Here is a 215,960-nt window from a genome sequence, read left to right as displayed (position 1 = left end):
CGTTGCCCGCTGCTGGCCGCCGCGCTTTGCCCACTGACGCTGGCGTTGTGCGTTTGGTTCGGCGATTCCTGAAAGCGGCAGAATACCAATCAACCGCAGGTGTTTCGTGCGCAGCATTGCGGAAAGCTGGCCGATAGCCGTTTTATTCTCAGCGACAATCCGGGCATATCCCGCCATTGCCTGGATGCTGCAGCGCAGCGATATCCTGGCTTATGATCATAAAGGCGAGCTGAAATTTGGGCTGAGCTATCCGGATGCGCAGTCACGTTACGTCAGTGGCGAGGGTTTTCGGCAATGGTTAAGTGAACATCGCCATCAGGGCAATATTTCGCTGGTGCTGATGCTGGAACGTGGAGAAAAGATGCCAGCCAATTTGCCGGTTGCTGATGACGTGTATCGCAATGACCGTATGTTATTCCTGCAGTACCACGCGAAGCAATGAAAATAAGTCTGCTGCTGGTATTGCTGACCAGTTTGCTCACCTGCGCGGGGCAGCTCTGTCAGAAACAGGCGGCGCGCCAGCGGCAACGCTTATTGCTGACTGGCTGGTTAATTGGCAGCCTGGTACTGCTTGGTTGCGGCATGCTGGTGTGGCTGAACGTGCTGCAACGGCTGCCTGTCAGCGTGGCCTATCCGATGCTGAGTGTTAATTTTATCCTTGTTGCGCTGGCGGCTCGCTTTATCTGGCAGGAACGGATGACAAATATTCAGTGGGCAGGCACCGTGCTGATTGCGGCTGGCGTAGCCGTAATTGGGATCTTTGCATGACGGGATACCTCCTCGCCTTATGCAGTGTGATTCTGGTTACGGCTGCGCAATTAATGCTGCGCTGGTCGATGGTGCAAATACCTGACGTCCGGGCGTTAGAGCAATGGCGTAATATTCCTCTGCAGCCTTTGCTGGTACTGGCCGGAGGGTTAATCGCCTATGGACTTTCGATGGTTTTTTGGCTGCTGACTTTAAAACGCATGCCGTTAAACCGGGCTTACCCGCTACTTAGCCTTAGTTATGTGATGGTATGGCTGCTGGCTATTAGTTTGCCGGCGTTTGCGGAGCCTTTTCATATTGGCACGCTTGTCGGCGTAATATTAATTATGCTGGGATTGTTCTGTATATTTTATAAACCGGGTAAGGAAAAGAGCTGATGGGAAATTTACATGGGACAAAACTGCGCGCTGCCGATAAAACCTAACTTGCAGCAAAGATTTTGCTTTCCATGCAAAGAGGGCGGCGATTAGAGATTTATAAAGGGGGGATCTGGCCGCGCGCCTGAAATGCCAGGTCTGTGGTGATGGTTGTATTTTGCACTGTCTACCTCTGTGGTAGAGTGCGCAGATGTCAATCAGGATGACAGGAGCCATGAAATGGGTACTACCCCTACACCGCATGATGCGGTTTTTAAACAGTTTCTCACTCGGCCCGATACCGCGAAAGATTTTCTGCAAATCCATCTGCCACCGGCATTGCTGGAGGGCTGCAACTTGCAAACTCTTCAGCTTGAATCATGCAGTTTTGTTGAAGAGGATTTACGCGCCTTCTACTCAGACGTACTTTATTCATTGTATACCGACTGTGGCGAAGGCTATATCTACTGCCTGATTGAGCATCAGAGCACGCCCGATAAAAATATGACCTTCCGGCTGATGCGTTACGCTATTGCTGCGATGCAGCGTCATCTCGACGCCGGGCACGAGCGTCTGCCGCTGGTAATCCCGGTGTTGTTTTATCATGGCGCGACCAGTCCTTATCCGTATTCAATGAACTGGCTGAAAGCCTTCGATGCCCCTGAACGGGCCGCCCGGATTTATGGCAGTGATTTCCCGCTGGTGGATATCACGGTGATCCCCGACGAGCAAATCCTCACGCACCGCAGCGTGGCGCTGCTGGAATATCTGCATAAACACAGTCGTCAGCGTGATCTGATGCAGATGCTGGAGCCGCTGGCAACGATGATTAAAGGCAATTACACTACAAGGGATCAACTGATTGCGGCCATAAATTATATGCTTCAGGTGGGTGAAACAGCCGATCCGCAATCATTTATGCGCGCGCTGGCACAGCGCGCGAGCCAATATGAGGAACTGATGATGACAGCTGCAGAAAAGCTTAAGCAGGAAGGACTAGAGAAAGGGCTGGAGAAAGGTCGCAAGGAAGGTCGCATGGAAGGCCTTGAAAAGGGACGGCTTGAGGGAATTATGGAGGTTGCCCGTAAAATGCTTTCTGAAGGTCTGGAACCCGGCAATATTATGAAAATGACCGGGCTGACGGAAGATGAGCTGAGTCAAATCCGTCCTTAACCTGTGATGTCTGTATTGCCCGTTTGCAGCACAATGCCCTGTTTCATTATCTTCCTAGCGCAGGGCATACCACTCCTTATGCTTCAGCGGATTGGTGATGGCGCCCAGAATATCGGACAGGACGTTAACGGTGATCACCAGCGCGCCCACCACCATGACTCCGGCGGAAATCGCCGCGTAATCCTGCTGGCGGATGGCGTTAATTAACCAGCGGCCAAGGCCTGGCCAGCTGAACACCATTTCGGTAATCATCGCCAGCGTCATCATGGTGGCGAACTGCAAACCGAGACGCGGGATCACTGGTGGCAGCGCGTTATGCAGCACATGGCGGCGTATCACGGTAAAACGGGATAACCCACGGGTGGCGGCGGCCTTGATGTAGTTTTTGTCGATCACGTCACTGGTGCTGATGCGCAACAGACGAATCACTTCAGTGGTGGGCGCGACCGCCAGCGCGGTTACCGGCAGGATCATATGGGTGATGGCGCTGACCAGCATTTCATGACGCCACGGCGAGTCGCTAAGCCAGGCGTCGATCAGCGCAAAGCCGGTGACATTTTTCACTTCATACAGCAGATCAAAACGACCGGAGACCGGCAGCCAGCCGAGATTCAGCGAGAAGAACAGCGTCAGCAGCAGCGCCAGCCAGAACACCGGCATCGAGAAACCCAGCAGCGCCAGTGCGCTAATCACCTTGTCCTGCCATTTGTTGCGCATCACACCGGCAATAATGCCAAGTGGGATCCCCACCAGCAGCGCCAGGCTAAACGCCATCAGACAGAGCTCCATGGTGGCGGGAAACACTTCACGCAGTTGCAGATTAATCGACTGGCCGTTAATGCTGGAGACGCCAAAGTCGAGATGCAGAATGCCTTTAAACCAGAATAGCCAGGCATCCAGCAGCGATGCGCCTTGCAACGGCGCATTGGGCGTAAAGTAACTAAGGCTGAAGCCCACCAGCGTCAGCATAAACAGCGTGGTAATCAGTAGCACCAGACGGCGCAGCGTATAGATAATCATTGCTTCGGCTCCTCGCTGTTATCCCGATGCACGCCAGCAAAAGAGGCGTTGCCAAACGGACTTAACACCAGCCCCTGAATATCATGGCGATAGGCTTGCAGACGCAGCGACGAGGCCAGCGGCAGAACCGGCAGTTCCTGCGCCAGCATGCGCTGCGCTTCATCATAGTGATCGATACGTGACGCCAGCTGCTGCGACAGTAACGCTTTATGCAGCACTTCATCAAATGCCGGGTTGCACCAGTGGGCAAAGTTAGTCTGCGAGTTGATGGCGGCGCAGCTCAGCAACGGCCGGAAAAAACTGTCCGGATCGTTACTGTCGGTCGCCCAGCCAGTCAGCGTCAGATCGTGATTCATCTCCATCAGCCGCGCTTCCTGGAAACGGCCATCAACCTGCACAATGGTGATCTGGACGCCAATCTGCGCCATATCGGCCTGAATCAGCTCGGCGGTTTTTAGCGGGCTGGGGTTCCATGACTGTGAGGCCGATGGCACCCAGAGTTTCAGATGCAGATCCTCGACCCCAAGTTTTTTCAGCTCCGCCCGCGCTTTGTCAGGGTTATATTCCGTAACGCGCGCATCATTATCATAAGCCCAGGAGGCGCGCGGCAGAATAGAAGCGGCAGTTTCGGCGGTGCCGTAATAAATCGACTCCATCAGCCGTTCATTATTGATTGCCAGCGCCAGCGCCTGACGTACCGCCGGGCGGTCAAGTGGCGGCTTGCGGGTATTAAAGGCCATATAGGCGATATTCATCCCCGGGCGCAGGGTCAGACGTAAACGCGGATCGTCGCGAAGAATCGACAGCTGGCTGGCGGCCGGATAAGCCAGCACGTCGCACTCACCGGTTAACAGTTTCGACAGACGACCCATGCCGCCCGCGCCCATATCCACCACCACCTGCGGCATGCGCGGCACGCCTTTCCAGTAGTCCGGATTACGCGCCAGACGAATATACTGACCGGCTCGATATTCGTTCAGCATAAAGGGGCCGGTGCCCACCGGCTGGCGATCCATCAGCTCCTGGCGATTTATCTTATCGAGCTGCGCGGCATATTCCGCTGACAGCACCGGCGCATAGTGGGTGGCCAGATGCCAGAGAAACGAGGCGTCCGGACTGTTAAGACGGATTTCTACCGTGTCACTGTCCAGTTTCTTCACGCTTTGCACCGCATCGGAGAACTGCAGGCTGTCAAAGTAGGGATAGTTGCCGCCGCTGACATTATGCCAGGGGTGTTTACGATCAAACATACGCGCAAAGCTGAATACCACATCGTCAGCATTCATCGGGCGCGTCGGGCTGAACCAGCGGGTGGTCTGAAAAGGGACGTTATGGCGCAGATGAAAACGGTAGGTGGCGCCGTTATCCAGCACTTCCCAACTGGAGGCCAGCTCAGGGATTAAACGGTAAGTATAGGGATCGACATCCAGCAGCCGGTCATAAAGCTGTGCCGCCAGCGTGTCCACTGCCAGCCCGCTACTGGCCAGCTGCGGATTAAAGGTGTTCATCACGCCGCTGACGCAATAGACAAAGCCGCTCTGACGAATATCACCGGGCGTTGCCGACCAGGCAGAGGCGCTTAGCACGCTAAGTCCGAGTAGCAGGGTAGAGAGTAATTTTGGCATCGGGTATGTTGGGTTCACGGGCAATAAGGTGAGTGTATCGCACTATCCGCATTGTCCCAAAGTTTGCCTGGGTAACTGCCTCTTTTCCAGGCGAATTTATTACTATCTTGCACTGCTCACTTGCCGTCGGCGGTGAGCACCAGACCTGAGGTTATTATGGTGATGAGAAAAATTCTCAATAAAGTGCTTTACAGATGATATTGAGAATGATTATTATTCATCTGCGCTTCGACGGTGGCTCTACCGAAGAAGAGCACGACATTGCTCACATTGCTTCCAGTATTTTCAGCCCGCCTTGCGCGGGCTTTTTTTTGCTTCAGCGCCAGCTTATTGATCATCATCATCAGTCACCCGTACCCCATGCTTTTTCAGCATGGCGCGCAGCTGGTGATAAGTGACACTCAGCAGTTCCGCCGCACGGCGCTGATTAAAGCGTGCCTGTTGCAGGCTCTTCTCCAGCAGGGCTTTTTCCTGCTGATTCTGCCAGTGGCGCAGATCCAGCGGCAGATCGGGGAAGGGCGCGGCCGTCTCTTGCGGGATAACGACGGCGGCGGAACGGCTGAACGGGTTAATAATGATGGTATCCAGCGGTTCATCAATGGTGCTGTGACGGTATACAGAACGCTCCACCACATTTTTCAGTTCGCGCACATTACCTGGCCAGTGATATTCCAGCAGCACCTGCTGCGCCCGGCGCGAGAAGCCTGGAAATAGCGGTAATCCCAGTTCACGGCACATCTGAATGGCAAAATGTTCCGCCATCACCAGAATATCGCTGAGTCTTTCGCGTAACGGCGGCAGCTGCACCACATCAAATGCCAGGCGGTCCAGCAGGTCCGCACGGAATTTTCCTGCCAGCGCCAGCGCGGGCAGATCGTCGTTGGTGGCGCATACCAGGCGTACGCTGACCTGCAGTGGCTGGCTGCCGCCGACGCGTTCCAGCTGACCATACTCAATTACGCGCAGTAATTTCTCCTGCACCAGCATGGGCGCGGTAGCCAGTTCATCAAGGAACAGGGTGCCGCCATCGGCGCGTTCAAAACGGCCAAGGTGGCGTTTTTGCGCGCCGGTAAATGCGCCCGCTTCATGGCCGAACAGTTCCGAATCCAGCAGGTTCTCGTTTAGTGCCGCGCAGTTTAGCGAGATAAATGGCCCCTGCCAGCGCTCGGACAGATAGTGCAGGCGGCTGGCAATCAGCTCTTTACCGGTGCCGCGTTCACCGATAACCAGCACCGGTTTATTTAGCGGCGCCAGACGCGAAACCTGCTCCAGCACTTCGAGAAAGTTATTCGATTCGCCCAGCAGGTTCTCTGTTTGTTCACTCATGATGAATTTCACCAGATGTTAGTGTCTGAAACCACCTTACGCGCTGCCTGTGGCGATGTAAAGCAAGTGACTTATTAAAAATCAATAACATATAAACTGGCACGCATCTTGAATTAAGAAATTAGCGCCTGGCGCAACACAGACAATATTAATGAGGGTTTTAATTATGGGTATTTTTTCTCGTTTTGCCGACATCGTGAACGCCAACATCAATTCATTGCTGGAAAAAGCGGAAGATCCACAGAAGCTGGTGCGCCTGATGATTCAGGAGATGGAAGATACGCTGGTGGAAGTCCGCTCCAACTCTGCCCGTGCGCTGGCGGAAAAGAAACATCTGATTCGCCGTATCGATCAGGCTGAGACGCAGCAGAATGAGTGGCAGGAAAAAGCCGAACTGGCGCTGCGTAAGGATAAAGATGATCTGGCGCGCGCTGCGCTGATTGAAAAACAGAAACTGACCGATCTGATCGCCAGCCTGAAGCAGGAAGTGAGCCAGGTAGAAGAGACGCTGGAGCGTATGAAAGGTGAAATCGGTGAGCTGGAGAAAAAACTCACCGAAACCCGCGCCCGTCAGCAGGCGCTGACGCTGCGCCATCAGGCCGCCTCTTCATCACGTGATGTGCGCCGTCAGCTGGACAGCGGTAAAATTGATGATGCAATGGCGCGCTTCGAATCCTTTGAGCGGCGTATCGATCATATGGAAGCCGAAGCGGAAAGCGTCAGCTTTGGTAAAAAGAAAACGCTCGATCAGGAATTTGCCGAACTGAAAGCCAGTGATGAGATCAGTGAGCAGCTGAACGCGTTAAAAGCCAAAATGAATAATCGTAGCGAATAAGTTCGCCCCCGGGCATTGACCGCGATGCCCGCTGAATCATCACCGTCCCGTTTTACGGGCAGACAAGGTCAAGGAGAGTGAATGAGCGCGTTATTTCTTGCCATACCGCTGACAATTTTTGTGCTGTTTGTGGCACCGATCTGGTTATGGCTGCACTACAGCAATCGTCAGAACAGCGGCGCTGAATTATCGCAAAACGATATGCAGCGTCTGCAGCAGTTAACCCAGGATGCGCGCCGCATGCGTGAGCGTATTCAGGCGCTGGAAGAGATTCTCGATGCAGAACATCCTCACTGGAGGCAGCCATGACAGGATTATCAATTAAAGGAAAAAAGTTATGGCGTATTCCACAGCAGGGTAAGTTCAAAGGCGTCTGCGCCGGTATCGCCCAGTATCTGGATATTCCGGTACGTCTGGTACGCATTATCGTGGTGCTGTCGCTGTTTTTCGGCCTGTTTATGTTCACCATCGTCGCCTACTTTATTCTGAGCTGGGTGCTCGATCCGATGCCGTACGGCGCCGACGACGAGCAGCCGTCGCCAACTGCACACCAGTTGCTGAACGAACTCAGCAATGAGTTACAGGCTGGCGAGGGACGCTTACGCGAGGTGGAACGCTATGTCACCTCCGAAACCTTCAGCGTGCGTAGCCGCTTCAGTCAGCTCTGATTTCATTCTGCGCGGGCCAGTTGCCTGGCCCTCTGTTAACCTTTCGGGAGAACCTGTCATGCGCGACTGGCAAAACACTTTGCGCCGTAACGCTGCGCCCGCGTTGAAATCGGCTGGTAAATTTATCATTATCAATGCAGTCACATATGGACCGGGCGGTATCGCCGGTTGGGCAGTAAAATCTGTCGCTCGCCGCCCGTTGCGCATTCTGCTGACGCTGGCGCTGGAACCGATTCTGGCGCGCGTGATGCGCAAAGTATCGGCGCGCTTCGTCAAGGAGACCAATGAAACGACTGCAAAATGAATTGATGTCGCTGGTAAATCGCGGCGTGGATCGCCATCTGCGTCTTGCTGTCACCGGCCTGAGCCGCAGCGGCAAGACGGCATTTATTACCTCAATGGTTAACCAGTTGCTGAACGTCCACGCCGGTGCACGCCTGCCGATGTTTTCGGCGGCGCGGGAAGATCGGCTGCTGGGGGTAAAACGCGTACCGCAGCGTGATATGGGTATTCAGCGTTTCACCTATGACGAAGGGTTGTCGCAACTGTATGCCACGCCGCCAAACTGGCCAACGCCGACGCGCGGGGTCAGTGAAATGCGCCTGGCGCTGCGCTACCGTTCGCGTGACTCGTTGCTGCGCCATTTTAAAGAGACCTCAACGCTGTATCTGGAGATTGTTGACTATCCGGGCGAGTGGCTGCTCGATCTGCCTATGCTGGCGCAGGATTATCTCAGCTGGTCACGGCAGATGACCGGCCTGCTGCAGGGCGATCGCGCCGAATGGGCGCAGCCCTGGCGCGACCTCTGCGCCGGGCTGGATCCGCTGGCGCCCGCTGACGAAAATCGTCTGGCGGAGATTGCGCAGGCGTGGACCGACTATCTGCTGCGCTGTAAGCGGGAAGGGCTGCACTTTATTCAGCCGGGACGTTTTGTGCTGCCGGGCGAGATGGCTGGCGCACCGGCGCTGCAATTTTTCCCGTGGCCGGATGTGGATGCCGACGGCGAGTCGAAGCTGGCGCAGGCGGATAAGCACAGCAATCTTGGCACCCTGCGCGCGCGCTTTAACTACTACTGCCAGCATGTGGTAAAAGATTTCTATAAGAACTACTTCCTGAAATTTGACCGGCAGATTGTGCTGGTGGACTGCCTGCAACCGCTGAACAGCGGGCCACAGGCGTTTAATGATATGCGGCTGGCGTTAACTCAGCTGATGCAGAGTTTTCACTATGGCCAGCGCACGCTGTTTCGCCGCCTGTTCTCGCCAGTGATCGATAAACTGCTGTTTGCCGCCACCAAGTCGGATCACGTTACCGCCGATCAGCACGCTAACCTGGTATCACTGTTGCAGCAGCTGGTTCAGGATGCCTGGCAGAATGCCGCCTTTGAAGGCATTACCATGGATTGTGTTGGGCTGGCGTCAGTGCAGGCGACACAGAGCGGGCTGGTCGATCATCAGGGCGAAAAAATCCCGGCGCTGCGCGGTCATCGTTTACAGGATAATGAGCCATTAACCTTTTATCCTGGCGAAGTGCCGCCACGCCTGCCGGGCAATGCGTTCTGGCAGCAGCAGGGCTTTCACTTTGAACAGTTCCGGCCACAAAATATTGATGTCGATCGGCCGTTGCCACATATTCGTATGGATGCGGCGCTGGAATTTTTACTGGGAGATAAACTGCGATGAATGACAATAAGCCGCTGAAGGCCCGTATCGATTTTGCCAAACCGCTGGAAGCTGAGCAGCCGCCGCTGATCAAGCCCGCGGTCGCTTTTACCCGGCAGGATTCACAATTTATTGTCCAGCAGGCGGAAGAGGCGGAGCCGCTGGAAGAGGGCGCGGGTGAGCGTGCGGTAGAAGCCGCATTGCGCCCTGAACGCAGCCTGTGGCGTAAACTGGTCACCGCCGGTCTGGCGCTGTCTGGCGTCAGTGTGGTGGCACAGGGCGTGCAATGGATGCATAACGCCTGGCTGACCCAGGACTGGGCAGCGCTGACGGGCGGCGTGGCGGGAGGTCTGATAGTGCTGGCGGGTGTCGGTTCGCTGGCCTCTGAATGGCGTCGCCTGTACAAATTGCGTGAGCGTGCGGAAGAGCGTGATATTGGCCGCGAGCTGTTGCACAGCCATGGTATGGGCAAAGGCCGTGAGTTTTGCGAGAAGCTGGCGCGTCAGGCCGGTCTGGATCAGGGGCATCCGGCGCTACAACGCTGGCAGGCGTCGCTGCATGAAACCCATAATGACCGCGAAGTTGTCGCGCTCTATGCCCAGCTGGTACAGCCGGTGCAGGATCGTCAGGCGCGGCGTGAAATCAGTCGCTCGGCGGCGGAATCGACGCTGATGATCGCCGTCAGCCCGCTGGCGCTGGTGGATATGGCGTTTATCGCCTGGCGTAATCTGCGGCTGGTCAATCGCATCGCGGCGATTTACGGCATTGAACTGGGCTACTTTAGCCGGCTTCGTCTGTTCCGTCTGGTGCTGCTGAATATCGCTTTCGCTGGCGCTTCAGAGCTGGTGCGCGAAGTGGGGATGGACTGGATCTCACAGGACATCGCCGCGCGTCTTTCTGCCCGTGCCGCACAGGGTATCGGTGTTGGGCTGCTTACCGCGCGTCTCGGCATTAAAGCGATGGAGTTATGCCGACCGTTGCCGTGGCTGGAAGATGATAAACCGCGACTGGGTGATTTCCGCCGCGAGTTAATTGGTCAACTAAAAGATACAGTTCAGGGCAACAGCAAAACCCAGCAGTGACGGCATTCCGCATCACACCTGTCAACTTTTCATGACAGATCGCTTCAGACCTGGCGGATGTTGGCGTATTATCTTCAGTAATCGTTTTTTCCATTATTGAACAAGGCCAACCCAATGCGTTTGGAAGTCTTTTGCCAGGACCGACTTGGTCTGACGCGCGAACTGCTGGATTTGCTGGTTGAACGCAGTATTGATCTGCGCGGTATTGAAATCGCCACTATTGGTCGCATCTATCTTAACTTTTCCTCCATCGCTTTTGAGCAGTTCAGTAATCTGATGGCTGAAATCCGCCGCATTCCTGGCGTGACCGATGTGCGTACCGTCTCTTTTATGCCTTCAGAGCGCGAACATCGCGCCCTGAGCGCTCTGCTGGTGGCGCTGCCGGAGCCGGTGTTTTCCATTGATCTGAGAAGTAAAGTGGAACTGGCGAATCCGGCGGCGCAAACCCTGTTTGATCTCGATGAACAGAAAATTCGTAACTACACCGTCAGCTCATTGATCAGCGGTTTTAATTTCACCCGCTGGCTGGAGAGTGAACGCGTAGAACCCCAGACACAGCATGTGGTGATTCAGGGGCGCGATTTCTTGATGGAGGCGCGGCCCATTCTGACCGTCGCCGATAATGAGATGCAGAGCAGTCTGGTGGGCGCAGTCGTTATGCTGAAATCCACGGCGCGGATGGGACAACAGCTGCAGAATCTGGCGGTAAATGATGAAACGGAATTCGATCATCTGGTCGCGGTTAACCCGAAAATGCGTCAGGTGGTGGAGCAGGCACGCAAGCTGGCGATGCTTGATGCGCCATTGCTGATTGTTGGTGATACCGGCACTGGTAAAGATATGCTGGCGCGTGCCTGTCATCTGCGCAGTACACGTGGCAAAAAACCGTTCCTCGCGCTTAACTGCGCCTCACTGCCGGATGATGTGGCGGAAAGTGAACTGTTCGGCCATGCGGCCGGAGCCTATCCTAATGCGCTGGAAGGTAAAAAAGGCTTCTTTGAACAGGCGAATGGCGGTTCGGTATTGCTGGATGAGATTGGCGAAATGTCGCCACGGATGCAGACCAAACTGCTGCGTTTTCTTAATGATGGCACGTTCCGCCGGGTCGGCGAAGAGCACGAGGTGCATGTCGATGTGCGGGTGATTTGCGCCACGCAGAAAAACCTGACCGAAATGGTGCATCGCGGCGAGTTCCGCGAGGATCTGTTTTATCGCCTGAATGTATTAACCATCAATCTGCCGCCGCTGCGCGATCGTCCGCAGGATATCCTGCCGCTGACCGAGATGTTTGTTGCCCGCTTTGCCGATGAGCAGGGAGTGGCGCGCCCGCGTCTGTCGCCGCAGCTGAACGCATTTTTAACCCGCTATAACTGGCCAGGCAATGTGCGTCAGCTCAAGAATGCGCTCTACCGCGCCTTAACCCAGCTGGAAGGTTATGAATTGCGTCCGCAGGATATCATTCTGCCGGAGTTTTCAATGGAAGTGTCGCTGGGCGATGATGCGATTGAAGGATCACTGGATGAAATCACCAGCCGCTTTGAACGCTCGGTGCTGATGCGTCTGTATCTGTCGTATCCCAGCACGCGTAAGCTGGCGAAACGTCTCGGCGTGTCGCATACCGCTATCGCCAATAAACTGCGCGAATACGGGCTGAGTCAGAAAAAAGAGAGTTAAAACTGCAGGGCGAGGGGTTATTCCTCGCCCGGTTTGTTACTTCAGCGCTGCCAGCGCCGCATCGTAATCCGGCTCGGTGGTGATTTCCGGCACCAGCTGGCTGTACAGCACCTGGTCTTTATCATCCAGCACCACGACCGCACGGGCAGTCAGACCCTGTAGTGGGCCATCAACAATCGCCACACCATAATCTTCTTTAAACTCAGCGCCGCGCAAAGTAGACAGCGTTACGACGTTGGTTAAGCCATCTGAACCGCAAAAACGCGACTGGGCAAAAGGGAGGTCGGCAGAGATACATAACACCACCGTATTATCCAGCTCGCTCGCCAGCTGATTAAACTTACGCACTGATGCAGCGCAGACGCCGGTATCAATACTGGGGAAAATATTCAGGACTTTACGCTTGCCTGCGTAGTCAGAGAGTGAAACATCAGAAAGATTCTTGGCTACGAGGCTGAATGGCTTTGCTGCCTGGCCTGGCACCGGAATCTGACCCGCAACCGTTACCGGGTTACCCTGAAAATGGACTGTCTGAGACATAGTGGTTCCTTTTACATGTGTTTGACACGTCGGCCAGCCCAGGTGAACTGGCCCGATAAAGAGAGCAAAATTATATGACATGTTCGTGACATGCGCTTAACCATTAAGCGTGGCACAGGGTGAATATTTTGCCTGGCCTGATAGCGCAGCGGCGGCTGATGGGCTAAAACTAAGCAAAAGAAATCAAAAGGAAACGTGGATGAGAGCGGTAAAAGTATATCCGGAAGCCTGGCCGTTACATACTCCGTTTGTGATTGCGCGCGGCGCGCGTACTGAAGCGGGCGTGGTGGTGGTGGAACTGGAAGATAATGGGGTGAAAGGTGTGGGCGAATGTACCCCTTATCCACGCTATGGCGAAACCGAAGCCTCAGTGCTGGCGCAGATTGCGGCGATATTGCCGCAACTTGAACGCGGCGTTACGCGCGATGAGCTGCAAACTCTGTTGCCCGCTGGTGCCGCGCGTAATGCAGTTGACAGCGCACTATGGGATTTACAGGCGCAGCAGAGCGGCAGCAGCTTATGGCAACTGACTGCCACCACCCGGCCCGGGCATATCAGTATGGCGCAGACCGTCAGTATTGATGCGCCTGAGGCGATGGCCAGCAGCGCACTGGCGTTATGGCAAAACGGTGCGCGCCTGCTGAAGATTAAAATGGATGATCATCTGATCACTGAACGACTGATGGCGATCCGCGCGGCGGTGCCGGAGGCGATGCTGATAGTCGATGCTAATGAATCCTGGAAAAGTGAAGGGCTGGCGTCACGCTGCCAGTTGCTGGCCGATCTCGGTGTGCTGATGCTGGAACAGCCACTACCGGCGCAGGATGATGCGGCACTGGAGAACTTTATCCATCCGCTGCCGGTTTGTGCTGATGAGAGCTGCCATACGCGCGACAGCCTGAGTGCGCTGGCAAAACGCTATGAGATGATCAATATCAAACTGGATAAAACCGGTGGGCTGACCGAAGCGCTGGCGCTGGCGCAGCAGGCAAAGGCGGCGGGCTTCACTATTATGCTCGGATGTATGCTCTGCACCTCAAGGGCAATCAGCGCCGCGTTGCCGCTGGCCCCCGGCGCGCGTTTTGTCGACCTGGACGGGCCTACCTGGCTGGCGGTAGACGTTGAGCCAGGCTTGCACTTCTCCAGCGGCAGTATCGATCTTACGGCTGCCAGCTAAGCAGATCGACCATGGCGTGCAGGTATTTTTCCGTTGCTTCATCGGCGGCAATCGGCGGCAGCTCCGCGGTGATACAGGGCAGGCCGAGATCGGCGCACCAGCTGCCGAAAGAGCCGGGCGTGGCGTAGCCGACACTGGTGACCAGCGGCAGCGCCATTTTTTTTGCCAGCCAGTGTCCCAGCAGGCTGCTGTGGGGATCTTCAATGCAGGCTAAAGGTTCGTGGAAAGTGACCACCCACGGCGGCTGCAAATGATGGATCAGGTCGCACAGCGCCTGGGTTTCGCTTTCTGAAGCGGGATAGTCGCCGGTAGAGAGCAGCACATCGCGCTCATCGGCCGCGCTGTTCCAGCGATAGACGGTATCGCCAGATTGCCAGTTAGCCGCCGGAAAATTACGGTTCAGATCGACGCCGCGCGAGTTAGCGCGCAAACCGAGCTGACAACCATCCGGATTGACCGCCAGCACCACATGATGGCGTCGGTGCGGCTCCTGCAGGGTGCGCATCGCACAGGAGAGGGTGACGACCGCCGCGGTTTCATCGCCATGCGTGCCCGCCAGAATCAGCCCGCTCTCCTCATCGGCATTCGGTGCCGGAAACCACAGCAGCGGCGCGCCCAGTTGTGAAGTGCCATAGTTTTTCATGGTGGCATCCAGCATGCCGCGCTGCGGACGCGGGTGTAATAAAGACATGATGTCGCTCCTGTGAAGATGTTCGCAATAAAGCTAACGTAAAATGGCGTTTTAGAAAATAGCTATTTATCGATCAACTATTTGCGCTACAGTGCCAGATATCGCCCCCGACCCGGCGCATCATTTTTTGTATATTAATGTCGACAGCTGAAGGACAGGTTATGACCAAAACATTTCGCTTAACTCTGAGCGCGCTGCTGATTGCCAGCGCCTGTTTTACGGCGACAGCCGCCACCGTTCCTGCCGGTACTGAGCTGGCCGCAAAGCAGGAGATTGTGCGTCATATTAAAGATGAACCGGCCTCACTTGATCCGGTAAAAGCTGTCGGGCTGCCGGAAATCCAGGTGATCCGCGATCTTTTCGAAGGACTGACTAATCAGGATGCGCAGGGCAAAATTGTACCGGGCGTGGCGCTGAGCTGGCAAACGAATGACAATAAAACCTGGACCTTTACGCTGCGCAAAGATGCGCGCTGGTCAAATGGCGAGCCGGTTACCGCCCATGATTTTGTCTGGAGCTGGCGTCGGCTGGTTGATCCGAAAAACACCTCCTCATTTGCCTGGTTTGCCGATCTGGCCGGGATTGAAAACGCCAGAGCGATTACCAAAGGTGAAATGCCCGCGGACAAACTTGGCGTAACGGCGCTGGATGATTATCGTCTGAAGGTGACGCTGGATAAACCAGTGCCTTACTTTGTCAGTCTGACCGCCAATTTTGCTTTCTATCCGACACCGCAAAAGGTGGTTGAGAAGCTGGGTAATGACTGGACAAAGCCGGGAAATCTGGTGGGTAACGGCGCTTATACATTGCAGGATCGGGTGGTGAATGAAAAGCTGGTGCTGGTGCGTAATCAACACTACTGGGATAACCCGCATACGGTACTGAATAAAGTGACCTTTGTGCCGATTAACGAAGAATCCAGCGCCACCAAGCGCTATCGCGCAGGCGATATCGATATTACCGAGTCATTCCCGAAAAACCTCTATCAGCTGCTGAAAAAGCAGATCCCGCATGAGGTCTATACGCCGGATCAGCTCGGCACCTACTATTACGCATTTAATACGCAGAAAGGGCCGACCGCTGATGTGCGCGTTCGTAAGGCGCTCTCCTGGAGTATTGATCGCCAGATTATTGCCGAAAAGGTACTGGGCACCGGTGAAAAACCGGCATGGCACTTTACGCCGGATGTGACTGCTGGCTTTAAGCCGAAAGCCAGCATCCTGCAACAGCATGCGCAGGAAGAGCTGAACGCACAGGCGAAAGCGCTGCTGGCCGCTGCGGGTTATGGTCCGTCGAAACCCCTTAATCTGACACTGCTGTATAATATCTCGGAAAATAACCAGAAGATTGCAATTGCCGTCGCCTCTATGTGGAAGAAGAACCTCGGGGTTAACGTCAGGTTGCAAAACCAGGAGTGGAAAACCTATATCGACAGCCGCAACACCGGTAATTTCGATGTTATCCGCGCTTCCTGGGTTGGCGACTACAATGAGCCTTCAACCTTCCTCAGCCTGCTGACTTCCAGCCATAGCGGCAATATCGCGCGCTTTAAAGATGCGAATTACGATAGCGTGCTGGAAAAAGCCAGTAGTGAAGGCAATGCGGAGGCGCGCAATGATGATTACAACCAGGCCGAGCAGCTGATTGCCGAACAGGCGCCAATTGCGCCGATTTATCAGTACACCAATGGCCGTCTGATTAAGCCATGGGTGAAAGGCTATCCGATTACCAACCCGGAAGATGTTGCTTATAGCCGCGAGATGTATATTTTGCAGCACTAAGACGATAGCGAATCACAGCCCCGGAATACCGGGGTTGATCACTTAGCCGTTAATGCTACTGATGTTATTAAATTTTCAGTAGCGAAGAGGGTATCCGGCACCAGCACATCCGCTATAATCGGCGACAATTCGCGAGCCATATCACACTTCCACCCTGTGGCGCTTGAGACCAGCATATAATTGATTAAGGTGATGGCATTGGATTGTTACTGCTATACAGCAGGCAAAACCTGATCAGCCGGAAGTCTCCCTTTCTGGCGGTCAGGTTTTTTTGTTTTCAGGCCGGGAAATGAAAATAGCAAAAATATTAAATAATAATGTTGTGCTGGTACATGACGAACAGGGCCATGAACAGGTGGTGATGGGGCGCGGAATCGCCTTTAAAAAATGTTCTGGCGATGAGCTGGATGGGGCGCTGATTGAAAAGGTGTTTTCCCTGAAAAGCCATGATCTTACTGGCCGTTTAACCGAGCTGTTATCAGAGATCCCGCTGGAAGTGGTGATCGCCAGCGAATGCATTATCACGCTGGCAAAACAGCGCCTGAACACCGATCTGCACGAAAGTCTGGCGATTGCGCTGACCGATCATATCAACTTTGCGCTGGAGCGGCAGCGGCAGAATTTACCGATGCGTAATGTGCTGCAATGGGAGATTCGCAGCCTCTATCCGCGCGAGTACGCGCTGGGGCTGGAGGCGCTGGCGATTATTACTCAACGGCTACAGGTCAGCCTGCCGGAGGATGAGGCCGGTTTTATCGCCCTGCACCTGGTCAATGCGCAGCTAAACAGTGAAATGCCGGAGGTGATGCATATCACCCGTTTTATGCAGGAGATCCTGCATATTGTTAAATATCAGCTGAGCCTTGATTATCAGACCGATTCGCTGAGCTATAACCGTTTTGTCACCCATCTTAAATTCTTCTCGCAGCGGATGCTGGGGAAACGCGGCGTCTACAGTGACGATGAATCACTGCATGATGTGGTGCGCGACCGCTATCCGCAGGCCTATCTCTGTGTGCAGAAAATCGATCGCCATGTAATGACGAAGTATGCCTATGCGCTGGGCAGTGAAGAGCGGATGTTTCTGACCATTCATATCGAACGGGTACGCAAAGAGACGCTGGCGCTTCAGGAAGGTGACGACGAAGCCTGAGGGCGTGATTTCGGGCCAGCATGGCTGGCCCGCGAGGATTATTTCAGTGATGCGCCGTGGCTGTTAATCACTTCCTGATACCACCAGAAGCTTTTCTTGCGCGTGCGGGTAAGGGTGCCGCTGCCGCTGTCATCGCGATCAACATGGATAAAACCGTAGCGTTTTGAGAACTCCGCTTTTGAGGCGCTGACCAGGTCAATCGGTCCCCAGCAGGTGTAACCCCAGACTTCAACGCCATCTTCGATTGCCTCACGTACCTGTACCAGGTGATCGTTAAGGTAGGCAATACGATAGTCATCGTTAATCGATCCGTCGGCTTCCACTTTGTCGCGTGCGCCAAGTCCATTTTCAACAATAAACAGCGGTTTCTGATAACGGTCATACAGCTCATTCATCAGGTAGCGCAGACCTTCCGGATCGATCTGCCAGCCCCACTCAGAACTCGCCAGATGCGGGTTAGGCACCATATTCAGGATATTGGCGCGTGCTTTCTGATTCTGTTCTTCGTCGGTGGTCACACAGCCGGTCATATAGTAGCTGAAAGAGATAAAGTCGACGGTGCTTTGCAGATCGCGCTTATCCTGCTCTTCAATCACCAGGCTAATGCCCTGATCCTTAAAGAAGCGCGTCATATATGCCGGGTAGTAGCCGCGCACCTGCACATCACCAAAGAACAGCCAGTCGCGGTTCTGTTGCAGGGTTTCCATTACATCTGCCGGACGGCAGGTTAGCGGATAGAGCATGCCGCCCAGCAACATATTGCCGATTTTGCCATCCGGCACAATCTCATGGCAGGCTTTCACTGCGCGTGCGCTGCCAACCAGCTGGTGGTGGATTGCCTGATAGATCGCCTGTTTATCGCTATCCTCCGGCAGACCAACACCGGTAAATGGCGCATGCAGCGACATATTGATCTCATTAAAAGTCAGCCAGTGTTTCACTTTGTCTTTATATCGGCTAAACACGCAGCGCGCATAATTAACAAAGAAGTCGATGGTCTGACGATTGCCCCAGCCACCATAGTTTTTTATCAGACCATACGGCATCTCATAATGGGAGAGGGTGACCAGCGGAGTGATATTGTATTTCGCCATTTCATCAAACAGACGGTCATAGAACGTCAGGCCGGCTTCATTGGGCTGCGCTTCATCACCATTGGGGAAAATACGTGTCCAGGCGATGGAGATGCGTAATACGGTAAAGCCCATCTCAGCGAATAACTTAATGTCTTCGGGATAGCGGTGATAGAAATCGATCGCCTCGTCTTTAATGCCAAAGTCGCCGGGCTGGCGTTCAATGCGTTCGCCAAAGATACCCTGCGGCTGGAGATCGGACGTCGATAATCCCTTGCCGTCTTTCTGCCAGGCGCCTTCAACCTGGTTCGCGGCGACAGCGCCACCCCAGAGGAAATGTTGCGGGAAACGTGCAGTCATCAGTATTTCTCCTTGTTTATTTAATCAGGGTCAGCAGCGCGGCGTTTTCTTCCACCTGGCTTTGCTGGCTGGCGGCTAAAACGTCGATATAGTCATCACTGTTACTGATAATCACCGGGGTGGTGAGGTCATAACCTGCCGCGGTAATCGCGGGGATATCGAATTCAAGCAGCAGGTCGCCGACTTTTATACGGTCATCCTGCTGCACATGGGCTGTGAAGTGCTGGCCATCAAGTTTTACCGTATCGATACCGACATGGATCAGCACTTCTGCGCCGCTCTCATCTTCCAGACCAATCGCGTGTTTAGTGCGGAACAGCGAGGAGACCGTGCCGTTAACCGGTGAAACCACCCGCCCCACAGCAGGCCTGATGGCGATGCCTTTACCCAGTAAGCCACTGGCGAAGGTTTCATCATTTACCTGTTCCAGCGGCAGCAATTCACCCTTAATCGGGCTGCTGAGGGTGATTTTGCTGAGTAAATCCGGATTAACCGAAGTGACCGGCGCCGCAGCGGGCGGCGTTGCGATTTCCGGCTCATTCATCGGCGCAAACAAGCGGGTGGCAATCGCCGCGAACGCAAAGGCGACAATCGCACCGACAAAGGCGGCGGTAACTGAAGCGTCATAACCGGTTTTGGGTATCACCTGCGCAAAAGTAAAAATGCCGGGGAAGCCAAATGAGAACGCGGTGGTATGGAAGAAACCAAGGATGGCTGCACCCATGGCGCCGCCAGCACAACCAAAGATAAATGGACGACGTTTGGGCAGAGTAACGCCGTATACCGCAGGTTCAGTAATGCCAAACAGGCTGGCGCTGAATGCGGATGCGGCAATGCCTTTCATTTTCGCGTCGCGGGTTTTCAGCAAGACGCCAAGGGTGGCGCCAGCCTGACCAAAAATGGCCGGCATCAGCAGCGGTAACAGCGTATCCTGGCCGAGCATGCTGAGGTTGTTGATCATAATCGGCACCAGTCCCCAGTGCAGGCCGAAAATCACACATACCTGCCAGAAGGCGCCAGCCAGCGCCCCGGCAACTGCGGAGTTAAGGCTGTAGACAAACAGGTAGCCATCAGCCAGCAGCTGACTTAACCAGGTGGCGACAGGGCCAATCAGCAGGAAGGTCAGGGGAACCACTACCGCCAGGCAGATCAGCGGGGTAGTGAAGTTGCGAATTGCCCCGGGCAGACGTGTGTGGATATTGCGCTCAATCAGGCAGGAGAGCCAGCTGGCAAAGATAATCGGGATAACCGATGAGCTGTAATTGATCAGCAACAGCGGAATACCAAAGAAGTCGAGCGGCTGGTTACCGCTTTGCTCCGCCTGAAATGCCTGTAGCATTACCGGATGTACCAGCGCCGCGCCGATGGTCATGCAGATATACGGACTGCCGCCGAACTTCTTACCGGCGCTGTAGCCGAGGGCGATGGGCAGAAAGTAAAACAACGCATCACTGGCGGCGGTCAGCGCTTTGTAACCGCCGCTGCTGTCACTTAACACGCCGGTGGCCAGCGCAACCGCCAGCAGACCTTTCATAATCCCGGAGGCGGCCATCACCCCGATATACGGCAGGAAAATCCCGGAAACAATATCGATAAAACGGGCCAGCAGTGGCTCTTTACTGTTGTCCGTCGTCTCTTCAGCCTGTTCACCCAGACCGGTCTGGCTGACCACTGCCTGATAAACTTCAGAAACATGGTTGCCGATCACCACCTGAAACTGGCCTCCGCTTTCCACCACCATAATCACGCCAGGATTATTTTTCAGCCCTTCGCTGTCGGCTTTGCCGTGATCTTTCAGTTTAAAGCGCAGGCGTGTCGCACAGTGCATGACCGATTTGATATTTTCCCTGCCGCCCACGCCTTGCAGAATGGATGCTGATAAATCTCCGTATTTCATGCTGTTAGCTCCCGAACAAACCAGAGGTTATGATATTTATCGTTGCGTTACTGAGTTCAGGCCAAAAAAAAAACCTAAACCAGTTGTCTCTGCGCCAGAAGAGGGCGGAAACAAGTGGTTTAGGTTTTGCCTGATAGTCAGTAACAATCCTGTTTAACTGGCCTGAGTTTTCATCACTGCTTCTTTACAGGCAAGTGATTTAGCGGGTGAACAGTTAAATTCGTGACCGGGATCTGATTTTTTCGCCAAAAATGACACGCTTTGTCACCGTTATCCCCGGCGGGATGATTGCATCTGCCAGGCGGCACGCTAGACTGTATCGTATTGATTATATTCACACTGAGGCAAGACGTGAACGTTATTGAAGGCAAAGCGCTCCAGGTTTCCGATGCCATTATCTCCTGTCAGCTGGATGGCAAAGGCGGGCTGATACCGATCGACGATAGCGACGTGATTAACTGCGAACGCCCTTGCTGGCTGCATCTGAATTATACGCATCGTGACAGTGCCGAATGGCTGGCATCAACGCCGCTGATCCCGGATGCGGTTCGCGCTGCACTCTCCGGCGACAGTATGCGTCCGCGGGTCAGTCGTCTGGGCGACGGCTTTATGATTACTTTGCGCAGCGTCAATCTGAACAGCGAATCGCGTCCCGATCAGCTGGTGGCGATACGGGTGTTTATCAACGATAAAATTATTGTCTCGACGCGCCGTCGCAAAGTGTATGCCATCGATGAAGTGCTGACCGATCTGCAAAATGGTAATGGTCCGGTGGATGGCGGCAGCTGGCTGGTGGATGTGTGTGATGCCTTAACCGATCACACCAGTGAATTTATTGAAGAGCTGCATGACAAGATTATTGAGCTGGAGGATGCACTGCTCGAACAGCGCATCCCGGCACGCGGCGAGCTGGCGCTGATCCGCAAGCAAATAATTGTTATGCGTCGCTATATGGCGCCGCAACGTGATGTCTATGCGCGGCTGGCCAGTGAGCGCCTCGGCTGGATGGATGACAATGAACGCCGCCGTATGCAGGAGATCTCTGACCGGCTGGGGCGTGGACTGGATGATTTAGATGCCAGCGTCGCGCGTACCGCTGTGCTGGCCGATGAAATCACCACGGTGATGGCTGATGCGATGAACCGCCGGACTTATACCATGTCGCTGCTGGCAATGGTGTTTCTGCCGACCACATTCCTTACCGGTCTGTTTGGCGTCAATCTCGGCGGTATTCCTGGCGGCAGCTATCGCTTTGGTTTCAGCATCTTTTGTCTGATGTTAGTGGTGCTGGTTCTGGGTGTTGCCTGGTGGTTAAAACGACGTAAATGGTTGTGAAGTTATGAGAAAAGGCAGGCAAAAGCGTGAATAAAGCTGATCGATATCAATAAATCATTGACGCTATCGCGGCAAACTCTGTTCCGCAGGTGAATGCAACGTCAAGCGATGGGCGTTGCGCTCCATATTGTCTTACTTCCTTTTTTGAATTACTGCATAGCACAATTTGATTCGTACGACGCCGGCTACTCGCCGGCTTTTTTTTGCCCGTTTGCCAGCGCGCCTTATCCCACCTAAGCTTAACTTTCATGTCTGACAAAGGAGGAAAGCATGTTCGCAACTGATTATGCAGAACAACCTTACGCTTCCGATCCGGTGCCTGTCGATCCGGTACCGATCCCCGAACCGATTCCGCGACCCCAACCGATGCCCGATCCGCCACCTGATGAGCCGGACCCGCACCCGATTATTGACCCGCCGCCACATGTATAAAAAAGGGGCGCCGTTGCGCCCCTGATCTTTATCTGATTTCTACTATATCCAGTCGCTGTAGCGGCTGCTCATCATCTTCGTCGGGTTGCCAGCCAGCCGGCTGTGCCGGCAGCGATTCACGATCGAATGCCAGATCGCCGCCGTCCACCACTTCTGCGCCGTGCTGAATCCCTTTAAAGTCAAACAGCGTGTTATCGGCCATATGCGAAGGGACGATGTCCTGCATGGCGCTGAACATGGTTTCAAGCCGTCCCGGATAGCGCTTATCCCAGTCGCGCAGCATATCGCCAATCACCTGACGTTGCAGATTAGGCTGCGAACCGCACAGGTTACACGGAATAATCGGGTACTGGCGCGCAATGGCAAAGCGTTCAATATCTTTCTCACGGCAGTAGGCCAGCGGGCGGATCACAATCTGTTTGCCATCGTCACTCATCAGCTTCGGTGGCATCCCTTTCATTTTGCCGCCGTAGAACATATTGAGGAACAGGGTTTGCAGAATGTCGTCGCGATGATGGCCAAGGGCAATTTTGGTCGCCCCCAGTTCCGTGGCGGTACGATACAGAATGCCGCGCCGCAGACGAGAGCAGAGTGAGCAGGTGGTTTTCCCTTCCGGGATCTTATCTTTAACGATGGAATAGGTATCTTCGTTAACGATTTTATACTCCACGCCCAGCGCTTCGAGATACTGCGGCAGAATATGTGCAGGGAAGCCCGGCTGCTTCTGATCAAGGTTAACCGCGATCAGCGAAAAAGAGACCGGCGCGCTTTTCTGCAAATTGCTTAACAGCTCCAGCATGGTATAGCTGTCTTTGCCGCCAGAAAGGCAGACCATAATCCGGTCGCCATCTTCAATCATATTGAAATCGGCGATCGCAGCGCCCACGTTGCGGCGCAGGCGTTTCTGCAGTTTATTGATGTTATACTGCTCTTTCTTGGTAATCTCTTGATTTTCTGACATTTAAATGACGCTCAAACGAAATTAAGGGTACCTGTGGGGCATGCATGCATCAGGAACAAATAGTGGTTTCTGAGTTTACAGGTTCGCCACTGACATCGGCTATGGATGGATATGCCGTGTATGGTACGGATTGCGGCGAATACCAGCAAGTTTTAAAGTGTTCGCTGGTGGCGCTGAGTTCGATAGCTGCTATTGGGCGTGGGGCAGTGCATCCAACATCAATGTCAGAAATTGGAAAACTGAACGATTTTTTAGGTAAATGGACGACCAGAGTGGGGATCTCGCAATATAGAGGAAAGCGCCCAACACCCACCTGAGGCAATTAATCATCCCCGCAGGATTTCACCCCCCAGGCGGGAATAATGCAGGAAAAGGCGACTTTTCTGCTAGACTACGCGCCATTAAACCCGTCCGATTTTTGCAGAGAGTTTTCCGTGACCGCTTTTTCAACCCTGACGCAACTACCCGCCAGCCAGATCGCTAACCTTGAAGAGATGGGTTATCTGGCGATGACGCCAATTCAGGCCGCCGCGCTGCCTGCCATTCTTGAAGGCCGCGATGTGCGCGCGCAAGCGAAAACCGGCAGTGGTAAAACTGCCGCGTTTGGTCTTGGTGTGTTGCAGCGTATCGATGCGACGCAGTACAGCACCCAGTCGCTGGTGCTCTGTCCGACGCGCGAACTGGCGGATCAGGTCACCAAAGAGCTGCGTCGCCTGGCGCGCTTCACGCAGAATATTAAAATTCTGACGCTTTGCGGCGGACAGCCGCTGGCGGCGCAGCGCGACTCATTGCTGCATGCGCCACATATCGTGGTCGGGACGCCAGGGCGTATTATGGATCACCTGAAACGCGAAACCCTGAAGCTGGATAATCTGAATACGCTGGTGCTGGATGAAGCTGACCGCATGCTGGAGATGGGCTTCCGCGAAGATATCGATACCATTATCAGCTATACCACCACAGAACGTCAGACGCTGCTGTTTTCCGCCACCTGGCCACAGGGCATTGCGCAGATTAGCGGTCGTATTCAGCGCGATCCATTAACGGTCGAAACCGGTGATGTGTCTGAACTGCCGTCAATTGAGCAGTACTTCTATGAAGCCGGTAACCGCGAAAAACTGACCATGCTGATTGGCCTGCTTAGTCAGCAGCAGCCGAAATCCTGCGTGGTGTTTTGCAATACTAAACGCGAGTGTGATGATATTGCTCAGGCGCTGGACAGCAGCCAGATCAGCGCCATGGCGCTGCACGGTGATTTAGAGCAGCGTGATCGTGATCAGGTATTAATCCGCTTTGCCAACGGCAGCTGTCGTGTGCTGGTGGCGACGGATGTTGCCGCGCGTGGCCTCGATATTAAAGAGCTGTCGATGGTGGTGAACTATCAGCTGTCGTTTGATCCGGAAGTGCATGTCCACCGTATCGGCCGTACCGCGCGCGCCGGACAGCAGGGTAAAGCGGTCAGTTTTGTTGCGCCAGATGAGATGGTTCGCGCCCATGCGCTGGAAGATTATCTGCAGATGAAACTGAACTGGCAGCAGGGCGCGCCGTTGAAGTCTGTTGATGTGCGACCGCTGGATGCCGAAATGGCCACGCTGTGCATTGATGGCGGACGCAAAGCGAAAATCCGTCCGGGCGATATTCTGGGCGCATTAACCGGTGATGCGGGACTCTCCGGGGAACTGGTGGGCAAAATCGATATCACCGCTACGCATGCCTATGTGGCAATCCGTCATGACGCCGCGCGTCAGGCGATGAAACAGCTGCAACAGGGCAAAATTAAGGGCAAAACCTGCCGTGCGCGTCTGCTGAAATAAAGGAACGGCCGCCAAAGCACGCGTGAAGCGGCTCTGGCGGTAACTGCCTTTAGTGGGTAATCACTTCTGGCGCCTGTTTGATTAAGCCTTCGCTACCGGCAAGCAGCTTTTTAAAATGAGGCTGCTCATTGTGCAATGCAATTGCTGCTTCATCCTGCCAGGTTTCATGAAACAGGAATACATTGCCATCTTCAACACTGCGGTAGAGATCGTAGTGAATGCATCCCGCTTCCGCGCGGCTTGGGGCAACACAAGCGTTAAGCACTTTTTTAAGTTCGTCGGCTTTACCCGGCTGGGCGACAAATTTAGCGACGATCATCAGGCTTTTACTACTCATTGATTCTCTCCTGTTTTCTTTGTTATCGCAGCGACATGCATGTCGCCCACTCTGTAGTGACTCTGTTCTTTCCTCTTAACCGGCCATCCGTGCCAGCACTACTGACATCATGCCACAGCTGGCGGGCAACTTCAGGTTGTTGCGTAAAAAGAGCAGAAAACCCGTGCGGCGTGCGGAGCTGTCAGTAATATTCTCTTTCAGAACCCCGGCTATTGTAATTCTGAATTTTTTTTAAGTAAGAAATCGTAACAAGTATCGACCTATAGTTAAACGTAGCTTATGCTGGCAAAGCTTTTCCCCTGACACCGTTCCGGAGCCTGACTTATGAAAGCAGTGACATTTCTGCTTGTCGGCGCTGCGCTGCTGTTATCAGCATGCAGCAGCAATAGCGACAATGAACCGCCGCAACAGGCAACCGCCGCTCACGTTCCTGCCAGAGTGACAATGTCTGAGCTGGCCGCCTCAAATTGCGCCAATGCCGGGGGCACGCTGGCGTTATCGCGTCAGCTTGATGGTTCGTCAGTGGGAATGTGTCAGCTGGCCAATGGCCGCCGTTGTGGTGAAAATGCATTGATGAGCGGCAGCTGCGCCCGTTTCTGAGGTAACTGAAACAGGGTCACCGGCGGTGACCCCGCGGCAGGATTATGTTGTCAGTTCATTCGCACAGGCTTCGCCTTTCTCCAGCTGACGCAAATTCTCCAGCGTAGTTTGCGAGATACTGGTCAGCGCTTCAGCGGTTAAAAACGCCTGATGGCCGGTAAACAGTACATTGTGGCAGGCGGAAAGACGGCGGAAGACATCATCCTGTATTACATCATTGGATTTATCTTCAAAGAACAGATCGCGCTCATTCTCATAGACATCCATTCCCAGCGAACCAATTTTCTGCTGTTTTAGCGCGTCAATCGCTGCCTGCGAATCAATCAGACCGCCACGGCTGGTGTTAATAATCATCACGCCATCTTTCATCTGCGCAAAGGCGCTGGCATTCAGCAGATGGTGATTCTCCGGCGTCAGCGGGCAGTGCAGGCTGATCACATCCGACTCCCGGAACAGGGTTTTGATATCAACATATTCTGCGCCCAGCTCCAGCGCCTGCGGGCCTGGATAAGGGTCAAACGCCAGCAGGCGCATGCCAAAGCCTTTCAGAATGCGCATGGCGGCAATACCAATCTTTCCGGTGCCAATCACCCCCGCAGTGCGGCCATGCATATTGAAACCAATTAAACCTTCCAGCGAGAAATTAGCATCACGCGTACGTTGATAAGCACGATGGATACGACGGTTTAAAGTCATCATCATGCCAATGGTATGTTCGGCTACCGCTTCAGGTGAGTAGGCCGGCACGCGAACCACACGGATCCCCAGCTCTTTTGCCGCCTCAAGGTCAACGTTGTTAAACCCGGCACAACGCAGGGCAATAAATTTCACTCCCAGTTCCGCCAGCTCTTCCAGCACCACCCGGCTGGCGTCATCATTAACGAAGATACACACACCTTCGCAGCCAATAGCGGTTTTCGCCGTCCGTTCATTTAACAGGAAGTCATAAAACTCCAGTTCATAGCCGAAATTTTCGTTGACGTTTTCCAGGTATTTCCGGTCATATTGCTTTGTGCTGTACACCGCAAGTTTCATCGTTACACTCCTGTTATTAAGCTTTTGGGCTGATTCTGAGTTCCGCAGATAAGTCATATTAGTCATTATTCTTAATACGAAGTAAACCACAGGGCGATACGGGTGGATAAACTGCCGGGTATATGTTGATTTATAGATAAAAACTTCACCGCACCGCGGTTACGTGCCATCATTTATTCTATATGCAATACGGACACAACGGATATTCAGTGCCATGAGTCGGGGCTTTTACATTTTCTGTGCTGCGCTACTGGCGTTAATCCTGCTATTTCTCGGGCTGATGCTCACCGTTACTCAGTGGTTGCCTCGTCTGGCGGGCATCTGGCTGCCGGCAGATACCGCTATCGCACTGGAGGGCAATCCACGCTGGCATAACGGCGGGCTGTTGCTGCCTGGCGTACGCTACCACACGGGCGATTGTGAACTGGCGTCAGTCAGCAACGTTACCCTCAGCCGACATAACCAGCGCTGGCAGCTTGGCGCTGATAACCTCGTCGTGAATCCTCCCTGTCTGAGCAAACTGCCCGCGGGGGAAAGCAGCGCTGCGCCGCGTTCGCTGGCCGCATGGCAGCAAATGCTGCCGCACGCCGATGTGACCATTAATCAGCTGGTGATAACCCCTTATCAGCAGTATGCCGGTAAGTTGCAGCTGTCGCTGGATCAAAAGCAGCAACAACTGCACTATCAGGGCGACAGTCTGCGCTTCAGCGCGCAGCTTCACGGGCAACAGCTGGATATTCAGCAACTCAGTATTAATCATCCGGCGCTGGCGCAGCCGGTGACGCTGGCAGGGCAGTTAACCCTGCCGGTGATTCCCGACGGCGTACCGCAGGCCGGCGAGTTGCATGGCGATCTGGCATTACAGGGCCTGCCGCAGCCGCTACAGCTGCAACTTAACTGGCAACAGCAGCATGGCAAGTTGCTGGTCAGGCAGCCGGGTGACGTCACGCCATTACTCAGCCTGCCCTGGAGCATCACGCCGCAGCAGATTGAGGTTCAGCAGGGTGAATGGCGCTGGCCTTATGCGCTGCAGCCGGTCTCTGGCGGCATCGCGCTGACGCTGAGTCAGTGGCAGCAGGGGCTGGCCGCTACCGAAATCCGCGCGCGTATTAATGTGCTGACCTCCGGGCGTGGCGGTAAAGGCAATGTGGTGCTGAGCGTCGGCCCTGGTCATCTGGATATGCTTAACAGCCAGCTGCCTTTCCGGCTTACCGGCGCCAGTAAACTTCAGGCGTTGCAGTTCTACACCACCATACCGGGCTTGATTCAGGGTTCGTTGCTGGATCCGCGCGTTACTCTGCAGCCGGGAGCGCTGTTGCGGATGCGTGGCCGTCTGTTGTCGACGCTGGAAGTGGATGAAGCGCGCTGGCCGCTGGCTGGCGTAAAAGTCTCTTCCGCCGGAATAGATGGACGCTTACAGGCGATTCTCAATGCCCACGATCCGAGTATGGGGCGCTTTACCCTGCACCTTGATGGCCGCGCGACGAATTTCTGGCCGGACAAAGGGCGCTGGAACTGGCGCTACTGGGGCAAGGGTTATATGGCGCCGCTAACGGCGAAGTGGGATGTGGCAGGCACCGGCAGCTGGCTGGACAGCACCATTGAACTGAATACCTTGTCGACCGGTTTTGACCGTCTGAGTTACGGCATGGTAAATGTAAAATCGCCGCGCTTAACGCTCAACGCGCCGCTGCGCTGGCAGCGTTCAGCGGAACATCCCGCTTTTAACGGCGAATTCCAGATGACCGCGCGTGAAACCACGCTGGCCTCCGGCGGTTATTTACCTTCATCGACGCTGAATTTCCAGGTAAAAGGGCGTGACCCGGCAGATTTCCTGTTTAATGGCGCGTTGCAGGCCGAAGCCATCGGCCCGCTGCGGGTAAATGGCCGCTGGGATGGCGCACGTCTGCGCGGGCAGGCATGGTGGCCGCAACAGTCGCTGACGGTATTTCAGCCGCTGTTAAGTAACGATCTGAAGATGAAAATCCAGTCTGGTACTCTGCGCGCGCAGGTGGCCTTTTCCGCCGCTGCCGATCAGGGGTTGCAAGCGGGTGGCCACTGGTCGGTGAATAACGGCAGCGTCTGGATGCCGGATAACGAAATTAACGGCGTCGATTTTTCGCTACCGTTCCGGCTGAAAGCCCATCAGTGGTATTTTGGCGCGCGTGGTCCGGTTTCATTGCGGATCAAAGAAGTCAAAAATCAGTTTGCACTGGGCAATATCCGCGCCGATCTGCAGGGCAGCTATCCGTACAGTGAAAAACAGCCGCTACGACTCAGCAATGTCAGTGTTGACCTGCTGGGTGGCAAGCTGACGCTGGAAGAGCTGGCGCTGCCACAGCACCAGGCGGCGACGGTGAGGTTGCGCGAAATCAGCCTCAGTGAACTGGTCACCGCCATTAAACCGAAGCAGATTGCCATGTCCGGGCGAATTAACGGCGCTTTACCACTATGGCTGAATCACCCGCAGTGGCTGATTAAAGAGGGCTGGGTTGCCAATAGCGGCAGCCTGACGCTGCGGCTTGATCAACAGATGGCCGATGCGATTTCCAGCAATAATATGGCTGCCGGTGCCGCGCTTGACTGGCTGCGTTATATGGAAATTTCACGCTCATGGGCGACGATTAATCTCGATAATCTCGGCGAACTGACCATGAAAGCGCAGGTGGATGGCAACAGCCGCTTCAGGGATAAGCATCAGCGTGTGGCGCTAAACTACACGCATCGCGAAAATCTTTTTCAGCTCTGGCGCAGTTTGCGCTTTGGCGATAACTTGCAATCCTGGGTGGAACAAAATGCCACCTTGCCGTCGCAGAAGGAAAAAAACAGTCATGACACTGACAACTAAAGCGCTGGTGCTATTACCGGTGTGGGGGCTGCTGGCGGGATGTGTACCGCGTATCGAACTGGCCGCGCCGAAAGAGCCCATTACCATTAATATGAATGTGAAGATCGAGCATGAAATTCATATCAAGGTGGATAAGGATGTGGAAACTTTGCTCAAAAATCAAAGCGATCTGTTCTGACGGGAGCTGGAAATGAAGAAATTATTCTGGCTGGCGCTGCTGCTGTTATCGTCGCCAGTGTGGGCGTTATCGCTGGATGAGGCACGGCAACAAGGGCGGGTAGGTGAAACCCTGAGTGGCTATATTGCGCCGGTTAAGCAGGACAGTGATACCCAGGCGCTGGTGGCGCGCATTAATCAGGGGCGTGCCGAACATTATCAACAACTGGCCAGCCGTAACAATCTGTCGACAGCGGAAGTGGCGCGGATCGCCGGTGAAAAGCTGGTGCAGCGTGCGGCTGCCGGAGAGTATGTACGCGGTATTAACGGGCAGTGGCTGAAGAAAAACTGATAACAGGGCGACGTGACCGCCGCCCTGAAAGCGATTATGCGGCAACGATCTGTTTGATAGCATCCTGCGCATCGGTCGTCGCTTTGGACGCTACTTCCGGACCGTAAGCAATACCTTCAGCAAACACAAAGTTCACATCGCTGATGCCGATAAAGCCGAGGAACAGCTTCACATACGGAGTCAGCAGGTCGGTTGGGGTATCTTTGTGAATACCGCCACGGCTGGACAGAATCACCGCACGTTTACCTTTCACCAGACCTTCCGGGCCTGCTTCGGTATAACGGAAAGTCACACCCGCACGGGCAATCAGGTCGAAGTAGTTTTTCAACTGCGTTGGGATATTGAAGTTGTACATTGGCGCGGCGATAACCACGGTGTCATGAGCCTGCAGTTCAGCAATCAGCTCGTCAGACAGCGCCAGCGCTTCCTGCTGGCGTGGCGTCAGTGGCGCATCAGAAGGACGCAGTGCGCCTACCAGCTCACCATCCAGCACCGGAATCGGGTTAGCAGCCAGATCACGTACGGTAACTTCGTTACCGGCGCTGGCAGCTTTAACCTGCTCTACATAAAAGTCAGCCAGCTGGCTTGATTGTGAATAACCGGCGAGAATACTGGACTTAAGAACTAATACTTTGCTCATGATCTTTTCCTGTCTGTTAACGCGGAAGTCTGTCCGCTCAATGATTTACACTTTAGGGCCATTTATCTGTAAGTGATAGCGCAATATTTCGAGAGCTATGTTCGAAAATATTGAACAAGCATACCAAGAGATCGCCCTCACACTTATTGCGCTGTGCTAAACTGCGCGCCAGTAATGAAAAATTTTTACGGCCAGCGACGCTGGCGCGAAGCGGCAGCACTTACTCTGATAACTCACCGCTGCTGCGTTAAACGGGTACTGAACCAACATGTCTGAAAATACACATACTTCGCCGCTGGCGGCGCTCTATCCGCGTCTGGATGCCCTGATGCTGCGCGACCGCCAACGCTTACAACGTCGTTTACAGGGCGCCGCTAAGACGAAAAATCCCGCCGCGCAGCAGGGCATTGCCGAGCAGCTGAGCAAAGAGATTGCAGATGCTGAGCTGCGTATCACTCAGCGCCAGGCGGCGACGCCGAAAATCACCTTTCCGCAAAATTTGCCTGTTAGCCAGAAAAAACAGGATATTGCTGCGGCCATTCGCGACCACCAGGTGGTGATTGTCGCTGGTGAAACCGGCTCGGGTAAAACCACCCAGTTGCCGAAAATCTGTATGGAGCTGGGACGCGGGATCAAAGGGCTGATTGGCCATACTCAGCCGCGTCGTCTGGCGGCGCGCACCGTAGCCAATCGTATTGCGGAAGAGCTGGAAACCAGCCTTGGCGGCTGTGTTGGTTATAAAGTGCGCTTTAATGACCAGGTGGGCGAGACCACCCAGGTTAAACTGATGACTGATGGTATTCTGCTGGCGGAGATCCAGCAGGATCGTCTGCTGATGCAGTACGACACCATCATTATTGATGAAGCCCATGAACGCAGTCTGAATATCGATTTTCTGCTGGGCTACCTGCGCGAGCTGCTGCCGCGTCGCCCGGATCTGAAAGTTATTATCACTTCGGCGACCATCGACCCCGAGCGCTTTTCCCGTCATTTTAACCATGCGCCAATTATCGAAGTCTCTGGTCGTACTTATCCGGTGGAGCTGCGCTATCGTCCGGTTTCTGAAGATATTGATGACAGCGAACGCGACCAGTTGCAGGCAATTTTTGATGCGGTAGATGAACTGGGTCACGAAAGTCGCGGCGATATTCTGATCTTTATGAGCGGTGAACGCGAGATCCGTGATACTGCAGACGCGCTGATAAAGCGCGATTTGCCGCATACCGAAGTGCTGCCGCTGTATGCACGCCTCTCCAATGCCGAGCAGAACCGGGTGTTCCAGTCGCATGTCGGTCGCCGCATTGTGCTGGCGACCAACGTGGCGGAAACCTCGCTGACGGTGCCCGGCATTAAATATGTAATTGACCCCGGCACCGCGCGTATCAGTCGTTACAGCTTCCGTACCAAAGTGCAGCGCCTGCCGATTGAACCGATTTCCCAGGCGTCGGCAAATCAGCGCAAAGGGCGTTGCGGGCGCGTATCGGAAGGTATCTGTATCCGCTTGTATGCGGAAGAGGACTTTAATAACCGGCCGGAATTTACCGATCCGGAGATTCTGCGCACCAACCTCGCGTCGGTGATCCTGCAGATGACCGCGCTGGGCCTCGGCGATATCGCGGCTTTCCCATTTGTGGAAGCGCCGGATAAACGCAATATTCAGGATGGCGTGCGTCTGCTGGAAGAACTGGGCGCGATCACTCAGGAAGAGGGGCAACGCTATAAACTTACCTCCGCGGGGCGTCAGCTGGCTCAGCTACCGGTTGATCCGCGTCTGGCGCGCATGGTGCTGGCGGCGCAGCAATATGGCTGCGTGCGTGAGGTGATGATTATCACCGCGGCGCTGTCGATTCAGGATCCGCGCGAACGCCCGGCAGAGAAACAGCAGGCATCTGACGAGAAGCATCGCCGCTTTGCTGATAAAGATTCCGATTTCCTCGCATTTGTGAATCTGTGGAATTACCTGCAGGAGCAGCAGAAAGCGCTGTCATCCAGCCATTTTCGTCGTCTGTGTAAAAGCGATTTTCTCAATTATCTGCGCGTGCGTGAGTGGCAGGACATCTACACTCAGCTGCGCCAGGTGGTGCGTGAACTGGGACTGCCGGTAAATAGTGAACCGGCTGAATTCCGCGAAGTTCATGTCGCGTTACTCAGTGGTTTACTGTCGCATATTGGTCAGAAAGATGCCGATAAGCAGGAATTCACCGGCGCACGCAATGCACGCTTTATGATCTTCCCCGGTTCCGGGTTATTTAAGAAACCACCGAAATGGACCATGGTGGCGGAGCTGGTGGAAACCAGTCGTTTGTGGGGGCGCATTGCCGCGCGTATCGAACCGGAATGGATTGAGCCGATTGCCGGGCATCTGTTGAAACACAGCTACAGCGAACCGCACTGGGAGAAAGGTCAGGGCGCGGTGATGGCGACGGAAAAGGTGACGCTGTATGGTCTGCCGATAGTTGCGGCGCGCAAGGTGAATTACGGCCAGATTGATGCGGCGCTGTCACGCGAGCTGTTTATCCGCCATGCGCTGGTGGAAGGCGACTGGCAGACACGCCATGCATTCTTTAAAGCCAACCTTAAGTTGCGTAGCGAAATTGAGGAGCTGGAGCATAAATCACGCCGCCGCGACATTCTGGTGGATGACGAGACGCTGTTCAGCTTCTATGACCAGCGTATCGGTCATGAAGTGGTTTCCGCACGTCATTTTGACAGCTGGTGGAAAAACGCCGCTAAAGCGACGCCGGAGCTGCTGAATTTCGCGAAAGAGATGCTGATTAAAGAGGGGGCCGGTAATGTCAGCAAACTGGATTACCCGAACTTCTGGCATCAGGGCAATCTTAAGTTACGTCTCAGCTATCAGTTTGAACCAGGCACTGACGCCGACGGGGTGACAGTGCATATTCCGTTGCCGCTGCTGAATCAGGTCGAAGAAGCAGGCTTTGAGTGGCAGATCCCCGGCGTGCGTCGCGAGCTGATTATCGCACTGATCAAATCACTGCCAAAGCCGTTACGCCGTAACTTTGTTCCGGCCCCCAACTATGCTGAAGCCTTCCTCGGCCGCGCTACACCACTGGAGACGCCACTGGCTGATGCGCTGGAACGCGAGTTCCGCCGCATGTCCGGCGTGACCATTGAACGTGATGCCTGGCAATGGGATCAGGTACCCGATCATCTGAAAATGACCTTCCGCATTGTTGATGAGAACAATCGCCAGCTGCAGGAAGGCAAAGATTTAGCCGCGCTGCGTGCCGGGCTGAAAGGTAAAGTGCAGGAGACTCTGTCGCAGGTAGCGGATGACGGGCTGGAGCAGCGCGGGCTGCATCTGTGGAGCTTTGGCGATCTGCCAGACCATTTTGAGCAGAAACGCGGCAACTACAGCGTCAAAGCCTGGCCTGCACTGGTCGATGAAAAGGACAGCGTGGCGATCCGCCTGTTTGACAGTCAGCATGAGCAGCAAAAGATGATGTGGCGCGGCCAGCGACGCTTGCTGCTGCTGAATATTCCTTCGCCGACCCGTTATCTGCATGAAAAGCTGCCGAATAAAGCTAAGCTGGGACTCTACTTTAATCCATACGGCAAAGTGCTCGATCTGATTGATGACTGTATTGCCTGTGGCGTCGATAAGCTGATTGCCGAATTTGGTGGCCCGAGCTGGCTGGAGGCGGACTTCACCCGGCTGCATGACAAAGTGCGTGCCGAGCTGAATGAAACCGTGGTGGAGATTGCAAAACTGGTCGAGCAGATTCTGACCTCGGTGTTTAATATCAACAAGCGGCTAAAGGGCCGGGTGGATATGGCGCTGGCGCTGGCGCTGTCCGATATTAAAGCGCAGATGAGTGGGCTGGTCTATCCTGGCTTTGTGACACAAAACGGCTGGAAGCACCTGCCGGATACGCTACGCTATTTGCAGGCGATTGAACGTCGTCTGGAGAAGCTGCCGGTGGACCCACACAGCGATCGTGCGCGCATGCTGAAAGTGGAACAGGTGCAGAAAGCGTGGCAAAGCTGGTTGCATAAACTGTCGCCGACGCGTCGTGATGATGAAGATGTGCAGGATATTCGCTGGATGATTGAGGAGCTGCGTGTCAGCTATTTTGCCCAACAGCTGGGGACGCCATACCCTGTCTCTGATAAACGCATTCTGCAGGCGATAGAGCAAATTGCGGTGTAAACTGATGTCAGGCTCAGGCAGAGGCTAACCGAAAGGTTAGCCTCTGAACGGATTCAGGCATGCTGAATAATCGGTTTAATCTCCGGACGCGGTTTCTGCGATGCCTGCCAGATATCATATTGTCCCTGCATAACCATCCACATTTCGGCGCTGGTGCCAATTGCGGTTTCAAGACGTAAAGCCATATCTGCGCTAATGCCAGCTGAACCATTAAGGATACGGGAAAGTGCCGCCCGTGTAATACCCAGTGCTTCCGCCGCGTGGGTAATGGTGACATCGCCCAGATACTCACGCAGAACAATTCCCGGGTGTGCCGGGTTATGCATTCTGGTCATATTCACTCCTTAGTGATAATCCTGATAGTCGACAAGTATTGCGTCTTCGCCCTCGAATCGGAATGTTATCCGCCAGTTACCATTAACTGAAATCGCCCAATGGCCTTTTAGTTCTACACCTTTAAGTGGGTGCAGCTGCCATCCAGGTGCACCCATATCGTCAGGCCGTTTGGCCGCGTTAAGCGCGGTAAGCTGAATCTGTATTTTTACCGAATGCTTTGGCTGAATGCCTGCAGTAGAGCCAGTTTTGAAGAAGCGCTCAAGTCCTTTATGTTTAAAGCTCTTAATCATCATCCGTTCCTCGGCTGTATAGCGACAGTATACGGCTGGAGCGAAAGGAATCAATACAGGACTGGCAAATTACAGCGCTAACTTTTCCAGCTGATCGCGGAATGCAGTGACGGAAATTGCCCGGTTGTCGGCGCGGTAGCGGTCTTTCGCCGCTGGTGCTGAACTTTGCACCGCAATTAACTGCCAGCCATCGTCGGTCTTTAACAGCAGCGGCGAACCGCTATCGCCCGGCAGCGTATCGCACTGATGCGATAACACCGAACGCTGGGCCCAGCCGGTCACCAGACAATCACTGTGTGAGTAAAGGGTGTCGAGATGATCTTCCGGATAACCGGCCTGCGTGACGCGTCGATCGACGGCTTTTAACGCCGCCGTCAGGTCAGAACGTGAACCAGCAAACAGTGGCACTGGCGTAATCCCCGATGGCGGATTGCGCAGCACAATCAGGCCGTAATCGTAGGGCGCCGCCGCAGCGGGCACGATCCAGCCGTCGCCGTCAGCCTGCAACTTGTTGCCTAACGCCGGATCAACCCGCGCTTCAATATCGTGGATCTCATAGCGCCAGTCACCGTTGCTGGCGATAAAACGCAATGCCACCGGCTTGTCCAGCTTACCGGGCGGCGCCAGTAAACAATGACCCGCCGTCAGCGCCAGATGCGCAGAAATTAAAGTGGCGCTGCACAGGTTGCCGCTTGCGGTCTCCAGCTGACCAATCGCCTCCCACGGTACACTGGCCGTCGCAGCCACTGGCTGACGATCGTCATGGCCAAAAAACAGAGTCTGAGCATCATCTTCGCTCAGCGAATCATCATCAGCATGGGAATAAAATGCCAGTGACAGCAATCCCATCAACAACACAGCCGTTATGCGCATATCACTCTCAGGAAGGGCGAAAACTATGTAAATAGCGGTTATTACGCGTTAAGCGTTAACTATAGACGGTGAGCAGCAAAAAAGGGAGTTTAATACGGAATATCAGTAGACTACAGCATTTAAAGCCAGAAGCTGGCGGTAATGATACCGCAGATAATCATCGCAATAAGGATGATTTCGAACAGATAGCGACGCACCATTTCCGCTACTCCGGGAAAGAAACACCCGGAGAGTCCGGGTGTTTGTCATAGTCAGGTCATGCCATGCGTGCTAATGCGCGCGGTGATTATGCGGCTGGAGTGGCAGCAGCTTTTTTGGCGACTTTCTTGTGGTGCACTTTTTTCGCTGCCTGCGCTTTCTGCGCTACAGGTTTCTTAGCGGTTTTCTTGTGCAGTTTTTTTGCTGCCTGCGCTTTCTGGGCAACTGGCTTAGTGGCTTTTTTGTGGTGCACTTTTTTCGCTGCCTGAGCTTTCTGCGCTACAGGTTTTTTAGCGGCTTTCTTATGCACTTTTTTTGCTGCCTGTGCTTTCTGCACAGCGGCTTTTTTGTGTTTTTTGTGATGCACAGTTTTGTGTGCAGCAACTTTAGCTGGCGCTGCGGTGGTTGCTGCAGGCGCAGCAGCCGGAGCTGGTGTGGTCTCAGCAGCAAAAGCAACTGAAGACAGACCCATAGCAGCGGCAACAACCAGAGAAACTAATTTTTTCATTGTAAAACCCTCGAATGTATTTTCATCTATTAGCCCACTGCGGGGCCGGTGAAAGTACTATATGTAAACCGGACGAGAGTTTCCGTGAGTGTTTGGTATCGGCGTGTAACCGAATGTACGAAAGGTAAGGTATTGAATTTAAACCGCAGAAAAGGGTACGGACGGCGTGAACGCCGTCCGTTTTCAGAGGGATTAGTTAGTTATGCAGATAACGGTTTTCCAGGTGCTGACGGAAATATGCCGGATTCAGATCTTCGCCCGTGGCATGGGTAATCAGCTGTTGGGTGCTGAAACGGCTGCCATGCTGCCAGATATTTTGCTGTAACCAGTCAAAGATCGGCTGTAAATCACCACTGCGAATCTGGCTCTCAAGCTGCGGCAGCGCGCGTTTTACGGCCTGGAAAAGCTGGGCGGCATACATCGCGCCAAGCGTGTAAGTCGGGAAGTAGCCAAAGGCGCCATCGGTCCAGTGAATATCCTGCATACAGCCGTCACGATAATTGCCGCGGGTATCAATCCCCAGATACGCCTGCATCTTCTCCTGCCAGACAGCCGGAATATCGTCGACCTCAATTTCACCGCCAATCAGCGCGCGCTCAATCTCATAACGCAGGATCACATGCGCCGGATAACTGACCTCATCAGCATCAACGCGAATAAAACCAGGTTTTACACGCTGATTAAGACGCACAAAATTGCCGGGGTTTAATGCCGGTTGCGCCCCCATCTGCGCCACCACCTGCGGCAGAATCAGCTGCAGAAAATCAGCACTGCGCGCCAGCTGCATCTCAAAAAACAGACTCTGCGATTCGTGGATCGCGGTGGAACGGGCATGCGCCACCGGCTGGCCGAGCCACTGCTTCGGCAGATTTTGCTCGTAGCGGGCATGGCCGGTTTCATGAATCACGCCCATCATGGCGCTGAGAAACTCATCCTGTTTATAGCGGGTGGTGATGCGCACATCTTCCGGCACGCCGCCGCAGAACGGGTGGGCGCTGACGTCGAGGCGGCCGGCATTAAAATCAAAGCCCAGCTGCTGCATAATGCTCAGACCAAGCTGGCGCTGCGCTTCGATAGCAAAGGGGCCGGTCGGACGCTCAACCGGTTCCTGCGCCTGTTTTGCCACAATGCGCTGCAACAATTCAGGTAACCACAGTTTTAAATCACCAAAAGTTTTATCCAGTTTCGCACTGGTCATCCCCGGTTCAAACACGTCCAGCAGGGCGTCATAGCGCGAGCAACCGTTGGCCTGCGCGCGGATTTCCGCTTCTTCCCGGCTAAGTTTCACCACCTCTTTCAGATTGGCGGAGAAACCCTGCCAGTCATTGGCCGGACGCTGCTGACGCCAGGCGTGTTCGCAACGTGAACCGGCAATCGATTTGGCTTCTACCAGCGCTGCTGGCAACAGGGCAGCCTGCTGCCACGCACGGCGCATTTCCGACAGGTTAGCCGACTCAACATCATTCAGCGATTCCTGTTCCGCCTGATCCAGCCAGCTGCCGACCTGTTTTGCCGTCAGAATTTCATGCTGCAGCACGCTCAGTTCCGCCAGCGCTTCACCGCGCGCCTGGCTGCCGCCTGCGGGCATCATGGTTTGCATATCCCAGCCCGCAATGGCTGACAGATGGCCAAAGCGCGACAGGCGCTGGAAGGTTTTGCTCAGATGCTGATAAGCAGATGTCACGTTAACTCTCCTTGAGATAAATTATGCCGGCTCTGTGTTCCGCAAGGGTAAATCAACCGGCCAGCAAAAGCGAACGCTGGCGCCGCCGAGCGCGCTACTGTCAATAATCACAAAACCGCCCAACGCCTGGGCAATGGAATGGACAATCGCCAGACCTAAACCGCACCCGCCAGTGGCGCGATCGCGGCTGGGATCGAGACGTACAAAAGGCTCAAATACCCGCTGACGTTCGGCCAGCGGAATACCCGGACCATCATCTTCAACCTGTAAACAGGCGGTATTACCGTCAAACCACAGTCCGACGCGCAGCTGTTTATCGGCATAGCGCAGCGCGTTATTCACCAGATTATCCAGCACCCGTTCCATCAGACGCGCATCGGCGATGCCGACATTTTCGCGTTGTGGCGTATCAAGGGTGATCTGATGCCCGGGATGCAGCGGGCGAATATCGTCGAGACGTTCCTGCAACCATTCGGCCAGATCGAACTGGCGCAGCGTCAGGTCGACTTTAGGGCGGTCGAGACGGGCGTAAGTCAGCAGCTCTTCAATCAGGGCTTCCAGCTGGCCAATATCGCGATTAAGGGCGGCGGACTCGGCTGGCGTCAGATTATCACTCATCTCCAGCCGGTAGCGCAGGCGCACCAGCGGCGTGCGCAGTTCATGGGCGATGCCGTCAATCAGCTGCTTCTTACTGGCCACCAGCGTGTTGATATTGTCGGCCATCTGGTTAAAGGCCACGCCAAGGCGGATCAGACTGGATGCGCTGTCAAAATGGATGCGTTCGTTCAGATGCCCCTGACCAAAGCGCTGCGCGGCGGACTCCAGTTTCAGCATATCTTTCCAGTGCGGGCGCATCCAGATAAATACCGGCAGCGCCAGCGACAGGCCGATAAACGCCAGCAGCACGATATCGAGAATACGCATCTGGTGCAGGAAGAACAGATAGGGGATTGGCCCGACCACCAGTACATAGTGGCTGCGAGGAATATGCTGCATAAAGGTATATTCATCGTCGAGCGCGACGATCTCACCGGCACGCAGACGATGCATCGCCGGCGCATCCAGCTTAATTTTACTGAGTGGTTCAATATGCAGTTTAAATGAGAGATTCAGGTCGAGCTTATTGATGGTTTTATTCCAGTCACGCAGCGGGATCTCGCGTAACTCACTGCGCATCAGATAGAGCGAACTTTTCATCAGGTCGTCCATCGACTGACGTCCGGCGCGTTCGGCGGTATATTTGTAAACCAGTCCGACCAGCATCGCCATCACCAGAAAACAGACGAACAGCAGCAGGTAAAACTGTATAAATAACTTTCTCATGCGCTGTGGCTTTCCCAGGCGTGTGGTGCAAACAGATAACCTTTATTACGGATGGTTTTGATCCGGTAAGGCTCAGTGGCGCTGTCGTGCAGCTTTTTACGCAGACGTGAGATAGCGACGTCAATACTGCGATCCATACCGTCATAGCTGACGCCACGTAAGGTTTTCAGCAGCGCGTCACGGTTAAGAGTCTGTCCGGCATGGGTCGCCAGCTCCCAGAGCAGGTCGAAGTCGGCGGTGGAGAGGGTGATATTCTCCTCAAAGAGGGCGACCTGACGGTTAACCGGATCGATAAACAGCGAACCAAAGCGCAGTGCTTTATGGCCTGACTGCATCGGGGCTATCTCTTCCCGGCCGCTGTTGCTGCCCGCCTGGCGCAAATGCAGGCGCAGGCGTGCCAGCAGCACCGCTGGCGGCGTGGTTTTCAGGATATAGTCATTGGCGCCCATCTCCAGTGCCAGAATATGGTTCATATCACTGTCGAGAGAGGTCAGCAGCACAATAGGGCCGGACCAGCTGGCGCGCAGGTCGCGACACAGCGTCATGCCATCTTTACCGGGTAACATAATATCCAGCATCACCAGATCCGGCGTGGCTTCGGCAATCACCTGTTCAGCCCGGTCGCCACGACCTTCAACAATAACATCAATTCCATGACGCCCGAGATAAGCGGCAATCAGCTCGCCAACATCGTGGTCATCTTCAACGAATACAATTTTGCTCATAATGCTGTGCGTCTGTCTGCGATGACAGCAGCATATCCTTTGTGATGTGGAACAACTATCACGGGATTATTATCCCGCGCTAAATAACTCAAGATGTATAGTACAGACACCGCAAAATATGCCATTATATTCGCATGGTTGTTCCATGCGTAAACCATTTATTTTTCCATTGGAGGAGATTGAGGGTGTCTGAAAAAGAGCTGACGTCAGCCGGATACAGTGACCGCATCTGCTTCAACTATATGGATTTTCTCTCCGCTTCCTGTAAAAAACGCTGGAGCTTTGTTGATGCCATCTACGGTGTCCTGCCAATTTTTGGCATGGTGACGCGTAAGCCAGGCAATGCACAACATGCCTCCGCAGATCATCTGAAAGAATTAGCGTTGCAAATCATTTCAACACAGGTCAGTGACGAGATTAATATTGCGCGTCTGATCACGCTTGCCGAACAGCAGCAGATCGATCAGCTGGATATTTTACTCCCTTATCACCTGTCGGCGCAGCAGCTTGATACCATCCAGCAAGAGTATCGTAAGCCGCTGAACCTTAGTCAGCATGACGACCGCCTCAGTATCCATTTTCTGACGGCCGCCCACTAAACCCTATCTGATTAATACCCACATCGCCGGACAGGCTGCCAGCATCAGCAGCACAATTGAACCACACTCGACACGGCTCAGGTTTTGCTGCGCGCGTCCTCCGCGGCGGGCAAACAGAAACAGCAGCAGACCCGGCGCATACAGCACCACCGACAGCAGCAAATGCAGCGGACCAGAGGCATACAGCAACCATAAACCGTATGCGCAGGCTCCCAGCGCAACCAGCGTTACTGACGGTTTCTTGAGTTTGCGCGCCAGCTGCAACAGATAAGCACCGACCAGCAAATAAGGCAGCAGAATCATCTCTGATGCAATGGTCAGCAGGGTGTTGTAATCAGCATGGGTCAGCCAGATCAGAATCAGGCAGATCTGAACACTGCCGTTAGTCAGCCACAGTGAGGCTGCCGGGGCGCCGCGGCGATTCTGCCGGCTTAACGAGCGTGGAAAAGCGCCTTGCTGTGCCGCGATCAACGGCACTTCTGCCGCCATAATGGTCCAGCTAAGATAGGCGCCACAGACTGATACAATCAGTCCGGCAGCAATTACCACGTCGCCCCAGGAGCCGATCAAACGCGTCATCAGCCCCGCCATTGATGGATTACGCATCTCCGCCAGCTCGGCTCGCGGCACAATTCCCAGCGATAACAGCGTCACCAGCAGATAAACAATCAGCGCGGCAACTACCGCCAGCAGCGTGGCGCGGCCAACATCCCGCTTATTGCGCGCACGCGCGGAAACTACCACCGCGCCTTCCACACCGATAAATACCCACAGGGTGATCAGCATGGTCTGTTTAACCTGCTCCCACACCGGCTTGCCCAGCGCCACGCCGCTAAAGTCAAAGCTAAAGCGATCAAGGTTAAAGGCCGCGATCGCCAGCAGCACAAACAGCCCCAGCGGCAACAGCTTACCCAGCGTCGCCACCAGATTAATGCTCGCTGCGGTCTGTACGCCGCGCAGTACCAGCCAGTGCACCATCCATAGCAGCACCGAAGCACCAAGCACCGCCTGCCAGGTATTGCCGTCGCCAAATACCACCCGTCCCGGCGAGTCTGTGAAAAAGCTCAGCGCCGAAAATACAATCACCAGGTAGGAGACATTAGCAATGACGGCACACAACCAGTAGCCCCAGGCGGAGCAGAAGCCCACCAGATCGCCAAACCCGGCGCGCGCATAGGTAAAGATGCCGCCATCAAGCTCAGGTTTCAGGCGCGTCAGCAGCAGCATCGCCAGTGATAACAGCAAAATGCCAACGCCGGTAATCAGCCAGCCAATCAGCAGCGCTGCAGGGCTGGCAACCGCCGCCATATTCTGTGGCAGGCTAAACACCCCGGCGCCCAGCATTGAGCTGAGCACCAGCGCGGTGAGGGCGGTAAGACCTAATTTTTTATCCAAGAAAACGTCCTGACTACAGCATAAATAACTAATTAACAGGATAACGAACGAATTTTACCCAATGGATGAAGGGTTTTGTCGAGCGAAACCGCTAAAACTGGCGGCCGATTTTACGGAGAGGACAGGCGGAGTGCAATGACTGAGTATGCAAAAAGAGATACGGATTATTCAGAAAGGAGCAGGGCAGCATCATGCTGCCCTGATTTAAGCTTATTTAAACAGGTCAGCGGTCACGGTAAGGTTACCGCCACTCTGGTTCTGCCACTGACGGGTTACATGGTAGAACTTCGCGCCTTTATCAGCAGCACGACGTGCTACTTCGTGTGAAATTTCAGTCGGGGTGCTGAAATGACCGGTAAAGGTCACCGAGTCAAATGGCTGCATCTGTGCGGCAGTGATATTGTTCACTTCCTGAATCTCGGTGCCATTCGGTAGTTTGACGGTATAACGCTGGCCAGTGGTGGTCTGGGTTTCGAAGAAACGTCCCACCTTGCTGCTTGGCGTATCAGAGGAGGCCACACCCGGGATCTCAACGTTTTTCGCTGCCGCGCCACCCGCGGCCAGCGCGGCTTTACCAGCTTCAGAGTCCGCCGGGATCAGGTTTGGACTCTGCACCTTGCGTTTCGCCGCATCGGCTTTATACACATAAGCGGTAATATACTGATTACCGCCGCTGTTAGCGTCAACCTGACGGACGATAAAGAAGGAGGCTGCGCCTTTCTCTTTCGCCGCTTTCGAAATCGCGTCATTGACATCGGGCTGACTGCGATAGAAACCGCTGACAGAGACCGTATCAAAAGGCTCCAGCTCATAAGCTTCAGGTTTCGGCAGCTCTTTCACGCCATTAAATACGCGATACTGGGGGCTGTTATCTGCCGCAGGAGCATCAGCTTTATACAGATCGGCGGTGACGCGCCAGTTGCCGCCATTGCCGTTAGTATCGTTGATCGCCTGAATATAGTAAGCGGCGGCGCCCATGGCGTCAGCGCGTTTTGACACGGCTTCGCTGGCATCGCCAATGGCGTTAAAACGGCCAGAGACATTGATACGTTCAAATGGCTTTAACGAGGCCGCTTTTTCCGGAGACAACTCCTGTGCCGCGTGCGCGGTTAATGTTGTAAGAGACAACAGGGCGGTCGCCAGAATGGTGTTCTTCAGCTTCATAAAAATAATCCTTCGCCTTACGCAAAAAATGAGTACGAAAACGTGCTGGACTCTTGATGTGTAACAGATTAGCCGTCGATTATTGCATGTAATAATGGCTGCTGTCTCAGGCAATTTATGCCATTTCACTGCGCCAGACCAGGTCACCTGCAGGATAACGGTGAATAAAGCAAAAACAGAACGAATTGCGCGCGGCTTACCACTTATGACGATGATTGATATTAGTTATTTAGTTAATGCATTGTTAAATAATGATTTTTATTGGTAGTAAATAGGTAATGAAGCGATTCTGCATAGCAGATTATGCGCAATTTGTTGTTAAATTCAGTGCCAATATAGTGCTTTTGCCTCTTGCCTCTGAATTTTTGTGTGAAACTGGCGGCAATTACGCGCTGCGTCTGGATCGAGAGACATATTTTCAGTAGGTTATAAACAGTTTGTAACACCCATGCTGCGTTTATCAGAAATGCGGCAAGTTAAATCAAACCATCCATTTCGAATCCGAGGTCAGTGCTGGCGAGATTGCTGACCGAGGGGATAACCGATGAAAGGGAATACTATGTTAATTGGAGTACCGAAAGAGCGGTTGCCCAATGAAGCGCGAGTCGCTGCGACGCCAAAAACCGTCGAGCAGCTGTTAAAACTTGGCTTCAGTGTGGCGGTCGAAAGCGGCGCAGGTAAGCTGGCCAGTTTTGATGACGCGGCTTTCGTTGCGGCAGGCGCCAGCATTACGGATGCGGTCAACGTCTGGCAGGCTGATATTGTAATGAAGGTCAATGCACCTGACGATAAAGAGATTGAACTGACCCGTGCAGGCAGCACCTTAATCAGCTTTATCTGGCCTGCGCAGAATCCGGCGCTGCTGGAGAAACTGGCGGCGCGTCAGATCACGGTGATGTCGATGGATGCAGTGCCGCGTATTTCGCGCGCGCAATCCCTTGATGCGCTCAGTTCGATGGCCAATATCGCCGGTTATCGCGCGATTGTTGAAGCCGCACACCAGTTTGGCCGCTTCTTTACCGGCCAGATTACCGCTGCAGGTAAAGTGCCGCCGGCAAAAGTGATGGTGATCGGCGCGGGTGTCGCCGGTCTGGCGGCGATTGGCGCTGCTGGCAGCTTAGGCGCCATCGTCCGTGCATTCGATACCCGTCCTGAGGTCAAAGAGCAGGTGCAGAGTATGGGCGCCGAATTCCTTGAGCTGGATTTTGAAGAGGAAGCGGGTAGCGGCGACGGTTATGCCAAAGTGATGTCGGACGCCTTTATTAAGGCGGAGATGGCGCTGTTCGCTGCTCAGGCGAAAGAAGTGGATATTATTGTCACCACCGCGCTGATCCCGGGTCGTCCGGCGCCGAAGCTGATTACCAGCGACATGGTCGCTGCGATGAAGCCCGGTAGCGTGGTGGTTGATCTCGCCGCGCAGACCGGCGGCAACTGCGAACTGACAGTGGCGGATAGCGTCATCACCACCGCCAACGGCGTGAAGATTATCGGTTATACCGATCTGCCAAGCCGCCTGCCGACGCAGTCTTCACAGCTGTACGGCACCAATCTGGTGAATCTGCTGAAACTGCTGTGCAAAGAGAAAAACGGCGAAATCGTTATCGATTTCGATGATGTGGTGGTGCGCGGGGTGACTGTGATCCGTGAAGGTGAAGTCACCTGGCCGGCGCCACCGATTCAGGTTTCTGCGGCGCCGAAAGCGGCGCAGGCGGAGGTTAAACCGCTGGCGTCCGAGCCGGAAAAACCCGCCTCGCCAGTACGCAAATACGTGCTGATCGCGCTGGCGATCGTGCTGTTTGCCTGCCTTGCCAATGTCGCGCCAGCCGAGTTCCTGTCGCACTTTACCGTCTTTGCGCTCTCCTGCGTGGTCGGTTATTACGTGGTATGGAATGTCAGCCATGCGCTGCACACTCCGCTGATGTCAGTCACTAACGCCATTTCCGGGATTATCGTGATTGGCGCGGTACTGCAGATTGGTCACGGCGGCTGGGTAACCTTCCTGTCATTTGTGGCGGTGCTGATTGCCAGCATCAATATTTTCGGTGGATTCACCGTCACTCAGCGCATGCTGAAAATGTTCCGTAAGAACTAAGGGTTAACAATATGTCTGGCGGATTAGTGACTGCAGCATACATTGTTGCCGCAATTCTGTTTATTTGTAGTCTTGCCGGTCTCTCAAAACATGAGACTTCAAAGCGAGGCAATCTTTTTGGCATGAGTGGCATGGCGATTGCGCTGATTGCCACCATCTTCGGACCGGATACCGGCAATGTCGCCTGGATTCTGCTGGCGATGGTAATTGGCGGCGCGATTGGTATCCGGCTGGCGAAAAAGGTCGAAATGACCGAGATGCCAGAGCTGGTGGCGGTACTGCACAGCTTTGTCGGTCTGGCGGCGGTGCTGGTTGGTTTTAACAGCTACCTCGATCACGCTCCAGGGCTGCTGCCGGTGATGGAAAATATCCATCTGACCGAAGTGTTCCTCGGCATCTTTATCGGTGCGGTGACCTTTACCGGTTCGATCGTGGCGTTCGGTAAACTGCGTGGCAAAATCTCTTCGCGCCCGCTGATGTTGCCACATCGCCATAAACTGAATCTGCTGGCGCTGGTGGTTTCGTTCGCGCTGTTGCTGATTTTTGTGCGTTCTGACAGCGTTGGCGCGCAGACTTTTGCGCTGCTGGTGATGACGGTGATTGCGCTGGCGTTCGGCTGGCACCTGGTGGCCTCCATCGGCGGCGCGGATATGCCGGTAGTGGTATCGATGCTGAACTCCTATTCCGGTTGGGCGGCAGCGGCAGCGGGCTTTATGCTGAGCAACGATTTGCTGATCGTAACCGGTGCGCTGGTCGGTTCTTCCGGCGCCATCCTTTCTTATATTATGTGTAAAGCGATGAACCGCTCGTTTATCAGCGTGATTGCCGGTGGCTTTGGTACCGACAGCAGTTCAACCGGTGAAAGCGACGAAGTGGGTGAACATCGTGAAGTGAGCGCAGAAGAGACGGCAGAAATGCTGAAGACTTCGTCATCGGTGATAATCACCCCGGGATATGGCATGGCGGTGGCGCAGGCGCAGTATCCGGTGGCGGAAATCACTGAGAAGCTGCGTGCGCGTGGCGTCAAAGTGCGCTTTGGTATCCATCCGGTCGCCGGACGTCTGCCGGGCCATATGAATGTATTGCTGGCCGAAGCGCGCGTGCCGTATGACGTGGTGCTGGAGATGGACGAGATCAACGACGATTTCGCCGATACCGATACCGTGCTGGTGATTGGCGCTAACGATACCGTTAACCCGGCGGCGCTGGAAGATCCCCGCAGCCCCATCGCCGGCATGCCGGTGCTGGAAGTGTGGAAAGCGCAGAACGTGGTGGTATTTAAGCGCTCGATGAATACCGGCTATGCTGGCGTACAGAACCCGCTGTTCTTTAAAGAGAATACGCAGATGCTGTTTGGCGATGCAAAAGCCAGTGTGGAAGCGATTCTGAAAGCGTTGTAATGGCGAGGGCGGCGAGAACGCTGCCCCTGCAAATCATTTAACTGTAGGGGCGGCGTTCTCGCCGCCCTTTATTACTCAGTCATCCTCATCATCATCCAGCTCGACCTGAGTGGTAAAACCGTCCGGTTTAATCACCAGCAAATCACAGCGCAGATGGTCGATCACCTGTTCCGCAGTATTGCCGAGGAAAGCTGCTGAAATCCCGGTGCGCCCGATGGTGCCGAGCACCACGATACCGGCATCCAGATGTTCCGCCAGCTCAGGGATAACTTCCTCCGGTAAGCCTTTTTCGACATGAGTAAACTTCTCATCCATCGAGAATTTCTGCCGCAGCGCTTTCATCGCTACCAGGTGCTGGCCGCGAATCGCATCGTTGTAGATGCTGGGGTCAAAGTCAGGCAGTTCAATGGCGATATTAATCGGTGTAATCGGATATGCACCGATCAGATGGACTTCGGTGTGATTGACCATATCGGCCAGTTCCACCGTCTCTTTGATCAGTTTCTGATTGAGTAAATCATGATGCGGCTCTTCACTGGCGAGATTAACCGCCACCAGCGCCTTACCCCCTTCCGGCCACGGCTGATCTTTCACCATCCACACCGGGCACGGGCATTTACGTAACAGATGCCAGTCAGTAGGGGTGAAAATCACCGCTTCCAGACGATCGTGCTGGTGCGCCATTTTCAATACCAGATCGTGTTTACCGCTCAGAACTTCCTGGATAATCGCCTCAAACGGGCGGTTATGCCATACCACTTTAATCTCTATTTCAACGCCAGCTTCTAAATAAGCATGGGCCTGTTCGCGGATCCACTCAGTACGCTGGCTGATCACACCTTTACGCATATTGGTGCGTTCATCAGGCGACAGCAGGGTGGTCATTTCGTAGGAGAAATCATAAATAGGCAGGAAGGCTTTGATTTTGCCGCCGATGCGCTGATTAAGGTACACCGCCCGACGTAGCGCAGGCTGGTCATCCTGTTGAGGATCGATCGCCACAAGAATGTTTTGATACTTAACCATACTGGGTTCTCCATACACGACGAGGTGTCTGTTTAAAGATAGCCCAATAGCGCTCAGGTAAAAAGCGAAAAAGTTGTTGCCGGATCAATAAAATAACAAATGCTGACCCGGCAGACAGAATCGATAATCAGTGACTGTGGCCTGCCAGATCGGCGAGGATTTCATGATTTTCGATAGTAATGTATTTACCTTTCACCGCCAGCATTCCGCTTTTCTGGAAACGACCCAGCAGACGGCTGATGGTTTCCACGGTCAGACCGAGATAATTACCAATATCACCGCGCGTCATCGTCAGACGGAATTCACGTTGTGAAAAACCGCGCTGGCCAAAACGGCGTGAAAGATTCCAGATAAAAGCAGCCAGACGTTCTTCGGCATTTTTCTTCGACAGCAGCAGGATCATATCCTGGTCGCCTTTGATTTCGCCGCTCATTAAACGCATCATCTGCTGGCGCAGGCTCGGCATTTTACCGGAAAGATCATCAAGGGTTTCGAACGGGATTTCACACACCATCGCGGTTTCCAGCGCCTGGGCAAAGCTCGGATGATGGGCACTGCTGATGGCGTCAAAACCGACCAGATCACCTGCCAGATGGAAGCCGGTAATCTGTTCATCGCCTTGCTCGGTAATGGTGTAGCTCTTGATGGTGCCGGAACGGATGGCATACAGCGATTTGAGCTCATCACCGGCTTTGAATAGCGTCTGGCCTTTCTGAATCGGTTTTTTGCGCTCAATAATGTTGTCTAACTGATCCAGCTCGTGTTCATTTAAGGTGAACGGAATACAAAGCTGACTGATGCTGCAATCCTGACAGTGGATCGCACAACCGCCAGATTGAATGCGACGAATAACGCGTTTTTCTGGAATCATAATATACGCTCAGACGATAATTGACTGAGGTCAATTTTAACATTTTTCGCTTACAGAAAGAAACTCATCTGAGCAGTTTTAGGCACATAAAGATCAGGGATGTCCTGACGGCGGACATCCCTGATAACAGCCAGTCAGTGATGACTTTTATGACTTGTTCTCGGCGGCGACAGGTGTGGAATAACCGCTTTTTTTGGCGTTTTTAGCCATACGCGCCGGTTGTTCCACTTTGATAATCAGGGTCAAAATACCGGCTACCAGATAGAGCGCGGTATAGGTCCAGACAACCCCGACCACATCAAAGAATGGCAATACCAGTGAGGCGATGGCCGGGGCCAGAAAGTTGCTCAGACCCGCAGACAGGTTATAAATCGAAATCGCCGCCCCTTTATGTTTCGGTTCCAGTACCGGGAACACCGCGGTCATCGGCACAAAGGCGGCGACGGTGATCCCCAGCATGATCGCCGGGATCATCGCTACCCAGTAGTTATGGCCAAAGGTCACCGGCAGATAATAGAACGCCAGACTGGAGATGGCGCAACCCAGGCAGCCAAACCAGCGCACCTGACGGATCCAGCCGATATATTCGCCGAGAATCCCCCACATCACATTCGTGAAGATGGTGACAAAGAAGAATACTGCCCAAATCTGCAACCACTCGGACATGGAAAAGCCGAGACGGCCGACAAATAACAGCGGCATGACTACCGCAAAGCCAAACAGCGACAGCGTATTAATAATACGAATCAGGCAGGCGAGAAAAATATTGCGGTTGGTAAATAAGATGGTCACCGCGCGCGATAACTCGGTCATCTTCTCACGCGTGGACAGATGCGCTTTCTCACTCTCACTGCCGACATTGCGCAGCAGAACCATCGCCATCAGACCACCAGCCACCACCCAGGCAATAGCAAACCATAGCGTACCGGTTTCCCCGATAAACGGAATGGTAAAACTGGGCAGATAACTGCCAATACAGCCGATCCCCACCGAGTACATTGCCCAGAACCAGCCCATCGCTGAGGACAGCTGATGTTTTGGCACTGTCTGCACCACCAGCATCACAAACGAATAGATAAACAGCGGATAAGCCAGGCCGCGAATGCCGTAAAACAGCAGCATCAGTGGATAGTTGCGCATGCCCAGTCCCAGCGTCAGGAACAGCACATGCATGACTACCCAGAGAATAAAGCCGATGCGCATTGCACGTTGCGGGGTGATAATTTCCGCCACTACACCGGAACTCCATGCCGCCAGCGCCGCCGCCGCACCATACAGGGTAAATACCAGCGCCGACTGGGAAGGCGAGAAACCTAAATCGGTAATATGTTTGGAAAGAAAGGCCATTTCGAAGCCGTCACCGCTCATAAACACCGCTATAGCGACATAACCCCAGAACAGCGATTTCGGCAGCCCGAAAAGGCTTTTATCTGCTTGCATAATATTATCCTCTGACTGGCAGTGGGCCGATCGCACCGGCGACCGGCAGAGAGTGACTACTGGCGCAGCGCGCGCTGTTGTTGATAGAGCTGACGAAACTGTTGCAGGCGTGGCTGTAGCTGTTGATGGCGGGTGGCGTCAGGCAGATAACGCTGCAACTGCGGCGGTTTCTGACACACCTGCTGCTCTTCGCCGCCAACCGCCAGCCAGCCGAGACGGGCGGCGCCCAGCGCGCCACCGGCCTCGCCGCCGCGATGGGTAATAATCGGCAGGTTCAGCACATCAGCCATCAGCTGGGCCCACCATGGACTGCGCGCGCCACCGCCAATCAGTGAGCAACTGGTCAGTCTGGTTCCGGCGTCATTCAGCACTTTTAAGCCATCCGCCATGCCAAAGCTGACGCCTTCCAGTACCGCATAGGCCAGCGATGCACGCTGGCTGCCATGGGTTAAGCCATGGAAAGCGCCGCTGGCTTGCGGATCGTTATGTGGCGTGCGTTCACCGGAGAGGTAAGGCAAAAACAGCGGCGCGCGCAGCTGTTCGGCGCGGCTCAGCGATGAGACATCGGCCAGCAGAGTGGTTTCACTGCAACCCAGCAGCTCACATAGCCAGCGCAACGCACTGGCGGCGGACAACATCACGCTCATCTGATGCCAGCGATCCGGCAGGGCGTGACAGAAGGCGTGAACCGCCGACTGTGGGTTAGGGCGAAAACCGTCATTTACCGCAAACAGTACGCCGGACGTGCCCAGAGAAATAAACGCATCACCGGGATTAACCGCACCGATGCCTACCGCACTGGCGGCATTATCGCCACCGCCGCCGGCAATAATCACCTCGTCACTGAGTCCCCACTGGCGGGCAATATCGGCTTTAAGCTTGCCTGCCGGTTGCGAGCCTTCCACCAGACGCGGCATCTGCTCTGACGTCAGGCCGCAGGCAGCCAGCAGACTCTCAGACCACTTCCGTTGCGCCACATCCAGCCACAGGGTGCCTGCGGCATCGGACATATCACTGATCTTTTCACCGCTCATCATCCAGCGCAGATAGTCTTTAGGCAGCAATACGCTGGCGATACGACTGAAAACCGCCGGTTCATGGCGCGCCAGCCATAACAGCTTGGGCGCAGTAAAGCCGGGCATCGCCAGATTACCGGCAACGGCGTGTAATTCTGGCGCAGCGGCGGTCAGCTGCTGGCATTCGTCGGCGCTGCGCGTGTCATTCCACAGAATACAGGGACGCAGCACTTCATCCTGCTGGCCCAGCAACACTGCGCCATGCATCTGGCCGGAAAGGCCGATGGCGCGGATCTCCGGCCAGCTGGCGCCGATTTTCTGCCGTAGCTGGCTGATAACCTGCTGCGTTGCCTGCCACCACTGCGCCGGGTCCTGTTCTGACCAGTGCGGATGCGGGCGCTGCACGGTCAGTGACGCGCCCGCGCTGGCGAGGGTGTCGCCATTGCTGTCGATCACCAGCCCTTTGATTTCTGAAGTACCGGCATCAATTCCCAGATACATGATCTTCTCCTTACTCGCTTACCGGCTGTGGCTGTGCGGCCCACTGCTGCAATTTGCTGACGGTCTGTTGCAGCAGGGCGGCGAACTCTGCTTTCTCTGCCAGTGGGCCAAACAGCGCCGGATCGGCGGCAAAAGCGGCTAAGGGCTGCTCAGATGCCAGCATGCTATGCAGCGCAGTTTCATCCAGTGCGCCATCCTGGTAGCTGTAAGGCAGATCGCCATCATGCCAGCGCTGCAGGAACAGATAGAACAGTGCCGGTAATACGGCAGTAGCACGCGGCACATCACCGCGCTGATAAGTTTCAACCAGCGTTGGGGTAATAAAACCGGGGATTTTTGACAGGCCGTCGGCGGCGACGCGCTGGTTGGTATCCTGAATATAGGGGTTAGCAAAACGCGCCAGCACCACATCGCGATAAGCTTCTAAATCCAGCGGGCTGGGCGTCAGTGACGGGATAACATCCTGCGTAACATATTCCCATGCCATCTCCTTAATCGCCTGCGTCTGGGTGCTCTGATGAATAAAAGACTGGCCGATTAAAGTGCCTGCCCACGCGATGCAGCTATGGCTGGCGTTAAGAATGCGGATTTTTGCCTCTTCCCATGGCAATACCGATGTCACCAGTTCAACGTCAACGTTTTCCAGCGCCGGACGTCCGGCAATAAAATCATCCTCGATCACCCACTGGATAAAGGCTTCGCCCATTACCGGCACGGCATCATGAAAACCGGTCTCTGCCAGCACCCGCGGTGCGATATCGGCGGTAGGTCGCGGGGTAATGCGGTCCACCATGGTGTTGGGGGACGTTGTGTGTTCAGAGACCCACTCCAGCAGGCGGGTTTCACCGCGCAGACGCAGGAAGGTGAGAAAACCGTGGCGAAAACGCTCGCCGTTGTGACGCAGGTTATCGCAATTAAGCAGGGTAACCGGATTGCCATGAGCCGCCATACGCGCCAGCAGGATCCGTGTCAGCGCGCCATATAATGTACGTGCGCCGCCGTTAATATCGGCCTGAATATCGGCATGGCGTGGATCCAGCTGATGGTCGGGGTCGAGGTAGTAGCCGCCTTCGGTAACGGTAAAAGCGATCACTTTAGTGGCCGGATTGCTGCCTTGCGCAATTAGTGCGCTCAGTTCAGCATCCCATGGCAGTATCTTTTTGATTGAGGTGATCTTTTCATAGCGGCGTTCACCTTCCGGGGTGACGGTTTCCAGCGTATATTCACCCTGCTGGGCGCTCAGACTGTTGAGCAGCGCAGATGCATCATCGCGAATATTGCCGAGGGCGATATGCCAGCGATCGTCTCCCTGTTGTAACAGACGATGCAGATACCAGGCCTGATGGGCGCGGTGGAAGGAACCGGCGCCGATATGCATCCAGATATTTTCGCTTGTGTGAGTCATCTTTCTCTCCTGCGTGTTGCATAAAGAAATGAGCAAATGCCCTTTATGTGAGCTTATGCCTGAAGTTGCCGTTAGCCTGGGCAAAATCTGCCCGCCTGTCTGCGTCGCAGATCACAAAAACTAACAATTGCCCGCAGTGAGGGCAAAAATTCAGAGTATGCTGGAAAGATAAAAAGCGAGGGCTGATTGCGCAATGAGTAAGCACGATAAGAAGCTGGATCAGGCGGCGCGCGCGGCCTGGATGTATTACGTTGCCGGCGAGACGCAGCAGGATATTGCCGAAAAACTGGGCGTTTCACGTCAGGTAGCGCAGAGGCTGGTGGCGCTGGCGACCGAGCAGGGGCTGGTAAGCGTCAATATCAGCCATCCGGTTGCGCAGTGCATGTCGCTGGCAGAGCAGCTAAAAAGGCGTTTTGGCCTGCGCATCTGTCAGGTGGTGCCTTCTGACGGCGTCGATAATGCCGGAATTTACCAGATGGTGGCGGTGGCGGGGGCGGAAGTGATGGCGCAAACCCTGAAAAAGAGTGAGCCGCAGGTTATCGCTGTCGGTTCCGGACGGATGCTGCGCGCGACAATTGATGAATTGCCAGAGTTTGATCGGCCTCAGCATAGCTGCGTGTCGCTGATCGGCGCTATCGCCAGCGACGGTTCCTGTACCCGCTACGATGTACCGCTGTGGATGGCGGAAAAAACGCAGGGTCGCTATTTTATTTTACCTGCACCGCTGTATGCCGACAGCGCGGATGACCGCACGCTATGGTGCAACCACCGTATTTACCGCACGGTAACGGAAAAAGCCCAGCAGGCCGATGTCATGTTTCTTGGCATTGGTCATGTTGATATTGGTTGCCCGCTGAATGCCGATGGCTTTATCACCCGCGAGCAGGTCGCCACCCTGCAGGGACAGCATGTGGTAGGGGAGATGCTGGGCCATTTTATCGGTGAAGACGGTGAGCGCGTCAGCAGTGAACTGGATCAACGCCTGACCAGCGTCACCCTGACAGCCCACACCGCGCGCAATATCATTGCCTTTTCCGGCGGCAAAGAGAAACATCGCGCCATTGCGGCGGTGCTGAAGGGGGGCTGGATTAGCGGGCTGGTGACCGATGAAGCCAGTGCAAGGGCCGTATTAGCCGGTTAAGGCTATACCCGCAGATAACCTTCATGCTGCAACAGCCACTGTTTACGTGATACGCCACCGGCATAACCGCTCAGCGTACCGTTGGCGCCAATCACCCGATGACAGGGCACCACTACGCTAATCGGATTGGATCCATTGGCTGCGCCAACGGCACGCGCTGCACCCGCACGCCCTAACATCGCCGCCATCTCGCCGTAGCGCAGTACGCTGCCACAGGGGATTTCGCGCAGCAGGTTCCATACCGATCGCTGAAAGTCGGTGCCGTTGGTGGCGACAGACAGCTGTTTAAGTACCGATAAATCCCCTTCGAAATAGCGCCTTAACTGTGCGCTCAGGCCGCCGGCATTCTCCAGCTGCCTGAGTCGGAAGCCCTGCGGGCCGTAGTGAATCTTCAGCAAGCGATTCATCCGTGCACCAAACTCTTCCCATTCGACAGCGCGCAAGTTTTGTTGCTCGTCACTGACGATAATCAGTTGCCCGAGCGGCGTACTGATCGTGTCTTCCAGTAATGTCATCATGATATGCGAACGGTTATCCATCCCAGACAGTAGTTAGATCCAATGTGTTGCTCCTCTCCAGCAACACAGCCCCGGTTGCCGCTACGGCCAGCACAATAAATGTCGCGGGAAGTCATGGCAACGAAACAGCATCAGAGTTATGTTAGCGACAGTACTAAGATTTGCCAGTCTGCGCCTTTTCCGGCGTGATTTCGATCGGCATTAACCGTATGGACCCGCGCCATACCTGTTTAAAGTGACCCCAGGCGGAGCCAAATGATGAAAAATGACAAGGAAATATCGATAGATGCGTTTACCGATAATGAAAAAATTATTATTGAACAGCAGGTTAAAAACCTGATCGCTAAATCAGGCACCACCCCTGGTGAAAAGCAGCTGAAAGAGTTTACCAAAGAAGCGAAGAAACAGGTGATGAAAGCGCGTCTGGCGAAAGAGAAAGCGGCACCGGTGAAAGTGGTGCGTAAGCCGCGGCAAAAAAGTCTCAAGGCCAGTGAGGTTAACGACTTTGACTGGTCTGCCTCCGTCAATGCACGACCACCCCGGCGTTAATGATCGTCGCAGAGTATCAGGCCACTTACGAGTGGCTTTTTTTATTGCCTTTTAATGCCAGCAAAGGCTTGTCGAAGGCGGACAAAACGACTATTTTTTCTTCTTGCCGTGCAGCAACCCCTCCATCGCGCGGCTTAAGGAGTGACGATGAACCCTGACGAAAACGATCTGTTTAAAGACGCCATGGAAGATGTCATCCCCTTAAAAGATTGCGCCAGTATTCACTGGTTAAAAACCCCACAGATTAAAACGCCGCGTCAGCAGCCGCTGGACGCAGAGAACAATTTTCTTATCGACGGTTTTATCGACGCCATTCCGCTGATACAGCCGCTGGAGTATAAAGCCGAAGGCATTCAGCAGGGGGTGCTGGATAAGCTGCGTCAGGGGAAATATCCGCTGGATGCCAGTCTGAACCTGCTGCGTCAGCCGGTGGCCCGCTGTCGTCAGTCACTGTTCAGTTTTATGTTGCAGGCGCGCAAGGATAATCTGCGCAATTTGCTGATCATCCATGGCAAAGGACGTGACGACCGCTCACACGCCAATATTGTACGCAGCTATCTGTTCCGCTGGCTGCAACAGTTTGATGATGTGCAGACCTTTTGCGGGGCTCAGCCTTTTCATGGCGGTAGCGGCGCGCTGTATGTCGGTCTGCGCAAAACCGAGCAGGCGCGCAGCGATAACCGCGAAAGGCACGCCAAACACAGTCGCTGAAAAGTTAACCAGAATGACACTTGCGGATGGTGGCCAGCAGGATCTCTGCGCTCAGGCAGTGCTGACTGCCGGAGCGGGTCATAATACCTACCGGTTCCCCCGGCCCGTGTGAAGCCACCGGCAACGCCGCCAGCGAATTATGCAGTAAATCTTCTTTGATCGCGCCGGACGGCACAAACCAGACATAGTCATAACGTTGCGCCAGCTGACGCGCCAGTGACGTTGATGAGGTTTCAATACAGTTGGCGGGTAATGAGCAGCCCTGTTCATCCATCATCGCTTGCGCAATGCGACGCGGGGCGGTGCCTTCCGGCGAAATCACCACCGGCCATTGCAGGGCTTTGGATAGTGTGACGTTGTCACTTAATAACGGATGATCCGGACGCACCACCAGGCGTAATGATTCCAGAAACAGCAGTTCATAGCTTAATCCGGTCATCATATCGGCATCAGCCATCCGGCCAATGCCAATATCAAACTCGCCAGCTTTGAGCCCGGCAATCAGTACATTGTTATGCAGCGTTGCCACTTGTACGGTGGCTTGCGGCTGCAACTGGTGAAAACGGTCCAGAATCGATGGCAGCATACCCATCGCGGCGGTGGTCAGCGCGCCAATGCGCAACACTACCGGTTCATCACTCATATTACTGGTGAAAGACTGTCCGGCGTGGTTAAGCGCATCCAGCACTTTTACCGCATGAGTCAGAAACTGTTCACCCATCGTTGTCAGCTGGGCGCCGAGCCTGCCACGTTCAAACAGACGGGTGCCCGCCAGCTCCTCAAGCTCATTCAGCGTTTTTGATAACGCCGGCTGGCTAAGGCTGAGTGTTTCTGCCGCACGCCCCAGCGTCCCTTGCTGGGCAACGGCGACAAAAGTATGCAGATGGCGCAAGCGAATGCGCTGATTAAAAACGTAATTTTTATCCATATCACAGGTTAGTGAGGTCTGAAGATCTGAAGCAAGCGCGACGAGTGGATTCTGTTAACCTTATTGCAAATTTTATTTAACATCTACTGCATTTGCACAAAATATCGCCATTAATGAAGTCGTTGCATCGGGTGACCGTATTTGACGCCAGCGTCCGCAGGGTCAATAACTGACATCAACTTATATCAAAGCAGAGAGAAAACAGCATGCAACGTTGTATCGCCACCATTTCCATCAGCGGCACGCTGGAGCATAAACTTGAGGAAATTGCCGCCGCAGGCTTTGACAGTATCGAGCTGTTTGAGCCAGACCTGGCTGGCTTTCGAGGGTCGGCCAGTGAGTTGCGCCAGCGGGTTGCCGACAATGGTCTGACTATTGCCTTACTGCAACCGTTTCGCAATTACGAAGGCGAGAGCAGCGATCAGCTGACCCGGGCGCGTCAGCAATTTGAACTGATGCAGCAGCTTGACTGTAAGAAATTATTGCTATGCAGCAACGCCAGCGCCAGTTGCAGCAGTGACAGTCAGCAGCAGATTGACGATCTGCATGCGCTGGCCGAACTGGCCGCCACTTGCCAGGTTGAGATTGGCTATGAAGCGCTGGCATGGGGCCGCCATATTAATCGCTGGCAGCAGGCGTGGCAGCGGGTAAAACAGGTTAACCATGCCAGTCTGGGGATCGTGCTGGACAGTTTTCATATTCTGTCGCGCGGCGATTCACTGGAGGCGCTCGATCAGGTGCCACCTGACAAGATTACCTTTGTACAGTTTGCCGATGCGCCGCAGCTTAACCTTGATGTACTGACCTGGAGCCGGCACTATCGCTGCTTTCCCGGACAGGGGGATTTTGATCTGCAACATTTTGCCCGGCAGTTGCACCAGCAGGGTTATCAGGGGCCGTGGTCACTGGAAATCTTTAATGAGCAGATGGTCACTTCCCCTTTGCATAGTTCGGCCGCCGATGGCTATCGCTCGCTGCGCTGGCTGGAACAGGGGCTGACGGAATAATTCTCACTAAACTACATTTTCTCAGGTCAGCAGGTTTGTGATCCGCTATTATAGCGCTCACTTTTTTTTGCAACCTGACGGATGAAGTGGCGAACGCCTGGCAGGGAGTTTCGGCTTATCCGGGAGCGATACCTTTGAGTATTAGTGAGGCGATAGACGTTCGCCAGCTTATTAATTCAGCTGCACTAAGCGGTTATCAGAAACGTATTATCCTGCTCTGCTTTATCGTAGTTGCACTGGATGGCATGGATATCGCCCTGATGGGATTTATCGCCCCGGCGCTGAAAGCCTCCTGGGGCGTCAGTAATCATCAGCTCGGGCTGGTGATCAGTAGTGCGTTGATTGGGCTGGCGCTGGGTGCGCTGTTTGCCGGTCCGCTGGCGGATCGCTTTGGCCGCCGGGCGATTATTATCACCAGCGTCTTTTTCTTCGGACTGTGGACGCTGGCTACCGCGCTGTCGCAAAACGCCGAACAGATGATGTTATTCCGTTTCCTTACCGGTTTAGGGCTGGGCGCGGCGATGCCTAATGTCGGCACGCTGGTGGCGGAATTTTCTCCCGAGCGCAAACGCTCATTTATTATCACCGTGGTATTTTGCGGTTTTACCTTTGGCGCGGCGGCAGGGGGCTTTGCCGCCTCATGGCTGATCCCGCGTTTTGGCTGGCATTCGGTACTGCTGATAGGCGGCCTGTTGCCTTTGCTGGTGGTGCCGCTGTTGCTGCGTTATCTGCCGGAGTCGGTGCGTTTTCTGATCACTCGTGGCGCCCCGGCCGCCAGGATCCGCGCGATTATCGAAAAAATGCAGCCCGGCAGCACTGCAACCGATATGCAGTTTCAGCTGGCCAGCGCCCGGCAGTGTGAAGGGGCGGTGCGCACCGTGCTGTCACGCAACTATCTGACCGGCAGCCTGATGTTATGGGGCAGCTATTTTATGGGGCTGTTCCTCGTCTATCTGATTGGCAGCTGGCTGCCGTCGCTGATTAAAGATATTGGCATGACGGTGACGCAAGCGGCGCTGATCACCGCTATGTATCAGGCGGGTGGCACCGTCGGCTCGCTGTTTGCTGGCTGGCTGATGGATAAGATCAACGCTAACCGGGCGCTGGCGCTGATCTATGGCTGCGGCGCTATCGCCACCGTGGCGATAGGGCTTGCGCCAGCGGATGCGCTGGTGTTAAGTGGAATCGCGTTCTGTAGCGGCTTCTGCCTTAATGGCGCCAATACCGGTATGAATGCGCTCTCTGCCAGCTATTATCCTACACATGCCCGTGCAACGGGTTCCAGCTGGATGCACGGTGTGGGACGCATCGGCGCCATACTCAGTGCTTTTGCCGGCGCTGAGATGCTGTCGCTGGGCTGGAGTTTCAGTCAGGTGTTTCTGCTACTGGCGATCCCTGCGCTGCTGACCTCGGTGATGCTGTTGGTAAAATCGGTTTATGGTTATCAGCGACCACTGTAACTATTCAGTCCAGGGCCACAGAAACTGTAACTTTCTTTCTGGTGGCCGATCACAAATTCCGCATAATTTTTCCCATCCTGCCGCCAGTCATTTACATTTTCAGCAAGTTCCTTTTCTGCGGGGTAAAAGCTATGGACGCGCATTGGGTCAGCACAGACAGTATTCGCGAACGTTTTTCACACGCGATGTCGGCGATGTATCAGCAGGAAGTACCGCAGTATGGCGCTTTGCTACGCCTGGTGGCGGAGGTAAATCAGCAGGTACTGGCGCAGGATCCGCAGCTGTTGCAACGTCTGACGCAGGCGGATGAGCTGGAGCGTATTAGCGTGGAGCGGCATGGCGCGATCCGCGTGGGCACTGCTGCCGAGCTGAATATGTTGCGCCAGCTGTTTGCGATTATGGGGATGTATCCGGTGGGTTATTACGATCTGTCGCAAGCGGGTGTGCCGGTACACTCCACCGCCTTCCGTCCGGTAGATGACGCTGCTTTGCGCCGTAATCCGTTTCGCCTGTTTACCTCGTTGCTGCGCCTGGAGTTAATTGACGATGCGGCGCTACGTCAGCAAGCCAGCGAGATTCTTGCCGCCCGCGATATTTTTACCCCACGTTGTCGTCAGCTGGTTGCGCTGCATCAGCAGCAGGGCGGTTTTAGCGCGGAGCAGGCCGAAGAGTTTGTCAGCGAAGCGCTGGAAACCTTCCGCTGGCATCAGCAAACCACCGTTGACAGTTCCACCTGGCAGGCGCTTAACCAGCAGCATCGGCTGATTGCTGATGTGGTCTGCTTCCCGGGCTGCCATATCAATCATCTGACACCGCGTACGCTGGATATTGATCGGGTGCAGGCGCTGATGCCGCAGCAGGGGATCACCCCGAAAGCGATTATCGAGGGGCCACCGCAGCGACAGGTGCCGATCCTGCTGCGGCAGACCAGCTTTAAAGCGCTGGATGAGGCGGTGCGTTTTCGCGACGGCCAGCAGGGTACGCATACCGCGCGCTTTGGTGAGATTGAACAGCGTGGCGTAGCATTAACCCGTAAGGGGCGTGAGCTGTATGATCGCCTGCTGGCGCAGGCCGGCAGCGGTGGCGATAACCAGCAGCATCAGCAGCATCTGGCGGAAGTATTTACTGCATTTCCTGATGATGAAACCACTTTGCGGCAGCAGCAGCTGGCGTGGTTTGAGTACCGACGTACCGCTCAGGGGCGCGATTATCCGATTACCCCGGCCAGCGATATTGAGCAGCTAATCGCTCAGGGGATGCTCACCGCCGAACCCATTATTTATGAAGATTTTCTGCCGGTGAGCGCCGCTGGTATTTTCCAGTCAAACCTTGGCAGTGAAACCCGTGCGCGGTCGCAGGGACATGCCAGTCGCGAACAATTTGAGCAGGCATCAGGCGCGGCGGTGCATGATGAGATTGAGCTGTACGCGCAGCGTGAGCAGGCAAGCCTGCGGCGCTGCGGTCTGTTATAGACAATAAAAAGGGCCAGTGAATCACTGGCCCTTTGACACTATTATAATAACTATTGCAGGCGCGGGTTACGAATTAACGTGTACTTCCCGGCTCCGAGCAGCATGATAATCACGCCACCGAAGAAATAGAGCGCTTCTGTTTCCAGCGCCCACGCACCGACATCAGTGCGTGACCAGATAGCGCCCGTTTTCACCAGCAGGGTTGCCACCAGCAGATTAATCGCGATAACAAACGCCGCAGGGCGCGTTAACAGACCGATAATCACCATCACTGGCGCAACAATTTCCCCAATGTAAGCACCGTAAGCGATAAAACCTGGAAAACCGTGTGCAGTCAGCATCTTCGCAATCCAGCCTACGCCGTTATGCACCTTAGCTTCGCCATGAAACAGCAATAAAATGCCAAAGGTCAGGCGCAGCAGCAGCTTGCCAAAATCAGGATGATCCGCCATGCGTGAAAATCCATTATTGATCGCACTAAACATATTTAATTCCTTTTCCCGAAAGGGTTTCACAGAATGTAGTCAATTTAAGACCATTATCAAATTCAATTTAGTTGACTATATCGTTCAGTAAATTCCGTGAAACATCGGTTTTATCTGCAAAGTGGCCGTGAGAGTGGACAATATAGAGTGGCCTGCAAATAATGGATGTTGAAAATGCTACGGAAAAAATAATGAAAAACGAGCAACGCTTAAGGATCAGGACCGCTGAAGGAGAACTGCGCGGCACTATGGAAGGGGAGGTTTTTGTCTTTAAGGGGATCCCCTATGCTGCACCGCCAACCGGGCCATTACGCTGGAAAGCGCCAAAACCGGTTCAGCACTGGCAAAAGGTGCGTGATGCTGTCAGCTGGGGAGATTCCAGCTGGCAAAACCGCGCCGAGTGTCTGGCGATCGGCGGCGGTGAACCGGGTGAGTTGAGTGAAGATTGCCTTTACCTGAATGTCTGGACGCCGGATATCCAGCCTTCGCGTCCGTTGCCGGTGATGGTGTGGATCCATGGCGGCGGCTATACCATCGGCGCTGGCAGTCTGGCGCCTTATCTCGGTGCGCCACTGGCTGCGCGTGGCGTGGTGATGGTGACACTGAATTATCGTCTGGGACACCTGGGCTTTTTCGCCCATCCGGCGCTGGACGCAGAGTATCCCCGTGGCGAAGAGATCAATAATTTTGCGCTGCTTGACCAGATTGCCGCACTGCAATGGGTACAGCGCAATATCCACGTGTTTGGCGGCGACCGTCGCAACGTCACGATAATGGGCGAATCCTCTGGTGGCCGCAGCGTACTGTCGCTGTTTGCTTCGCCGCTGGCGGATGGGTTGTTTCACAAAGGCATTGTGCAGAGTGCTTACTCGCTACCCGATACGCCGCGCCAGCAAGCGCTGCAGACCGGGGAAGCCGTGGCGCGCCATTTCAATCTGAGCGACGCCACGGCGGCGGAATTGCGCGCGCTGCCCGCCGACGGCTTCTGGTCACTCAAACCGCCGCTGGTGAACGGCCCGGTAGCGATTGCCGGCGATCGGGTGTTGCCGCAGTCGTCAGTCAGCGTGTTTAACGCTGCGCGGCAGCATAAATATCCGCTGATGATTGGCAGCAACAGTGATGAAGCCAGCGTGCTGGAGTACTTCGGCATTGACGCCGCCGCAACCATCGCGCGCATTCGCCAGCAGCATAAATTTGCCTGGCGCTTGATTAAATGGCTGTATGACGCCCGTGACGATGCGGTGCTGGGCCGTCAGGTGGCGCGTGATATTGCCTTTACCACTATGGGGTATGTGGCGGTGATGGCGCAGCATCGTACCGGGGCGCCAGGCTGGCGTTACTATTTCGATTACGTATCGGAGAACGCGCGCGATCTCTATACCTGCGGCACCTGGCATGGCAATGAAGTCCCCTATGTGCTCGATACGCTGAATAATATGAATCTGACAGATCGTCCCTTTACGGACAACGATCGTCATTTTGCCTGGCGCGTCAGCGAGTACTGGCTGAGTTTTGCCCGCGACGTTACTGAGTTCTCGCATAAGATTGACGGTGAAGTGCCATGGCCTGCCTGGCATCCCGGCGACGATTACACCATGCGCTTTGGCCATCAGGGAATGGCGCAGATCGCGCTGGAAAAGCGCTTTATGAAGCGCAGAATGCAGGTGTTCAGGTTGCTGATGCGCACGCTGGTGCGGTTAAATTAAGCGTATTGCACTGATTATTATTTTTCAACACTGTGATCGGGCCACTATTTCATTGCTTTCATGCTGAATTAATAAATTCGCATGATGTTTTCCTGTACGCCAAATCAGCAAAAACTGTCGATATGGCAGTGAGTTAGCCAACGTCCATAAACAAAGTAAGGTTTAGAAACTAAAAAAAATATCGTGTTAATTATTTGTATTCTTTCAGCTTAACTGCCGATAACGGTAAAGAACCCTGGCATAGCCATGGCGATATAACCGGTGATCAACCGATTTGGAGCAGTTATGAACATTTTAAAAAATTTCACCATACGCGCGGTGATGTTATGGATACTTGGCCTGTTCTGTTTGTTATGGCTGTGTGTCGGTCTTTACAGCGTTTATTCTTTAAATGCCCTGGGAAAAGGTAATGAAGTCGATCGTCATATCGTTAATCAGATGACTGTACTGAGTAAGGGTAACGATCAATATTTCCGCTTTGTCACCCGCCTGTCGCGGATTGTCGAAGCCCGTCAGACTGGCGCAGCCGCCGATCCGGCTGAAATGGCCGCGGCGCAAAAGTCGCTGGATAATATGAGCAAGTTGCTGAGCGATTTTAAGCAGCTCTCCCCGGGTCCGCTCGGGGCGGAAGTGGTCAATAATGTCACTGAAAACTGGCAAAAACTGCTCGATCAGGGTGTGGTGCCACAGATGCAGAGCGCGCAGCAGGCAACGCTGGATGCTTATCGCCAGCAGTCACGTAATGTTACGCCGCCACTCAGCCGGGCATTTGGCGCCAGCGCAGAGAAGTTTAATCTGGCGGCCTCAGGGATGCTGGATGATACGCGGATCACTGTTGATCATCTGACCCAGATGACAAAAGTCATTATTATTGCGGCAGTGATTGCCGGTCTGTTAATTCTGCTGTTTACCGACCGTTATCTGGTCACTATGCTGGTGCGACCTATTGCCATCCTGCGCCAGCATTTCCAGATGATTGCTGAAGGCGACCTCAGCCAGCCGGTGCACGATATTGGTCGTAACTGCGTGGGTAAACTGGTGCCGTTGCTGAATGCCATGCAGGACAGTCTGCGCGATGCGGTTGGCGCGATTCGTGGCGGTACCGAGAATATCTGGCGTGGCGCGACGGAAATCTCCTCGGGTAATAACGATCTCTCTTCCCGCACCGAGCAGCAGGCGGCGGCACTGGAAGAGACCGCCGCCAGTATGGAGCAGCTGACGGCGACGGTGAAATTTAACGCCGATAACGCGCGCCAGGCTAGTGTGCTGGCGGACAGCGCCTCAGTTACCGCCAGCAAAGGCGGTAAGCTGGTAAGTGACGTTGTCACAACAATGCAGGGTATTTCCGGCAGTTCGCAGAAAATTGCTGAGATCACTAACGTGATCAACAGTATCGCTTTCCAGACCAATATTCTGGCGCTGAATGCGGCGGTGGAAGCTGCTCGCGCCGGTGAACAGGGACGCGGCTTTGCCGTGGTGGCCAGTGAAGTGCGTAACCTCGCGCAGCGCAGTGCTGGCGCAGCGAAGGAGATTGAAGGATTGATTGCCGATTCCGTCCAGCGTGTCGACAATGGCTCGCGACTGGTTAATGAAGCCGGTACCACCATGAGTGAGATCCTGCGCTCGGTGACTGATGTCACGGATATCATGAAGCAGATTGCTGCGGCATCGGAAGAGCAGAGTAAAGGCATTTCACAGGTAGGCATCGCCATTTCTGAAATGGACAGCGTCACCCAGCAGAACGCCTCGCTGGTCGAGGAAGTCTCTGCGGCGGCCAGCGCGCTGGAACGTCAGACCGAAGAGCTACAGAGTTCGGTAGCGAAGTTCCGTTTGTCGCATAATGACAGTGCCGCTGTGGCGAAGTCAGCAGCCAAAGCTTTACCGGTGAAAACCGCCAGCCTGAAACAGCCCGCCGCCGCATCAGCCGGTGTTGCTGATGAGTGGATCGCTTTCTAAACATAACCATGCCACCAGTTCCGCAAGGAACGGTGGCGCATCGTTATCTGGCCGTTGCAATAAACTGTAAACCGCCCCGGTTTTTACGCTGTTCTTAAACGGCGCGACCAGTCGTTGCATGGCTAAATCCGCCTGGATCAATGTGACATCGGCAACCGTAACCCCGTAACCCTGAATCGCCGCGCTGATGGCTAAGTCCATGGTGGCGAAATGCTGATTGCGCTTCATCAGCAGCTCCACCTGCTGCGCGCGCAACCATAGCTGCCAGTCGGTACTGTCGGCAGTGGGGTGCAGAAAAGTAAAATGCGTCAGATCTTCTGGTGTCAGCTGTTGCTGCTTAAGCAGGCTGGCGGAGATCACCGGCGTCAGCGCTTCATCAAACAGACGATAACCTTGCTCCAGCGGTGCGCCGTAAACAATCGCCGCATCGAAATTATCCAGCTGGCGGCTGTGCTCAACAGTAGTGGTGAGAGAAATATGGATATCGGGGCGCAACTGCTCCAGCTCTACCAGCTTCGGTAACAGCCAGCGCATTGCACAGGTGGGGGCTTTCAGTCGCACTGAACTGTTAGATTTGCTGGCTTTGTCGGTGGCATGCACCATCTGCTCAAAACCACTCTTAAGCTCCGGCAACAGCGCCGCTCCCTGCGGCGTCAGCTTCAGCCCCCGGGCATGACGATCGAACAATGAAAAACCCAGCCATGACTCCAGCGCGGCAATCTTACGGCTGACGGCGCCCTGCGTTATGCACAATTCGGCTGCCGCATGCGTCAGATTGAGATGGCGTGCGGTAACGATAAAAGCGTGAATGGCATTTAATGGCAGCGATCGCCGTGACATAGTGAGCCTCTGAGCTATGATTTTTATGCATGGCTATTATGACAACATTTCCCTTGTCGGCTCAAGCGCCAGCGCGTTGAATAGAAATCTGCTTTTTTTAATTGGTTATGCTGATACTGGAGTGTTCATGACTATCGCCTCAACGGTGCAACAGCGCTCAAAATTACCTGATGTAGGCACCACCATCTTTAGTGTGATCGGCCAGCTTTCCGCCGAACATAATGCAATTAATTTATCCCAGGGCGCGCCAAACTTTCCCTGCGATCCTGCGCTGGTTAATGCCGTAAGCCAGGCGATGCAGCAGGGGCATAACCAGTATGCGCCGATGACCGGCCATTACGCGCTGAAAGAGGCGCTGGTGGAGAAGGTCGCCACGCTGTACGGTCAGCAATACGCAGTGGGCAGTGAGGTGTTGATTACCGCCAGCGCCAGCGAAGGACTCTATGCAGCGATTGCCGGGCTGGTGCATGCCGGTGATGAAGTCATTTTCTTTGAACCGGCGTTTGACAGCTATGCGCCGATTGTCCGCTTGCAGGGTGCGAAAGCGATTGGCTTAAAGTTGCAGGTGCCGGCGTTCGCCATTAACTGGGATGAAGTACGCGCCGCAATAACCTCGCGCACCCGCATGATTATTATTAATACCCCGCATAATCCGAGTTCGCAGGTGCTGAGCGCTGATGATTTGTCGCAACTGGCGGCGATCACGCGTAACACCGATATTGTGGTGCTCTCCGATGAAGTGTACGAACATATTTTGTTTGATGGCCGTCAGCATCTCGGGATGGCAACGCATCCGGAGCTGGCGCAGCGTAGCGTGATTGTCTCGTCGTTTGGTAAAACCTTCCACGTGACCGGCTGGCGTGTGGGTTACTGCCTGGCGCCTGCGGCGTTAATGGAAGAGGTTGTGAAAGTACATCAGTTTATGATGTTCTCCGCCGATACGCCGATGCAGATTGCTTTTGCTGAATATCTGCGCACGCCGCAAAACTATTTGTCGCTGGGTGATTTCTATCAGCGTAAACGCGATATGCTGGCGACGCTGTTGCAGGATTCGCCGTTCAGGTTGCTGCCTTCGGCAGGATCCTTCTTTATGCTCGCCAGTTACGGTCATTTTAGTGACGAATCAGACAGCGAAATGGTAAAACGTCTGATTGTCGATCACGGTGTGGCGACTATTCCGCTATCGGCGTTTTATACCGATGGTACTGACAATAAATTGATCCGCCTTTCGTTCGCCAAAGACGAGGCTACTTTGCAGGCGGGCGCTGATGCGCTCTGCCAGGTTAAGCCTCGCTAAAATAACCATCCTGAGGGGAAGTTGATGAAGAAATTGAATGCTCTGTTAGTTGCGGTAGGGATGCTGTCCTCTGTATCGGTAATGGCGCAGGACACGCTGCGCTATGGTCTTGAGTCGCAGTACCCGCCGTTTGAAAGTCGTAATGCGCAGGGCGAACTGGAAGGTTTTGATATCGAGCTGGGTAACGCTATCTGTAAGACCGCTAATCTGAAATGCAGCTGGGTGGAAAGTAGCTTTGATGCGCTGATCCCGGGACTGGCGGCGAAAAAGTTCGATGCGATTAATTCGGCGATGAATATCACTGAGCAGCGCATGAAAAGCATTGGCTTTACCACGCCAATCTACCGCATTCCAAGCCAGCTGGTGGCCCATGAGGGTTCAAATCTGCAGCCAACCGCAGAGAGCCTGAAAGGTAAAAACATTGGCGTGCTGCAGGGGTCGGTGCAGGAAACCTATGCTAAACAGCACTGGGAAGCCAAAGGCGTTACTGTGACCTCTTATCAGGATCAGAATCAGGTCTATAACGATATGGTTGCCGGCCGTGTTGATGGCACGCTGGTGATGTCCGCTGCCGGTCAGTCCGGCTTCCTGAATAAACCACAGGGCAAGGGCTTCGCATTTGTGGGTAAGGCGGTTGAGGATGAAACCATTCTTGGTAAAGGTATTGGTTTTGGCCTGCGCAAAGATGATGCCGCACTGAAAACGCAGCTGGACGCAGCGATCGTTAAACTGCAGCAGGACGGCACTGTGGCGACGCTGGCGAAGAAATTCTTCCCGGGTATTGATGTATCAGTGAAGTAATTACCTGCTGCCAGGATAAACAGGGCGACGCCAGTCGCCCTGTTTCGCTATTTCACCGCGCTTTCTGCGGCCAGCAGGCAGAGCTTTTCGGCCACCAGATAGGACTTCACAAACGAGGGCACCGGCAGAAACTCAAATTTTGAGTGGAAGTTATGTGCGCCGGTAAAGAAGTTCGGCGTGAGCAAGCCTTTTGCCGACAGCGCCGCACCATCGGTGCCGCCGCGCATCGGGATCACCTTCGGTGCAATATCCAGCTGTTGCAGCGCGGCAAAAATCAGATCGATCGCCCGACGATCCTCAGTGATCGCATTACTGATATTGCTATAGGTATCACTAATGGTAAATTCCACTTTGCCGGTTGGATACTGCGCGGCAATTTTCGCCGCCACATCGGCAATCTGCTGCTTACGCTGCGCAAAATTCGCCAGGTCAAAATCACGAATCGATGCCTTCAGTCGCGCCTGATTGGCGTTGGCGTTGATGTCGTTAAACCAGATATAACCTTCGCGTCCCTCGGTATGTTCCGGGGTCTGCTGGCGGTCAAAATGGCTGATAAAGTCATGGGCCATTAACAGCGGATTGACCAGTACTCCTTTGCCGGACATCGGATGGGCGCTAACCCCGGTCAGCACGATTTCAGCAGCGGCGGCATTGAAGTTTTCATATACCACTTCACCCAGCTCACAACAGTCGATGGTATAAGCGAAATCAACGTCAAAACGACTCTGCAGATCCAGCGCTTTAGCGCCGCGCAAACCGATCTCCTCGTCGGGCACAAAGGCCACCACAATATCGCCGTGTTTACCGCTGAGGTTCTCCATCAGCGTCATCACCACGGTAACCGCCGCTTTATTATCCGCGCCCAGTACGCTGGTGCCATCACTAAAAATGATATCCTGACCCTGATAGGCGAGGATTTCCGGATGCTCGGCGGTGCGCAGCCAGATATCCTGTTGCTGATTAAGGCAGAGGTCACTGCCGGTAAAACGCAAGGTCTGAGGATGGATATCGGGGGATAAGCCCACATCCACCGTATCAATATGCGTAATAAAGCCGATTCGTGGCGCGGTGGGGCAATTGCCCGGTTTAACTGCGGTAACGGTAGCGAACTCATCGATTACCACATTTTGTAAACCAAGCTGGCGCAACTCTGCGGCCAGCATCTTTGCCATTTCGTGCTGCTCAGGTGTGCTGGGTAATACCGTCGCTTGTGCATCACTCTGGCTGCTGACCGCCAGATAACGGTAAAAGCGACGGCTTAACTGGTTGGCCAAATCCTGGTTCATAACGTTTCCTTATTTGTCGAAAGGATTTCATGTTCGGTATGGTGCCAAATCATGTTATTTATTAAACAGATGTGTATTGGTTTTACTCACCTGAACCCTGGTAAGTCAACAAAAAGCGAGGTTGTGGATGAAACAAACGGTTACAAGGTTTGCGCTGGCGGCATTAACGCTGGCGTTATCGGCGACGGTATCCGCCAAAACTCTGGTTTTCTGTTCCGAAGGATCGCCGGAAAATTTTAATCCACAAATTTACACCTCTGGCACCAGCGTTGACGCCAGTGCCGTACCGGTATTTAACCGTCTGGTCGATTTTAAAGTGGGCACCACCGAGCTGGTTCCCAGCCTGGCGGAGAGCTGGGATGTCAGTGCTGATGGCAAGGTGTATACCTTCCACCTGCGTAAAGGGGTGAAGTTTCATCGTAATAAGTGGTTTACCCCGACACGCTACTTTAATGCCGATGATGTGCTGTTCTCGTTTATGCGTCAGAAAGATGCCAGCAACCCTTACCATAAAGTCTCTGGCGGCACCTATGCCAATTTTGACAGCCTGGAGTTTGGATCGCTGATCACCTCAATCGAGAAAGTTGACGATCACAGCGTGCGTTTTACACTGGCCCATGCTGAAGCGCCATTCCTTGCCGATCTGGCATGGTATTTTGCCTCGATCCACTCTGCTGAATATGCCGATGCGATGCTTAAAGCCGGGACGCCAGAAAAAGTTGATATGGAACCGATTGGCACCGGTCCTTTCCAGCTGGTGCAGTATCAGAAAGATTCACGCATTTTGTATAAAGCCTTTCCGGATTACTGGCAGGGGAAAGCGAAGCTGGATCGCATTGTGTTTGCGATTACGCCAGACGCTTCAGTGCGCTATGCCAAGCTGGAGAAGAATGAGTGCCAGGTTATGCCATTTCCGAATCCGGCCGATCTGAAACGGATGGAGCAGAATAAAGCTATTACCCTGATGCAGAAGGCGGGGCTGAATACTGGTTTCCTCGCTTTTAATACGCAAAAAGCGCCGCTGGACAATGTCAAAGTGCGTCAGGCGCTGACCATGGCGATTAACAAACCCGCGATTATCAATGCTATCTTCCAGGGTACCGGTACGGTGGCGAAAAATCTGCTGCCCCCTGGTGTCTGGAGCGCCGATCAGTCGCTAAAGGATTACGACTATGATCCGCAGAAAGCTAAAGCGTTACTGAAAGAGGCGGGTTTACCGGCGGGCACCACTATCGACTTGTGGGCGATGCCGGTGCAGCGTCCTTATAACCCGAATGCGCGCCGCATGGCGGAGATGATACAGTCAGACTGGGCGCAGGTGGGCGTCAAAGCCAATATCGTCAGCTTTGAGTGGGGCGAGTACCTGAAACGAGTAAGAAACGGCGAGCATCAGGCGGCGCTGATGGGCTGGACGACGGCTACTGGCGATCCGGACAATTTCTTTGGTCCGCTGTTTAGCTGTACCTCCGCCGCAGGCGGCTCGAACTCCGCAAAATGGTGCTACCAGCCCTTTGAGAAGCTGATTACCGCAGCGCGTGCTGAGCAGGATCACAATAAGCGTATTGCTTTGTACCAGCAGGCGCAGCAAGTGATGCACGATCAGGCGCCAGCGGTTATGATTGCACATTCCACCATTTTTGAACCGGTACGCAAAGAGGTCTCTGGGTATGAGATCGATCCCTTTGGTAAGCATATTTTCTATCAGGTGGATATGAAGTAAGCGGGGGGCTCTTCCTGTAATGGGAGGGGCTTCTGGAAATCAAAAGGTTTTGGCTGTGCAGGATCAGGTAGTCAAATGCTCTCGATTGGACTGGCGTTGAGACGCCTTATGGCGAAAGCACTTGACTACCTAATGATTCAAAAGATAATGACCTACTGGTTTCCCTGGTGAAGGCGGAGTGATAACCTGTTATAACCAATGTCAGGTTTAGCCTATGCAACGCATTGCAGCAGTTGTTAATGTTTCTGATATGCTGCTGGCGCCGAAAACAGTAAGTTATTTTAGCTGGCTTAGCTAGTTAGACTAAGGTACAGGTTGGTACTAAGCATGCATCCAGCATAGTTTTGCGGATGTCACAGTAAGGTTGAGGTCAGGCAAATGTCAGCGCTTTTCTCGAATGACGAAGTCATTAACACTACCGTAAATGAATACCTTAACAGGCAGTTAGAATTGCATGGCAATTTGAAATATGCCTATATGATAATGAACAAAAAAAATCCATCTGAAGTGGTTATTATTTCCAATTACCCGAAGGAGTGGGTGGATACCTATTTAGAAAATAATTATCAGCATATTGATCCGGTGATTCTGACTGCGATAAATAAAATATCGCCATTTTCATGGGATGATAACCAGGTAGTGAACTCCAGACTTAAATTTTCACGTATTTTTAATCTGTCAAAGCAATATAATATCGTTAATGGTTATACCTTTGTTTTGCATGATAATAATTCCAATCTGGCGACATTATCTTTGATGCTTGATGAGCAGGATAGTAGTAGCATTGAAGAGGTTATTAAAAGTAATAAAAATAAAATACAAATGCTGCTGATCGAGGCGCACGAAAAAATAACCTCGCTTTATAAAAATATTATTGAAAGTGAAAAGAATAAAGCAATTAATAAAAAGGATATTTTTTCACAACGAGAAAATGAAATTCTTTACTGGGCCAGCATCGGTAAAACCTATCCGGAAATTGCTGTGATTCTGGGGATAAAAATAAGCACGGTAAAATTTCATATTGGCAACGTTGTGAAAAAATTAGGCGTGCTTAACGCAAAACATGCAATACGACTGGGAGTGGAGCTGCAACTTATTCAACCCGCTCCTTTATAAGTGGTAACGCTAATGGCCACTTATTGAAGGCGCCGGACCCGATGCGGTTATGCTGATTGATACGGTCAATCAGGATTTGCTGATTTTCCTTATCAACTGGTAAATGCAATAAATACACAGGTTTGTCTTTCTCAGATATCCCCTGAGAAATAACGCTAATGCCCCAGCCGGAACGTTTTAATATGGTGAGCATCGGATGGCTGACAATCGTCAGTATGCCATCATAATGATAGTTTTGGGCGTAATTAACCATCGCCAAAAACAGCATGATGGCAACAGGGTTCTTCCCTGGGTTAAGATTTTTTGCTCTGGTCCGGTCAACAAAAAAACGACTGGATTCGATATAGTTACCTTGCGGGATCTTAACATCTTTGAAGAAAGACGAAAAAGTGCCATCGATCATATTGGGATATTGCATTTCGATAAAACGAACACTGCACACCAGACTTTCATCTTTTATGCCCAATAGATAATTAGTGTGCTGACCATCATACTCATCAAATTCCATCTCACCCGTACATTTAACCGCCCAGTTTAGTCGGTCTTTAAATGTCCCTTTTCTTAGCGTGAACATTTCATCCATTTTATTATTCGAAATCATATCAAAACTAACGTCAAAGATTTCTAACATACTGCCTCCTGAAAATACATTGCTACTCACATAGGGGATAATTTATTTTACTTATTTAGTAAATGATTTTCTAGCTTATTATTGTATTTATTTTCATTTATAATTATCTGATCAAAATTTGATCAGATTAATGTTGCTGAGTCAAAGTGTTTTGATGTTGTTACGTGATTTAGATCGAAAATATTGTTTGTTGGTGTTTGTTTTTTGTTCGAAAAAAGGTTTTTAGCTATCTTCATTTGGTAAATTATCTAAGCAGCATTATCCATGTTTAATAATAGTTAAAAATATTAATTCACCAATCATTATAAATATTCTTTCTATAAGAATAAATAATAAAGAAGCTTGTATTATATTGAACCATTATGATGGTTGCTTTCCGAAAAAAATACAGTAAGAAATAGTAGAGAAGAATTAAAAGCATTAATAATCAATGTGATAGGGACTTGGTGAGAGGTTGCTTGAATCAGCTGAGAGGATGGCAATACAATGAAAATATTTTATGGTAATATTAGACTTAACTATATCGCTGATGAAGGCTTTTTAATAACACGAGGTTACTATCTGGCTTTTACACGAGTTGCTACTTCTGTTTTGAGGTTTTATTCTATTAGTTCCGGAGGGGTAATGGCTGAACTGTTTTATAAAAATGACATGATTAACACTGCAATAAAGCATTATCTGGAAGGCTGCCTCGGGGATTTTAATGAAATCAATTTTGCTTACGCGATAATGAATAAGAAAAAGCCGGCAGAGTTCATCGTTATTTCCAATAACCCTTCTTGGTTTGAAGTGTATAACGAAAATAAATATCATCTAATTGATCCTGTAATGCTGACCGCTTCACATCGCATCTCCCCATTCTATTGGGATGAAAACAGCATGACACAATTCTGGCAGAAACCGCCACTGACCGTACTTGATATGGCGAGAGAATATGATATTACCAATGGCTATACCTTTGTTATACATGATCAGCAGCATAATCTGGCTGTGTTGTCATTTATGAAGGGTAAAGAATGTCATTGCGACTTCAATGATAAACCCGAAGAAATCTATGCTATGCAAATGTTGTTAATAAAAACGCATGAAAAAATGCATACGCTTTGTAATGATTTTCACAATCAGCAGCGTCCGCCTCGCGAAGTATTATCAGTACGCGAAAATCAAATTTTATACTGGGCCAGTGCTGGAAAAACCTATCAGGAAATTGCCATTATTCTTGCTATCACCCCCAGCACGGTAAAATTTCATATGGCGAATGTGGTGCGCAAATTTGGAGTCAAAAATGCAAAACATGCCATCAGCATCGGCATTGAATTACAGGTCATCAGAAAGTTGATGCCGTAACAGTTTTGCCTGTTAAAAGCCAAACACCTTTCGGACCCGCTCACTTTGTTGCTGCATTTGCTCACTGGAAAATTGCAGAAACAGATTTAACGCTGCGCTACGCTGACGGCCCGGTGGCGCCTGGATCTGTAGCGTGCGCTGGGTTAGCTGATCGACGCCAAAGGTTTTTAACATCAGACCGTGCTCCTGCGCCTGGTACATCACGGTAAAATGGCTGCACAGGGTGACTGCCTGAGGCGAATGCAGCAGAAAATTGTAGTGGCTGGAAAAGAAGTTACAGGTCAGCACTGGCTCAATAAAGGTGCCGTTCATCCGGCAGGCAAGATCGAACAACTGCCGTACCGTGGTGCCGGGTTCCGGCAACGCCAGCGGATAATGGCTTAAATCGTTCAGCGTCACCTGCTGCCGGGCCAGCGGATGATCGTTTTTCATTACCATCAGCACGGGCGCAGCATACGATGAGATCACCTCAACGCCACGTTCCGGGTGCAAACTGAACTGGAACGCCACATCACAGTCGCCATCACGTACGGCTTCCGCCACCTGTTTACCGCTTAGCACCCTCAGGCTAAACGTCACCGCCGGATTTAGCTGGCGGAAACGGGCAAACAGGGCAGGCAGCAGATAAAAAGCCATACCGTCAGTACAGGCCACCCGAATCAGGGTGCGTCGTACCGCGTGCAACCCCTTAATCTCGGCAATGGCATGCTCCATATCCAGCAGGCTTTTGCGCACATGATTTTCAAAAATCTGTCCGGCTTCATTCAGAATCATACCGCGTGCGTGACGTTCAAACAGCGGCACGCCAATCCGGGCTTCCAGCCGCTGGATCTGACGGCTAATCGCCGAGACGGCGACAAACAGCTGTTCACTGGCGGCGCTTAGTGAACCGGTGTTAACCACCGCCAGAAAATAGCGAATTTCACTGCTGTGCATAATGCTGCCTCGTTACGGTGCATGCCTTGTTATCGGGCATGTAAGACTTGCTTTCAAAGCAAAGCTAGTTTCACAAATTAACAATTGTGGCAAAGCGCGATTTTAGCTTAGATAAATCTGATAACAAAACAGATAAACACAACGGACAGATTATGACAGGTGAACAGGCAGTCGCGCTGGCAACAGCGTATTTCGACAGTGGGGAATTTAAGCGGGTTCTGGCGCGGCGTGTAGCGCTGGCTACCGAAAGCCAGCGTGACGATCGTGATCAGCTGCTGCAACGCTATCTTGATGAAGAGATCGCGCCAGCACTGAGCGCGCTGGGTTTTACCCTCCATCAGTTTGACAATCCGCAGGCGCAAAACCGCCCGTTTATGATTGCCACGCGGATTGAAGATCCTCAGCTTCCCACCATGCTGTGCTACGGCCATGGCGATGTGGTGTTTGGCGACGATGAAAACTGGCGCGCTGGCCTGACGCCATGGCAGCTGGTCGAAGAGGGTGACCGCTGGTATGCACGCGGCAGTGCGGATAATAAAGGTCAGCACAGCGTAAATATTGCGGCGCTGGAGCAGGTTTATCAGGCTCGCGGCGGCAAGCTGGGCTTTAACTGCACCTTCTTGTTTGAGATGGGCGAAGAGATCAGCTCGCCGGGTCTGGCGGAGATATGCCGTCAGCAACCCGACTTACTGCGCGCCGATCTGTTTATTGCCTCCGATGGCCCACGTCTTAATGCTGTGCGCCCGACGCTGTTTCTCGGCTCGCGTGGCTGCGTCAATTTCCGCCTGAGCATCAATGCGCGGGCCAGGGACTATCACTCCGGCAACTGGGGTGGTCTGCTCAGTAATCCTGGCACGCAACTGGCGAACGCCATTGCCTGTCTGGTTAATCAGCAGGGGCAGCTACAGGTTGCGGCGCTAAAACCGCCGGCAATCAGCGCTCAGGTACGCGCGATTCTCAGCGATATTGCAGTGGGCGGTAATGAAAATGATCCGGACATCGACAACCAGTGGGGTGAAGCGGGACTCAGTGGCGCCGAGCGGTTGTATGGCTGGAATACGCTGGAAGTGCTGTCGTTCCTGACCGGCAATCCGGCCCGTCCGATGAATGCCATTCCGGGCAAAGCCACTGCGGTATGTCAGTTACGCTTTGTAGTTGAAACCGACTGGGAAAATCTGGCCGGTCATATCAGCGCGCATCTGCGTCAGCACGGTTTTGACTATGTTGAAGTCGACGTGATCCGCGGCACGCCCGCCACGCGCCTGAATCCGACCGATCCGCTGGTGTCATGGGCGCTGGAGGTGATGGAATCCACCAGTGGCAAAAAACCGGCGCTGCTGCCTAATCTCGGTGGTTCGCTGCCGAATGACGTGTTCTCTGACATTCTGGGCCTGCCAACATTGTGGATCCCTCACTCCTATCCTGCCTGCGGGCAGCATGCGGTTGATGAGCATATGCTGAAGTCGATCGCCCGCGAAGGTTTACAGATGATGACGGCATTGTTGTGGGATCTGGGTGAGCAGGGCGCGCAGTTGATCGCCCGGCATCAGGCGCATCAGGCGCAGTCAGGGGAAAAATCATGAGTGAATTAAGCCAGCGCGCGCCAGTCGCCAGCGTGGAAAAGCCGAATCTGCATAAAACCCTGTTCGCCACCTGCATTGGTAACGCGCTGGAGTGGTTTGATATTGCAGTATATGGCTTCTTTGCCAGTTACATTGCGCACGCTTTTTTCCCCAGCCAGGATCCTTCAGTGTCTTTATTGCTGGCGCTGGGCAGTTTTGGCGTCTCCTTTCTGATCCGTCCGCTGGGCGCGATAGTGCTGGGTAACTATGCGGACCGGGTTGGCCGCAAAAAAGCATTACTGGTTTCCATCAGCCTGATGCTGGTGGGGGGCGCCATCATCACCTTTATGCCGTCTTACGCCACCATTGGTGTTGCCGCACCGATAATGATTTTGCTGGCGCGACTGATTCAGGGTTTCTCAGCAGGCGGGGAATTCGGCAGTTCTACCGCATTTTTAGTTGAGCACTTTCCTGAGCGTAAAGCCTTTATCGCCAGCTGGCAGTTTGCAACCCAGGGCGCAAGCACTCTGATGGCATCGGCATTTGGCCTCGGTTTAACCGCATGGTTAACAGAAACGCAAATTCAGGAGTGGGGCTGGCGCATTCCGTTTGCCTTTGGCCTGATTATTGGTCCAGTCGGGCTCTATATTCGTCGCCATCTGCATGAACCGGCCAGCTTTAAACCGGCAGAGAAGCATGCCGCACCGCTGAAAACGCTGGCGGGACGCCAGAAAGAGCTGTTGCTGCTGGCTATCGGTCTGATGGTGATCTCCACGGCGATTAACTACATGCTGAACTATGTACCAACCTATGCGACAAAGAATCTGCATCTGCCGGGTTCGGTAGCGTTCGGCGCCACGCTGCTGGCAGGAGTGATTCTGACCGTGGTGACGCCACTGATGGGGCTATGGGCGGAAAAAGTCGGGCGTATTCCGCTGATGTGGGGCTCCCTGATTTTGCTGATTATTACTATCTATCCGGCTTTTTTGCTGGTAGTGAATCACACCACGCCAATGACGCTGATGTTGCTGGTGGGCTGGATGGCGTTGCTGAAATCCATCTACTTCTCCACGGTGCCTTCGTTAATGGCCGATCTGTTCCCAATGGAAACCCGCGCCAGTGGGATGGCAATTAGCTATAACATCGCAGTTACGGTATTTGGTGGCTTTGCGCCGCTGGTGTGCAGCCTGCTGATTACCGCGACCGGCACCAGCCTTGCGCCGAGCTACTATCTGATGATCCTCGCGCTGCTGAGTGGCTGGGCATTGTTGCGTAGTCAGCGTCGTCTGTCGTAAGCGTTATTCCCTTAGGTGGAAGCGATGCTGCTTCCACCACTTACTGCTCAATCCTGCCTCTTTTATCCCTTAGCCAAAAAATTACATAATCCTGCCAGCAATAACACTCGCTATTTGCTTGCGAAAGGTTACTATTGCAGGCCGCGGCCTGAATGCGGCCTGTCTGTGGGAATAATCCTAATTCCCGATATTTTTCGGTGATGCATAAAATGGTAAGTGAGCACAATAAAGAATTAAAACGTATTGCCGCACTGGAAATGCTGAAATCCACGGACAGCACGCGCGATGATATTTTGCAGAAATTTATTCGGCTGGCCAGTGAAGTCCTTGATATTCCAGCCAGTTTTGTCTCGGTTATTGATGATGAACGCCAGTATATTCGGGTTTCACATAATTTTGACCTGACCGAAAGCTCAATTAACGATGCATTCTGCCGTCATACTGCCGAGTCGGGAAAAGTAACCGTTTGTTACGACACGCTCAGCGATGAACGTTTTAGCCGCAACCCGCTTACGCTTGGCGCGCCCTGGATTCGTTTCTATGCCGGCGTGCCGCTACGAACGGCAGAAGGGGCGGTGATTGGCACTTTCTGCGTGACCGATACCAAACCGCACCCATTCTCGACGAAGGATATCGAGACGCTGGAACTGCTTGGCAGTCTGGTCACCGGCTACCTGCAGGCGTGGTATAAAGCCGGCTATATTGATGTTGTTACGCTGCTGCCCAATCGTCAGCGCCTGCTGCGCGATATCGAACTGCTTGCCGAAAGCGACAAACAGCCGCCGCAGCAGCTGATTTTAATCGACTGTATTGATATGCCGCGCGCTTATGAGATGGCGAGAACGCTGGGGATGAACGCCGTCGAGGCGTTGCTGCGTGATATCGCGATGTTGTTGCGACTGCGTCTGCGTCTGAAACAGGGTGATGTGCTGTACACGGCGGCGACCGGACGCTTTGCCTTACTGGTCAGCGAAGGAAGCACGCTGACCGGCAGCAGTGTCAGTAGTAAACTGGAAGGCATCCGCGCGCAAATAACCGATGATATCTCGGTCAGTCTTGATGTTTTTACCGGCATGGTGCGTTTTACCGCTGGTGAAATTAATGCCACCGAAGCCTTAAGAAGGGCGGTAAGTGCACTGCACGAAGCGATTAGCAGCCGACAGAACTTCCTTGAATACAACGCCGTGGTCGACAATCAGCATAATGAGGATTATTTATTGATGAATGACCTGGCCGCTGCCCTGCAGAGTAACAGTGGCTTGTATCTGGTATATCAGCCGAAGGTGAATCTGCAAAGCGGAAAAACCGTCGGGCTTGAGGCGCTGATTCGCTGGCGGCATCCTTTATTAGGTGAGCTTTCGCCCGCCAAATTTATTCCGCTGGTGGAAAAGACCAGTCTGATGAGCGAAGTGACCGACTGGGTGATTGATAACACCCTGAAACAGCTGCATCAGTGGAAAAATAAAGGAATACGCATTCCGGTGTCGGTGAATGTCACCGTCAGTGATTTCTCGCGCCCTGGTTTTGCCGATATGCTGGAAGAGAAAATGTTGCGTATGGGGCTTCAGCCCGACGATTTAGGTATTGAATGCCTGGAAACGGAAAAAGTACTGGAAAGCAGTGCGGCGTTAAACGGGCTGGATATGCTGAAATTGCGTGGATTTCGCATTTCGCTGGATGATTTCGGCGCCGGTTACAGCAATATCAGTTACCTGCGACGCATCCCGATGGACGTTATCAAGCTGGACCGTTCGTTAATCGACCGGCTGGCGAGCGACACTGCCAGCCGTATTATTGCCCGCAGCGTTATCAGCATGCTGAAAGAGCTGGACTATGTGGTGCTGGCTGAAGGGGTGGAAGATAAAGAGACCGCCAATTCGCTGCGCGCTTACGGCTGTGATCAGGCGCAAGGCTTTTACTACTCACGTCCATTGCCATCGGTACAGGTTGAAGGCTGGCTGCTGTGGCAGCAACGTGAGAGTTAATTGCATCGTATGTACACGCAGCAGTAGCAGGATAGTTCAGTTATGCTGCACATTGCTCTGAAACTTAACGCGCACAAAAAATAATCAACAGGGGCTTTTGCGGCGAAAAAATTACCTTATACTGCCATTTCACATTGGAGTGTTGAGGTGATTTACTATGGAAAAATATACTGTCCGCACGGATATACTTAATATAGGCCACTCATCCTACTATCCCCATGATAAAGGCCTGATTGCGCTATTTTTGCAGCAAGTTGAAATTAATCCACAACATCCTGCAATCATCACCGCAGATCAGACGATAAGTTATGCTGAACTGGCACGGCGCGCCCAATCGCTGGCAATATATTTGCGTGAAAAAGATCTGCGACAGGAACAACCGGTGGCGATCTTATTACCGCCAGGTATTAAGCAAATCATTAGCCAGATTGCTATTTTATGGGCAGGCGGCAGTTGCGTGCCGCTCGATCCCACGCTGCCTGAGCAATGCCTTCGTCATATGCTGCAGGATCTGCATATCAGTCTGATTATTACCGACCAGCAATGGCAACGCCCGTGGTCCGTTGCTGAATCGGTGCTGCTGGATAATATCGCCGACCATGCACCGGAGGAGCTGTCGTTAACCTGTTTTGACGGGCAGCTCACTCACCGTACTCATCTGTTATTCACCTCTGGTTCCACTGGCCAGGCAAAAGCGGTGGAAATTGAAGCCAGGGGCATTATTCGTCTGGTGGTTAACAGCCATTATGTTGTTATTACCGCTAAGGATCGGCTGGCGGCGATTGCCAGTCCCTCTTTTGACGCCTCGCTGTTTGAAGTCTGGGGCGCCTTACTGAATGGCGCCGCCATGGTGCTGATAGGCAAAGAGACGATCGCGGACCCCTGGCGTTTTGAAACCGCACTTCAGCAATATTCAGTCAGCATTATGTTTATCACCACCGCGCGCTTTAATCTGCTTACCGCCACCTGTCCACGCGCCTTCCGCTATATGAACTATCTGCTGGTAGGCGGTGAAGCCATCAATCCGGCGATGCTAAATAAAGTGCTGGAGGCGGCGCGACCACGTCATCTGCTGGCGGTATATGGCCCGACGGAGTGTACGGTATTTGCGCTTTATCACGATCTGACGCTCTGCACCTCGCTCAGCGGCGAAGTGCCCATTGGTCTGCCGATTAATAACACCAGCGCGGCTATTCTGGATGATCAGCGACAGCCGGTAGCCCCCGGCGCGATTGGCAATATCTGGCTTGGCGGTGAAGGGTTAGCGCGTGGCTACTGGCAGCGACCGGACATCAATATGCAGAAGTTTATTCTGGTCAGCATGAAGGGGCACGTGCAATCCATGCGTCTGTATGACAGTGGCGATCTGGGCTGGCAGCGCAGCGACGGGGTATTTATGTTTGCCGGACGCAGCGATAACCAGATTAAAATTCGCGGCCATCGTGTTGAAATTGAAGAGATTGAGTTTCAGTTACTGGAAAGCAGGTTGTTACAGGCCGCTGTGGTCTGTGTGGTTAGGCAAACCAGTGCAGAACCACGACTGGTGGCCTTTATTGTACCGAATACCCCTGATGCATTCAGTAAAACGGAGATGGCGCTGTGGCTTGAACAGCGTTTACCTGACTATATGCTGCCGCAGATGCAGGTGGTCAGCCAGCTGCCGTTAACGCCAAATGGCAAGATTGACCGTCAGCATTTGCTGTCGCGGCTGACTGGCAAACATAGCGGCGCGCCGAGGTAACAGGGAGCGGTTAATCAGCGCCAGCAATTTTGCTGGCGCCACCTGCTGAAATGAGACGCTGCTGCGGCAATCATCGTTCCTGATTGCATAAGTCTTCGTGATGTATTTCACATCCTGTTATGGTAAGTAGCGGCATTTCTTGAAGCTGCTCGCATAATTGCGCAGCATCTATGGAAACCGGTTTCCATATCGTTTCCACTCAGGGCTGGATTACTGACAGGGAATAAACACCATGCACAAAATTATGCTTTGTTGTTCCGCCGGGATGTCGACCAGTTTACTGGTGCGTAAGATGCTGGAAGAGGCCGACCGGCGTGGACTGGCGGTGGAGATTAGCGCTTACAGCGCCACCGAGTTTGGCGACCATTTTACCGACTATCAGGTGGTACTGTTAGGACCGCAAATCAAATATATGCTCGATAACCTGAAAGCAAAAGGCGCTGAACAGGGTATTCCGGTCGCCGTGATCAATATGATGGATTACGGCATGCAGCGTGGTGATAACGTGCTTGATTTCGCCCTCGAGCTGATTGCCAGCAAAGGAGCCGCGAGATGAGCTCCGTCTATCAGGTATTGGTCACCATTATCGAGCGCCATATCACGCCGATGGCCGGCGCAGTAGGGCAGCAGCGCCATGTCATCGCCATTCGCGATGGCTTTGTCAGCGCACTGCCATTTATGATTATCGGCTCTTTTATGCTGGTGTTTATCTTTCCGCCATTTTCTCAGGATACCACATGGCGCTTTGCCCGCGCCTGGCTCGACTTTTCACTGAATCACCGGGCACAGCTGATGTTGCCGTATTACCTCAGTATGGGGGTGATGACTTTTTTTATCTCGGTTGGCATCGGCGCCAGTATGGGCAAACATTATAAACTCGATCCGGTGATGACCGGCTTACTGGCGTTTATGGGATTTTTGCTGGTGGCTGCTCCTTATCAGGACGGTAAAATCTCCACTGATTACTTCTCCGGCCAGGGGATTTTCACCGCCATCATTACCGCGCTGTATAGCAGCGAAGTGTACGCCTGGCTGAAGCGTCACAATATCACCATCCGCCTGCCGAAAGAGGTGCCGACCGGCGTGGCGCGCTCTTTTGAAATTCTGATCCCGGTGATTGTGATTGTCGCCACACTGCATCCGCTCAATCTGCTGATCGAGTCCTGGACCGGGATGATTATTCCGCAGGCGATAATGCATCTGCTGGCGCCGCTGGTCTCTGCATCAGACTCGCTGCCTGCGGTGCTGCTTTCGGTGCTGGTATGCCAGGTGCTGTGGTTTGCCGGTATTCACGGTGCGCTGATTGTCACCGGCATTATGAATCCGTTCTGGCTGACCAATCTTGCCGCTAACCAGGCCGCGCTGGAGGCAGGCAGTACCTTACCGCACACCTATCTGATGGGTTTCTGGGATTTTTATCTGCTGATCGGCGGCGTTGGGTCCACGCTACCGCTGGCCTTTTTGCTGCTGCGCAGCCGCACGGTGCATCTGCGATCCATCGGTAAAATGGGAATTGTGCCGAGCTTCTTTAACATCAATGAACCGATCCTGTTTGGCATGCCGATTATTATGAATCCGCTGTTTTTCCTGCCGTTTATCTTTGTACCGATGATTAACGCCATCTTCGCCTGGACCGCCACCAAACTGGGCTGGGTCGCGCAGGTGGTATCAATGGCGCCCTGGACCACGCCCGGACCGATTGGCGCTTCATGGGCGGCCAACTGGGCATTCAGCCCGGTGGTGATGTGTCTGTTCTGTATGCTGATGTCGGCGCTGATGTATCTGCCTTTCCTGCGGGTGTATGAACGCAGTCTGCTACAGCAGGAAGCCGAAAAGTCCACGGCGGTCGCCGCGCAAGGCGCGGAAATCAGCGCCCGTTAATAAGGAGCATGTGTTATGCACTATCAGTTTCCGCATAATTTTTGGTGGGGCAGCGCCAGCTCGGCGCCGCAAACCGAAGGTGACAGCCTGAACGGGGGGAAAAGCGCCACCATCTGGGATCACTGGTTCAGCCAGCAACCGTCGCGCTTCCATCAGCAGATTGGTCCGGCAGAGACTTCCGGGTTTTACCGGCACTGGCGTGAAGATATCGCCTTGCTGAAGCAGCTTAACCACAACAGTTTTCGTACTTCCCTCTCCTGGGCACGGCTGATCCCCGATGGCAGCGGCGCGGTCAATCCGCAGGCGGTGAGTTTTTACAATCAGCTGATCGACGAGCTGCTGGCGCAGGGCATTACCCCATTTATCAATCTGTTTCATTTCGATATGCCGCTGGTGATGCAGCAGGCGGGCGGCTGGGAAAACCGCGAGGTGGTGAATGCCTATGCGCGCTATGCGGATCACTGCTTTCAGCTGTTTGGCGATCGGGTTAAACACTGGTTTACCTTTAACGAGCCGATCGTGCCGGTTGAAGGCGGTTATCTGTATGATTTCCACTACCCGAATGTGGTCGATTTCCGCCGCGCGGCAACGGTGGCGTACCACACCATGCTGGCTCATGCGCTGGCGGTGAAAAATTATCGTCAACGCCAGCAGGGTGGCGAAATTGGCATTATCCTCAACCTGACGCCATCCTATGCCCGTTCTGAACATCCGGCGGATAAACAGGCGGCTAATATCGCTGATTTAATGTTTAACCGTAGTTTCCTCGATCCGGCGCTGCGGGGCAGTTATCCGCCTGAACTGCTGACGCTGCTGAAACGGCATCAGCAGTTGCCGCTTTGTCAGCCTGGCGATAGCGAGCTGCTGGCGGCGGGCGTGGTCGATCTGCTGGGTATTAACTATTACCAGCCACGACGCATCAAATGTCGCGATTCGCTGGTCAATCCTGACAGCCCGTTTATGCCGGAGTGGTTTTTCGACCACTATGAAATGCCGGGCAGAAAAATGAATCCTTACCGCGGCTGGGAGATCTATGAACCGGGGATTTATGACATTCTGACACTGCTGCGCGAGAACTACGGTAATCCGCGCTGCTTTATTTCAGAAAACGGGATGGGGGTGGAAAACGAACAGCGTTTTGCACAGCACGGTCAGATCCAGGATGATTATCGTATCGAGTTTGTCCGCGAGCATTTGCAGTGGCTGCATCGCGGCATTGCCGAAGGCAGTAACTGTCTCGGTTACCATATGTGGACCTTTATTGATAACTGGTCCTGGTGTAATGCGTATAAAAACCGCTACGGTTTTGTGCAGCTCGATCTGGCCAGCCAGCAGCGCAGTATCAAGAAAAGCGGTGAATGGTTTGCCCGTACCGCTGCTGAGAACGGGTTTCCGGTTAACATATTCCCCTAAATAATTCAGGCGCAGCGCACAAAGATGCCGTCTGAAGTATGACGGGGATAAGAGAGAACAATGGCGAGTATTAATGATGTATCGCGTCTGGCGCAGGTGTCAAAAGCCACAGTATCACGGGTGCTGAGCGGCAGCCGTGGCGTAAAAGAGCAGAGTCGCGAGGCGGTTCTGCGTGCGGTGGAAATCCTTAACTACAAGCCAAATGCCATTGCGCAGTCACTCAGTAGTCAGACAACCCATTGTATTGGCGTGATCTGCGCCACCGAGCATATGCAGCAGGCCACCGGCTACCTGCAAGCGCTGGAGAAACAGCTCCGTCTGCACCAAAAGCATCTGCTGCTGCGTTTTGCTAACAGCAGCAGTGCAGTGGCGCAAGCCTGCGCCGAACTCAGCACTGGCTTATGTGATGCCATTATGGTGGTGGGCGCGCGCTTTCCGCTGCCGGACGCGGCGCAGCAGGCGGTGCTGATTGATTGTCTGGACGCCAGTGGTGGACAGCAGGTAGGCATTGATTACGAGTTTGCCAGCCAGACCGCCACGCATTATCTGCTGACACAGCAGCGCCGAAAAATCGCACTGTTTAATTTTAATCCGGGCGACGCTGCGGATCAGGTGTTACAGGGCTACTGCAGTGCGCTGGAAAGTATGGCGATGCCGTTTAATCGCCAGTTAATTATGGCGGAAGAGCCGTCGGCAAGTGTGGCGCTACAGGAGCTAATCAATCGCCATATCGCTTTTGATGCGCTGCTGGTGACCGATTACTACCAGGGGCTGGAGGTAGCGGATCTGCTGAAACGTTATCAGCGTGCGGTGCCGCAGGAGGTGATGGTATTCAGCCTCGATGGCTCTGCGGCCGCGTATGGTCAGCCGCATCTGCCGCTGATCGCTTATCCGCTGGAAACCCTTGCGCAACGGGCTATTAAGTTGCTGAGCGGTGGCGCCAGCGACTTCCCGCTACTGCGCGGAAACTTACTGACGCCTTATTAAACGGGCAGCCCGGTATCACATCGTCGATCTCGTATTGCCGGGGGAAGTTTCAATGCCTGCATTGCGGGCTTGCCGGCAAAAAAATGATGGTGCTGACGTATTCTCACCCTGTATCCAGGCAATAAAAATCAACAACAGGCACTGCCCGCCAGCGTTGGCCATAGCCGCATCATGGTATCGATAATTCCATCCAGCTGATGACGGCTGGCGCCTTCACGGGCGCGCACCGACATGCCCTGCAATACGCAGGAGAGATAGCTGGCAATCTGATTTACATCGCGCGCTGCGTCGATCTCGCCCTGTTGCTGACGCTGCTGTAAAAACTCCAGCAGCGTGGCCTCCTGCAAATCATGGCGTGTGCGAAGCATTTCCGCCACTTCACCGGAGTCAGCGGAAAGCGCGGTTGAGGTGCAGATAAAGAAACAACCTGCGGGCTTATCGCCATCCGTAAAACAGGCGGCAGTAGAGCGGAAATAGTTTTCAATGCCCTGTGCCACGCTCCGTTCCGGACAGGCAAGGGCGGCTTTGCGCTGGGCGGCAAACTTCTCGATATAGCGATCCATCACCGCACGAAACAGTCCCTCTTTATTCTCAAATTCAGCGTACAGGGTCGGAGCTTTCGCGCCGGTTGCCTGCACTAAATCGGCTAAAGATGTCGCTTCATAACCATGCGCCCAAAACAGCGCCAGCGCTTTATCGAGCGCGCTTTCGCGGTCAAACAGTTTTGGTCGTCCGCGACCTTTTTTTATACAGAGTTCCTCATTGCTGCTCATAACTCCTCACTTATCCTGCTTACAACCTATGCAATTAAATTACCGATCATTATAAAAATAATCAAGTCCCGCTTGTCGAACAGAAATTTTAATCAACAGAAGCTGCTTAACATCCTGTGCGCTGCGGTTGTAACACGGTGGCGGGAAAATTATTTTCAGCTTTTAATCGCAGTAAAATCATCGAGGTAGTGATTAAATTAACGATCATTAAAAAATAGAGTTGACGACAGGCAGGGTGGAGGTTTAGCATTTAGTTATCGATCGTTAAGTTAATAACGACGCAAACATGAAACTACCCGAATCTGAGAGAGAGAAGATTATGAAAAACGTTAAAACTGCAGTTATCGCTATCGCGCTGTCCACTCTGTCATTTGGCAGCTTCGCCGCAGAGCTGGTCAACAGTGAACCGCAAAATCAGCAACAGATTGGCGTGATCTCCGCCACCGGCGGCACCAACCTGGATTCACTGCAAGCGCAGCTGAGTGAGAAAGCCAGCGCTGCCGGCGCCAAATCTTTCCGTATTACGTCGACTTCAGGTCAGAACAACCTGCACGGTACTGCCGTGATCTATCAGTAAGTCGTCGTTAAACAACAAATTCGAAAATTTAAATTAAAGGTATCGTAATGAAAAACATCAAATATGCAGTCGCCGCGCTGGTTCTTAGCACCGTTTCATTTGCCGGTGTCGCCGCGCAACAAGTGGATATCTCGCCTGCCGATCAGCAGAAAGTGGGAGTGGTGAGCGCGACCGGTAGTTCAAATCTGACCTCACTGGAAAGCCAGTTATCAGCGAAAGCTGAGGCCGCGGGCGCAAAGTCATTCCGCATCACTTCGACCTCTGGTCAGAACAAGTTGCATGGCACCGCAGTAATCTATAACTAAGCATTAATTCAGCAGGACAAGGGCTTCGCCAGTCACCAATGACTGACGAAGCCTTTTCTGTTGTCAGCCATTGCTGCGCAGTTGCGGATAGCGGCGGAAGATAAATACACACCAGAACAGTGAAATCAGCCCCAGCAGGGCACCGGTATTACCAACGTCAGACATCTTCAGATGGAGACTGACCTGATTGCCCAGCAGCGCACCTGCGCCAATACCGATATTGTAAATGCCGGAAAACAGTGACATCGCCACATCGGTGGCATCCGGAGCCAGCGACAATACCCGCACCTGCATCGCCAGACCAATCATCATCATCGCCATGCCCCAGATAATGCACAGCAGTGAAATCGCTTGTGGATGTATAGCGGCAAACAGCAACAGACCCATACATAACGTGATCAAGCTGATGGCGCCAATCACCAGCCCGGAAGGGAACTTGTTGCCAAAAACGCTGAAAATCACACTGCCAAGAATACCGGCGGCACCAAAAATCAGCAGCAGGAAGGTGGTGAAGTTTTCACCCATCGCCGCCACCACCTGCATAAACGGCTCAATATAGCTGTATGCGGTGTAGTGGGCGGTGACCACCAGCGTAGTCAGCAGATAAAGGCTGACCAGCGCCGGGCGCTTAAACAGCATCGGCACACTGCTCAGCGAGCCGGTATGTTCGCTGGGCAGTTTTGGCAGCAGTTTTACCAGAATCAGCACCAGCACCAGCGCCGAAATACCAATCATGCCAAAGGTCATGCGCCAGCCAAGGTACTGGCCGATAATGCGACCTATTGGCACGCCCAGCACCATCGCCAGCGCCGTACCGGTCGCCAGCATGCTTAGCGCCTGGGTTTTCTTGCCAGCCGGAGCGACACGAATGGCCAGCGAGGCAGTGATTGACCAGAAAATCGCATGGGACAGCGCAATGCCAATGCGTGAGACCACCAGTGAGCGGAAATCCCACGCCATCACCGACAGCACATGGCTGACAATAAAGAGCGCGAAAATTCCCATCAGCAGCAGGCGGCGTTCAACCTGCCGCGTCGCCAGCATCAGCGGCAATGACATCAGCGCCACCACCCATGCATAGATCGTCAACATAATCCCGACGTCAGGACTATTCATGCCGAAGCTGCTGGCAATATCCGATAGCAGGCCCACCGGCACGAATTCAGTGGTATTAAAGATAAATGCCGCAATGGAAAGCAGAACGACGCGTAGCCAGGCCGTTTTGCGTGAAACAGTGGTTGATTGCATTGGATTAACAGAATGTCAGAGGTAAGTTCATTTCGACTCGGCGAAATCCGCAGGGACGCAAAAAATAGTGACGTCCATCACGTTTAGAATCGCTATTGTGTTTTATTTATGCGATGAGTGAAACCAGAAAATCATTAAACCCGGCAGTTTTTTTGTGATTTATCCCACCCGGTCAAAGAGCGGGTTAATCACTGCGGGAAAATTACGCTATTTCTGGCGCTTAACCGGCATCATGCGTAACAGCGTATTGTCTTTCAGCAGGTAGTGGTGAAACAGGGCGGCGGCGCTATGCAGGGCGATCAGATAGTAACCCAGCGGCGCCAGTGTTTCATGCAGATCGATTAACTGACCTGCCAGTTCGCGGTTCGCCGGATCGGCAACCGGCATCGAAAGGCCAAACATGATCCAGTCGTTCCCGCGCAGATAGCGTGAACTGAGGCCCAGAATCGGCAATGAGATAAACAGCAGATAAATAATAGCATGCAGCAGATGCGCCAGTGCGCGCTGCCAGAAGGGCGGCAGTGGCGTAATCGGCGGTGCAGTGTGACGATAGCGCAGGAAAAGCCGCGCCAGCATCAGCAGCAGAATGGTCGCGCCACAGCTGAAGTGGGTGGCGATCATCACGCTACGCAACAGCGATCCACGCTCAGCAAAACCCCGTAGTTCAATTGTGCCATAGGTCACTATCAGCAATATCACTACCAGCCAGTGCAGGGTGATCTGTGTCGGCGCATACTTATTGTTCATGATTAGATCCATCAGATGTTGCGATATGGCTTTCTGATTATTAACCCGTGTATCAGAAAGCCAGGAGTGCAAATTAAGATTTACTGTAAAGGTCGCAGATCCACATTTTTCCTGCGGCCAGGCGCTTTTTTCTCTTTTGGCAGCGGACAACAGTCGTTGCAGCCATAGGCGTTACGAAAGTATTTTTTTGCCTGTAGCAGGGCGTCTGCAGTGGTGTAGAAGGTACCCAGAAAGCGGCGATCTCTGACTGCTGGCAGATAGCGACAACCCGAGGTGTGTACCACATGCGCATCATTATAGCTGTGGTTGGTATCAACATAATAGTAATGGCTCATTACAACTCCTGTTTGCTGTGTTAAAAATTAACAAAAAATCAACAAGGTCTTATGTTTAAAATATAGTCAATAATTGAGCCGTGTTTTTTAATGGCGCTAATTTTGTAGGGTAATAAGACCAGCAAAAGTCGGAGAGTAACGATCAGGTGTGGTTCAGGGCCAGTTATCAGCGGCCCTGAACGATGACAGAAGGAAGTAATTAGCAGTCAGGCTGTGGCAGAAGCTGGCGACGTGTTAGCACCGCGTACGCCACCAGTACCAGCATAATCAACCATTCAGCCGTCAGTGCGGCAATCACGGCATGCTGATAACTGGCCTGGTGTTGCAATACCTGACTAAATATTGACCCCAATAACATTGGGCCAAGGCCAAACGCCGCCTGTTGCACGGTAGAGAGCATCGCGCTGCCAGCGCCGGCCTGATTTTTGGGTACCTCCGCCAGACCGATGCGGTAAAAGCAGCCGACGATAAACGCCTGACCAAAACCGATCAGCGCTGTGGCCGGTATCAACTGTACAATACCGATATGCCCCCAGGCGAAGCGGAAGGTCAGTATCAGCAGCACTAATCCACACATCTGGATCGCACAGCCGGTTAACAGGGTCGTCAGTCTGCCACGCCGCTCAATCATCCCGCTGGTCAGCAGTGAAGCGAGAAAATAGGCGACACCCAGCGCAATAAAAGCGTTACCGGACTGGAATGCGCTCAGGCCGATGCCGGTTTGCAGCGTTAACGCCACTGCAAACATAAATCCGCTCCAGCTGGAGAAGAACAGCACCGCCATGCCAATCGCAAATTTCACTGCAGAAAGCCGCAACAGACTGGGCGGCAGCAGCGGAACACCCTGACGCGCTTCGAGACGCAGTTCCGCCTGCCATAAACGTTTCAGTAATAGCGGGAACAGCGCCAGCAACAGCAGGCAGGGCCATGACCAGTGCAGCAGCGGGCCAAGGGATAACGCAATCATCAGACTGGCAATCGCTGCCCCCAGCAAGCTGGTGCCAGCTAAATCGATGCCGACGCGCTCAGCATTGCGGGTTTCCGGCACCACACGGCGAACCAGCACTAAGATCATCAGACAGATCGGGATATTAATCAGAAACACACTGCGCCAGCCGTAACCGCCAATATCGGCGCCCACCAGAAAACCACCCAGCACCTGACCAATAATAAACGCCAGTCCACCAATACCGCCGTACAGGCCAATCGCGCGCGCATGTTCACGGCCATGCAGGCAGACATGCAGAGTAGCGAGAATTTGCGGCACAATCAGCGCGGCGCCAATACCCTGTAACGCGCGGGCGGCCAGCATTGTCCCGACATTGCTGGCTACGCCGCACAGCAGCGACGCGAGGGCAAACAGCAGCACGCCGAGGGTAAAAATCCTTCGCCGCCCGAGGTTATCGCCAAAGCGTCCGCCCATCGCCAGACAGACCGCAAAAGCGATGCCATACACTGCAACAATCAGTTCAAGTTGCAGTGGCGAGGCGTGTAATGACGCTGCCATTGACTCCAGCGCGACATTAACAATCGAAAAATCAATCATTGGCAGTAACTGCCCCGCAAGCAGAACCAGCAGCCCGGAACGCTGCAGCGTAGTGGAGTTCATGATGCTTAACCTTGTATTTAATGATGATGGGGCATAGCATCAGATATCTTTTAAACGGGTACCAGTTCTTGCTTATCATGGTATAAATACTACCTGCCTGACTACGGAGCACCTGCGAATGTCGTTAATCAGTGACTTTTCTCTGACGGAAAAAAGTAACCGGCTGCAGCTCGGCGCATTTTTGCGTCAGCGTCGCGAAAGTCTCGATCCTGGTCGCCTTGGATTACCACGGATGCGTAACCGTCGTACCCCGGGATTACGGCGTGAAGAGGTAGCGCAGCTGGCCGATGTAGGGGTGACCTGGTACACCTGGCTGGAACAGGGACGTGATATTAAAGCATCGGCGAAAACCCTGGCGGCAATAGCACTGGCGTTACAGTGTAACGAAACCGAAACCGGTCATCTGTTGCGTCTGGCGGGCTACCAGCATCCGACGCTTGCCGCCGCTAAGGCCTGCGCTAAAGTTTCGGCGCATAGCCAGATCATGCTGGATGCCCTCGATCCGTTACCCGCAATTATTGAAAACCAGCGCTTTGATATTCTTGCGTATAATCGCGCCTGGTGCCGTTTGATGGGCATTGATTTAAGCACCATCCCGACGGAAGAGCGTAACTGTATCTGGCTGGCGTTTAACAACCAGGCGTGGCGTGACACGATGGCTGACTGGGACGAAGTGATGCCGCATATGGTGGCGCTGTTTCGCGCCCAGATGGGGGAGCATCTGGGCGATCCGGCGTGGGAAGAGATGCTGGCGCGGCTGATGGCCAGTTCGTCAGAGTTCCGTCAGACCTGGCAGCGCTATGAACTGAAAGGGTTTGACAATCGGATCAAACATTTCTGGCGCCCGGAAGTCGGCAAAATGGCGCTACGGCAGAATAACTGGTGGTCGACACCGCGTAATGGCGATCGTCTGCTGGTGTATGTACCTGATGACGAGCTCAGCGCCGCCGCACTGACAAAACTGACAGCCTGATCAGCTCAGCAAGCCCGCGCCGACATTAATTGAAAGCCCCAGAATCGCCAGATTAAAAATAAACGACAACACCGCCTGTAATAAGGTAATACGTCGGGTCGCGGTGCTGCCGGTGGCCACATCAGCGGTTTGCGCCGCTACGGCGATGGTGAAAGAGAAGTATAAAAAATCCCAGTAGCCTGGATCGGGAAGTTTGTCGGGGAACAGCAGCGTTTTTTTCGCTGTATCACCGACCAGATAGTACATATGTGCGTAGTGCATGGCGAAAGTGGTAGGCAGTAAAGACCAGGAAACCATCAGCGTGGTGACGGTAAGAGCAATATGCTGAGCCCTCTCCGTCCCCGAAAGATGTTTTACCGCTCCCAGTTCCAGCAGAATGGCCAGAATACTCACCAGACAGGTAATACAAACCAGCGCCAGCACCGTAGCGGCGCTTTCGTCCTCGGCGCGGGCAATCTGCGCTATCCCCGCTGCGGGCGTTTTCATCATCATCCACCAGAGAGAAAACAGATATAACCAGGCCAGCAGGTTCCAGCTGATTAATAGCCGCTGCTCAAGTGGCTGACTGGCAGGCAAAAAGAAAAAGCTGACGATGGCCACCAGCAGGGCGACCAGCAGTCGGGGACGTGCCCGATAATAGTGCTTAAAGGGGGGCAACAGCTTCATTTATCGTGGTGTCAGTTGGGTGGACATTGACTTAACTGTAGACGGCAAACGCGATTTGCTGGAAGGGAATGGTAAGCGGGTATTTTTCAATCCGGCATAGGGCTACAAGGTGACTGAGCTATGACGCACTCTACCTGCTAAGTCACTACCCATCGCCGATGGTCTTATTTTGATGGCAGTATCTCATTTCACGATGCATATTACTGATACGATAAAGTTACTTTTAGTAAAAACCCGTTATTTATGTTGTTAATATCGTTTAAATATAAATTAATTATCTTTTTTAATTATATAAAGGAGATACTCCGATGAATATAGATGCTTTACAAGAAACTACTTCATCGAAAAAGGACAGTCATTATGAGACAAGGGGAGAAACTCCCTTGAATATTGAAAAGATAATTAACACACCACAAGCACTGACATTTCACTTAAGTCGAACATATCACCGCGTGCCGCCATCTCTAATGGAAGCATCTAAAAGTTATTCGATGGTCGATAAATTAAAATATGTCCTTGATGATTATCCTTCGCGTCCTAAAAATAGGGCATTGAGAGAGATGCAAGAAGCTTCACTGAAAACAATAGCTGATGCAATACTTACTAAAAAAACGGCAGTTGGTGATTTCTCTCCAATATTTAGCCTTGCAGATGTAAAAAACAAAAATGCTTTTATGTCGGCAATAGATAAACAATATGCGGAACAGACTTTTAGCCATAACGAATGGGTAAAAGCGCTTAAAGAATCCTTAACCCCTGATGGTACAGAGTATCAGGAGAAAAATAATAATTGTAGTGTATTACATGCACTGGTTGCTATAGATACCGGGAGCCGTCTGCGGTTAGCAATTAGGAGTCGGGAATTTTTAAATGAAATCCGCGCTCTGGAACCGGGTACTTTGCATCAGGTTATAACGGATAACCAGGCCCCCATCGACAGACCACTCCAGCCGCGAAATACAGCAGATGCAGAGCAGTTCAGACAGGCGGTTGAATCGAAGGTGAAAAAACGAGAAATCCTGGTTCAAAAGGCTTTTGAAAATGCAGAATCTGCGCTGCTGAAATTGACAGAGAGAGGTTGTAAAGCAGATATGAAGTATGTTCAAAAAGTTATTGAAAATGCAAGAAATCTTACTCTTTCAGAGGAAAAGGAATTAAAACGAAAATTGAAAATTATAGTTCGCACAGAAGAGGCATTTAATCATTTAATCGTTAATAAAGTAACGCAAAATGCAGATCCGCTTTTAACCGAAACTCTTCTCGCTTCTGATGTGAATGTCACTGAAATTTTTAATGCTAAAAAAGTTAAAAAACTGACACTCACAGCAGAAGAAAAAAACAAACTAATTACACGCTTTACAGCGAGAAAAATCAAAATTTATAACGAGGATCAGGGGCATAGCGTTTTTTTTCGCGAGCAGGAGTAACGACACCTGTTTCAGTGATGCCGTCTGTACACAGAGATTGCGCTGAAAAAGAGTATAACTTTTACTGAGGAGTAATATGAATGATAAACAAGCTATTACGCAGTTATATGGCGCCACAGGGTGTGGTTCAGCGATTATCGAAATCATCTATACCCTGGCGGGGGAGCCTTATCAGTTTATCGATGTCAATGGCTTTGAATTGCCGGAACGTTATCGCCAGCAGTTATGGCTCTGGCTGGAAAGTCAGATTACGCCGCCGGGGCCGTACTTATTTGGTCGCGAGATTTCGTTACTGGATGCTTATCTGGCGGTGATGATCGCCTGGCGACCACGACAGGCATGGTTTGCTCAACATACGCCAAAAATTATGGCCATTGCGCGGCAGGTGCGTGAACTGGACAATATTAAGCCAATAATTGATCGCAATAAATTGTAAACCGTTACTCGCTTTCCAGCAGAGCGGCAGACTCGGCACGTCGTGAGCTGCTGATAAGCGATTCGGCAAAAAATGCTCTGGCGATCAATAAGCTAAAGGCAATACTGACGCCATACAGCACCACAAACGCCATCCCCCAATGGAAATGGTTGTTTAGCGCTTGCGCCCATGACAGCGTTGCGCCGCTGATAAGGCGTTGGTAAACCGCGCCACCACAGATAATCAGGGCGGCTAAAGCGAGTACGCAGGCTGAAACTGCGGTAAAGAGTGATTTTGCGGATTTCATCTTATTTTTATGCCTTTTATAGCTGTTTACTGGTGAAGGTGCGCACAATATACGCGCATAAATCGTTTGAATATTGACCGCAATCAACAATCATAACGGCAGCAGGGCAGGGTGTTAATTTTAAGTGTAAATTAAGTCTGTTGCGCGCAGCAGCGTGGCGATTGCAGGATTGAACGGCAGTAAATCAGCGCCCGCGGGCGAGGGTAAGAATGATGAATATGTGCCTTGCGCAACCGGGCTTACTTCTAAAAAGCAACTGTGTTTGTTATATTATTGCTTATTGATTATTCACAGCAACGGCGCCAACAAAAAGAAGATTCGCCGAACCAGGATGACTGTATGTTAGATTATCGCTTCCCGACAGCTTTGCAGATGGTTCTCAGCGTAGCGATGGCGGAGCAACTGGGTAAACGTTCGACCAGCGCCATTCTGGCCTATGGTCTGGAAGCTAACCCAAGCTTTATCCGGAAACTGATGGTACCGCTGACTCGCGATGGCATTATCCTTTCCACTCTTGGCCGGACCGGCTCAATACATCTTGGTCGTCCGGCTGAAGAGATTACCCTGCGCGATATTTACAGCTCGGTAATTGAAGACAAGCGTATCTGGGCGGCACGTCCGGAAGTGGCCGCACGTTGCGTGGTCAGCGCCAATGCCTGCTGGTATTTTAAATCGATTGTTGATGAAGCTGAGCAGGCATCACTGAATGTGCTGGCGGGTCGTACCGTTGCCGATGCTTTAGCCGCATTACGCGAGGGCGATACCAGCGGTTGTATGGATCTGCTGGAGCCCGATGCCGTACTGCATGAGTGCAAAAAAACCGGCCGTTAATGTAACGGTCGGTTTCCTCTGCGTTATCCTTTTTTTGCTTCGTCCGGCGTTCTTCCTTTGCGGCTTATATCACATAAGCAGCTGAATACCTTGTTATCGATTATTTTTTGTCTGAATCACTCTCGCAAATATCACAACAGAACAGGAAAGTGAGTTCAGGTAATAAATTCATGGAAGAAGTGACGTATGGGAAAACAACTTATCCGCGTGGTTTCAGGATCAACTCTAATTATGGAAAACCTTATATTACAGCCAGTTTTGACGTCGGAGATGTATTATTTATCCTGGTGTTTAACGATATCCTTACAGTAGAGGAGATGCGTACAAAACAGTATCATATTGATTTGCCTGCCATCGGCTTTCCTGAAAATGGTATGGTTGAGCTTTACTTTGATATTATTGGCAATGGAATAGATAACTTTGGTTCCTTCCGGCATATATCACTATCAGGCGTTGTTCCGTTAACGCTGAAGAAAGTTGTCAGAATAATAAAACTTCATTATACGGCGCGACAACCTGGTGGTTATTTATTTTATGCAGCACAGAATTCTGATAACCGAGTGACAGATTTAAAAAACGTATAATCAATTATCAGGTTTGAAAGCAAAAAGAAATGGCAAGTTTGCGTATAAACATATACCGGCAGACTGGAGGATCTACAATGGATTATGTGGAGATGGGAGGGGATATGTCATCATCTGTTCAGAACTTTAATCCGCTAACGCCAGAGAAACGGCGTATTTTGCAGCTTGTTGTACAGGAAGCCGTTGAGCACTGGCTGGAAACAGGGTGGCTTGAGCGAAAAGATGGCAAGCTGGTTCGGGGTAAAAACTATCAACCCACACCAGAGCCTCCGCGTACCCCTGGTTCACTCTGGTAATAAAATAAATAAGGCCCTCACGGGCCTTATTTATTGCTACCTTATTTCAGCCTGCGAACGCATCAGGCCGTTTGAGTTTCGGCAACCACCTTGTTACGCGAAACCATTTTGCGCAGTGCGACATAGAATACCGGCGTCAGGAACAGACCAAACAGCGTCACGCCCAGCATGCCGGAGAACACCGTAATCCCCGTAACGCCACGGACTTCCGCACCGGCACCATGGCCAAGAATCAGCGGAATGGTACCGGCGATAAAGGCAATTGAGGTCATCACGATAGGGCGCAGACGCAGGTGACAAGCCTCCAGCGCCGCCTCGACAATGCCTTTACCTTGCAACTCCAGCTCGCGGGCAAATTCAACAATAAGAATGGCGTTCTTACATGCCAGTCCCATCAGCACCACCAGTCCTACCTGCACAAACACATTGTTATCGCCTCCGGTCAGCCAGACGCCAAACAGCGCTGACAGCATGGTCATCGGCACAATCAGTATCACTGCCAGCGGCAATGTCCAGCTCTCATACAGCGCCGCCAGCACCAGGAACGCCAGCAGCACCGCTACCGGGAAGACAATCAGCGCGGCATTGCCCTGGGTTGACTGCTGATAGCTCAGATCGGTCCATTCGATATTCATACCATTGGGCAACAGGCTTGCCGCCATACCGCTGACTTTCGCCATCGCTTCTCCGGATGACAGCACCCGCGGATCGGCATCGCCAATCAGATCGGCCGCAGGATAGCCGTTATAACGAATCACCGGGTCCGGGCCATAGGTGGTGGTGATATGAACCATACTGCCAATCGGCACCATCTCGCCCTGATCGTTACGGGTGCGCAGACTGGCAATATCTTCCACGCTGTCACGGAACTGGCCGTCAGCCTGCGCCATCACTTTCCACGTGCGGCCAAAGCGGTTGAAGTCGTTAACGTACGACGAGCCGAGATAGGTCTGCAACGTGCTGAACAGCTCATTTAGCGGCACACCTTGCGATTTGGCTTTATCACGATCGATCTGCGCATCCAGCTGCGGCACATTGGCCTGGTACGTGGAGATCGGGAAGTGCATGCCCGGTGTCTGCATAATGGCGCCAGAAAGGGTGTTGACGGCGGTTTGCAGCGCGCCATAGCCCAGTCCGTCACGATCCTGCACATACAGCGAATAACCAGAACCCTGACCAAGGCCGAGGATCGGCGGTGGCAAAATGGAGAAAGCGAAACCCTGCTGGATTTGGCTGATTTTAGCATTAATCTCGGCGTTAATTTCCGCCGCGTTATGCTTGCGCTGCTCAATCGGTTTCAGAACAAAAAACACCGTCCCGGTATTCGGCGTATTAGTAAACTGCAGGGCATTCAGCCCCGGGAAAGAGACGGCATAAGATACGCCTTCAGTCTCCATCCCTATTTTGCTAATCAGACGAACCATCGCATCGGTACGCGCCAGCGACGAACCTTCCGGCATCTTAACGCCACCAATCAGATACAGCTTATCCTGAGTAGGGATAAAGCCGCCCGGCACCGCTTTAAACATAACGCCAGCGCCGACCAGCAACAGCAGATAGACGGCAAATACTGCGCCGCGGCGTCCGAGGATCTGCGATACCTTATGCTGGTAAGCAGCCGAGCTGCTGTTGAAAAAGCGGTTGAACGGGCGGAACAGCCAGCCGAACAGACGATCGATTATACGCGTTGGCAGATCTTTACTGGCATCATGCGGTTTCAGTAACAGCGCCGCCAGCGCCGGGGATAAGGTTAGCGAGTTAATCGCCGAGATCACCGTAGAGATGGCAATGGTGACGGCAAACTGTTTGTAAAACTGTCCAGTAACGCCAGAAAGGAATGCCATCGGCACAAACACCGCACAGAGCACCAGCGCAATGGCGATAATTGGTCCGGATACTTCGCGCATCGCCTGATGAGCTGCGGCGAGCGGCGTCAGGCCTTCCTGAATATTCCTCTCGACGTTCTCCACTACCACAATGGCGTCATCCACCACAATCCCTATTGCCAGCACCAGACCAAACAGACTCAGGGTATTCAGCGAGAAGCCGAGCAGATAGAGCACGCTAAAAGTACCAATTACCGATACCGGTACGGCCAGTAACGGAATAATCGAGGCGCGCCAGGTTTGCAGAAACAGAATCACCACCAGTACTACCAGTAATACCGCTTCCAGCAGGGTCTGCACCACCGCTTTTATCGAGTCACGAACAAATACCGTTGGATCGTAAGGCGCCTGCCACTGCATACCTTCAGGGAAGCGGGTCGCCAGTTCATCCATTTTGCTACGTACCGCATTGGAAAGATCGATAGCGTTGGCGCCTGGCGCCTGGAAGATACCGATACCAACAGCATCCTCATTGTTCAGCTGCGAACGCAACGCATAACTGCCGGATCCCATTTCGATACGGGCCACATCGCGCAACCGCACAATTGAACCATCGTCGGTGGTTTTCAGGATGATATTGCCAAACTGCTCTTCATCCTGCAGACGGCCCTGCGCGTTAATCGACAGCAGGAAATCACTCTGATTAGGCATCGGCTCAGCGCCCAGCTGCCCGGCGGACACCTGCACATTCTGCTCCTGCATGGCGGTCACCACATCGGAGGCGGTCAGACCGCGCGACGCCACCTTATTCGGGTCCAGCCACACGCGCATCGCATATTCGCCGGCACCGAAAATCTGGATTTGCCCGACGCCCGGCAAACGGGCTAACTCATCTTTCACCTTCAGCGTGGCGTAGTTGCGCAGATACAGCGAGTCATACTTCCCGGAAGGCGAGGAGAGATGAACGACCAGAGTCATGGTCGATGACTGCTTCTGGGTCGTGACGCCAAGGCGGCGCACATCTTCCGGCAGTCGCGCCTCGGCTTGCGCCACGCGGTTCTGCACCTGCACCTGAGCCTGGTCAGCATCGGTGCCCGGGCGGAAGGTCACCGTGGTCACCATCACGCCATCGGAACCAGCGATCGATTTCATATACATCATGCCTTCGACGCCGTTAATTGCTTCTTCCAGTGGCGTCGCCACGGTTTCGGCAATCACTTTCGGGTTGGCGCCCGGATATTCAGCGCGAACCTGTACACTCGGTGGCACCACATCGGGATATTCACTGATCGGCAACAGCGGAATCGAGATTAATCCGGTGACAAAGATCAGGATCGACAGCACCGCCGCAAAGATTGGCCGGTCGATAAAAAAGCGGGAAAAGTCCATCAGTCAGGATTCTCTGGTTAGCATCAGTTAACGGCAGGTGTGCCGGAGCGGGCAGTCATCGCCACGGTTTGCGCTTTTACTGGCATTCCCGGCATAAAGATCTTCTGCATGCCGTCAATAATCACTTTGTCGCCCGCTTTCAGGCCTTTCTGCACAATGCGCAGACCTTCCGCCAGACGGCCGATTTCGATATCACGGCGTTGCGCTTTACCTGCGGCATCCACTACATAGACAAACTTACGATCCTGGTCGGTGAGTATCGCCTTATCGTCGACCAGCATCGCATTAAACTCAGCACTGCCCGGCAGGCGTACACGGGCAAATAACCCCGGTGTAAACTGACGTTCACGGTTATCAAACAGGGCGCGCATCCGGATAGTGCCGGTGCCTGGCGTCAGCTGGTTGTCCATAAAATCCACTTTGCCCTGATGCGGGTAGCCTTGCTCGCCGACCAGACCCATTTCGACCGGCAGGGCAGTGTGCTCCGTGCTGGCTGCCTGACCATCTCGCGCCAGATGCTGGTAGCGCAGGAAGGTGGCTTCATCAATATCGAAATAGACATACACCGTATTCTGCGAAACCACGGTGGTAAGCACGCTGGCGCTGTCACCGGCGGTCACCAGATTACCTTCAGTAATCATCGCGCGGCTGGCGCGGCCATCAATCGGCGCGGTGACGCGGGTGAAGTCGAGATTAAGTTGCGCCATATCGACGGCGGCCTGTGCCGCCAGCACATCAGCTTGCGCCTGCGAGGCTGCCGAACGACGCTGTTCCCACATCTCTTTCGATACCGCCTGACTGTTAATCAGTTTTTCGGTACGACCGGATTCGCTGCGCGCCAGGTTTGCTTCGGCACGGGCGCGCACCAGTTCCGCCTGCGCCTGCTCCAGCGCCGCGCGATAGGTGCGGTCATCAATGGTGAACAGCAGCTGATCCTTTTTCACCTCCTGACCTTCCTGATAGTTCACTTTATCGATATAGCCCGATACGCGCGGACGCAGCTGAACACTCTGCACCGCTTCGATGCGGCCATTAAAGGCATCCCACTGGCTGACCGGTTTAACCACCACATCCGCCGCGCTGACCGCAGGGGCTGGCGGCGCGGCATTCTGTGCCTCGCTGTTATCACAGCCATTCAGCAGGGTGATAAGCAGCGCTGACCCCAACAGTCGCTGCCCATAGGTAACCCAAGGTTTTTGCAGGCTTAACATTATTATATTCCCGGTTAATAAGGCGGTTTGAGCCGCCTGACAGATTGTCCAATGCCATAAATAACGTATCGATGACAGATACACTTATTCGGGCGATTGTAGGGAGGCACTAAATTAACTGCAAGAATTACTGATACACTTTATGTGCTGTTTTGGCGGGGCAGAGAGTAAGGCTGTTTGCGCTGTTAAGACCCTGCATCTGGCAGGGTTTTAAATGTAATAATAAAACTTGCATTTAGTCTAAGGATCGCTCAGCATTAAAGTGTACTTGATATTATTACTATTCGTCAGCGTGACGGGAGAGAACAATGAGAAGTGATGCATTCATTCACGATCTGCTTGACTGGATCGACAACCATATCGAAGGGCGACTGGATCTCAATACCGTTTCTGAACGTGCGGGCTACTCCAAATGGCACCTGCAACGCATGTTTAAAGAGCATACCGGCCTGCCGCTGGGCGAATATATTCGCGCCGAAAAGTTAAAAAAATCAGCTGATCGACTGACCAACAGTGATGAGCCGATTCTTAATGTGGCGATTTCTCTTGGCTTCGATTCTCAGCAGTCGTTTAACCGCAGCTTTAAACGCCAGTATGGTCAGGCGCCAGGCGCGTGGCGCAGAACCGTCAGCCATACGCAGCAAGCGGAATGCATGCACAGTTAATTCAGCGCCAGGGCCGGAACCATCCGGCCCGCGACTTTTCCCTCCCGCCGCTGACCGCGATATTTCTGCGCCAAAAGTTTCCCCCGCCTGCCGCCTTCCTGCCACGCTGATTACTCAGGTATAGTGCTGTCCGGATACATCACGCAGGCAAGATTATGAATAAAAAATTATGGATCGCGCTGGCGCTGGCAATTGTCGCTGCGGTCGCGGGATTAAGACCCGGTAAGCAACCGGCAAACTCCGTATCACCTGCCGCCCGATATCAGCAGCCGACGACAAATGCCGATATCAGCGCGCTTACTGCGGAACGTCGGGTTGCCAGCTATCTGCAACAGCACCAGCGTTTACCCGATTACTACATCAGCAAAAGTCAGGCCCGACGTCAGGGATGGCAACCACAGCAAGGCAATCTGTGCGCTACGCTGCCGGGAAAAGCCATTGGTGGCGACCGTTTTGCCAACCGTGAAGGGCGCTTGCCGCAGCGGCAGGGACGTCAGTGGTATGAAGCGGATGTGAATTACCAGTGCGGTCATCGCAGCGCCGACCGTCTGCTTTACTCCAGCGATGGGCTGATCTTTGTCACTAAAGATCACTACCGCAGCTTTAATCAGGTGGATTAAGCGATGCTAAACGTCACGCTCGATTTTCGCCATATCCGCAATACTGCGGACTTTTACCGCCAGTTTGCCGCCAGATGTCAGCTAAGCACCACCTTCGGCGCTAATCTTGATGCGTTATGGGACAGTGTTACCGGCGAGATGGCACTGCCGGCACGCATACGGCTGCGCCATCTGTCACAGCATGCCGATAGCGCGCAGTTCGCGGCGATTATCGCCACCCTGCAACAGGCGGAAGAAGCGTTAGCCGGCGAGTTGCAGCTAACGATAGAACCGTAACGGGGCAGAACGTCGCCCCGTCAGCTCAGGGAGCTTTAATGAGCGCAACGATTTCTGCCAGTTGCTGACGCTGTGCCGGTTTCAGTTCGCTGGCCGCGGAATAGCCACTGTTCTGCACAATCAGGGCATTCAGTCCTACCAGCCAGTCATAAATATAAAATGCTGTGGTATTGGCTGGCGCCGCTGACAGACGCGTCAGACGCTGGGTGTGACCAAAACTGACCGCCGGAGTGGCCGGTTGAGCGAATATCTTCTGGCCACGATTGATTCGGCTTTCCGGACGCTTATCGCTACTCTGTTGCAGAAAACCCAGCCAGGCGACAAAGTCGCCGAGTACGGTCAGTGCGCGCGATACCTGACGATCGGTTTTGCCTTCACGGCTGGCGCTGCTGGCTTCGCTCTCGGTTAACATTTTACGCAGCGCTGCGCCGATATTCAGGCGGAAACTGGCCACAATCAGCTCTTCAACCAGCATCTGCAACGTGGCTTTGCTGATATCGAGCAGCTCCAGCAGCGAAGCATTTTCCGGCAGATTGCGCAGATGGTTTACCCAATAACGCTGAACCTGGCGCGCAAACTGGCTGTCATCATCTTCCTGAGCGCTGACCTGTTGTTCGCTAAGCGGGGCATCCGGCAGCTCGCTGAACAGATCGATCTCAATACCGATGCCAAAATGGCTGTTATTGCTGGCCTGCGCCGGGTTTTCGCTGATCTGTTGCGGTTGTTGCAGATAAAGACGACGCAGTTCATCACGCGACGGTTGCAGACGCTCCAGCAGTTCGCCATGCAGACCGGTGCGGGTTTGCAGCGCTTTTAACAGGGTTTCGGCGATCTGCTGTTTCTTCTGCGTCTGACCGGCATCGCTGTCAACCTGATGCCAGCTGCCCAGCAGGTTATCCGCCACCTCACGCTGTAACTCATGCAGCTGCTGACCAATACGCGCGGTTTTCACTTCGCGTCGGACTTCATTCTCCAGCCAGCCCGCCATGCGCTGAATGCCACCGCGATCGAGCGCCAGCATTGAACCCCACATATCGCCGGGGTTGCCGATGCGGCGTTGTACCGCTTCATCATGATTCTGCTGCTGAAAATGGCGCTGATCGTGCGGGGTAATCGCCCAGATCAGGCCTGGTTTACGTCCGTTACGCACTTCGGCGCTTTCACCCTGGGTCTGTTTAACCCAGTAGTCGAGTGATTTACTGACCGCCTTCACCTCATCACGGCTGCCCGCGGCACTGCACACCATCAGTAAATTAATGGCCTGACGATCGCTGTAATACTCCAGCAGATAACCGCGCTTGGCCCGCAACAGCCGCGCCGCCAGCGGATTTTGCTGCTGCGCGCGTTGCGCTTCCAGCCGTTGTGACTCATCGAGTGGCTCGCCGTTACCCGGAATATCCAGCACATCAGTCTGCTCAAACAGCGCTTCACGCGGAGTGGAGTGGAGTGGCAGCAGCAGTTCAACGGTTAATAACGCCAGCTCGGCAAGGGAGATATCTACGGCTTTACCGGCACGACCGCCAATGCGCGGGCTGACCTGCACATAACGGTCATCGGCCATATTCAGGCTGGTGATAGCACCCGGATTAAACAGCGCATCGGCGGGGAGTTGCGCCTCGTCGATTAACAGAGTTAGCGGCCCCAGCACCTTGCTGGCGCCGGACAGATTTTGCAGCGTGTGCGCCAGCTGACGCCACAGGCTGGTCAGAGCAGCGTCGCCCCCCCACAGCAGCGAGAACAGGCGCGCGCGATCGTCGATGGTCAGCCATGGCGCCAGTTCACAGGCTACCGGCCAGAAATGACTTGCCAGCAGTTTCTGCCGTGGCGCATCGTGCCGCTGCATAAAGTCCCAAATCGCCACCATCTGGTCGCTGGTGATGCCATCTGCTGCTTCCGGCTGGCGGTGACGTTGCAGATTGCTCAGCTGCTGTAACAGCTGCGCTTCATCAAAGCCTGGCTGCGCCTGCTGCAATGCCGCACTCAGCACCATGCAGGTCATGTCCGCTTCGTTAAACAGCGTCAGTTCAAACGGCCAGCTTTTATTTTTTATTTCCGCCTGACGGCTGAAGCGCGTGACAATGCCGCAATCCTGATTACCGGGATTAATATGGGTAAAGTAATCCAGCGTTTTGCCTGCCATAACCGTTTCCAGCCGCTGGCTGGCATCGGCGACCATTGAAGTCAGCAGCCAGGCTTTGCCGGGCTGCGACAGGCCGTAAAAGGCGAGGGTGCTGGCCGAAGCCGCCGTGGCGTTGAGATGGCGCGCCTGGTTGCGGCAGCGGCGCAGTTTGATTTTCACCCCGTCCGCTTCCATATCCAGACGCAGTGCGCTGTTACGGCTGCTTTCCAGCCATGTCAGCGCCATGTCGATCCCTTCATTGATCGCCAGCAGCTGTTTACCCTGCTGGCTGACTAACTGTTTAGGCGTCATGGCTCTCATTTCTTAAATACGCTCCCACTGTCGATCCAGTATTGTGCCGTGCTGTTGCCACTGCCGGATAAGGTGTTCAGGCTGAGGCGTAAATGGTGCAGCGGAATCCGGCTGCCGTCAGCAAGGCGCGCATCGGCAATCTCAAAACGCTCCGGACTGCGCGGATCTTCACCCGGCGCTACCGCCAGCTTGACGCGTAATACGCTGTCACCGGCGATTTTGCGCGCCAGCGTCTGATCGGTAATCGACAGACTGTAGAGTGGCGAAGCGGGCCAGCGGTCGTTATCCAGCTGACGGAAACCGAGGCATAAGCCGCCGCGGATCTGGAAGCTGGACTTACGGTCGAGGGTAAATTCCGGCTCATCAAGGTCGATATCACTGTAGTAAACATTGCTGCTGCTCAGCACATTATCGGCATCCAGCATCCCCAGATAGCGGATGGTGGAGTAAGGCTGAAAATCGCCAGCTTTAAAATAGAAGCTGGAGAGACGCAGGTCGAGCGCCAGCAGGCAGAGCATCGCGCCGACCGCTGCGGTCGACTTGGGATTGTCGATGCGTCCCAGCTTATTAAACGGATACCAGTCGCTGGTGTGATAACCTTCCAGCGACAGAATACGGCTGTTTGGCAGCGGTTGCAGATGGCGGAACAGCGCCTGCACCCCGGGAAAACGCGACGGACGGCCGGTTAACAGCAGCACATCGCAGGTATACAGCGAAACCACTTCGGCCATCGAGCGCAGGGTCTGCACAATGGTCATGCGATTGGATAAAAACTCGCCATGCAACTTGCTCAGTTTGAGAATCAACGGCACCTGCAGAATATCGAAACTGATATCGGCGCTCAGCGCGCGTTGCAGTTCACCGTTGATATACTCCAGCACTTTACCGGTTGGCACCTGCTGCAACAGCTCGGCAAAAGTCGCATCAATCTCTGCGCTGCTGTCCAGCGGGTCAAAGCGCTCGTAATTCTCCAGAATGGCGCGCGCCACCGGCATAAAGATCTGTAATGTTACCTGCTGACGCAGCGTGGACTGGGCGTCAATACGCCCGTCATGGCCAAACAGCTTCGCCATCAGCACGTCAGGGCTGACCAGCCCGGCTCTTTTCAGCGCATCCTGTAATGCAGGCAGCACATACAGCTGGATCACATCGAGTAAAATATCATCGCCCGCTACCTTAAAGCCTTCACGGAACAGCAGGCGCGGATTGATTTTCACATTATGGCCAATACCGTCATCCAGCGCGTACTGGGTGATGGCGAGGTCAGTCGTGCCGCCGCCAATATCAATCGAGGCGATACGCAAGGTTTTGCCCGGCGCTTCATCTGCGCCGCGCTGACGGTCGGGACGCGCCATGCTGGCGAAAAAGTCTTCGGCGCGACCGGCAAAATTCACCTGGGTCTCATTAAACAGGTAGACCATCTGGCCGCAGGTGGCTTCATCCCACTCCATCTGCACTTCCGGCACCAGTCTGGCGCTTTTCGCTTTATCACTGGCGCTGCTGAATGGCTCATCAGCCGGATGCCAGCCCATCGCTTTCCATACCAGCGCAATAGCTTCGATCATGCGGCGACGGAAAATCTCGCGTTCCGGTTTCGGCATCGCCGAAGGCAGCGTCAGAATGATATTACGCAGCTGACGCGGCGCATTGCTGTGCGGCATCTTCATACGCTGCGCCGCGCTGTTAATCTGCATCAGCGCCTGCGCCAGCAGTTCTGACAGCATAAAACTCATCAGTGAACTGCGGCTGTAGTGCGGTGAGAATACCGGCAGGCGATCGTCGGGCTGCAAAGCATACAGCGGCTGGCCGTCATCATTCAGCAGATTCATCAGCGGCGCGGCGGTGGCAGGTGCTTCATCACTGGTGATACCGGCAGCCTGATTAAAGCGCCAGCCTGGCTGCCAGCTCTCTTCATCCCACAGATAACGGCGTGGGCTGGAGATGCCGGTGGCGCCTTCCGTCCCAAGACGTTGCAGCGCCATACGGCTGGCTTCGCGGCCAGTGCGGATCAGCGACGGCCAGACAAAGGCGTTTTCACGGCCACTCTCCAGCGAAAAGTTCTGTTTGCCAAAGCGCGCCTGCGCAAACTCGACGCGGCTTTCAAACATTTCGTTATAGACGTGGTGCGGTTGCGCGATATCGCGCAGTTGCAGTTCATAGGTCTGCTTCAGGCCGTTACTCTCATCGGCATGATCTTCCACCAGAATGCCGCAGGTATGTGAGTTGCCGACATCGAGGATCAGATCGACATTGACCACTGGCTCCTGCAGCGTGGCGGTATGAATTTTAATTTCGTTCAGCTGCAGCTGGCTGCCCAGCAAATTCAGCAGATTGAGATAGTGCGCCTGATATTCAAACTCTTTCAGGGCAACTTTCAGACTGCCAGCGTGGCGCTGCTCACGTTCTGCTGCCTGCTGGGTAAAGACCTCACGCAACCAGCCGTCAATCCAGGTCAGATCGAGAAACTCGCTTAACTCATGGTTACGCCATGCCAGCGCAAAGTTTACGCCGTTACTGGCATCGCTGACGCTGAGCGCCAGGTGTTCCAGCTCATCACCTTCCGGCCAGCACTGGGTGTCGAACGCCAGACAGACGCGGTGGGTGTGGCCTTCCTGATCCGGGGTATCCAGCTTACAGATCTGCATCCGCGCCCAGTTTTCCGGGCCGCCAATAAAGTTACGCGGCGGGGTACAGCGCAGTACCGGCAGCGGCAGCCAGATATTTTCCAGCAGCGCCAGTGACTGCTCAAGCGCAATACTGAGTTCCGGCTTGACCACTTCAGGCGCCTGGCCACTGGTCATCCGCAGCAGATATTTACCGCTTTTTGCCTCATGCTCGAGTAACAGCAGCGGGCCATTAGCGGTCTGACGCACAAACTTGCCTGGCATTTCCGGGTCAATTACGGCTTTAACGGCGAAATCAAGAAACTGGATACCGCTATCCTGAATCAGAGTCACTTTTTGATTAAAATCGGTAAGGGTCGCCAGCATAATTACTTGTTCTCGCGTTTAATCGTCATCGGAAAGACCGTATCACTACCATAGCTGGCTTCACAGACGGCTGCGCCGGTTGCACCCTGTTTACAGGTGATTTCCGGCATTTTATAGCGGCTGTTATCGCTGCAACGTGCGGTATAGCGGCTGTTAATCACCAGATTGCCGGAACTCATTAAGCCGGCGGTAATATCGGCTTTACAACTGATGCCGTCACCCTGAACAATCCGCGCCGTGCCTTTGCCATTCTTCAGCTGATATTTCAGGCTCGGTGGTTTACCGGTTGGCAGATTCTTCACATCCAGCGTGACACGCCAGTTACCGTTAAGGAACTTAGTCGATCCAATTTTTACTGCATCAGCAGGCATCACCAGCGCATCTTTGCTGACCGGCGCCGCAGGTTCTGCGGGCGCGGCTGCAACTGGTGGCTCAATCGCAGGAGTGGCCACTGCCAGGCTTTCGTCATGGGTGGCAGGCGCCAGCGGCAGCGTGGTTTTCGCCTCGGGTTGTGGCGCAGCGGCGACAGTTTCTACCGGAGCTGGTTTAACTTCAATGACCGGCGCAGGCTTCGCGGCGGTTTCTGCTGCGGGCTGTTCTACCGGCTCAGGGCGTTGCTGCTGATACATGGCGAAAGCGCCGGCAATCGCCAGCGGCGGCAACAACCAGGCGAAACGGCGCCATGAAGCAGGCGCTTTTTTGACTGGCGTCACCGTAACGGGTTCAGGTGCAGGGGGCGCTATCTCTGCCACCGGGGGTTCTGGCTCTGGCTGCGGAACGGCAACCGGCGTGACTACTGGCGGTGGTTCGACAAAGACCGGCACAATCGGCGGCAGGTTAACCTGTAGCGTGGCGCGCAGACAGTCGAGCGCATCAACACGGGATTTTTTATCGAGATCGACAAATCCCCAAAAGGTAATGACCGGCTTGCCATCAACCAGATAGATGTAGTTCTGGTCAGGAAACTGGAAGGCTTTACTCAGTAACACACCAAACAGCTGCATCGCCGGTTTTTCGGCGCTCTGCGCTCGCTGGCTGATCTCATTGACGCTGTCCTGGCAGTTTTCCAGCAGATTGATGGCGGAGGCGCGCTCGCTGTCGCTGGCGGCGATCCAGGATTTTACCCGTCCGCTGAAGGGCGCATACCAGTCGATACGATCGCCGTTCTCATTGGCTTGCGGGATCGCCAGACAGTCGGCAATTTTTTGTTGTTTTCTGAGGCGCAGGGTTTCGCGAAGTTGCAGGGCGGAGGCGTAAACCGGTTGTCCATTCTCCCCTAATGCCAGTACCGCATCCAGGTTTCCGCTGCGTAAAAATGATTTTGCCACGTATCAGGGCCCTTATTATGACGATGCCTGAGGCAGAAAATAATGTGTTATCCAAGATTATTATTACTTTAGTTCTGGTAATGACAAATCAAACGCCGGAATAAGCGCTAAAAGTGACAACTCTCTGGGGCATCGATGGGGGTGGAGGGCATATTAGCTGCTGAAGGGGCGAAAAACGGTTGACAGAAATGTTGCTGTGGTTAAATTTCAGACGATCGCTGTTTTGCAATGACCCGTTGGCTGGCAAAACAGAGGGATGCCTGTGGCAATGTGATTAGCCCGGGCCGATTAGCAAACCACAAGGATGAGTGTATGCACCGACCGTACTGAGAGGGCGAACTTCTGGAGACTGCCATGATAAAAAAACTCAATAGCCTGCTTTTAATCATGATGATCATTCCTTATATCAGTCATGCGCAAGATTATCCTCAGTCATCGCCGCAGGCGGCAACTCGCAGTTATGCTCAGAACTATAAAGATATGGTGCTGGCCACATGCATTGCTACTGCCTGGCGCAACGATAAAGATGTCGCCACTGACGCCGGAAGCAGTGTCAGCGCTTTGCGTGACTGGACTTATTACGATCTGGCAAAATCACCCGACCGGGTAAAAGCGCTGGTAGAGGAGTATCTACGGCGTGACTATCATAATCCACTTACGGAATCAGAGGTCAAGGGTGTCAGGTTCGATTTACTCAAGTGCCTCGATCTCTACCACAGTAACCAGCTTGAGGAGCAGGTCAGGCAATTGGTGATTAATCCGCAACATAGTTACCGGCAGGATAATCCGCCGCAGTAGTGGATCCATGCAGCATCAATTAATGCCAGGACTGGTTAGCGCCAGTCCGCTTCTTTGACGCACCACTGGTTTATCGATGGTAAAAATAGCAAATATTTCACATCATCACGCTGTTACAACAGTAACCCGTTACAGTTGTAACAGCGTGACTAAATATCACTATTTTCTGCCAGACGATAAATTTCAACTTAATGAAAAATATCACTATCTTTACCGCTACTATCATTAATCAAAGCTGGCACAGATTTCGCTATATCCGACAGGGACACCGTTACCTGCACTTGTGGCGCCGGTAAGGGATGATTTATTTTTTGTCGAAATGGAGAAGTTGATGAAAGCTGCACGTTGGCATCAGGCACGCAATATTAAAGTAGAAGAGATTAATGAACCGCAGGTTTCCGCCGGAAAGGTCAAAATCAAAGTCGCCTGGACCGGGATCTGCGGCAGTGATTTACATGAATATCTTGCCGGGCCGATTTTTGTGCCGGTAGAAAAGCCGCATCCAATCAGCGGCGATATCGCGCCGATTGTTATGGGGCACGAGTTTTCCGGTGAAGTGGTGGAAGTTGGCGCGGGCGTCAGCAAAGTGAAGCCCGGCGACCGCGTGGTGGTCGAACCCATCCTATCCTGCGGTGAATGTGAACCCTGTCGCGAGAAGAAATACAACCTGTGTGAAGGGATGGGCTTTCACGGCTTATCCGGTGGTGGCGGGGGTTTTGCCTCGTTTACCGTGGTGCAGGAGCATATGGTTCACCGTATGCCGGATGCGCTCTCCTTTGAACAGGGCGCGCTGGTGGAACCTGCCGCAGTGGCGCTGCATGCCGTGCGGATGAGCACCCTGAAAGTGGGCGGCAAAGCGGCGGTGTTTGGCGCGGGTCCGATTGGCCTGTTGCTGATTGAAGCGCTGCGCGCGGCCGGTGCTTCCGAAATCTATGTGGTTGAGCTATCGCCACAGCGCTCAGCAAAAGCGCAGGAGCTGGGCGCTCGTCGGGTGATCGACCCGACTAAAGAAGATGCGGTTGAAGTGATTCGCCAGCTGACCGACGGCGGCGTGGATGTGGCCTTTGAAGTCACCGGCGTGCCGGCGGTGCTGAAGCAGTGCATCAACAGCACCCGCTATGAAGGTGAGACGATTGTGGTGTCGATCTGGGAAGGTGAAGCGGCATTCAATCCGAATACGCTGGTACTGAAAGAGCGTTCAGTCAAAGGCATTATCGCCTATCGCAATATCTTCCCGGCGGTGATGGAGCTGATGACCCAGGGCTATTTCCAGGCGGATAAACTGGTCACCAAAAGAATCGCGCTGGACGATATCGTGGCGGAAGGTTTTGATGCGCTGGTGCGTGAAAAGCAGCAGGTTAAAATTCTGGTGCGTCCACCGCAATAAGCGCTCCAGCCGGGTGCTGTCACCCGGCTGTTATTACTGTTCCCCGATCAGCGGGGAACGGATGCCCAGACGACGCATATGACGGTAAAGCGTCATCCGGCTGATGCCCATCTGGCGCGCGACCGCCGCGCGATTCCACTGCGCCGCCGCCAGTAACTGCATCAGCCTTTGCGCCTCACTATCGCTGACGGGAGAGTGTCCGCTTTCTGCTTCTGCGGGCAAAATGCCGGGATGCTGGAAACTGTCCGGCAGATCCTCAAGCGCGATATGGTGCTGCTCTGCCATCTGCCGGGCATAGTCGAGCACATTGCGCAATTCACGCAGGTTTCCCGGCCAGCGATGCTGCAACAGTCGCTGGCGTGCTGCGGCGGTTAGCTCCCTTTTTCCCGCCAGCATCCGTTCAATCACCACCTCAAGATCGCTGCGCTGGCGCAGGGGTGGCAGGGTAATCTGCGCGCCATTCAGGCGGTAATATAAATCAGCACGGAAATGACCGGCAGCGACGCGTTGCTCCAGCTGGTAGTGCGAAGCGCAAATCACCCTGATATCCACCGCCACTGGCCTTGATGCGCCGACCGGCAACACTTCATGCTCCGCCAGTACGCGCAACAGACGCGACTGCATCTCCAGCGGCATATCGCCAATTTCATCAAGGAACAGGGTGCCGCCACTGGCTTCCTGAATCAGGCCGCGTTTGGGCTTGCTGCTGGCGCCGGAAAAACTGCCAGGCATCGCGCCAAACAGCTCGCTCTCAATCAGCGTAGCGGGGATCGCGGCACAGTTCACCGCAATAAAAGGCGCGTTTGCGCGATCGCTGGCGCGATGAAAGGCTTTCGCAAAATATTCTTTACCGCTGCCGGTTTCACCCTGGACCACCAGATTGATCGGGCTGTTCAGCAACTTAGCGGCACGCTGTAACTGTCGTTGCAGGCTGGCATCGCCACCATTCAGCGCCGCCAGTGGTTCAGGCAGGGAGCTGTCGCCGGATGATAACGTTGCGCTCGCGCGTTGCGGCGGGGCGACGACGCTCAGGCAGAGCGCACGGCTACTGTTTAGCAGGGCGATTAGCGCCGGGCGCTGCCCGCTGGCGCTGAGATAGCCCGGCAGCCGGTCAAAACTCTGCTGAAAAATTTGCTCAAAGCGTAAGCCAATCAGCGCGCTGATGGCGCTTAATTCCGCGCGGGCAAAACCCATTTCCGTTTCCAGCATACGTTGCGCGCGATGATTATGGCCTGTCAGACGGCCATTAGCGTCGAATGCCAGCAAAAAGTCAGGGCTGACATCGACAAATGAGGGGGTGAGACTCAGTTTCAGCACCCAGTGATCATGGTGATGATGGTTAAACCACGCCTGCTCAATCTGCCATGCCGCCATCTGCGCAATTTGCAGCGTCAGATGCTGGCTCTCTTTTGGCTGCGGCGAGCGCAGCGCCGAAATATCCAGCACCGCTTTTAGCGGGCCGTCAGGATCAAACAGCGGGACTGCGCTACAGGTTAACGGAATATGGGTGGCGTCAAAATGATCCTGCTGGTGAACGGTCAGCGGCAGGCCGGTTGCCAGCGCAGTGCCGACGGCACAGGTTCCCGCACTGGCTTCGGTCCACTGCGCGCCGGCAAACAGACCCGCACGACGTAAACGGATCGCCGCATTTTTATCGCCGATATAATCAAGGGTAACGCCCTGCGCATTGGTCAGCAGCACCATATAGCCCGCTGGCGCTACCTGTTGCCAGAGCTGTGTCATGCCGTGCCAGGCAAAGCGCCGAAACTCATCCAGTGGCTCGCGATGCGCATGCAGTTCAGCAGCAGACAGAATCTGCGCCTGCTGCATGCGAAAGGGATCAAGTCCGTGAGAATCAACACAGCGTTGCCATGAGTCGCGGATCAGCGGATCCACCTCTGGCACTCTCATACCGCCGCCTTTGCCGTAAATGGATTCAACCACCGTAGCAATATGTGTACGCTGATGCTGATTCACCGCTCTCTCCTCTGTCCTTGCCTCTGCTTAACCGCAGACGTCGATACTCCTGTTGCGACGAACGCAGATGATAACGCCGCAAAATTCCACGCTATTTTATCGCTGAAGCGGCCTAAAAGCGATACGCCAGTCCCGCAGAGACGGCAGATTACCGATTATCGCGTCCGTGGCGGCAGCGATAAAACCAGATGGGCCAGCACACCGCCAATCAGGCCCCAGAAGGCTGCGCCGATGCCCAGCAACGTGACGCCAGAGGCAGTAATCAGAAAGGTAATTATAGCGGCATCACGCTGCTTACTGTCACTCAGCGCCTGTTGCAGGCTGCCGGAAAGTGTCCCCAACAGCGCCAGTCCGGCAATGGTATGGATCAGCACCGCAGGCAGGGCGCTAAACAGCATACCGATAGCGCCGCCGAACACCCCAGCCAGCAGATAACATCCCCCCCCGGCTATCGCGGCGATATAGCGGCGTTGCGGATTAGGATGCACGTCTGAACCCATACAGATCGCCGCGGTGATCGCCGAGATACAGACTGAAAAACCACCAAAAGGCGCCAGCAGCAACGAGGTCAGTGACGTCCAGCTAATCAGCGGCGACACCGGCGCCGGATAGCCTGCCGCTTTTAACGTGGCGATACCTGGCGCATTCTGCGATGCCATAGTCACCATAAAATAGGGCACGCCGATACCCAGCAGGGTGGCTAAGGTAAAATGCGGGGCAATAAACTGCGGCCAGGCAAAATGCAGCGACTGCTGCGGGAAGTGAATGGCGCCCTGTAATATCGCCACCAACAGACCAGCGACCAGCGTCAGCATAATGGTGTAGCGTGCGACAAAACGTCGCGCCAGCAGCCATACCAGACACATCGTGCCGCTCAGGGCAAAATTGACCTGTAGTGCGCCGAACGCATCAAGGCCAAAACGCAGTAAAATCCCGGCCAGCATGGCGGCGGAGATGGCCTGCGGAATATGGTTCATCAGGCGGGCGAATAATCCGGTCACGCCACACAGCAGGATCAGCGCGGAGGCAAAGATAAAAATGCCAATCGCTTCATTAAGCGACACGCCAGGCAGGCTGGTGACCAGCAGCGCGGCGCCGGGCGTCGACCAGGCGGCAAGGATCGGCATCCGGTAGTACCAGGAGAGTCCGATTGAAGTCAAGCCCTGTCCCAGTCCCAGCATGGTGAGCCAGCCGCCAATTTGCAGCGGCGTGGCGCCAGCCGCCGCTGCGGCCTGAAAGATTATCGCCGCCGAACTACAATAACCGACCAGTACCGCAACAAAACCGGCGATAATTGCCGGGGTGAAATGAGATTCGGAGATCGCTGAGCGCATGGTTTTTAATCCTGCTAGTGCGTTATAGCGCACAACATAACACCGTGCGTTATAACGCACAAGTCGCTACACTGGCAGGCAGAACAGTGAGGAGAATGATGCAGCAACTTAATCAGCAGCTGGCGTTAACGCTTAAGCATTTGCGTGCAGAACGCCAGTGGAGTTTAACCGAGGCGGCAGCGCGCACCGGTGTCAGTAAGGCGATGCTTGGCCAGATAGAACGCGCGGAGTCCAGTCCGACGGTGGCGACCCTGTGGAAAATCGCCACCGGTTTTAATGTCGCCTTTTCCGCTTTTATCGAACCGGCGGTGACGCCTGCGGCGATCACCGTGCAGCGTTACCACAATCTGGCGGCTTTCAGTCAGGCCAATGCCGATATGCGCGTGGTGCCGGTTTTTCCCTTCGACCCTCAGCTCGGCTTTGATATGTTTGTGGTCGATCTGGCGCCCGGCGCGGTCAGCGCCTCTTCACCCCATGAACCGGGGGTGATTGAGCATGTTATTGTGATTGAAGGTCAGCTGGAGCTGATGGTCAATGATATCTGGCATCAGCTTGCGGCCGGTGATGCGCTACGGTTCCAGGCGGACTGCGCCCATACCTATCGCAATGCAACGACAGAGAACGTACGTCTGCACGATCTTATCCACTACCCGCTGGCGCGCTGACTAATGGATTTTAAGCTGCTTTAAGGCCTGTAACAGGGCATCAACCTTCGGCGTCAGCTGCTTTTTCTGTGGCCATAGCAGATACAGCGGCAACCCCTCAACCACCAGCGGTTCAAGCAGTGGCGTCAGTTCACCACGCGCCAGCGGTTCGCGCGCCAGCCAGCTGGCAATCTGCGCCACACCCATGCCATCCACCACCGCTGTCAGCAAGGCTTCGCCATCGCCCAGCGCCATCGCATGTGAAATCTCACGCGTCATGGTGCGTCCGTCGGCGGCGGTAAATGTCCAGGGCGTGGTGCTGCCATCATGACGGGCGTAGGCTACGCAGCGATGGGCACTCAGCTGATCGGCGGATAAGGGGGCGCCGTGCTGTTGCAGATAGTCCGGCGCGGCGCAAAATATCAGTTGTTCACTGCCAAGATAGTGATATCCCAGTGATGCCGGGTAATCGGCTGGGCCGCCAATGCGTACCGCGATATCAATGCCATCTTCAATCAGGTCAATAAAGCGGTCAGTAAAAGTAATATTCAGCTGCACATCCGGATATTCACGGCAGAAGCGATTAAGCAGCGGCAGCACCTGCAGGCGGCCAAAGGAGTGTGGCAGGGCGATACGCAGGCGACCCGCCGGACGATTACGCTGTGCCGCCAGCACCGATTCGGCTTCCGCCAGCTCATCCAGTACCCGACTACAGGTCTGATAAAACGCCTGACCGGCATCAGTCAGCACCAGGCTACGGGTGGTGCGATCAAACAGGCGCGATCCTAAGCGCTCCTCCAGTCTGGCGATACTTTTACTGATTGCCGAGTTGCTCAGATGTAGCTTCTCTGCCGCGGCAGTAAAGCTGCCGGTTTCCACACTGATCACAAAAGGGGTGATGCCTTTCAGGCGGTCGCTGGAGATCATGAATTAATGAATTTTTGTCGTGAAATTTATGAATTTATACCCGGGATAGGAATTAAATTCCATATTAAGCTTGCTGATATCACTTACAGGAGCAAAAAAATGAAATCACGTGCATTGATTGTGGGCGTCAGCGGTGTAGTGGGCAGTGCGCTGGCGACGCGTTTGCTGGCCGAGGGCTGGCAGGTTTATGGTCTGTCGCGCGGTAATACGCCAGTGCCAGAGGGGTGTATTGCGCTGACTGCCGATCTCACCTCTGAAGCGGCGGTAAATCAGGCGTTGCAGGACATTGAAGTCGATAAGGTGTTTTTCAGCGTCTGGGCGCGTCAGGAAAATGAACAGCAGAATATCCGCGTAAATGGCGCAATGGTGCGCCATGTGCTTGACGCGTTCGGTAATAAATTGCGCGGCGGTCACGTGGCGCTGGTTACTGGTCTGAAACATTACCTTGGCCCGTTCGATGCCTATGGTAAAGGTGAAGTGCCGCAGACACCGTTCCGTGAAGAGCAGGGACGTCAGCCGGTCGATAATTTCTACTATGCGCAGGAAGATGAAGTGTTTGCGGCTGCGGAAAAATACGGTTTCAGCTGGAGTGTCCACCGTCCGCATACCATCATCGGATATGCGCTGGGTAATGCGATGAATATGGGACAGACTCTGGCGGTGTACGCCACGCTGTGCAAACAGAGCGGGCAGCCATTTGTTTTTCCGGGATCGGCTCAGCAGTGGGCTGGCCTCACGGATATGACCGATGCGCGGCTGCTGGCCGATCAGCTGCTGTGGGCTGCCAGCAGTAAGCAGGCGGTAAACGAAGATTTTAACGTGGTTAACGGCGATGTTTTTCGCTGGCAGTGGATGTGGTCGCAGATTGCCGATTACTTCGGTATTGAAGCGGCGCCATTTAGCGGAGAGATGCAACCGCTGGAAGGGCGCATGCAGGATGCTGCTGCGCAGTGGCGGGACATTGCGCAGCAGCATGATTTACAGCAGGCGGATATCACCAGGCTGGCGTCATGGTGGCATACCGATGCCGATCTGGGGCGTCCAATGGAAGTGATTACGGATATCAGTAAAAGTCGCAAAGCAGGCTTTAACGGTTATCAGTGTACCCGCGATGCCTTTATCGATCTGTTTGAGAAACTGCGTGCGGAAAAATTGATTCCATAACAGTTTTTACCCGCTGCAGTAAAATTTAAGAGCAGTAATATTTACCGGTGCTGCTCTTAAATATAAACAATTTATGATTGCATTGCTGATGACAGATAAGTATTTCCTATGATGTGATGTATATCACAATGAGCTTTTTTTATAAGTCGGTCAGATTTTGCCCTCTACGCTTAACCATTCAGGGGAGAAAAGGGCGTTTAATTTCTCCTTATAATGTTTAAGGAGTGTTAAGTGATTACTGACAACAACAATAAATATCTTGCCGGGCATTATCTGAGTATGCCGGATCTATCTTCATCACCTGCGCCGAAACACTTTCTGACAGAATTACGCCGTACATTGTCGGTACCTGATAATCTGTTATCGTTTGCCTTGCCACCCGCTGAAATTTCGGCGCATTCTGTGCTGGCCGATACCCTGACGCTGACCAAAAACATTTCGTGTCAGCAATTATATTTCCTGGCGGAATATAAGCCCCGCGGGATAAACAAAGAACATGCTGATTATATCGTCATCAATATGCCTGATGATATTCATTCGTCATCACCGCTGGCAGGCAGAAATAACAATTACCTCCATGAGAACGGGACATCAGTAAAAGAAGAAACCCACATCGCTATGCCGGAGGATGCAATCAGTCAGAATGCGCAGGGCCTTAATTATTTATCCTCTGCCTCCTGCGTCCGCAGGCTGGATTCTTTACAGCGCCATGGCAGAAACTTTGGTTTAGCGCTTAGTCGTAACCTGGTGTCAGTGGCCATCCCTACTGCATTGCGTGAGTATGTGGCAAAAAATCTATTACCGGTATTATTAAAGAATGCGCCGGTCTCCGCTTCGATCACCATGGGGGCGATTGCCATTGCGATGCCTGTCGCACTCCAGCTGGCGGGCATTGCCCGCGATCTGCATGCGGGAACGCAGACCGCCGCCAGCCTCAGCGCGCGGCTGGCTAATATCGCGTTAATCACTGGGGCGGGTTCTGCGCTGGTTGCCACTGCCGGGATTGCTCTGGCCGCTAATGCGCTAATTGCTGCGGTGTTTATTTATGTCCCGCTGCGCGATACCGCTCAGTATTTTCTGCAACTGTCGGACAACAGTAAACCAGGGCTGAATCTGGAAGCCTGTGGCGAATCTGCCATTGCCTACAGCGGCAATCAGATGCTGGTATCCGAAGGTATGACCCTGCTGGTCAGAGCGCTGGAGCCGTTACTGGGTAACGCAGTCGCCACGATGTTAGGCAAGGCGATCATCAATACCATTGGTGAAACGGCGGATGAAATGACCTACCGCGGTCTGAGCGCTCAGGCGCAGCATAATACTGCCGTCAGCTTTGATCTGCGCGTGCGTCCGCTGCACGAGATCAATTATCAGACCGCTACCGACCGGCTGCTGACGACGGTAGCGGCGCGAGCATCGCAGTTCAGTTCAGTCTATTCAGGGGTTAATGCGGTGCCGTTTGCCGATGTGTTTAAAAGCATGGTAATCGGGTTGATGCTGGGAGTTGGTTATATTCCCTTCTTCTATTGTCACGCCCAGGCTGCGGAACCACAGCCTGGCGCACGGCATGATAGTGAAAGCGGGTGTTAACCGATTAGCGAGGGATGCGCCAGGCGGGTAAGTGTGTCAGCACCGTGCTGTAACAGCAGATTCTGCAGCGGTAAAAAGAGCGGTGAGGGCAGTGCATCAGTAGCAAACCACTGCCAGCCGCTGCATTTATCCGGTTCGCGCAGCCGTGGCTCGCCAGCGGGTGCATAAGCCAGTGCAAACAGGGTGATATAGTGTTTCTGTTCCCCGACAAAAATATCATTGGTCACCGGGCCGGTGTGGAGAGTCATCAGCTGTAAACCGGTCTCTTCCAGTACTTCGCGCCGCGCGCATTGTTCAACTGACTCGCCAAAATCCAGATGTCCGCCCGGTGCTGACCAGCTTTCTGCGCCATGGCTGCCTTTGCGACAACCCAGCAGTATCTTCCCTTCGCGAAAAATCAGTACCCCGACGCCTACCCGCGGATATTGCATAACCTGCTCCTGTTAATTGCTGGCGCCAGTATGCTGCAGGATAGTGGCTGGCGGGTCAACGCGCTTAATCTGTTTGCGCTTTTAATTTACGCAATCTGATTAATTTTACTAATATATTACCAGTACTAAAAAGCCTGCTGGCGAACTTCCCGCCGTAAGGCATGTTGATGATGCTAAAGGAGTCTGTAAATGAAGGCCAATGGTAACAGGCAGCATTCGGCGCTGGCCGTCGCGATTTATGAACTGTTAAACCCGCTGCCACTCGGCTTTTTTGTCGCTGGCTGGATATTCGACATTATTTATCTCTACAGCTATGAAATATTTTGGGTGCAGGGCGCCAGCTGGTTGATTGTTATGGGTTTACTGCTGGCGATTATTCCGCGACTGATTAATCTGGCGCAGCTATGGATCACCCGCAGCATCCTGCCACAGCCTGGCGTCAGATTTCATTTCTGGGCCAATGCGCTGGCAATAGTACTGGCGATCGTTAACGCCTTTATTCACAGTCGTGATGCATGGGCGGCGATGCCCGCAGGGGTGACGCTTTCCACGCTGGTGGTGGTTCTGCTAAGTCTCGCCAATCTGCAACTCGCCCTGCGTCAGCGCACAGCTTAAGGAGATGTTATGAATCGAATCACAGGTGTGATCCTGACCCTGCCACTGCTGCTGACGGCTTGCGATAACGGTGCAAAAGTCGCGCCGGAACAGCAGACCGGCGCTAATCCGGTGCTGCCGGAAGCGCAGAACTTTTTGTTGCCACCGATGCAGGTGCCGGAAGGCACGCCATGGCAGCAGGGCGAAATGCCGAAGGTCGCCGACGGGCTAAAAATTGACAAGGTGGCTGACGGATTTCTGCATCCCCGTCAGCTCTATGTGTTGCCGAATAACGATATTCTGGTGGTCGAAGCCAATGGACCGGCTAAACCGACCACCAGGCCTAAACAGCTGATTATGGGGATGGTACAGAAAGCGTCCGGCAAAGGTGGTAAAGGCGGTGACCGCATTACTCTGCTGCGTAACAGCAGCGGTGACGGTAAAAACTGGGAAAAACATATTTTCCTGCAACATCTCCATTCTCCGTTCGGCGTACAACTGATCGGCGATACGCTGTATGTGGCGAATGCTGACGGGCTGATGAAATATCATTATCAGAGCGGAGCAACGGAAATCAGCGATCCCGGCAGCGAACTGACTGAACTGCCTGGTGGCCCCATCAATCACCACTGGACCAAGGCGCTGCTGGCCAGCCCTGATGGCAGCAAGCTGTATGTCGGGGTCGGTTCTAACAGTAATATCACTGAGAACGGCATCGGCGCTGAATATCGCCGGGCGGCCATTCTGGAAGTGGACACAAAAAGTGGTGCCAGCCGGATTTATGCCAGTGGCTTGCGTAACCCCACCGGACTGCAATGGGAACCGCAAAGCGGGAAATTATGGGCCGTGGTGAACGAACGTGATGAAATTGGCGCGGATCTGGTGCCGGATTATCTTACCTCGGTGCAGGAAGGCGGCTTTTATGGCTGGCCGTACAGCTACTTTGGTCAGCATATCGATCAGCGCGTACAGCCGCCGCGGCCTGATTTGGTGGCAAAAGCGCTCAAACCCGATTATGCCCTCAGTTCGCATGTCGCACCGCTTGGCCTGTGGTTCTATACCGGCGACAATCTGCCGGCTGAATATCGTGGCGGCGCATTTATCAGTGAGCACGGCAGCTGGAACCGGAAACCGCTAAATGGCTATCGTGTGGCCTGGGTCGCGTTTAAAGATGGCAAACCGGTTGGTCAGCCCAAAACGGTGGTTAGCGGTTTTCTTACTGCCGACCAGAAACAAGTCAGAGGGCTCCCCGTTGGCCTTGCGATGGATCAGCAGGGCGGGCTGTTAATTGCGGATGATGCCGGTGATACCGTCTGGCGTGTCACTGGCGCGCAACCTTAAGCGTTAAAAGTGCCTGCCGGTCAGGGCAGGCGCTGATTACAGGGTTAAACCAAGACGTCGTGAACAGCTAAGCAAATGGGTAACTTTATGCACATTCAGTTTGCCCATAATATTCAACCGATGAGTCTCCACAGTTTTGACGCTGATACAGAGTTGTTCGGCAATCAGCCGGTTAGTATGCCCTTCAGAAATCAGTTGCAGAATCTGGCTTTCGCGCGGCGTCAGTAGCTGATGCGGCCTCAGATTATCACATATTGCCTTGTGGATCGCGACGGCATTAAGCGCCGGGTCGATATAGGTTTTTTTTATCGCCACACACTGTAACCCTGCCAGTAAAATTTTCTGGCAACTGCTTTTCAGTACATAACCTGACGCACCAGCGCAGAGCGCGCGTACTACCAGATGCTCTTCATTACTGGCGGAATAGACCAAAATCTGCATTTGCGGCCAGCGCTTATGTAACTGTGGCAACATATCAAGCCCATTGATACCCGGCAGGCTGGTATCAAGCAGAATAATATCCGGCTGATAAGTACGACAGGCCTTATATACTGCCAGCCCGTCGTTGATATACCCTACTATCCTGAAACAGGGGTAAGGGTCTAGCATGCTAACAATACCGTTAGCAATAAGTTGATGATCATCTACCAGCAATATTTTGTGTTCGGACATATTGTGTCTCCTTGTGAAAAATCACCCGTGCCCGCATTACTTACAATGAATAATATGCTTATTAACTAAATCACAATAATTAATTTATGAATGTTTATGATAATCGATATATCAGTGTTTTTACTGATAGTGACTTATTCAGACTGAATGCAATATAAACCGTCCTGATAAAACCGGATTTATTATTTCTTTGCCATAGTCTTTTTTGTCGCTGTTAATTTAACCACTATTTTTCAGAAATTAACAGTCTGCTAACCGCAATACAGGAGACAAATCATGCGACGTAGGGCAGCAACAGGAAGTAGTGTAGCGCCAGGGGAAGAAGTAAAACCGTACAATATATTGCAACTGGAAGCGCGAAGTGAGGGGCGATTCTGCTTTCGCCTCGCGGAACTGAAAATGCAATATCTGCAGACGCTACAGGCACAACAACAGTGTATTGCACGCAGCAATGCGATTGGCATGCTGATGGAGAAAATGCTGGTATGGTCGGGTCAACTGACGCCGTATGAACTACGGGTTCAGAAGCAAAAACTGGCAAGGATCCACCTTCAGCAACAGCAACTGACATCACGACAGCAAATGCTGATGGGGCTGTTAGACCAGTTACAGGTGCGACAAAATGAATTAATGCTGGAATTGCATCATCTGATGTTCAGTAAAGAGAGTGGTACTGACCCTATTACAGGGCGTGTGACTAATATCATCGCGGTTGAGATATAAATCTCCACAAATTGCAATGGGATGGATTTCATCCCATTGCGTAAATGGTAAACCGGATGAAATGGCTAATTAGCATTAAATGAACTTTGCTTAGTATAAATAGAGATTTACAAGGTGCCACACCGATGCCCGCAGTAATCGAGTTAATTGCTATTTTCGAACTTAGCTTAGCTTAATATTTCATTTCCACACAGGCTGTGGGGAATGGTAAAGCTGTCACCAGAGTAAACAACCGCAGTGATGTTCCTGATTTTTAACTTAATAACGCACGGGTAACAATAACTGTTTCCCGGCTGGTGTAGTGCTAATTAGATATGTTTTTTTCGGGGAAAAAATGAAAGCCATTGTATTAAGAGAACACGGTGATAACCATCAGTTACGCCTTGAAAATGATTTTCCGGATCCGCAACCAGGCAAACATGACGTTATTATCGCCGTGAAAGCCTCTTCCCTCAATTATCACGATATCTTTACCCGCCGCGGCATGCCTGGCATTAATTTACCCTTTCCGGTGATAATTGGTCTGGACGTCGCCGGTGAAATTATTGCCACTGGCGCAGCGGTCACCGACTGGCATGTTGGCGATCGTGTATTAGCCGATCCCATCAACCGTATCGACGGCGGCCTGATTGGTGAAACCACCCACGGCGGACTGGCGGAGCGCTGTCTGGTGCCCGCACATCAGCTGATAGCCTTAGCGGATAGCGTTACTTATGCCGAAGCCGCGGCGCTGCCGGTGGCTTATGGCACCGCTTATCGCATGATGCAGCGCATCGGCCAGATTCAGCCGGGGGAAAAAGTGCTGATTCTCGGCGCCAGCGGTGGCGTTGGCGTCTGTAGCGTACAGCTGGCGAAACTGGCAGGTGCTTATGTGATTGCCTGTGCTGGCAGTGAAGAGAAAGCCAGCCGTCTGCGCGAACTGGGTGCTGACGAAGTGATCCTGTATCGCGATGAAGATTTTATGAAGACGATTTTTGCCCGCCACGGTAAACCGGCGCGGCGACGCGGCGCAACGCAGCCTGGTGGCGTCGATGTGGTGGTGAATTTTACCGGTGGCGATAGCTGGGTGAAGTCGTTGCGTGTACTACGCATTGGTGGACGCCTGCTGACCTGTGGCGCGACAGCAGGTTTCTCGCCACAGGAGGATCTGCGCTATATCTGGACCTACGAACTGCAAATCCGCGGCTCTAACGGCTGGGAGCGTGAAGATTTACACGCGCTGCTGCAACTGGTTGCCGATAAGCAGCTGGAAGTGGTGATTGATCGCCAGTGGCCACTGGAGCAGGGCGCGGAAGCCCTCGCAGCGCTGGAACAACGCCAGGTGTTTGGCAAGGTGGTGGTGGCATGAGTCAGCAGCTAACCGTCGCACAAATCGAAACTATTTTCCAAAACTCTCCGTTTATTCACTGGCTTAATTTGCGCGTTGAGCAGGTCGATTACACCACCGAAACCCTTACTGTCACGGCACCGATGCGCGCGGAATTTGAGCGCAAAGCCGGCAGCGGCCAGTGGCATGGCGGCCCGCTGGCTTCGATTATCGATACCGTCGGCGATTTCGCCCTTGGCATGTTACTGGGAAGGGGTCTGCCAACCATTAACTTCCGTGTCGACTATCTGCGTCCGGCAACGAATACCGACTTGCAGGTGGTGGCGCGCGTGCGCCGTCTTGGCCGCAGCGTCGGCGTCGCGGATGTGGATGTGTTTAATCAGCAGGGGCAGTTACTGGCCATCGGTCGCGCCAGCTATGCCACCACGGTTATTTCCGGAGAGAAAAATTCATGACTATCAATCACACTCGTCGTCGTTTACTGACGGTGGCGGCTATTGGCTCCGGACTGGCGGCTGTCGGTAAGTTCAGCGCGTTCTCGCTGCTCAGTACCGCTAACGCGGCGGCGGTCAGCGCCGCGGTGCCAAAAAAAGGCGGCACGCTGGTGATCTCCTGGGGCGGGCTTGAACCGCAGGCGCTGTATGTGCCCGGTGGTGGGGGTTCCGCGCCTTTCCAGACCTCAACGAAGATCCTCGAACGTCTGCTGAAACTGGACAATAACCTGGTCTTTCAGCCTGCGCTGGCGCAGCAGGTCACGCCAGCGGCGGATTTTAAAAGTTACACTGTCACTCTGCGTCAGAATGTTAAATGGCACGATGGCAAGGATTTCACCGCAGAAGACGTGGTGTTTAACGCGCTGGAGCACTGGAAAGCAATCTCCGCCGGTATTGCGTTGAAGTCGCTGCAATCCGCCGAAGCGCTGGATTCGCATACGGTTAAGCTCAGTTTCTCCGTCCCGGTGCCGGAGTTTTTCCTGAAATCGACCCTCGCCGGGCAGTATCAGCTGGTGCTGCCAAAACACCTGTATGCCGGCAAGGATCTGCTGACCAATCCGGCTAACAACCGTCTTATCGGTACAGGTCCGTGGAAATATGGCAACTGGGTGCGCGGCAGCCATGTTGAATATACGCGCAATGACGCTTACTGGTCTGCCGGGCAGCCCTGGCTCGACAAGCTGATTGTTCGCTGGTGGGGCGATGCGGCATCCCGTTCCGCCGCGCTGGAAACCGGTGAACTGAGCGTCGGTTATTCCAATCCGGTGCCAGCACGAGAGATCGATCGTCTGGTGAAAACCGGCAAAGTGGTGCTGGATACGCGCGGCTATGAAAACTCCGCCTGGACAGTTACCGCCGAATTTAACCAGCGTCGTGAACATGTTAAACGCCGTGAAGTCCGCCAGGCAATTCTGCATGCCATCGATCGCCAGTTTATTATTAACACTATCTATTTCGGTCGTGGTAAAGCGGCAGTTTCGCCGATCTTTAGCAGCAACTCGCTGTTTTTCACTGCTGATGTGCCGACCTATGATTTTAATCCAGACAAAGCGCGCCAGTTGCTGGATCAGGCCGGACTACCGTTAAACGGCGACAAACGTTTTACAGTGAATCTGCTGGCGGCAGCCTGGTTTGAGGAGAACGCCAAACTGGGGCAGTACCTGAAACAGGCGCTGGAAGATGTCGGCATTGGCGTACGCCTCGATTCGGTCGATCGCGCTACCGCGTTGAAACGTATCTACAGCGATTATGACTATGATATCGCCATTTCCAACTTTACCGCGCCGATCGAGCCGGTGCCGACCGTCACTCAGTTTTTTACCACTGACGGCATCGTCAAAGGTGGCGCATTCCGCAATGCCACCGGATTCAGCCTGCCGGAAATGGATCAACTGGTGGCGGCGATCACCATCGAAACTGATGAAGCCAGACGCAAAAGCTTAGTGCATCAGTTTGCCAGGCTGGCCAGCAGCGAAGTACCGATTGTGCCGCTGGTGGAGATGCAGTCTTTTAGCCTGGCGCGCAGTAACGTGCGTAACTTCACCACTGACGCCAATGTGCAGGGGACGGCGCTGAATGATGTCTGGCTGGCGGAGTAGATCATGCTGCGTTTGATTATTCGACGTTTATTGCAGGGGATCCCGCTGATGTTCGGGGTCATTATCATTAACTTTGCCCTGATTAAATCGGTGCCGGGTAGCCTGCTGGATGTGATGTCCGCAGAACAGCAGGTGACCGATCCGGCAATGATTGAGCGATTACGTCAGTTGTACGGTCTGGACCAGTCAGCGCTGATGCAGCTGCTGCATTATCTTGGCTCGGTGTTGCAGCTGGATCTCGGCTTCTCGTATCGCCAGAACATGCCGGTGCTGGATGTGATTCTGGCGCATCTGCCCGCCACGCTGATCCTGATGCTCGCCAGTATTGCGCTGGCGGTCATTGTCGGCGTCAGCGCGGGTGTGCTGGCGGCGATCAAAGTCAACAGTCTGTGGGACACTCTGATCTCGGCGCTGGCGGTGCTCTGCTTTGCCGCCCCCAGTTTCTGGCTGGGGATCATGATGATCATTCTGTTTGCGGTCAAACTGGGCTGGTTCCCGGTGGGTGGCATGGAAACCATTGGCAGCAACTTAACGCTGTGGGGGCGGGCACTGGATATTCTGCATCATCTGGTGCTACCCGCGCTGGCGTTAGGACTGTTCTATGCCGCTACCTATGCCCGCGTGATGCGCGCCTCGATGCTGGAAGTGTGGCAGATGGACTTTGTCCGTACCGCCCGCGCCAAAGGGCTGGGGCGGGCGCAGGTGATTATCGGCCATACGCTGCGCAATGCCCTGTTACCGGTGGTGACGCTGCTTGGTCTGCAGCTGGGCACGGTACTGGGCGGCAGTATTGTGATTGAAGCGGTATTCAGCTGGCCGGGCATTGGCCAGGTGCTGTTCGACAGCGTGATGAGTCGCAACTATCCGGTGGTGCTGGGTGTGCTGGTGCTGAGTTCGTTACTGGTGATCCTGACCAATATTGTGGTGGATGTGATCTACTCCCGTCTCGACCCGCGTATAAGGAACTAAACATGTCGGTTATCCCTGCCAGACAGGGGAAATCGTCGCGTGACCTGTTTCCCGGGTTACGCCGTTTTTCCCGTCATAGCGGCGCGGTTATTGGCGCGCTGATTATTCTGCTGATTGTTATTGCGGCGCTAAGCGCTGGCTGGCTCTATCCCACCGATCCGTTACGGATTGTGGCGATGCCGGAAATCTGGCCCTTTACCGACAGCCACTACCCGCTGGGCACCGATTCACTGGGGCGTGATATTGCCGCGCTGATTGTACATGGCGCGCGCGCCACTCTGCTGATTGGCCTGGTAGCCAGTTTCGCCGCCACTACGCTGGGCGTCACGGTCGGCGCCTGTGCCGCCTGGTTTGGCGGCTGGGTGGATGAGCTGCTGATGCGCATCGCGGAACTGTTTCAGATTATCCCCAATGTGGTGTTTGTGCTGACCATTGTCGCAGTGCTCGGGCCGCAGATGGTCAATATCATTATTGCGGTCGGCCTTGTTTCATGGCAGCCCATCGCCCGCTTAACCCGCGCCGAGTTTTTATCCTTTAAGCAGCGTGAATTTGTACTGGCCTGTCGTGCCTGTGGCATGAGCAACAGCCGCACGGTGATCAGTGAAATTTTGCCCAATGTGTTGCCGCCGGTGATTGTGCTGGCCTCGCTGGTGGTGGCTGGCGCGATTCTGTATGAGTCGGTGATCGCGTTTCTCGGTCTTGGCGATGCCAACCTCGCCAGCTGGGGACGCCTGGTCGGCGAAGGGCGCACCCTGATCCGCTCATCCTGGTATATCTGCGCCATCCCCGGTGTGGCGATTATGCTGGCGGTTCTGGCGCTGAATCTGATTGGCGACGGCCTGAATGATGCACTCAACCCGAAACTGAGGGAGCGCGGATGACACCTTTGCTGGAAGTTAATCAGCTCAATGTCGAGCTACGCACCCGCCACTCGCGGGTCACGGCGCTGAATTCCCTGTCACTGAGGCTGTATCCCGGTGAAACCCTTGCGGTGGTCGGTGAGTCGGGTTGTGGTAAGTCGCTTACCGCGCTGGCGCTGATGGGGCTGCTGCCCAGCCCGGTGGCCAGCGTTACCGGCGGTGAAATCCTGTTCGCAGGGCAAAACCTCGTCAACCTGCGCGAGCGTGAGTGGCAGCGGCTGCGCGGACGACGTATTTCGATGATTTTTCAGGATCCGATGAGTTCGCTGAATCCGGTGAAAACGGTGGGCCAGCAGTTAACCGAGGTGCTGCGTCTGCATCTTGGGCTGGGACGGCAGGCCGCCTGGGATCGCGCAGTAGAACTGCTGAAACGTGTGCATATTCCGGACCCGATGCGGCGGATGCGTGAGTATCCGCACCGTCTCTCTGGCGGTATGTCGCAGCGCGTAATGATTGCGATGGCGATTGCCTGCGAACCGGTGCTGCTGATTGCCGATGAGCCAACCACCGCGCTGGATGTCACTATTCAGGCGCAAATCCTTGCGCTGCTGCGTGAGTTACAGCAGCAGAGCGGCATGGCGCTGATGCTGATTACCCATGACCTTGGCGTGGTGGCGGCGATGGCGCAGCGGGTGGCGGTGATGTATGCCGGCAGAAAAGTGGAAGAAGCGCCGCTGTTGCCGCTGTTCGATCAGCCGCAGCATCCTTACACCCAGGGGTTGCTGCGCGCGACGCCGACCTCTGGCCGGCCGGGCGAAAGGCTGACTGATATTGCGGGACGCGTCCCGCAACTGGCGGAGTTACCGGCGGGTTGTGCCTTTTACGATCGCTGTCCGCTGGCGCAACCGCAGTGCCGCCAGCAGCAGCCAGCGCTGGTCAGTCTTTATCCGCAACATATCGCCGCCTGCTTTGTCGCACAACAGCAGGCGCAACCGCTGGCGCGTGTCGCCGGGGCTGGAGGGTATTGATGAGCAGATTACTTGAAGCGCGTGAGCTGACGGTGCGCTATCCCAGCGCCGACGGCGAGGTGTTTGCCTTGTCAGATATCAGCCTGACGCTGAATGCCGGTGAAACCGTTGGGCTGGTCGGGGAGTCGGGATGCGGCAAATCGACGCTGGGTAAAGCACTGATGCGACTGATTCCGGCCGCAGGCGAGATTCATCTTGATGGGCGTAATATCAGCGAACTGAGCGGTAAACAGCTGCTGCCATTCCGGCGTCAGGTACAGATGATGTTTCAGGATCCGCAGGGATCGCTTAATCCGCGCCAGCCGGTAGGCACCAGTATTGCCCGGCCGTTACAGGTGGCGGGCTGGAAGCGCGTTGCAATTGAGCAGCGGGTGGCGCAACTGCTGGATCAGGTCGGTTTACCGGCGTCAGCGGCGCAACGCTATCCGCACGAATTTTCCGGCGGTCAGCGGCAGCGCATCGGCATTGCGCGCGCACTGGCGCTGGAACCGCAGGTGGTGATTTGTGATGAGCCGGTATCCGCGCTTGATGTATCCGTGCGTGCGCAGGTGATCAATCTGATGCGTGATATCCAGCAGCGTATGGGCGTGGCTTATCTGTTTATCTCCCACGATTTATCGGTCGTGGAGTATCTCGCCCATCGGGTGCTGGTGATGTATCTCGGGCGGATTGTTGAAAGCGGGCCGACTGCCGATATCTGGCGGCAACCCGCGCACCCTTATACCCGCGCGTTGCTGGCGGCGGCGCCGGTGGCCGATCCACGTCAGCCGCGCATGCAGCCGCTGTTGCAGGGTGAGTTACCCAGCCCGTTGTCGCCGCCTGACGGCTGTGCATTTCATACCCGTTGCCCCCATGCGCAGGCTATCTGCCGCCAGCAACGTCCGCCATTAACCCCTTTGACATCTGAGCGACAGGTGGCCTGTCACTTTCACCTGAGCTGAATTCGGAGCAACACCATGACAACACCACAGACTAACCTTGGCGATCTGATTGACCGGCGTTTACCGCAGGATCGCCCGGCGATTATTGATCTGCTTAATCCGGCGCAGCCGCGCACTTACACTCATCAGCAAATTGATCGGCTGGCGGGTGGGGTGGCGCACTATCTGCAACAGCAGGGCTATCCGCGTGGCAGCCGTATTGCAATTGCGTCGCTGAACCGGGCGGAATATATCGCCACTTACTTTGGCATTATGCGCGCCGGGCTGGTGGCGGTACCGCTGAATATCAAAGTGCCGCTGGAGACGCTGCACTATTTTATTGCCGACGCCAGCATCCAGCTCGCCTTTGTCGATAATGAACGCGAGTCGTTACTGGCCGGGATCGTGCCGCTGATTAATTTTGACCAGAGTGACGCTGGCGGATTTTCACAGCGGATTAAACCGCAGGCGTTTACCAGCGTCGAGCCGCAGGCGGACGAACTGGCGATGATGTTGTATACCTCCGGCTCGACCGGGCAGCCAAAAGGTGTACCATTAACCCATGCCGGACAGCGCTGGGCGCTGGAGGCCACCCGTTTTGGCGGCGTTGAGCGTGATGGCGCACAGGATCGCTATCTGGTGGCACAGCCGCTGTTTCATATGAATGGGCTTTTTCTGACCAAACGGGTGTTTGCCGCCAATGGTCTGCTGGTGGTATTGCCAGCGTTCAATATTGACAGCTATTTGCAGGCGCTGTCCGACTACCACATTAATATCGTCACCGCTGTACCGACCATGTTTGCCCGTCTGCTGCGTGACCCGGGTTTACTGGCGCAGTATGATTTTAGCGCACTGCGGAAAGTGATGCTCGGTTCCGCGCCGATGACGCTGGCGCTGCTGGACCGCATCAAAAACGCGTTCCCGGCGATTCAGATTAGTCACGGTTACGGCACGACTGAAGCCGGTCCGGCAGTATTTGGCCCGCATCCGCAGGGTATTCCGACGCCACCGCTGGCACTGGGTTATCCACTGGCGCAGGGCGAGGTTGAGTTAATCGGTGAAGACGCGCCGTTCAGTGGCGTATTGCGGATGCGCAATCCGGCGGTGACGCCAGGTTACCATCGTCTGGCGGCGAAAAGCGCTCAGGTGCTGAATGATGGCTGGTATAACAGTGGCGATGTGATGCGTTGCGATCAGCAGGGGTTCTACTATTTTGTCGGCCGTGCTGACGATATGTTTGTCTGCTCTGGTGAGAATATTTACCCGGTCGAAGTGGAAAAAACGCTGGAAGCGCATCCGCTGGTGCGCCAGGCGTGCGTGGTGCCGCTGCCGGATGAGGAGCGCAGTCAGATGCCGGTGGCATTTGTGGTATTGCAGCCAGGCAGCCAGCTGAGTGTCGGGGAGCTGAAACAACATGCGTTGCGGCTGGCGCCCGCTTATCAGCATCCGCGTCGCATCGCCTTTGTCAGTGAGCTGCCGTGGGCGGGGACTAACAAGGTCGACCGCAATGCCTTACTGCAGTACGCCCGGCAGCTGGAGCAGCAAAATGGCTGGCTGAACAGTGATATCGCGGTTGCGGGCTATCGCTAAATCGGGACAGGGGCTGTTCTCACGACCAGCCTCCTTCCATTACCGCCGTACATACGGATCTGTATACGGTGTCCGATGACGCAAGGAACGCTGATCTGCAAATTGTGTACGTACACAACAACCAATCCGACAAGACAGGCGGTATACCAGGATACATGGAATTTTCTGTAGCTGATTATGGCAGTGTTGTCATATTAACGATTCAGCTATGTAAAACTGCGCACTCGCTCACAATGGGTCAGGTAGCGATGCTTTTACTTTTACCCTGAGTAATTCAAGAAAATCGCCCGGCGTCGTCTCCCACAATTCAGTCGAGAAATCATCACTATATCGTGCCTGAAAATCTTGTTCGAAATTGTCACATTCCTGATAAAACTGGTCTATATCACCAATTATTCCTTCTCTGAAGGCAACAGGGGTGTCAGCAATCCAGGCATCAATCTGAGCGCTGACACTTTCGCCGCTACCAAACAAATCGTAATCTTGCCCAAAATAAATTGCTATCAGACTGTCCAGCCCGAACGTATTTATATTTTTCATAGCTAAGCCATCGGAAAAGATGTCAGGAGGAAATATGGCTTCCCATGCCAGTATTCAAATTTCAGAACCAGCCGGATCTTATAACAATCCTGAGCTTCTCTGGAACCCCTACTGACTGAAATACCAGTCTTTCTGGCAAAATGCCCATTAAATACCATTCTAAGATTTTGCCCGGAGGGGACATTTTTAGCCAAAATAGCAATTTGGTTCTTATTGTTCCTCAGTACCTTTGAAATAAGGATTTCTGCATCCTGCGTGGATATAAAACTACTCGACTGCATGAGTTTCCGTGGATTTTCATATGACATCCAGAACGTCGGTGCCATCTTAACTGGTAACATGGCTAACACGATCTGCTTTTATTATCCATATGATGCTTCTTTATTCCTGAATTTACCGCGATCATATCAACAAATGCGTCGTCAGGCCCTGCCGAAAGAATTGAAAATGCAGACGGAACTCCATTTTCTTATGCGCGTCAGCGCATGAAGGCACCAGCTGAAGGTTATGAGAGAGCGGTAGTTTTTCGGTGGCGGTGATGCGGAGATGGTCAGCTGCGAGCTGACGGGACAAAGCTATCCAATCGGTGATAGATCAGACAGCCGGAAAAATCTGGTGTTCCGGCGTAGAACCCCATTTGAAAATTTGATAAACAATGCCGGTTAATCATTAACCGGCAATCTATTAGTTAACCGCGAAACACCAGAGCCAGATTAAAGCCATCAGCGGCGCTGACTGTAATGCGCTGCGGCTGTTCGCTAAAGCGAATATTTCCCGCCAGCAGACTCTGTCTGACCTGATCCAGTGATGTGGTGTGAAAGCCCAGCGCCACCATGCGTGGCGTACCATCATAATCTTGCGGCAGATCGCCCAGCTCGCTGCGCGCCTGATCGCCGCTAATAAAACGGACGCGCGTTGCTCCCGCCTGTAATTGCAGGCTGCCATTTTCCGCGGCGACAATCTGCGCGGCACTAAACAGCTGACTATAGACTTCCGCCGCTGCCGCCGGATTATCGGCGGCAATCATAAATGCAGTGATATTGCTGACGCCGTTGCGATGAACCTGCCAGGCGGGCTGCCACACCGCGTCTGGCGTCAGATGCTGACAGAAAAAACTGCGGCCATTCGGCACGCTATCGGCGCGCAGTCGGGTGGTGCGAAAGCGTGCCTGCTGTTCACTGCCATCCGGTAGCGTAACCGGCCGGAAGAACGACGCTGGGGGATCGCCCGCCAGCTGCTGTTGTTGCAGATGGCTAAACACCGCGTCGGCATCCTGAGTTTTCCATACCAGTCCGCTGAGGCCGAGTGGGGAGTGCCATAACTCCTTGCGCAGATTGCCGCGTTGCGGCTCGTAGCCGAGCAGTTCCAGATAGTTTTCGCCAAAAATCGCCAGATGGTTACTGGAACCCAGTGAATGGTGGCCGCGTTCGCTTAGCTGGAAGCCCAGACGACGAAACAGTTGGCTGGCTTCATCCAGCCGATCGGCAACGTTAATCACCACATGGTCGACTATCGGGGTTAACTGGCTCATGTTATTTTTCCTCTGCAATATAAGGTTCACCCAGCGTCAGCATCAGGCGGTTGGCCCAGGCAAAAAACGCCGTGGACTGTAATAAGTCGAGCAGTTCCAGCTCAGTTAACCCCTGATCGCGCAGCGTCTGAATATGCTGTGGCCCGGCACTGGTCGGGGTGGCGGAGATCGCCGCCGCAAATTCGATTTCCGCCTGCCAGCGTGGCGACTGGTGTTCACTCAGCCCTCTGCCTGGCGCCACATCCAGCAGTTGCTGAATGCTCTCTGGCTGTTTTGACAGCTGCGCGGCTTTACGTGCATGCACCGAGGCGCAGTAGATGCAGCCATTCACTTTGCTGGCGACAGTCGCGGCCAGTTCCCGCTCGGCGCGTGGCAGGCCGCCGGAGGTAAAGAAAATACCTTTATCGGTCAGGGTACGTTGTTCGAGCAGTGGCAGATTGCGTCCCAGCAGGCGGAAGTAATCGGAATCGCTATGACCAAAACGCGCCAGCGTCTGCTGCTGCTGCTGATTAAATTCGGCCAGCGGTTTAGCGGCTATCCACGGTTCCCATTCCAGCTCGCGTTGGGTAAAGGCCACTGGCGCGGTGTTACCACTGTGGCTTAATGGTTGTGTATGCCAGACACCGGCGGTCACCGTCGGGTTGCCATTGACCGCCACCGGACGGTCGGCCAGTAAACGCAAACCATGCAAAATGCGGCTCTGAAAACTGACAAACGCCACCAGTTGTGACAGGGTAACGATAGCATTCAGCGTCCAGCCCGCCTGTTGCAGGGCGGCCAGATGGGCGGCGGTGGCGGTTACCGGCTGAAAAGTCAGGCGCGCGGCATGATCCAGCGCCAGTTGCAGACGCTCATCCGGCGGCGTGCTGTCCGCTTGCTGCGCATAATGCGCGCTGAGAATGCTGTCCTGATGCCAGAGCGCCACCTGCGCGGCGAGAATAAAACGTTCATTACGCGGGAAATCAGCATCATCTGCGCTGAACAGCGCAAGGTAACTGCCCTGGCTGTGGATGCTGGCGGCCGCGCGCTGCTCACGGGCGGCCGCCAGCGCCGAAGCGGGATCAATTTCAGCCAGTCCGGCAAGTAAATCAGTGGTCTGAGTCATGCAGGTGTTCCTTGTGCAACGGCCGGGAGTGCAGCACTCCAGCCAAGAGTGGGGGCCACTTCGCTGGCAATCAGTTCGATCGAACGCAGGATCTCCTGATGTGGTGGATCGATGGAATGTACCTGGAAGGAGATATCAGTAGCGCGCAATAACGTACTGTCAGTCGCCAGTGACGCACTGACTTCTGGCGGCGTACCGAGATGCACATCAAAAGCGGCAATATAGTCGTCGAGCGTATCGCCCTCTACCTGATGGCCCGCCACGCGATGGTTCTGCGCCTGCGCGCTTAATCCCGGCAGCGCCAGCGTGCGCGCCTGCTGACGGCTGTCGCTGACAAACGCGCTGCGTGAGGCAAGAATGCGTGGCGCGATGCCCGGCGGTAACGCCGCCAGATAGGCATCGATCATTGGATTCTGTATCGCATCCAGCGCCAGCCGCGGCTGCCCCTGTGGACGCGGTTGCGTGCGGGACAGCATCAGGCCTTGTCCCGCTTTGCCCGCGCGTGCTGCGCCTTCAACCGAGAAGGTGGCGATCCACACCCGTGAAGCCAGTTGTGGCGCAGGTGGATACAGGCGGTTATCGGCGTGAGCGAGGGTGTTGCCGTTCCAGGCATCCAGCAGCAGTTGCAGATGTTCAGCGAATACCGGCCCGCGTTCGTCAATACTCAGGCCAAAGGGCAGAAATGAAGCTGGCGTGCCGCCGGAGCCGAGGCCAATCTCCAGCCGTCCCTGCGCCAGGAGATCGAGCACCGCCGCATCTTCGGCGACGCGCAGTGCATTCTCCATCGGCAGGGTAATAATTGCGGTGCCAAGACGAATACGTCGGGTTTGGGCTGCCGCATAGGCCAGAAACACCAGCGGAGAAGGCAGACCACCTTCATTTTCATGAAAATGGTGCTGGGCGATCCACGCGGTATCAAAACCGTGACGCTCGGCATGTTGAATCTGTTCCAGCGCCAGACGATAGCGCTGTTGTGGCCCGGTTTTATCCAGCAAACGGGTAAAGAAGCCTAAGCGTTTCTGGCTCATGCGAAATCCTTCTGTTGTAAGGCAAGTAAAGGAATGGCGTCAATCAGTTCCTGCGTGTAGTCGCTGCCAGGCTGGCTGAACAGGGTGGCGACATCACCCTGATCCACCACCTGACCGGCGCGCAAGACGGTCATGGTGTGCGCAATACGCTGCACGGTGGCAAGATCATGCGAAATAAACAGGTAGGTCAGCCCCAGCTGTTGTTGCAGCTGTTGCAGCAGGCCGAGGATCTGCGCCTGCACCGTGACGTCCAGCGCTGAGGTCGCTTCGTCGAGCACCAGAATATCGGGCTGTAACACCAGCGCGCGGGCAATCGCCACGCGCTGACGCTGACCGCCGGACAGTTCGCGTGCTTTTCGCGTTAATAGCGTCAGCGGCAGGGCGACGCGTTGCGTCACCTGCTCAACCCGCTGCTGACGCTCACGTTTGCTCAGTGGCGCAAAGTTCAGTAACGGCTCGGCGATAATATCGAAAAGCGTTTGTGTTGGATCGAGTGAGGCAAAGGGGTTCTGATACACCAGCTGAATTTTCTGCCGCAGCTGGCGCAGCGCTTCACCGCGCAAATCAGTGACATCGATATCGTCGAGCAGCAGCTGACCGCTGTCCGCGCGCTGAAAACCGAGCAATATTCGTGCAAGGGTGGTTTTGCCAGAGCCGGACTCACCCACCAGCGCATGGGTGGTGCCGCGCATGACGCTAAAGGAAACATTATCCAGCGCACGCAGTGGCGGCGCGTGGCGGTTGCCAGAGGCGAAGGTTTTACTGAGATTGCGCAGCGTAATCGCCGGTGATGAGAAGCGGGCCGCCGGAGTGATGGCGGCAGGCGGCGCCAGCGAGCTGAGATCGGCGAATAGCTGGCGGGTATAAGCGCTGGCTGGTGCATTGATCACCGTACGGGTGTCGCCCTGTTCCTGAATTTCACCGTCACGAAACACCAGCAGTCGATCGGCGCGCTGTGCGGCCAGCGCCAGGTCGTGGGTGACAAACAGTACCGCGGTGCCAGACTCATGACGCAGTTCATCGATCAAATCGAGAATGCGTTTCTGTACCGTCACATCCAGCGCACTGGTCGGCTCATCGGCAATAATTAATGCCGGTTGCAGCGCAATGGCGATGGCAATCAGCACCCGCTGCTTCATGCCGCCCGATAACTGATGCGGATACTGCTGCGCACGCTGCTGCGGATGGCTTAAGCCAACGCGGGTGAGCAGTTCAATAACCCGCCGATCGCGATCGCTACGGCTGAGGCGCTGATGCAGCGTCAGAATTTCCGCCACTTGAGCGCCAATGGTTTTTACCGGATTCAGTGAACTGCCAGGATCCTGCGGGATCAGGCTGATACTGGCGCCGCGCAGGCTGTCCAGCCGCCGCTGCGACCAGCTGCTGATATCCACGCCGTTAAGCAGAATACGGCCGGATTCGCGTACGCCATTCTCCGGCATCAGGCCGATAATCGCCTGTGCGGTGGTGGTTTTACCTGAACCGGATTCGCCGACCAGGGCCAGCATTTCGCCCGCCTGCAGCTGGAAAGAGACGCTGTGCACCACCTGGTGCTGCTCATGGCCACGACGATAGCTTAAGCTGAGATTTTCCAGTGCCAGCAGTGGCGGGGTGGTAGCCGTGCTCATCGGCGTGCTCCTGAAAATTGTCGGCTGATGCGGTTGGCGGCTAAAACCACGGCGATCACCACCAGACCGGGAAAGGTGGTCAGCCACCAGGCGGTTGAGATGTAATTACGTCCCTCAGCGATTAACAGTCCCCACTCGGGTGTTGGCGGTGCGGTGCCGTAACCGAGAAAGCTCAGGGTCGACAGCGCCAGAATGGCATTGCCAAATTGCAGGGCGGAAAAAGCAATTACCGAGGTCAGCGAGTTGGGCAAAATATGCCGCCATAACACCGCGAAAAAGGCGCCGCCACTGCCATAAGCCGCCTCAACGTAATCACTGTGTCGCACCCGCACCACTTCAGCGCGCGCCAGACGGGCAAAGTTGGCGACCGACGTGATACCGACGGCAATCGCCGCATTAACGGTGCCAAACCCCAGCAGAATAATCACGCTGAGCGACAGCAGCAGGCCAGGAATCGACAACAGCACGTCAATAATACGCATCACCACGCTTTCGGTTTTGCCGCCGGTGGCGCCAGCCAGCCCGCCAAGTAGCGTACCAGCCACCAGTCCCAGCGCCACCGCGACCAGTGCGCCGGACAGCGAGTGCGATGCGCCATAGATGATTCGGGCATAAAGGTCACGTCCCAGCTGATCGGTGCCAAGCCAGTGTCCGGCCTGTGGCGCGAGGCGCTGCGCCCCGGCGATACCTTCGGTGGCGCTGAAGCTGGTAAACAGTCCCGGCGCGATAGCGGCGAGGATCGCTGTCAGCAGCACCAGCCAGGCAAGCAGCGCGCCAGCCTGCCAGCGATAACCTGGCGAGCGGCGCACCGAGGTGATTTTCGTACGACTCAGATGATCTACAAGGCTCATGATGTCACTCCGCTGTAGGTTTGCAGGCGTGGATCCAGCAGTGGGGTAATCAGATCGACCAGCAGATTGATGACCACAAATCCAGTCGCCGAAATCATCACAATTGCCTGTAGCACCGCTACATCCTGATTGTTGACCGCCTGCTGGGTCAGCTGACCGAGGCCGCTAAGGCCAAATACGGTTTCTGTAATCAGCGCGCCGGCAATTAATTCACCCAGCAGCAAACCGGCAACGGTTAATACCGGCAACAACGCATTTAGCGTGACATGACGCCATAGCACGCCGCTGTAGCTGGCGCCTTTAGCCCGCGCCACGGCGACAAATGGCTGAGTTTGCACCTGATCGAGACTGCGGATCAGAATCTGCGCCAGCGGCGCGGAAATCGGCAGCGCCAGCGTAATAACTGGCAGAATCAGTCCCTGCAACGGGCCTGGGTTGATCACCGGGATCCAGCGCAGCTGAAAGGAGAACAGCTGAATCAGTGCGATACCCAGCCAGAAAGTGGGAATCGAGATAAACAGCGACGGCAGACTTTGCAGGGCATTTTTCAGCCAGCGAAAACCCACCAGATTAGAGGCAAAGGCCAGCACTGCGGCAATCAGCACCGCCAGTGCAAAACCCGGCAGCGCAAGGCTTAAGGTCTCGGGGAAGTTAGTGGCAATCAGCTCGCTGACCGGCACCCCGGCCTGCACTGAATAACCAAAGTCACCGTGCAGCATCGCCACCAGAGTATGCAGATACTGCTGCCAGAGGGGGCTGTCGACCCCGTAGGCTTCACGCATTTCGGCAATCTGCGTCGGGCTGAGACCGAGATCGGGATTCTGAAATTTAATCAGAATCGCGTCGCCCGGTAGCACCTGCAACAGCACAAAGGAGACGCTAAACGCCGCCCACAGTACCAGCAGGGCCTGACCGACACGCTGGGTAAGATAGCGTTTCATCGTCTCTCCTCAGGCTTAGTGTTTTTCAAGCCAGGCGCCGTAGAAACTCGGGCGACCAACGGCTTCAAAATTAATGCCTTTCAGCCAGGGGGCGGCAGCGAACACCTGCGGTTCTTCAAATATCGGGATCACATAGGCGTTATCCAGCAGATAGCGTTGCGCGTCACCGGCCAGTTTCAGACGCTGCTGCGGATCGGTGGCAGCCGAGATATCAACCAGCAGCTGGTTCAGCTTGTCGTCGCGGAAGTTTTGCACCTTATCGCTGGATCCGCCTTTTTGCAGCAACGCGTCGCGGTTGGCAGGATAGAACTGGCTTTTAATCACATCCGGGTCGGCGCGACCCACTTCCGACACGGTAAGCGGGGTTTTCAGCGGGTCGAGGCTATCGAGAGTTTTGCTGCCGGCATCACCCGCGCGTACCGTCAGACCGACGCCAACCTGCTTCCACTGCTGGGCGATCAGCTGCAACACTTCTTTGTTTTGCGGCTGCGGCAGCGATTCGTAGATATTCAGCACCAGCCGCTGGCCATCTTTCTGGCGGATACCGTCACTACCCGCTTTCCAGCCCGCTTTATCCAGCAGTTGTTTAGCGTACTCGGGGTCATATTTCAGCTTGTCGGACAAATCGACATAACCCGCGGCAGATTTCGCCACTACCGAGGTGGCCTGCGGATAGTTGGGTGAGAACAGGGTATCGACCACCTGACGCGCATTGGTGGCATGCAGCAGCGCCAGGCGCACATTGAGATCGGCAACCAGCGGATTATCCGGACGGAAACTGATGCTGTCGTTTATCCCGCGGGTGGGCGCCGCATAAATCGGGAATTTTTGATCGCTGGCCTGCTTTTCATCGTAAGCCTGCACCTGACGAATCACATCCGCCTGACCGGCCAGCAGTGCGCCGATACGCACGCTATCTTCCGGTGTAACAATTATTTTAATGCCATCAAGATTGGCCGGGCCTTGCTGAACGAGGTTTTTCGGTCCCCACTGGTAATCTTTACGTGCGACCAGATCGACTTCGCGCCCCAGCTTCTCATCTTTCACCACAAACGGGCCAGAGCCGATAATATGGCGTGCATCACCAAGGGCATCGAAGTTGCGCGCCAGCGTACTGAGCGACACCAGACCGGAGCCAATGGTGGCAGTGCCCTGCAAAAAGCCCGGCGACGATTTTTTAAAGTAAAACTTTACCGTCAGCGGATCGATAACTTCGCTGCGCTGATAATTGTTAATCACTTCCGAAACCGGCAGACGATTCTGTTTATTGCCGAGCCCATAGGTATCAAAGTTTTTCGCCGCTGCATTAGCATCCAGCGGCGTACCGTCGGAGAAGGTGACCCCCGGACGCAGTTTAAAGGTGTACTCGGTCTTATCAGCGTTAGTGCTCCAGCTCTCGGCAATCCAGGGTTCCACCTGCAGGGTTTTCGGGTTCTGCCAGGTCAGCTTATCGGTGATCTGATTCAGCAAACCGCCGTTGGGATAAAAACCGCCAGCGGGTGGATAGAGATTGGTATGCGCCTGCTGTTCCAGATAGATCAGCGTGCCTCCTTTCACTACCGCCTCTGCGGCATACAGGGTATTGATCCCGGCGAACGACAGAAACAGGGCGCCTGAGGCCAGCGAACGCTGAAGCCTGTTCAGGCGAAAAAACGTGTGCATGGTGAATTCCTTTATTATCAACGAGTCTGAGCTGTTCAGTTATCTTCTGACCAGACGCGAGCGGAGAGAAGCAAGGAAATGTGCTAAAGATTGCTGGAAATAATCTTTAGGGGGGTAATGGATTGGGATAGTGAGTAAGTGATCAGAAATGGCAAAGCCCAGCTTTGACGGCTGGGCTTTGCAGGTCCCCTAAGGGGATAAAACTTAAGGGCCTCGAAGGGCTACAAAGTGATTATCCTTGTTGCTGACGATGTCGTCAACAGCTTATTTAATTAACCATGCCGCATTAATAGACTTGATCACCGCCCGCTGAATTTCAGCAACAATTTCGCGCGGCAGGCACTGATTGAGATAACCTCTATCTGTTCTTGCTCGGTTAAGCCTGCTACGGCTAACCTGCTGCATCAAATCGGCCTTTGCCCAGCGTGTTTGCTGGCTGAAAAAGCGGAGCATTTCTATAACTTCTTCAGAAATCTCAACATGCATGCCACGATTACATTTTTCCCTGTCGTGTGTAGTGGAGAGTGGCACTACAATACAGGCGTTGCCATTAAGCTTCCCGTTAAGCACTACGACAAGCCGATTTTTTACCATTTCTGGAGGCAGGTGCCCATCGTAAAAATTTGTGACGATTTGACCATCATTACCTACAAGATAGTTACCAAAATTACATTCCAGTATTTCGCCAACTTTTGGACTGAAATTTATCGCCATGATTCAACCTGTTATAAAGTCCATATTATTTAATTAACAAGCTACCTTTATGGTTAATTATTCTTTATGTGATTTTTCAACCAACACACTTGCTGAGTTAAACGATATAATTCAATGTTTTTATAATTACTATAACAGCTTACCCGGTTATTAAAAGTTCCCTCCATGATAATTCATTAATTTTAGGCAGGCGAGTGATGCTATGTCTTTTAGCAAATTAAATGGCAGAAACTAATGTTTAATTTAATATCCTTTCATAATGATATTAGTAATATGTATAGGTGGTTTTTAACTCCCAAAAAGAAAAAAGCGCAAATACTGCCACAGTACCCACGCCACTGAAGGCACCATAGTAAAGCCGCTGGCTTAAGTTGTGCAATGCTACTGCTATCGTTGCCGTTTTAGCATTTTTTAGCAGGAAATTGCCGACAACAATCAGGTAACATTGCCGTATCATTTTTTCCCTGATTTTAGCGATATTATCTGCTGAGTAACATGACTGACCGCCCGATTTTCTGCACACCCCCGATCTTTGATGGTCATAACGATCTGCTGTTACGCCTGTGGCTGGACGATGACCGGGATGCGACCGCGCTATTTCTTGATGGCGCCCTCGACGGACATCTGGATCTGGCGCGTATCCGGCGCGGTGGCCTTGCCGGTGGCCTGTTTGCCGTATTTATTCCTCCCGCGTCATATATGCCACAGCTTAAACCACAGGCGTCGCCCCAGCCGCACGATGCGCTGGCGATTACCCGCGCGCAAATCTCACTGCTGCAGCAGCTTGAAACCCGCTCCGGCGGCAGGGCAAAAGTCTGCCGCACAGTGACTGAGATTGAAACCTGTATGCAGCAGGGCGTGCTGGCGCTGGTATTGCATATTGAAGGCGCGGAGGCAATCGACGCTTCGCTCAGTCAGCTTGATGAGTTTTATGATGCCGGGTTACGCAGTATCGGGCCGTTATGGAATCTGCCGAACCAGTTTGGCTATGGCGTAACCGGCGATTTTCCCGGTTCACCGGATAGCGGCGACGGTTTAACGCCAGCCGGGCTGGCGCTGATCCACGCCTGTAATCAGCGTAAGATCCTCATCGATCTGTCGCATATGAATGAGAAAGCGTTCTGGCAAACTGCGAACTACAGTGATGCGCCGCTGGTTGCCAGCCACTCAAATGTTCATGCGCTCTGTCCGCAGCCGCGTAATCTGACTGATAAACAACTGGCGGCAATTGCCGAGCGTAACGGTTTTGTCGGCATTAATTTTGGCAATGCTTTTTTACGTGCTGATGGCAAACGTGACGCCGACACGCCACTGTCACAAATCGTCAGACATCTGGATTATCTGCTGGAAAAACTGGGTGAAGAGGGCGTGGGCTTTGGTTCCGACTTCGACGGTATCGGCGTACCGGCGGCGCTGGGTGATGTCGCCGGACTGCCACTGCTGATTGAAGCGATGCACAGCGCTGGTTACGAGCGCGCCTTGATCGAGAAAATCGCATGGCGTAACTGGTTAACAGTATTAAAGAAAACCTGGGGCAGCTGACTGGCGACCGCTAATTCCCTGCTGCTTACAGGGTTGATATCGCCCGGCGTCGGGAGCAACATCTGCGCCCCGGATTGCCAAAATTTGACAATAAGCAACCTGTCTGCCGCAATCATAGTACTGCGGTGTTTTTAAACCACCATGAAGAGGAGTTGAATATGACCACCTGGACTAAACCTAAATTTGTTGATTTACGCCTGGGCTTAGAAGTTACGCTGTACATTTCTAACCGCTAATCCCGATGCCCGCAGCCTGCTGTGGGCATTTTTCTTTTCCTTTTGCTGGTCTACACATGCAGATTAATGTTCTTGGTTCCGCAGCGGGCGGTGGTTTCCCTCAGTGGAACTGTAACTGCAACAACTGCCAGGGCGTACGTAACGGTACGATAAAAACCTCGGCGCGCACCCAATCCTCGATCGCGATTAGCGATGATGGTATTGACTGGGTGCTGTGCAATGCCTCACCGGATATCGCTCAGCAGATTGCAGCCACACCTGCATTGATTAAGCATGGCGTGTTACGCGGTACGGCGATTGGTTCGATTATTCTTACCGACAGCCAGATCGACCACAGCGCAGGCTTGCTCAATTTACGTGAAGGTTGCCCGCATCAGGTGTGGTGTACTCCTGAGGTCCATCAGGATTTGTCGACCGGTTTCCCGGTCTTTCCGATGCTGTCGCACTGGAATGGCGGTCTGGTCCACCATGCGATCCAGCCTGCGGAACCGTTTTCCGTCGCTGTCTGTCCGGCGCTGAAATTTACCGCCATTCCACTGTTAAGCAATGCGCCGCCTTATTCGCAGTATCGCGGTAAACCGCTGCCGGGCCATAACGTGGCGCTGTTTATTGAGGACAGCCGTAGCGGCAAATCGCTGCTGTATGCGCCAGGACTCGGTGAGCCGGACGACGCCTTAATGGCATGGTTGAACCGCGCTGACTGCCTGCTGATCGATGGCACATTGTGGCGGGATAATGAGCTGGCGAATACCGGCGTCGGACGTAATACCGGTAAGGATATGGGCCATCTGGCGCTGGCGGAAAAACAGGGGCTGATGGCGTTGCTCGCCTCACTGCCGGCAAAACGTAAAATCCTTATCCATATTAATAATACCAACCCGATTCTTGATGAATCTTCTGCCGAACGGCAGGCGCTGACTGAGCAGGGTATTGAGGTCAGCTGGGATGGTATGCGTATTGAAATTTAGGGGAACCCCGATGAGTGGCACGACTTCCGCTGTGTTGATGACCGCATCCGAATTTGAACAGGCGCTGCGGGCGAAAGGCGCGTTTTATCATATCCATCACCCGTACCATATTGCGATGCATAATGGTCAGGCGACGCGCGAGCAGATCCAGGGCTGGGTGGCGAACCGTTTCTATTATCAGACCAGTATTCCGCTGAAAGACGCGGCGATTATGGCTAACTGTCCGGATGCCGATACCCGCCGCAAATGGGTGCAGCGCATTCTCGATCATGATGGTTATGACGGCAGCGAAGGGGGCATTGAAGCCTGGTTGCGTCTTGGTGAAGCGGTAGGTCTGGATCGTGACGCGCTGCTCTCTGAACAGCATGTACTGCCTGGCGTGCGTTTCGCGGTTGATGCTTATGTCAGTTTTGCGCGTCGCGCTGTCTGGCAGGAAGCGGCCTGTAGCTCACTGACCGAACTGTTTGCGCCACAAATTCACCAGTCACGCCTCGACAGCTGGCCGCAGCACTATCCGTGGATTGAAGCAGCAGGCTATGACTATTTCCGTGGCCGTCTGAGCCAGGCGCGACGCGATGTCGAGCATGGTCTGGCGCTGGCGCTGACCTGGTGCGATACGGTAGAAAAACAGCAGCGGATGCTGGAAATCCTGCAGTTTAAACTGGATATCCTGTGGAGCATGCTGGATGCGATGACCATGGCCTATGAACTTAAACGCCCGCCGTACCATAGCGTGACGCAGGACGCGGTGTGGCATCAGGGACACTTACTGTGATTGAGATTAACCCGCAACTGGTGCCGATGTTTCGCCGTGGTTTTCGTCTGCAATGGGAACCAACGCAGGATTGCCATGTGATCCTCTATCCGGAAGGAATGGCGCAACTTAACGAAAGCGCAGCGATGATCCTGCAACTGGTCGATGGCAAAATCTCGCTTGCCGCCATTGCCGCCGGGCTGAACCAGCGTTTTCCCGAAGCCGGTGGCGTTGATGACGATGTGAATGAGTTCTTCGCCCAGGCTTATGAACAGAAGTGGATAATTTTCCGTGAACCTGCTTAAACCTGCGGTTAAACCGCCGCTCTGGCTGCTGGCAGAACTGACTTACCGCTGCCCGCTACAGTGTCCGTACTGCTCAAATCCGCTGGATTTTGCTAAGCAGGAGCAGGAGCTGACCACTGCACAGTGGATTAAGGTGTTTGAACAGGCGCGGCAGATGGGCGCTGTCCAGCTGGGCTTCTCCGGCGGTGAACCGCTGGTGCGCAAAGATCTGCCGGAGCTGATCCGCGCCGCGCGCGATCTCGGTTTTTACACCAATCTGATTACCTCGGGTATCGGGCTGACCGGGAAGAAGATTGATACCTTTGCCGAAGCCGGACTGGATCATATCCAGATCAGTTTCCAGGCCAGCGATGAAACGCTGAATGCGGCGCTGGCAGGTTCCGCCAAAGCGTTCCAGCAGAAGCTGGCGATGGCGAAAGCGGTAAAAGCCCACGGCTACCCGATGGTGCTGAACTTTGTGCTGCACCGGCATAATATCGACCAGATTGACCGCATTATTGAACTCAGCATTGAGCTGGAAGCCGATGATGTCGAACTGGCAACCTGTCAGTTCTATGGCTGGGCGCAGCTTAACCGTGAGGGTCTGTTGCCGACGCGCGAGCAGATTGCCCGTGCCGAAGAGGTGGTGCATCACTACCGCGAGAAGATGGCCGATAAGGGTAACCTGGCGAATCTGCTGTTTGTCACCCCGGATTACTACGAAGAGCGGCCAAAGGGCTGCATGGGCGGCTGGGGCGCGATTTTCCTTAGCGTCACGCCGGAAGGGATGGCGCTGCCTTGCCATAGCGCCCGCCAGTTACCGGTGCAGTTCCCGTCGGTGCTGGAGCATGATCTGCAACACATCTGGTATGACTCTTTTGGCTTTAATAAGTATCGCGGCTTCGACTGGATGCCGGAGCCTTGCCGCTCCTGCTCAGAAAAAGAGAAAGATTACGGTGGCTGCCGCTGTCAGGCCTTTATGCTGACCGGTAATGCCGATAATGCCGATCCGGTATGCAGCAAATCCCCGCATCACGGCAAGATCCTCGCGGCGCGTGAACAGGCGAACTGCACCAATATGCAGATTAGCCAGTTGCAGTTCCGCAATCGCGCGAACTCACAGCTGATCTTTAAAGGGCAGCCTTCCTGATGCAGCAGCTGACGCTGGCCAACGGGGTGCAGGTTAATCTGCTGCATGACCCGCAGGCCACGCGTGCGGCGGCGCTGGTTCAGCTGGCGGCTGGCAGCCATGACGCGCCGCCAGCATGGCCCGGTCTGGCGCATCTGCTGGAACATCTGGTGTTTGCCGGTAGTCGCGCTTATCAGGATGATGCGCGGCTGATGGCCTGGGCGCAAAGCCACGGCGCGCGACTGAATGCCACCACTGGCGATACTCGCACCGCATGGTTTTTTGATGTCAGCGCCGCGCTGCTTGAACAGGGCGTGGCGCGGCTGGTTGATATGCTGGCGCATCCACTGCTGGCGCTGGAGGCAATTGCTCAGGAAGTGGCGGTGATTGATGCTGAATATCGCATGCTGGCCCGCGACAGTGACACTCTCTGCGCCGCAGCGATGCGTATCGGTTTTGCTGCCCCCGTCGGGTTACAGGCTTTTCATATCGGCAATGCGCACTATTTTGGTGCTGACCACCTGGCATTGCAGCAGGCGCTGCGCGACTATCATCAGCAGCACTTTTGCGGCGGCAATCTGACGTTATGGTTACAGGGGCCACAGTCGCTGGATGAGCTGGCGACCCTGGCTGAAACTTACGCCGCGCGTTTTGCCGCTGGCGCCGCCGCGCAACCCTCTCCGCCAGCGTTAAGGTTGCAGGCCGCACGCTATTTTAACTTACGCGCCGATGGCAATCCGCGTCTGCGCCTCTCTTTCTGCCTGAGCGACAGCGGTGAACAGCAGCGCCAGCCAATGACCCTGTTGCGGCAGTTTTTAAGCGATGAAGCGCCATCAGGTTTGCTGGCGCTGTTGCGTGAGCGTGGCTGGAGCGACGGTGTGCAGTTGCTGCTCTCTTATTGCAATCAGCAGCAGAGTATTCTTAGCATTGAGTTTCAGTTATGTACCGACGACAGGGCGATCTGCGCGCAGCTGGAAGCCCTGTTTTTCAGCTGGCTGCAATCGCTGACGCAGCTCGGCGCGCGCCAGCTGCAACATTACGCCCGGCTGGCGCAGCAGCAGTTCGCCCGCCAGACACCGGTCGATCAGTTACGGGCGCGGGCTTTTGCTTTGCCGCCGCCGGAAGCGCTGAATGCGGATTTTTACACCCAGTGGCATCAATTGCTGGCGCAACTCAGGGTTAAAAATCTGACGCGGCTGCGAGTGGCGGCGGGATTAACGGCTGAACCGCGCCAGTCACAGGGATTAACTTTGCCGCTAACCACAGTCAGCTGGCCAGCGCAGGTTGTCGCCACGCCGCCCGCGCCGTGGCGGTTTTATCCGCTTAACCTGTCGATATCGACGCCTGAGTTACCGTCGCAGCCCGTTAATTTGCCGCATCTTGCAGGCGGCGATCAGGGGACACTGCTAATCTCACCAGCCGCCGACGACCCACTATCCCTGCGCCGTGCTGTGACGATGCACGCCACTCTGCGGACAATAATTGCTGAATGCACTCATGCTGGCGGCTGTCTCAGTTTTGCCAGCCATCAGGGCAGCTGGCTGCTGCAGTTACGGGCGGATAGTGCGGTGATGCTTGCCACACTTAATCGTATTTTGCAGCAGCTGCCGCTGAGCCTGAATGCGCAGGGGGATCGGCACTATTTGCAGCTGCAACAACAGTGGCAGTCGGAGATCGCAGTGCGTTCGTTATTAACCCGCTTACCACTGATCATCAACGGCGACCATGGGCAACCTGCGCTTATGTGGCGGGCGGCGCTGTATGGCGGGGATAGCGTTCTGCATCAGCAACTGGCGCGGCTGTTAAACCGTTTTCCGGGATCGATTAATGCCGATCGGCCGCGGCCTACTGCACCGCAACCCGCACAGGCCCGTTATATGCTGTCAACCGGCGGTGAAGATGCGGCGCTGCTGCTGTTTTGCCCGCTGGTTGAGCCGGGCGCCAGCTGTGTGGCGGCGTGGCGCATAATGGCCGCGCTGTTTGAACCACTTTTCTTCCGTCAGCTGCGGGTGGAAAAAAATCTCGGCTATGTGGTCAGCTGTCGTTTTCAACAGCTTAGTGGCGTGAGCGGACTGCTGTTCGCCGTGCAGTCGCCCAGCCATTCAAATATCGCAATCCTCGCGCATATTAATGATTTTATTCTGCAAATGGATACAACCCTCGCCGCCATGGATCCGCAGTGGTTTGCTGAACAGTGCCAGAGATTGCACGCCAGCCTGACGACGCACTATCAGGATACGGATGAATGTTATCGCGAACAGTGGCTGGCGCAGCAGGGCTATGCGGAGCCTCTTAACGCCGCCGCCATTAGTCAGCTCACCCCGGCGCGACTGTATCAGTTTTACCAGCGGATGGTGCAGCAGCGGCAGGGGTGGTGGCTGGTGGTGAACGGTTAGTTTCTGTTTGCCATTCGTTGTATACTTTATTATATATCGGAAGGTAACTCAGTTTTAATAAGGGACATATGAAACAGCGTCTGATTCTGCCGCTGCTGACGGCACTTAGCCTCACGCTCACCAGCCATCTGGCCGCTGCGCGCGAGGTAACGGATGATGCGGGTAATCACGTAGAGGTCGCGCCGCAGGCGGTGCGCATTGCCGATGGCTGGTATGCGCATCACTCATTGCTGATGACGCTGGGCGCCGGGGATCGTATTGTCGCCACCGTCAATCATGCCAAAGATCGGCCATGGATGTTTAAGATCCAGCCGTCGCTGCATCAGGCGCTGTCGGTGCCGGGACGCAGTTTTAACAGCGAAACTCTGCTGGTGCGTCATGTTGATACGGTGTTTGTCGCGGCGGAAGATGGCGATGCGGCGGCTTATCGCCAGGCCGGTTTGCCGACGCTGGTGATGCGCTTTGATGATTTCCCGTCAATGAAGCATTCATTGCTGACCACTGCCGAGGTAGTTGGCACTGTACAGGCGCGTCAGCGGGCGCAGGCCTACAATGCTTATCTCGATCAGCAAGTGGCGCGGATAGCCGCCCGCACCGGTAAACTGAGTGACCAGCAGCGTCCGCGTGTGCTGCATATCCAGTCGCTGCACCCGCTAAAAGTAGATGGCCGCAACACCCTTATCGACAGCTGGATCCGGCTGGCGGGCGGGCGCAATGCGGCAGAGCAGGTTGACGGTAATATGAAGGAGACCTCCGCCGAGGACGTGCTGTTCTGGCAACCTGACGTCATTATTATTGGCGCAGGGGCGGGCACCATTGCCGGTTCAGATTACGCCGCGCTGTTCAGCAACCTGAAAGCAGTTCAGCAGCATCAGGTATGGCAAAACCCGGCAGGGGTATTTCCGTGGGATCGTTACGGCACAGAAGCGGCATTACAGATTCAGTGGGCTGCCGCCACTTTGCATCCTGAACTGTTTGCCGATTTCGATCTGGTGAAAGCGACGCAGGATTTCTATCAGCGCTTCTTTGATTATCATCTGACTGCGGCAGATGCGAAACGGATCCTTAACGCGCTGCCGCCGGATTGAAAATCTGCGCATGGTGCGTTGCCAGATAGTGATCTTTGTCACAAATTCCCTTTTCTGCTGTCTGCCTCCGACAGCAGACAAAATTTATTAAAAATTATTAATAAACTAATAATTTCAGTTTATTGGCGTCAATACGCCATTAATTGTAAGGTTTTGGTGAGCAATACGTAACCTCATATCTCAAATATTTTCAGCTTGTTACCATTAGTTGATAATGATAATAATTCCGTTCTCATTATCAATTACCGGCTCAAATGATGTTTATCAATGCGTTGCGTTCCCCTGAGTTATCCCGTTTTCCCTCCAGCGACCGCCGCATAAAGCTCAGGGCGATCGTTTCGCTGATGCCGCTGCTGCTGGCTTTTCCGCTACGGGCGGATCCGCTCGATGACAATAATAACGAGATGGTGGTCAGCGCCAGCCGTACTGCTACGGAGAAGAAAGACTCTCCGCAGGTGGTGACCATCATCAGTAAAGAGCAGATTGAACAGCAACGACAGCTTACTTCTGACACCTCGCAAATTCTCAGCAACCTGTTACCGGCATTTTCACCCAGCCGTCAGAAAATGAGCGGCAGTGGGGAGACTTTTCGTGGCCGTATTCCGCTGGTGCTGGTGGATGGTATACCGCAGTCCAACCCGTTGCGGCCTACCGGGCGTGAGATGCACACCATCGATGCGTCGATGATCGAAAGGATCGAAGTGATTCATGGCGCCAACGCCAGCAATGGCATCGGCGCATCGGGTGGGGTAATCAATCTGATAACCCGCCGGCCTGCGCCCGGTTCGTTTAATCAGCACTTTAGCGTCGAGGCGACGACGCCGACTTCACAACTGAACAGCGAAACCATGAGTTACAAAACCACTTACGCGGTCGATGGCCGCGAAGAGTATCTCGATTATATGTTTGCCGTCAGTTATGAGGATCAGGGCCTGCTTCTCGACGGAAATAACCAGCCGGTCGGGGTGGATAACACGCAGGGCGACCTGATGGATTCGCGCGCTTACGATATTCTCGGCAAAGTCGGTTACTGGCTGGATGACGATCAGCGTATTCAGCTAAGCGTTAACCGCTACCAGCTAAAAGGCAAGAATCAATACCTCAGCGTCACTGGCGATCGCGAACAGGGTATACCGACCGGTTCCGTCAAGGGCACGCCGCCTGGCGACGCGCCGTTTAACAGCGTATGGACCACCGGCATTACCTACGATAACTATAATCTGGCTGGCATGAAGCTGAATGCGCTGGCGTTTTATCAGCAATATGAAGCGCTGTTTGGTTCGACTATCTCCGGTTCCTTCCAGGATCCGACGATTGCGCCGGTTGGCACGTTATACGATCAGTCGCGCGCGGTAACCTCTAAATACGGCACAAAAATGTCACTGACCAAAGATGATCTGTGGGATGACTATCTGAAGGTGACACTGGGCTTTGATACCCTGTTTGATTCCTCAAAACAGGATTTGTGGGGCACCCATCGCACCTATGTGCCGGAAGTGAAATACACCGACCTGTCGCCATTTATGCAGCTGGAAGTGGCGCCACTGGCATCGGTGAAACTGTTTGGTGGTGTGCGTTATGAGTATGCGCGCCTTGATATCGACAGTTATCAGACTATCGCTTCCGCCAACAGCGTTACGGTGGGCGGCGGCAAGCCGAGTTTCGATAAAACCCTGTATAACGTTGGCGCAGTATGGACGCCGGTTGAACAACTGAGCCTGTTCGCCAACTACTCGCAGGGCTTTACCATGCCGGATGTCGGACGCGTGCTGCGCGGTATCAATACTCCCGGCATGAGTGTTGACAGCTTCCTCAATCTGCAACCGATTGTCACCAATAATACCGAGGTCGGTTTCCGCTTCCAGCAGCAGCCGTTTGATCTGGAAGTCAGTTACTATAAATCGACCTCAAAACTGGGCAGCCGGGTTGATCGGGTTGGTGATATGTATGTCACGCGCCGTGAAAAAACCGAGATTGACGGTATTGAAACCGCAGTGGGTTATGCGGTGACGGAAAACCAGAAACTGAAGCTGGGCTACTCCCATATGCGTGGCCGCTATGACAGTGACGATGATGGCAGCCTCGACGCCAAAATGGATGGCCTGAACGTCTCGCCAGACCGCATTATCGCCAGCTGGTCCGCTAACTGGACGCCGGAATGGTCAACCTTTATCCAGGGCAACTGGGCATTAAGCCGCAGTTTCGATGAAGAGGATAAAGAGTTTAGCGGTTATGCGCTGATTGATGCGGCGGTCGGTTACAAGCTGCCGCGAGGACGGCTAAACCTCGCGGTGTCCAACCTGCTGGATAAGCAGTACATCACTTACTACTCGCAGAGTGCGCTGGTTGAGCCGGATCGCTATTTTGCCGGTCGTGGCCGGACGCTGACGCTGGGATATAACGTTGATTTCTGATGCGTAATCATGAACGCGCCAGGCGCAGGCTATTGCAGCTGGCGGCGGGTCTGTTTGTCAGCACACTGGTGCTGCCGGGACGCGCAAAATCCTGCTCTTCACCGTTACGGGTGATCACCCTGTTCCAGGGAGCAACCGACAGCGCCGTGGCGCTGGGGGTGATCCCCTGTGCGGTGGTGGACTCCTGGAGTGAAAAACCGACCTATCGCTATTTACGTCCGGCACTGCAGGGCGTGGCGCATGTCGGGCTGGAAACACAACCCAGCCTCGAAGATATCGTGCTGCTGCGCCCGGATGTGATTATCGGTTCACGCTTTCGTCATCAGGCCATCGCGCCGCTATTGCAGCAAATTGCGCCGCTGGTGATGCTGGATACGGTATTTGAATTTAAACAAACGCTGCAGATTACAGCGGCGGCGCTTAACCAGCAGCAGATGGCCACGCATCTGCTTAACCAGTGGCAGCAACGGGTGGCGGGTTTACGGCAGCGATTGCAGCAGAAATTCGCCGCTCAATGGCCGCCCACGGTGTCAGTGCTGGATATCCGTGAAGATCATCTGCGCAGCTATCTGCCCGCCAGTTTTCCCGGCTCGGTGCTGAGTGAACTGGGCTTCAGCTGGAGCGCCGGGGCACGCGCCGCCAGTGGCGTATCGATCAAACTCAGCGGTAAAGAGAGTCTGCCGGTGGTGAATGCCGATATCTTTTTTGTCTTTTTACGCGCCGATAAAGCGGCAGTGCAGCAGCATTACCACCGTCTGCTACAACATCCGCTGTGGCAGCAGATGCGTGCTCCGCGCCAGCACCAGGTGTGGCCGGTGGATGGGGTCGCCTGGAGTCTCTCCGGCGGCATTCTTGGCGCGAATCTGATGCTGGATGATATTGAACATCAGATGCTGGCGGGTGTCAGCTGATGAGTCATGGTCTGAAACTGCTGTGTGTCGCTGGCGTGCTGCTGCTGGCAATGTTTATCAGCCTGATGAGCGGGGCGCGCTGGATCCCGTTATCACAGGTGATCGCCGCTTTTCTGCATCCTGACCCGTTGAATGTCAGCCATATTCTGGTGACCAGCACACGGCTGTCGCGTACCCTGGTGGCGGTAGCGGTGGGAGCCAGCCTGGCGGTAGCGGGAGTTTTGATGCAGGCGCTGACCCGCAATCCGCTGGCTTCGCCAGGCCTGTTTGGCGTCAATGCCGGCGCTACCTTTGCGGTTATTCTGGGCAGCTCGCTGTTTTCCCTTGCTTCACTGAATGCCTGGCTATGGCTTGCATTCAGTGGCGCGGCGATTGCCGGTGGGCTGGTATGGTTGACTGGCAATATGGGGCGCGGCAGCCTCAGTCCGTTACGGATTGTGCTGGCCGGAGCCTCGATTACCGCGCTATTCACTGCCTTCAGTCAGGCAATGCTGGTGATGGATCAGGAAGGGCTGGATACCGTGCTGTTCTGGCTGGCTGGCTCGTTAAGTGAACGTAGCCTGCAACAGGCGCTGCCGCTGTTGATCCTCTGTCTGCTGGGCGTAATGGCGGCGACGCTGCTTGGCGGGCAGGTAAATGTACTGAATGCGGGTGACGAGATTGCCAGTGGCCTGGGTCAGCGTACCGGGCTGATTCGTCTGCTAATAAGTCTGGCGATTATTGTGCTGGCCGGAAGTGCAGTAGCGCTGGCTGGCAGCATCGGGTTTATTGGTCTGGTGGTGCCGCATATGGTGCGCAAGGGGTTATCAATCGATCACCGCTGGTTATTGCCCGGCAGTGCGCTGGCCGGAGCGAGTTTACTGTTGCTGGCGGATAGTCTGGCGCGGGTGGTGATCCTGCCGCAGGAGGTGCCAGTGGGGGTAATGACCGCGCTGTTTGGTGCGCCTTTCTTTATTATGCTGGCGCGGCGCGGGAGGGGGTAATGGCGCATATTATCAACCTCCGTTACCGCCGTTTTTCACGTCAGATCAATCTGGCAACTCTGCTGCGTCTGCTGCTGGCGCTGCTTGCCGCCTTACTGGTGATGTTCATTTCTCTGATGTCGGGTAAGGTGACAATGTCACCGATTACCGTATTGCGCATCCTGTTTTCTGCTCAGGACACCAGTCTGAGTTTTATTGTGGAACAGCTGCGTTTGCCGCGCATTCTGCTGGCCGCCCAGGTCGGCGCGGCGTTAAGTGTTAGCGGATTAATTCTGCAAAGTATTATTCGTAACCCGCTGGCTTCGCCGGATCTGCTGGGGATTACCAGTGGCGCCGGAGCGGCGGCGGTGTTCTGGCTCTCCTTCTTCAGTATGACATTCGGCACGCAGTTTCTGCCGCTGGCGGCAATCTGCGGCGGCGGTCTGGCGGCGCTGGCGGTCTATGGCCTGGCGTGGAAGCAGGGGGCATCGCCGTTACGGCTGGTGCTGACTGGCGTCGGCGTGTCGGCATTACTGAGCGCGGTGACCACCTTTTTACTGGTATTTAGCCCACTGACGACCACCTTATCGGCGTATGTCTGGCTGACCGGCAGCGTTTACGGCGCCAGCTGGCGTGAAACGACGTCGCTTGCCTGCTGGCTGCTGGCCTGTCTGCCGTTGCTGATAGTGCTGAGCCGTCAGGTGAGGGTGCAGCAGCTGGATGACGGGCTGGCTATCGGGATTGGTGTGCGTGTTGAGTGGGTTCGCGTCGGGCTGTTGCTGGTCAGCGTTGCGCTGGCCGGCGCGGCGATCGCGTGGGGCGGTGCAATGGCGTTTGTTGGCCTGATTGCGCCACATATCGCCAGGCGCCTGGAGATAGCAGGTTTTGCCGGTCAGGCGGTGATGGCCGCGTTGTGCGGCGCGATGCTGGTGATGCTGGCGGATCTTACCGGCAGGGTGCTGTTTTTACCCGCCGATCTGCCCGCCGGGATTTTTGTCGCCGCGCTGGGTACGCCGTTCTTTTTGTATTTACTGATCAGACAACGTCATTAAGGAAACTGAATTATGGCGTCGATTGCGACTCATTCACTGACCCTGAGTTACCAGCGTCAGACTATTATTGACCAGCTTGATCTCAGCCTGCCGCCCGGCAAAGTATCAGTGCTGATTGGCAGCAACGGCAGTGGTAAAAGCACCTTGCTGAAATCTTTCGCCCGTCTGCTGCAACCGCAACAGGGAACGGTGATCCTGAATGGTAGCGATATCCGGCAAAAGTCGACTGCCACGGTAGCGCGTGAACTGGCGATCCTGCCGCAAATGCCCAGCGCACCGGAAGGGATAACGGTGCGCCAGCTGGTCAGCCTCGGCCGCTATCCGTATCAGAACTGGTTACAGCAGTGGTCGGCGCAGGATGAAGAGCAGGTCAGTCACGCACTGCAACAGACCGGGATGACGAGCCTTGCGGCGCGGCCGGTTGATGCGCTCTCTGGCGGCCAGCGGCAGCGGGCGTGGATCGCCATGACGCTGGCGCAGGATACCGATATTGTGTTGCTGGATGAGCCAACCACCTTTCTCGATCTGGCGCATCAGATGGAGGTGCTGGATCTGCTACGTGAACTCAATCGTAACCAGCAGAAGACCATTGTGATGGTGCTGCATGATCTGAATCTGGCCTGCCGCTATGCCGACCATCTGGTCGCTATCCATAACCGCACCGTGTATGCGCAGGGCGCACCGCAGGAGATCCTCACCGAACAACTGGTAAACAGGGTATTCGGTCTGAACTGCCGGATTATCGCCGATCCTTTTTTCGCCACGCCGCTCTGTATTCCCTTTGGACGTTAGCAGCCATCATTCAGCCGCAGCGCTTCTTTCTACCATCGCAACAATGGTGGCAAACAGCTCATCTTTTGCCTCCCCGGGGGTTATCTCACCGCTGGCGGCGGCCCCGGAGAGAGCTTCAGCTGCGCCGAGCATCGCCCACAGCGCCGCCGCGGGAAGGGTGGCGCCATTGGTAAAAGGCGCAAGAATCACATGGCACTTGTTGATAAACAGTTTCTGATATTCATTCTTCAGCTTTTCCAGCTCCGGCGTGCCGGTCAGGGCAGCAATCACCCCCTGAATTTCACGCCCCTGGTGCAAGACACAGTCGACGTAAGAAACGGCGATCACCGTAGCTCTGGCAGCCAGCGTGGCCTCGCTGCGGGCAAAGGCCGCATCCATTAACGCGGTCTGGCTGGCGTCATATTGCTGATAAAGCACGGCAAACAGGCCGGACCTGGTGCCAAAATGGTCATACACCACCGGCTTGGTCACGCCAGCCTGCGTCGCCAGCCGACCCAGCGTTAAGGCTTCGCTGCCTTCAGCGCGGATCAGTTGCCAGGCAACTTCCAGCAGCTGCTGGAGCCGATCCTCTCGTGCTAAACGAATACGCGGTTGATTGCCTTTAACGGCCTGCTGTGGTTCACGGGTTGACATGCTTATATACCAAAGGTAAGTTACTAAAGGTAATCTACTGTTGGTATAAGGCTACGCCGCTGGCCTTTCACAAGCAAGCAGGAGTCCTGTTTATGCACGCACTTATTGTTGTTGCTCATCCACTTACCGCTTCGCTTACCCATGCTGTGGCGGCGCAGATCGCTGCAGGCGTCAGCCAGTCCGCGGTAACTCACAGCGCGGAAATTGCCGACCTTGCGGCTGCCGGTTTTGATCCCCGCTTTGGCAAGGCGGATATCGCCGCATTTAACCGGCAGGCTGCTTTTCCGGCAGATGTTATCGCCGAACAGCAACGCATTGACGCCGCGGATGCACTGGTACTGGTCTATCCGGTTTACTGGTGGTCAATGCCCGCGTTAATGAAAGGCTGGATCGAACGCGTATTTAGTAATGGCTGGGCTTATGAAGAGGCTGATGGCCGGGTGGTAAAAAAACTGGGCCATCTTCCGGTACATCTTGTGGCAATTGGTGCTGCTGACCGTGGCACCTGGCAGCGCCACGGTTACGATGTCGCGATGCGTACTCAGGTCGATCACGGTATTTTTGATTATTGTGGTGCGCCGGTAAAAAGCTCAACGCTGCTGTTACAGGAGCAGGTAGAAAACCATCTGCAAAGCGCGCGAGACCTTGGTAGCAGGCTGTTCGCGACCGATCATGCTGACGCCAGTTAAGCGCTTTTGTATTCTACAGCTACACTCTTCAAATTATCCTTTCTCTTTACTGACTGAAACAATTTACAGAAAAATTATTAACGCACCGTAATAGTTTCTCTAAATACATAAATTAAAAAGTGTTTTTTTTCAATCGTATTTTCGTTAAATTTACGTTGTTGAAATGTAATGTTTCGTAAGGGCGAACTTTGCCCGCTTGTATACTTTGAGAGAACCAGATGATTAACAAATTAACGAGTATTGTTATAGCAATTATTGGTATTGCTATGCTCTACATGGGTGGACGACTGCTGCTGATTGGCGGTACGCCATTTTACGCCATTATGGCAATCGGTTTACTGATTACGGCTATTTTCCTGTTTAAAAACAAGAAAGTGGCTTTAACCATTTATGCAGTGCTGATGTGGATCGTGCTGGCATGGATGATCTATGAAGTCGGCTTCGATAAATGGCAATGGATCCCACGTGGCGATCTGATTGGCGTTATCGGCGTCTGGCTGGCGCTGCCATGGGTGGTACGTCCGCTGTATAAAGCAGAAAAACGGTCATTCCATCCTTTCCTCGGCGGCACCGTGGTGATTATTATTGCGGTGGTGATTGGACTGATGTTCTATGATCCCTATCCACAGAAGGGCAACATCACCACTAAACGTAACGCTACCGACACTGAAGTCGCGCAGAATGACTGGACCGCTTACGGCGGCACCACCAACGGTTTGCGTTTCTCCGCGTTAAAACAGATCACCAAAGATAATGTCAATAATCTGGAAGTGGCCTGGACTTATCACACCGGTGATGTGCGTGATGCCGATAAAGATGCGACCGAATACACCTTTGAAGCCACGCCGCTCAAGGTGAACGATACCGTCTATTTATGTACGCCGCATAATGAAGTGCACGCGTTAAATCCGGAAACCGGCGAACTGAAGTGGAAATATCAGCCGGAAAAAGATCGTTCTTATCTGCAACAACACCAGACCTGTCGTGGCGTCAGCTACTATCAGGCACCGGTTGCCACGCCATCCGCTGAAGCTAACGCTCAGCCAGCATTGCAGAACCCTGCGCTGTGCCGTAAACGTATCTTTAACGCCAGCACCGATGCCAGACTGATTGCGCTGGATGCTGACAGCGGCAAACTGTGTGCAGACTTCGGTAATAATGGTGTGGTGGATTTACGTGCCAATATGGGCACTATTCGCCCGCATGCACTGATGCAGACTGCTGCGCCGCTGGTGGCCGGTAATCTGGTTATCGTCGGCGGTTCAGTGATGGATAACGGCTATAACGCCGGTAACCCATCGGGTGTGATCCGCGCTTATGACGCTATCACCGGTCGTCTGGTATGGAATTTTGATCCGGCGAACCCGGAAAAAACCCAGCCAATTGCCGCTGACCAGAATTATCCGCAGGATACACCGGTTGCCTGGGGCACCCTGAGCGCCGATGTGAAAAATGGCCTGGTGTATGTGCCGTTTGGTAATGCTTCCCCGGATGAGCTGGGAATTGAGCGTAACCCTGACAGCAATACCGAAAAGTTCCGCGATACTCTGGTGGCGCTGGATCTGAATACCGGTACCTTTAAATGGCGCTTCCAGTCATCGAAACACGATTTGTGGGACCGTGATAATCCGTCACAGCCTTCTCTGCTGGATATTGATTATCAGGGCAGCAAACAGCCGGTGGTCGTTTTACCGACCAAAACCGGCAACCTGTTTGTGCTGAATCGTCTGACTGGTCAGGCGGTATATCCGATTAATCAGGTGGATGTGTCCACAGAAGGCGGCGTGAAGGGCGAGAAATTCTCCGCCACGCAGCCGGTGTCAAAACTGAACTTTATTCCTGATCCGCTAAGTGAAAAATCGATGTGGGGTCTGACGCCATTCGATCAGATGGCCTGTCGTATCGACTTTAAATCTTTGCGTTATGACGGCAATCCATGGACACCGGCAACCGAGCAAGGCTCGATTATCTTCCCGGGCAATATTGGCGTGTTTAACTGGGGTTCAGTGGCTATCGACCCGGAGCGTCAGATTCTGATCGCCTCGCCGGTACGTCTGGCTTACAAGTACAACCTGATTAAGCGTACGCCAGAAACCGCGGATAAGCGTCTGTTTACCAAAGATGGCACACCTTACTGGAATGAAAACTTTGAAGGCGATTATGCCATTCATATCCAGCAGCTGGCTTCCAGCCTGGGGATTCCATGTATTGCGCCACCGTGGGGCCGTATGGTGGGCGTTGATCTGACGACCGGTAAAACCGAATGGCTGCGTCGCGTCGGTAACACTAAAAACCTGAAAACCTCTTTCCTGCCGGGTCGTTTCCCGATTGGCTTCCCGATGGGGATGGTGGCGCATGGCGGACCGTTAGTGACCGCCGGTGATGTGGTATTCCATGGCGCGACAGCGGATAACTTCTTCCGCGCTTACGATATCAACAGCGGCGAAATGCTGTGGCAAACCGAGCTGCCAGCTGGTGGCCAGGCAACGCCGTCCACCTATCTCGGCACGGATAACCAGCAGTATGTGGTGATTGCGGCCGGTGGTCATGGCTCACTGGGCACCACCGCCGGTGATGCGGTAGTCGCTTTCCGCCTGAAAAAATAATCGCTGACGCTAGCGAATACTCTGTAAAGCCCGGCATTGTCCGGGCTTTTTTTTGTTTTTAAAGCCGCTAATTTCGTTATAACCCTCAGCGTCTGCACACCATAAAATTAGCAAGTCCTGCCAGTAAAAATTAATGCTTAAAGCCCTGAATCATCTTTACCGATAACTCACATTAAGTGAAAGTTTACTGAGGTGATTACCGGCCTGCATCCAGCCCCTATGTTAAGTCTTTCTCATTAAAAATCAGGGATAACGCGATCGCTCGCGTCCAAAAACTAAATAAGAATCGAGGGTTAGCATGACAATCACCAAAAGACTGTTTTTTATTTTTACCTTGCTGGCACTGTCTCTCTGTACCCTGACAGCGGTTTCACTGTATGTGATTACCGGTTTTCAGGACAGATTTGAATATGTGCAGATGAATTCGATCCCGAGTATTAAAGATCTGAATAAATCCATCAGCACCAGTAATCAGCTGAGAATAGCGATTTACGAACATAAAGGGACGGCTGACAGTGGTATGCAGGCCGATATTGAAAAACGCATTAGCGATCTGATTGGTCAGTTAAAATCACAGACCGAATATTATATGGCACATGATATCTCCAGCGACCAGGATAAAGCCATGACTGAGGATGCGTTTAAAAATATCGCTGCTGTTGAGTCTGCATTACCCGACTTTATCGCTGCTTCACGCGCGCACGATGATGTTGCCAGCCTGAATACCATTAAAAGTGATAATGGTGTCGGTGCAGCGGTGCGTAAAACCATTGATGAATTAAACCGCCAGATCCAGCTGAATATTGATATTGGTGATGAGCTGCGCAAGCAGAATACCGCCATCTATTCTTCCACATTTTGGGGAATGTTAGTCGCTGCGGTACTGGTGATTTTACTGGTTGGCGCACTGGCGTTCAGAACCATCTTTAACGTGCGTAACAGCCTTAACAGTATTCAGCGCGTGATGGAAAATGTCAGTGAAACCCTTGATCTGACCCTGCAGGCAGACAGTGCGCGTCAGGATGAGATTGGTAAAACGGCGACAGCATTTAACCACCTGACCTCGCGCGTTTCCGGCGTGCTGGCGTCAGTAACCTCGTCGGCCCAGTCGGTGAGTTCAGCGTCGACGCAAATCGCGGCGGGCAACGAAGACCTTTCGGCGCGTACCGAAGAGCAGGCGGCATCACTGGAGCAGACTTCAGCCAGTATGAGCACACTAAACGACACCGTGAAACTGAATGCTGAAAACGCCAGACAGGCCAGCATGCTGGCCAGCAGCGCCAATGAGCTGGCGCTGAGCAGCGGCAACTCGGTCGCGGCGATGGTCGGCACCATGGAAAATATCAGAAGCAGTTCGGCGAAAATTTCTGATATTACCGGCCTGATTGAAGGCATTGCGTTCCAGACCAATATCCTGGCGCTGAACGCAGCCGTTGAAGCCGCTCGCGCCGGTGAGCAGGGGCGTGGCTTTGCCGTGGTGGCCAGTGAGGTGCGCAATCTGGCGCAGCGTTCATCCACTGCCGCGAAAGAGATTAAGGATCTGATTATTACCTCTTCACAACTGGTGGCCAGTGGTTCGGTACAGGCGGCGGATGTTGGCGAGAATATGTCCAAAGTGCAGGGATCGATTCGCCAGGTTGCGGATATTGTCGGCGAAATGGCGGCGGCAACGGCAGAACAGAGCCAGGGGATTGAGCAGGTACATCTGGCAGTTGGGCAGATGGATTCCGTCACCCAGCAAAACGCCGCGCTGGTTGAAGAGGCGTCTGCGGCTTCTCAATCTCTGCAGGAACAGGCGGCAACGCTGAGCAATCTGGTCAGCGCATTTAAAGTGCAGGGCGATAGCGCGGTTACCCGTCCGGCGGCGACGATGAGTACGGCGAAGTCAGCGCCAAAGAAAAATCTGGTGCTGGCTGATTCAGGTGAAAACTGGAGTTCGTTCTAATCGGTTAAATTAATCCGCTAAGCGCTTAGTACTCTGCTAAGCGCTTTTTTTTTGCACCGATTTAAACCAGCTTACACACTGATATGGCTACTCACCGGATAGCCTTTACTCAAATCATATATCATCAGCGCCGCAGGATCGGTTACCGGTGGAACGCGTTGCTTATCCAGCATTAATGGATTGGCCGGACAGACAGAACCGCAAATGTAAGCGGGCACCCCGCCGAGCATCGCGGCCATACTGCGATGGATATGACCGCTACAAATGGCCAGCGGCGGCGTGTTGCAGCTGGCCATCAGCTGGCTAAGTTCTGTTGCGCCTGTGCAGATAACCTCATCAAGCGGTTCGATGCCACAGGGAAAAATATGGTGATGCATAAACAGCAGCGCGGGCTGGGTGCTTTTATTCAGTTCTGTCGCCAGCCATTGCAGATGTCGGGTAATATCGCCGCGGGCTTCGCCATCGATTGTGGTATCAATCCCGATAACCGGAAAACCATTTACGACCTCACTAAAGTGAAGCGCGGTATCTGAACGCCAGTGCACTGCGGCTTGCAGACAATCACGCATCATTTGCTTATCATCAGAATTGCCCGGCAGCACCAGATAGCGGCATTGTGCGCGCTGTAGCTCGGTTTCAATTGCCCGATATCCTTCATACCAGCCATTATCGGTCAGATCGCCGGTGACCACCAAAAGATCGGGTTTAACCGTGATAATCCAGTTTATGACACGCTGTAAACGCGCAAGATTGTCATTATCAGGTGCCGCATGAATATCGGTTATTTGTGCAATAAGCATGGTATTCCCCTCGGGCACTGGATTAGTGGTTGACGTTCTCGAAACTTATATTGGCAGCTTTAAATTAAAACCACAGATATCGGGTTTTCACCTACAAATATTTACACGTTTTACTCTCTGTTCCGCTATTGAAAATGGTCAGAATTTAAGTAATATCCCTGAGGGTCAGGATGGCTTATGCTTGATATTCAGGAGGTTATAATGAGTTTTGATATTATTATGCTAACTAAATCAGTGGTCGGTGGCGCCGGTTTAGGCTTTGCGCTGCTGGGGGGCGTGTCGATGATAATCCCTTCATTAAACGTCACCACTGAAATGGCTTATCTCTGTGCCGCAGCTGGCGCGGTACTGGCGGTGGTGCTGGTTTTAAAGGGGTTGGTAAAATAAATTGCCGTTACTCGCCGAAACCCATTGGTATCTTCCGCAAACCAATGCTGAGCTAACAAAGTTCTACTTTATAATCTGCATCGCTTATCTGCTGGTGCATATTATTTGGGATGTATTTTCAACCGCAACGCCGCGATTTTCGCTGGTCAACCTGCAATATAAAATGAGCACGGTCTGTTCATCATCAACGTTTGCTACCAGCCTGTTTTTTGTGGTGATTATTTTTGATCTGGAAAATCCTCTCAGGCAGGAGGACGTATTCGCTTTTCCACTAATATTATCCTCGATCATCTGTTTTATGGTTTCTGTCAGCGCCATAGTGCCAAAGCCTGAGATTCAGCACCGGGTTGAACGGGGACAGTAATTTGCCTGTTTGCCTGCTGGAGAGTGAGAAACTCAGCAATGGGCGAGGATGTTATGCAAATGTGAATTGCTGGACGCCGCCGTTCACGGCATGATAACCCACCCATGCTTACCGTGTCCTGATGTCACTTTTATGCAGATAGAACCACTACCGCCGTTAAACACCCTGATCGCTTTCGAGTGTGTCGCCCGCTACTGCAGCTTTTCCCGTGCGGCGGACGAGCTGAGCCTGACGCAGAGCGCCATCAGTCGCCAGATTATTCAGCTGGAAGAGATGCTGGGCTGTAAGCTTTTTCAGCGCACCCAGCGCCGGGTCATACTGACCCCACGCGGCGAAGGCTATGCGGCGCAGATCCGCAAGCAGCTGGCGGAAATTTCGCAGGCCACCGCTGAAGTGATGGGCTGGAATGGTTTACCGCAAGTGACGCTGGCCTGCACCAGCGCAATGGGATCGTTATGGCTCTCGCCGCGCTTATCCGCCATGCGGCGTCAAATGCCCGAGCTGCAAATTCGAATGAAAATCTCCGACAGCTTTGCCGAACTGAAATCCTCCGAGTTTGACCTGGCGATCTATTATCTGCGCACAGCGCCGCCCGGATACCAGGCCATTCCGCTGTTTGATGAAGTCTGTTACCCGATGTGCGCCCCCGGCTACCTTGCCACTCAGCAACCCCTTGCCGATGCTGAGCAGCTGTTAAACCATACGCTGCTGATTCAGGACGATCCGCAACGGGAATGGACCGGCTGGCGCGACTGGTTTGGCGCACAGGATGTGGCGAGCTTTTTTCCGCGCCTGACATGGCGGGCCAACAATTACCCCTTTCTGGTGCAGGCGGCAGTGCAGGGGGACGGCATTTTGCTTGGCTGGGAAGGACTGGTACAGGATTATATTAATCGCGGTGAACTGGTGCCCGCCCATACGGATAAACTGGCGGTCGACGGTAAATGTTATTTACTGATCCCGCAGGAACGATTTACCCGTCCGGTTATTCGTCGGTTGGTTGAATGGCTGCAGTTATCGCTAAAAGAGTAATATAAGAAAATCATATGATCATCCCCGCTATAAATTCCGGTCATTATATGACCGGTGGTATTATTTTTTAGCGGGGGCTGAGATTATCTGAAGAATATATTTTTTTGCCAATGATGAACCCGGTTTAAAACCATTTAAAACTGATGGGTATTTTTTTCGGCATAACGTCTTTTTCTCGAAGCATGCATACCGATCAGGGTGAAAATTAACCACATGGTTTGCGAAATACAGGCTGCAAGATTAAAGTCATGGCTCAGAGAATACAAGCCAAAAACACCACCAATAATATTGAGAACAGCATAACTGTCTGAGCTGATTAGCAATTTCCTCATCTGCACCAGTGCATACGCCAGCAGGTAGCAGAATACCCCAATTAAGCCCACAAAAGTGTGCACTTCCACGTGTTAATTCCCCGGTAAAAAGTCGATATCCGGAAAAGTATCGCTTTCAGGGGTGTTTTGCCGCGCATTTTTTGCATACTATCATGATAAATACTCATACAAACACAACATGCTGGTTTGATATAAATCATGCTTACCGCTTTTACGGCAAGTGAGCTTATTACCGGGCGGGCCAGGTATGACACTATGGAGAAAAATAAATGAAGAACGATAAAGCACCGACAAGAACATTATTTCAGGATGGGCGGATTAATCGGCGCGAATTTATTACTGCTGCCGCATTATTAGGGGTTTCCTCCGGTTTATCGCTCTCACCATTGTCCGCTTTCGCTGCGCAGAACAGCGCGCCGAAAAAGGGCGGCACGCTGAAGCTGGGCATGTCCGGCGGTAATACCAGTGATACCCTCGACCCGACGCTGTACAGCGACTGGGTGCCGCTGAATCAGGCCTATATGCTGATGAATGGCCTGGTGGAAATCGATGAAAATAACCAGGCGCAACCGGAACTGCTGGAGAGCTGGGAAGCTAAACCGGGCGCGAAAGAGTGGCTGTTTAAAGTGCGTCAGGGCGTCACTTTCCATAACGGCAAAACCCTTGATGCCGACGATATTATCTACTCGATCAATCTGCATCGTGGTGATAAATCACGCAGCGCGATTAAAACCCAGCTGGATGCCATCACTTCGCTGGAGAAAAGCGGTAACGACCAGATTGCTCTGACGCTGGACAGCGGCAATGCGGATCTGCCATTCCTGCTGGCCGATTACCACCTGGTGGTGGTGCCCAATGGCTTTACCGACTGGTCGCACCCGATTGGCACCGGTGGCTTTGTTTTTGAACACATTGAGCCGGGTGTTCGTTCGCTGTTTAAACGTAACCCAAACTACTGGAAGCCGGATCGCGCCTGGGTAGATGCGGTAGAAGTGCTGGTGATCAACGATCCCACCGCACGCACCAATGCGCTGATTTCCGGCCAGGTTCACGCCATCAACCGCGTTGATTTTAAAACCGTCGATTTCCTGAAGCGTAGCCCGGCGCTACAGATTATCCGCTCCGCCGGTGGTCAGCATTTCACCTTCCTGATGGACTGTCGTATCGCACCGTTTAACAACAACGATGTGCGGATGGCGATTAAACACGGTATCGACCGTGAGAAACTACTGGCCACAGTACTGCGTGGTTACGGCTCGCTGGGTAATGACCATCCGATTCCGAAAACCGATCGCTTCTTCAATCATCAGCTGGCGCAGCGCAGCTACGATCCGGATAAGGCGAAGTTTTATCTGAAGAAAGCCGGTCTGGACAAATTGTCGCTGGAACTCTCCTCATCCGATGCCGCCTTTACCGGTGCGCTGGATGCCGCCGCGCTGTTCCAGGGGCAGGCCAGCAAAGCCGGAATTCAGGTAGCGATTAAGCGCCAGCCAGCCGACAGCTACTGGGACGATGTGTGGATGAAAGCGCCATTCTCGATGGGCTACTGGGGCGGCCGTCCGACGGCCGACCAGATGTTTTCCACCGCGTATATGTCCACCGCTAAATGGAACGATTCTCACTGGAAGGACGAGAAGTTTGACGCTCTGTTATTGCAGGCGCGTTCGCTGCTGGATGAAGGTCAGCGTGCGCAGCTGTACGGCGAGATGCAGAGCATTGTCTCCGACAACGGCGGCGCGATGATTCCCCTGTTTGGCGACTATCTCGATGCTGCCAGCAATAAAGTCGGCGGTGTGAAACCTCACCCGATGTTTAACTTTATGGGAGGCCGCCTGGCTGAACGTGTCTGGCTGGAGTCATAATGAGAAAGCATATTCTGCACCGCCTGTTGCTGGGGGTGCTAACACTGTTTCTGGTGTCGGTGCTGATTTTTGCCGGCACCGAGCTGCTGCCGGGCGATGTCGCCAGCGCCATTCTCGGACAAAATGGCACGCCGGAAACCATCGCCGCGCTGCGCACGCAGCTGGGGCTGGATCAGCCCGCATTCCAGCGCTATCTGAGCTGGCTGACTGGCGTAATGCATGGCGATCTCGGCAACTCGCTGGCCAGTGGTCGTCCAATCAGTGATGAGTTGCTGCCACGTCTGGCTAATACCCTGTTTCTTGCCACCTATGCGGCGGTGATTGCTATCCCACTGGCGGTCATGCTGGGTATTGCTTCCGCTATCTGGCGCGGATCCTGGTTTGATCGGCTGGCCAATACCCTGACACTGCTAAGCATTTCGGTGCCGGAGTTTTTTGTCGGCTATCTGCTGGTGATCTTCTTTGCCATCCGTCTGACGTGGTTTCCCAGCCTGGCGCTGGTCGACCCGGATGCCAGCCTGAGCGAGCAGCTGTATAACTGCACGTTGCCGATGCTGACGCTGGTTCTGGTGGTGCTGGCCCATATGTTGCGGATGACGCGCGCCTCGGTCGGGGCGGTGATGTCGAGCAGCTATATCGAAACGGCGGTACTGAAAGGGATCCCGAAATGGCGGATTGTGCTGGGCCACGCGTTGCCTAACGCGCTGGCGCCGATTATCAATGTGGTCGCCTTTAACCTGGCGTACCTGGTGGTGGGCGTGATTCTGGTTGAGGTGGTGTTTGTCTATCCGGGTATTGGTCAGCTGATGGTCGATGCGGTCACCAAGCGCGATCTGCCGGTGGTACAGGCGTGCGGACTGCTGTTTGGCGGCACCTATATTCTGCTGAACACCGTTGCCGATCTGCTGGCTATCTGGTGTAACCCACGACTACGGCATGCGAGGTAAGCCATGAAACGAATCAAAGGCACTACGCTGCCGTTAACCGCGATTGTTGGCTTGCTGATTATCGCCCTCAATCTGCTGGGCGCGCTGTTTGCGCCGTGGATTGCCCCACATAGCGAAACCGATCAGGTAGGCGATATCTGGATGCTGCCGTCACTGCAGATGCCATTAGGCACCGATAACCTCGGACGCGATATGCTGTCGCGTATTCTGTTCGGCGCGCGCACCACCATCGCTATCGCCCTGACCATCACCTTCAGCTCATTTGTGATTGGCATTATTACTGGCTTTACCGCCGCCATCTGTGGCAAGTGGGTGGATGTGGTGCTGACGCGTATTGTCGATACGCTGATGTCGATTCCGGTGCTGATTCTGGCGCTGATTGTGCTGTCGGTAATGGGGACCTCTGTTCCGGTGCTGGTGGCGACTATCGCCTTACTGGATGCCACGCGCGTCTATCGCCTGGCGCGTCTGGTGGCGCAGGGGATTGTCTGCCTGGAGTATGTCGAGGCGGCGCGTCTGCGTGGTGAAGGTATGCTGTGGATCCTGCGTAAGGAGATCCTGCCAAATGCCATTCCGCCACTGCTGGCTGAATTTGGTATGCGCTTCTGCTTCACTTTCCTGTTTATTGCTGGTCTCAGCTTCCTTGGCCTTGGCATTCAGCCGCCATACGCCGACTGGGGCAGCATGGTGCGTGATAATGCTCAGGCGATTAACTTCGGGCAGATGGCGCCGCTTTATCCCGCTCTGGCGATTGCACTGTTAACCATTGGCGTCAACCTGGTGGTGGACTGGCTGTTGGTGCGCAATAACCACTCTCTGGGGGATGAATAATGAGTGACAACATTCTGGAAATGCGCCATCTGGCGATCGAAACCCTGCAGGGCGCGCCGCTGGTGCAGGATATCTCGCTGACGCTGAAACGCGGCGAAGTGCTGGGTCTGATCGGTGAATCAGGCGCAGGGAAATCGACCATCGGGCTGGCGGCGCTGGGCTATGCGCGTCAGGGCTGCCGCATCAGTCACGGCGAGATTCTGCTGGATGGCGAAGATATTATGCAGCTGCCATCGGCGCAACGGCGCGCGCTGCGCGGCAAAAAAGTGGCCTATGTGGCGCAGAGCGCGGCGGCGGCGTTTAATCCGGCGCTGACCATTGGTAAGCAGGTGTGTGAAGGGCCATTACGGCATGGATTAATGAACAAGGCGCAGGCGCAGGAATGGGCGGTGACGCTGTTTCGCGCGCTGGATCTGCCGGATCCGGACAATATCGGCAAGCGCTATCCGCATCAGCTCTCCGGTGGACAGCTGCAGCGCGCGATGGCGGCGATGGCGATGTCCTGCAAGCCGGACCTGCTGGTGATGGATGAACCGACCACCGCGCTGGATGTCACTACCCAGATTGAGGTGCTGGTAATGCTGCGCGATCTGGTGCGCAAGTTTAATACCGCGGCGCTGTATATCACCCACGATCTCGCAGTGGTCGCCCAGCTGGCGGACCGCATTATGGTGTTGCGACAGGGCAAAGAGGTGGAAACCAATACCACCGAGGCCATTCTGCAACAGCCACAACAGGCGTATACCCGTCAGCTGGTTGCTGAGCGGGTGCACAGCTTTGAGCTGGAAGAGGAGATCGCCGATCCGCAGGCAACGCCGCTGCTGGCAATTAACCGGCTGTCGACCGGCTACAATCGCCAGCGTGTAGTACATAACGTTACGCTGTCACTTAGTCGCGGCCAGACACTGGCAATCATTGGCGAATCGGGCAGCGGTAAAAGTACGCTGGCGCGTGCGCTGACCGGCCTGCTGGCGGATACCGAAGGCGAGATGCTGTTTGAAGGCAAACCACTGGATAAACGTTATCAGCAGCGGGATAAAGAGTCGCTGCGCCGCATCCAGATGATCTACCAGCTGCCGGATGTAGCGCTTAATCCGCGGCAGACCATATCGGAGCTGATTGGGCGTCCGGTAGCCTTCTATTTTGGTCATAACCCGCAGCAGGTGCGCCAGCGCGTCGCCGAGCTGATGCAGCTTACCGAACTGCCGCTTAACCTGCTGGATCGTTATCCGCGCGAACTGTCCGGCGGGCAGAAGCAGCGTGTCTGTATCGCCCGCGCGCTGGCCGCCCAGCCGGATCTGATTGTCTGTGACGAAGCCACTTCGGCGCTGGATCCACTGGTGGCAGAAGGGGTGCTGAATCTGCTACGCCGCCTGCAACAGCAGCTGGGACTCGCCTATCTGTTTATCACGCACGATCTCGGCACCGTGCGGCGCATTGCCCATGATGTCGCGGTGATGTATCAGGGCAATATTGTGGCGCAGGGGCCAACTGAACAGGTGTTCAGCCAGCCAATGCACAGCTACACCGAAACATTGCTGAACTCAGTACCCGAAATGCACACAGGCTGGCTGGATGAAGTGCTGAGTAAACGGACGCCTACGTTATCAACAGGAACATTATGAAACAGATCATCAGTGATTTTCCCCATGCGGTGACCGTGACCGAACACCTGTGGATTACCCTGCGCGATGGCACACGCCTGGCGGTGCGCATGTGGTTACCGGACTCCGCCAGCATCACGCCGGTTCCGGCGATCCTTGAATACATTCCCTATCGCAAACGTGATGGCACCCGTACGCGCGATGAGCCAATGCACGGCTATTTTTCCGGCCATGGCTATGCGGTACTGCGGGTTGATATGCGCGGCAGCGGCGAGTCTGATGGCTTACTGGCTGATGAGTATCTGTTGCAGGAGCAGGAAGATGCGCTGGAGGTGATCGACTGGATCAGCCGTCAGCACTGGTGCAATGGCGCGGTCGGCATGATGGGCAAATCGTGGGGCGGTTTTAACTGCCTGCAACTGGCGGCGCGTCGTCCTGCGGCGCTAAAGGCGATTATTACCGTCTGCTCCACCGACGATCGCTATAACGATGATATTCACTATAAAGGCGGCTGCCTGCTGAATGACAATCTGTGGTGGGGCGGCATTATGCTGGCTTATCAGAGTCGTCCGCAGGATCCGCAACTGACTGGCGAGCAGTGGCGTCAAGACTGGCAGGCGCGGCTGGATAATATGCCGTTCTTCCCGGCGCTGTGGATGGAACATCCGCTGCGTGACGCCTACTGGCAGCATGGTTCGGTATGTGAGGACTGGTCGGCCATTCAGTGCCCGGTTCTGGCGATTGGCGGCTGGGCGGATGCTTACAGTAATGCGGTATTCCGTCTGATGGATAACCTTCAGGTGCCGAGCCGGGCAATTATTGGCCCCTGGGCGCATATCTATCCGCAGGATGGCACGCCGGAACCGGCGATTGGTTTTCTGCAGGAGGGCGTGCGCTGGTGGGATCACTGGCTGAAAGGTGCGGACAATGACGCGATGGCGGGACCACGCGTGCAGGCATGGCTGAATGACAGCCAGCCACCTTCTTCACAGCGGCCAACCGTGCGCGGCGAGTGGGTCGGTTTTAACAGCGGCAGCGCCGATAATGTGGCCGATCGCCACTGGTATCTGGATCGCGGACAGCTGAATCGCGTGGCGAACCCTGATGCCTGCTGGTATAGCGTCTGTTCACCGCAGAACCACGGCCTGATGGGCGGTGAGTGGATGGGGGCAGGCGTGCTGGGTGAAAGTCCGCCGGATCAGCGTATTGACGATGGTCAGGCGGAAATTTTCGACGGTGAACCGCTGGACGAACCGCTGGCGTTCTTCGGCTTCCCGCAGTTTGAGGTGCTGCTGAAAAGCGATAAACCGGCGGCAATGCTGTATGTGCGCCTTTCCGACGTCTCACCGGACGGTGCGGTGAACCGCGTCACTCACGGCTGGATGAACCTGGCCCATTTACAGGGGCAGGATAAAAATGTGCCGCTGACGCCGGGCGAAACGGTAAAGGTAAAGGTGCAGCTGGATGGCATCGCCTGGCGCTTTGCCGCCGGTCACCGCATGCGGGTATCGGTTGCCACCACCTTCTGGCCCATGATCTGGCCGATGGCGGAGCAGGCGACCTTAACCCTCGACCTGGCCAGCGCCAGCCTGACGTTGCCGGTTTGCGCGAATCCGCAGGCGATTAGCGGACCAAACCCACAGCCGGAAACGGCGGCGAATACGCCACTCACGCTGTTATCACCGGGACGCGTTGAGCGTAGCCTGCATTACGATGTGCTGAGCGACAGCTGGACCAGCGTGACCGAAGGGATTGGCGGCGTTTTTGGTGAAGGGGTATACCGCTTTGATGATATCGACACCACGGTTGATCACAGCCTGCGGCGTCAGCTGAGCGTCAGCAATCAGGATCCGCTTTCTGCGCACTATCTGCTGACGCAGACAATGAAAATCGGTCGCGAAGGCTGGTGGACGGAAGCCGATATTGTGCTGGAGTTGCGCAGCGACCTGACGCACTTTATCGTCAGCGGCACCATGAAGGTGACGTTTAACGGTGATCCAGTGGCCGATAAAGTGTGGAATCAGCGTATCGCTCGCTGAATGAGTATGCACCGCCATGCAGAGTGGCGGTGCAGTTCACCGTCGCGAACAATAATATAAAAAAGAAAATGCCCCCAATGATCACCGTCATAAGACAGTATCTGTGCGATGGGAGAATAATAATGCTATCAATTTTTTGATACTAACTTTGTATTACCGTCCGGTGTCTGGATGTACATTTCATCGCCTACATCGATAAATACTTTTCTCGTAATATCACCTGAAATTGTGAAAACGGACTCTTTTTTAATGCACTTTTTTTCATCTTTAATTGAATCATCGCAGATGTAATCGTCTTCACTTACACCAGACAAAAAATTAGAGTGGGGAAGTTTTTCATAACCCTCGCCAAAATCCATTATCGGGATAGTGAAAAACTTATCGTCAGGGACAAGATGGTACTTGCTCTTCAGTATACTTTCATTGGATTTCCACCACTCAAACTTACTCTCTTTAGTAGCTGGTGGGTTCTTCAGAAAAACAAGGCCATCGAAAACAGTCACAATCACGTTTTCACTTGATGGTTTGTGAAAGGAAAAAAATAATATGATAGCAACCAAAATTGCTAACATAACGTAATTTTTTTTTGAAAATTTAAGCATAATTTCACCAGTAATCGTGATTCGAGCTTCCATGTTTACTAAGAAAGGCTTATAGGCAAGTTTATGGTAACGCTGTAATACGAACCAGGCTCTAAACATCAAAAGGTACTTAAATCGTGCATCCTGTATATCTGTGGTGTCCAGACCGAAATGATCCTGGCCCTTATAATGAATCACAGCAGTAAATTTATTGCCTTCGAACCTTAAAGATTCAAGAGTGATCTTAGTACTGTTTACTTCATGGATACTGATGCCTAAGCCATTAATACGGTCGATCCATCTGTCGAATTTAGGCAGATGTGATTTCAAAAGGTTTTCCTTGAAGTCACTGCCAGTTAAACCCTGGTCCCATCTGACAAATTTTGAAAGAGTGTCACGAATAAGCATTTTAGTGCTTGTCTTCGAATTATTGGTCTCAATCACCCGTTTGTATGCCAGGTTCACCTGAGCATCATTGAAGTCCCGACCGTCGTTGTATTGCATGTGTTTGAACATACGTTGAACGATGTTGGTGTATGGCCCCCAGAAGGCGAAACGAGAAGCTTCGAAACGCAGTTGATCGAAGAGTCTCGCGGCAGCCTGTTCACGACTCAGAATCGGCATATTTCCATAAGCGGGAAGGTGCAACTTTTTGAAGGTGTAGCAATCGACACGATCAGATACGGCTATAAGGCCATAACGCTGCTTGAGTGTTTCCTCTGACATGTCTCCGTAGAGCATGTCATCAGCACGGCGATCATTAAAGGGTTTTCTACTGCGAAAAAGTTCTAATGGCTTAGCGATCCCACGCATTATCTGTTCCTTTATCGTTCCCTGACTGACTTATAGGTAGCCATTGTCAACTTATTTGAGATTTATTTTATATTAGAAAGCACAGGAATTACAGGGGCAATGTCACAGTCATCTTATTCTTAAGATGATGGTCGCTAAATAGGTGAGCCTATTATATCGCTCCATTTTTACCAACCTATGTTTGTTGCCCGGGAAGGGCGACGCAGCCTTCATAAACTGTCTGATATTTTTTAGTAGCTGCCACATGGTTTTGCAACTGTGATTCCGGGTTACTGTCTCGTGTAACGACACCCATGTCCTCTGTGTTGGTTGCTTTTGCTCTGTTGATCGCTCTGTCTAATGTCGCCAGACTTGCCTTAGAAAGAATTTTCCGCAGACCGTGGTCAAAACACCATTTTTCACAAAAAGCCCGGCAGAATATATCGTTTATTCTGTTGCGCAGGGTAACTTCAAGTATCTGTAACGGGAAGAGAAATGCCTTTGCCATTCGGGCATTATATAGATAAAGACCGAATGCATAGTCTTGATTGTGCCCAGCGCTGACCAGGTATGGTTTGAAACGTTGAACAGACAGGCTGGCAATAAGTCCGGCGCCAGTGCAGTCATAATTATAGGGTGCTTGACTTTCAGCCATGGTTATCTAAAATCCGTTTCAGAGCAGTTGGAACGGCCCCTCTGGTTTTATATAACCACGCGCCACCAACAATCTAATCAGAGCCCCGGGACAAACCTTTTCAGGTTCCTCCCGGGGTTTCGCTTTTTAGGCGATCCTGGGGCCTATTATATCCTTTAGTTCCTCAGGTCTGGCGTGCTAAATTGCGGCCTGCGCCTCAAGTTTTCAACGTAAATGCGATACGTCTGATATAACAATCAGCCGCGACTGGCACGCAAAAACTCCACCATTTTCTGGTTACCATCCAGAATATCCTCCTGAATCGCGCGCCGTGCTGCCTGGCCGTCGCGGTTTTTCAGCGCCTGAAGAATATCGTGATGATGCTCGATCGCCATGCGCTGGGAGAAGTACGTATAGGCTTCGGCCACCAGTGGTCCGGCGCGCATCCACAATGAGTTGATAAAGTGACTTAACAACGGCATTTGCGCACTGCACGCCAGCAGCAGATGAAACTCACTGTTGAGTCGCAACGCCTGTGACAGATCGCCAGCGGCAATCACCTGCATATTATCGCTGATATTGCGCTCAATAGCGTGCAGATCTGCCGGAGTAATCAGTTCAGCGGCTTTTTCCGCCGCAAAACCCTCCATTTCAAGACGCAGTGTGCGAATTTCAGCGTACTGACTGGCATCCAGCTGCGGCACGCGAATATCTTTCGGTGTGCGCATCTCCAGCGCCTGCTCCTTAGCCAGCTGCAGAATGGCATCCCTGACCGGCGTAACGCTGGTATCAACCTGCATCGCAATATCGCGAATTTTCAGGCGATCATTAGGCCTGAACTGCCCGCAAATCAGCGCCTGACGCAGCATGTCATATACCGTGGTGCCCAGCGAAGAGTGACTGATCGAGCTAAGTGGATAATTCATGGATCGCCCTGGTATGTTGCGATTAACGGGATGTCAGCGTTTGCAAAGTATGACGCAATATCTCAAGAAAATGGTCGGCATCCGCGGGTTTAAACGGCAGTGGCGGGCGCACTTTAATCACCTGACCATGGCTGCCGCTGGCGCCGACCAACACGCCGTTTTCCGCCAGCTGATTGACCAGCTGCGCTGCCATGCCGCTATCCGGCGTTTTTTCTGCCGGATTACTGACAATCTCCAGCCCGGCATACAGACCCGCACCGCGCACATCGCCAATTAACGGATAGTCATCGGCAATGCTGCGTAAGCCATCCATCAGATACGCGCCAGTGGTTAAGGCGTTTTGTTGTAGCTGTTCATCTTCAATCACCTGCAATACCGCCATACCCACGGCGGCGGAGACCGGGTTGCCACCAAAGGTATTAAAGTAGCGGGTACGGGCGCCAAACTCTGCCAGCAGCGCCGGTCTGGCGATTAAGGCGGCAATCGGATGACCATTACCCAGCGGTTTACCGAGGGTGACCAGATCCGGGATCACGCCATGGCGGGCAAATCCCCACATATGGCTGCCTGCGCGCGCCAGCCCGGCCTGCACTTCATCGGCGATAAACAGGCCACCGGCCGCACGCATCGCCGCCACTGCGCCGGTTAGCAGCCCGGCGGGTTCACTGTAGAGACCATCACTGGCAAACAGCGTATCGACAATCAACGCTGACGGTGCAATGCCGTGCTGTTGCAGATCGTGAATTGCTGCCTGTACATCACGGGTAAAGTCGGCGGCGGCCTGTTGCGGGGTTTTACGATAGCTGTCCGGTGCATCGACCATACGGACATGAGGCGCCGTGGGCGTGGTGTTATCCAGCGCCGGAGAGATATCCACCAGCGCAGAGGTGACGCCGTGATAGGCATTACGGGTGATAATAATGCCGCGTCCCTGGCTGACGGTGCTGGCGACGCGCAGCGCCAGATCGTTGGCCTCGCTGCCGGTACAGGTAAACATTACGTGGCCAAGTTCCGGCGGAAAGGTTGCCAGCAGTTTCTCCGCATAGTTCACCACGTTGTCATGCAGGTAACGGGTGTGGGTGTTGAGGGTAGTCGCCTGCTGATGCAGCGCGGCCACCACTGCAGGATGACAGTGGCCCACTGCGGGCACATTATTATAGGCATCAAGGTAGCGCCTGCCGCTGGAATCGATCAGCCACACCCCTTCACCGCGCACAAAGTGTTTAGGATACTGGTAAAAAAGGCGATAAGCCGGGCCGAGCAGGGCGGCGCGACGTTGCATCAGGGTTGCGGTATCCGCGTTCATCGTTAAATCTCCCGTTAAATTAACAACAAAGCGCCATCAGCTGGTCGCGACCTGCTGTCAGCGACTGGGCGCGAAAATGATCGAGCAGCGCCCAGGCATGCGGATTGTGGCGCAAAATATAGTCCCGGTTTTCCGGAAACAGCGCCGAACGCCATTCGGTAATCAGCACCCTGATTGTCAGACGCGCCAGTATCAGCTCATACAGCAGCATCAGTTCCTGTTGCTGTAACGGCATCAGCCGCTGGTAACCGTGAACTATCTGCGCCACCGCCATTAGCGGATCGCTGATGCCGGGTTGCATATAATAGGAAGCTGCGGTGGCGATCTCATTAATCAGCGGCGCACAGACCATATCGCCAAAATCAAGAATGCCGCTCACGGTGGCAGGATGCTGGCGATCAATCAGAATATTGCTGCCGCTCAGATCGTTATGGATCACCTGTCTGCGCAGCGAATTCAGTTGCGGAAGCAGCTGGCTGGTAAAGTGAGAGAGAAACTGAATAATCCAGTCACGACGCGCACCGGCGGGCAGATAGCCGGTTGCCGTATGCAATTTGCCGCTATGCATCAGATCCCACAGAATGGTGCGCTGCTGCGCCGGATGGGAAAAATCGCCGATCGCCAGATTAAGCTGCGCCATGATGTTGCCAAGGCTGTCGAGCAGCGCCGGACTGTTATCGGCTAATGCTGGCGTTCTGCCTGGCAGCAGGGTGATCACTACGCCATACACCGGGTTGCCGGACTCGTCATGACAGACAAACTCACGCTGACCGCTTTGAGTGTGGATTAAACGTGGCACCGGCAGTAATGGCGCGCGTTGTGCGATATGCAGTAATACCTGCTCCTGAAAATCACGGGTAATGGCATCGTCGCAGCGGTTATAAAATTTCATTACCCAGGCCTCGCCTGAGGAACACTGCAAACGAAAATTTTTATCCCGTTCGCCGCTGAGTAAGGTGATTTCACCTGCCAGACCATAGTGCTGATGCGCGATGCGTTCAGCTGTTGCGCCAGAAATTTGCGGCGGCGGTGAGGTCAGCATGCCGCTGATTAAAAAGGTGTCCATTTGGTGCTGTTGAAAATTCATATTCTGCTCCTGCCATGCTGAGTCATCCCGCGAGCGCAGAAGTTAATCTACATGATATTTGATGCATCAAAATTCCTTTTTTATCATCGCACTTGCACAGGAAATAACACAATTAACTGATAGTTAACGATAAATCTGGTTTTATGCTACCCAGCCATTGGTTATTCATATGGTTGAATGGAAAAGGTATAACAGCGTCTTATCCTGAAGTACGGGCATTATCATGCTGATTTGCCACTATTTATGGTCTCATCAGGCGCAGAGGTATATGATAAGTGATACGTCATCACTTACTTAACCCAGAGACCTGTAATGTCCGATCTGACACAAATCGCTGAACAGCTGGCGCTTCAGGCCAGTGTGGAAATGGAAGATAAGAAACAGAAGGATCTGGCGCTGATTCAACGTGTTCTGGAGATTTACGGACAGAAATATGTCGCTGAGTTGCTGCGCAAGGTGAGTCATACCGAGTGGACCCGTGAAGGCATCAATCGCTGGGTCAAAGGCAAATGCCAGCCGAAACGGCTTAGCCATGCTGAAGAGACCTTGCTGCACAAAATGCTGCCTGCGGCGCCAGAAAAAGCTGGCAACTATGGTTTTCGTTTTATTGATCTGTTTGCCGGTATTGGCGGTATACGTAAAGGTTTTGACGCCATTGGCGGCCAGTGTGTATTTACCAGCGAGTGGAATCCCGAAGCGGTAAGAACCTATAAAGCCAACTGGTACAATGAACCCGGCCGGCATATTTTTAACCGCGATATCCGTGATGTTACCCTCAGCGCGAAGCCGGAGATCAGCGAAGAAGACGCTTATTGCCATATCGACAGCGCGATCCCCGATCATGACGTGCTGCTGGCTGGTTTTCCCTGTCAGCCGTTTAGCGTGGCAGGGGTCAGTAAAAAGAACTCCCTCGGCAGAAAACATGGCTTTGAGTGTGATACCCAGGGCACGCTGTTTTTCGACGTCGCACGCATTATTGCCGCCAAACAGCCAGCAGTGTTTGTGCTGGAAAACGTGAAGAATTTAAAGAGCCATGACAAGGGCAATACCTTCAGGGTGATTATGCAAACCCTTGACGAACTGGGCTACGAAGTTGCGGATGCAGCCGAGGCCGGCAAAGATGATCCGAAGGTGGTGGATGGCAAACATTTTCTGCCGCAACATCGTGAACGTATTGTACTGGTGGGTTTCCGTCGCGATCTGGATATTCATCATGGCTTTACGCTGCGCGATATTGCGCAATTCTATCCCGCTACGCGTCCGGCCATCGCCGATCTGCTGGATGTGCCGGCAGAAGAAAAATATATCCTGACGCCGAAGCTGTGGGAGTATCTGTACAACTACGCTAAAAAACATCAGGCAAAAGGCAACGGCTTTGGCTTTGGCCTGGTGAATCCGCATAATAAAAACGCGGTGGCACGCACTCTGTCCGCGCGTTATCACAAAGATGGTTCCGAAATCCTGATCGATCGTGGCTGGGATTTGGCGCTGGGCGAGCAGGATTTTGCAAACGCTGATAACCAGCAAAACCGGCCACGACGCCTGACGCCACGTGAATGCGCCCGACTGATGGGCTTTGAGCAGCCGGGGGAGAAGCGTTTTATTATCCCGGTCTCAGATACGCAATCCTATAAGCAGTTTGGTAACAGCGTGGTGGTGCCGGTGTTCGCCGCTGTTGCCCGTTTGCTGCAACCCTGTATTGAGCGCGCGGTGGCTTTGAAACCGGTAGCGGAAGAGGTCTGACAGAAAGATGGCGGCCTGAAGCCGCCATCTGTTTTACACGGGAATATTACCAGCCTTTGATTGCATCGCCTTTATAGACTTCGATCGCTTTCTCTTCTACTTCCTTCGACTGGAAAGCCTGTTTTAACTTCTGTAGCTTCTCGCTGTCTTTATTATCTTCGCGCGATACCAGCGCATTAACATAGGGTGAAGCCGCGCCTTCCATAAATAATCCGTCGCGCGAAGCTGATAATCCCGCCTGGGCGGAGAAATTAGTATTGATAACCGACAGCGTGACATCAGGATCATCAAGCGTACGGGTTAATTGTGGCGTGTCCACTTCAACCAGTTTCAGCTTTTTTGGGTTGGCGGTAATATCCAGTTTGGTTGGCAGATAGCCGACGCCATCCTTCAGCTTAATTAACCCCTGTGCCTGTAACAGTAATAAACTGCGACCCAGCGTAGTGGCTTCATTTGAGATGGTGATGGTTGAACCTTCTTTCAACTCGCTGATATTTTTGATTTTATGTGAATAAGCCGCAATCGGGAAAATAAAGGTTTTGCTGATAATGGCAAATTTATAACCACGCTCTTTCGACTGATCCTCAAGATAAGGCAGGCTCTGGAAGGCATTAGCGTCGACATCTTTATTCTGCAGCGCTTCATTGGGCAACACGTAATCGTTAAATGATATAACTTCGAGATCTAAGTTATATTTTTCCTTTGCGACTTTCTGCGCCACGTCCCAGATCGCCTGGTCTGGCCCGGTATTAATTGCCACCTTGACTTTATTTTCATCATCAGGAGAGCAGGCCGATAACAACAGCGCGGATGTGGCTATTAGCAGTGAGGCAAGCACTTTATTCACAACAGGATCCTTCAGGTTTATTAAGTTGGCAGAAATCTATTATAACCGCGCGACACCCTATACTCATGGGTAATATCCATAAAGTCGTTTAAAAAGCAGGCAACTAAGCTTAACGGGCAGAAAAAGTGTCGGTGGAGAGAACTTTTCTGTTACTAAGGTGACTAACTATTTAGTGATATCTCACTGTAACGATTTTTTTTCAGCCTCCTTCAGGGAGGTTTTTTTTTTGCCTGTTATCCAATCACTGTGGCGATAAAATGATCAATGCCACGCTTATTGGTTATTTTTTAACTAAACCCCATTAATATCAGTGATATAAATAATGATCTGAATATTTTAATGGCACAGATATTGCTAATTAAGTGTTTTCGTTAAGGAAACATTTATGAAATTTAAGGCTGTCGCATCTTCCATTCTTCTTGCATTCTGCTGTTCCGGTTTTGCCATGGCAAAATTATCCCATGTGGTAATTCTTGCTACCGGCGGCACTATTGCCGGTTCAGCACCTTCTGATACCCAGACTGTCGGCTATAAAGCGGGCGCTGTCGGCATTGATACCCTGATCAATGCGGTTCCGGCGATTAAAAATGTGGCGCAAGTTGATGGCGAACAGGTTGCCAATATCGGCAGTAACGAGATCACCAGTGATGTGATTCTGAAGCTGTCGAACCGCGTCAATGAGCTGCTGGCGCGGGATGATGTTGATGGCGTGGTGATTACCCACGGTACGGATACCCTCGATGAAACCCCTTACTTCCTTAACCTGACGGTTAAAAGCAATAAGCCGGTAGTATTTACCGCCGCCATGCGACCATCGACGGCGATTAGCGCCGATGGCCCGATGAATTTGCTGGAAGCTGTTACTCTTGCCGCCGATAAGAATGCTGCCGGACGGGGCGTCACCGTGGTGCTTAATGATCGTATTGGTGCAGCGCGCTTTGTCACCAAAACTAACGCCACCACGATTGATACCTTTAAAGCGCCTGAGCAGGGCTATCTTGGGGTGTTTGTTGGCGGTAAACCGCAATTTGAGACGCGTTCAGATAAAATCAACACATTGCGTTCGGTGTTTGATGTCCGCAGTCTGAAAAAGCTGCCGCAGGTGGTGATTATTTACGGTTACCAGGATGATCCGGAATATATGTGGGACGCGGCGATCGCCAACCATGCCGACGGCATTATCTATGTAGGCACCGGCGCGGGTTCGGTCTCGAAGAGAAGTCGCGCAGGGATCGAAAAAGCGGAGAAGAAGGGCATTATTGTGGTGCGAACTTCCCGCACCGGCAGTGGTGTGGTGCCGGAGGACAGCAGTCAGCCTGGCCTGGTCGGCGATTCACTGAATCCGGCCAAGGCGCGAATTCTGTTAATGACCGCATTAACCGAAACCCGTGATCCAAAACTGATCCAGCAGTACTTCCATCAGTACTAAGGTTCAGTAAATCCAGAACGTAAAAACCGGACGCTAAACGTCCGGTTTTTTTTATTGTTTGCTGGAAAGGTAGCGACCCAACCGAGGTGGTTGTTGTCAGTACTGTCACTGATATGAATACTGTTCTGGTCCAGGTCGATTACACGCCGACTTCAGGGTAACAACAGCAGCTCATTCACACCCAGGTCCACCCCATTGATATAACTCTTAAACCAACAAAACTCTACGGCTTAAGCAGGCGATCTTACGTTTCCACCTACCGGGCTAACAGAAGGTTATGGCAGGCTGAGATCAGCGTGACGATCGCTGTTCATATTGCGGATACTGGCGAGTATTTTCGTGGCATCACGGGTTGGCGGCAGACCAAAGGCGCGCGCATATTCGCGACTGAACTGGGTGGTGCTTTCGTAACCCACATCCAGCGCCGCCGAGGTGACGTTTTTACCACTGACCAGCAACAGCATACGCGCCTGCAATAAACGGATGCGTTTCTGAAATTGCAGCGGACTCAGCGTGGTGACCGCCTTAAAGTGGCGATGGAAAGCGGATACGCTCATCGCCGCTTTCTCTGCCAGCTCCTCCACACGTAGCGGCTTTGCGTAGTCGCGACGGATCATCTGAATCGCCAGACTGACCCGCGCCACGGCGCTGTCAGGCAGCGCAATATCGCGCAGCATCTGACCATGCGGCCCCTGCAACACACGATAGAGAATTTCACGCTCATACACCGGCGCCAGCGCCGCGATATCGGCCGGGCGTTCCATCAGCCGCAGCATACGCACCCAGGCATCCATCAGCTCTGGCGTCACTTCGGCGACCGAAAAGGCGGCGGTTTCCGTTTCGCTCTGCGTGTAATCCGGCAGATCCGCCAGCAGATCGGTCACTACCGCAGGATCCAGCGTCAGGGCGACGGCAAGGTAGGGTTCACCCGTTGTCGCTGGCCAGATAGTGCCCACCGCTGGCAACGCCACCGACATCAGGAAATAGTTAGCAGGACAGTAGTGCAGCGTACTGTCACCCACCGTCATCGATTTACTTCCCTGCAATACCAGATTCACCATCGGCGCATAAACCGCCGCCAGCTCATGTTCAGGGATCGCGCCCTGAACCATCGCCACGCGAGGGATACCGGTTTCGGTCAGCCGGTTCTCCGCTTTTGCGGCTAAACGTCTGAGTTCGTGCAATTGATTATTCATGGCTGCTGTCTAATCTGCGGATAAGGCTGTCGTCAGCATACAGCAGAAACAGGCAGGTTTCAGGTAGTAATGGGCAGGCTCTGGTAAGGCGCACTGCCTATGATAGCTGTACACCTTAATTAGTACGGAGTTAACTATGAGCGTAATCGTTATTACTGGGGGGAGCCGGGGCATTGGCGCCAGCGCCGCAATCCAGATCGCCAGCCGCGGAATGGGCGTTATCCTGACGTATAACAGCCACCCGGAAGAAGCGGAAGCCGTGGTCAGTAAGATTAACGCGGCGGGCGGCAAAGCTGTGGCGCTGGCGCTGAATGTCAGCAATGTGGCTTCTTTCGCCGGGTTCGCCACTGATGTCGCGGCGGCACTGGCCACCCACTGGGATAGCGATCGCATCCATGGTCTGGTTAACAATGCCGGGTTTGGAAATTTCGCGGCGATCGAAGCGCTCACCGAGGCGGAATTCGATGGTCTGCTAAATGTTCATCTGAAAGGCCCGTTCTTTCTGACCCAGGCGCTGCTACCGTTAATCGCTGACGGTGGACAGATTATCAATATGACCAGCGCGACTACCCGCGTCGCCACACCTGGCGCCGCGCCTTACGCCGCATTTAAAGGCGGACTGGAAGTGCTGACGCGCTATATGGCCCAGGAGTTCGGCCCGCGCAGGATCCGTGCCAACTCAATTTCACCCGGCGCCATCCGCACCGATATGACCAACGGTGCATTCGATCAGAGCCCGGAATTTGTTGAATTACTGTCGTCGCAAACCGCGCTTGGCCGTATCGGTGAGCCGGACGATGTGGGCCGGGTGATCGCCAGCCTGCTGTCCGCTGACAACGGCTGGGTCAACGCGCAGAACATTGAAGTTGGTGGCGGCTACATTATCTGATTACGGAGAGAGTTTTATGCTGGATCATATTTTTCTGTCAGTGAGCGATATTCAACGCTCGATAACGTTTTATACGGCGGCGCTGGCGCCACTGGGCATCCGTGACCGTCATGATTACGACGGCAAAGACGGTCCGCCGGGACATCCTGATCTGAAGGGATTTGGCGCGAAGGGACGCGTTTTTTTCTGGCTGCGTAAAGGCGTGGTCGAAGGGCAGGCGGCGCATATCGGCTTTGTCGCCGCCAGCAGCAGTGAAGTTGATGCGGCCTATGCCGCTGCAATGGCCAACGGCGCGACCGATAACGGTGCGCCTGGCGCACGGCTGCATTACGATCCGCGCTACTATGCAGCTAATATCCTCGATCCGGACGGTTACAGTATCGAATTTGTGTATAAATCATGGCAGCACGCATCATGAGCCGGCTGATGATTTACGGCGCCAGCGGCTACACGGGCCGGATGGCAGCAGAAAGGGCGCTGGCAACCGGGCTGGATATTATTGTTGCCGGACGTGACGGGCAAAAACTGGCGGCGCTTTCCGCCGAACTGGGCGCTGAGTATCGGGCGTTTTCGCTGGCTAACCATAAAGACGTAATTCAGGCGTTAAACGATGTCGCGGTGGTGCTGAACTTTGCCGGTCCTTTCGCCCATACGGCAGAGCCACTGATGCGCGCCTGTATGCAGACTGGCGCGCACTATCTGGATATCACCGCCGAGATTAACGTATACCGGCTGGCTGAACGTTTAGCTGAGCAAGCGGCGGCGGCTGAGGTGATGCTGTTACCGGGTGTCGGCTGGGATGTGGTACCGACCGACTGCCTGGCGATGCAGCTGGCGCGCCGTGTTAAGCAGCCGCAGTCACTGCGCATTGCGCTTCAGGTTTCTGGTTCGATGTCACGCGGTTCGGCGATCAGCGCCGGAGAAATTATCAACGCCGGACTGCTCAGTCGGGTGAATGGCGAGCTGGTCGCCACCCCGGAGGCGCAGCCCGCCAGCTTTGATTTTGGCGCAGGTGCGGTTGATTGTTATCCGCTCTCTTTTGGCGATCTGATTACCGGCTGGCGCTCAACCGCAATTGCCAATATCGCGATGTTTGTCCACGTGACTGGCGATGCTTTTCCTGAGGGGGATTTGTCGCAGTTACCGGATGGCCCAGACGCCGCAGAGCGTGACGCTCATCGCGCTTTTGCGGTGGCAGAGGTGAGCGGTGCGGATGGTGGTATTGTGCGTGCGGTGATTGAAACGGTAAATGGCTATACCTTTACGCCACTGGCGGCAATCGAGGCGGCGCGCCGGGTGCTGGCAGGCGAATCCCGGCCAGGCTTTGAAACCCCCGCGCGCCTGTTCGGTGACGGCTTTGCCGAAACCATCCCTGGCACGCGTATTACCCCATTGCCGTAAACGAACTGAGTATGCCCGCCCGCTTATTTGCGGGCATGCTCGAAGATACGAATCATCAGCCCACCCACCGCGGCCAGCGTTGCCAGCGCCACCACGCCTGGCCAGCCAAAGCTTTCCAGCGCTTTGCTGCCCAGCGCCGCGCCGGAGGCCATACCAATAAATACCACCGTAAACATAATGGCGTTCAGGCGGCTGCGCGCTGCCGGATTAATCGCATAAATAATAGTCTGGTGCGCCACCAGCGTCGCCTGCACGCCCAGGTCAAAACCGATTGCGCTGAGCACAATCAGCGCCAGTTGTGCCGGTAAGGGCAGCAGCGGCAGCAAAAACATCAGGGCAAATGACACCACCACAATCGCCGCCCCAACACGGGTGACATAGTTCGCACCGTGACGATCGGCCAGCATTCCCGCCAGTGGCGCCGCCAGCGCACCGGCAGCGCCTGCCAGGCCGAAGGATCCAGCCACCGCGCTGCCGAGCTGATAACGCCCGGCAAGCATCAGCGCCAGCGTCGACCAGAAGGCGCTAAAGCCAACCGACAGCAGACCCTGCGCCAGCGCCGCATGACGTAATTCGGCATGGTCGCGCCATAATTTCCCTAACGAACGCAGCAGCGCCGGATAGCTTAAGCTGGTCTGTACCTTAAACGCTGGCAGCACCCGCCAGATCGTCAGCGTAATCAGCAATACGCCCGCCGCTGCCAGCACATATACCGTGCGCCAGCCAAAATACTCCGCCACGATGCCGCTGAATACCCGCGACAGCAGAATGCCTGCCAGTAGCCCGGTCATCACCATACCGACCATTTTTCCGCGCTGACTGTCCGAAGCGAGGGTGGCTGCTGCCGGAATAATATCCTGGGCGACGGTGGCCATCAGTCCGATCGCCAGACTGCTTAACAGCAGCAATGGAAAAGAGGCGGAGAAACCACATAACAGCAGCGTGACTGCCAGCAGTACGCCTTTAAGCAGAATAATTTTGCGCCGGTCATGACGATCACCCAGTGGCGCCAGCAACAGAATGCCAAGCGCATAGCCGATTTGTGTCAACGTTGGCACCATACCGGTATCGCTGACGTTGCTGTGAAAGGCACCGCCGATAATGCTCAGCATCGGCTGGCTGTAGTAGATGGAGGCCACGCTCAACCCGGCGCCAGCCGCCAGCAGGAAAACAATTTTGGTCGACAGCGCCTGTCCGGCGCGGGCAGCATCTTTATCTGCGGATAAAACCTGGCTCATGAAAAGTTCCGAAATAAGTGAAAGTGGCGCTATTCTTGCCGCTAAAGATAAGAAACTGTAGTCCTGTTGCGGGTAATACTGTTATACATTATACGTATGAATAAAAATCCTCCAGCCACTGCTGACCGTATATCACTGTTGCAGACTTTCGTGCGTATCGTTGAGAGCGGGAGTCTCTCGGCTGCCGCCAGCCAGATCGGCACTTCGCAACCGACCATCAGCCGCCGCCTGCAAAGCCTGGAACAGCTGCTGGGCGTCAAACTGATCCAGCGCACCACCCATACCATGAAACTGACCGATGATGGTGAACGCTGCTATCGCCAGGCGTATAAGCTGATCGAACACTGGCAGATTATGGAAGATGAAGTCAGCGCGGTGCGCGATGAACCGGTTGGGGTATTACGGGTACGCGCGCCACATGCTTTTGGCCAGGATCAGCTGATTGCGCCACTGGCCGACTATCTGCAACGCTATCCACAAGTCAGTGTCGAGTGGACGCTGAATGACCATTCGCCGGATTTTATTGCCGAAGGCGTCGATTGTGCGATCCATGTTGGCGCCGCCACCGATCCCGCGGTAGTGGCGGTGCTGCTGGCGGAAGTCCCGCGCATTGTGGTGGCGGCGCCATCGCTGCTTGCACGCTATGCCGCAGTCCATGAGGTCGCGGATCTGGCGCAATTTCCGTGGCTGGCGCTAAACAGTTTTTACCGTAATGAAGTCACTCTCAGTCATATCAGCAGCGAGCAGGTTTACCGTTTTGCGATTACGCCGCGCTTAAGCACCGACAGTCTGTACGCAGTACGTAAAGCGGCGCTGGATGGAATGGGCGCGGCGATGGTCTCCGCCTGGGTGGTGCAGGATGATTTGCGGCAGGGGCATTTACAGCAGTTATTGCCGCAGTGGCAGGCTGCACCGCTGCCGATTTATCTGCTGTATCCCTATGCCAGTTATTATCCGGCGCGCCTGCGTAAGTTTCTCGAACTGATGAAAGCGGTGATGCCTGGTCTGGCCGGGACGCAACTGCCGGAGAAGGGGGGCAGAGAACGGCTCAGATAGCAGCTTCTCTCATGCCACTCATCAGCGTCGACAAATCCTGCTGCAGCATCGCCATCATCTCTTCCACGGTCATCTCTTCGTTTAAGATATAGAGCTGGAAAACCCGGCTTAAATTATTCTGTAACAGGCGCAGGGCGCTGTCACGATTCAGATCGGCGCGCAGACTGCCTTTGTCGCACAACTTATCAATCGCGGCACGGATATACTGACCATTAAGCAACTGCATTTCGCGATAACGGTTCTGATCTTCCGAAACACGGAAGGAAGCTGCCATAATCTCGCGCCACACCTTCTTGTGGCGGAAGTCGTAGCCATGCATAAACATAATCCTGCCGAACTCAACGAATACCGCCACCGGATCGTCAGCCAGATCTTCCAGCAACGCTTCCAGCTTCGGTACCGACAGATAGCGATCTTCCTCGATCAGCCCGAGCAACAGATCCTGTTTCGACTTAAAGAAGCTGTAAATCGTCGGAATCGATAATTCCGCTTTTACCGCCACATCTTCAAGACTGGTTGACTCAAAGCCATTGATTTCAAATAAGTCACCGGCAGCAAACAGGATACCCTGGCGGCGTGCGGCGCGCTGACGTTCTCGTAGCCCGGGGGCTTTTGGGGGGGTGTTTTCTTTATTCATATAAAAGTTTATATCCAATAAAAGTTTTTCTTGCAAGCAAGTTGATTGATGATATGGTGAAATCCTGCACAGTAAAACTGAAATGATAACTATGACTAACCCACACCAGGTTGAGAATTGCCGCACGGCTGAAAATAGTGATTCACTGCTTCACGCACCACTGTATGTGGCCGGGGAGTGGCTGACTGCTGGCTTAGCGCAGGGCGAGGTGCTGGATCCCGCCAGTGAAAAGCTGCTGGGCCACCATGCCATCGCCGATAAAGCGACAATACTGCGCACAGTGGCGGTGGCAGATGAGGGGTTTCAGTTATGGCGCAAAACCGCAGCAACGGAGCGCGCACGTATTTTGATCGACGCAGCTGCATTGATCAGGTCACGCTGTGAAACCATGGCGCGCACGCTGACGCGCGAGAATGGCAAGCCGCTGGCTGAAGCCCGTGCCGAAGTGCTGCGCAGCGCCGATAATATTGAGTGGTACGGGCAGGAAGCCGGTCGCATCTGTGGACGCGTGCTGCCAGGCGCTGACGCCGCGACCGAACTGGTGGTGCGTAAAGAGCCGATTGGTCCGGTGGCTGCTTTTACGCCATGGAATTTTCCGCTGTCGCAGTCATCACGCAAACTGGGTGCCGCTCTGGCCGCCGGTTGTTCAGTGATCCTGAAAGGCGCGGAAGATACCCCATTCTGTGGCGTTGAGCTGGTGCAGGCGTTTATTGATGCTGGTGTACCAGCGTCAGTATTACAGCTGCTGTATGGTAATCCGGCGATGATTTCTGAAATTCTGATCGCCCAGCCGCAAATTCGCAAAGTGTCCTTTACCGGCTCGGTTCCCGTTGGCCGTCTGCTGGCCTCGGCCGCTGGCAATCATCTGAAATACTCCACCATGGAATTAGGCGGACATGCGCCGGTGCTGGTTTTTGCTGATGCGCCCCTGAATAAAGTTATCGCCTCACTGGCGCCCGCTAAATATCGCAATTCAGGTCAGGTATGTGTTTCGCCGACCCGCATCCTGGTTGAGAGCACGATTTTCGCTGAATTTACTGCAGCATTTAAAACGGCAGCAGAAAGCATCAGGATCGGCGATGGTCTGAATAAAGCGACAACGATGGGGCCATTAATTCACCAGCGCCATCTGCAGGCAATCACCGCGCTGGTAGAGGATGCGCTGGAAAAAGGCGCAACTTTAGTCAGTGGTGGTAAAAGAATTGAGCGTGACGGTTATTTCTATGCGCCAACTATTCTGAGTAACGTCCCTTTATCTGCCCGTATTATGAATGAAGAGCCTTTTGGCCCGATTGCTATTATTAATAGTTTTAATCAGGAAGAAGAAGCGTTAGCCGAAGCGAATCGATTACCTTATGGTCTGGCGGCTTATTTATATACCACCTCATACTCACGCACGCGCAGAGTGACTGATGCTATTGAGTCGGGCATGATTTCGGTTAATGGTCAGCCGATCGCGTTGCCGGATGCACCGTTTGGCGGGATAAAAGATTCCGGCTTTGGCCGCGAAGGGGGAATTGAAGGATTAGAAGAGTATCTGGTGACAAAATTTATTGCCACTCAGGTATGGTAACCTGATTAAATTAAATGCCATAAGAAATCACTTTCAATAAATAAGTAATATAGGTTTTTAATATTACTTATTTAATTAAAACAGCAATACACTATTATTTGTTTCAGGAAGCCATCAAAAATCCAAAGCAACTAATAAGGGCCGCTTTATGAAAAGTGTTTTCTCGGCGTTATTTATTTCGGTTATGCTTGCCAGTGGTGTAAATGCCGCCCCTCAGCCAGGAGGTACGGCAAATCTGATTGTGCAACCTGAACCCACCGGTTTAATGCTGGGGATAACAACAAATAGCCCCAGCCAGCTGGTTGGCGGCAATATTTATGAAGGGCTGCTGCGTTATAACGGTAATCTGCAACCACAGCCTTCGCTGGCGAAATCATGGACGATTTCCGATGACGGATTAACTTATACTTTTCATTTGCAGGAACATGTATTATTCCATGATGGTCAGCCAATGACCTCGGAAGATGTGCTGTTTTCTCTGAATGATTTTTTGATGAAAACCCAACCGCGCCATCGCAGCACCATGGAGCATGTCAGCAGCGTTACTGCGCCAGATGCTAACACCATCATAATTAAGCTAAAACATCCGTATGAGCCGTTTATCCGCAGCTTCAGTTTTAGTGCGATGCCGATTGTGCCGGAACATATCTATAAAGGTACTGACTATACGACCAATCCGGCCAATGAAAAACCAATCGGCACCGGTCCGTTTAAATTTGCCGAATGGCAGCGTGGCAACTTTATTAAGCTGGTGAAAAACCCTGACTATTATCTGAAAGGACGCCCTTATCTTGATGCGGTGTTATATCATATTATCCCGGATGGCGCTTCGCGTGCCGTTTCCTATGAAACCGGCACAGTAGATATTTTACCTGGTGGATCAGTGGAAAATTACGATATTCCACGCCTGTCGGCACTGGCTAATACCTGCACCACTGAAAAGGGCTGGGAATATACTTCGCCACTCTCTTTTCTGTGGCTCAATAATCGGGTGGCGCCGATGAATAACGTGAAATTCCGTCAGGCTATTATGTATGCACTGGATCGGGATTTTGCCAGAGATGCGTTGTGGAACGGTTATGGCAAAGTCGCTACCGGTCCGTTCTCTTCAAAACTGCCGTTTTATGCTGATGTCGGCGCGAAATATGAACATAACCCGGAAAAAGCCAAAGCACTGTTAAAAGAGATTGGCTATAACGGTAAAACATTACGTCTGCTGCCATTACCGTATGGCGAAACCTGGCAGCGCTGGGCTGAAGCGGTAAAACAGAATCTGGCGGAAGTCGGTATTCCGGTTACCATTGAATCCGCCGATGTGGCGGGCTGGAATCAGCGTGTTTCTTCATGGGATTATGATATTGCCTTTACTTATATGTTCCAGAATGGCGATCCGGCAATTGGCGTAGAGCGCAACTATATCTCCTCGCAAATCGCCAAAGGTAATCCATGGAATAATGTTGAAGGTTATTCTAACCCGGAAGTTGATCAGTTATTTAAGCAGGCGGCGATGGCATTTCCTTCTGCAGAACGGCAGAAGCTTTATAGCCAGGTGCAGGCGAAATTACGTGACGATGTGCCGGTTGCCTGGTTACTGGATCTGGGATTCCCGACGATTTACAACTGTAAATATCAGGATCTGATCACCACCGCTAATGGTCTCTCCGATTCACTGCGTGATGCCTGGATTAAGAAATAACGCGGCTGACTGTTGTTAAATAATCATTAACGCCGGAGACTCTCATGATCCGATTTATTGCTGTTCGGCTCCTGAAAGCAGTGATGATACTTCTTTGTATTACCATATTAAATTTCTTTCTTATTCATATGGCGCCGGGCGATCCGGCAATGGTGATGGCGGGTGAAGCCGGGGATAGCGATCAGATATTCGTCGATCAGCTCCGTGAACGGTTTGGTCTTAATCAGCCGCTGTATATGCAGCTGTTTATTTACCTGTCGTCGGTGATTCATCTGGACCTTGGTTTTTCGTATCGTCAGAGCCTGCCGGTATTGCAGCTGATTATTGATCGCCTGCCGGCCACCTTATTGCTGTCGTTTACCGCCTTTGTGATTTCACTCGGGCTGGGGATCCTCGGCGGCAATGTGGCGTCGGCGCGTCAGGGACGCTGGTCAGATTCACTGATCTCGTTTGTGGCACTGATCTTCTATGCCACGCCGCTGTTCTGGCTGGCGCTGATGGCGGTGCTGCTGTTTTCGGTCCAGCTGAACTGGTTGCCAGGTTTTGGCTACAGTACCGTTGGCAGTGACTTTACCGGTATCGCTTATGCGCTTGATGTACTGAAGCATCTGATTTTACCGGCGGGCACCCTTGGCCTGTTCTTTATGGCGGTGTATGCCCGTATGACGCGCGCTTCGATGTTAGAGGTCAATCAGATGGACTTTGTTAAAACCGCCAAAGCTAAGGGGTTGCGTCCGGGGCAGATCCAGCGTCGCCACGTATTGCGCAATGCAATGCTGCCGGTGGTCACCCTCGCCGGATTGCAGGCCGGGCAGCTGGTCGGCGGTGGGGTGCTGATTGAGACGGTATTTGCCTGGCCGGGGATTGGCCGCCTGATGTTTGATGCGCTGACCCAGCGTGACTATAACCTGCTGCTTGGCGTGTTTGTGGTCTCTGCGGCGATTGTGCTGTTTTTCAATCTGATCACCGACATCCTTTACCGGCTGGTTGATCCTCGAATTCGGGTGGCTTCATGAAAGATTTCTGGCAACGTTTCTCGCAAAACCGTGGCGCGGTAATTGGCTTGCTGATTCTGCTGCTGGTGGTTATCTTGTCCATCGCCGCGCCGTTTCTGTATGAAAAGTCGCCGTGGGCGATGGTGCAGCGACCCTTTCTGCCGCCTTTTACCGTCGCACAGTACTTCCTCGGCACCGATCCGCTGGGGCGCGATCTGGCGGCCGGTCTGGCTTATGGCGCGCGTGTTTCGCTGTTAATCGGCCTGATCTCTACCGTGGTATCGCTGCTGATCGGTATTCCGGTTGGCGCGATGGCAGGTTACTTCGGCGGCTGGGTTGATGATGTGCTGATGCGCTTTACCGAGTTCTTCCAGAGCGTGCCGAGCTTTGCGCTGGCAATAGTACTGGTGGCCATCTTCCAGCCATCGATTACGTCGATTGTAATTGCGATTGCCATTGTCTCGTGGCCGCCGGTGGCGCGTCTGTTGCGCGGCGAAGTGATGTCGTTGCGCTCTCGTGAGTTTATCGAGGCGGCAATCCTCTCCGGGCAGACCAGTCGCACCATTATCTGGCGGCAGATCCTGCCGAATACGCTTTCACCGATTATTGTGCTGGCATCAATGATGGTGGCGGCGGCGATTCTGATTGAAAGCGCGCTGTCGTTCCTCGGTCTGGGTGACCGCAATATTATGTCGTGGGGTTATATCATCGGCGCGGGTCGCACGGTTATCCGCCAGGCCTGGTGGATCAGCGTCTTTCCGGGCATTGCCATTCTGCTGACGGTACTGGCGCTGAATCTGGTCGGTGAAGGGCTGAACGACGCGCTGAATCCACGACTTACACGCAAAGGACGGAAATAGTGATGAGCAAGCAACAGGCTAGCGAGCCAGTGATTCATCCGGGGGCGCTGATCGATCGCGGCACGCCGATCGTACATATCGACCGCCTGAGCATCGCTTTACCCGAGGGCGCTGACCGCCTGTACGCCGTGGATCGCGTCAGTTTTAAAATCCATCCAGGCGAGATGCTATGTGTGGTCGGCGAAAGTGGCTCCGGCAAGTCGATGTCGGCCAATGCGCTGATGGGTCTGCTGCCGGATACGGTGCGGGTGGCGCAGGGACGTATTCTGCTGGAGGAAGTTGATCTGCTGACACAACCTGCCGAGGCGATGTATGCGGTCCGCGGACAGCGGGTGGCGATGATTTTCCAGGAACCGATGTCGGCGCTGAATCCGTTGATGAAAATCTCGGCGCAAATCGAAGAGGTATTTGCCGCCCACGGTTTGCTGACGGCGAAACAGCGCAAGCAGAAAGCCCTCGAGTTGTTAACCGAGGTCGGGCTGCCGGACCCGCAGCGCGCAGCGATCTCTTATCCTTTCCAGTTATCCGGCGGTCAGCGTCAGCGTGTGGTGATTGCGATGGCGCTGGCGCTGGAACCGCAGGTACTGGTCGCCGATGAGCCGACCACCGCGCTGGACGTCACCACTCAGGCGCAGATTCTGCACCTGATCCGTGACCTGCAACTGAAGCGCAATATGGCGGTAATGTTTATCACCCATGACTTTGGCGTGGTGGCGGAAATTGCTGATTTTGTCACCGTTATGCAGCTGGGACGTATTGTCGAGCAGGGCACCGCCGATGAAGTGCTGCTGTCGCCCGGCCATCCTTATACCAGAAAGCTGATTGCCGCGATCCCGCGTCCGGCCAGCGGCGTCACGCAGAATGTGGAGCGTGAACCCCTGCTGCAGGTGGAACAGCTGAATAAAACCTATCACATCAAAGATGGGATGTTTGCCAAAGCGAAGTCCGTCCATGCGGTACGGGATGTCAGCTTTACGCTGGGTCGCGGTGAAACGCTGGGGATTGTCGGCGAAAGCGGCTCCGGCAAATCTTCGGTAGGGCGCTGCCTGGTGCGGCTGCAGGATCCGGACAGTGGCCGCGTATTGCTGAACGATAACGATATGGCGCATCTGAAAGGTGATGCGCTGCGTGCGGTACGCCGTCGTATTCAGATGATATTCCAGGATCCCTTTTCGTCACTTAATCCGCGCGAAAAAGTTGGCCGGATTATCGCCTCCGGGCCGATAGCCTACGGTGAAAACCATGCAGTGGCGATGAAACGCGCCGCCGAACTGATGGAGATGGTGGGACTCGATGCCCGTGGCGCCAGTCGTTTTCCGCATGAGTTTTCCGGCGGTCAGCGGCAGCGTATCGGTATCGCCCGTGCGCTGGCGCTGGACCCGGAAATCATTATTGCCGACGAAGCGGTTTCCGCGCTGGATGTTTCCATTCAGGCGCAGGTACTGGAGTTGCTGGCGCGACTCAAAGCCGAACTGAATCTTTCACTGGTGTTTATTACCCACGACCTGCGGGTAGCGGCGCAAATCTGTGACCGGGTGATGGTGATGCAGCAGGGGCAGGTGGTCGAACTGGGAAGCGGTAGCACTATCTTTAATGCGCCGGCCCATCCCTATACGCAAAAACTGATCGCGGCGATCCCCGGACGCGCCAAAGAAGCGCTGATGGCCAGCTAATCGATTTAATTCTCAACCCGGAGTAGTGATTAATGACATTTCCCTCAGATTCGATTGAAGGCCGCGATATCGCTTTTCAGATGCATCAGAATACGGATTTACGCCAGTATGAGAAGACCGGCGGTCTGGTTATCGAAAGCGGTGATGGTATCTATGTCACAGACAATCAGGGTAAACGCTATATCGAAGCGATGGCGGGGTTGTGGTCGGTGGCGCTGGGCTTTGGTGAGCCACGACTGGTAGCGGCGGCGGCAAAACAGATGGCGAAGCTGCCGTATTATCATACATTTAACGATAAAACTCACGGTCCGTCGGTCGATCTGGCTGAGCTGCTGATCAGGCTGGCGCCGGTACCGATGTCAAAAGTGCATTTCACCTCTTCCGGTTCGGAAGCCAATGACCTCGCCTGCAAAATGGTCTGGTATCGCTCAAATGCGCTGGGCAAACCCGCTAAAAAGAAAATCATCGGACGTATTAAGGGCTATCACGGCGTTACCATCGCCGCCGCGTCGATTACCGGCATCGCACGTAATCATCAGAGCTTCGATTTGCCGCTGGATCGCATGATCCACACGTCCTGCCCGTCATATGTGCATTTTGCAGAGCCTGGAGAGAGCGAAGCCAGCTTTACCGCACGGATGCTGAACGACCTTGAGAGCCTGATCCTGAAAGAGGGCGCGGACACCATTGCCGCTTTCTGGGGCGAACCGGTAATGGGTGCGGGCGGGGTGCTGCTGCCACCTGCGGGTTACTGGCAGGGGGTGCAGGCCATTCTGCGCAAATATGACATCCTGTTTGTCGCCGATGAGGTGATTACCGGTTTTGGCCGCACCGGTAAGCTGTTTGCCTGCGAAACCTACGGCATTGAACCGGATATGATGGTGCTCTCCAAACAGATCTCCTCATCCTATATGCCGCTGTCGGCGGTGCTGCTGAATGACGCCGTCTATCAACCCATTGCCGATGAATCCGTCCGTCAGGGCACCTTCGGCCATGGCTTTACCGCCTCCGGTCATCCGGTGGCGACCGCCGTCGCTGTGGAAAATATCAAGATTATTCTCGAACGCGATCTGGTGGGCCATGCGGCGCGCATGGAATCGCATTTCCTCGCCGGACTCAGCGCCCTTGCTGAACATCCACTGGCGCATTCGTCGCGCGGTGTCGGTTTGATCGGCGCGCTGGAGATAAAGCCATGGTCCGCCGGAGCCGGTATCGCCGCCGCCGCGCTGAAAACCGCCTGTCAGGCGGAAGGGGTGATGGTGCGCAATATCGGTGAGGCGATCTGTTTTTGCCCGCCATTGATTATCACTGAGCAGCAGATTAGTGAAATGTTCGCTGGCGTTAGCCGTGCGCTTAATCGTCTTGCTGAATCACAATAACCGGAGCAGCCCGTTATGAGTCTCACCGAAAAAACCGATCTGGGTGAAATGACCGCCGCCGAACTGTCGGCACTGTTTGCCAGTGGCAAAGCCTCGCCAGTAGAGGCCGCACAGGCCGCGCTCGATCGTATAGAGCGTTTTAACCCGCAGGTTAATGCTTTTGCATATGTGGTGCCGGAGCTGGCGCTGGCAGAGGCAAAAGCGTCCGAAGCGCGCTGGCAGAAAGACCAGCAGTTAAGCCCGCTGGATGGCGCGCCGACCACCATTAAAGAGTTAACCCCGGTGAAGGGCATTCCGTGGCGTCGTGGTTCGGCGCTGGGTTCGACGCAGCCGTCGGAGAAAGAGTTCCTGATTATGCAGCGCCTGCGCGCTGCCGGGGTCACGATCCTTGGCACCACCGCCTCACCGGAATTTGGCTGGAAGGGTGTTACTCATGGTCCGGCGTTTGGTAATACCCTCAACCCATGGCGTACCGATCGCGCCTCCGGCGGCTCTTCCGGCGGCGCGGCGGTGGCGGCGGCGCTGAATATGGGGGTGCTGCACGAAGGCTCCGACGGCGCAGGTTCGATCCGCATTCCGGCTTCGTTCTGCGGCATCTTTGGCATTAAACCGACCTACGGCTGGATCCCGGCGGATACCGTTACGCCACTGATGGAGCTGGCGCACCGCGGGCCGTTAACCCGTACCGTTGAAGATGCGGCGCTGTTTCTTAATGCTACCACCGGGCCGACGGCGTCAGCCCGTTATGGCTCCTGTCCTGATCAGGTACCCGACTGGGTAGCGGCAATTAAAAACGCCTCGGTAAAAGGCATGCGCATCGGCTACAGCCGCAATCTCGGTTTTGCCAGCGTACAGCCGGATGTGGCTGCGGCAGTGGAACGCGCCGCGCGCCGGTTAAGTGAGATGGGGGCGATTGTTGAAGAGGTCGATCCGGGCTTTAGCGATCCGCAGGATGCAATGCTGGCGCTATGGTATGCCGCCGAGGCTTATACCCTGGAGCAGCTGAAGCTGACGGCGCAGCAGAAAAGCCTGATGGATCCGGGGTTGCTGACCATTTGTGAAAAGGCGAAGGCGCTGGGTACTCGTGACTATATTGCCGCCGAACAGGTGCGCGCCGATCTGAAAGTGACTATGGCGCAGTTCCATGAAAAATATGACGCGCTGATGCTGCCGACCATGCCGCTGACCGCCTTCGAAGCGGGAGTGGATTTCCCGGGCGGCGAGGAAGGTAAAGACTGGTCTGACTGGTCGCCGTTTACCTATCCTTTTAATATGACCGGACAACCCGCGGTCTCCGTCTCCTGCGGTTTCGACCAGTCCGGTTTGCCGGTTGGCCTGCAATTTGTCGGCGCCCGTTATCGTGACGATATTGTACTGAAGCTGGCCGCTGCGTATCAGGCAGCCTGGCCTGAAGCTTTTATCAGTACGCCACTGCACCAATAATAACCCGGTCTGGTTCGATCCCTTTTCGCGAAGGGACGACCAGACTCGTGCTAAAAATGACAGGAGATAACCCAATGACAGCACCGACAGCCCCCGAGAGGGGCGCGGCGATGGGAGCAGAGCTGACAACCAGTGCGGTGATTGTGCAGGCCGCTGAAGCCGAGGCGATTGCCCGCAGAGTTTATGGTTTTGATGGCCGTGCGGAATGGTTATGGGGAGAGAAGGATTCCAATTATCGTTTAACCCTGCAACAGGGGCGCGAGTACCTGCTGAAGATCCTCAGTCCGGCGGAAGATCCGGCGGTTTCGGCCATGCACAGCGCCGCTTTACAGCATGTGGAGCAGGTGGATGGCGGCATTCCTGTCCAGCGGGTGATTGCCACGCTGGAGGGCGAAGCCAATCATCTGATTACCGATAAATCGGGCCAGCAGCGCAGCGTACGTTTAGTCACGTTTCTGCCCGGCATTGCACAGCGCCGTGCGCTGCCATCGGCAGCACAACGCTATAACGTCGGCGTAATGCTGGCGCGTCTGCAAAATGCGCTGCAAAGTTTTCACCATCCGGCGGCGCATCACCGTATTACCTGGGATATGTCACATGCCAGCGCGATGCGTGAGTTACTGCCTTCGTTTGGCGATACCGCTTGCCGTCACACTCTGGAACACGCCCTTAAGCGTTTTGAAAAGCAGGTGCTGCCGGTGATGGCAGAGCTGCCGATGCAGGTGATTCATAATGATTTCAATATTGAAAACATTCTCACCGACGCGGATCAGCCAGAACAGATCAGCGGTATTATCGATTTCGGCGATATGGTGCATGCGCCGGTGCTGTTTGATGTCGCTATCGCCGCCTCTTATCAGATCGGTCCGGGTGAGGATGCGCTGAGTGATATCTGCGACTTCCTCGCGGGTTACGCTACCCTGAGAAGCCTGAGCGCCACCGAGATTAACCTGCTGTATCCGGCGATTGTGATGCGCATGGTGATGCGCTTAACTATTACGCAGTGGCGCGCCACGCTGTTCCCGGAGCAGCATGCACGTCTTACCCGGCATAACCGGCTGGTAGAGAGCCAGCTGGCGCAGCTGGAAGCGATTGCCCCGCAAGAGGTCCTTGCACGTTTTACCGCCGCCTGCCGAGGAAACTGAGATGAAGCAAAAGATTAATATCGCTGCTGGCGAACCATCAGCGAAAACCCGCGCGCTGGTCGCACGCCGCCAGGCGTTGCTGGGGCCATCCTATCGGCTGTTCTACCAGCAGCCGCTGCATCCGGTGCGGGCGGAAGGGGTATGGCTGTATGACGATGCGGGCAATGCCTTGCTTGACGCCTATAACAATGTGCCTTCGGTCGGACACTGTCACCCGCAAGTGGTGGCGGCGATCGCTGCGCAGGCGGCGCAGCTGAATACCCATACCCGCTATCTGGGCGAGCAGGTGCTTAACTATTCCGAACGTCTGCTGGCAACCTTTCCGGCGGCGATCAACCGTATTATGTATACCTGTACCGGCAGTGAAGCGGTGGATCTGGCGCTGCGTATCGCCCGCAGTCACACCGGCGGCAGCGGTATTGTGATCACTGCCAACGCCTATCATGGCGTCACAGCGGCGGCGGCGGAGATTTCTCCCTCGCTGGGCGAAAATGTGGCGCTGGGTCAGCATGTGGTCACCGTGCCAGCGCCCGACAGTTACCGGGCAGCAGGCGGGGACGTGGCTAAGCAGCTGGCGACCGATGTCGCCAGCGCCTTTGCTTTTCTGCGCCGTCGAGGCATTAAGCCAGCAGCGTTTATTGCGGATGGCATCTTTTCCAGCGATGGCATTTTTACCGAACCGGCAGGGTTTCTGCAGCAAACTCTTGAGGTGGTGCACGGCCACGGCGCGCTCTATATCGCCGACGAAGTACAGCCCGGCTTTGGCCGGACCGGCTCGCATATGTGGGGCTTCCAGCGTCACGGCATTGTGCCGGATATGGTGGTGATTGGTAAGCCAATGGGCAATGGTCTGCCGATTGCCGCCACGCTGTTTAAAGAGGAGATACAGCGTAAATTTGCCGAGAGCGCACGCTATTTCAACACCTTTGGCGCTAACCATATCTCGATTGCCGCGGCTACTGCGGTGCTGGATATTATCGAAGAAGAGCAGCTGATGGAGAACGCCGTCCGCACCGGCGAATATATGCTGGCCGGCATGCGCAGTCTGCAACAGAAGTACCGCGCGGTGGGTGACGTCAGAGGCGCCGGACTGTTTCTTGCGCTCGAACTGGTGCAGGATGACGGCCAGCAAACGCCGGATGGCGAAATGGCCAGCGCAGTGGTGAATCTGATGCGTGACAATGGTGTACTGGTCAGTAGTGCCGGTCCGGCCGCCAATATTCTTAAGATCCGTCCACCGTTACCGTTTAACCGCGAACACGCCGATATTTTCCTGCGCGTGCTGGACAGGGTGCTGGATGAGTTAAGTTAATTACTTAATATTAGAAATAAAGTAAAACAGCTGCGACATTCTGGCGCCTGATATTAATTATCAGGCGTTAATGTTAAAAGTAATCGCTAATTTCCTTTGTTAACCAGACATTTGCCTTTATTTAAAAAAATAACCGTGTCTATAATTCACCGGTGTTTTATGCAGGTGAACAAGCATGTTCAGGCGCTTAATAAATATCGTCATATCACTGATGCGCAGAAAGAAGCGACGGTTAATCCTGCTTTGCGTTTGGTGCTGGCTGTTATTTAGCGCCCAGTTAGCACTGGCATCCCATCACTGCGCCATCGCTTTTAGCTGTATGGCGGTTGCCAGCGAGCAGCAGCACAACCAGCATATGCTGACGCAAACGCCGCTGTGCGATAAACACTGCGCGCCCGACCTGTCGCCGGATGATCATCCTTCACTGCATATGGTGGCAGTCGCTGCCGACCCGGGGCTACGCCTGGCGGTTTGTGATGTCGCGGCGAAGAAATTTCAGTTCGACTGGCTGCGTCCGCCGGTCACCGGTCCCCCCGCCGAGATCCGCTTCTGTCGTTTCAGAGAATAACCAGAAAATCAGTGAGTTAATCAGTTTTAATCAACTTACTCTTTTCTGGAGATAACCTATGCAGCACGCAAAAATCCTGTTCGGGATACTTTTTGCCGTGGTTGCGCCAGTGGTCTGGTCTGCGGATCTGTCACTGGAACAATCCCTCAGGCTGGCGCAACACTTTTCAGCCGAACTGTCCGCTAACCGTCATCAGGTCAATGCCCTGAACAACATGGCCGAGTCCGCCATGCAACTGCCCGATCCTAAACTCAAATTCGGCATCGAAAATCTGCCGCTGGGCGGCAGCAATGCGCATCGCCTGACGCGCGAAGGCATGACCATGCAGCGCGTTGGTGTTATGCAGGATTATGTCAGCAGTACTAAACGCGAGAAAAAAGCCGCCGTTATTCACGCCGAGGCGCAGCAAACCGCTGCCGGTCAGGCGGTGATGATCGCCAGCCTGCAACGGGAAACGGCGCAGGCATGGCTGGCGTTAGCGCTTTCGCTGCAGGGTTATGCGGCGGTAAATAAACTGGTGACGGAGAGTAACCGACAGATTTTAGCGCAGCACGCCGCGCTGGCTGCGGGCAGGAGTAGCGCCAGCATGCTGCTGGATAGCCAGCTGATACTGTCAGCGATGCACAATCAGCAGGATAATGCGGCGCGTGATGTGGCGCTGGCGCGTTACAAGCTGCGCCAGCTGACCGGGCAACAGGTCGGTGGCGTCAGCGGTGAGTGGCCACGCTATCAGCAACTGCCCGCCAGCGAGCAGAGCCTGCAACAAAGCATCGAAACCCATCCGGAAATTATCCAGGCGCGGCGCGAAAGCGAAACTGCGCAGGCGAAGTCAGCACAGTCAGCAGTTGCGGCGATTCCGGATATTGGCGTCGAACTGTATTACGCCAGACGCGCCGACGACTATGACGATATGGCTGGCGTAATGGTAACGGTAGATCTGCCACTGTTTACTTCGCGCCGTCAGGATAAAGATCATGCCGCCGATATCGCCCGCAGCTGGCAGGCGAACGATGCGCTGACTTTACAGCTACGCGCGCATCAGGCGCAGCTGGATACGCTGCTGGCGCAATATCAGGCGGCAAATGCGGTGTGGCGTCGTCAGGCGGAAACCATCCTCCCTCTGCAACAAAATCGCGTACGTATCCTGAATGCGCAGTATCTGGCCGGTAAATCCGATCTGGCGGCGGTACTGGATGCACGCAGGGCGTTACTGAGCAGTGAAATCGATAAAAACAGTGCGGAACAAGAGATGGCCTCGTTATGGGCTGCTATCCGCTATCTCAACCCGCAGGACAACTCATTATGAAATCAGCAAACAAAATTTTCGCTGGCGCACTGTTACTGGCTGGCGCAATTGCCGCTGGCTATTTTTCGGGCAAGGGCGCGCAGCCTGAAACCGTTGCACAGAGCACGCCCGCCGAAAAGCGCGTGCTCTACTGGTACGATCCTATGAGCCCGGATCAGCATTTTAGCAAAGCGGGAAAGTCACCCTTTATGGATATGGATCTGGTGCCGCGTTATGCCGATGCGCAGACGCCGCAGGGCGGGGTGATGATAACTGCCCGCCAGCAACAAAACCTCGGTGTCAGAACCGCAGAAGTAACACGTAAGGTACTGAACGGGCAGATCCACGCCTTTGCCACGGTGCAGAATGATCAGCGCAATATGCAGATCATTGCCGCCCGCGCAGGCGGGCTGGTAGAAGAACTGTATGTCAGCGCGCCCCAGCAACAGGTGCATAAAGGCCAGCCGCTGGCGCGTTTATGGATCCCCGAATGGGCCGCCGCGCAGCAGGAGTATCTGGCAGTGCGCCAGCTGGGCGACAGCGCGCTCAACGCTGCTGCACGCCAGCGCCTGGCATTGCTATTTATGCCGCAGCAGATTATTGGTGAAGTCGAGCGCAGCGGAAAGCCACAGCCACGTGTGGTGATCCGCGCGCCGGAGAATGGCTATATCAGCAGGCTGGCGGTGCGTCAGGGCTCACAGGTTGCCAGTATGCAGGCGCTGTTTGAACTCGCCAGCCTCGATCCGCTATGGATCGTTATCGACTATCCCGCCAGCGACGCCGGCAACGTGACAACCGGCAGACTGGTAACAATCAGCGCTGAGGGCTGGCCTGACAGGCAGTTTTACGGCGAGGTCACTGAACTGCTGCCCGCTCTCGACAGCAATACCCGCACCCTGCAAGCCAGAGTGACAATCAGCAACCGCGATCTGAAACTTAAACCGGGGATGACACTCTCCGCCACCATTGCGGCGGATGACGCGCCGCAACAGGTTATCGCGATTCCGCAGGAAGCGCTGATCAGCAGCGGTAGCGATAACCGGGTACTGCTGGCGGAGGATAATGGTTTTTTCCGGCCGGTCGCGGTGACCGCAGGCCGCTCGCAGGATGGCTGGACGGAGATCAGTCTCGGATTGCAGCCCGGCCAGCGGGTCGTGACGTCCGGGCAATTTCTGATCGATTCCGAAGCCAGCCTGCGCAGTGGTTTAGCGCAGATGCAGGAGCCAGAATCCGCCTCAGCACAAGCCGCGCCGCATAAGGAGCATCACTGATGATTGCTTCCGTTATTCGCTGGTCGCTGCGTAATCGTCTGCTGGTGTTGCTGGCAGCGCTGTTTATGGCGGCATGGGGAATGTGGGCGCTACAGAAAGCGCCGCTGGATGCGTTGCCGGATCTGTCAGATGTGCAGGTGATTATCCGCGTCAGCTATCCGGGTAAAGCTCCGCAGCTGGTCGAAGATCAGGTGACCTGGCCGCTGACCAGCACCATGCTGTCGGTGCCGGGCGCGAAAACCGTGCGCGGCTATTCGATGTTTGGTGATGCCTATGTCTATGTGCTGTTTGCCGATGGCACCGATCCTTACTGGGCACGTTCGCGGGTGCTGGAGTATCTCAGCCAGGTGCAGGCGACACTGCCAGCCACAGCACGTGCCACCCTCGGCCCGGATGCCACCGGCGTCGGCTGGATCTATGAGTATGCATTAACCGATAAAAGCGGCAGGCACAGCCTGGCGGACCTGCGCGCCATGCAGGACTGGATGCTGAAATATGAACTGAAAACCGTGCCCGATGTGGCGGAAGTCGCCAGCGTTGGCGGCATGGTGAAACAGTATCAGCTGGTTCTCGATCCTGACCGTCTGCGCGCGCGTAATATCACGCATCAGCAGGTCATCAGCGCAGTGCAGAGCGCCAGTCAGAGCGGGGGCGGTTCAGTACTGGAGCTGGGTGAAGCGGAATATATGGTCAGAAGCTCCGGCTATCTGCGCAGCAGCGATGATTTCAATAATGTGCTGATTGCAACGCGCGACGGCATCCCGGTTTTACTCTCGGATGTGGCCACTGTGCGCATCGGACCAGAGATGCGGCGTGGGGTGGCGGAACTGAATGGTGAAGGCGAGGTGGCTGGCGGCATTATTGTGATGCGCAGCGGTAAAAATGCGCTGGAAACCATCAAGGCGGTAAAAGTCAGGCTTCGTCAGTTGCAAAAATCATTACCAGCCGGAGTGGAGATTGTCACAGTTTATGACCGTTCACAGCTGATAGAGCGAGCCGTAGTGACGTTGTCACACAAATTACTTGAAGAGTTTGTGGTAGTGGCGCTGGTTTGCGCACTGTTTCTGTTCCACTTTCGCTCGGCGTTGGTGGCGATTATCTCACTGCCGCTTGGCATTCTTGGCGCTTTTATTGTGATGCATTATCAGGGGGTAAACGCCAATATTATGTCGCTCGGCGGTATCGCCATCGCGATTGGCGCAATGGTCGATGCGGCAATTGTAATGATTGAAAATATGCACAAAGTACTGGAGCAGTGGCGGCAGCAACACCCCGGCAGCACACCTGGCGCGGCAGAATACTGGCAAATAACCGAGAAAGCGGCTGTTGAAGTGGGACCTGCGCTGTTCTGCTGTTTGCTGATTATTACGCTCTCCTTTATTCCGGTATTTTCCCTTGAGGCGCAGGAGGGAAAAATGTTCGCGCCACTGGCGTTTACCAAAACCTGGGCGATGGCGGTCGCCGCCGGACTGGGGATCACGCTGGTGCCGGTGCTGATGGGCTATTTTATACGCGGCAAGATCCCGGACGAACAGCGCAATCCGATAAATCGCCTGCTTATCCGGATATATCAGCCGCTGTTAACGCGAGTGCTGGCGTGGCCGAAAATCACGCTGCTGATTGCCAGCCTGGTACTTGCCGCCACCGCCTGGCCACTCAGTCAGCTTGGCAGCGAATTTATGCCCGCGCTGGACGAAGGCGACCTGCTGTATATGCCGTCAACCTTGCCCGGCATCTCAGTCAGGGAAGCGTCGCGTCTGTTACAGCAGACCGACCGGCTGATTAAAACAGTGCCGGAAGTAGCTTCGGTATTGGGTAAAGCGGGGCGTGCCGACAGTGCCACCGATCCTGCGCCGATGACCATGCTGGAAACCACCATCCGTTTGAAACCACGTGATCAATGGCGCACCGGTATGACCATGGACAAGCTGATCAATGAGCTGGACAGTGTTGTCAGCGTGCCAGGTATCGCCAATGTCTGGGTGCCACCGATCAGAAACCGGCTGGATATGCTGGCGACCGGCATTAAGAGCCCGGTCGGCATTAAGGTGAACGGTAATAATATTGCGGCGATCGAACAGGTGGCGCAGCAGATTGAGCAGGTGGTGAAAAAAGTGCCCGGCGTGACCTCGGCGCTGGCGGAACGGCTGGCGGGTGGGCGCTATATTGATATCGATATTGATCGGCGCAAAGCGGCGCGCTATGGCGTATCGGTCGCAGAGCTGCAATCGATCGTCGCGGCGGTAATTGGCGGCGACAATATTGGCGAAACGCTTGAGGGGCGGGAACGCTATCCGATTAGCGTCAGATATCCGCGTGAAATCCGGGATTCACTAGATAAGTTGCGCGAATTACCGGTGATCACCGCCAGCGGCGCTCAGCTCACGCTGCAACAGCTGGCGGACATCAGCATCAGCGACGGTCCGCCGATGCTCAAAAGTGAGAATGCCCGGCTTTCCGACTGGATCTATGTTGACCTGCGCGGACGCGATCTTAAATCTGCGGTCACCGAGATGCAGAACGCGGTTGAGCAGCAGGTGCAACTGCCGGAAGGGGTGTCGCTAAGCTGGTCAGGGCAATTCGAATACCTGCAGCGCGCGACGGCAAAACTCCAGGTGGTGCTGCCACTGACGCTGGCGATTATCTTTGTGCTGTTGTATGTGACGTTTTCCAGCATCAGGGATGCGTTGCTGATTATGGCCACGTTACCGTTTGCGCTGCCTGGCGGCGTCTGGTTGCTCTGGCTGCTGGGTTATAACCTGTCAGTGGCGGCGGCGGTGGGCTTTATTGCGCTGTCCGGTGTAGCGGCGGAGTTTGGCGTGATTATGCTGCTGTATCTTAACCAGGCGATAGCCAGCGAGAGTGACAATGGCCAGCCGTTATCGTCAGATGCGATGCATCGGGCTGTTCATCGCGGCGCGGTGCTGCGTGTGCGGCCAAAAGCGATGACCGTCGCCACCATTATGGCCGGACTGTTGCCGATTATGTGGGGTGGCGGCAGCGGTTCCGAAGTGATGCAGCGTATCGCCGCGCCAATGATTGGCGGCATGGTGACTGCGCCACTGCTGTCGATGCTGGTGATCCCGGCGGCGTATCTGTTAAGCCATCGGGGGAGGAAATAGTGGCATTTTTTACTGCCCGAATTTCTGACGTTGGGATTGCTATTTATACCATTTGCGGTATATTTAACGGGTCAATACCAAAAAAGGTATATCAGGGATGGAGACATATGGAGATCATCCGCAAGCGACTGAAAGTGGCTGCAGAAATAGCTCTGGAGATGAGAAATGAAACAGAAAATTATTAACGATATCCCGGTAGAACAGAGTTCCGGCAATGTGTTTGCCGATCTGGGCTTCCGCGATGCAGAGAAACATAAAATCAAATCAGGCCTCGCGATTGAAATTATCAAATCCATCAGGCGACTAAATTTGACCCAGGCCACGGCAGGTAAAAGAATGGGGATCAGTCAGGCTAAAGTCTCCAATCTGTTTCGGGGTGATTTTGCCAATTTGTCCGAGCGTAAGCTGATGGATTGTCTGAACCGGTTAGGCTGTGATATTGAGATTGTAATCAAACCGACGCTGTTCCAGACCGGGCATTTAACTCTGGCGAATGTGGCGGGCTGAATGTCCTGAGCGCTAAACCCGCCAGTTAAGGGAGCCAGAAATGGCTCCCTCTGTATCCGCTACCTGTTATGCCGTTTTTTCCAGACGGAAGTGATTAACCAGGTTCTCCAGCAGGACTGCCTGCTCTTCCAGCGCGTTTGCCGACGCTGAAGAGGCAGACACCAGCGAGGCATTCTGCTGCGTGGTGGTATCCAGCTCACCGACCGCGCGGGCAATCTGCTCAATACCGCGGCTCTGCTCTTCGGAAGCCGATGAAATCTCACCCATAATATCGTTGACCCGCGTAATCGCGCTGACCACGTTCTCCATGGTGTCACCGGCGCGGGTGACCAGCGCGTTACCGGTGTCAATGCGGGTGACCGATTCGCTAATCAGCTGGGCGATATCTTTTGCTGCCTGTGAGCTGCGCTGTGACAGATTGCGTACTTCACTGGCGACCACCGCAAAGCCGCGCCCCTGTTCACCGGCACGAGCCGCTTCTACGGCAGCATTCAGCGCCAGAATATTGGTCTGGAATGCAATACTGTTAATGACTGCGGTGATATCGGCAATCTTCTTCGAGCTGGCAGAGATATCGCCCATGGTTTTCACCACATCACGCACCGCAGCGCCGCCATCAATGGCGGTTTTGGATGCCTGAGCGGCAATCTGGCTGGCATGACGGGCGTTATCAGCGTTGTTTTTTACCGTCGAGGTTAGCTGCTCCATGCTGGCCGCCGTCTCGACCACCGCCGCTGCCTGCTGCTCCGTTCTGGTCGACAGATCGGTATTGCCGCTGTTAATGCTGCTGGACGCGTGTGCGACCGTAACCACACTGTTACGCACATCGCCAATCACACTGCGCAGACGCTGATTCATGCGGCCCATCGCCGCCGTCAGCTGACCTAATTCGTCAGTACGGTTGGTATTAAATTCAGAACTGAGATCGCCACTGGCGATACGCTCCGCCAGCGCCAGATTCTGCATCACCGGTCGGGTAATCTGACGGATGATAGACCAGGCGACCAGAATACCAAACAGGATCGCCAGCGCGCCCATCATTAACATGATATTGGCGGAGCCAAAGGTCAGGTTGTCGTTTTCGGCTTTGACCAGACTCATGATTTGCTTAATCGAAGCGCTGCTCTTATCGCCCGCAGTTTTCACTAAATCTTCCGCTGCGCGTAACTGCGTATAGCTGGCCTGATACTCTTCACTGAGCTGTTTGTAGCTGACGGCATTATTCCACAGACTTTGCAGCGCCTGCTGGCTTTCAACCGGCAGTTGCGCCATCAGACCTGCCATCGCACGCTGACCACTGGCAAAGTGACTGTTTAACGACTGGCGTAATCCATCACTGGCGCTAAAAGTCAGCACATAAGCTTCTTCGCGAATCTGACTGATAGCCAGCAGCTGCGTAAACAGCGCGCTGCTAATCGCCTGGTCGGCGAGCGGGGTGCCAATTAACAGTGCATAACTGGCGGAGAGATCTTTGCTGTTGTCGCTATTAAGCTGAGCGCGCAGGGCGGTTAATTTTTGCGTGGCGGCGCTCATCGCGGTGATGCTGCGCTGAAAGCTGTCGAGATGACCGGCAATATCGTTAATAAGTTGCTTCTGCTCGCCAGCCCAGTCGAGCTGATTTGCCTGTTGCGTTAACTGCGAGGCGTGGGTAACAAAATCGGCCATGACCTTGCCGGACTTCTCATCGCCGTTATAAAGATATTTCAGGCGGTTAATTTTAGCCTGAAACACCTCAATATTGATGTCATACACCAGATTGGTTTTTTCATAAACCTGACGGATGGCGTTAAATCTTACAACACTGAGGGCGGTGGCCAGCGCCACCAGCAACAGCACCAGACCAAAGCCGAGAGAAAGTTTGTACGAGATTCTGCTATTACGTAATCGGGATACCAGACTTGTTATCATTATTTATTCCCCTGCGTTACCCATTGTGGATGAAGAAGGTAATACCTAATAAACCGACACAGTTATCGGCAGATTTAGCGGCAACTTTAGTCAGATCAGCAGGTTGGTTTAGCCATTGATGGCGTAAAACAGGGTGAACCGCACAAAGGAGATTACGCCCGGGGCGCAGTAATGCTAATGTCAGAAAAGATGCGTAACCCTGATATGAACTGGAGAAAACAATGCCACATATTGATATTAAATATTTCCCGCGAGAACTGAGCGATGAAGAGAAAAGCGCTATCGCTGAAGCGATGGCCGATGTGCTGAAACAGCATTTCGGCAGCAAAGACAGTTCTCTCTCCGTGGCAATGACGGAAATCCCGCCAGAACAGTGGAAAACCGAGGTTTATGATCCGCTGTTAAAACCTCATCTGGACACCTTAGTGAAAAAGCCAGGCTACGAAATGTAAATGCGGCCCCAGGGCATCATGGCTGCACTCTTCACAGGATAAAATATGGCTTCCCCTGCAACAGCAACTGATGGTTCGTTGCTGCGACACCGCTCGTTTGTCGCTTTCTGGCTGGCGCGTACCTGCTCTTCGTTTGGCTTTCAGATGTTTTCAGTGGCGGTCAGCTGGCAAATTTATGCCCTGACCAACAGCGCGATGGCGCTGGGTATGATTGGCTTAATGCAATTTCTGCCTTCAGTGCTGCTGGCGTTACCAGCCGGACATCTGGCGGATCAGTACGATCGTCGTCGTATTGTGTTATGCGGACAGATCCTCGAGTGGGGTGCCCTGGTAGCACTGATCCTGCTGACGGTTTATCAGTGGTCAGATAAAAATGCGCTCTGGGGGCTGGTGTTTCTGATCGCGCTGGCGAAAGCGCTGGAAGGACCGGCAATGCAGTCAATGCTGCCTTCGCTGGTGCCGCCGGGGATTCTGGCGCGCGCGACGGCCGCCAATGCAGTAGGGGGACAGGCGGCGGTGATCGTAGGCCCGACCATCGGCGGCTTTTTATATGTTGCCGGACCGGATGTGGTATATGGCGTATCGGCTGCGTTTTATCTGCTGTCGATCATTATGATAAGCCGTATTCGCTACGAGCGACCACCGCAGCCACGTCTGCCCGCCACGCTAAAAAGCCTGTTTGCCGGTATCGGTTTTATTCGCGCCCGTCGCGATGTGCTGGGGGTGATTTCACTCGATCTGTTTGCCGTGCTGCTGGGTGGCGCCACCGCGCTGCTGCCGATTTTTGCCAAAGATATTTTGCATACCGGTCCCTGGGGGCTGGGGATGCTGCGCGGCGCACCGTCAGTCGGCGCGTTGCTGGTTGGCATCTGGCTGAGCCGTAACAAACTGGAAAAAAATGTCGGCATGATTATGTTTGGCTCGGTAGCCGGTTTTGGCGTCGCTACGCTAATTTTTGCCCTGTCGAATCAGTTATGGCTGTCTATGCTGGCGCTGGCGGCGCTGGGTGGGTTCGATATGATCAGTATGGTGATCCGCGGCGCACTGGTGCAGCTGGACACGCCCGATGATATGCGCGGGCGCGTCAATGCGGTTAATGGCATCTTTATTAATACCTCCAACCAGCTGGGTGAGTTTGAGTCGGGTCTGCTGGCGGCATTAATGGGTGCGGTGCCCGCTGCGGTATTAGGTGGGGTGGGCACGCTGGTGGTGGTGGCGGTGTGGATGAAACTGTTTCCCCATCTGCGCCGCCGCCAGCGTCTGGAGAGTGAGTAAAGCGCAGGGCCGTGCGGCTCCGCGCCTTTTCAACATTCAGCTAACCGAAGCCGATGCCATCTTCGCATCCCGGCGGGCCATACAGGTACGCCAGGCGCTGCCCGGTGATCCTTTATCCAGCGCGCTGGCTTCGAAATAAGGAATCGCGCGGACATGGAACTCTGCGCCTTTATTTTCCACCGTCTGAGTAAACTGACGGTTTACATAGAAAATCGGCGCCAGTGTTTTTTTACCGGTGACATACTGGTTTTCGATCTGTAATTGCGTAGTGCACTGCGTCGCCGCACGGTTTACAAACGTAAAGCTGTCAGGCTGTTTGCTGCTGGAACCGCAGGCGGTGATCAACGCACAGCTGGCGGTCAAAAGAGTGATACAGATGAGTTTCATCATTGCCTCGGCGCATCATCATAGTCGGGAATTAACTGACTATCGGCCTGCATTGCCGAAGCTTTAGGGCAAAAAAAAACGCCCTTAATTTAGGGCGTTTCTCAGCACTACTTTCCGCCAGAAAGTTGCTGCAATACGGTTAACTGCGCCACCGCATCCTGCATCGCATCCATACCCGCAGTCAGAGTGCGCAGACTGCCCAGATGTCTGGCAATGCTTTCCCGTTCGCTACTGGTTTTATGCCCCATTGCGGCAATGGCATCGGCAGCGGAAATACTGTGTTGCGCCATATTGGTCGCGGTCTGCACCGTATCGCTGGCAACCGTGCGGATGCGCGAAATGGTACTGACCGCATCGCTGATATTGCCAGCGGTGGCGTCCGCCTGCTCTTTCGAAGAGTGCGCCAGACGACGCACTTCTGCCGCCACCACCGCAAACCCGCGTCCGGCTTCGCCAGCGCGCGCCGCTTCTACCGCCGCGTTAAGTGACAGCAGATTGGTCTGGAAGGCGATATTGCTGATGCCGCTGGTAATGTCATTAATACCAGCCGAAATATTCTCCAGATCGTCCAGTCCCTCCACCAGACGGTTCTGCGCCTGCTGGCTCTGGATGGCGATATCGCTGATTGAGCGAATACTGTTTTCCGCCATGCCCAGCGTTTCGTTCTGACTCTGCGTCGCGCTTTCCAGCATCGGCAGCGCCTCCATCAGCGGCGCCAGCTCCTGCTGATAAGAGACAATACGATTCAGCACCCGGGTCTGAAACGCATTCAGCGTCTCCCAGCGACGCAGGGCGCGCTGCGCATAATGTCCGGCATAACCGGCATACTCCACCGGGAAATTCACCATCGCCTTGACGTCGTGATGGAAAAATACCAGTGCCGATAGCGTCTGGTTAATCGGCACGCCGAGAATTTCACCAAAACTGGAGAAACCGGCGGCGGGCAGACCTTTAAAAAAGTGCGCGTTGTGCAGCTGGCCGTCATTGCCAACGCGGCGCAGAATACAGTCATTCATCAGAATCGCCGCCGGTTTGCCACGCTGCGTGATAAACCGTTGCCAGTCCTGATAAGTGCTCTGTTTAAAGTCGTTTTCTTCCAGCAGATAGAGGCGGTCGCCAAATTCCAGATCACAGAAAAACTGGACGCGACCGCCTTCGATTTTGGCAATCGAACGGATAAAATATTCCGCGCCGACTTTCACGCCAAACGTCAATCCCTGCAGACGTTCGGTCAGCTGTTGCTCATTGCAGCCAAGATATTCCGCCAGCGCGCTGGTAAACGACTGCTGCTGTCCCTGCTGATTAAATACTGATGTTACGCTACGCGCCACCGGATCGGCTTCGGCAATCAACCAGCTTTTATCCCGCGGCGTAAAGTTCTGACTTTTAAATGGTGCAAAGGATTTGCCCGCCGCCATCTGGCAAAACACAATTACCGCTTTGCCCTGCAGGATTTTCCCGCCGACGCTCATCCAGGTGCCATCAAACTCAATCTTGCCGCCCGCAGAGCCGCCAATCGCCAGGCAGGGGAAGCGGCCACTGTTATACCAGGCCTGCATCAGGAAGCCCTCGGAAGCCGACAGACCATCACAATAAATCATGGCGAAAGTACGATCCGATGACAGCGGCATCCGTAGCTGCAGGGTTTGCAGCTCGCGCTGAATGGCCTGAATGCGATCGGCAGCGCTATGGGTATCGCCAACGTGCAGGTCGACAATATGCACTTCGTGCTGCGCAATCAGGCTGTCGGGCAGCCACAGCCAGCTGCCTTGCTGTCCGGCGCCGTCACAGTAGGTGGTTTCACGACCACTGCTGCTCAGCGCGCCGTTTGACGAAAGCGTAAGCACGGTTAAATCGGCGGAGGTAAAACGCTGCCACGCCTGACTGACGCGGGAAAAATCGCCATAAGGAGGAACAAAGGTCATCAGAATGCCGGATGCTTTATTACTCAGGCCCACTGCTGATAATGAATCCGGCAGATGCTGGCAATCATAGATGCCATTGGCGGGGCGATGTTTGCTGCGCGTCAGCGAAGCTGGCAAAATATTTTTTATCGCCATTAATAAAGACATAATTATACCTTTGTTTTGTATAGAGTTAATTTACTGTGGTTAAGAGCGAAATATCCGGGTGAACAACATGAGGGCTGAAAAGCCTGATCCTCGCGCGATCATGACGCGATATTACGGATAAAAACGGCGATGAGTTTCTGCCATTGATTAATTGATGGTTATCGCCCGCAGCGCAAAAACCTTTAATTGTTGTTGTAACAAGAAGCGAAGAAAAATGGCGAAGGGAGGTAAATAAAAAATAACAGGAAATAAACGCGGGCAGTTTATCTGCCCGGCGTCAGAGGATTACCATTTGACTGCGTTTTGCTGCCACTTCAGCAACCGATCGCGCACCGCAAACAGCAGCGTAATCAGCGATGAAAACAGCACCGCCATCACAATCAGCGCACCATACATATTGGCATAGGCGGCCCAGCCCTGCGCCCACTGCAAATACCAGCCCAGCCCGGACTTCACCCCCATCATTTCTGCGGCGACCAGTACCGAAAATGAAGCGCCGAGTCCCATAAACAGACCAACGAACACATGCGGTAATGAAGCAGGCACCGCAACGCGCAGAATCAGAAACAGATTGCTGGCGCCAAGGGTGCGGGCAACATCGTAATAGCGCTTATCGACGCTGCTGACGCCAGACCAGGTGAGTACCGTCACCGGGAACCAGGTCGCCAGCGCAATCAGGAAAATGGCGGCGGAGAAGCTGGAAGGGAAGAAGTAGAGCGACAGCGGCAACAGGGCGGTGGAGGGAACCGGCCCGAGGAAGCGCAGTAGCGGATGCACCCAATAACCCAGTCCGCGAGACCAGCCAATCGCCACTCCGGTAACAAAACCACTGAGACTGCCAAACAGAAAGCCCAGCGCCAGCAGACGCAACGAATTCAGCACGCTGTCGCCCAGACGGAACCAGTCGGTGGCATAAGCTTCAACCAGTGCCCGAGGCGGCGCAAAGAACGGCGCAGGCAACAGCGCCAGTTTGGCGGTCACCATTTCCCACAGGCCAATCAGCAGCGCCAGCGCAACCAGCCAGCGCGCTGCCTGTTGCAACGGATCCAGCAGCAGGCGCCAGCTCAGTAACCTGCCGATCAGCGCCGCCACGGTCAGCAATGCGGCGAGCAGAATAAACAGCTGATGAGTTTCACTGACAAAGCGCGGCGGCGCAAAGCCCGCTGGTTTATCCGGCCAGACAATCATTAGCGCCGCCAGCGCCCACCAGGCTACACCCGCCAGCAGCAGTGCAGGCGTCAGGGCGGCTGACGGGCGACGGGTGGCTGCATTCAGAGGTGCAAAAGTGTCACTGGACATCACGCCTCCTTATCAGGCCATATGA

The 215,960-nt window shown here is 54.1% G+C and carries 198 protein-coding genes and 1 pseudogene (1 of these 199 running past the window's edge); 121 read left to right on the top strand and 78 right to left on the bottom strand.

Translation table 11 applies throughout. From position 1 onward, the window contains the following. Positions 1 to 184 precede the first annotated feature (184 nt). The 4 genes from J2125_RS24195 to J2125_RS24180 all read left to right on the top strand — a co-directional run bounded on the left by J2125_RS24195 (position 185) and on the right by J2125_RS24180 (position 2,297). On the top strand, positions 185 to 442 hold the full coding sequence (locus J2125_RS24195) for a hypothetical protein (protein ID WP_209499553.1): 258 nt from the start codon (positions 185 to 187) through the stop codon (positions 440 to 442). 2 nt (positions 443 to 444) lie between these two features. Then, the gene (gene arnE / locus J2125_RS24190) at positions 445 to 768 is read left to right on the top strand and encodes a 4-amino-4-deoxy-L-arabinose-phosphoundecaprenol flippase subunit ArnE (RefSeq protein WP_026111546.1); all 324 of its coding nucleotides are present in this window, start codon (positions 445 to 447) and stop codon (positions 766 to 768) included. Beyond that, entirely contained in the window at positions 765 to 1,145 is a 381-nt protein-coding gene (arnF, locus tag J2125_RS24185) for a 4-amino-4-deoxy-L-arabinose-phosphoundecaprenol flippase subunit ArnF (RefSeq protein WP_017799955.1), read from the top strand. Before arnE ends, arnF begins: the two co-directional genes overlap by 4 nt. 219 nt (positions 1,146 to 1,364) lie before the next feature. Beyond that, positions 1,365 to 2,297: an Rpn family recombination-promoting nuclease/putative transposase gene (locus J2125_RS24180; RefSeq protein ID WP_209499552.1), complete on the top strand. Its 933-nt coding sequence runs from the start codon at positions 1,365 to 1,367 to the stop codon at positions 2,295 to 2,297. A gap of 54 nt (positions 2,298 to 2,351) precedes the next feature. Here J2125_RS24180 and sapB read toward each other — a convergent pair whose 3' ends face one another. From sapB to pspF, 4 genes are all read right to left on the bottom strand, one after another. Further along, positions 2,352 to 3,317, bottom strand: coding sequence for a putrescine export ABC transporter permease SapB (gene sapB, locus J2125_RS24175; RefSeq protein WP_017799958.1), 966 nt, complete (start codon positions 3,315 to 3,317; stop codon positions 2,352 to 2,354). Continuing rightward, positions 3,314 to 4,942, bottom strand: coding sequence for an ABC transporter substrate-binding protein SapA (gene sapA, locus J2125_RS24170; RefSeq protein ID WP_026111547.1), 1,629 nt, complete (start codon positions 4,940 to 4,942; stop codon positions 3,314 to 3,316). Before sapA ends, sapB begins: the two co-directional genes overlap by 4 nt. Positions 4,943 to 5,130: 188 nt before the next feature. After that, a complete protein-coding gene (locus J2125_RS24165; protein ID WP_017799960.1) occupies positions 5,131 to 5,286 on the bottom strand; it encodes a hypothetical protein in 156 nt (51 codons plus the stop codon). Continuing rightward, entirely contained in the window at positions 5,270 to 6,268 is a 999-nt protein-coding gene (gene pspF / locus J2125_RS24160) for a phage shock protein operon transcriptional activator (RefSeq protein ID WP_017799961.1), read from the bottom strand. The genes J2125_RS24165 and pspF overlap by 17 nt, the downstream gene beginning before the upstream one ends. 166 nt (positions 6,269 to 6,434) lie before the next feature. Here pspF and pspA point away from each other — a divergent pair, with 166 nt between their 5' ends. The 7 genes from pspA to tyrR all read left to right on the top strand — a co-directional run bounded on the left by pspA (position 6,435) and on the right by tyrR (position 12,188). Next, positions 6,435 to 7,103, top strand: a complete 669-nt coding sequence (gene pspA, locus J2125_RS24155; RefSeq protein ID WP_017799962.1) for a phage shock protein PspA — start codon at positions 6,435 to 6,437, stop codon at positions 7,101 to 7,103. Positions 7,104 to 7,184: 81 nt separating this feature from the next. After that, positions 7,185 to 7,412, top strand: a complete 228-nt coding sequence (gene pspB / locus J2125_RS24150) for an envelope stress response membrane protein PspB (RefSeq protein ID WP_017799963.1) — start codon at positions 7,185 to 7,187, stop codon at positions 7,410 to 7,412. Beyond that, a complete protein-coding gene (gene pspC, locus J2125_RS24145; protein ID WP_017799964.1) occupies positions 7,409 to 7,771 on the top strand; it encodes an envelope stress response membrane protein PspC in 363 nt (120 codons plus the stop codon). Before pspB ends, pspC begins: the two co-directional genes overlap by 4 nt. 58 nt (positions 7,772 to 7,829) lie before the next feature. After that, positions 7,830 to 8,075: a phage shock protein PspD gene (pspD, locus tag J2125_RS24140; protein ID WP_017799965.1), complete on the top strand. Its 246-nt coding sequence runs from the start codon at positions 7,830 to 7,832 to the stop codon at positions 8,073 to 8,075. Then, positions 8,056 to 9,453 carry a YcjX family GTP-binding protein gene (locus tag J2125_RS24135; protein ID WP_017799966.1) on the top strand — a complete coding sequence of 466 codons (1,398 nt, stop codon included), beginning with the start codon at positions 8,056 to 8,058 and terminating at the stop codon, positions 9,451 to 9,453. The genes pspD and J2125_RS24135 overlap by 20 nt, the downstream gene beginning before the upstream one ends. Then, positions 9,450 to 10,514 carry a YcjF family protein gene (locus J2125_RS24130; RefSeq protein WP_017799967.1) on the top strand — a complete coding sequence of 355 codons (1,065 nt, stop codon included), beginning with the start codon at positions 9,450 to 9,452 and terminating at the stop codon, positions 10,512 to 10,514. The genes J2125_RS24135 and J2125_RS24130 overlap by 4 nt, the downstream gene beginning before the upstream one ends. A gap of 114 nt (positions 10,515 to 10,628) precedes the next feature. Continuing rightward, the gene (tyrR, locus tag J2125_RS24125) at positions 10,629 to 12,188 is read left to right on the top strand and encodes a transcriptional regulator TyrR (protein WP_017799968.1); all 1,560 of its coding nucleotides are present in this window, start codon (positions 10,629 to 10,631) and stop codon (positions 12,186 to 12,188) included. 36 nt (positions 12,189 to 12,224) lie between these two features. Here the strand turns inward: tyrR and tpx are convergent, their stop codons facing one another. Further along, the gene (gene tpx, locus J2125_RS24120) at positions 12,225 to 12,728 is read right to left on the bottom strand and encodes a thiol peroxidase (RefSeq protein WP_017799969.1); all 504 of its coding nucleotides are present in this window, start codon (positions 12,726 to 12,728) and stop codon (positions 12,225 to 12,227) included. 199 nt (positions 12,729 to 12,927) lie between these two features. Here tpx and ycjG point away from each other — a divergent pair, with 199 nt between their 5' ends. Further along, on the top strand, positions 12,928 to 13,905 hold the full coding sequence (gene ycjG, locus J2125_RS24115) for an L-Ala-D/L-Glu epimerase (protein ID WP_017799970.1): 978 nt from the start codon (positions 12,928 to 12,930) through the stop codon (positions 13,903 to 13,905). On the opposite strand, the gene mpaA is transcribed toward ycjG, so the two are convergent. Beyond that, positions 13,889 to 14,596 carry a murein tripeptide amidase MpaA gene (mpaA, locus tag J2125_RS24110; RefSeq protein ID WP_017799971.1) on the bottom strand — a complete coding sequence of 236 codons (708 nt, stop codon included), beginning with the start codon at positions 14,594 to 14,596 and terminating at the stop codon, positions 13,889 to 13,891. The genes ycjG and mpaA overlap by 17 nt on opposite strands. A gap of 161 nt (positions 14,597 to 14,757) precedes the next feature. Here mpaA and J2125_RS24105 point away from each other — a divergent pair, with 161 nt between their 5' ends. Further along, positions 14,758 to 16,377, top strand: coding sequence for a peptide ABC transporter substrate-binding protein (locus J2125_RS24105; RefSeq protein ID WP_017799972.1), 1,620 nt, complete (start codon positions 14,758 to 14,760; stop codon positions 16,375 to 16,377). A gap of 289 nt (positions 16,378 to 16,666) precedes the next feature. Beyond that, positions 16,667 to 17,530 carry a BglG family transcription antiterminator LicT gene (gene licT / locus J2125_RS24100; RefSeq protein WP_017799973.1) on the top strand — a complete coding sequence of 288 codons (864 nt, stop codon included), beginning with the start codon at positions 16,667 to 16,669 and terminating at the stop codon, positions 17,528 to 17,530. A 38-nt stretch (positions 17,531 to 17,568) separates the two neighbouring features. Here licT and J2125_RS24095 read toward each other — a convergent pair whose 3' ends face one another. Beyond that, positions 17,569 to 18,963, bottom strand: a complete 1,395-nt coding sequence (locus J2125_RS24095; protein ID WP_017799974.1) for a glycoside hydrolase family 1 protein — start codon at positions 18,961 to 18,963, stop codon at positions 17,569 to 17,571. Positions 18,964 to 18,979: 16 nt separating this feature from the next. Continuing rightward, positions 18,980 to 20,860, bottom strand: coding sequence for a PTS beta-glucoside transporter subunit IIABC (gene bglF / locus J2125_RS24090; RefSeq protein WP_017799975.1), 1,881 nt, complete (start codon positions 20,858 to 20,860; stop codon positions 18,980 to 18,982). 351 nt (positions 20,861 to 21,211) lie between these two features. Here bglF and zntB point away from each other — a divergent pair, with 351 nt between their 5' ends. Beyond that, positions 21,212 to 22,195 carry a zinc transporter ZntB gene (gene zntB, locus J2125_RS24085; RefSeq protein WP_017799976.1) on the top strand — a complete coding sequence of 328 codons (984 nt, stop codon included), beginning with the start codon at positions 21,212 to 21,214 and terminating at the stop codon, positions 22,193 to 22,195. 270 nt (positions 22,196 to 22,465) lie between these two features. After that, a complete protein-coding gene (ynaL, locus tag J2125_RS24080) occupies positions 22,466 to 22,627 on the top strand; it encodes a proline-rich small protein YnaL (RefSeq protein WP_017799977.1) in 162 nt (53 codons plus the stop codon). A 28-nt stretch (positions 22,628 to 22,655) separates the two neighbouring features. On the opposite strand, the gene ttcA is transcribed toward ynaL, so the two are convergent. Then, complete coding sequence (gene ttcA / locus J2125_RS24075) at positions 22,656 to 23,588, bottom strand: tRNA 2-thiocytidine(32) synthetase TtcA (protein ID WP_017799978.1); 933 nt, start codon at positions 23,586 to 23,588, stop codon at positions 22,656 to 22,658. 44 nt (positions 23,589 to 23,632) lie between these two features. Here ttcA and J2125_RS24070 point away from each other — a divergent pair, with 44 nt between their 5' ends. Continuing rightward, complete coding sequence (locus J2125_RS24070; protein WP_157819431.1) at positions 23,633 to 23,905, top strand: hypothetical protein; 273 nt, start codon at positions 23,633 to 23,635, stop codon at positions 23,903 to 23,905. A gap of 117 nt (positions 23,906 to 24,022) precedes the next feature. Continuing rightward, the gene (dbpA, locus tag J2125_RS24065; protein WP_026111548.1) at positions 24,023 to 25,402 is read left to right on the top strand and encodes an ATP-dependent RNA helicase DbpA; all 1,380 of its coding nucleotides are present in this window, start codon (positions 24,023 to 24,025) and stop codon (positions 25,400 to 25,402) included. A gap of 49 nt (positions 25,403 to 25,451) precedes the next feature. On the opposite strand, the gene J2125_RS24060 is transcribed toward dbpA, so the two are convergent. Beyond that, positions 25,452 to 25,739 (bottom strand): putative quinol monooxygenase, encoded by a 288-nt coding sequence (locus J2125_RS24060; protein WP_017799980.1) that lies wholly within the window; start codon positions 25,737 to 25,739, stop codon positions 25,452 to 25,454. A 324-nt stretch (positions 25,740 to 26,063) separates the two neighbouring features. Here J2125_RS24060 and J2125_RS24055 point away from each other — a divergent pair, with 324 nt between their 5' ends. Then, on the top strand, positions 26,064 to 26,339 hold the full coding sequence (locus J2125_RS24055; protein WP_017799981.1) for a putative hemolysin: 276 nt from the start codon (positions 26,064 to 26,066) through the stop codon (positions 26,337 to 26,339). Positions 26,340 to 26,381: 42 nt separating this feature from the next. Here the strand turns inward: J2125_RS24055 and J2125_RS24050 are convergent, their stop codons facing one another. After that, positions 26,382 to 27,374: a 2-hydroxyacid dehydrogenase gene (locus J2125_RS24050; RefSeq protein ID WP_017799982.1), complete on the bottom strand. Its 993-nt coding sequence runs from the start codon at positions 27,372 to 27,374 to the stop codon at positions 26,382 to 26,384. A 214-nt stretch (positions 27,375 to 27,588) separates the two neighbouring features. Between J2125_RS24050 and J2125_RS24045 the strand changes: the two genes are divergently transcribed. The 3 genes from J2125_RS24045 to J2125_RS24035 are packed head-to-tail and all read left to right on the top strand — an operon-like array spanning position 27,589 to position 30,730. Further along, entirely contained in the window at positions 27,589 to 30,222 is a 2,634-nt protein-coding gene (locus J2125_RS24045; RefSeq protein ID WP_017799983.1) for a YdbH family protein, read from the top strand. Continuing rightward, positions 30,206 to 30,400: a YnbE family lipoprotein gene (locus J2125_RS24040; RefSeq protein WP_017799984.1), complete on the top strand. Its 195-nt coding sequence runs from the start codon at positions 30,206 to 30,208 to the stop codon at positions 30,398 to 30,400. The genes J2125_RS24045 and J2125_RS24040 overlap by 17 nt, the downstream gene beginning before the upstream one ends. 12 nt (positions 30,401 to 30,412) lie before the next feature. Beyond that, a complete protein-coding gene (locus J2125_RS24035; RefSeq protein ID WP_017799985.1) occupies positions 30,413 to 30,730 on the top strand; it encodes a YdbL family probable chaperone protein in 318 nt (105 codons plus the stop codon). A 34-nt stretch (positions 30,731 to 30,764) separates the two neighbouring features. Here J2125_RS24035 and azoR read toward each other — a convergent pair whose 3' ends face one another. Further along, positions 30,765 to 31,370, bottom strand: a complete 606-nt coding sequence (gene azoR, locus J2125_RS24030; protein ID WP_017799986.1) for an FMN-dependent NADH-azoreductase — start codon at positions 31,368 to 31,370, stop codon at positions 30,765 to 30,767. Between the two features lie 268 nt (positions 31,371 to 31,638). Between azoR and hrpA the strand changes: the two genes are divergently transcribed. Continuing rightward, positions 31,639 to 35,541 carry an ATP-dependent RNA helicase HrpA gene (hrpA, locus tag J2125_RS24025; protein ID WP_017799988.1) on the top strand — a complete coding sequence of 1,301 codons (3,903 nt, stop codon included), beginning with the start codon at positions 31,639 to 31,641 and terminating at the stop codon, positions 35,539 to 35,541. A gap of 53 nt (positions 35,542 to 35,594) precedes the next feature. On the opposite strand, the gene J2125_RS24020 is transcribed toward hrpA, so the two are convergent. From J2125_RS24020 to rstA, 8 genes are all read right to left on the bottom strand, one after another. Beyond that, the gene (locus J2125_RS24020) at positions 35,595 to 35,876 is read right to left on the bottom strand and encodes a HigA family addiction module antitoxin (protein ID WP_017799989.1); all 282 of its coding nucleotides are present in this window, start codon (positions 35,874 to 35,876) and stop codon (positions 35,595 to 35,597) included. 9 nt (positions 35,877 to 35,885) lie between these two features. Further along, entirely contained in the window at positions 35,886 to 36,167 is a 282-nt protein-coding gene (locus J2125_RS24015; RefSeq protein ID WP_017799990.1) for a type II toxin-antitoxin system RelE/ParE family toxin, read from the bottom strand. A 69-nt stretch (positions 36,168 to 36,236) separates the two neighbouring features. Further along, positions 36,237 to 37,040, bottom strand: coding sequence for a trypsin-like serine peptidase (locus J2125_RS24010; RefSeq protein ID WP_026111550.1), 804 nt, complete (start codon positions 37,038 to 37,040; stop codon positions 36,237 to 36,239). Between the two features lie 119 nt (positions 37,041 to 37,159). Further along, positions 37,160 to 37,240, bottom strand: a complete 81-nt coding sequence (gene ydgU / locus J2125_RS25355; RefSeq protein WP_017799992.1) for a small membrane protein YdgU — start codon at positions 37,238 to 37,240, stop codon at positions 37,160 to 37,162. A gap of 86 nt (positions 37,241 to 37,326) precedes the next feature. Continuing rightward, entirely contained in the window at positions 37,327 to 37,746 is a 420-nt protein-coding gene (gene asr, locus J2125_RS24005) for an acid resistance repetitive basic protein Asr (RefSeq protein WP_017799993.1), read from the bottom strand. Between the two features lie 196 nt (positions 37,747 to 37,942). Next, complete coding sequence (locus J2125_RS24000) at positions 37,943 to 39,430, bottom strand: carboxypeptidase M32 (RefSeq protein WP_017799994.1); 1,488 nt, start codon at positions 39,428 to 39,430, stop codon at positions 37,943 to 37,945. Between the two features lie 21 nt (positions 39,431 to 39,451). Next, a complete protein-coding gene (gene rstB, locus J2125_RS23995; protein ID WP_017799995.1) occupies positions 39,452 to 40,753 on the bottom strand; it encodes a two-component system sensor histidine kinase RstB in 1,302 nt (433 codons plus the stop codon). Beyond that, positions 40,750 to 41,478 (bottom strand): two-component system response regulator RstA, encoded by a 729-nt coding sequence (gene rstA / locus J2125_RS23990; protein WP_017799996.1) that lies wholly within the window; start codon positions 41,476 to 41,478, stop codon positions 40,750 to 40,752. Before rstA ends, rstB begins: the two co-directional genes overlap by 4 nt. 185 nt (positions 41,479 to 41,663) lie before the next feature. Here rstA and J2125_RS23985 point away from each other — a divergent pair, with 185 nt between their 5' ends. After that, the gene (locus J2125_RS23985; protein WP_017799997.1) at positions 41,664 to 42,077 is read left to right on the top strand and encodes a hypothetical protein; all 414 of its coding nucleotides are present in this window, start codon (positions 41,664 to 41,666) and stop codon (positions 42,075 to 42,077) included. Positions 42,078 to 42,080: 3 nt separating this feature from the next. On the opposite strand, the gene J2125_RS23980 is transcribed toward J2125_RS23985, so the two are convergent. After that, positions 42,081 to 43,472: an amino acid permease gene (locus J2125_RS23980; RefSeq protein ID WP_017799998.1), complete on the bottom strand. Its 1,392-nt coding sequence runs from the start codon at positions 43,470 to 43,472 to the stop codon at positions 42,081 to 42,083. A 210-nt stretch (positions 43,473 to 43,682) separates the two neighbouring features. Continuing rightward, on the bottom strand, positions 43,683 to 44,636 hold the full coding sequence (gene ydgH / locus J2125_RS23975) for a DUF1471 family protein YdgH (protein WP_017799999.1): 954 nt from the start codon (positions 44,634 to 44,636) through the stop codon (positions 43,683 to 43,685). 559 nt (positions 44,637 to 45,195) lie between these two features. Here ydgH and pntA point away from each other — a divergent pair. Together pntA and pntB are read left to right on the top strand one after the other, a co-directional pair. Further along, entirely contained in the window at positions 45,196 to 46,728 is a 1,533-nt protein-coding gene (gene pntA / locus J2125_RS23970; RefSeq protein WP_017800000.1) for a Re/Si-specific NAD(P)(+) transhydrogenase subunit alpha, read from the top strand. An 11-nt stretch (positions 46,729 to 46,739) separates the two neighbouring features. Beyond that, positions 46,740 to 48,128, top strand: coding sequence for a Re/Si-specific NAD(P)(+) transhydrogenase subunit beta (gene pntB / locus J2125_RS23965; protein ID WP_026111551.1), 1,389 nt, complete (start codon positions 46,740 to 46,742; stop codon positions 48,126 to 48,128). A gap of 75 nt (positions 48,129 to 48,203) precedes the next feature. Here the strand turns inward: pntB and uspE are convergent, their stop codons facing one another. The 5 genes from uspE to dalD form a co-directional block, all read right to left on the bottom strand. Beyond that, on the bottom strand, positions 48,204 to 49,154 hold the full coding sequence (gene uspE, locus J2125_RS23960; protein ID WP_017800002.1) for a universal stress protein UspE: 951 nt from the start codon (positions 49,152 to 49,154) through the stop codon (positions 48,204 to 48,206). Between the two features lie 127 nt (positions 49,155 to 49,281). Continuing rightward, complete coding sequence (gene fnr, locus J2125_RS23955; protein WP_017800003.1) at positions 49,282 to 50,025, bottom strand: fumarate/nitrate reduction transcriptional regulator Fnr; 744 nt, start codon at positions 50,023 to 50,025, stop codon at positions 49,282 to 49,284. A gap of 147 nt (positions 50,026 to 50,172) precedes the next feature. Further along, entirely contained in the window at positions 50,173 to 51,465 is a 1,293-nt protein-coding gene (locus J2125_RS23950; RefSeq protein WP_017800004.1) for an MFS transporter, read from the bottom strand. A 56-nt stretch (positions 51,466 to 51,521) separates the two neighbouring features. After that, positions 51,522 to 52,982, bottom strand: coding sequence for a xylulokinase (gene xylB, locus J2125_RS23945; RefSeq protein ID WP_017800005.1), 1,461 nt, complete (start codon positions 52,980 to 52,982; stop codon positions 51,522 to 51,524). A gap of 10 nt (positions 52,983 to 52,992) precedes the next feature. After that, a complete protein-coding gene (gene dalD / locus J2125_RS23940) occupies positions 52,993 to 54,387 on the bottom strand; it encodes a D-arabinitol 4-dehydrogenase (protein ID WP_017800006.1) in 1,395 nt (464 codons plus the stop codon). A gap of 193 nt (positions 54,388 to 54,580) precedes the next feature. Between dalD and J2125_RS23935 the strand changes: the two genes are divergently transcribed. Beyond that, complete coding sequence (locus J2125_RS23935; protein WP_017800007.1) at positions 54,581 to 55,528, top strand: sugar-binding transcriptional regulator; 948 nt, start codon at positions 54,581 to 54,583, stop codon at positions 55,526 to 55,528. Positions 55,529 to 55,530: 2 nt separating this feature from the next. Here J2125_RS23935 and ogt read toward each other — a convergent pair whose 3' ends face one another. Continuing rightward, positions 55,531 to 56,046 carry a methylated-DNA--[protein]-cysteine S-methyltransferase gene (gene ogt / locus J2125_RS23930; protein WP_026111553.1) on the bottom strand — a complete coding sequence of 172 codons (516 nt, stop codon included), beginning with the start codon at positions 56,044 to 56,046 and terminating at the stop codon, positions 55,531 to 55,533. Between the two features lie 255 nt (positions 56,047 to 56,301). Between ogt and yjbD the strand changes: the two genes are divergently transcribed. Together yjbD and smrA are read left to right on the top strand one after the other, a co-directional pair. Beyond that, positions 56,302 to 56,595: a DUF3811 domain-containing protein gene (yjbD, locus tag J2125_RS23925; RefSeq protein ID WP_017800009.1), complete on the top strand. Its 294-nt coding sequence runs from the start codon at positions 56,302 to 56,304 to the stop codon at positions 56,593 to 56,595. A gap of 147 nt (positions 56,596 to 56,742) precedes the next feature. After that, positions 56,743 to 57,306 (top strand): DNA endonuclease SmrA, encoded by a 564-nt coding sequence (gene smrA, locus J2125_RS23920; protein WP_017800010.1) that lies wholly within the window; start codon positions 56,743 to 56,745, stop codon positions 57,304 to 57,306. Positions 57,307 to 57,310: 4 nt separating this feature from the next. Here smrA and J2125_RS23915 read toward each other — a convergent pair whose 3' ends face one another. Next, positions 57,311 to 58,234, bottom strand: a complete 924-nt coding sequence (locus J2125_RS23915; protein WP_017800011.1) for a LysR substrate-binding domain-containing protein — start codon at positions 58,232 to 58,234, stop codon at positions 57,311 to 57,313. 206 nt (positions 58,235 to 58,440) lie between these two features. On the opposite strand from J2125_RS23915, the gene J2125_RS23910 reads away from it, so the two are divergent. The 3 genes from J2125_RS23910 (at position 58,441) to hglS (ending at position 62,173) form a co-directional block, all read left to right on the top strand. Next, a complete protein-coding gene (locus tag J2125_RS23910; protein ID WP_017800012.1) occupies positions 58,441 to 59,241 on the top strand; it encodes a sugar phosphate isomerase/epimerase family protein in 801 nt (266 codons plus the stop codon). 134 nt (positions 59,242 to 59,375) lie between these two features. After that, positions 59,376 to 60,701, top strand: coding sequence for an MFS transporter (locus J2125_RS23905; RefSeq protein WP_017800013.1), 1,326 nt, complete (start codon positions 59,376 to 59,378; stop codon positions 60,699 to 60,701). A 131-nt stretch (positions 60,702 to 60,832) separates the two neighbouring features. Next, a complete protein-coding gene (gene hglS, locus J2125_RS23900; protein WP_017800015.1) occupies positions 60,833 to 62,173 on the top strand; it encodes a 2-oxoadipate dioxygenase/decarboxylase HglS in 1,341 nt (446 codons plus the stop codon). A gap of 50 nt (positions 62,174 to 62,223) precedes the next feature. Here the strand turns inward: hglS and J2125_RS23895 are convergent, their stop codons facing one another. Next, positions 62,224 to 62,658, bottom strand: coding sequence for a DoxX family protein (locus J2125_RS23895; RefSeq protein WP_017800016.1), 435 nt, complete (start codon positions 62,656 to 62,658; stop codon positions 62,224 to 62,226). 191 nt (positions 62,659 to 62,849) lie between these two features. Between J2125_RS23895 and J2125_RS23890 the strand changes: the two genes are divergently transcribed. Continuing rightward, on the top strand, positions 62,850 to 64,364 hold the full coding sequence (locus tag J2125_RS23890; RefSeq protein ID WP_017800017.1) for a carboxylesterase/lipase family protein: 1,515 nt from the start codon (positions 62,850 to 62,852) through the stop codon (positions 64,362 to 64,364). 285 nt (positions 64,365 to 64,649) lie between these two features. Beyond that, positions 64,650 to 66,320, top strand: coding sequence for a methyl-accepting chemotaxis protein (locus J2125_RS23885; RefSeq protein WP_017800018.1), 1,671 nt, complete (start codon positions 64,650 to 64,652; stop codon positions 66,318 to 66,320). Here the strand turns inward: J2125_RS23885 and J2125_RS23880 are convergent. Continuing rightward, entirely contained in the window at positions 66,285 to 67,160 is an 876-nt protein-coding gene (locus J2125_RS23880; RefSeq protein WP_017800019.1) for a LysR substrate-binding domain-containing protein, read from the bottom strand. The two genes, J2125_RS23885 and J2125_RS23880, sit on opposite strands and share 36 nt — an antisense overlap. Positions 67,161 to 67,287: 127 nt before the next feature. On the opposite strand from J2125_RS23880, the gene J2125_RS23875 reads away from it, so the two are divergent. Next, a complete protein-coding gene (locus J2125_RS23875; RefSeq protein ID WP_026111555.1) occupies positions 67,288 to 68,457 on the top strand; it encodes a methionine aminotransferase in 1,170 nt (389 codons plus the stop codon). 24 nt (positions 68,458 to 68,481) lie between these two features. Then, complete coding sequence (locus J2125_RS23870) at positions 68,482 to 69,258, top strand: ABC transporter substrate-binding protein (RefSeq protein WP_017800021.1); 777 nt, start codon at positions 68,482 to 68,484, stop codon at positions 69,256 to 69,258. A 47-nt stretch (positions 69,259 to 69,305) separates the two neighbouring features. Here the strand turns inward: J2125_RS23870 and pepT are convergent, their stop codons facing one another. Beyond that, complete coding sequence (gene pepT / locus J2125_RS23865; protein WP_017800022.1) at positions 69,306 to 70,544, bottom strand: peptidase T; 1,239 nt, start codon at positions 70,542 to 70,544, stop codon at positions 69,306 to 69,308. A 127-nt stretch (positions 70,545 to 70,671) separates the two neighbouring features. Between pepT and J2125_RS23860 the strand changes: the two genes are divergently transcribed. Beyond that, a complete protein-coding gene (locus J2125_RS23860; RefSeq protein ID WP_017800023.1) occupies positions 70,672 to 72,264 on the top strand; it encodes an ABC transporter substrate-binding protein in 1,593 nt (530 codons plus the stop codon). A 378-nt stretch (positions 72,265 to 72,642) separates the two neighbouring features. Beyond that, positions 72,643 to 73,380: a LuxR family transcriptional regulator gene (locus J2125_RS23855; protein ID WP_017800025.1), complete on the top strand. Its 738-nt coding sequence runs from the start codon at positions 72,643 to 72,645 to the stop codon at positions 73,378 to 73,380. On the opposite strand, the gene J2125_RS23850 is transcribed toward J2125_RS23855, so the two are convergent. Next, a complete protein-coding gene (locus tag J2125_RS23850; RefSeq protein WP_017800026.1) occupies positions 73,358 to 74,011 on the bottom strand; it encodes an acyl-homoserine-lactone synthase in 654 nt (217 codons plus the stop codon). The two genes, J2125_RS23855 and J2125_RS23850, sit on opposite strands and share 23 nt — an antisense overlap. A 624-nt stretch (positions 74,012 to 74,635) precedes the next feature. Between J2125_RS23850 and J2125_RS23845 the strand changes: the two genes are divergently transcribed. Beyond that, positions 74,636 to 75,358 (top strand): helix-turn-helix transcriptional regulator, encoded by a 723-nt coding sequence (locus J2125_RS23845; RefSeq protein WP_017798870.1) that lies wholly within the window; start codon positions 74,636 to 74,638, stop codon positions 75,356 to 75,358. A gap of 12 nt (positions 75,359 to 75,370) precedes the next feature. Here the strand turns inward: J2125_RS23845 and J2125_RS23840 are convergent, their stop codons facing one another. Next, positions 75,371 to 76,294, bottom strand: coding sequence for a LysR family transcriptional regulator (locus J2125_RS23840; protein WP_017798871.1), 924 nt, complete (start codon positions 76,292 to 76,294; stop codon positions 75,371 to 75,373). 152 nt (positions 76,295 to 76,446) lie between these two features. Between J2125_RS23840 and J2125_RS23835 the strand changes: the two genes are divergently transcribed. The 8 genes from J2125_RS23835 to J2125_RS23800 all read left to right on the top strand — a co-directional run bounded on the left by J2125_RS23835 (position 76,447) and on the right by J2125_RS23800 (position 87,158). Then, positions 76,447 to 77,877 carry a M20 family metallopeptidase gene (locus tag J2125_RS23835; RefSeq protein ID WP_026111406.1) on the top strand — a complete coding sequence of 477 codons (1,431 nt, stop codon included), beginning with the start codon at positions 76,447 to 76,449 and terminating at the stop codon, positions 77,875 to 77,877. Then, positions 77,874 to 79,151 carry an MFS transporter gene (locus tag J2125_RS23830; RefSeq protein ID WP_017798873.1) on the top strand — a complete coding sequence of 426 codons (1,278 nt, stop codon included), beginning with the start codon at positions 77,874 to 77,876 and terminating at the stop codon, positions 79,149 to 79,151. Before J2125_RS23835 ends, J2125_RS23830 begins: the two co-directional genes overlap by 4 nt. Before the next feature lie 200 nt (positions 79,152 to 79,351). Next, entirely contained in the window at positions 79,352 to 81,136 is a 1,785-nt protein-coding gene (locus J2125_RS23825) for a sensor domain-containing diguanylate cyclase (RefSeq protein ID WP_017798874.1), read from the top strand. A gap of 157 nt (positions 81,137 to 81,293) precedes the next feature. Beyond that, positions 81,294 to 82,877 (top strand): amino acid adenylation domain-containing protein, encoded by a 1,584-nt coding sequence (locus J2125_RS23820; RefSeq protein WP_017798875.1) that lies wholly within the window; start codon positions 81,294 to 81,296, stop codon positions 82,875 to 82,877. A gap of 232 nt (positions 82,878 to 83,109) precedes the next feature. Beyond that, positions 83,110 to 83,433, top strand: a complete 324-nt coding sequence (locus J2125_RS23815) for a PTS sugar transporter subunit IIB (RefSeq protein ID WP_017798876.1) — start codon at positions 83,110 to 83,112, stop codon at positions 83,431 to 83,433. Next, complete coding sequence (locus J2125_RS23810) at positions 83,430 to 84,758, top strand: PTS cellobiose transporter subunit IIC (RefSeq protein WP_017798877.1); 1,329 nt, start codon at positions 83,430 to 83,432, stop codon at positions 84,756 to 84,758. The genes J2125_RS23815 and J2125_RS23810 overlap by 4 nt, the downstream gene beginning before the upstream one ends. A 15-nt stretch (positions 84,759 to 84,773) precedes the next feature. Next, the gene (locus tag J2125_RS23805; RefSeq protein WP_017798878.1) at positions 84,774 to 86,171 is read left to right on the top strand and encodes a glycoside hydrolase family 1 protein; all 1,398 of its coding nucleotides are present in this window, start codon (positions 84,774 to 84,776) and stop codon (positions 86,169 to 86,171) included. Between the two features lie 60 nt (positions 86,172 to 86,231). Then, positions 86,232 to 87,158, top strand: a complete 927-nt coding sequence (locus J2125_RS23800) for a LacI family DNA-binding transcriptional regulator (RefSeq protein WP_017798879.1) — start codon at positions 86,232 to 86,234, stop codon at positions 87,156 to 87,158. A 128-nt stretch (positions 87,159 to 87,286) separates the two neighbouring features. Here the strand turns inward: J2125_RS23800 and J2125_RS23795 are convergent, their stop codons facing one another. Continuing rightward, positions 87,287 to 87,931 carry a TetR/AcrR family transcriptional regulator gene (locus tag J2125_RS23795; protein WP_017798880.1) on the bottom strand — a complete coding sequence of 215 codons (645 nt, stop codon included), beginning with the start codon at positions 87,929 to 87,931 and terminating at the stop codon, positions 87,287 to 87,289. Between the two features lie 319 nt (positions 87,932 to 88,250). Here J2125_RS23795 and bhsA (J2125_RS23790) point away from each other — a divergent pair, with 319 nt between their 5' ends. Beyond that, positions 88,251 to 88,508: a multiple stress resistance protein BhsA gene (gene bhsA / locus J2125_RS23790; RefSeq protein ID WP_017798882.1), complete on the top strand. Its 258-nt coding sequence runs from the start codon at positions 88,251 to 88,253 to the stop codon at positions 88,506 to 88,508. A gap of 47 nt (positions 88,509 to 88,555) precedes the next feature. After that, complete coding sequence (gene bhsA / locus J2125_RS23785) at positions 88,556 to 88,813, top strand: multiple stress resistance protein BhsA (protein WP_017798883.1); 258 nt, start codon at positions 88,556 to 88,558, stop codon at positions 88,811 to 88,813. 63 nt (positions 88,814 to 88,876) lie between these two features. On the opposite strand, the gene J2125_RS23780 is transcribed toward bhsA (J2125_RS23785), so the two are convergent. The 4 genes from J2125_RS23780 to J2125_RS23765 form a co-directional block, all read right to left on the bottom strand. Next, positions 88,877 to 90,061: a sugar transporter gene (locus J2125_RS23780; RefSeq protein ID WP_017798884.1), complete on the bottom strand. Its 1,185-nt coding sequence runs from the start codon at positions 90,059 to 90,061 to the stop codon at positions 88,877 to 88,879. Positions 90,062 to 90,268: 207 nt separating this feature from the next. Then, the gene (gene cybB / locus J2125_RS23775) at positions 90,269 to 90,808 is read right to left on the bottom strand and encodes a cytochrome b561 (RefSeq protein ID WP_017798885.1); all 540 of its coding nucleotides are present in this window, start codon (positions 90,806 to 90,808) and stop codon (positions 90,269 to 90,271) included. 80 nt (positions 90,809 to 90,888) lie between these two features. Beyond that, complete coding sequence (locus tag J2125_RS23770; protein ID WP_017798886.1) at positions 90,889 to 91,143, bottom strand: hypothetical protein; 255 nt, start codon at positions 91,141 to 91,143, stop codon at positions 90,889 to 90,891. Positions 91,144 to 91,342: 199 nt separating this feature from the next. Next, positions 91,343 to 92,752: an MFS transporter gene (locus J2125_RS23765; RefSeq protein ID WP_017798887.1), complete on the bottom strand. Its 1,410-nt coding sequence runs from the start codon at positions 92,750 to 92,752 to the stop codon at positions 91,343 to 91,345. A gap of 118 nt (positions 92,753 to 92,870) precedes the next feature. Here J2125_RS23765 and J2125_RS23760 point away from each other — a divergent pair, with 118 nt between their 5' ends. After that, a complete protein-coding gene (locus tag J2125_RS23760) occupies positions 92,871 to 93,725 on the top strand; it encodes a helix-turn-helix transcriptional regulator (protein WP_017798888.1) in 855 nt (284 codons plus the stop codon). Here J2125_RS23760 and J2125_RS23755 read toward each other — a convergent pair whose 3' ends face one another. Beyond that, positions 93,726 to 94,391 (bottom strand): DUF1345 domain-containing protein, encoded by a 666-nt coding sequence (locus J2125_RS23755; RefSeq protein WP_017798889.1) that lies wholly within the window; start codon positions 94,389 to 94,391, stop codon positions 93,726 to 93,728. Between the two features lie 308 nt (positions 94,392 to 94,699). On the opposite strand from J2125_RS23755, the gene J2125_RS23750 reads away from it, so the two are divergent. Both J2125_RS23750 and J2125_RS23745 read left to right on the top strand, forming a co-directional pair. Next, complete coding sequence (locus tag J2125_RS23750; protein ID WP_209499551.1) at positions 94,700 to 95,818, top strand: hypothetical protein; 1,119 nt, start codon at positions 94,700 to 94,702, stop codon at positions 95,816 to 95,818. 76 nt (positions 95,819 to 95,894) lie between these two features. Then, positions 95,895 to 96,254 carry a glutathione S-transferase family protein gene (locus tag J2125_RS23745; RefSeq protein ID WP_244987165.1) on the top strand — a complete coding sequence of 120 codons (360 nt, stop codon included), beginning with the start codon at positions 95,895 to 95,897 and terminating at the stop codon, positions 96,252 to 96,254. Positions 96,255 to 96,258: 4 nt separating this feature from the next. Here the strand turns inward: J2125_RS23745 and J2125_RS23740 are convergent, their stop codons facing one another. Then, positions 96,259 to 96,540 (bottom strand): hypothetical protein, encoded by a 282-nt coding sequence (locus J2125_RS23740; RefSeq protein ID WP_209499550.1) that lies wholly within the window; start codon positions 96,538 to 96,540, stop codon positions 96,259 to 96,261. A gap of 339 nt (positions 96,541 to 96,879) precedes the next feature. On the opposite strand from J2125_RS23740, the gene J2125_RS23735 reads away from it, so the two are divergent. The 3 genes from J2125_RS23735 (at position 96,880) to J2125_RS23725 (ending at position 98,251) form a co-directional block, all read left to right on the top strand. Further along, entirely contained in the window at positions 96,880 to 97,371 is a 492-nt protein-coding gene (locus tag J2125_RS23735; RefSeq protein WP_209499549.1) for an RrF2 family transcriptional regulator, read from the top strand. A 170-nt stretch (positions 97,372 to 97,541) separates the two neighbouring features. Continuing rightward, complete coding sequence (locus J2125_RS23730) at positions 97,542 to 97,955, top strand: hypothetical protein (RefSeq protein ID WP_017798891.1); 414 nt, start codon at positions 97,542 to 97,544, stop codon at positions 97,953 to 97,955. Between the two features lie 77 nt (positions 97,956 to 98,032). Next, the gene (locus tag J2125_RS23725; RefSeq protein WP_017798892.1) at positions 98,033 to 98,251 is read left to right on the top strand and encodes a hypothetical protein; all 219 of its coding nucleotides are present in this window, start codon (positions 98,033 to 98,035) and stop codon (positions 98,249 to 98,251) included. Positions 98,252 to 98,313: 62 nt separating this feature from the next. On the opposite strand, the gene oqxB is transcribed toward J2125_RS23725, so the two are convergent. Together oqxB and J2125_RS23715 are read right to left on the bottom strand one after the other, a co-directional pair. Next, positions 98,314 to 101,466: a multidrug efflux RND transporter permease subunit OqxB gene (gene oqxB, locus J2125_RS23720; RefSeq protein WP_017798893.1), complete on the bottom strand. Its 3,153-nt coding sequence runs from the start codon at positions 101,464 to 101,466 to the stop codon at positions 98,314 to 98,316. A gap of 23 nt (positions 101,467 to 101,489) precedes the next feature. Further along, positions 101,490 to 102,677 (bottom strand): efflux RND transporter periplasmic adaptor subunit, encoded by a 1,188-nt coding sequence (locus J2125_RS23715; RefSeq protein ID WP_017798894.1) that lies wholly within the window; start codon positions 102,675 to 102,677, stop codon positions 101,490 to 101,492. 308 nt (positions 102,678 to 102,985) lie between these two features. On the opposite strand from J2125_RS23715, the gene J2125_RS23710 reads away from it, so the two are divergent. The 3 genes from J2125_RS23710 to J2125_RS23700 all read left to right on the top strand — a co-directional run bounded on the left by J2125_RS23710 (position 102,986) and on the right by J2125_RS23700 (position 104,238). After that, positions 102,986 to 103,342, top strand: coding sequence for a helix-turn-helix domain-containing protein (locus J2125_RS23710; protein WP_017798895.1), 357 nt, complete (start codon positions 102,986 to 102,988; stop codon positions 103,340 to 103,342). A 155-nt stretch (positions 103,343 to 103,497) separates the two neighbouring features. After that, entirely contained in the window at positions 103,498 to 103,962 is a 465-nt protein-coding gene (locus J2125_RS23705; protein ID WP_017798897.1) for a ribonuclease domain-containing protein, read from the top strand. A 3-nt stretch (positions 103,963 to 103,965) separates the two neighbouring features. Further along, positions 103,966 to 104,238: a barstar family protein gene (locus J2125_RS23700; protein ID WP_017798898.1), complete on the top strand. Its 273-nt coding sequence runs from the start codon at positions 103,966 to 103,968 to the stop codon at positions 104,236 to 104,238. Between the two features lie 25 nt (positions 104,239 to 104,263). Here J2125_RS23700 and J2125_RS23695 read toward each other — a convergent pair whose 3' ends face one another. Genes J2125_RS23695 through J2125_RS23685 form a run of 3 tightly spaced genes read right to left on the bottom strand, consistent with a single transcriptional unit; the run spans position 104,264 to position 110,987 of the window. Next, positions 104,264 to 106,678, bottom strand: a complete 2,415-nt coding sequence (locus J2125_RS23695; RefSeq protein ID WP_026111407.1) for a virulence factor SrfC family protein — start codon at positions 106,676 to 106,678, stop codon at positions 104,264 to 104,266. Then, a complete protein-coding gene (locus J2125_RS23690) occupies positions 106,675 to 109,659 on the bottom strand; it encodes a virulence factor SrfB (protein ID WP_017798900.1) in 2,985 nt (994 codons plus the stop codon). Before J2125_RS23690 ends, J2125_RS23695 begins: the two co-directional genes overlap by 4 nt. 2 nt (positions 109,660 to 109,661) lie before the next feature. Beyond that, a complete protein-coding gene (locus J2125_RS23685) occupies positions 109,662 to 110,987 on the bottom strand; it encodes an SrfA family protein (protein WP_017798901.1) in 1,326 nt (441 codons plus the stop codon). Positions 110,988 to 111,341: 354 nt separating this feature from the next. Between J2125_RS23685 and J2125_RS23680 the strand changes: the two genes are divergently transcribed. Both J2125_RS23680 and J2125_RS23675 read left to right on the top strand, forming a co-directional pair. Beyond that, the gene (locus J2125_RS23680; RefSeq protein WP_017798902.1) at positions 111,342 to 111,785 is read left to right on the top strand and encodes a type VI secretion system amidase immunity protein Tai4; all 444 of its coding nucleotides are present in this window, start codon (positions 111,342 to 111,344) and stop codon (positions 111,783 to 111,785) included. 331 nt (positions 111,786 to 112,116) lie between these two features. After that, positions 112,117 to 113,172 (top strand): 2,3-butanediol dehydrogenase, encoded by a 1,056-nt coding sequence (locus tag J2125_RS23675; RefSeq protein WP_017798903.1) that lies wholly within the window; start codon positions 112,117 to 112,119, stop codon positions 113,170 to 113,172. 33 nt (positions 113,173 to 113,205) lie between these two features. On the opposite strand, the gene J2125_RS23670 is transcribed toward J2125_RS23675, so the two are convergent. Continuing rightward, positions 113,206 to 115,149: a sigma-54-dependent Fis family transcriptional regulator gene (locus J2125_RS23670; protein WP_017798904.1), complete on the bottom strand. Its 1,944-nt coding sequence runs from the start codon at positions 115,147 to 115,149 to the stop codon at positions 113,206 to 113,208. A 155-nt stretch (positions 115,150 to 115,304) separates the two neighbouring features. Beyond that, positions 115,305 to 116,483: a benzoate/H(+) symporter BenE family transporter gene (locus J2125_RS23665; RefSeq protein ID WP_017798905.1), complete on the bottom strand. Its 1,179-nt coding sequence runs from the start codon at positions 116,481 to 116,483 to the stop codon at positions 115,305 to 115,307. Positions 116,484 to 116,581: 98 nt separating this feature from the next. Between J2125_RS23665 and J2125_RS23660 the strand changes: the two genes are divergently transcribed. Next, positions 116,582 to 117,148 (top strand): helix-turn-helix domain-containing protein, encoded by a 567-nt coding sequence (locus J2125_RS23660; RefSeq protein WP_017798906.1) that lies wholly within the window; start codon positions 116,582 to 116,584, stop codon positions 117,146 to 117,148. On the opposite strand, the gene J2125_RS23655 is transcribed toward J2125_RS23660, so the two are convergent. Beyond that, positions 117,149 to 118,054: a LysR family transcriptional regulator gene (locus tag J2125_RS23655; RefSeq protein ID WP_017798907.1), complete on the bottom strand. Its 906-nt coding sequence runs from the start codon at positions 118,052 to 118,054 to the stop codon at positions 117,149 to 117,151. Between the two features lie 99 nt (positions 118,055 to 118,153). On the opposite strand from J2125_RS23655, the gene J2125_RS23650 reads away from it, so the two are divergent. Both J2125_RS23650 and J2125_RS23645 read left to right on the top strand, forming a co-directional pair. Further along, positions 118,154 to 119,218, top strand: coding sequence for an SDR family oxidoreductase (locus tag J2125_RS23650; RefSeq protein WP_017798908.1), 1,065 nt, complete (start codon positions 118,154 to 118,156; stop codon positions 119,216 to 119,218). Positions 119,219 to 119,449: 231 nt separating this feature from the next. After that, on the top strand, positions 119,450 to 120,805 hold the full coding sequence (locus J2125_RS23645) for a hypothetical protein (protein ID WP_017798909.1): 1,356 nt from the start codon (positions 119,450 to 119,452) through the stop codon (positions 120,803 to 120,805). Here J2125_RS23645 and J2125_RS23640 read toward each other — a convergent pair. Beyond that, positions 120,802 to 121,236 carry a nucleotide triphosphate diphosphatase NUDT15 gene (locus tag J2125_RS23640; RefSeq protein ID WP_017798910.1) on the bottom strand — a complete coding sequence of 145 codons (435 nt, stop codon included), beginning with the start codon at positions 121,234 to 121,236 and terminating at the stop codon, positions 120,802 to 120,804. The two genes, J2125_RS23645 and J2125_RS23640, sit on opposite strands and share 4 nt — an antisense overlap. Before the next feature lie 189 nt (positions 121,237 to 121,425). On the opposite strand from J2125_RS23640, the gene J2125_RS23635 reads away from it, so the two are divergent. Continuing rightward, entirely contained in the window at positions 121,426 to 121,851 is a 426-nt protein-coding gene (locus J2125_RS23635; RefSeq protein ID WP_017798912.1) for a DUF2231 domain-containing protein, read from the top strand. A gap of 9 nt (positions 121,852 to 121,860) precedes the next feature. Then, positions 121,861 to 123,171, top strand: a complete 1,311-nt coding sequence (locus J2125_RS23630; protein WP_017798913.1) for a PQQ-dependent sugar dehydrogenase — start codon at positions 121,861 to 121,863, stop codon at positions 123,169 to 123,171. Positions 123,172 to 123,207: 36 nt separating this feature from the next. On the opposite strand, the gene J2125_RS23625 is transcribed toward J2125_RS23630, so the two are convergent. Continuing rightward, entirely contained in the window at positions 123,208 to 123,843 is a 636-nt protein-coding gene (locus tag J2125_RS23625; protein WP_017798914.1) for a two component system response regulator, read from the bottom strand. A 399-nt stretch (positions 123,844 to 124,242) separates the two neighbouring features. Here J2125_RS23625 and J2125_RS23620 point away from each other — a divergent pair, with 399 nt between their 5' ends. The 9 genes from J2125_RS23620 (at position 124,243) to J2125_RS23580 (ending at position 133,352) form a co-directional block, all read left to right on the top strand. Further along, positions 124,243 to 124,566, top strand: a complete 324-nt coding sequence (locus tag J2125_RS23620; RefSeq protein WP_157819406.1) for a hypothetical protein — start codon at positions 124,243 to 124,245, stop codon at positions 124,564 to 124,566. 334 nt (positions 124,567 to 124,900) lie between these two features. Then, positions 124,901 to 125,914: a quinone oxidoreductase family protein gene (locus J2125_RS23615; protein ID WP_017798916.1), complete on the top strand. Its 1,014-nt coding sequence runs from the start codon at positions 124,901 to 124,903 to the stop codon at positions 125,912 to 125,914. Further along, positions 125,911 to 126,348, top strand: a complete 438-nt coding sequence (locus J2125_RS23610; RefSeq protein ID WP_017798917.1) for a PaaI family thioesterase — start codon at positions 125,911 to 125,913, stop codon at positions 126,346 to 126,348. Before J2125_RS23615 ends, J2125_RS23610 begins: the two co-directional genes overlap by 4 nt. Then, entirely contained in the window at positions 126,345 to 127,985 is a 1,641-nt protein-coding gene (locus J2125_RS23605; protein WP_017798918.1) for an ABC transporter substrate-binding protein, read from the top strand. Before J2125_RS23610 ends, J2125_RS23605 begins: the two co-directional genes overlap by 4 nt. 3 nt (positions 127,986 to 127,988) lie before the next feature. Then, complete coding sequence (locus tag J2125_RS23600; protein ID WP_017798919.1) at positions 127,989 to 128,954, top strand: ABC transporter permease; 966 nt, start codon at positions 127,989 to 127,991, stop codon at positions 128,952 to 128,954. A 2-nt stretch (positions 128,955 to 128,956) separates the two neighbouring features. Beyond that, positions 128,957 to 129,835, top strand: coding sequence for an ABC transporter permease (locus J2125_RS23595; RefSeq protein WP_017798920.1), 879 nt, complete (start codon positions 128,957 to 128,959; stop codon positions 129,833 to 129,835). Further along, positions 129,832 to 130,842 (top strand): ABC transporter ATP-binding protein, encoded by a 1,011-nt coding sequence (locus J2125_RS23590; protein ID WP_017798921.1) that lies wholly within the window; start codon positions 129,832 to 129,834, stop codon positions 130,840 to 130,842. The genes J2125_RS23595 and J2125_RS23590 overlap by 4 nt, the downstream gene beginning before the upstream one ends. Continuing rightward, complete coding sequence (locus J2125_RS23585) at positions 130,842 to 131,783, top strand: ABC transporter ATP-binding protein (RefSeq protein ID WP_209499548.1); 942 nt, start codon at positions 130,842 to 130,844, stop codon at positions 131,781 to 131,783. The genes J2125_RS23590 and J2125_RS23585 overlap by 1 nt, the downstream gene beginning before the upstream one ends. Positions 131,784 to 131,798: 15 nt before the next feature. Beyond that, positions 131,799 to 133,352 (top strand): class I adenylate-forming enzyme family protein, encoded by a 1,554-nt coding sequence (locus J2125_RS23580; RefSeq protein ID WP_017798923.1) that lies wholly within the window; start codon positions 131,799 to 131,801, stop codon positions 133,350 to 133,352. A 228-nt stretch (positions 133,353 to 133,580) separates the two neighbouring features. Here the strand turns inward: J2125_RS23580 and J2125_RS23575 are convergent, their stop codons facing one another. The 10 genes from J2125_RS23575 to J2125_RS23530 all read right to left on the bottom strand — a co-directional run bounded on the left by J2125_RS23575 (position 133,581) and on the right by J2125_RS23530 (position 143,352). Then, a complete protein-coding gene (locus tag J2125_RS23575) occupies positions 133,581 to 133,892 on the bottom strand; it encodes a contact-dependent growth inhibition system immunity protein (RefSeq protein WP_017798924.1) in 312 nt (103 codons plus the stop codon). 2 nt (positions 133,893 to 133,894) lie between these two features. Beyond that, entirely contained in the window at positions 133,895 to 134,200 is a 306-nt protein-coding gene (locus J2125_RS23570; RefSeq protein ID WP_338116594.1) for an RNase A-like domain-containing protein, read from the bottom strand. 380 nt (positions 134,201 to 134,580) lie between these two features. After that, positions 134,581 to 135,423, bottom strand: coding sequence for a VOC family protein (locus tag J2125_RS23565; RefSeq protein ID WP_017798927.1), 843 nt, complete (start codon positions 135,421 to 135,423; stop codon positions 134,581 to 134,583). Position 135,424: 1 nt separating this feature from the next. Further along, a complete protein-coding gene (locus J2125_RS23560; protein ID WP_017798928.1) occupies positions 135,425 to 136,528 on the bottom strand; it encodes an alkylhydroperoxidase domain protein in 1,104 nt (367 codons plus the stop codon). Beyond that, a complete protein-coding gene (locus tag J2125_RS23555) occupies positions 136,525 to 137,556 on the bottom strand; it encodes a putative FMN-dependent luciferase-like monooxygenase (RefSeq protein WP_017798929.1) in 1,032 nt (343 codons plus the stop codon). Before J2125_RS23555 ends, J2125_RS23560 begins: the two co-directional genes overlap by 4 nt. Continuing rightward, positions 137,553 to 139,184: a dipeptide ABC transporter ATP-binding protein gene (locus tag J2125_RS23550; RefSeq protein WP_017798930.1), complete on the bottom strand. Its 1,632-nt coding sequence runs from the start codon at positions 139,182 to 139,184 to the stop codon at positions 137,553 to 137,555. Before J2125_RS23550 ends, J2125_RS23555 begins: the two co-directional genes overlap by 4 nt. Continuing rightward, on the bottom strand, positions 139,181 to 140,035 hold the full coding sequence (locus J2125_RS23545; RefSeq protein ID WP_017798931.1) for an ABC transporter permease: 855 nt from the start codon (positions 140,033 to 140,035) through the stop codon (positions 139,181 to 139,183). Before J2125_RS23545 ends, J2125_RS23550 begins: the two co-directional genes overlap by 4 nt. Then, positions 140,032 to 140,976, bottom strand: a complete 945-nt coding sequence (locus J2125_RS23540; protein ID WP_017798932.1) for an ABC transporter permease — start codon at positions 140,974 to 140,976, stop codon at positions 140,032 to 140,034. Before J2125_RS23540 ends, J2125_RS23545 begins: the two co-directional genes overlap by 4 nt. Before the next feature lie 15 nt (positions 140,977 to 140,991). Further along, complete coding sequence (locus tag J2125_RS23535) at positions 140,992 to 142,638, bottom strand: TIGR04028 family ABC transporter substrate-binding protein (RefSeq protein WP_017798933.1); 1,647 nt, start codon at positions 142,636 to 142,638, stop codon at positions 140,992 to 140,994. Between the two features lie 264 nt (positions 142,639 to 142,902). Beyond that, positions 142,903 to 143,352 (bottom strand): type II toxin-antitoxin system PemK/MazF family toxin, encoded by a 450-nt coding sequence (locus tag J2125_RS23530; RefSeq protein ID WP_209499547.1) that lies wholly within the window; start codon positions 143,350 to 143,352, stop codon positions 142,903 to 142,905. A gap of 495 nt (positions 143,353 to 143,847) precedes the next feature. On the opposite strand from J2125_RS23530, the gene J2125_RS23525 reads away from it, so the two are divergent. From J2125_RS23525 to J2125_RS23465, 13 genes are all read left to right on the top strand, one after another. Continuing rightward, positions 143,848 to 144,894, top strand: coding sequence for a dipeptidase (locus J2125_RS23525; RefSeq protein ID WP_017802384.1), 1,047 nt, complete (start codon positions 143,848 to 143,850; stop codon positions 144,892 to 144,894). A 158-nt stretch (positions 144,895 to 145,052) separates the two neighbouring features. Then, on the top strand, positions 145,053 to 145,130 hold the full coding sequence (pqqA, locus tag J2125_RS23520) for a pyrroloquinoline quinone precursor peptide PqqA (RefSeq protein WP_038328232.1): 78 nt from the start codon (positions 145,053 to 145,055) through the stop codon (positions 145,128 to 145,130). Between the two features lie 56 nt (positions 145,131 to 145,186). Next, entirely contained in the window at positions 145,187 to 146,098 is a 912-nt protein-coding gene (gene pqqB, locus J2125_RS23515; protein WP_017802383.1) for a pyrroloquinoline quinone biosynthesis protein PqqB, read from the top strand. Between the two features lie 10 nt (positions 146,099 to 146,108). After that, a complete protein-coding gene (gene pqqC, locus J2125_RS23510) occupies positions 146,109 to 146,873 on the top strand; it encodes a pyrroloquinoline-quinone synthase PqqC (protein ID WP_017802382.1) in 765 nt (254 codons plus the stop codon). Positions 146,874 to 146,899: 26 nt separating this feature from the next. Continuing rightward, on the top strand, positions 146,900 to 147,157 hold the full coding sequence (gene pqqD, locus J2125_RS23505; RefSeq protein ID WP_040462509.1) for a pyrroloquinoline quinone biosynthesis peptide chaperone PqqD: 258 nt from the start codon (positions 146,900 to 146,902) through the stop codon (positions 147,155 to 147,157). Further along, a complete protein-coding gene (gene pqqE / locus J2125_RS23500) occupies positions 147,144 to 148,286 on the top strand; it encodes a pyrroloquinoline quinone biosynthesis protein PqqE (protein ID WP_017802380.1) in 1,143 nt (380 codons plus the stop codon). Before pqqD ends, pqqE begins: the two co-directional genes overlap by 14 nt. Next, entirely contained in the window at positions 148,286 to 150,661 is a 2,376-nt protein-coding gene (gene pqqF, locus J2125_RS23495; RefSeq protein ID WP_017802379.1) for a pyrroloquinoline quinone biosynthesis protein PqqF, read from the top strand. Before pqqE ends, pqqF begins: the two co-directional genes overlap by 1 nt. A 68-nt stretch (positions 150,662 to 150,729) precedes the next feature. Next, positions 150,730 to 151,749 carry an ABC transporter substrate-binding protein gene (locus J2125_RS23490; RefSeq protein WP_017802378.1) on the top strand — a complete coding sequence of 340 codons (1,020 nt, stop codon included), beginning with the start codon at positions 150,730 to 150,732 and terminating at the stop codon, positions 151,747 to 151,749. Positions 151,750 to 152,093: 344 nt separating this feature from the next. After that, positions 152,094 to 154,163: a TonB-dependent receptor gene (locus tag J2125_RS23485; protein WP_040462508.1), complete on the top strand. Its 2,070-nt coding sequence runs from the start codon at positions 152,094 to 152,096 to the stop codon at positions 154,161 to 154,163. Continuing rightward, on the top strand, positions 154,163 to 155,074 hold the full coding sequence (locus J2125_RS23480) for an ABC transporter substrate-binding protein (RefSeq protein WP_017802376.1): 912 nt from the start codon (positions 154,163 to 154,165) through the stop codon (positions 155,072 to 155,074). The genes J2125_RS23485 and J2125_RS23480 overlap by 1 nt, the downstream gene beginning before the upstream one ends. Then, positions 155,074 to 156,057 (top strand): FecCD family ABC transporter permease, encoded by a 984-nt coding sequence (locus J2125_RS23475; protein ID WP_017802375.1) that lies wholly within the window; start codon positions 155,074 to 155,076, stop codon positions 156,055 to 156,057. The genes J2125_RS23480 and J2125_RS23475 overlap by 1 nt, the downstream gene beginning before the upstream one ends. Continuing rightward, positions 156,057 to 157,088 (top strand): FecCD family ABC transporter permease, encoded by a 1,032-nt coding sequence (locus tag J2125_RS23470; protein WP_017802374.1) that lies wholly within the window; start codon positions 156,057 to 156,059, stop codon positions 157,086 to 157,088. Before J2125_RS23475 ends, J2125_RS23470 begins: the two co-directional genes overlap by 1 nt. Positions 157,089 to 157,100: 12 nt before the next feature. Next, on the top strand, positions 157,101 to 157,880 hold the full coding sequence (locus J2125_RS23465; protein ID WP_017802373.1) for an ABC transporter ATP-binding protein: 780 nt from the start codon (positions 157,101 to 157,103) through the stop codon (positions 157,878 to 157,880). A 6-nt stretch (positions 157,881 to 157,886) separates the two neighbouring features. Here J2125_RS23465 and J2125_RS23460 read toward each other — a convergent pair whose 3' ends face one another. Continuing rightward, positions 157,887 to 158,513 carry a TetR/AcrR family transcriptional regulator gene (locus J2125_RS23460; protein ID WP_017802372.1) on the bottom strand — a complete coding sequence of 209 codons (627 nt, stop codon included), beginning with the start codon at positions 158,511 to 158,513 and terminating at the stop codon, positions 157,887 to 157,889. 92 nt (positions 158,514 to 158,605) lie between these two features. Between J2125_RS23460 and J2125_RS23455 the strand changes: the two genes are divergently transcribed. From J2125_RS23455 to J2125_RS23445, 3 genes are all read left to right on the top strand, one after another. After that, entirely contained in the window at positions 158,606 to 159,202 is a 597-nt protein-coding gene (locus J2125_RS23455; protein ID WP_017802371.1) for an NAD(P)H-dependent oxidoreductase, read from the top strand. Positions 159,203 to 159,420: 218 nt separating this feature from the next. Then, entirely contained in the window at positions 159,421 to 161,808 is a 2,388-nt protein-coding gene (locus J2125_RS23450) for a membrane-bound PQQ-dependent dehydrogenase, glucose/quinate/shikimate family (RefSeq protein ID WP_017802370.1), read from the top strand. A 298-nt stretch (positions 161,809 to 162,106) separates the two neighbouring features. Continuing rightward, the gene (locus tag J2125_RS23445; RefSeq protein ID WP_017802369.1) at positions 162,107 to 163,753 is read left to right on the top strand and encodes a methyl-accepting chemotaxis protein; all 1,647 of its coding nucleotides are present in this window, start codon (positions 162,107 to 162,109) and stop codon (positions 163,751 to 163,753) included. Positions 163,754 to 163,824: 71 nt separating this feature from the next. Here the strand turns inward: J2125_RS23445 and J2125_RS23440 are convergent, their stop codons facing one another. Next, positions 163,825 to 164,553, bottom strand: a complete 729-nt coding sequence (locus J2125_RS23440) for a metallophosphoesterase (RefSeq protein ID WP_017802368.1) — start codon at positions 164,551 to 164,553, stop codon at positions 163,825 to 163,827. A 201-nt stretch (positions 164,554 to 164,754) separates the two neighbouring features. Between J2125_RS23440 and J2125_RS23435 the strand changes: the two genes are divergently transcribed. The 3 genes from J2125_RS23435 (at position 164,755) to J2125_RS23425 (ending at position 166,336) form a co-directional block, all read left to right on the top strand. Continuing rightward, positions 164,755 to 164,940, top strand: coding sequence for a hypothetical protein (locus tag J2125_RS23435; RefSeq protein ID WP_040462507.1), 186 nt, complete (start codon positions 164,755 to 164,757; stop codon positions 164,938 to 164,940). Between the two features lies 1 nt (position 164,941). Beyond that, positions 164,942 to 165,304, top strand: a complete 363-nt coding sequence (locus tag J2125_RS23430) for a hypothetical protein (RefSeq protein WP_017802366.1) — start codon at positions 164,942 to 164,944, stop codon at positions 165,302 to 165,304. A 132-nt stretch (positions 165,305 to 165,436) separates the two neighbouring features. Next, positions 165,437 to 166,336: a LysR substrate-binding domain-containing protein gene (locus J2125_RS23425; protein ID WP_017802365.1), complete on the top strand. Its 900-nt coding sequence runs from the start codon at positions 165,437 to 165,439 to the stop codon at positions 166,334 to 166,336. Positions 166,337 to 166,470: 134 nt separating this feature from the next. Here the strand turns inward: J2125_RS23425 and J2125_RS23420 are convergent, their stop codons facing one another. Beyond that, a complete protein-coding gene (locus J2125_RS23420; protein WP_017802364.1) occupies positions 166,471 to 166,737 on the bottom strand; it encodes a CBU_0592 family membrane protein in 267 nt (88 codons plus the stop codon). 200 nt (positions 166,738 to 166,937) lie between these two features. Here J2125_RS23420 and J2125_RS23415 point away from each other — a divergent pair, with 200 nt between their 5' ends. From J2125_RS23415 to J2125_RS23395, 5 genes are read left to right on the top strand one after another with little or no spacing between them, the layout of a single operon-like run. Continuing rightward, entirely contained in the window at positions 166,938 to 168,530 is a 1,593-nt protein-coding gene (locus J2125_RS23415; RefSeq protein ID WP_017802363.1) for an ABC transporter substrate-binding protein, read from the top strand. Beyond that, entirely contained in the window at positions 168,530 to 169,477 is a 948-nt protein-coding gene (locus J2125_RS23410) for an ABC transporter permease (protein ID WP_017802362.1), read from the top strand. The genes J2125_RS23415 and J2125_RS23410 overlap by 1 nt, the downstream gene beginning before the upstream one ends. Before the next feature lie 3 nt (positions 169,478 to 169,480). Beyond that, a complete protein-coding gene (locus tag J2125_RS23405) occupies positions 169,481 to 170,308 on the top strand; it encodes an ABC transporter permease (protein WP_017802361.1) in 828 nt (275 codons plus the stop codon). Further along, entirely contained in the window at positions 170,308 to 171,933 is a 1,626-nt protein-coding gene (locus J2125_RS23400; RefSeq protein ID WP_017802360.1) for an ABC transporter ATP-binding protein, read from the top strand. Before J2125_RS23405 ends, J2125_RS23400 begins: the two co-directional genes overlap by 1 nt. Next, complete coding sequence (locus tag J2125_RS23395; protein WP_017802359.1) at positions 171,930 to 173,951, top strand: CocE/NonD family hydrolase; 2,022 nt, start codon at positions 171,930 to 171,932, stop codon at positions 173,949 to 173,951. Before J2125_RS23400 ends, J2125_RS23395 begins: the two co-directional genes overlap by 4 nt. Positions 173,952 to 174,079: 128 nt before the next feature. Here the strand turns inward: J2125_RS23395 and J2125_RS23390 are convergent, their stop codons facing one another. The 5 genes and pseudogenes from J2125_RS23390 to J2125_RS23370 form a co-directional block, all read right to left on the bottom strand. Next, positions 174,080 to 175,345, bottom strand: a complete 1,266-nt coding sequence (locus J2125_RS23390) for a DUF3289 family protein (RefSeq protein WP_017802358.1) — start codon at positions 175,343 to 175,345, stop codon at positions 174,080 to 174,082. Between the two features lie 108 nt (positions 175,346 to 175,453). Beyond that, positions 175,454 to 175,654, bottom strand: a pseudogene (locus J2125_RS25085) (hypothetical protein); the annotation flags it as partial. A gap of 561 nt (positions 175,655 to 176,215) precedes the next feature. Beyond that, on the bottom strand, positions 176,216 to 176,884 hold the full coding sequence (locus J2125_RS23380) for a GntR family transcriptional regulator (protein WP_017802356.1): 669 nt from the start codon (positions 176,882 to 176,884) through the stop codon (positions 176,216 to 176,218). 22 nt (positions 176,885 to 176,906) lie between these two features. After that, positions 176,907 to 178,190, bottom strand: a complete 1,284-nt coding sequence (locus J2125_RS23375; protein ID WP_017802355.1) for an aspartate aminotransferase family protein — start codon at positions 178,188 to 178,190, stop codon at positions 176,907 to 176,909. Positions 178,191 to 178,209: 19 nt separating this feature from the next. Beyond that, entirely contained in the window at positions 178,210 to 179,277 is a 1,068-nt protein-coding gene (locus J2125_RS23370) for a phosphotransferase (RefSeq protein ID WP_017802354.1), read from the bottom strand. A 312-nt stretch (positions 179,278 to 179,589) separates the two neighbouring features. Here J2125_RS23370 and J2125_RS23365 point away from each other — a divergent pair, with 312 nt between their 5' ends. Next, a complete protein-coding gene (locus J2125_RS23365; RefSeq protein WP_017802353.1) occupies positions 179,590 to 181,020 on the top strand; it encodes a DNA cytosine methyltransferase in 1,431 nt (476 codons plus the stop codon). Between the two features lie 46 nt (positions 181,021 to 181,066). Here J2125_RS23365 and J2125_RS23360 read toward each other — a convergent pair whose 3' ends face one another. Beyond that, positions 181,067 to 181,867 (bottom strand): MetQ/NlpA family ABC transporter substrate-binding protein, encoded by an 801-nt coding sequence (locus J2125_RS23360; RefSeq protein ID WP_017802352.1) that lies wholly within the window; start codon positions 181,865 to 181,867, stop codon positions 181,067 to 181,069. Between the two features lie 385 nt (positions 181,868 to 182,252). Between J2125_RS23360 and J2125_RS23355 the strand changes: the two genes are divergently transcribed. Further along, positions 182,253 to 183,296 carry a type II asparaginase gene (locus J2125_RS23355; RefSeq protein ID WP_017802351.1) on the top strand — a complete coding sequence of 348 codons (1,044 nt, stop codon included), beginning with the start codon at positions 182,253 to 182,255 and terminating at the stop codon, positions 183,294 to 183,296. A 275-nt stretch (positions 183,297 to 183,571) separates the two neighbouring features. Here J2125_RS23355 and J2125_RS23350 read toward each other — a convergent pair whose 3' ends face one another. Beyond that, positions 183,572 to 184,492 (bottom strand): AraC family transcriptional regulator, encoded by a 921-nt coding sequence (locus tag J2125_RS23350; RefSeq protein ID WP_017802350.1) that lies wholly within the window; start codon positions 184,490 to 184,492, stop codon positions 183,572 to 183,574. Positions 184,493 to 184,628: 136 nt separating this feature from the next. Between J2125_RS23350 and J2125_RS23345 the strand changes: the two genes are divergently transcribed. Genes J2125_RS23345 through J2125_RS23335 form a run of 3 tightly spaced genes read left to right on the top strand, consistent with a single transcriptional unit; the run spans position 184,629 to position 186,782 of the window. After that, entirely contained in the window at positions 184,629 to 185,381 is a 753-nt protein-coding gene (locus J2125_RS23345; RefSeq protein ID WP_017802349.1) for an SDR family NAD(P)-dependent oxidoreductase, read from the top strand. 16 nt (positions 185,382 to 185,397) lie between these two features. Then, positions 185,398 to 185,799: a VOC family protein gene (locus J2125_RS23340; protein ID WP_017802348.1), complete on the top strand. Its 402-nt coding sequence runs from the start codon at positions 185,398 to 185,400 to the stop codon at positions 185,797 to 185,799. Continuing rightward, positions 185,796 to 186,782 carry a saccharopine dehydrogenase family protein gene (locus tag J2125_RS23335; RefSeq protein WP_017802347.1) on the top strand — a complete coding sequence of 329 codons (987 nt, stop codon included), beginning with the start codon at positions 185,796 to 185,798 and terminating at the stop codon, positions 186,780 to 186,782. The genes J2125_RS23340 and J2125_RS23335 overlap by 4 nt, the downstream gene beginning before the upstream one ends. A 23-nt stretch (positions 186,783 to 186,805) precedes the next feature. Here the strand turns inward: J2125_RS23335 and J2125_RS23330 are convergent, their stop codons facing one another. Further along, positions 186,806 to 188,020, bottom strand: coding sequence for an MFS transporter (locus J2125_RS23330; protein WP_017802346.1), 1,215 nt, complete (start codon positions 188,018 to 188,020; stop codon positions 186,806 to 186,808). A gap of 96 nt (positions 188,021 to 188,116) precedes the next feature. On the opposite strand from J2125_RS23330, the gene J2125_RS23325 reads away from it, so the two are divergent. Next, positions 188,117 to 189,076, top strand: a complete 960-nt coding sequence (locus tag J2125_RS23325; protein WP_017802345.1) for a LysR family transcriptional regulator — start codon at positions 188,117 to 188,119, stop codon at positions 189,074 to 189,076. Here the strand turns inward: J2125_RS23325 and J2125_RS23320 are convergent. Continuing rightward, the gene (locus tag J2125_RS23320; protein WP_209499546.1) at positions 189,069 to 189,713 is read right to left on the bottom strand and encodes a TetR/AcrR family transcriptional regulator; all 645 of its coding nucleotides are present in this window, start codon (positions 189,711 to 189,713) and stop codon (positions 189,069 to 189,071) included. The two genes, J2125_RS23325 and J2125_RS23320, sit on opposite strands and share 8 nt — an antisense overlap. A 91-nt stretch (positions 189,714 to 189,804) precedes the next feature. On the opposite strand from J2125_RS23320, the gene J2125_RS23315 reads away from it, so the two are divergent. The 15 genes from J2125_RS23315 to J2125_RS23245 all read left to right on the top strand — a co-directional run bounded on the left by J2125_RS23315 (position 189,805) and on the right by J2125_RS23245 (position 208,542). Continuing rightward, positions 189,805 to 191,286, top strand: a complete 1,482-nt coding sequence (locus J2125_RS23315) for an NAD-dependent succinate-semialdehyde dehydrogenase (protein WP_017802343.1) — start codon at positions 189,805 to 189,807, stop codon at positions 191,284 to 191,286. 148 nt (positions 191,287 to 191,434) lie between these two features. Beyond that, positions 191,435 to 192,982 carry an ABC transporter substrate-binding protein gene (locus J2125_RS23310; RefSeq protein ID WP_017802342.1) on the top strand — a complete coding sequence of 516 codons (1,548 nt, stop codon included), beginning with the start codon at positions 191,435 to 191,437 and terminating at the stop codon, positions 192,980 to 192,982. A 44-nt stretch (positions 192,983 to 193,026) separates the two neighbouring features. After that, positions 193,027 to 193,998, top strand: a complete 972-nt coding sequence (locus tag J2125_RS23305; RefSeq protein WP_017802341.1) for an ABC transporter permease — start codon at positions 193,027 to 193,029, stop codon at positions 193,996 to 193,998. Then, positions 193,995 to 194,837, top strand: a complete 843-nt coding sequence (locus J2125_RS23300) for an ABC transporter permease (RefSeq protein WP_017802340.1) — start codon at positions 193,995 to 193,997, stop codon at positions 194,835 to 194,837. Before J2125_RS23305 ends, J2125_RS23300 begins: the two co-directional genes overlap by 4 nt. 2 nt (positions 194,838 to 194,839) lie before the next feature. Further along, positions 194,840 to 196,510 (top strand): ABC transporter ATP-binding protein, encoded by a 1,671-nt coding sequence (locus J2125_RS23295; protein WP_017802339.1) that lies wholly within the window; start codon positions 194,840 to 194,842, stop codon positions 196,508 to 196,510. Between the two features lie 32 nt (positions 196,511 to 196,542). Then, on the top strand, positions 196,543 to 197,889 hold the full coding sequence (locus J2125_RS23290) for an aspartate aminotransferase family protein (RefSeq protein WP_017802338.1): 1,347 nt from the start codon (positions 196,543 to 196,545) through the stop codon (positions 197,887 to 197,889). Positions 197,890 to 197,904: 15 nt separating this feature from the next. Continuing rightward, complete coding sequence (locus J2125_RS23285; protein ID WP_017802337.1) at positions 197,905 to 199,332, top strand: amidase; 1,428 nt, start codon at positions 197,905 to 197,907, stop codon at positions 199,330 to 199,332. A 74-nt stretch (positions 199,333 to 199,406) separates the two neighbouring features. Further along, complete coding sequence (locus J2125_RS23280; RefSeq protein ID WP_051050833.1) at positions 199,407 to 200,477, top strand: phosphotransferase; 1,071 nt, start codon at positions 199,407 to 199,409, stop codon at positions 200,475 to 200,477. Position 200,478: 1 nt separating this feature from the next. Then, positions 200,479 to 201,789: an aspartate aminotransferase family protein gene (locus tag J2125_RS23275; RefSeq protein ID WP_017802335.1), complete on the top strand. Its 1,311-nt coding sequence runs from the start codon at positions 200,479 to 200,481 to the stop codon at positions 201,787 to 201,789. Between the two features lie 175 nt (positions 201,790 to 201,964). Further along, a complete protein-coding gene (locus tag J2125_RS23270; RefSeq protein ID WP_071590519.1) occupies positions 201,965 to 202,357 on the top strand; it encodes a hypothetical protein in 393 nt (130 codons plus the stop codon). A 58-nt stretch (positions 202,358 to 202,415) separates the two neighbouring features. Next, positions 202,416 to 203,663, top strand: a complete 1,248-nt coding sequence (locus J2125_RS23265; protein WP_017802332.1) for a TolC family protein — start codon at positions 202,416 to 202,418, stop codon at positions 203,661 to 203,663. Next, positions 203,660 to 204,913: an efflux RND transporter periplasmic adaptor subunit gene (locus tag J2125_RS23260; RefSeq protein WP_017802331.1), complete on the top strand. Its 1,254-nt coding sequence runs from the start codon at positions 203,660 to 203,662 to the stop codon at positions 204,911 to 204,913. The genes J2125_RS23265 and J2125_RS23260 overlap by 4 nt, the downstream gene beginning before the upstream one ends. Further along, positions 204,913 to 208,035, top strand: coding sequence for an efflux RND transporter permease subunit (locus J2125_RS23255; RefSeq protein ID WP_017802330.1), 3,123 nt, complete (start codon positions 204,913 to 204,915; stop codon positions 208,033 to 208,035). The genes J2125_RS23260 and J2125_RS23255 overlap by 1 nt, the downstream gene beginning before the upstream one ends. Then, the gene (locus J2125_RS23250; protein ID WP_206740859.1) at positions 208,035 to 208,220 is read left to right on the top strand and encodes a hypothetical protein; all 186 of its coding nucleotides are present in this window, start codon (positions 208,035 to 208,037) and stop codon (positions 208,218 to 208,220) included. Before J2125_RS23255 ends, J2125_RS23250 begins: the two co-directional genes overlap by 1 nt. Beyond that, a complete protein-coding gene (locus J2125_RS23245) occupies positions 208,201 to 208,542 on the top strand; it encodes a helix-turn-helix domain-containing protein (protein WP_017802329.1) in 342 nt (113 codons plus the stop codon). Before J2125_RS23250 ends, J2125_RS23245 begins: the two co-directional genes overlap by 20 nt. Before the next feature lie 66 nt (positions 208,543 to 208,608). Here J2125_RS23245 and J2125_RS23240 read toward each other — a convergent pair whose 3' ends face one another. Further along, positions 208,609 to 210,450, bottom strand: a complete 1,842-nt coding sequence (locus J2125_RS23240; protein WP_017802328.1) for a methyl-accepting chemotaxis protein — start codon at positions 210,448 to 210,450, stop codon at positions 208,609 to 208,611. Between the two features lie 221 nt (positions 210,451 to 210,671). Here J2125_RS23240 and pptA point away from each other — a divergent pair, with 221 nt between their 5' ends. Together pptA and J2125_RS23230 are read left to right on the top strand one after the other, a co-directional pair. Next, a complete protein-coding gene (gene pptA, locus J2125_RS23235; RefSeq protein WP_017802327.1) occupies positions 210,672 to 210,902 on the top strand; it encodes a tautomerase PptA in 231 nt (76 codons plus the stop codon). 45 nt (positions 210,903 to 210,947) lie between these two features. Beyond that, complete coding sequence (locus J2125_RS23230) at positions 210,948 to 212,177, top strand: MFS transporter (RefSeq protein WP_017802326.1); 1,230 nt, start codon at positions 210,948 to 210,950, stop codon at positions 212,175 to 212,177. A 36-nt stretch (positions 212,178 to 212,213) separates the two neighbouring features. Here the strand turns inward: J2125_RS23230 and J2125_RS23225 are convergent, their stop codons facing one another. The 4 genes from J2125_RS23225 to J2125_RS23210 all read right to left on the bottom strand — a co-directional run. Then, positions 212,214 to 212,567 carry a hypothetical protein gene (locus J2125_RS23225; RefSeq protein ID WP_157819458.1) on the bottom strand — a complete coding sequence of 118 codons (354 nt, stop codon included), beginning with the start codon at positions 212,565 to 212,567 and terminating at the stop codon, positions 212,214 to 212,216. Positions 212,568 to 212,671: 104 nt separating this feature from the next. Next, a complete protein-coding gene (locus J2125_RS23220; RefSeq protein ID WP_017802324.1) occupies positions 212,672 to 214,636 on the bottom strand; it encodes a methyl-accepting chemotaxis protein in 1,965 nt (654 codons plus the stop codon). Positions 214,637 to 214,921: 285 nt separating this feature from the next. Further along, entirely contained in the window at positions 214,922 to 215,935 is a 1,014-nt protein-coding gene (locus J2125_RS23215; protein ID WP_017802323.1) for an ABC transporter permease, read from the bottom strand. Between the two features lie 12 nt (positions 215,936 to 215,947). Further along, on the bottom strand, positions 215,948 to 215,960 hold the end of the coding sequence (locus J2125_RS23210) for an ABC transporter substrate-binding protein (RefSeq protein WP_017802322.1). Its footprint extends 1,022 nt past the window's final position; the window shows 13 of its 1,035 coding nt (coding positions 1,023–1,035); the start codon falls outside the window, past its right edge; its stop codon occupies positions 215,948 to 215,950.

The sequence above is a fragment of the Winslowiella toletana genome, from assembly GCF_017875465.1.
GTDB lineage: Bacteria > Pseudomonadota > Gammaproteobacteria > Enterobacterales > Enterobacteriaceae > Erwinia > Erwinia toletana.
This window is presented reverse-complemented; position numbering and strand designations above follow the sequence as displayed.

What these genes read in the sequence shown, in the direction of transcription:
- J2125_RS24035 (WP_017799985.1), top strand. Translation starts at nt 30,413, where the DNA reads ATGAAGAAATTATTCTGGCTGGCGCTGCTGCTGTTATCGTCGCCAGTG.
- J2125_RS23595 (WP_017798920.1), top strand. Translation starts at nt 128,957, where the DNA reads ATGTCGGTTATCCCTGCCAGACAGGGGAAATCGTCGCGTGACCTGTTT.
- sapB (WP_017799958.1), bottom strand. Translation starts at nt 3,317, where the DNA reads ATGATTATCTATACGCTGCGCCGTCTGGTGCTACTGATTACCACGCTG.
- J2125_RS23640 (WP_017798910.1), bottom strand. Translation starts at nt 121,236, where the DNA reads ATGCAATATCCGCGGGTAGGCGTCGGGGTACTGATTTTTCGCGAAGGG.
- J2125_RS23730 (WP_017798891.1), top strand. Translation starts at nt 97,542, where the DNA reads ATGGAAGAAGTGACGTATGGGAAAACAACTTATCCGCGTGGTTTCAGG.
- J2125_RS23650 (WP_017798908.1), top strand. Translation starts at nt 118,154, where the DNA reads ATGAAATCACGTGCATTGATTGTGGGCGTCAGCGGTGTAGTGGGCAGT.
- J2125_RS23950 (WP_017800004.1), bottom strand. Translation starts at nt 51,465, where the DNA reads ATGCAAGCAGATAAAAGCCTTTTCGGGCTGCCGAAATCGCTGTTCTGG.
- J2125_RS23605 (WP_017798918.1), top strand. Translation starts at nt 126,345, where the DNA reads ATGACTATCAATCACACTCGTCGTCGTTTACTGACGGTGGCGGCTATT.
- J2125_RS23695 (WP_026111407.1), bottom strand. Translation starts at nt 106,678, where the DNA reads ATGAGAGCCATGACGCCTAAACAGTTAGTCAGCCAGCAGGGTAAACAG.
- J2125_RS24055 (WP_017799981.1), top strand. Translation starts at nt 26,064, where the DNA reads ATGAAAGCAGTGACATTTCTGCTTGTCGGCGCTGCGCTGCTGTTATCA.
- J2125_RS23305 (WP_017802341.1), top strand. Translation starts at nt 193,027, where the DNA reads ATGATCCGATTTATTGCTGTTCGGCTCCTGAAAGCAGTGATGATACTT.
- J2125_RS23575 (WP_017798924.1), bottom strand. Translation starts at nt 133,892, where the DNA reads ATGAAAAATATAAATACGTTCGGGCTGGACAGTCTGATAGCAATTTAT.
- J2125_RS23285 (WP_017802337.1), top strand. Translation starts at nt 197,905, where the DNA reads ATGAGTCTCACCGAAAAAACCGATCTGGGTGAAATGACCGCCGCCGAA.
- J2125_RS24180 (WP_209499552.1), top strand. Translation starts at nt 1,365, where the DNA reads ATGGGTACTACCCCTACACCGCATGATGCGGTTTTTAAACAGTTTCTC.
- pntA (WP_017800000.1), top strand. Translation starts at nt 45,196, where the DNA reads ATGTTAATTGGAGTACCGAAAGAGCGGTTGCCCAATGAAGCGCGAGTC.
- smrA (WP_017800010.1), top strand. Translation starts at nt 56,743, where the DNA reads ATGAACCCTGACGAAAACGATCTGTTTAAAGACGCCATGGAAGATGTC.
- J2125_RS23800 (WP_017798879.1), top strand. Translation starts at nt 86,232, where the DNA reads ATGGCGAGTATTAATGATGTATCGCGTCTGGCGCAGGTGTCAAAAGCC.
- J2125_RS23225 (WP_157819458.1), bottom strand. Translation starts at nt 212,567, where the DNA reads ATGATGAAACTCATCTGTATCACTCTTTTGACCGCCAGCTGTGCGTTG.
- J2125_RS23325 (WP_017802345.1), top strand. Translation starts at nt 188,117, where the DNA reads ATGAATAAAAATCCTCCAGCCACTGCTGACCGTATATCACTGTTGCAG.
- bhsA (WP_017798882.1), top strand. Translation starts at nt 88,251, where the DNA reads ATGAAAAACGTTAAAACTGCAGTTATCGCTATCGCGCTGTCCACTCTG.
- hrpA (WP_017799988.1), top strand. Translation starts at nt 31,639, where the DNA reads ATGTCTGAAAATACACATACTTCGCCGCTGGCGGCGCTCTATCCGCGT.
- J2125_RS23400 (WP_017802360.1), top strand. Translation starts at nt 170,308, where the DNA reads ATGAGTGACAACATTCTGGAAATGCGCCATCTGGCGATCGAAACCCTG.
- J2125_RS23810 (WP_017798877.1), top strand. Translation starts at nt 83,430, where the DNA reads ATGAGCTCCGTCTATCAGGTATTGGTCACCATTATCGAGCGCCATATC.
- J2125_RS23840 (WP_017798871.1), bottom strand. Translation starts at nt 76,294, where the DNA reads ATGCACAGCAGTGAAATTCGCTATTTTCTGGCGGTGGTTAACACCGGT.
- sapA (WP_026111547.1), bottom strand. Translation starts at nt 4,942, where the DNA reads ATGCCAAAATTACTCTCTACCCTGCTACTCGGACTTAGCGTGCTAAGC.
- J2125_RS23335 (WP_017802347.1), top strand. Translation starts at nt 185,796, where the DNA reads ATGAGCCGGCTGATGATTTACGGCGCCAGCGGCTACACGGGCCGGATG.
- pepT (WP_017800022.1), bottom strand. Translation starts at nt 70,544, where the DNA reads ATGAACCAGGATTTGGCCAACCAGTTAAGCCGTCGCTTTTACCGTTAT.
- J2125_RS23745 (WP_244987165.1), top strand. Translation starts at nt 95,895, where the DNA reads ATGAATGATAAACAAGCTATTACGCAGTTATATGGCGCCACAGGGTGT.
- pqqB (WP_017802383.1), top strand. Translation starts at nt 145,187, where the DNA reads ATGCAGATTAATGTTCTTGGTTCCGCAGCGGGCGGTGGTTTCCCTCAG.
- hglS (WP_017800015.1), top strand. Translation starts at nt 60,833, where the DNA reads ATGGACGCGCATTGGGTCAGCACAGACAGTATTCGCGAACGTTTTTCA.
- J2125_RS24165 (WP_017799960.1), bottom strand. Translation starts at nt 5,286, where the DNA reads ATGATGATGATCAATAAGCTGGCGCTGAAGCAAAAAAAAGCCCGCGCA.
- J2125_RS23625 (WP_017798914.1), bottom strand. Translation starts at nt 123,843, where the DNA reads ATGTCCGAACACAAAATATTGCTGGTAGATGATCATCAACTTATTGCT.
- J2125_RS24010 (WP_026111550.1), bottom strand. Translation starts at nt 37,040, where the DNA reads ATGCGCATAACGGCTGTGTTGTTGATGGGATTGCTGTCACTGGCATTT.
- ogt (WP_026111553.1), bottom strand. Translation starts at nt 56,046, where the DNA reads ATGATGACATTACTGGAAGACACGATCAGTACGCCGCTCGGGCAACTG.
- J2125_RS23450 (WP_017802370.1), top strand. Translation starts at nt 159,421, where the DNA reads ATGATTAACAAATTAACGAGTATTGTTATAGCAATTATTGGTATTGCT.
- J2125_RS23675 (WP_017798903.1), top strand. Translation starts at nt 112,117, where the DNA reads ATGAAAGCTGCACGTTGGCATCAGGCACGCAATATTAAAGTAGAAGAG.
- J2125_RS23830 (WP_017798873.1), top strand. Translation starts at nt 77,874, where the DNA reads ATGAGTGAATTAAGCCAGCGCGCGCCAGTCGCCAGCGTGGAAAAGCCG.
- J2125_RS23660 (WP_017798906.1), top strand. Translation starts at nt 116,582, where the DNA reads ATGCAGCAACTTAATCAGCAGCTGGCGTTAACGCTTAAGCATTTGCGT.
- J2125_RS23375 (WP_017802355.1), bottom strand. Translation starts at nt 178,190, where the DNA reads ATGAACGCGGATACCGCAACCCTGATGCAACGTCGCGCCGCCCTGCTC.
- J2125_RS23870 (WP_017800021.1), top strand. Translation starts at nt 68,482, where the DNA reads ATGAAGAAATTGAATGCTCTGTTAGTTGCGGTAGGGATGCTGTCCTCT.
- J2125_RS23635 (WP_017798912.1), top strand. Translation starts at nt 121,426, where the DNA reads ATGAAGGCCAATGGTAACAGGCAGCATTCGGCGCTGGCCGTCGCGATT.
- J2125_RS23300 (WP_017802340.1), top strand. Translation starts at nt 193,995, where the DNA reads ATGAAAGATTTCTGGCAACGTTTCTCGCAAAACCGTGGCGCGGTAATT.
- J2125_RS23530 (WP_209499547.1), bottom strand. Translation starts at nt 143,352, where the DNA reads ATGGCGATAAATTTCAGTCCAAAAGTTGGCGAAATACTGGAATGTAAT.
- J2125_RS23755 (WP_017798889.1), bottom strand. Translation starts at nt 94,391, where the DNA reads ATGAAGCTGTTGCCCCCCTTTAAGCACTATTATCGGGCACGTCCCCGA.
- J2125_RS23265 (WP_017802332.1), top strand. Translation starts at nt 202,416, where the DNA reads ATGCAGCACGCAAAAATCCTGTTCGGGATACTTTTTGCCGTGGTTGCG.
- J2125_RS23390 (WP_017802358.1), bottom strand. Translation starts at nt 175,345, where the DNA reads ATGCGTGGGATCGCTAAGCCATTAGAACTTTTTCGCAGTAGAAAACCC.
- ycjG (WP_017799970.1), top strand. Translation starts at nt 12,928, where the DNA reads ATGAGAGCGGTAAAAGTATATCCGGAAGCCTGGCCGTTACATACTCCG.
- J2125_RS23795 (WP_017798880.1), bottom strand. Translation starts at nt 87,931, where the DNA reads ATGAGCAGCAATGAGGAACTCTGTATAAAAAAAGGTCGCGGACGACCA.
- J2125_RS23560 (WP_017798928.1), bottom strand. Translation starts at nt 136,528, where the DNA reads ATGACTCAGACCACTGATTTACTTGCCGGACTGGCTGAAATTGATCCC.
- yjbD (WP_017800009.1), top strand. Translation starts at nt 56,302, where the DNA reads ATGATGAAAAATGACAAGGAAATATCGATAGATGCGTTTACCGATAAT.
- dalD (WP_017800006.1), bottom strand. Translation starts at nt 54,387, where the DNA reads ATGACTCACACAAGCGAAAATATCTGGATGCATATCGGCGCCGGTTCC.
- pspF (WP_017799961.1), bottom strand. Translation starts at nt 6,268, where the DNA reads ATGAGTGAACAAACAGAGAACCTGCTGGGCGAATCGAATAACTTTCTC.
- J2125_RS23885 (WP_017800018.1), top strand. Translation starts at nt 64,650, where the DNA reads ATGAACATTTTAAAAAATTTCACCATACGCGCGGTGATGTTATGGATA.
- J2125_RS23295 (WP_017802339.1), top strand. Translation starts at nt 194,840, where the DNA reads ATGAGCAAGCAACAGGCTAGCGAGCCAGTGATTCATCCGGGGGCGCTG.
- J2125_RS23255 (WP_017802330.1), top strand. Translation starts at nt 204,913, where the DNA reads ATGATTGCTTCCGTTATTCGCTGGTCGCTGCGTAATCGTCTGCTGGTG.
- J2125_RS23610 (WP_017798917.1), top strand. Translation starts at nt 125,911, where the DNA reads ATGAGTCAGCAGCTAACCGTCGCACAAATCGAAACTATTTTCCAAAAC.
- J2125_RS23370 (WP_017802354.1), bottom strand. Translation starts at nt 179,277, where the DNA reads ATGAATTTTCAACAGCACCAAATGGACACCTTTTTAATCAGCGGCATG.
- J2125_RS23780 (WP_017798884.1), bottom strand. Translation starts at nt 90,061, where the DNA reads ATGCAATCAACCACTGTTTCACGCAAAACGGCCTGGCTACGCGTCGTT.
- J2125_RS24040 (WP_017799984.1), top strand. Translation starts at nt 30,206, where the DNA reads ATGACACTGACAACTAAAGCGCTGGTGCTATTACCGGTGTGGGGGCTG.
- J2125_RS23770 (WP_017798886.1), bottom strand. Translation starts at nt 91,143, where the DNA reads ATGAGCCATTACTATTATGTTGATACCAACCACAGCTATAATGATGCG.
- J2125_RS23655 (WP_017798907.1), bottom strand. Translation starts at nt 118,054, where the DNA reads ATGATCTCCAGCGACCGCCTGAAAGGCATCACCCCTTTTGTGATCAGT.
- J2125_RS23220 (WP_017802324.1), bottom strand. Translation starts at nt 214,636, where the DNA reads ATGTCTTTATTAATGGCGATAAAAAATATTTTGCCAGCTTCGCTGACG.
- J2125_RS23715 (WP_017798894.1), bottom strand. Translation starts at nt 102,677, where the DNA reads ATGTTAAGCCTGCAAAAACCTTGGGTTACCTATGGGCAGCGACTGTTG.
- rstA (WP_017799996.1), bottom strand. Translation starts at nt 41,478, where the DNA reads ATGAGCAAAATTGTATTCGTTGAAGATGACCACGATGTTGGCGAGCTG.
- J2125_RS23425 (WP_017802365.1), top strand. Translation starts at nt 165,437, where the DNA reads ATGCAGATAGAACCACTACCGCCGTTAAACACCCTGATCGCTTTCGAG.
- J2125_RS23630 (WP_017798913.1), top strand. Translation starts at nt 121,861, where the DNA reads ATGAATCGAATCACAGGTGTGATCCTGACCCTGCCACTGCTGCTGACG.
- J2125_RS23460 (WP_017802372.1), bottom strand. Translation starts at nt 158,513, where the DNA reads ATGTCAACCCGTGAACCACAGCAGGCCGTTAAAGGCAATCAACCGCGT.
- J2125_RS23480 (WP_017802376.1), top strand. Translation starts at nt 154,163, where the DNA reads ATGCGTAATCATGAACGCGCCAGGCGCAGGCTATTGCAGCTGGCGGCG.
- rstB (WP_017799995.1), bottom strand. Translation starts at nt 40,753, where the DNA reads ATGAGAAAGTTATTTATACAGTTTTACCTGCTGCTGTTCGTCTGTTTT.
- J2125_RS23230 (WP_017802326.1), top strand. Translation starts at nt 210,948, where the DNA reads ATGGCTTCCCCTGCAACAGCAACTGATGGTTCGTTGCTGCGACACCGC.
- J2125_RS23485 (WP_040462508.1), top strand. Translation starts at nt 152,094, where the DNA reads ATGCCGCTGCTGCTGGCTTTTCCGCTACGGGCGGATCCGCTCGATGAC.
- arnF (WP_017799955.1), top strand. Translation starts at nt 765, where the DNA reads ATGACGGGATACCTCCTCGCCTTATGCAGTGTGATTCTGGTTACGGCT.
- J2125_RS24135 (WP_017799966.1), top strand. Translation starts at nt 8,056, where the DNA reads ATGAAACGACTGCAAAATGAATTGATGTCGCTGGTAAATCGCGGCGTG.
- J2125_RS23320 (WP_209499546.1), bottom strand. Translation starts at nt 189,713, where the DNA reads ATGAATAAAGAAAACACCCCCCCAAAAGCCCCCGGGCTACGAGAACGT.
- J2125_RS23895 (WP_017800016.1), bottom strand. Translation starts at nt 62,658, where the DNA reads ATGTTTAGTGCGATCAATAATGGATTTTCACGCATGGCGGATCATCCT.
- ydgU (WP_017799992.1), bottom strand. Translation starts at nt 37,240, where the DNA reads ATGGTGCGTCGCTATCTGTTCGAAATCATCCTTATTGCGATGATTATC.
- azoR (WP_017799986.1), bottom strand. Translation starts at nt 31,370, where the DNA reads ATGAGCAAAGTATTAGTTCTTAAGTCCAGTATTCTCGCCGGTTATTCA.
- J2125_RS23850 (WP_017800026.1), bottom strand. Translation starts at nt 74,011, where the DNA reads ATGTTAGAAATCTTTGACGTTAGTTTTGATATGATTTCGAATAATAAA.
- J2125_RS23680 (WP_017798902.1), top strand. Translation starts at nt 111,342, where the DNA reads ATGATAAAAAAACTCAATAGCCTGCTTTTAATCATGATGATCATTCCT.
- J2125_RS24050 (WP_017799982.1), bottom strand. Translation starts at nt 27,374, where the DNA reads ATGAAACTTGCGGTGTACAGCACAAAGCAATATGACCGGAAATACCTG.
- pspA (WP_017799962.1), top strand. Translation starts at nt 6,435, where the DNA reads ATGGGTATTTTTTCTCGTTTTGCCGACATCGTGAACGCCAACATCAAT.
- J2125_RS23815 (WP_017798876.1), top strand. Translation starts at nt 83,110, where the DNA reads ATGCACAAAATTATGCTTTGTTGTTCCGCCGGGATGTCGACCAGTTTA.
- J2125_RS23410 (WP_017802362.1), top strand. Translation starts at nt 168,530, where the DNA reads ATGAGAAAGCATATTCTGCACCGCCTGTTGCTGGGGGTGCTAACACTG.
- J2125_RS23700 (WP_017798898.1), top strand. Translation starts at nt 103,966, where the DNA reads ATGCTAAACGTCACGCTCGATTTTCGCCATATCCGCAATACTGCGGAC.
- J2125_RS23805 (WP_017798878.1), top strand. Translation starts at nt 84,774, where the DNA reads ATGCACTATCAGTTTCCGCATAATTTTTGGTGGGGCAGCGCCAGCTCG.
- bhsA (WP_017798883.1), top strand. Translation starts at nt 88,556, where the DNA reads ATGAAAAACATCAAATATGCAGTCGCCGCGCTGGTTCTTAGCACCGTT.
- J2125_RS23245 (WP_017802329.1), top strand. Translation starts at nt 208,201, where the DNA reads ATGAAACAGAAAATTATTAACGATATCCCGGTAGAACAGAGTTCCGGC.
- pqqD (WP_040462509.1), top strand. Translation starts at nt 146,900, where the DNA reads ATGTTTCGCCGTGGTTTTCGTCTGCAATGGGAACCAACGCAGGATTGC.
- J2125_RS23665 (WP_017798905.1), bottom strand. Translation starts at nt 116,483, where the DNA reads ATGCGCTCAGCGATCTCCGAATCTCATTTCACCCCGGCAATTATCGCC.
- J2125_RS23890 (WP_017800017.1), top strand. Translation starts at nt 62,850, where the DNA reads ATGAAAAACGAGCAACGCTTAAGGATCAGGACCGCTGAAGGAGAACTG.
- J2125_RS23215 (WP_017802323.1), bottom strand. Translation starts at nt 215,935, where the DNA reads ATGTCCAGTGACACTTTTGCACCTCTGAATGCAGCCACCCGTCGCCCG.
- J2125_RS23725 (WP_017798892.1), top strand. Translation starts at nt 98,033, where the DNA reads ATGGATTATGTGGAGATGGGAGGGGATATGTCATCATCTGTTCAGAAC.
- J2125_RS23875 (WP_026111555.1), top strand. Translation starts at nt 67,288, where the DNA reads ATGACTATCGCCTCAACGGTGCAACAGCGCTCAAAATTACCTGATGTA.
- xylB (WP_017800005.1), bottom strand. Translation starts at nt 52,982, where the DNA reads ATGTATCTGGGAATTGATGCCGGTACTTCAGAAATCAAAGGGCTGGTG.
- J2125_RS23820 (WP_017798875.1), top strand. Translation starts at nt 81,294, where the DNA reads ATGGAAAAATATACTGTCCGCACGGATATACTTAATATAGGCCACTCA.
- pqqA (WP_038328232.1), top strand. Translation starts at nt 145,053, where the DNA reads ATGACCACCTGGACTAAACCTAAATTTGTTGATTTACGCCTGGGCTTA.
- J2125_RS23705 (WP_017798897.1), top strand. Translation starts at nt 103,498, where the DNA reads ATGAATAAAAAATTATGGATCGCGCTGGCGCTGGCAATTGTCGCTGCG.
- J2125_RS23545 (WP_017798931.1), bottom strand. Translation starts at nt 140,035, where the DNA reads ATGAGCCTTGTAGATCATCTGAGTCGTACGAAAATCACCTCGGTGCGC.
- J2125_RS23550 (WP_017798930.1), bottom strand. Translation starts at nt 139,184, where the DNA reads ATGAGCACGGCTACCACCCCGCCACTGCTGGCACTGGAAAATCTCAGC.
- asr (WP_017799993.1), bottom strand. Translation starts at nt 37,746, where the DNA reads ATGAAAAAATTAGTTTCTCTGGTTGTTGCCGCTGCTATGGGTCTGTCT.
- J2125_RS23620 (WP_157819406.1), top strand. Translation starts at nt 124,243, where the DNA reads ATGCAATATCTGCAGACGCTACAGGCACAACAACAGTGTATTGCACGC.
- tyrR (WP_017799968.1), top strand. Translation starts at nt 10,629, where the DNA reads ATGCGTTTGGAAGTCTTTTGCCAGGACCGACTTGGTCTGACGCGCGAA.
- J2125_RS23435 (WP_040462507.1), top strand. Translation starts at nt 164,755, where the DNA reads ATGAGTTTTGATATTATTATGCTAACTAAATCAGTGGTCGGTGGCGCC.
- J2125_RS24070 (WP_157819431.1), top strand. Translation starts at nt 23,633, where the DNA reads ATGCATCAGGAACAAATAGTGGTTTCTGAGTTTACAGGTTCGCCACTG.
- pspB (WP_017799963.1), top strand. Translation starts at nt 7,185, where the DNA reads ATGAGCGCGTTATTTCTTGCCATACCGCTGACAATTTTTGTGCTGTTT.
- J2125_RS23735 (WP_209499549.1), top strand. Translation starts at nt 96,880, where the DNA reads ATGTTAGATTATCGCTTCCCGACAGCTTTGCAGATGGTTCTCAGCGTA.
- mpaA (WP_017799971.1), bottom strand. Translation starts at nt 14,596, where the DNA reads ATGTCTTTATTACACCCGCGTCCGCAGCGCGGCATGCTGGATGCCACC.
- J2125_RS23760 (WP_017798888.1), top strand. Translation starts at nt 92,871, where the DNA reads ATGTCGTTAATCAGTGACTTTTCTCTGACGGAAAAAAGTAACCGGCTG.
- ydgH (WP_017799999.1), bottom strand. Translation starts at nt 44,636, where the DNA reads ATGAAGCTGAAGAACACCATTCTGGCGACCGCCCTGTTGTCTCTTACA.
- J2125_RS24130 (WP_017799967.1), top strand. Translation starts at nt 9,450, where the DNA reads ATGAATGACAATAAGCCGCTGAAGGCCCGTATCGATTTTGCCAAACCG.
- J2125_RS23580 (WP_017798923.1), top strand. Translation starts at nt 131,799, where the DNA reads ATGACAACACCACAGACTAACCTTGGCGATCTGATTGACCGGCGTTTA.
- J2125_RS24060 (WP_017799980.1), bottom strand. Translation starts at nt 25,739, where the DNA reads ATGAGTAGTAAAAGCCTGATGATCGTCGCTAAATTTGTCGCCCAGCCG.
- bglF (WP_017799975.1), bottom strand. Translation starts at nt 20,860, where the DNA reads ATGAAATACGGAGATTTATCAGCATCCATTCTGCAAGGCGTGGGCGGC.
- J2125_RS23455 (WP_017802371.1), top strand. Translation starts at nt 158,606, where the DNA reads ATGCACGCACTTATTGTTGTTGCTCATCCACTTACCGCTTCGCTTACC.
- J2125_RS23825 (WP_017798874.1), top strand. Translation starts at nt 79,352, where the DNA reads ATGCATAAAATGGTAAGTGAGCACAATAAAGAATTAAAACGTATTGCC.
- J2125_RS23330 (WP_017802346.1), bottom strand. Translation starts at nt 188,020, where the DNA reads ATGAGCCAGGTTTTATCCGCAGATAAAGATGCTGCCCGCGCCGGACAG.
- J2125_RS23340 (WP_017802348.1), top strand. Translation starts at nt 185,398, where the DNA reads ATGCTGGATCATATTTTTCTGTCAGTGAGCGATATTCAACGCTCGATA.
- J2125_RS23310 (WP_017802342.1), top strand. Translation starts at nt 191,435, where the DNA reads ATGAAAAGTGTTTTCTCGGCGTTATTTATTTCGGTTATGCTTGCCAGT.
- tpx (WP_017799969.1), bottom strand. Translation starts at nt 12,728, where the DNA reads ATGTCTCAGACAGTCCATTTTCAGGGTAACCCGGTAACGGTTGCGGGT.
- J2125_RS23590 (WP_017798921.1), top strand. Translation starts at nt 129,832, where the DNA reads ATGACACCTTTGCTGGAAGTTAATCAGCTCAATGTCGAGCTACGCACC.
- J2125_RS23290 (WP_017802338.1), top strand. Translation starts at nt 196,543, where the DNA reads ATGACATTTCCCTCAGATTCGATTGAAGGCCGCGATATCGCTTTTCAG.
- J2125_RS23270 (WP_071590519.1), top strand. Translation starts at nt 201,965, where the DNA reads ATGTTCAGGCGCTTAATAAATATCGTCATATCACTGATGCGCAGAAAG.
- J2125_RS23380 (WP_017802356.1), bottom strand. Translation starts at nt 176,884, where the DNA reads ATGAATTATCCACTTAGCTCGATCAGTCACTCTTCGCTGGGCACCACG.
- J2125_RS23740 (WP_209499550.1), bottom strand. Translation starts at nt 96,540, where the DNA reads ATGAAATCCGCAAAATCACTCTTTACCGCAGTTTCAGCCTGCGTACTC.
- J2125_RS23475 (WP_017802375.1), top strand. Translation starts at nt 155,074, where the DNA reads ATGAGTCATGGTCTGAAACTGCTGTGTGTCGCTGGCGTGCTGCTGCTG.
- J2125_RS23910 (WP_017800012.1), top strand. Translation starts at nt 58,441, where the DNA reads ATGCAACGTTGTATCGCCACCATTTCCATCAGCGGCACGCTGGAGCAT.
- J2125_RS24020 (WP_017799989.1), bottom strand. Translation starts at nt 35,876, where the DNA reads ATGACCAGAATGCATAACCCGGCACACCCGGGAATTGTTCTGCGTGAG.
- pqqC (WP_017802382.1), top strand. Translation starts at nt 146,109, where the DNA reads ATGAGTGGCACGACTTCCGCTGTGTTGATGACCGCATCCGAATTTGAA.
- J2125_RS23345 (WP_017802349.1), top strand. Translation starts at nt 184,629, where the DNA reads ATGAGCGTAATCGTTATTACTGGGGGGAGCCGGGGCATTGGCGCCAGC.
- J2125_RS23445 (WP_017802369.1), top strand. Translation starts at nt 162,107, where the DNA reads ATGACAATCACCAAAAGACTGTTTTTTATTTTTACCTTGCTGGCACTG.
- pqqF (WP_017802379.1), top strand. Translation starts at nt 148,286, where the DNA reads ATGCAGCAGCTGACGCTGGCCAACGGGGTGCAGGTTAATCTGCTGCAT.
- J2125_RS23535 (WP_017798933.1), bottom strand. Translation starts at nt 142,638, where the DNA reads ATGCACACGTTTTTTCGCCTGAACAGGCTTCAGCGTTCGCTGGCCTCA.
- J2125_RS24195 (WP_209499553.1), top strand. Translation starts at nt 185, where the DNA reads ATGCTGCAGCGCAGCGATATCCTGGCTTATGATCATAAAGGCGAGCTG.
- uspE (WP_017800002.1), bottom strand. Translation starts at nt 49,154, where the DNA reads ATGGTTAAGTATCAAAACATTCTTGTGGCGATCGATCCTCAACAGGAT.
- J2125_RS23525 (WP_017802384.1), top strand. Translation starts at nt 143,848, where the DNA reads ATGACTGACCGCCCGATTTTCTGCACACCCCCGATCTTTGATGGTCAT.
- J2125_RS24105 (WP_017799972.1), top strand. Translation starts at nt 14,758, where the DNA reads ATGACCAAAACATTTCGCTTAACTCTGAGCGCGCTGCTGATTGCCAGC.
- oqxB (WP_017798893.1), bottom strand. Translation starts at nt 101,466, where the DNA reads ATGGACTTTTCCCGCTTTTTTATCGACCGGCCAATCTTTGCGGCGGTG.
- J2125_RS24015 (WP_017799990.1), bottom strand. Translation starts at nt 36,167, where the DNA reads ATGATTAAGAGCTTTAAACATAAAGGACTTGAGCGCTTCTTCAAAACT.
- pspC (WP_017799964.1), top strand. Translation starts at nt 7,409, where the DNA reads ATGACAGGATTATCAATTAAAGGAAAAAAGTTATGGCGTATTCCACAG.
- J2125_RS23555 (WP_017798929.1), bottom strand. Translation starts at nt 137,556, where the DNA reads ATGAGCCAGAAACGCTTAGGCTTCTTTACCCGTTTGCTGGATAAAACC.
- J2125_RS23465 (WP_017802373.1), top strand. Translation starts at nt 157,101, where the DNA reads ATGGCGTCGATTGCGACTCATTCACTGACCCTGAGTTACCAGCGTCAG.
- J2125_RS23395 (WP_017802359.1), top strand. Translation starts at nt 171,930, where the DNA reads ATGAAACAGATCATCAGTGATTTTCCCCATGCGGTGACCGTGACCGAA.
- J2125_RS24045 (WP_017799983.1), top strand. Translation starts at nt 27,589, where the DNA reads ATGAGTCGGGGCTTTTACATTTTCTGTGCTGCGCTACTGGCGTTAATC.
- J2125_RS23935 (WP_017800007.1), top strand. Translation starts at nt 54,581, where the DNA reads ATGAGTAAGCACGATAAGAAGCTGGATCAGGCGGCGCGCGCGGCCTGG.
- J2125_RS23490 (WP_017802378.1), top strand. Translation starts at nt 150,730, where the DNA reads ATGAAACAGCGTCTGATTCTGCCGCTGCTGACGGCACTTAGCCTCACG.
- J2125_RS23690 (WP_017798900.1), bottom strand. Translation starts at nt 109,659, where the DNA reads ATGCTGGCGACCCTTACCGATTTTAATCAAAAAGTGACTCTGATTCAG.
- ttcA (WP_017799978.1), bottom strand. Translation starts at nt 23,588, where the DNA reads ATGTCAGAAAATCAAGAGATTACCAAGAAAGAGCAGTATAACATCAAT.
- J2125_RS23540 (WP_017798932.1), bottom strand. Translation starts at nt 140,976, where the DNA reads ATGAAACGCTATCTTACCCAGCGTGTCGGTCAGGCCCTGCTGGTACTG.
- J2125_RS23915 (WP_017800011.1), bottom strand. Translation starts at nt 58,234, where the DNA reads ATGGATAAAAATTACGTTTTTAATCAGCGCATTCGCTTGCGCCATCTG.
- J2125_RS23565 (WP_017798927.1), bottom strand. Translation starts at nt 135,423, where the DNA reads ATGAGCCAGTTAACCCCGATAGTCGACCATGTGGTGATTAACGTTGCC.
- J2125_RS23260 (WP_017802331.1), top strand. Translation starts at nt 203,660, where the DNA reads ATGAAATCAGCAAACAAAATTTTCGCTGGCGCACTGTTACTGGCTGGC.
- J2125_RS23600 (WP_017798919.1), top strand. Translation starts at nt 127,989, where the DNA reads ATGCTGCGTTTGATTATTCGACGTTTATTGCAGGGGATCCCGCTGATG.
- J2125_RS23845 (WP_017798870.1), top strand. Translation starts at nt 74,636, where the DNA reads ATGGCTGAACTGTTTTATAAAAATGACATGATTAACACTGCAATAAAG.
- J2125_RS23570 (WP_338116594.1), bottom strand. Translation starts at nt 134,200, where the DNA reads ATGTCATATGAAAATCCACGGAAACTCATGCAGTCGAGTAGTTTTATA.
- J2125_RS24095 (WP_017799974.1), bottom strand. Translation starts at nt 18,963, where the DNA reads ATGACTGCACGTTTCCCGCAACATTTCCTCTGGGGTGGCGCTGTCGCC.
- J2125_RS23280 (WP_051050833.1), top strand. Translation starts at nt 199,407, where the DNA reads ATGACAGCACCGACAGCCCCCGAGAGGGGCGCGGCGATGGGAGCAGAG.
- J2125_RS23275 (WP_017802335.1), top strand. Translation starts at nt 200,479, where the DNA reads ATGAAGCAAAAGATTAATATCGCTGCTGGCGAACCATCAGCGAAAACC.
- J2125_RS23315 (WP_017802343.1), top strand. Translation starts at nt 189,805, where the DNA reads ATGACTAACCCACACCAGGTTGAGAATTGCCGCACGGCTGAAAATAGT.
- J2125_RS23470 (WP_017802374.1), top strand. Translation starts at nt 156,057, where the DNA reads ATGGCGCATATTATCAACCTCCGTTACCGCCGTTTTTCACGTCAGATC.
- fnr (WP_017800003.1), bottom strand. Translation starts at nt 50,025, where the DNA reads ATGATTCCAGAAAAACGCGTTATTCGTCGCATTCAATCTGGCGGTTGT.
- J2125_RS23855 (WP_017800025.1), top strand. Translation starts at nt 72,643, where the DNA reads ATGTCAGCGCTTTTCTCGAATGACGAAGTCATTAACACTACCGTAAAT.
- J2125_RS23585 (WP_209499548.1), top strand. Translation starts at nt 130,842, where the DNA reads ATGAGCAGATTACTTGAAGCGCGTGAGCTGACGGTGCGCTATCCCAGC.
- pspD (WP_017799965.1), top strand. Translation starts at nt 7,830, where the DNA reads ATGCGCGACTGGCAAAACACTTTGCGCCGTAACGCTGCGCCCGCGTTG.
- J2125_RS23440 (WP_017802368.1), bottom strand. Translation starts at nt 164,553, where the DNA reads ATGCTTATTGCACAAATAACCGATATTCATGCGGCACCTGATAATGAC.
- J2125_RS23710 (WP_017798895.1), top strand. Translation starts at nt 102,986, where the DNA reads ATGAGAAGTGATGCATTCATTCACGATCTGCTTGACTGGATCGACAAC.
- ynaL (WP_017799977.1), top strand. Translation starts at nt 22,466, where the DNA reads ATGTTCGCAACTGATTATGCAGAACAACCTTACGCTTCCGATCCGGTG.
- J2125_RS23240 (WP_017802328.1), bottom strand. Translation starts at nt 210,450, where the DNA reads ATGATAACAAGTCTGGTATCCCGATTACGTAATAGCAGAATCTCGTAC.
- J2125_RS23765 (WP_017798887.1), bottom strand. Translation starts at nt 92,752, where the DNA reads ATGAACTCCACTACGCTGCAGCGTTCCGGGCTGCTGGTTCTGCTTGCG.
- cybB (WP_017798885.1), bottom strand. Translation starts at nt 90,808, where the DNA reads ATGAACAATAAGTATGCGCCGACACAGATCACCCTGCACTGGCTGGTA.
- J2125_RS23880 (WP_017800019.1), bottom strand. Translation starts at nt 67,160, where the DNA reads ATGTCACGGCGATCGCTGCCATTAAATGCCATTCACGCTTTTATCGTT.
- J2125_RS23860 (WP_017800023.1), top strand. Translation starts at nt 70,672, where the DNA reads ATGAAACAAACGGTTACAAGGTTTGCGCTGGCGGCATTAACGCTGGCG.
- J2125_RS23835 (WP_026111406.1), top strand. Translation starts at nt 76,447, where the DNA reads ATGACAGGTGAACAGGCAGTCGCGCTGGCAACAGCGTATTTCGACAGT.
- J2125_RS23415 (WP_017802363.1), top strand. Translation starts at nt 166,938, where the DNA reads ATGAAGAACGATAAAGCACCGACAAGAACATTATTTCAGGATGGGCGG.
- J2125_RS23405 (WP_017802361.1), top strand. Translation starts at nt 169,481, where the DNA reads ATGAAACGAATCAAAGGCACTACGCTGCCGTTAACCGCGATTGTTGGC.
- pptA (WP_017802327.1), top strand. Translation starts at nt 210,672, where the DNA reads ATGCCACATATTGATATTAAATATTTCCCGCGAGAACTGAGCGATGAA.
- pntB (WP_026111551.1), top strand. Translation starts at nt 46,740, where the DNA reads ATGTCTGGCGGATTAGTGACTGCAGCATACATTGTTGCCGCAATTCTG.
- J2125_RS23615 (WP_017798916.1), top strand. Translation starts at nt 124,901, where the DNA reads ATGAAAGCCATTGTATTAAGAGAACACGGTGATAACCATCAGTTACGC.
- J2125_RS23350 (WP_017802350.1), bottom strand. Translation starts at nt 184,492, where the DNA reads ATGAATAATCAATTGCACGAACTCAGACGTTTAGCCGCAAAAGCGGAG.
- licT (WP_017799973.1), top strand. Translation starts at nt 16,667, where the DNA reads ATGAAAATAGCAAAAATATTAAATAATAATGTTGTGCTGGTACATGAC.
- J2125_RS23365 (WP_017802353.1), top strand. Translation starts at nt 179,590, where the DNA reads ATGTCCGATCTGACACAAATCGCTGAACAGCTGGCGCTTCAGGCCAGT.
- J2125_RS23355 (WP_017802351.1), top strand. Translation starts at nt 182,253, where the DNA reads ATGAAATTTAAGGCTGTCGCATCTTCCATTCTTCTTGCATTCTGCTGT.
- J2125_RS23750 (WP_209499551.1), top strand. Translation starts at nt 94,700, where the DNA reads ATGAATATAGATGCTTTACAAGAAACTACTTCATCGAAAAAGGACAGT.